This is a genomic window from Corallococcus sp. AB038B (assembly GCF_003668955.1).
Lineage (GTDB): Bacteria > Myxococcota > Myxococcia > Myxococcales > Myxococcaceae > Corallococcus > Corallococcus exiguus.
Genome location: NZ_RAWO01000001.1, coordinates 2,479,174 through 2,709,859, shown reverse-complemented (window position 1 = coordinate 2,709,859; position 230,686 = coordinate 2,479,174). Strand labels below are relative to the sequence as shown.

170 protein-coding genes and 3 tRNA genes (2 of these 173 running past the window's edge) are annotated in these 230,686 nt (G+C 69.2%); 101 read left to right on the top strand and 72 right to left on the bottom strand.

Going from position 1 to position 230,686, the window contains the following annotated elements; all coding sequences use genetic code 11:
• From D7Y04_RS11170 to D7Y04_RS11150, 5 genes are all read right to left on the bottom strand, one after another.
• Positions 1 to 25, bottom strand: the 5' portion of a protein-coding gene (locus D7Y04_RS11170; protein WP_199749640.1) for a carboxypeptidase regulatory-like domain-containing protein. 809 nt of this gene lie to the left of the window's left edge; 25 of the gene's 834 nt are visible here — the first part of the coding sequence; its start codon is at positions 23 to 25; the stop codon falls past the left edge of the window.
• Between the two features lie 91 nt (positions 26 to 116).
• Entirely contained in the window at positions 117 to 986 is an 870-nt protein-coding gene (locus D7Y04_RS11165) for an ABC transporter permease (RefSeq protein ID WP_121759192.1), read from the bottom strand.
• Positions 983 to 1,972 carry an ABC transporter ATP-binding protein gene (locus tag D7Y04_RS11160; protein ID WP_121759191.1) on the bottom strand — a complete coding sequence of 330 codons (990 nt, stop codon included), beginning with the start codon at positions 1,970 to 1,972 and terminating at the stop codon, positions 983 to 985. The genes D7Y04_RS11165 and D7Y04_RS11160 overlap by 4 nt, the downstream gene beginning before the upstream one ends.
• A 39-nt stretch (positions 1,973 to 2,011) precedes the next feature.
• The gene (gene cyoE, locus D7Y04_RS11155) at positions 2,012 to 2,896 is read right to left on the bottom strand and encodes a heme o synthase (RefSeq protein ID WP_120600285.1); all 885 of its coding nucleotides are present in this window, start codon (positions 2,894 to 2,896) and stop codon (positions 2,012 to 2,014) included.
• A 213-nt stretch (positions 2,897 to 3,109) separates the two neighbouring features.
• Entirely contained in the window at positions 3,110 to 5,461 is a 2,352-nt protein-coding gene (locus D7Y04_RS11150; RefSeq protein WP_121759190.1) for a tetratricopeptide repeat protein, read from the bottom strand.
• A 202-nt stretch (positions 5,462 to 5,663) separates the two neighbouring features.
• Between D7Y04_RS11150 and D7Y04_RS11145 the strand changes: the two genes are divergently transcribed.
• The 4 genes from D7Y04_RS11145 to D7Y04_RS11130 all read left to right on the top strand — a co-directional run bounded on the left by D7Y04_RS11145 (position 5,664) and on the right by D7Y04_RS11130 (position 11,206).
• A tRNA-Ala gene (locus D7Y04_RS11145) sits at positions 5,664 to 5,736 on the top strand.
• Between the two features lie 98 nt (positions 5,737 to 5,834).
• Positions 5,835 to 6,449, top strand: a complete 615-nt coding sequence (locus D7Y04_RS11140; protein WP_120599372.1) for a DUF2760 domain-containing protein — start codon at positions 5,835 to 5,837, stop codon at positions 6,447 to 6,449.
• Positions 6,450 to 6,537: 88 nt separating this feature from the next.
• Positions 6,538 to 8,400 (top strand): Hsp70 family protein, encoded by a 1,863-nt coding sequence (locus tag D7Y04_RS11135; RefSeq protein ID WP_121759189.1) that lies wholly within the window; start codon positions 6,538 to 6,540, stop codon positions 8,398 to 8,400.
• Positions 8,401 to 8,425: 25 nt separating this feature from the next.
• Positions 8,426 to 11,206, top strand: coding sequence for an Hsp70 family protein (locus tag D7Y04_RS11130; RefSeq protein WP_121759188.1), 2,781 nt, complete (start codon positions 8,426 to 8,428; stop codon positions 11,204 to 11,206).
• Between the two features lie 150 nt (positions 11,207 to 11,356).
• Here D7Y04_RS11130 and D7Y04_RS11125 read toward each other — a convergent pair whose 3' ends face one another.
• The 3 genes from D7Y04_RS11125 to D7Y04_RS11115 form a co-directional block, all read right to left on the bottom strand.
• Positions 11,357 to 11,779 (bottom strand): hypothetical protein, encoded by a 423-nt coding sequence (locus D7Y04_RS11125; protein WP_120599375.1) that lies wholly within the window; start codon positions 11,777 to 11,779, stop codon positions 11,357 to 11,359.
• A gap of 232 nt (positions 11,780 to 12,011) precedes the next feature.
• Positions 12,012 to 13,808, bottom strand: coding sequence for a bifunctional UDP-sugar hydrolase/5'-nucleotidase (locus D7Y04_RS11120; RefSeq protein ID WP_121759187.1), 1,797 nt, complete (start codon positions 13,806 to 13,808; stop codon positions 12,012 to 12,014).
• 51 nt (positions 13,809 to 13,859) lie between these two features.
• Positions 13,860 to 15,122: a myxosortase-dependent phytase-like phosphatase gene (locus D7Y04_RS11115; protein WP_121759186.1), complete on the bottom strand. Its 1,263-nt coding sequence runs from the start codon at positions 15,120 to 15,122 to the stop codon at positions 13,860 to 13,862.
• A 139-nt stretch (positions 15,123 to 15,261) separates the two neighbouring features.
• Between D7Y04_RS11115 and gmd the strand changes: the two genes are divergently transcribed.
• Together gmd and D7Y04_RS11105 are read left to right on the top strand one after the other, a co-directional pair.
• Positions 15,262 to 16,233 carry a GDP-mannose 4,6-dehydratase gene (gene gmd, locus D7Y04_RS11110; protein WP_120600107.1) on the top strand — a complete coding sequence of 324 codons (972 nt, stop codon included), beginning with the start codon at positions 15,262 to 15,264 and terminating at the stop codon, positions 16,231 to 16,233.
• 1 nt (position 16,234) lies between these two features.
• Positions 16,235 to 17,158 (top strand): GDP-mannose 4,6-dehydratase, encoded by a 924-nt coding sequence (locus D7Y04_RS11105; protein WP_120600108.1) that lies wholly within the window; start codon positions 16,235 to 16,237, stop codon positions 17,156 to 17,158.
• A gap of 17 nt (positions 17,159 to 17,175) precedes the next feature.
• On the opposite strand, the gene D7Y04_RS11100 is transcribed toward D7Y04_RS11105, so the two are convergent.
• The gene (locus D7Y04_RS11100) at positions 17,176 to 17,910 is read right to left on the bottom strand and encodes a hypothetical protein (RefSeq protein ID WP_233601349.1); all 735 of its coding nucleotides are present in this window, start codon (positions 17,908 to 17,910) and stop codon (positions 17,176 to 17,178) included.
• 94 nt (positions 17,911 to 18,004) lie between these two features.
• Here D7Y04_RS11100 and D7Y04_RS11095 point away from each other — a divergent pair, with 94 nt between their 5' ends.
• Entirely contained in the window at positions 18,005 to 18,517 is a 513-nt protein-coding gene (locus D7Y04_RS11095) for an NADAR family protein (RefSeq protein WP_120600110.1), read from the top strand.
• Here the strand turns inward: D7Y04_RS11095 and D7Y04_RS11090 are convergent.
• Together D7Y04_RS11090 and D7Y04_RS11085 are read right to left on the bottom strand one after the other, a co-directional pair.
• Complete coding sequence (locus D7Y04_RS11090; protein ID WP_147477085.1) at positions 18,507 to 19,067, bottom strand: NigD-like C-terminal domain-containing protein; 561 nt, start codon at positions 19,065 to 19,067, stop codon at positions 18,507 to 18,509. The two genes, D7Y04_RS11095 and D7Y04_RS11090, sit on opposite strands and share 11 nt — an antisense overlap.
• Before the next feature lie 43 nt (positions 19,068 to 19,110).
• Positions 19,111 to 20,220, bottom strand: a complete 1,110-nt coding sequence (locus tag D7Y04_RS11085; RefSeq protein WP_121759183.1) for a glycosyltransferase family 1 protein — start codon at positions 20,218 to 20,220, stop codon at positions 19,111 to 19,113.
• A 30-nt stretch (positions 20,221 to 20,250) separates the two neighbouring features.
• On the opposite strand from D7Y04_RS11085, the gene D7Y04_RS11080 reads away from it, so the two are divergent.
• The 3 genes from D7Y04_RS11080 to D7Y04_RS11070 are packed head-to-tail and all read left to right on the top strand — an operon-like array spanning position 20,251 to position 24,092.
• Positions 20,251 to 22,488, top strand: a complete 2,238-nt coding sequence (locus D7Y04_RS11080; protein WP_121759345.1) for a glycosyltransferase family 4 protein — start codon at positions 20,251 to 20,253, stop codon at positions 22,486 to 22,488.
• Positions 22,485 to 23,243 (top strand): hypothetical protein, encoded by a 759-nt coding sequence (locus D7Y04_RS11075; protein WP_120598246.1) that lies wholly within the window; start codon positions 22,485 to 22,487, stop codon positions 23,241 to 23,243. Before D7Y04_RS11080 ends, D7Y04_RS11075 begins: the two co-directional genes overlap by 4 nt.
• A 42-nt stretch (positions 23,244 to 23,285) precedes the next feature.
• Positions 23,286 to 24,092, top strand: coding sequence for a hypothetical protein (locus tag D7Y04_RS11070; protein WP_121759182.1), 807 nt, complete (start codon positions 23,286 to 23,288; stop codon positions 24,090 to 24,092).
• Between the two features lie 10 nt (positions 24,093 to 24,102).
• Here the strand turns inward: D7Y04_RS11070 and D7Y04_RS11065 are convergent, their stop codons facing one another.
• Both D7Y04_RS11065 and D7Y04_RS11060 read right to left on the bottom strand, forming a co-directional pair.
• Positions 24,103 to 25,995 carry a hypothetical protein gene (locus D7Y04_RS11065; protein ID WP_121759181.1) on the bottom strand — a complete coding sequence of 631 codons (1,893 nt, stop codon included), beginning with the start codon at positions 25,993 to 25,995 and terminating at the stop codon, positions 24,103 to 24,105.
• 16 nt (positions 25,996 to 26,011) lie between these two features.
• On the bottom strand, positions 26,012 to 26,947 hold the full coding sequence (locus tag D7Y04_RS11060) for a class I SAM-dependent methyltransferase (RefSeq protein ID WP_233601348.1): 936 nt from the start codon (positions 26,945 to 26,947) through the stop codon (positions 26,012 to 26,014).
• A 128-nt stretch (positions 26,948 to 27,075) separates the two neighbouring features.
• Here D7Y04_RS11060 and D7Y04_RS11055 point away from each other — a divergent pair, with 128 nt between their 5' ends.
• A complete protein-coding gene (locus tag D7Y04_RS11055) occupies positions 27,076 to 30,858 on the top strand; it encodes an FAD-dependent oxidoreductase (protein WP_121759180.1) in 3,783 nt (1,260 codons plus the stop codon).
• Here D7Y04_RS11055 and D7Y04_RS11050 read toward each other — a convergent pair whose 3' ends face one another.
• A complete protein-coding gene (locus D7Y04_RS11050; protein WP_121759179.1) occupies positions 30,859 to 31,548 on the bottom strand; it encodes a hypothetical protein in 690 nt (229 codons plus the stop codon).
• Between the two features lie 185 nt (positions 31,549 to 31,733).
• Between D7Y04_RS11050 and D7Y04_RS11045 the strand changes: the two genes are divergently transcribed.
• Entirely contained in the window at positions 31,734 to 32,276 is a 543-nt protein-coding gene (locus tag D7Y04_RS11045; RefSeq protein WP_120559234.1) for a histidine phosphatase family protein, read from the top strand.
• Positions 32,277 to 32,295: 19 nt separating this feature from the next.
• A complete protein-coding gene (gene cyaY, locus D7Y04_RS11040) occupies positions 32,296 to 32,628 on the top strand; it encodes an iron donor protein CyaY (RefSeq protein WP_120598242.1) in 333 nt (110 codons plus the stop codon).
• Between the two features lie 86 nt (positions 32,629 to 32,714).
• Here the strand turns inward: cyaY and frr are convergent, their stop codons facing one another.
• The 5 genes from frr to secA form a co-directional block, all read right to left on the bottom strand.
• Entirely contained in the window at positions 32,715 to 33,266 is a 552-nt protein-coding gene (gene frr, locus D7Y04_RS11035) for a ribosome recycling factor (RefSeq protein ID WP_120598241.1), read from the bottom strand.
• A gap of 52 nt (positions 33,267 to 33,318) precedes the next feature.
• Positions 33,319 to 34,062: a UMP kinase gene (gene pyrH / locus D7Y04_RS11030; RefSeq protein ID WP_120581203.1), complete on the bottom strand. Its 744-nt coding sequence runs from the start codon at positions 34,060 to 34,062 to the stop codon at positions 33,319 to 33,321.
• 199 nt (positions 34,063 to 34,261) lie between these two features.
• On the bottom strand, positions 34,262 to 34,915 hold the full coding sequence (tsf, locus tag D7Y04_RS11025) for a translation elongation factor Ts (protein WP_120581204.1): 654 nt from the start codon (positions 34,913 to 34,915) through the stop codon (positions 34,262 to 34,264).
• A gap of 179 nt (positions 34,916 to 35,094) precedes the next feature.
• Positions 35,095 to 36,057 carry a 30S ribosomal protein S2 gene (gene rpsB / locus D7Y04_RS11020; protein WP_120598240.1) on the bottom strand — a complete coding sequence of 321 codons (963 nt, stop codon included), beginning with the start codon at positions 36,055 to 36,057 and terminating at the stop codon, positions 35,095 to 35,097.
• 337 nt (positions 36,058 to 36,394) lie between these two features.
• Positions 36,395 to 39,217, bottom strand: coding sequence for a preprotein translocase subunit SecA (gene secA / locus D7Y04_RS11015; protein ID WP_120600265.1), 2,823 nt, complete (start codon positions 39,215 to 39,217; stop codon positions 36,395 to 36,397).
• A gap of 485 nt (positions 39,218 to 39,702) precedes the next feature.
• On the opposite strand from secA, the gene rlmM reads away from it, so the two are divergent.
• Both rlmM and D7Y04_RS11005 read left to right on the top strand, forming a co-directional pair.
• Entirely contained in the window at positions 39,703 to 40,728 is a 1,026-nt protein-coding gene (gene rlmM, locus D7Y04_RS11010; protein WP_121759178.1) for a 23S rRNA (cytidine(2498)-2'-O)-methyltransferase RlmM, read from the top strand.
• A gap of 71 nt (positions 40,729 to 40,799) precedes the next feature.
• A complete protein-coding gene (locus D7Y04_RS11005) occupies positions 40,800 to 41,504 on the top strand; it encodes a diguanylate cyclase domain-containing protein (RefSeq protein ID WP_120600279.1) in 705 nt (234 codons plus the stop codon).
• 58 nt (positions 41,505 to 41,562) lie between these two features.
• Here D7Y04_RS11005 and D7Y04_RS11000 read toward each other — a convergent pair whose 3' ends face one another.
• The 4 genes from D7Y04_RS11000 to D7Y04_RS10985 form a co-directional block, all read right to left on the bottom strand.
• The gene (locus D7Y04_RS11000) at positions 41,563 to 42,480 is read right to left on the bottom strand and encodes a M23 family metallopeptidase (protein WP_120600278.1); all 918 of its coding nucleotides are present in this window, start codon (positions 42,478 to 42,480) and stop codon (positions 41,563 to 41,565) included.
• Positions 42,481 to 42,705: 225 nt separating this feature from the next.
• Positions 42,706 to 43,506 carry a Stp1/IreP family PP2C-type Ser/Thr phosphatase gene (locus D7Y04_RS10995; protein ID WP_120546148.1) on the bottom strand — a complete coding sequence of 267 codons (801 nt, stop codon included), beginning with the start codon at positions 43,504 to 43,506 and terminating at the stop codon, positions 42,706 to 42,708.
• A gap of 107 nt (positions 43,507 to 43,613) precedes the next feature.
• The gene (gene recN, locus D7Y04_RS10990) at positions 43,614 to 45,350 is read right to left on the bottom strand and encodes a DNA repair protein RecN (RefSeq protein ID WP_120599145.1); all 1,737 of its coding nucleotides are present in this window, start codon (positions 45,348 to 45,350) and stop codon (positions 43,614 to 43,616) included.
• 157 nt (positions 45,351 to 45,507) lie between these two features.
• Positions 45,508 to 48,771 carry an SNF2-related protein gene (locus D7Y04_RS10985; protein ID WP_233601347.1) on the bottom strand — a complete coding sequence of 1,088 codons (3,264 nt, stop codon included), beginning with the start codon at positions 48,769 to 48,771 and terminating at the stop codon, positions 45,508 to 45,510.
• 310 nt (positions 48,772 to 49,081) lie between these two features.
• On the opposite strand from D7Y04_RS10985, the gene D7Y04_RS10980 reads away from it, so the two are divergent.
• From D7Y04_RS10980 to D7Y04_RS10960, 5 genes are all read left to right on the top strand, one after another.
• Positions 49,082 to 49,618, top strand: a complete 537-nt coding sequence (locus D7Y04_RS10980; protein WP_120599144.1) for an adenine phosphoribosyltransferase — start codon at positions 49,082 to 49,084, stop codon at positions 49,616 to 49,618.
• 95 nt (positions 49,619 to 49,713) lie between these two features.
• Entirely contained in the window at positions 49,714 to 50,334 is a 621-nt protein-coding gene (locus D7Y04_RS10975; RefSeq protein WP_120599143.1) for a TetR/AcrR family transcriptional regulator, read from the top strand.
• The gene (gene coaD / locus D7Y04_RS10970) at positions 50,334 to 50,831 is read left to right on the top strand and encodes a pantetheine-phosphate adenylyltransferase (RefSeq protein ID WP_120599142.1); all 498 of its coding nucleotides are present in this window, start codon (positions 50,334 to 50,336) and stop codon (positions 50,829 to 50,831) included. The genes D7Y04_RS10975 and coaD overlap by 1 nt, the downstream gene beginning before the upstream one ends.
• Entirely contained in the window at positions 50,828 to 51,574 is a 747-nt protein-coding gene (locus D7Y04_RS10965; RefSeq protein ID WP_120599141.1) for an MBL fold metallo-hydrolase, read from the top strand. The genes coaD and D7Y04_RS10965 overlap by 4 nt, the downstream gene beginning before the upstream one ends.
• A gap of 165 nt (positions 51,575 to 51,739) precedes the next feature.
• Positions 51,740 to 53,332 (top strand): bifunctional UDP-sugar hydrolase/5'-nucleotidase, encoded by a 1,593-nt coding sequence (locus D7Y04_RS10960; RefSeq protein WP_121759343.1) that lies wholly within the window; start codon positions 51,740 to 51,742, stop codon positions 53,330 to 53,332.
• A gap of 3 nt (positions 53,333 to 53,335) precedes the next feature.
• On the opposite strand, the gene D7Y04_RS10955 is transcribed toward D7Y04_RS10960, so the two are convergent.
• From D7Y04_RS10955 to D7Y04_RS10945, 3 genes are read right to left on the bottom strand one after another with little or no spacing between them, the layout of a single operon-like run.
• On the bottom strand, positions 53,336 to 54,115 hold the full coding sequence (locus tag D7Y04_RS10955) for a YdcF family protein (RefSeq protein ID WP_121759177.1): 780 nt from the start codon (positions 54,113 to 54,115) through the stop codon (positions 53,336 to 53,338).
• 10 nt (positions 54,116 to 54,125) lie between these two features.
• Positions 54,126 to 55,964 (bottom strand): serine/threonine-protein kinase, encoded by a 1,839-nt coding sequence (locus D7Y04_RS10950; RefSeq protein WP_121759176.1) that lies wholly within the window; start codon positions 55,962 to 55,964, stop codon positions 54,126 to 54,128.
• Positions 55,965 to 56,024: 60 nt separating this feature from the next.
• Complete coding sequence (locus tag D7Y04_RS10945; protein WP_120597986.1) at positions 56,025 to 56,870, bottom strand: NAD(+)/NADH kinase; 846 nt, start codon at positions 56,868 to 56,870, stop codon at positions 56,025 to 56,027.
• A gap of 121 nt (positions 56,871 to 56,991) precedes the next feature.
• Here D7Y04_RS10945 and D7Y04_RS10940 point away from each other — a divergent pair, with 121 nt between their 5' ends.
• Positions 56,992 to 58,329 carry a replication-associated recombination protein A gene (locus tag D7Y04_RS10940; protein WP_120579724.1) on the top strand — a complete coding sequence of 446 codons (1,338 nt, stop codon included), beginning with the start codon at positions 56,992 to 56,994 and terminating at the stop codon, positions 58,327 to 58,329.
• Between the two features lie 27 nt (positions 58,330 to 58,356).
• Here D7Y04_RS10940 and D7Y04_RS10935 read toward each other — a convergent pair whose 3' ends face one another.
• The 3 genes from D7Y04_RS10935 to D7Y04_RS10925 all read right to left on the bottom strand — a co-directional run bounded on the left by D7Y04_RS10935 (position 58,357) and on the right by D7Y04_RS10925 (position 62,524).
• The gene (locus D7Y04_RS10935) at positions 58,357 to 59,829 is read right to left on the bottom strand and encodes a sigma-54 dependent transcriptional regulator (RefSeq protein ID WP_120597987.1); all 1,473 of its coding nucleotides are present in this window, start codon (positions 59,827 to 59,829) and stop codon (positions 58,357 to 58,359) included.
• The gene (locus tag D7Y04_RS10930; protein ID WP_120597988.1) at positions 59,826 to 61,406 is read right to left on the bottom strand and encodes an ATP-binding protein; all 1,581 of its coding nucleotides are present in this window, start codon (positions 61,404 to 61,406) and stop codon (positions 59,826 to 59,828) included. Before D7Y04_RS10930 ends, D7Y04_RS10935 begins: the two co-directional genes overlap by 4 nt.
• A gap of 167 nt (positions 61,407 to 61,573) precedes the next feature.
• Positions 61,574 to 62,524 (bottom strand): diguanylate cyclase, encoded by a 951-nt coding sequence (locus D7Y04_RS10925; protein WP_120597989.1) that lies wholly within the window; start codon positions 62,522 to 62,524, stop codon positions 61,574 to 61,576.
• A gap of 137 nt (positions 62,525 to 62,661) precedes the next feature.
• Here D7Y04_RS10925 and D7Y04_RS10920 point away from each other — a divergent pair, with 137 nt between their 5' ends.
• Entirely contained in the window at positions 62,662 to 63,450 is a 789-nt protein-coding gene (locus D7Y04_RS10920; RefSeq protein WP_120597996.1) for a glycosyltransferase family 2 protein, read from the top strand.
• 7 nt (positions 63,451 to 63,457) lie between these two features.
• On the top strand, positions 63,458 to 64,294 hold the full coding sequence (locus D7Y04_RS10915; RefSeq protein WP_121759175.1) for a ChbG/HpnK family deacetylase: 837 nt from the start codon (positions 63,458 to 63,460) through the stop codon (positions 64,292 to 64,294).
• 69 nt (positions 64,295 to 64,363) lie between these two features.
• On the opposite strand, the gene D7Y04_RS10910 is transcribed toward D7Y04_RS10915, so the two are convergent.
• From D7Y04_RS10910 to D7Y04_RS44400, 9 genes are all read right to left on the bottom strand, one after another.
• On the bottom strand, positions 64,364 to 65,023 hold the full coding sequence (locus tag D7Y04_RS10910) for a class I SAM-dependent methyltransferase (protein ID WP_121759174.1): 660 nt from the start codon (positions 65,021 to 65,023) through the stop codon (positions 64,364 to 64,366).
• A 46-nt stretch (positions 65,024 to 65,069) separates the two neighbouring features.
• Complete coding sequence (locus tag D7Y04_RS10905) at positions 65,070 to 66,200, bottom strand: mannosyltransferase family protein (RefSeq protein ID WP_121759342.1); 1,131 nt, start codon at positions 66,198 to 66,200, stop codon at positions 65,070 to 65,072.
• A gap of 104 nt (positions 66,201 to 66,304) precedes the next feature.
• The gene (gene fadJ, locus D7Y04_RS10900; protein ID WP_121759173.1) at positions 66,305 to 68,542 is read right to left on the bottom strand and encodes a fatty acid oxidation complex subunit alpha FadJ; all 2,238 of its coding nucleotides are present in this window, start codon (positions 68,540 to 68,542) and stop codon (positions 66,305 to 66,307) included.
• Entirely contained in the window at positions 68,542 to 69,843 is a 1,302-nt protein-coding gene (fadI, locus tag D7Y04_RS10895; protein ID WP_120597993.1) for an acetyl-CoA C-acyltransferase FadI, read from the bottom strand. Before fadI ends, fadJ begins: the two co-directional genes overlap by 1 nt.
• Positions 69,844 to 69,960: 117 nt before the next feature.
• Positions 69,961 to 71,004, bottom strand: coding sequence for a uroporphyrinogen decarboxylase (gene hemE, locus D7Y04_RS10890; RefSeq protein WP_120563822.1), 1,044 nt, complete (start codon positions 71,002 to 71,004; stop codon positions 69,961 to 69,963).
• 114 nt (positions 71,005 to 71,118) lie between these two features.
• Positions 71,119 to 72,018: an aldo/keto reductase gene (locus tag D7Y04_RS10885; protein WP_121759172.1), complete on the bottom strand. Its 900-nt coding sequence runs from the start codon at positions 72,016 to 72,018 to the stop codon at positions 71,119 to 71,121.
• Positions 72,005 to 73,597: a hypothetical protein gene (locus D7Y04_RS10880; protein ID WP_121759171.1), complete on the bottom strand. Its 1,593-nt coding sequence runs from the start codon at positions 73,595 to 73,597 to the stop codon at positions 72,005 to 72,007. Before D7Y04_RS10880 ends, D7Y04_RS10885 begins: the two co-directional genes overlap by 14 nt.
• A gap of 91 nt (positions 73,598 to 73,688) precedes the next feature.
• Complete coding sequence (locus D7Y04_RS10875) at positions 73,689 to 75,323, bottom strand: hypothetical protein (protein ID WP_147477083.1); 1,635 nt, start codon at positions 75,321 to 75,323, stop codon at positions 73,689 to 73,691.
• Between the two features lie 149 nt (positions 75,324 to 75,472).
• The gene (locus D7Y04_RS44400) at positions 75,473 to 75,640 is read right to left on the bottom strand and encodes a hypothetical protein (protein ID WP_158627488.1); all 168 of its coding nucleotides are present in this window, start codon (positions 75,638 to 75,640) and stop codon (positions 75,473 to 75,475) included.
• A 283-nt stretch (positions 75,641 to 75,923) separates the two neighbouring features.
• On the opposite strand from D7Y04_RS44400, the gene D7Y04_RS10870 reads away from it, so the two are divergent.
• The 5 genes from D7Y04_RS10870 (at position 75,924) to D7Y04_RS10850 (ending at position 81,755) form a co-directional block, all read left to right on the top strand.
• Positions 75,924 to 76,862, top strand: a complete 939-nt coding sequence (locus D7Y04_RS10870) for an efflux RND transporter periplasmic adaptor subunit (RefSeq protein WP_121759169.1) — start codon at positions 75,924 to 75,926, stop codon at positions 76,860 to 76,862.
• A 2-nt stretch (positions 76,863 to 76,864) separates the two neighbouring features.
• Complete coding sequence (locus tag D7Y04_RS10865) at positions 76,865 to 77,809, top strand: HlyD family efflux transporter periplasmic adaptor subunit (RefSeq protein ID WP_121759168.1); 945 nt, start codon at positions 76,865 to 76,867, stop codon at positions 77,807 to 77,809.
• Positions 77,799 to 80,018, top strand: a complete 2,220-nt coding sequence (locus D7Y04_RS10860; protein ID WP_121759167.1) for a peptidase domain-containing ABC transporter — start codon at positions 77,799 to 77,801, stop codon at positions 80,016 to 80,018. The genes D7Y04_RS10865 and D7Y04_RS10860 overlap by 11 nt, the downstream gene beginning before the upstream one ends.
• A 28-nt stretch (positions 80,019 to 80,046) precedes the next feature.
• Positions 80,047 to 81,069 carry a hypothetical protein gene (locus tag D7Y04_RS10855; RefSeq protein WP_147477082.1) on the top strand — a complete coding sequence of 341 codons (1,023 nt, stop codon included), beginning with the start codon at positions 80,047 to 80,049 and terminating at the stop codon, positions 81,067 to 81,069.
• A 293-nt stretch (positions 81,070 to 81,362) separates the two neighbouring features.
• Entirely contained in the window at positions 81,363 to 81,755 is a 393-nt protein-coding gene (locus tag D7Y04_RS10850) for a hypothetical protein (RefSeq protein WP_147477081.1), read from the top strand.
• Here D7Y04_RS10850 and D7Y04_RS10845 read toward each other — a convergent pair.
• Complete coding sequence (locus tag D7Y04_RS10845) at positions 81,739 to 81,978, bottom strand: CARDB domain-containing protein (RefSeq protein ID WP_121759164.1); 240 nt, start codon at positions 81,976 to 81,978, stop codon at positions 81,739 to 81,741. The two genes, D7Y04_RS10850 and D7Y04_RS10845, sit on opposite strands and share 17 nt — an antisense overlap.
• A 606-nt stretch (positions 81,979 to 82,584) precedes the next feature.
• Here D7Y04_RS10845 and D7Y04_RS10830 point away from each other — a divergent pair.
• The gene (locus tag D7Y04_RS10830) at positions 82,585 to 83,127 is read left to right on the top strand and encodes a hypothetical protein (protein WP_121759341.1); all 543 of its coding nucleotides are present in this window, start codon (positions 82,585 to 82,587) and stop codon (positions 83,125 to 83,127) included.
• Positions 83,128 to 83,155: 28 nt separating this feature from the next.
• Here the strand turns inward: D7Y04_RS10830 and uvrA are convergent, their stop codons facing one another.
• The 3 genes from uvrA to D7Y04_RS10815 form a co-directional block, all read right to left on the bottom strand.
• Positions 83,156 to 85,699 carry an excinuclease ABC subunit UvrA gene (gene uvrA, locus D7Y04_RS10825; protein ID WP_121759340.1) on the bottom strand — a complete coding sequence of 848 codons (2,544 nt, stop codon included), beginning with the start codon at positions 85,697 to 85,699 and terminating at the stop codon, positions 83,156 to 83,158.
• Positions 85,700 to 85,818: 119 nt separating this feature from the next.
• Complete coding sequence (locus D7Y04_RS10820) at positions 85,819 to 86,934, bottom strand: serine hydrolase (RefSeq protein WP_121759163.1); 1,116 nt, start codon at positions 86,932 to 86,934, stop codon at positions 85,819 to 85,821.
• A 68-nt stretch (positions 86,935 to 87,002) separates the two neighbouring features.
• Positions 87,003 to 87,434, bottom strand: coding sequence for a YciI family protein (locus tag D7Y04_RS10815; RefSeq protein WP_120595156.1), 432 nt, complete (start codon positions 87,432 to 87,434; stop codon positions 87,003 to 87,005).
• A gap of 180 nt (positions 87,435 to 87,614) precedes the next feature.
• Here D7Y04_RS10815 and D7Y04_RS10810 point away from each other — a divergent pair, with 180 nt between their 5' ends.
• The 5 genes from D7Y04_RS10810 (at position 87,615) to D7Y04_RS10790 (ending at position 99,171) form a co-directional block, all read left to right on the top strand.
• Positions 87,615 to 88,157, top strand: coding sequence for a hypothetical protein (locus D7Y04_RS10810; protein ID WP_121759162.1), 543 nt, complete (start codon positions 87,615 to 87,617; stop codon positions 88,155 to 88,157).
• Positions 88,158 to 88,247: 90 nt separating this feature from the next.
• Positions 88,248 to 89,702, top strand: a complete 1,455-nt coding sequence (locus tag D7Y04_RS10805) for an SDR family oxidoreductase (protein WP_121759161.1) — start codon at positions 88,248 to 88,250, stop codon at positions 89,700 to 89,702.
• A gap of 26 nt (positions 89,703 to 89,728) precedes the next feature.
• The gene (locus tag D7Y04_RS10800) at positions 89,729 to 96,607 is read left to right on the top strand and encodes a type I polyketide synthase (protein ID WP_121759160.1); all 6,879 of its coding nucleotides are present in this window, start codon (positions 89,729 to 89,731) and stop codon (positions 96,605 to 96,607) included.
• A 26-nt stretch (positions 96,608 to 96,633) separates the two neighbouring features.
• Positions 96,634 to 97,707, top strand: coding sequence for a fatty acid desaturase (locus tag D7Y04_RS10795; protein ID WP_121759159.1), 1,074 nt, complete (start codon positions 96,634 to 96,636; stop codon positions 97,705 to 97,707).
• Between the two features lie 120 nt (positions 97,708 to 97,827).
• Positions 97,828 to 99,171 carry an FAD-binding oxidoreductase gene (locus D7Y04_RS10790; protein WP_121759158.1) on the top strand — a complete coding sequence of 448 codons (1,344 nt, stop codon included), beginning with the start codon at positions 97,828 to 97,830 and terminating at the stop codon, positions 99,169 to 99,171.
• Between the two features lie 21 nt (positions 99,172 to 99,192).
• Here the strand turns inward: D7Y04_RS10790 and D7Y04_RS10785 are convergent, their stop codons facing one another.
• The 6 genes from D7Y04_RS10785 to D7Y04_RS10760 all read right to left on the bottom strand — a co-directional run bounded on the left by D7Y04_RS10785 (position 99,193) and on the right by D7Y04_RS10760 (position 105,458).
• Positions 99,193 to 100,317, bottom strand: a complete 1,125-nt coding sequence (locus D7Y04_RS10785; protein ID WP_121759157.1) for a hypothetical protein — start codon at positions 100,315 to 100,317, stop codon at positions 99,193 to 99,195.
• Positions 100,318 to 100,444: 127 nt separating this feature from the next.
• Entirely contained in the window at positions 100,445 to 102,070 is a 1,626-nt protein-coding gene (locus D7Y04_RS10780) for a leucine-rich repeat domain-containing protein (protein WP_121759156.1), read from the bottom strand.
• A gap of 10 nt (positions 102,071 to 102,080) precedes the next feature.
• Positions 102,081 to 102,446, bottom strand: a complete 366-nt coding sequence (locus D7Y04_RS10775; RefSeq protein ID WP_121759155.1) for a DUF6285 domain-containing protein — start codon at positions 102,444 to 102,446, stop codon at positions 102,081 to 102,083.
• Positions 102,439 to 103,461 (bottom strand): phosphotransferase family protein, encoded by a 1,023-nt coding sequence (locus D7Y04_RS10770; protein WP_233601345.1) that lies wholly within the window; start codon positions 103,459 to 103,461, stop codon positions 102,439 to 102,441. The genes D7Y04_RS10775 and D7Y04_RS10770 overlap by 8 nt, the downstream gene beginning before the upstream one ends.
• Positions 103,458 to 104,660 (bottom strand): acyl-CoA dehydrogenase family protein, encoded by a 1,203-nt coding sequence (locus D7Y04_RS10765; RefSeq protein WP_121759153.1) that lies wholly within the window; start codon positions 104,658 to 104,660, stop codon positions 103,458 to 103,460. The genes D7Y04_RS10770 and D7Y04_RS10765 overlap by 4 nt, the downstream gene beginning before the upstream one ends.
• Before the next feature lie 24 nt (positions 104,661 to 104,684).
• Positions 104,685 to 105,458, bottom strand: a complete 774-nt coding sequence (locus tag D7Y04_RS10760) for an SDR family NAD(P)-dependent oxidoreductase (protein WP_121759152.1) — start codon at positions 105,456 to 105,458, stop codon at positions 104,685 to 104,687.
• Positions 105,459 to 105,590: 132 nt separating this feature from the next.
• Here D7Y04_RS10760 and D7Y04_RS10755 point away from each other — a divergent pair, with 132 nt between their 5' ends.
• Genes D7Y04_RS10755 through D7Y04_RS10715 form a run of 9 tightly spaced genes read left to right on the top strand, consistent with a single transcriptional unit; the run spans position 105,591 to position 117,011 of the window.
• Positions 105,591 to 106,433 (top strand): enoyl-CoA hydratase-related protein, encoded by an 843-nt coding sequence (locus D7Y04_RS10755; RefSeq protein WP_120595144.1) that lies wholly within the window; start codon positions 105,591 to 105,593, stop codon positions 106,431 to 106,433.
• A complete protein-coding gene (locus tag D7Y04_RS10750) occupies positions 106,430 to 107,092 on the top strand; it encodes a TetR/AcrR family transcriptional regulator (RefSeq protein ID WP_120595143.1) in 663 nt (220 codons plus the stop codon). The genes D7Y04_RS10755 and D7Y04_RS10750 overlap by 4 nt, the downstream gene beginning before the upstream one ends.
• Positions 107,093 to 107,100: 8 nt before the next feature.
• Positions 107,101 to 107,931 (top strand): NAD(P)-dependent oxidoreductase, encoded by an 831-nt coding sequence (locus D7Y04_RS10745; protein WP_120595142.1) that lies wholly within the window; start codon positions 107,101 to 107,103, stop codon positions 107,929 to 107,931.
• Positions 107,932 to 107,985: 54 nt separating this feature from the next.
• Entirely contained in the window at positions 107,986 to 109,824 is a 1,839-nt protein-coding gene (locus D7Y04_RS10740; protein ID WP_121759151.1) for a long-chain fatty acid--CoA ligase, read from the top strand.
• 20 nt (positions 109,825 to 109,844) lie between these two features.
• A complete protein-coding gene (locus D7Y04_RS10735; protein WP_121759150.1) occupies positions 109,845 to 110,984 on the top strand; it encodes an acyl-CoA dehydrogenase family protein in 1,140 nt (379 codons plus the stop codon).
• A 12-nt stretch (positions 110,985 to 110,996) separates the two neighbouring features.
• Positions 110,997 to 112,145, top strand: coding sequence for an acyl-CoA dehydrogenase family protein (locus D7Y04_RS10730; protein ID WP_120595139.1), 1,149 nt, complete (start codon positions 110,997 to 110,999; stop codon positions 112,143 to 112,145).
• A gap of 28 nt (positions 112,146 to 112,173) precedes the next feature.
• A complete protein-coding gene (locus D7Y04_RS10725) occupies positions 112,174 to 113,385 on the top strand; it encodes an acetyl-CoA C-acetyltransferase (RefSeq protein ID WP_121759149.1) in 1,212 nt (403 codons plus the stop codon).
• Positions 113,386 to 113,423: 38 nt separating this feature from the next.
• On the top strand, positions 113,424 to 115,601 hold the full coding sequence (locus D7Y04_RS10720; protein WP_120595137.1) for a 3-hydroxyacyl-CoA dehydrogenase NAD-binding domain-containing protein: 2,178 nt from the start codon (positions 113,424 to 113,426) through the stop codon (positions 115,599 to 115,601).
• Between the two features lie 27 nt (positions 115,602 to 115,628).
• Entirely contained in the window at positions 115,629 to 117,011 is a 1,383-nt protein-coding gene (locus D7Y04_RS10715; RefSeq protein ID WP_121759148.1) for an aldehyde dehydrogenase family protein, read from the top strand.
• Between the two features lie 45 nt (positions 117,012 to 117,056).
• Here the strand turns inward: D7Y04_RS10715 and D7Y04_RS10710 are convergent, their stop codons facing one another.
• The 3 genes from D7Y04_RS10710 to D7Y04_RS10700 form a co-directional block, all read right to left on the bottom strand.
• On the bottom strand, positions 117,057 to 119,078 hold the full coding sequence (locus D7Y04_RS10710) for a hypothetical protein (protein WP_121759147.1): 2,022 nt from the start codon (positions 119,076 to 119,078) through the stop codon (positions 117,057 to 117,059).
• Between the two features lie 168 nt (positions 119,079 to 119,246).
• The gene (locus tag D7Y04_RS10705) at positions 119,247 to 119,852 is read right to left on the bottom strand and encodes a hypothetical protein (protein ID WP_147477080.1); all 606 of its coding nucleotides are present in this window, start codon (positions 119,850 to 119,852) and stop codon (positions 119,247 to 119,249) included.
• Positions 119,853 to 119,976: 124 nt separating this feature from the next.
• Positions 119,977 to 120,573 (bottom strand): hypothetical protein, encoded by a 597-nt coding sequence (locus D7Y04_RS10700; protein WP_121759145.1) that lies wholly within the window; start codon positions 120,571 to 120,573, stop codon positions 119,977 to 119,979.
• A gap of 205 nt (positions 120,574 to 120,778) precedes the next feature.
• Here D7Y04_RS10700 and D7Y04_RS10695 point away from each other — a divergent pair, with 205 nt between their 5' ends.
• Together D7Y04_RS10695 and D7Y04_RS10690 are read left to right on the top strand one after the other, a co-directional pair.
• Positions 120,779 to 121,582, top strand: a complete 804-nt coding sequence (locus D7Y04_RS10695; protein WP_121759144.1) for a LytTR family DNA-binding domain-containing protein — start codon at positions 120,779 to 120,781, stop codon at positions 121,580 to 121,582.
• 100 nt (positions 121,583 to 121,682) lie between these two features.
• Positions 121,683 to 122,606 (top strand): hypothetical protein, encoded by a 924-nt coding sequence (locus D7Y04_RS10690; protein ID WP_120594109.1) that lies wholly within the window; start codon positions 121,683 to 121,685, stop codon positions 122,604 to 122,606.
• Between the two features lie 14 nt (positions 122,607 to 122,620).
• On the opposite strand, the gene D7Y04_RS10685 is transcribed toward D7Y04_RS10690, so the two are convergent.
• Positions 122,621 to 124,792 (bottom strand): BTAD domain-containing putative transcriptional regulator, encoded by a 2,172-nt coding sequence (locus tag D7Y04_RS10685; protein WP_199749639.1) that lies wholly within the window; start codon positions 124,790 to 124,792, stop codon positions 122,621 to 122,623.
• 169 nt (positions 124,793 to 124,961) lie between these two features.
• Between D7Y04_RS10685 and D7Y04_RS10680 the strand changes: the two genes are divergently transcribed.
• From D7Y04_RS10680 to D7Y04_RS10635, 11 genes are all read left to right on the top strand, one after another.
• Positions 124,962 to 126,833 carry a DUF4091 domain-containing protein gene (locus tag D7Y04_RS10680; RefSeq protein WP_121759142.1) on the top strand — a complete coding sequence of 624 codons (1,872 nt, stop codon included), beginning with the start codon at positions 124,962 to 124,964 and terminating at the stop codon, positions 126,831 to 126,833.
• 81 nt (positions 126,834 to 126,914) lie between these two features.
• Positions 126,915 to 127,175: a hypothetical protein gene (locus tag D7Y04_RS10675; RefSeq protein WP_121759141.1), complete on the top strand. Its 261-nt coding sequence runs from the start codon at positions 126,915 to 126,917 to the stop codon at positions 127,173 to 127,175.
• A gap of 4 nt (positions 127,176 to 127,179) precedes the next feature.
• Positions 127,180 to 127,956 carry a hypothetical protein gene (locus D7Y04_RS10670; RefSeq protein WP_121759140.1) on the top strand — a complete coding sequence of 259 codons (777 nt, stop codon included), beginning with the start codon at positions 127,180 to 127,182 and terminating at the stop codon, positions 127,954 to 127,956.
• 110 nt (positions 127,957 to 128,066) lie between these two features.
• Positions 128,067 to 131,738 carry a hypothetical protein gene (locus D7Y04_RS10665; RefSeq protein ID WP_121759139.1) on the top strand — a complete coding sequence of 1,224 codons (3,672 nt, stop codon included), beginning with the start codon at positions 128,067 to 128,069 and terminating at the stop codon, positions 131,736 to 131,738.
• Entirely contained in the window at positions 131,735 to 132,274 is a 540-nt protein-coding gene (locus D7Y04_RS10660; protein WP_120575226.1) for a DUF1318 domain-containing protein, read from the top strand. Before D7Y04_RS10665 ends, D7Y04_RS10660 begins: the two co-directional genes overlap by 4 nt.
• Positions 132,268 to 135,744: a PD40 domain-containing protein gene (locus D7Y04_RS10655; RefSeq protein WP_121759138.1), complete on the top strand. Its 3,477-nt coding sequence runs from the start codon at positions 132,268 to 132,270 to the stop codon at positions 135,742 to 135,744. Before D7Y04_RS10660 ends, D7Y04_RS10655 begins: the two co-directional genes overlap by 7 nt.
• 214 nt (positions 135,745 to 135,958) lie before the next feature.
• Positions 135,959 to 136,456 (top strand): Spy/CpxP family protein refolding chaperone, encoded by a 498-nt coding sequence (locus D7Y04_RS10650; protein ID WP_121759137.1) that lies wholly within the window; start codon positions 135,959 to 135,961, stop codon positions 136,454 to 136,456.
• A 114-nt stretch (positions 136,457 to 136,570) separates the two neighbouring features.
• Positions 136,571 to 136,699 (top strand): hypothetical protein, encoded by a 129-nt coding sequence (locus D7Y04_RS46370; protein WP_255428401.1) that lies wholly within the window; start codon positions 136,571 to 136,573, stop codon positions 136,697 to 136,699.
• Between the two features lie 137 nt (positions 136,700 to 136,836).
• Positions 136,837 to 136,908 (top strand) — tRNA-Val (locus D7Y04_RS10645).
• A 13-nt stretch (positions 136,909 to 136,921) separates the two neighbouring features.
• Positions 136,922 to 136,998 (top strand) — tRNA-Asp (locus D7Y04_RS10640).
• A 58-nt stretch (positions 136,999 to 137,056) separates the two neighbouring features.
• The gene (locus D7Y04_RS10635; RefSeq protein WP_121759136.1) at positions 137,057 to 138,421 is read left to right on the top strand and encodes an amidohydrolase family protein; all 1,365 of its coding nucleotides are present in this window, start codon (positions 137,057 to 137,059) and stop codon (positions 138,419 to 138,421) included.
• Here D7Y04_RS10635 and D7Y04_RS10630 read toward each other — a convergent pair.
• The 4 genes from D7Y04_RS10630 to D7Y04_RS44005 all read right to left on the bottom strand — a co-directional run bounded on the left by D7Y04_RS10630 (position 138,388) and on the right by D7Y04_RS44005 (position 143,211).
• Complete coding sequence (locus D7Y04_RS10630) at positions 138,388 to 139,092, bottom strand: hypothetical protein (RefSeq protein ID WP_121759135.1); 705 nt, start codon at positions 139,090 to 139,092, stop codon at positions 138,388 to 138,390. The two genes, D7Y04_RS10635 and D7Y04_RS10630, sit on opposite strands and share 34 nt — an antisense overlap.
• A gap of 34 nt (positions 139,093 to 139,126) precedes the next feature.
• The gene (locus D7Y04_RS10625; RefSeq protein ID WP_121759134.1) at positions 139,127 to 140,203 is read right to left on the bottom strand and encodes a hypothetical protein; all 1,077 of its coding nucleotides are present in this window, start codon (positions 140,201 to 140,203) and stop codon (positions 139,127 to 139,129) included.
• A 94-nt stretch (positions 140,204 to 140,297) separates the two neighbouring features.
• Positions 140,298 to 141,725 (bottom strand): sigma-54 dependent transcriptional regulator, encoded by a 1,428-nt coding sequence (locus tag D7Y04_RS10620; protein WP_121759339.1) that lies wholly within the window; start codon positions 141,723 to 141,725, stop codon positions 140,298 to 140,300.
• Positions 141,715 to 143,211, bottom strand: a complete 1,497-nt coding sequence (locus D7Y04_RS44005; RefSeq protein ID WP_158627485.1) for a HAMP domain-containing sensor histidine kinase — start codon at positions 143,209 to 143,211, stop codon at positions 141,715 to 141,717. The genes D7Y04_RS10620 and D7Y04_RS44005 overlap by 11 nt, the downstream gene beginning before the upstream one ends.
• 172 nt (positions 143,212 to 143,383) lie before the next feature.
• On the opposite strand from D7Y04_RS44005, the gene D7Y04_RS10605 reads away from it, so the two are divergent.
• The 3 genes from D7Y04_RS10605 (at position 143,384) to D7Y04_RS10595 (ending at position 146,478) form a co-directional block, all read left to right on the top strand.
• Complete coding sequence (locus D7Y04_RS10605; protein WP_158627484.1) at positions 143,384 to 145,147, top strand: SulP family inorganic anion transporter; 1,764 nt, start codon at positions 143,384 to 143,386, stop codon at positions 145,145 to 145,147.
• Positions 145,148 to 145,267: 120 nt separating this feature from the next.
• Positions 145,268 to 145,720 (top strand): YciI family protein, encoded by a 453-nt coding sequence (locus D7Y04_RS10600; RefSeq protein ID WP_121759337.1) that lies wholly within the window; start codon positions 145,268 to 145,270, stop codon positions 145,718 to 145,720.
• A gap of 149 nt (positions 145,721 to 145,869) precedes the next feature.
• Positions 145,870 to 146,478, top strand: a complete 609-nt coding sequence (locus D7Y04_RS10595) for a hypothetical protein (protein ID WP_147477078.1) — start codon at positions 145,870 to 145,872, stop codon at positions 146,476 to 146,478.
• A gap of 443 nt (positions 146,479 to 146,921) precedes the next feature.
• Here D7Y04_RS10595 and D7Y04_RS10590 read toward each other — a convergent pair whose 3' ends face one another.
• The gene (locus D7Y04_RS10590) at positions 146,922 to 148,508 is read right to left on the bottom strand and encodes a DUF4403 family protein (RefSeq protein WP_158627483.1); all 1,587 of its coding nucleotides are present in this window, start codon (positions 148,506 to 148,508) and stop codon (positions 146,922 to 146,924) included.
• Positions 148,509 to 148,741: 233 nt separating this feature from the next.
• Between D7Y04_RS10590 and D7Y04_RS10585 the strand changes: the two genes are divergently transcribed.
• Both D7Y04_RS10585 and D7Y04_RS10580 read left to right on the top strand, forming a co-directional pair.
• Positions 148,742 to 150,265 (top strand): sigma 54-interacting transcriptional regulator, encoded by a 1,524-nt coding sequence (locus D7Y04_RS10585; protein ID WP_121759130.1) that lies wholly within the window; start codon positions 148,742 to 148,744, stop codon positions 150,263 to 150,265.
• Positions 150,262 to 154,029: a bifunctional serine/threonine-protein kinase/formylglycine-generating enzyme family protein gene (locus D7Y04_RS10580; RefSeq protein ID WP_233601344.1), complete on the top strand. Its 3,768-nt coding sequence runs from the start codon at positions 150,262 to 150,264 to the stop codon at positions 154,027 to 154,029. Before D7Y04_RS10585 ends, D7Y04_RS10580 begins: the two co-directional genes overlap by 4 nt.
• Here the strand turns inward: D7Y04_RS10580 and D7Y04_RS10575 are convergent.
• Complete coding sequence (locus D7Y04_RS10575) at positions 154,021 to 154,983, bottom strand: ADYC domain-containing protein (protein ID WP_158627482.1); 963 nt, start codon at positions 154,981 to 154,983, stop codon at positions 154,021 to 154,023. The two genes, D7Y04_RS10580 and D7Y04_RS10575, sit on opposite strands and share 9 nt — an antisense overlap.
• A 333-nt stretch (positions 154,984 to 155,316) precedes the next feature.
• Here D7Y04_RS10575 and D7Y04_RS10570 point away from each other — a divergent pair, with 333 nt between their 5' ends.
• The 4 genes from D7Y04_RS10570 (at position 155,317) to D7Y04_RS10555 (ending at position 160,191) form a co-directional block, all read left to right on the top strand.
• Positions 155,317 to 156,669 (top strand): DUF4403 family protein, encoded by a 1,353-nt coding sequence (locus tag D7Y04_RS10570; RefSeq protein WP_158627481.1) that lies wholly within the window; start codon positions 155,317 to 155,319, stop codon positions 156,667 to 156,669.
• Between the two features lie 107 nt (positions 156,670 to 156,776).
• Positions 156,777 to 157,562 carry a hypothetical protein gene (locus D7Y04_RS10565; protein ID WP_147477077.1) on the top strand — a complete coding sequence of 262 codons (786 nt, stop codon included), beginning with the start codon at positions 156,777 to 156,779 and terminating at the stop codon, positions 157,560 to 157,562.
• Positions 157,559 to 158,893, top strand: a complete 1,335-nt coding sequence (locus D7Y04_RS10560) for a clostripain-related cysteine peptidase (protein ID WP_121759126.1) — start codon at positions 157,559 to 157,561, stop codon at positions 158,891 to 158,893. The genes D7Y04_RS10565 and D7Y04_RS10560 overlap by 4 nt, the downstream gene beginning before the upstream one ends.
• A 128-nt stretch (positions 158,894 to 159,021) precedes the next feature.
• The gene (locus tag D7Y04_RS10555; RefSeq protein ID WP_158627480.1) at positions 159,022 to 160,191 is read left to right on the top strand and encodes a caspase family protein; all 1,170 of its coding nucleotides are present in this window, start codon (positions 159,022 to 159,024) and stop codon (positions 160,189 to 160,191) included.
• Between the two features lie 376 nt (positions 160,192 to 160,567).
• Here D7Y04_RS10555 and D7Y04_RS10550 read toward each other — a convergent pair whose 3' ends face one another.
• Positions 160,568 to 162,226 (bottom strand): amidase, encoded by a 1,659-nt coding sequence (locus D7Y04_RS10550; RefSeq protein ID WP_121759124.1) that lies wholly within the window; start codon positions 162,224 to 162,226, stop codon positions 160,568 to 160,570.
• Positions 162,227 to 162,386: 160 nt separating this feature from the next.
• Here D7Y04_RS10550 and D7Y04_RS10545 point away from each other — a divergent pair, with 160 nt between their 5' ends.
• On the top strand, positions 162,387 to 163,277 hold the full coding sequence (locus D7Y04_RS10545; protein ID WP_147454441.1) for a hypothetical protein: 891 nt from the start codon (positions 162,387 to 162,389) through the stop codon (positions 163,275 to 163,277).
• A 117-nt stretch (positions 163,278 to 163,394) separates the two neighbouring features.
• Here the strand turns inward: D7Y04_RS10545 and D7Y04_RS10540 are convergent, their stop codons facing one another.
• On the bottom strand, positions 163,395 to 164,300 hold the full coding sequence (locus tag D7Y04_RS10540; RefSeq protein ID WP_121759123.1) for a bile acid:sodium symporter family protein: 906 nt from the start codon (positions 164,298 to 164,300) through the stop codon (positions 163,395 to 163,397).
• Between D7Y04_RS10540 and D7Y04_RS10535 the strand changes: the two genes are divergently transcribed.
• The 4 genes from D7Y04_RS10535 (at position 164,284) to D7Y04_RS10520 (ending at position 171,166) form a co-directional block, all read left to right on the top strand.
• Positions 164,284 to 164,550, top strand: coding sequence for a hypothetical protein (locus D7Y04_RS10535; RefSeq protein ID WP_147477076.1), 267 nt, complete (start codon positions 164,284 to 164,286; stop codon positions 164,548 to 164,550). The two genes, D7Y04_RS10540 and D7Y04_RS10535, sit on opposite strands and share 17 nt — an antisense overlap.
• 151 nt (positions 164,551 to 164,701) lie before the next feature.
• Positions 164,702 to 165,499: a hypothetical protein gene (locus D7Y04_RS10530; protein ID WP_121759121.1), complete on the top strand. Its 798-nt coding sequence runs from the start codon at positions 164,702 to 164,704 to the stop codon at positions 165,497 to 165,499.
• A gap of 132 nt (positions 165,500 to 165,631) precedes the next feature.
• Positions 165,632 to 169,240 carry an FG-GAP-like repeat-containing protein gene (locus D7Y04_RS10525; protein ID WP_121759120.1) on the top strand — a complete coding sequence of 1,203 codons (3,609 nt, stop codon included), beginning with the start codon at positions 165,632 to 165,634 and terminating at the stop codon, positions 169,238 to 169,240.
• Between the two features lie 192 nt (positions 169,241 to 169,432).
• Entirely contained in the window at positions 169,433 to 171,166 is a 1,734-nt protein-coding gene (locus tag D7Y04_RS10520) for a S8 family serine peptidase (protein ID WP_199749637.1), read from the top strand.
• Positions 171,167 to 171,248: 82 nt separating this feature from the next.
• On the opposite strand, the gene D7Y04_RS10515 is transcribed toward D7Y04_RS10520, so the two are convergent.
• Both D7Y04_RS10515 and D7Y04_RS10510 read right to left on the bottom strand, forming a co-directional pair.
• Positions 171,249 to 173,285: a zinc-dependent metalloprotease family protein gene (locus tag D7Y04_RS10515; protein ID WP_121759118.1), complete on the bottom strand. Its 2,037-nt coding sequence runs from the start codon at positions 173,283 to 173,285 to the stop codon at positions 171,249 to 171,251.
• 130 nt (positions 173,286 to 173,415) lie between these two features.
• Complete coding sequence (locus tag D7Y04_RS10510) at positions 173,416 to 174,012, bottom strand: macro domain-containing protein (RefSeq protein WP_121759117.1); 597 nt, start codon at positions 174,010 to 174,012, stop codon at positions 173,416 to 173,418.
• A gap of 54 nt (positions 174,013 to 174,066) precedes the next feature.
• Here D7Y04_RS10510 and D7Y04_RS10505 point away from each other — a divergent pair, with 54 nt between their 5' ends.
• Positions 174,067 to 174,792, top strand: a complete 726-nt coding sequence (locus D7Y04_RS10505) for a S9 family peptidase (RefSeq protein WP_121759116.1) — start codon at positions 174,067 to 174,069, stop codon at positions 174,790 to 174,792.
• On the opposite strand, the gene D7Y04_RS10500 is transcribed toward D7Y04_RS10505, so the two are convergent.
• Positions 174,779 to 175,900, bottom strand: a complete 1,122-nt coding sequence (locus tag D7Y04_RS10500) for a hypothetical protein (RefSeq protein ID WP_121759115.1) — start codon at positions 175,898 to 175,900, stop codon at positions 174,779 to 174,781. The genes D7Y04_RS10505 and D7Y04_RS10500 overlap by 14 nt on opposite strands.
• Before the next feature lie 242 nt (positions 175,901 to 176,142).
• On the opposite strand from D7Y04_RS10500, the gene D7Y04_RS10495 reads away from it, so the two are divergent.
• The 6 genes from D7Y04_RS10495 (at position 176,143) to D7Y04_RS10470 (ending at position 185,391) form a co-directional block, all read left to right on the top strand.
• Positions 176,143 to 177,291, top strand: a complete 1,149-nt coding sequence (locus D7Y04_RS10495) for a hypothetical protein (RefSeq protein WP_121759114.1) — start codon at positions 176,143 to 176,145, stop codon at positions 177,289 to 177,291.
• A 3-nt stretch (positions 177,292 to 177,294) separates the two neighbouring features.
• On the top strand, positions 177,295 to 177,972 hold the full coding sequence (locus D7Y04_RS10490; RefSeq protein WP_121759113.1) for a hypothetical protein: 678 nt from the start codon (positions 177,295 to 177,297) through the stop codon (positions 177,970 to 177,972).
• Positions 177,969 to 180,278 carry a hypothetical protein gene (locus D7Y04_RS10485; RefSeq protein ID WP_121759112.1) on the top strand — a complete coding sequence of 770 codons (2,310 nt, stop codon included), beginning with the start codon at positions 177,969 to 177,971 and terminating at the stop codon, positions 180,276 to 180,278. Before D7Y04_RS10490 ends, D7Y04_RS10485 begins: the two co-directional genes overlap by 4 nt.
• A gap of 51 nt (positions 180,279 to 180,329) precedes the next feature.
• Positions 180,330 to 183,704 carry a tetratricopeptide repeat protein gene (locus D7Y04_RS10480; RefSeq protein ID WP_121759111.1) on the top strand — a complete coding sequence of 1,125 codons (3,375 nt, stop codon included), beginning with the start codon at positions 180,330 to 180,332 and terminating at the stop codon, positions 183,702 to 183,704.
• Positions 183,705 to 183,903: 199 nt separating this feature from the next.
• Complete coding sequence (locus tag D7Y04_RS10475) at positions 183,904 to 184,656, top strand: hypothetical protein (RefSeq protein ID WP_121759110.1); 753 nt, start codon at positions 183,904 to 183,906, stop codon at positions 184,654 to 184,656.
• Between the two features lie 15 nt (positions 184,657 to 184,671).
• Positions 184,672 to 185,391 carry a hypothetical protein gene (locus D7Y04_RS10470; protein WP_121759109.1) on the top strand — a complete coding sequence of 240 codons (720 nt, stop codon included), beginning with the start codon at positions 184,672 to 184,674 and terminating at the stop codon, positions 185,389 to 185,391.
• A 223-nt stretch (positions 185,392 to 185,614) separates the two neighbouring features.
• Here the strand turns inward: D7Y04_RS10470 and D7Y04_RS44000 are convergent, their stop codons facing one another.
• Positions 185,615 to 187,516: a hypothetical protein gene (locus tag D7Y04_RS44000; protein WP_147477075.1), complete on the bottom strand. Its 1,902-nt coding sequence runs from the start codon at positions 187,514 to 187,516 to the stop codon at positions 185,615 to 185,617.
• Positions 187,517 to 188,131: 615 nt separating this feature from the next.
• Here D7Y04_RS44000 and D7Y04_RS10460 point away from each other — a divergent pair.
• Positions 188,132 to 188,968 carry a sugar phosphate isomerase/epimerase gene (locus D7Y04_RS10460; RefSeq protein WP_158627479.1) on the top strand — a complete coding sequence of 279 codons (837 nt, stop codon included), beginning with the start codon at positions 188,132 to 188,134 and terminating at the stop codon, positions 188,966 to 188,968.
• Between the two features lie 13 nt (positions 188,969 to 188,981).
• Here D7Y04_RS10460 and D7Y04_RS10455 read toward each other — a convergent pair whose 3' ends face one another.
• Complete coding sequence (locus D7Y04_RS10455) at positions 188,982 to 189,263, bottom strand: hypothetical protein (protein WP_121759106.1); 282 nt, start codon at positions 189,261 to 189,263, stop codon at positions 188,982 to 188,984.
• Positions 189,264 to 189,421: 158 nt separating this feature from the next.
• Between D7Y04_RS10455 and D7Y04_RS10450 the strand changes: the two genes are divergently transcribed.
• The 16 genes from D7Y04_RS10450 to D7Y04_RS10375 all read left to right on the top strand — a co-directional run bounded on the left by D7Y04_RS10450 (position 189,422) and on the right by D7Y04_RS10375 (position 210,376).
• A complete protein-coding gene (locus D7Y04_RS10450; protein WP_147477074.1) occupies positions 189,422 to 190,123 on the top strand; it encodes a hypothetical protein in 702 nt (233 codons plus the stop codon).
• Positions 190,124 to 190,191: 68 nt separating this feature from the next.
• Positions 190,192 to 190,668: an SRPBCC family protein gene (locus D7Y04_RS10445; RefSeq protein ID WP_121759335.1), complete on the top strand. Its 477-nt coding sequence runs from the start codon at positions 190,192 to 190,194 to the stop codon at positions 190,666 to 190,668.
• A gap of 53 nt (positions 190,669 to 190,721) precedes the next feature.
• Positions 190,722 to 192,389, top strand: coding sequence for a sensor histidine kinase (locus tag D7Y04_RS10440; RefSeq protein ID WP_121759104.1), 1,668 nt, complete (start codon positions 190,722 to 190,724; stop codon positions 192,387 to 192,389).
• Positions 192,386 to 193,738: a sigma-54 dependent transcriptional regulator gene (locus tag D7Y04_RS10435; protein ID WP_121759103.1), complete on the top strand. Its 1,353-nt coding sequence runs from the start codon at positions 192,386 to 192,388 to the stop codon at positions 193,736 to 193,738. Before D7Y04_RS10440 ends, D7Y04_RS10435 begins: the two co-directional genes overlap by 4 nt.
• 181 nt (positions 193,739 to 193,919) lie before the next feature.
• Positions 193,920 to 195,491 carry a SulP family inorganic anion transporter gene (locus tag D7Y04_RS10430; RefSeq protein ID WP_121759102.1) on the top strand — a complete coding sequence of 524 codons (1,572 nt, stop codon included), beginning with the start codon at positions 193,920 to 193,922 and terminating at the stop codon, positions 195,489 to 195,491.
• Positions 195,488 to 196,186, top strand: a complete 699-nt coding sequence (locus D7Y04_RS10425) for a carbonic anhydrase (RefSeq protein WP_121759101.1) — start codon at positions 195,488 to 195,490, stop codon at positions 196,184 to 196,186. Before D7Y04_RS10430 ends, D7Y04_RS10425 begins: the two co-directional genes overlap by 4 nt.
• Positions 196,187 to 196,559: 373 nt before the next feature.
• Entirely contained in the window at positions 196,560 to 197,900 is a 1,341-nt protein-coding gene (locus D7Y04_RS10420; protein ID WP_121759100.1) for a hypothetical protein, read from the top strand.
• Positions 197,890 to 199,410 (top strand): DUF2380 domain-containing protein, encoded by a 1,521-nt coding sequence (locus D7Y04_RS10415; protein ID WP_120599363.1) that lies wholly within the window; start codon positions 197,890 to 197,892, stop codon positions 199,408 to 199,410. The genes D7Y04_RS10420 and D7Y04_RS10415 overlap by 11 nt, the downstream gene beginning before the upstream one ends.
• Positions 199,407 to 199,877 carry an NUDIX hydrolase gene (locus D7Y04_RS10410; protein WP_121759099.1) on the top strand — a complete coding sequence of 157 codons (471 nt, stop codon included), beginning with the start codon at positions 199,407 to 199,409 and terminating at the stop codon, positions 199,875 to 199,877. Before D7Y04_RS10415 ends, D7Y04_RS10410 begins: the two co-directional genes overlap by 4 nt.
• Positions 199,878 to 200,362: 485 nt before the next feature.
• Complete coding sequence (locus tag D7Y04_RS10405) at positions 200,363 to 201,034, top strand: DUF4476 domain-containing protein (RefSeq protein ID WP_120599358.1); 672 nt, start codon at positions 200,363 to 200,365, stop codon at positions 201,032 to 201,034.
• 142 nt (positions 201,035 to 201,176) lie between these two features.
• A complete protein-coding gene (locus D7Y04_RS10400; RefSeq protein WP_120599359.1) occupies positions 201,177 to 202,322 on the top strand; it encodes a triacylglycerol lipase in 1,146 nt (381 codons plus the stop codon).
• 64 nt (positions 202,323 to 202,386) lie between these two features.
• Positions 202,387 to 206,568, top strand: coding sequence for a hypothetical protein (locus D7Y04_RS10395; RefSeq protein ID WP_121759098.1), 4,182 nt, complete (start codon positions 202,387 to 202,389; stop codon positions 206,566 to 206,568).
• Positions 206,569 to 206,660: 92 nt separating this feature from the next.
• Positions 206,661 to 207,878 carry a PQQ-dependent sugar dehydrogenase gene (locus D7Y04_RS10390; RefSeq protein WP_121759097.1) on the top strand — a complete coding sequence of 406 codons (1,218 nt, stop codon included), beginning with the start codon at positions 206,661 to 206,663 and terminating at the stop codon, positions 207,876 to 207,878.
• A 53-nt stretch (positions 207,879 to 207,931) separates the two neighbouring features.
• Entirely contained in the window at positions 207,932 to 208,141 is a 210-nt protein-coding gene (locus D7Y04_RS10385; protein WP_014394946.1) for a hypothetical protein, read from the top strand.
• A 175-nt stretch (positions 208,142 to 208,316) separates the two neighbouring features.
• Positions 208,317 to 209,006, top strand: coding sequence for a response regulator transcription factor (locus D7Y04_RS10380; protein WP_120600259.1), 690 nt, complete (start codon positions 208,317 to 208,319; stop codon positions 209,004 to 209,006).
• Positions 209,003 to 210,376 carry a HAMP domain-containing sensor histidine kinase gene (locus D7Y04_RS10375; protein ID WP_120600258.1) on the top strand — a complete coding sequence of 458 codons (1,374 nt, stop codon included), beginning with the start codon at positions 209,003 to 209,005 and terminating at the stop codon, positions 210,374 to 210,376. The genes D7Y04_RS10380 and D7Y04_RS10375 overlap by 4 nt, the downstream gene beginning before the upstream one ends.
• Positions 210,377 to 210,403: 27 nt before the next feature.
• On the opposite strand, the gene D7Y04_RS10370 is transcribed toward D7Y04_RS10375, so the two are convergent.
• Together D7Y04_RS10370 and D7Y04_RS10365 are read right to left on the bottom strand one after the other, a co-directional pair.
• Complete coding sequence (locus D7Y04_RS10370; RefSeq protein ID WP_216672671.1) at positions 210,404 to 210,934, bottom strand: hypothetical protein; 531 nt, start codon at positions 210,932 to 210,934, stop codon at positions 210,404 to 210,406.
• 149 nt (positions 210,935 to 211,083) lie between these two features.
• Positions 211,084 to 212,445, bottom strand: a complete 1,362-nt coding sequence (locus D7Y04_RS10365) for a sigma 54-interacting transcriptional regulator (protein WP_121759095.1) — start codon at positions 212,443 to 212,445, stop codon at positions 211,084 to 211,086.
• 189 nt (positions 212,446 to 212,634) lie between these two features.
• Here D7Y04_RS10365 and D7Y04_RS10360 point away from each other — a divergent pair, with 189 nt between their 5' ends.
• Positions 212,635 to 213,741 carry an ADYC domain-containing protein gene (locus D7Y04_RS10360; protein ID WP_147454833.1) on the top strand — a complete coding sequence of 369 codons (1,107 nt, stop codon included), beginning with the start codon at positions 212,635 to 212,637 and terminating at the stop codon, positions 213,739 to 213,741.
• A gap of 20 nt (positions 213,742 to 213,761) precedes the next feature.
• Here the strand turns inward: D7Y04_RS10360 and D7Y04_RS10355 are convergent, their stop codons facing one another.
• On the bottom strand, positions 213,762 to 216,986 hold the full coding sequence (locus D7Y04_RS10355; RefSeq protein ID WP_121759094.1) for a serine/threonine-protein kinase: 3,225 nt from the start codon (positions 216,984 to 216,986) through the stop codon (positions 213,762 to 213,764).
• 238 nt (positions 216,987 to 217,224) lie between these two features.
• Here D7Y04_RS10355 and D7Y04_RS10350 point away from each other — a divergent pair, with 238 nt between their 5' ends.
• From D7Y04_RS10350 to D7Y04_RS10330, 5 genes are all read left to right on the top strand, one after another.
• Entirely contained in the window at positions 217,225 to 217,998 is a 774-nt protein-coding gene (locus D7Y04_RS10350; protein WP_147454832.1) for a hypothetical protein, read from the top strand.
• 47 nt (positions 217,999 to 218,045) lie between these two features.
• Positions 218,046 to 219,590, top strand: a complete 1,545-nt coding sequence (locus tag D7Y04_RS10345) for a pectate lyase (protein WP_121759093.1) — start codon at positions 218,046 to 218,048, stop codon at positions 219,588 to 219,590.
• A 51-nt stretch (positions 219,591 to 219,641) separates the two neighbouring features.
• Positions 219,642 to 220,130 carry an 8-oxo-dGTP diphosphatase gene (locus D7Y04_RS10340; RefSeq protein ID WP_120599580.1) on the top strand — a complete coding sequence of 163 codons (489 nt, stop codon included), beginning with the start codon at positions 219,642 to 219,644 and terminating at the stop codon, positions 220,128 to 220,130.
• Between the two features lie 115 nt (positions 220,131 to 220,245).
• Positions 220,246 to 220,776 (top strand): DUF2780 domain-containing protein, encoded by a 531-nt coding sequence (locus tag D7Y04_RS10335; RefSeq protein ID WP_121759092.1) that lies wholly within the window; start codon positions 220,246 to 220,248, stop codon positions 220,774 to 220,776.
• A gap of 121 nt (positions 220,777 to 220,897) precedes the next feature.
• A complete protein-coding gene (locus tag D7Y04_RS10330) occupies positions 220,898 to 222,604 on the top strand; it encodes a hypothetical protein (protein ID WP_121759091.1) in 1,707 nt (568 codons plus the stop codon).
• A gap of 2 nt (positions 222,605 to 222,606) precedes the next feature.
• Here the strand turns inward: D7Y04_RS10330 and D7Y04_RS10325 are convergent, their stop codons facing one another.
• The 3 genes from D7Y04_RS10325 to D7Y04_RS10315 all read right to left on the bottom strand — a co-directional run bounded on the left by D7Y04_RS10325 (position 222,607) and on the right by D7Y04_RS10315 (position 227,614).
• Entirely contained in the window at positions 222,607 to 223,752 is a 1,146-nt protein-coding gene (locus tag D7Y04_RS10325; RefSeq protein ID WP_120546224.1) for an acyl-CoA dehydrogenase family protein, read from the bottom strand.
• Between the two features lie 50 nt (positions 223,753 to 223,802).
• Positions 223,803 to 226,646, bottom strand: coding sequence for a carboxypeptidase regulatory-like domain-containing protein (locus D7Y04_RS10320; protein WP_121759090.1), 2,844 nt, complete (start codon positions 226,644 to 226,646; stop codon positions 223,803 to 223,805).
• A 98-nt stretch (positions 226,647 to 226,744) separates the two neighbouring features.
• On the bottom strand, positions 226,745 to 227,614 hold the full coding sequence (locus tag D7Y04_RS10315) for a hypothetical protein (protein WP_158620641.1): 870 nt from the start codon (positions 227,612 to 227,614) through the stop codon (positions 226,745 to 226,747).
• 328 nt (positions 227,615 to 227,942) lie between these two features.
• Here D7Y04_RS10315 and D7Y04_RS10310 point away from each other — a divergent pair, with 328 nt between their 5' ends.
• Complete coding sequence (locus D7Y04_RS10310; RefSeq protein ID WP_121759089.1) at positions 227,943 to 230,078, top strand: ATP-binding domain-containing protein; 2,136 nt, start codon at positions 227,943 to 227,945, stop codon at positions 230,076 to 230,078.
• Here D7Y04_RS10310 and D7Y04_RS10305 read toward each other — a convergent pair.
• Positions 230,069 to 230,686 carry the 3' portion of a hypothetical protein gene (locus tag D7Y04_RS10305; protein WP_121759334.1) on the bottom strand. The gene runs 60 nt beyond the window's last position, so 618 of the gene's 678 nt are visible here — the last part of the coding sequence; its start codon lies beyond the right edge, outside the window; it ends in the stop codon at positions 230,069 to 230,071. The two genes, D7Y04_RS10310 and D7Y04_RS10305, sit on opposite strands and share 10 nt — an antisense overlap.

The window sequence follows — 230,686 nt, the reverse complement described above, 5'->3', positions numbered from 1 at the left end:
ACAAGCCAAGCAGACGCAGCTTCATGAGGCGGTCTCCTCTGGAGGATATTTCGTGATGCGGTGCCCGCCGTCGTAGTGGAAGGCACCGGGCAAGTCCATCGACACACGGCGCACGGCTACTCGCGGCGGCTCACGCTGAACGCGGCCAGCCCGACGAACACCGCCGCGAACGCCAGCAGCGCGGGCACCTCCCACCCCACCGTCGCCCCACCCTGCGAGCCCACCGCCAGCGACGCCTGCGCCCCGTACAGCGCGCGGCGCACGCCCTCCACGGAGAAGCGCATCGGGTTGAGCGTCATCACCCATGACATCACCGGCCCCGCGCCCTTCACCGGGAACATGGCCCCGGAGAGCACCCACATGGGCAACATCACCAGGCTCATCACCGCGTGGTAGCCCGCGCTCGACTTCACCCACCACGCGAGCGCCATGCCCATGCCGGTGAGCGCCAGCGCGGACAGAACCATCACCGCCGCGAGCAGCGGGTAGTCCACCGCCTTCACGTCCACGCCCGCCAGCGGCGCGAAGAGCAGGAACAGCGACGCCTGCATCAGCGCGATGGTGGACGACCCCAGCGCCTTGCCCAGCACCACCGCCAGCCGCGAGCCCGGCCCCGCCAGCACCGCCTGGAGGAAGCCCTCCTTGCGGTCCTCGATGACGGTGATGGTGGCGAAGATGGCGCTGAAGAGCACCACCATGGTGACGACGCCCGGGAAGAAGAACTGCTGGTAGCCCAGCCCCTGCGCGCCCTCCACGCGGAACGAGCCCGCGAACCCGGAGCCGATGACGAACCAGAACAGGATGGGCTGCGCCAGCGCGCCCACCACCCGGCTGGGCTGCCGGAAGAAGCGCACCACGTCGCGCGAGAGCAGCACCCACACGGTGGCCCACTGGAGCGCCAGCGTCCCTGGCTCCCGGCGGTGGACCGGGGCTGCGGGCGCGTCCAGCGAGGAGGACGGAACAGGCACGGGGATGTCGGCGCTCATCGGCGTTTCCTCGGCGCGGGCGTGGGCGAGGGAGCATCCGCCCCCAGGGCCTTCCCGGTGAGCTGGAGGAACACGTCCGCCAGCGTGGGCCGGCGCAGCGACACGGAGGCGAACCGTCCCGGGGGGAAGGCCTCCACCAGCCGCGGTACCAGCGCGTGTCCCTGCGAAGCCTCCACCTGCACCCGCCCCTCCACCACCGTCGCCCCAAGTCCCAGCCGCTCCGTCACCTGCGCGGCCAGCGCCTCCGGCTCCGGGCCCTCCAGCGTGAGGATGTCCCCGCCCATGCGCGAGGCGAGCGCCCGGGGCGTGTCGCACGCCACCAGCTTCCCGGCGTCCAGCACCGCCAGCCGGTCGCACCCTTCCGCCTCATCCGCGCGGTGCGTGGTGAGCAGCACCGTGACGCCCTGCGCGTCGCGCAGCCGCTTGAGGTGCGTCCAGAAGGTGCGGAAGGCCGCCTCGTCCAGGCCCTGCGTGGGCTCATCCATCAGCACCACGCGCGGCTGGTGCACCAGCGCCCGAGCCAGCTCCAGCCGCCGACGCATGCCGCCCGACCAGGTGCCCACCTTCTCATCGCCCCGGTCCTTCAGGCCGATGAGCGACAGCATCGTCTCCACGCGCGCCTTCGCGTCCGCGCCCGTGAGGCCGTACAGGCGCGCGCCCAAGAGCAGGTTCTCCCGGGCGGTGAGCAGGTCATCCAGGCTGCTCTTCTGGAAGATGATGCCCATCTGGCGCCGCAACGCCGGGTCGCTCAGGGACAGCACCTTGCCGGCGAAGTGCACCTGGCCCGCGTCCGGCGAGAGCAGGCCCGCGAGCAGCTGGAAGGTGGTGGATTTGCCGGCGCCGTTGGGCCCCAGGAGGCCCAGGATTTCGCCCGGCTGCACGGACAGCGACAGCCCGTCCACGGCGGTGCGCTCGCTGAAGCGGCGCGTGAGCCCCTCGATGCGCAGCAGCGGCGGGGGCGGGGTTGGAACGGAGGTGTCAGGCATGCGAAAGGCGGCCTCGCACCCGGACGCAGCGAGGGAGTGCTAGCCGCGGGGGATGCGGTCCAGCGCCATCACGGCGAACAGGCCGGTGAGATACACGAGCGAATACAGGAACGTCTGGCGCGCCCAGGGCTTTCCCAGGTGCTTGAAGAAGCCCCACGCCCCCAGGCCCAGGAAGCCCAGGCCCAGCACCACCGCCGCGGCCAGGTACCACGTGCCCGCGATGTGCAGCTGGAACGGCAACAGCGTCATGGGCACCAGCGCCACCAGGTAGAGCACCACCTGCGCGCGGCTGGACTCGTCCCCGCGCTCCAGCGGAACGGACTTGAGGCCCGCGGCGGCGTACTCGTCCTTGCGGAACAGCGCGATGGCGATGAAGTGCGGCATCTGCCAGAGGAACATGATGGCGAACAGCGCGAAGCCGCCCGCGTCCACCTGGTCCGTCACCGCCGTCCAGCCCATGAGCGGCGGCAGCGCGCCGGGAATCGCACCCACCAGCATCGCCGCGGACGTGCGGGCCTTGAGCGGCGTGTACGCCAGCACGTAGCTGAGCAGCGCGACGAGCCCCAGCACGCCGGTGAGCAGGTTGGCGCCCAGCACCAGCGCGGGCAGCGACACCGCCGCCAGCGACAGGCCGAACCACAGCGCCGTGTTGGGGTCCATGCGCCCGGCGGGCAGCGGCCGGTTGCGCGTGCGCGCCATGAACTGGTCGCTGTGGCGCTCCCAGTAGCAGTTGAACGCGTTCGCCGCGCCCACCGTGCCCGCCGTGGCCAACAGCGTCACCAGCGTCCGCACCGGCGTGAAGTGCCCCGGAGCCATGAACATGCCACCCGCCGCGGTGATGAGCACCAGCGACGACAGCCTCGGCTTGGTGAGGGAGATCAGGTCGGACGCGGTGGACGACTGGGACAGGGCACGCGCGCTCAAGCGGACTCCAGCAGGTAGTCCCTGGACCGCGGTCGCTCCCGGCTACCGGTCAAGGGGGTGTGGGGTGGACCCTCCCATACCGTCACCTGGGAGGGGTGGCAAGGCTGGGGCTCCCCGCCACATCAGCCTGCCTTGTCGCCCCCCGTCAAAAACGAAACGCCGCGAAGCCCGGGAAGGGGCCTCGCGGCGTGGGGGACAGCGGGAGGCGGGGGTTCAGTTCCCCGCGAGCCGCTGCGCGTCGGCGAGGTACTCGCCCTTGGGCTCGCGCCGCACGTACTCGGCCGCCAGCGTCTTGACCTTGCCCGACTGCTTGGCGTCCTTGGAGAGCAGCTGCGCGTAGAAGTAGTAGGTCGGCGAGTAGTTCTCGTCGGCCTGCAGCGCGCGCTGGTAGGTCTCGTCCGCCTTCGCGGCGTCGCCCTTGCCCTGGTAGACGCGGCCCAGCTCCGTGAGCGCGTTGGCGACGCGGTCCGGCTGGCCGAAGAACTCCTGGCTGGCCTTCTCCAACTGCTCCTTCGACTTGTCCCACTCCGAGCGCTCCCGGTAGATGGCGCCCATGGCGAGCCGGGCCTCCGGGTTCTTCGCCTTGGGGTCCTTCACCGCGCGCTGGTACTGCGCGAGCGCGTCCTCCAGCTTGTTCTGGCGGCGGTAGGCGTTGCCCAGCATCACCACCAGCTTGGGGCTGTCGCCCATCGTCTTGAGCGCGGTGACGAGCGCCTCGGAGGCCTCCTTCTCACCGCCCGGCTTGCCCATGAGGGCCTTGGCCAGCTCGACGTGGAACTGCGCGCGGCTGCCGTCCGCGCGGACGGCCTTGCGGATCTCCTCGGCGGCCGCGTCGAAGTTGCCCTCCGCCAGCAGGCGGCGGCCCTTGATGAGGTTGAGCTCCGGGTTCTGCTTGTCGAGCGCGAAGCCGGTCTCCTCCGCCTTCGTGACCTCCTGCTTCGCCTTGGCGGGCTCCGCCGGCACGCCCGTGGCCTCGGTCAGCAGCTGCTGCTGGTCCGGCTTGAGCGTGGGCATGGCCAGCGCCACGCGGGCGATGAGCAGCGAGCGCGCGAGCTGCGCGGTGGCGAGCTGACGCGGGCTGGGCGGGGGCTCCGCCTCCAGCAGCTTCTTGATGTCCCGGCTGGCCACCGCGTAGTTCGGCGCGTCCTGCTCCAGCATCAGCAGAGAGCGGCCCAGCAGCGACTCCGGGTGGTCCTTCTCGTAGCGCAGGGCGAAGTCGTAGTTCTTCCAGGCGGTGTTGTCCTGGCCCAGCCGGCGGTACACCGCGCCCAGGCCCGCGTAGACGCGCGGATCATCCGGAGCCAGCGCCTGCGCGCGCTCCAGGCTGTCGCGCGCGCGCTCCAGGTCACCCGCGTTCATCTGGATGAGGCCCAGCGTGAGGTACAGGAGCGAGGACGCCTTGTTCTGGTCGTTGAGCTCCTTGACCTGCGTCTCCAGCGAGGCCAGCGCGCCCTTGCCGTCACCGCTGTACGTCTTGATCAGCGCCTGAGCGGCGATGAGGTGGCTGGACAGCTCCTTGCCCTTCTGGGCCGCCGCCAGGTGCTCCTCGGCCTGCCGGCGCGCGTCGTCGCCGCCGCCGTGCTCACCCCAGCGGATGGCGTACGCGTACGCCAGATAACCGTGGGCCGCGGTGGAGTCGGCGTCCACCTCCAGGGCCAGGTCCGCCGCCTCGCACGCCTTCTTGTAGCTGGCGAACGAGTCGTGCTTGAGCTGCTCGGTGGCGACGTCCAGGTTCTTCTTGAGCTCGCGGCCGCGCTTCTTGGCCTGCGCCGAGTAGAAGCCGTATCCACCCGCGAACAGCGGGATGAGGATGAGCAGGACCATCGACAGCATCTTGCTGCCGTTGCTCTTGGGCGGGTTCTTGCGGCGCGACGCCGGCTCGTCGTCGTCGTCCTCGACCTCTTCCACCACCACCTGCGGACGGCGCTGGGTGGGGCGCGAGGTGGAATCCGACGGGCGCGCCGTGCGGGCCGCCTGCTGGGACGGGGCGTTGATGCGGCCCGCGGACGTGGCGGCGGGCGCTTCAGCGGCGGCGGGCGGGGCCGTCACGGGGACGGTCGCCGCGGCGGGCGCTTCAGCGGCGGCCGGGGGCGGCGCGGCCACGGGCGCGAGCACCGGGGTGGGCGCCACGGGGCGGGGGATCTCCACCTTGTACTGCTGGAGGAGCGTGACGGTCTCCGGATCGCCGGGGTCCGCCTGGTAGGCCTTGAGCAGATTGCCGCGGCCGGTGTCGGCCTCGCCGCTCTTGATCTGCAGCACGCCCGCCATGCGCAGGGCGGCCTTGTCCTCCGGCTGCACCTGGAGGGCGCCCATCACTTCCTCAAGCGCCTTCTTATCTTTGTTCTGCGCCGCGTAGACGCGGGCCAGGAGGATGCGGGGATCGGCCGCGGTCGGGTGCGCCTTGACGCCCTTCTTGCAGACGACCATCGCTTCCATGAAGCGACCCAGGTCGAGGTACGCCTCCGCCAGGGGCTTGTACGCATCCGACGAGGGATCGGAAGCGAACGAGTGCTCAAGCTTCGCGAGCTCGGTGGGGCTCAACGTCTTCGATGGGGAGGTGGACATGAACCAGAAGGTGCCCGGAATGGCCGGGAAGGATGCGGTACTGGAAGGGGGTTTTTATGGCATCCACAGTGCGGCACGTCAATCGCAGGGTTGGTGCCGAAAACGAGCTGCTTGACAGCAAGGTGAGGCTCCGGTACTAGCCCACTCACTTCTCGGGACCCAACGCCCGCGAGGCGCAGCAGGCAGCCAGCAGTCCCCATGTGGGGGTGTAGCTCAGTTGGGAGAGCGTCGCGTTCGCAATGCGAAGGTCGTCGGTTCGATCCCGTCCACCTCCACTCTGAAGAACAAAGGGCCTCACGGGAAACCGTGAGGCCCTTTGCATTTCAGGCCATTGGCGAATTGCAAAGGCTTCCGGCTTTGTTATCCGGGGCCGATGACCGACCCGTCCGCCTCCCTGTCGTTCTTCGCCCGCTTCTGGCTCGCCTGGCTGTGCTTCTGGCGCTGCCTCGTGTCCCGCGAATTCGCGCAGGCCGTGCTGCCGACCAGCCGCGCCTATGACGCCGGCCAGCTCAAGGAGCTTCCGTCCGGGGACACGCAGGCCCCACCGCCGGTGAAGACGCCCGTCGTCCAGGCGCCCGTCGCTCCGGCGCCCCTGCCCCCCGAGCGCGAGCACGCCAGCGCCCTGTCGCTCCTGGCCATGCTCCAGCGCGAGGGCCGCTTCCTGGACTTCGTGCAGGAGAACGTCGCGGCCTTCCCGGACGCGGACGTGGGCGCGGCGGCCCGCATCGTCCACGAGGGCTGCCGCAAGGTGGTGCACCAGTACCTGACGCTCCAGCCGGTGCTGCCGCAGGGCGAGGGCGACAAGGTGACGGTGCCGCCGGGCTTCGACGCGCAGCGCATCCGGCTCACCGGCAACGTCGCCGGTGAACCTCCTTATGGTGGCACGCTCCGGCACCACGGCTGGGTGACCACGGAGGTGAAGTTCCCGACGGTCAGCCCCGCCATGGAGCCGCGAGTGCTGGCGCCGGCGGAAGTCGAGCTGGCCTGATGCCCGCCTGAGAAGCAGGCGGCGCATCCTCCGAAGTCCCCTTCCCTTCGAGGAACCACAAGGCCCCTTCCCGGGGTTCCTGACCGATATGGCCCGATACGCAATCGGCATCGACCTGGGCACCACGCACTCCGCGGTGTCCTACTTCAACCTCGAGGACGGCAAGCCGCGCGGCCCCTCGCAGTCCATGCTGCCCGTGCCCCAGGTGACGGCGCCCGGCACCGTGGAAGCGCGCCCGCTGCTGCCCTCCTTCCTCTACCTCCCCAGCGCGCAGGAGTTCCCGGAGGGCAGTCTCGCGCTGCCGTGGAGCCCGGAGCCGGGCGTCATCGTGGGTGACTTCGCGCGCTCGCACGGGGCGAAGGTGCCCACGCGGCTGGTGTCGTCCGCGAAGAGCTGGCTGTCGCATCCGGGCGTGGACCGGCGCTCGGCGCTCTTGCCCTGGCAGGCTCCGCCGGAGGTTCAGCGCGTGTCGCCGCTGGATGCGTCCGCGCGCTACCTGCGCCACCTGAAGGAGGCGTGGGACCAGACCTTCGCCCGCGCGCAGGAGGAGTCCGGCAACGCGCTGTCGAAGCAGGAGGTCATCGTCACCGTCCCCGCTTCATTCGACGCGGCGGCGCGCGACCTGACGCTGGAGGCCGCGAAGGCGGCGGGCCTCGAGCACATCACCCTGCTCGAGGAGCCCCAGGCCGCGCTGTACGCGTGGCTGGAGGCGATGGGGGAGAACTTCCGCAGGCAGGTGCAGCCCGGGGAAGTCATCCTCGTGGTGGACGTGGGCGGCGGCACTTCCGACTTCTCCGTCATCACCGTGAAGGACCGCGAGGGCGACCTGGAGCTGCTGCGCGTGGCGGTGGGCGACCACATCCTCCTGGGCGGCGACAACATGGACCTCGCCCTGGCGCACACGCTCAACCAGCGGATGGCGGCGGACGGGCGCAAGCTGGACGCGTGGCAGTTCAACGGCCTCACCTATGGATGCCGGCAGGCGAAGGAGACGCTCTACGCGGATCCGTCCGTGGAGCGGGTGCCCATCGCCATTCCGGGCCGGGGCTCGTCGCTCATCGGCGGCACGCTGCGCACGGAGCTGACGCGCGAGGAGCTGGACCGCGTCCTCACCGACGGCTTCTTCCCGGTGACGGAGGTGGCGGACCTTCCGCGCACCGCGCGCCGCACGGGCCTTGCGCAGATGGCGCTGCCGTACGCGCAGGATCCGGCGGTGACGAAGCACCTGGCGGCCTTCCTCACCCGGCAGGCGCAGGCGCTGGCGGCCAGCTCGGACTCGCCGGTGGACGTGGCGGGCAAGGCCTTCCTGCACCCCACCGCTGTGCTCTTCAACGGCGGCGTCTTCAAGGCCGGGCCGCTGAAGGGCCGCGTGATGGAGGTCCTCAACCAGTGGCTCGCGGCGGAAGGGGCGCCCCCGGCGAAGGAGCTGGAGGGCGCGGACCTGGACCTCGCGGTGGCCCGCGGCGCGGCGTACTACGGCTGGGTGCGTCAGGGGCATGGCCTGCGCATCCGCGGCGGCACGGCGCGCGCCTACTACGTGGGCGTGGAGACGGCGATGCCGGCGGTGCCGGGCATGGAGCCTCCTGTGAAGGCGCTGTGCGTGGCGCCCTTCGGCATGGAGGAAGGGACGCAGGCGGACGTGCCACCGCAGGAGTTCGGACTCGTCACCGGCGAGCCCACCAGCTTCCGCTTCTTCGCGTCGTCCGTGCGGCGCGATGACCGCGTGGGCGAGATGGTGGAGGACGTGGAGTCGGAGCTGGCGTCCGGAGGGCTGGAGGAGGTGGCGCCCCTAGAGACGTCGCTGCCCGGACAGCCCACGCCCTTTGGCGATTTGACGCCGGTGAACCTCCAGGCGGCGGTGACGGAGGTGGGCACGCTGGAGCTGCGGTGCCTGGAGAAGAACGGATCCGGGCGCTGGAAGCTGGAGCTCAACGTGCGCATGAAGGAGTAGAAGGGGCCCCGCACACCGGAGGCGTATGCGAATCGTCGGCATCGACCTGGGCACCACCCATTGCGCGGTGGCATCCGTGGATCCAGGCAAAGGCTCGGGGGCGCCCGTCGAGGACTTCCCCCTGCCCCAGCTCGTCCGCCAGGGCGAGGTGGCCCCCCGCGCCCTCCTGCCGTCCACCGTCTACGTCCCCGCCGGCCACGAGCTTGCCCCGGAGGCGCTGCGCCTGCCCTGGGGTGACGACGGCGGCCCATATGTCGTAGGCGAGCTGGCCCGCTGGCAGGGTGCGCGCGTGCCCGGCCGGCTCGTGTCGTCCGCGAAGAGCTGGCTGTGTCACCCGGGCGTGGACCGCTCCGCGCCCATCCTTCCGTGGGGCGCGCCCGCGGACGTGCAGAAGCTGTCCCCGGTGGACGCATCCGCCCTGCTGCTCACGCACATGGCCCGGGCGTGGGACTTCGCGCACCCGGACGAGCCCCTGGCGAAGCAGGAGGTGGTCATCACCGTCCCCGCTTCGTTCGACGAGGCGGCGCGCGCCCTCACGGTGAGCGCGGCGCGCAAGGCGGGGCTGGAGAAGTTCACGCTGCTGGAGGAGCCGCAGGCGGCCTTCTACGACTACACCGCGCGCCACCGTTCGGACCTGGAGCAGACGCTGTCCCAGGTGCGGCTGGTGCTGGTGGTGGACGTGGGCGGCGGCACCACCGACTTCACGCTGGTGCACGCGGGCGTGTCGCCGGAAGGCCCCATGCTGCGGCGCCTGGCCGTCGGTGATCACCTGATGTTGGGCGGCGACAACATGGACGCGGCGCTCGCCCGGCGCATGGAGGAGAAGCTCACCCAGAACGGCCGGCGCTTGTCCGCGACGCAGTGGACGCAGGCCATCCAGGCCGCTCGCACCGCGAAGGAAGAGCTGCTGGGGCGCACGCCGCCGGAGAAGTACGGCGTGTCGCTCATCGGCGAAGGCAGCCGGCTGCTGGGCGGCACGCTGTCCACGGAGCTGGGCCGCGACGAGGCGCACGCGCTGGTGCTGGACGGCTTCTTCCCCATGTCCTCACCTGTGGACCGGCCCCGGCGCGCGGCGCGCATGGCGCTCCAGGAGCTGGGCCTGCCGTACGTGCAGGACCCGGCCGTCACGCGGCACCTGGCGGCCTTCCTCGCGCAGCACGCGGCGGCGGGCTTCACGGCGCTGGGCGAGACGCCGTCGCACGACGGCGCCCTGCCCCGCCCGGACGCCATCCTGCTCAACGGCGGCGTCTTCAACTCGCCTCAGATTTCGGCGCGGCTGGTGGATGCGCTGTCCGCGTGGTGGCCGCAGGCGCCGCGCATCCCGCTGCTCAAGCACGAGTCGCTGGAGCTCGCGGTGGCCCGCGGCGCGGCGTACTACGGGCTGGTGCGGCGCGGGCACGGCCTGCGCATCGGCGGTGGCGCGGCGCGCGCGTACTACGTGGGCCTCCAGCGCGGCCCGGACAGCTCGGAGCAGCCGACGCTGTGCCTGATTCCTCGCGGCTTCGAGGAGGGCCAGAAGGTGGACCTGGGCGAGCGCCCCTTCACGCTCACCCTGGGCCGGCCGGTGCAGTTCGCGCTCTACAGCACGACGAGCGACCGCATCGACAAGCCGGGGGATCTGGTGCCGCTGGCGGAGGACCTGAAGCCGCTGCCGCCCATCCACACGCTGCTCAAGGGCGCGTCCGGCAAGGTCAGCGACGTGCCGGTGCACCTGCAGGCCGCGCTCACGGAGATTGGCACGCTGGAGCTGTTCTGCGTGTCGGACGTCGCGGACGAGCGCTGGCGCCTGGAGTTCGAGCTGCGCGGCACCGGCGGCTCGCACGAGCTGACCGTCACCGAGTCCATGCCCGCGCGCTTCGCCGAGGCCAAGGACAACGTGGAGCGCGTCTACGGCAACAAGCCGCTGCCCCTGGGGCCCAAGGACGTGAAGCAGCTGTCGCGCACGCTGGAGAAGGTGCTGGGCCCTCGCGAGACGTGGCGCGTGCCGGTGCTGCGCGAGCTGTGGAGCACGCTCTATGCGGGCGCGAGCAAGCGCCGCCGCACGGATGACCACGAGCGCGTCTTCTACAGCCTCACCGGCTTCAGCCTGCGCCCCGGCTTCGGCTACCCGCTGGACGGCTGGCGCGCGGAGCAGACCTTCAGCCTCTTCGACGGGCTGGTGCAGCACCACACGGACAAGTCGGTGTGGACGGAGTTCTGGGTGATGTGGCGCCGCATCGCCGGCGGCCTCTCCGAAGCGCAGCAGCAGAAGCTGTACGGCTACCTCCAGCCGCACCTGGCCCGGCGCGTGCCTCCGGACGCGCCCACGCAGGGTGGCAAGTTGAAGGGCATCCAACCGGAAGGGTTGGACGAGATGATCCGCACCGCCGCCTCGCTGGAGCACCTGGCGCCGGGCGACAAGGCGGAGGTGGGCCGGTGGATCGCCGCGCGGCTGAAGGCCGATTCCCGCTCCGGCGGCCCGTGGGCGTGGGCCCTGGGCCGGCTGGGCGCGCGCGTGCCGCTGTACGGCAGCAGCCACAAGGTCGTGGACGTGGAGACGGCGGAGGCGTGGCTGGAGCTGCTCCTGTCCCTGGACCTGCGCAAGGTGGATGGCGCGCCCTTCGCCGCCGCCCAGCTCGCGCGCCTCACCGGCGACCGCACGCGCGATCTGGATCCGGCGCTGCGCGAGCGCACGGCCCAGGCGCTGGTGGCCGCGAAGGCCTCCGACACCTGGGTGCGGATGGTGCGCGAAGTGGTGGCCCTGGAAGCGGCGGACGAAGCCCGGGCGCTCGGCGACACACTGCCGGCGGGCCTGCGGCTGTCCTGAAGCAGGAGGCGGGCTGGCTGGGCGGATCATCGCCCGGCGGGAAGAGACCCGCCTGGAGGCTCGAAGCGAGCAGAGGCTCCGGGCAGATCCGTCACATGCGGGGCGCGAACAGTACGCGCCCCAGCAGGGCGGATCATCCCGGGCGGTGAATCAGACCAGGGTGGTGGGCGTCGCGTCGGCCGCCGGAGCGTCGACGAGCGTCGGAGCCACGGGCGCGGCGTCGAGCGGCACGGCGGCGACGACCTGGAGCACGGGCTCCGTGGCGGCGACGGCGGGCACCTGGACGGTGGCGGCCTGGGACTCGTCCTTCTTCGGCTTCTTCGTGCCCGCGCCCGAGCGGCAGCCCCGGCACCACGGCTGGTTGCGGATGGCGCCGTCCGCCATCTTCCGCAGCCCGAACTGCGCCAGCGGCTTGAGCGTCTTGCACTTCAGACACATCAGCGAGATCAACACCTCGTGGCCGTCAGCGTCGTAGACGGAGGACTTGCGCCGCTTGCGCGGCTGGCCCGGCTCGCGTGCCTCTTTCTTCTCGGGCACGGCGGGGACCATCATCGGGGTCACTTTGTAGAGCATTTCTTCTGTCCCTCCCACGCACGGGCCCCAACTTGCTCGCGCTGGCTCGGGGCCGCGCCTGCAAGGGAGCTCGCGTGCCCTAGAGTAGGGAGGTTTCCCTCCGTTGGAAACTGATCCCAGGCCGAAAATTCGGCCCTGGGCGCCATGTGCTGATCTTCCGCTGGGTTGCGCCGCGATCCAGCCCCAGCGGATCAGCACGGAGGGAAAAATTCCAACGCCGGCCGCGCTTATTTCAGGGCTTCGCGTCCGCGCAGGGCCCCGCCGCCTTGACCAGGTGCACGCGTCCGAGCGCCGGGGGCTTCAGCGCGTTGCCGTGGGCGCGGCCGTACGCGGTGAGCACCTCGCGCAGGTCCTGCGCCTGCAACAGGTGGATACGCTCTTGTGGCAGCGTGGACGTCAGGGACCCCACCCCGTCACCGCCGCGCAGCAGGAAGTCCGGCACCGCGACCCGGTAGGTCGCCTTCGCCTTCAGCGGCTTGCCTCCCGGCAGCGTCACGCCCTGGAAGCGCTCCGGACCCGGGCAGGCGCTCAGCGTCACCTCCAGGCCGGACACAGCGAAGACGCCCTTGCGGCCGCCGTAGGCCAGCGACAGGAAGCGGCGCAACTCGTCCGCGCTCAGGTCCAGCACCGCGAGCGTGTTGTCGAAGGGCAGGATTTCGTAGAGCTTCCCGAAGGTGAGCGGCCCCTGCGGCAGGTCCGCCCGGATGCCGCCCGCGTTCATCACCGCCGCGTCGGAGCGGGCCGCCTCCCGCATCGAGTCCGCGATGAGGTTGCCCAGCGTGCTCTCGCCCTCGTACACCAGGGGCATGCGGGCCTGGGTCTCCACGCCCACCGGGCGGCGCTGCTCCTCCTCCACGCGCGCCTCCGCGGGGGCCACCAGCGACTCCACGCGGGCATCCGGCGTCACCGGTTGGCCCAGGAACGTGGCCGGCACCAGCCGCACGTCCTTCGCGTCCCGCAGCACCAGCGGATCACACGACTTCAGCGTGGCGTCCACGGCGCCGCACACCGGGATGGCGGCGTTGATGCGCGTGCGCTCGGGCAGCACGCGGTGGGTCTTCGGATCCACGAAGAGGTCCACCATGCCAAAGGAGCGCGCGAGCCCCGTCGTCTCGATGACCGGCACGTCGCCGAAGAAGTGCCCCATGACCTGGTGCGTGTGGCCCGCCACCACCGCGTCCACCGCGCCCTTCGGCAGCGCCTCCAGCACCGCGTAGATTTCGCCGTCGTCGCGCTCGCACCCGGACGTGTCGCGCGGGTTCGACACGTCCGTGCACTTGCCGCCCGCGTGCGCGATGGCGACCACCACCTCCGCGCCCTGCTCGCGCAGCGACTTCGCGGCCTGCTTCGCGGAGTCGGCCAGGGACTCGAACCGCAGTCCCGCCACGTTCGCCGGGTTGGTCGTCTGCGGTGTCGACAGCGTGGACAGGCCCAGCAGGCCCACCTTCACGCCCTTCACGGTGACGACGGTGGTGCCGTCGTTGCCCAGCCACGCCGGGGGGCGTCCGTCCTTCTCGCGCACGTTGGAGGACAGGAAGGGGAACCGGGCCTGCGCCGCGCGGGCCTTGAGCGCACCCAGCGGGTCCTCGTCCGGACGCGTGGCCACGGGCCCCGGGCCCACCGGCCCGTAGTCGAACTCGTGGTTGCCGATGGCGACCGCCGTGTAGCCCAGCAGGTTGTACACGTCGACGACGATGGCGCCCTCGCCCAGGTTGGACGCCAGCGTTCCCTGGAACAGGTCGCCGCCGTCCACCAGCAGCACGCCGCCCGGGTTGTCCTCGCGCAGCCGCGCCACGTAGGACGCGAAGAGCGCCGCGCCCCCCTGCTCCACCTTCTGCCCGTCCGGCAGCGTGGCGCGGTGGGGCATCACCCAGCCGTGGAAGTCGTTGGTGCCCACCACCGTGAGCCGCACGGGCTCGGCCGGGGCGGGCGCGGGGGGCGGGGTGGTGGCGGGAGCGGGCGTCGGGCCGCCCTTGCAGGCGGAGGCGAGCACCGCGAGCGCGAGGACGGAGGAACGGAAGGAGCGCATGGAGCGCGCACTTCATCCCGCCCCCCTGTCGCTTTCAACCCGCTTCGAGCGTCAGCTCCGGCGCCGGCGGCCCAGGAGCGACATGGCCAGCAGCCCCAGCGTCGCGATGGCCGGCACCGACGTGCTGGTGCACCCACAGCCGCTGTCGTCGTCGGTCCCGCCGCCACTGCCATTGGGGTTGCCGTCGCCCGGATTGATGATGACGCCGCCACCGCCGTCGTTGCCGGTGCCGCCGTCCACGCCAGCGTCCGCCGGCTGCTGCGCGATGATGAGCGGCGGCGAGAACGCCCGCGCCACGTTGCCCCATGAGGTGAGCTTGAGGTTGTCGGTCAACGTGCTGCTGCTGACGCCGTCATGCGCGACGAAGAGCCCCTCCGGGAAGGCCGTGCCCAGCGCGCCCGACCAGGCCACCAGCCCGCGCGACTGCTCCACCGCGTCCGTGCCGGCGTCCAGCCCCAGCTGGAACGCACCCACCCGGCCCAGCGTGCGCCGGTCGAAGACGACGAAGGTGTTCGCGTTCGGATCCGACGCCACGAGGTAACCGTCCACCCCGGACGCCTCGTACAGCGCGATGCGCCCCACGGACGTCAGGCCGCCGTCCCCCAGGCCCACCACCTGCGTGCCCTGGGTGCCGGCGTCCGCGTCCGCGCCGTAGCGGTAGAGCCCCTGCCCCTGCTGCGCCACGTAGAGCGCGCGGTACGCCGGGTCCACCACCAGCCCCACCACCCCACCCGCCGGGATGTCTCGCACCGGGGTCCCCGTGACGCCGCCGTCGGTGGGCGTCAGCGCGAACTGCCGCAGGCCGCCGGCCGCGAGTCCACCGAAGGCCTGGATGGTCCCATCCGCCCCGCGGGCCATCCGCACCGTCCCATAGCTGACGCCCTGGTCCAGCGGGGCCGTCGTGGGTGACAGGCGGGTGAGCCCGCCGCCATCCGCCGTGGCATCCATCACGTAGGGAACGAGCCCCGTCAGCGTGGGGTTGGCGCTGAGCACCAGCGCCGCGTTCGTACCGCCCGCCAGCGGGAAGCCGCCCAGCACGTCCACGCTCACGGACGTGCCCTCGGTGTTGCCCTGCACCTCCCCGCCGTCCAGGGCGTAGGTGAACAGTCCGTTGTTCTGGTCCGCCGTGATGAGTCGGCTATCGGCCGGGTTGGCCGGGTTCACCCACAGGGCCACGTCGTTCACGGTGCCGCCCCCGGAGCGCGCTCCGGGCTGGGTCTGCACGGTGTAGGGAACCGCCACGGGAGCCGTCTGGGCCCCCGCCGCCGTGCTCATGAGCACGGCCGTCAATGCAGGGAGGGAGAGGTTGCGCATGGGCGGCTCCTGGGCAGGTCGCTCCCTACCTAGGCATAGGCACGTCACACTTCAAGTTCCCTGAAACCCTGGAACGGTTGGCAGGAGGCGAAAGCCTCGGGTACAACGAACAGCGTCTCCCAGCGAACAGACAAGGGCCATGGCCAAGCGCGCACTCATTACTGGCATCACGGGGCAGGACGGCAGCTATCTGGCGGAGCTGCTCCTCAAGAAGGGCTACGAGGTGCACGGCATGGTGCGCCGCTCTTCCGAGGAGAAGTTCGAGCGCATCGCGCACCTGCAGGGAAAGGTGACGCTGCACCAGGGCGACCTGCTGGATCAGTTCTCGCTCGCGGCCCTCTTGAACCTCACCCAGCCGGACGAGGTCTACAACCTGGCGGCGCAGTCCTTCGTGCCCACCAGCTGGAACCAGCCGGTGCTCACCGGTGAGTTCACCGCGCTGGGCGTGACGAAGATGCTGGAGGCCATCCGCCACACCCGCCCGCAGGTGCGCTTCTACCAGGCGTCCTCCAGCGAGATGTTCGGCAAGGTGCTGGAAGTCCCGCAGTCGGAGGACACGCCCTTCTACCCGCGCAGCCCGTACGGCGTGGCGAAGGCGTACGGCCACCACATCACCGTGAACTACCGCGAGTCCTTCAAGCTCTTCGCGGTGAGCGGCATCCTCTTCAACCACGAGTCGCCCCGCCGTGGCCTGGAGTTCGTCACGCGCAAGGTCACGTACAACGTGGCGCGCATCAAGATGGGCCTCCAGGACACGCTGCCCATGGGCAACCTGGACGCCAAGCGCGACTGGGGCTTCGCGGGCGACTACGTGGACGCCATGTGGCGCATGCTCCAGCAGGACACGCCGGAGGACTTCGTCGTCGCCACCAACGAGACGCACACCGTGCGGGAGCTGGTGGAGATCGCCTTCTCGCGCGTGGGCCTGGACTACCAGAAGCACGTGAAGATCGACCCCGCGTTCGTGCGCCCCGCGGAGGTGGACCTGCTCATCGGCAAGTACGACAAGGCCAAGGAGAAGCTCGGCTGGGAGCCCACGGTGCGCTTCAAGCAGCTCGTGGAGATGATGGTCGACGCGGACCTGGAGCGAGTGAAGGCAGGACAGCGGTAAGATGCGCGTCCTCGTCACGGGAGCGGATGGATTCGTCGGCCGTCATGCGTGCGCTGCCCTTCGGGCGGCCGGCGATGAAGTGGTGGAGGTGCACGGGCCTCGCGGCGAGGGCATCAGCAGCACCGCGTTGCACTTCGACATCGCCGATGAGGCGAAGGTCAAGGCGGCGGTCTCCGAGGTGAAGCCGGACGCGGTGCTGCACCTGGCCGGCTTCAGCTCGGTGGCCAAGAGCCACCAGAACCCCGCGCGCGTCTTCGCGGTGAACACCATGGGCGTGGTGCACCTGCTCACCGCCCTGCGTGAGAGCGCCCCCAAGGCGCGCGTGCTGCTGGTGGGCTCCGGTGAAGTCTACGGTCCCGTCGCGGAGGGAACGCGCGCCGAGGAGTCGCACCGGCACGTTCCGCTCAGCCCCTACGCGGCGTCGAAGTCCTCGGGGGAGCTGGCCGGCGAGCAGTTCTTCCGCAGCTACGGCATGGAGGTCATCCTCGCCCGGCCCTTCAACCACCTGGGCGCGGGGCAGGACCCCACCTTCGTGGTGCCGTCGTTCGCGGCTCAGATCCGCGCCATCGCGCTGGGCACGGTGGACCCCATCCTGCGCACGGGAAACCTGGACGCCATCCGGGACTTCTCCCACGTGAAGGACGTGGTGGACGCGTACCGGCTGCTGCTCCTCAAGGGCGAGGCCGGACAGGCCTACAACGTGGGCAGCGGCGAGGGCCGCACCATCCGGAGCCTGCTGGAGGAGATGCTCCAGCTGTCCGGCGTGCAGGCGAGCATCGAGCTGGACCCCGCGCGGCTGCGCCCCTCGGACATCCCCAGCCTCGTGGCGGACCCGAGCAAGCTGCGCGCGCTGGGCTGGGACCCGAAGCTCACCGTCGCGGATGCGCTGCGCGACGTGCTGGGCCCCCGGGTGGGCTCGAACTGACGCACCGCTGGCGCGCCTTACGAAGGGCGCGCCAGCGACTGCCACGCCTCCAGGCGCCGGTCCAACGCGGTGAGGGCCCACAGGTCCGCCGCGTTGCCCGGCTTCACGGCGGCCAGGTCCCGCTGGAGGTACTCGCGGGCCTGCACCTCACCCCACTCCGACAGGATGCGCAGGGCCATCAGCGACGGCTTGCGCGCGACGAGCCGCAGGAGCACGTCCTGCACGCGGGGGCTCCTCTCCGCGTCCGCCAGCCGCTGCACGGCCTCATGACGGCCCTCCGGCGTGGAGTCCTCCGCCTCCAGGGGCGCGGCCAGCTCCTCGAAACGCGCCTCGTCCAACAGCGCCGCGGGACGCCGGCTCTCCCAATGCTCCACCGTCACGGTGGTGCGCCCCCGGGCCACGCACTCGCGGCGGATGCCGTCGTTCTTGAGCACGTCCAGCACCCGCTCCGGCGCGGGCGTGCCGCCCTCCACCGTGCGCAGCGCGCGCTGGGACAGCATGGGGGACTGGCCCAGCAGGTGCGTGCGCAGCACCGTGGCCTCCACCGTCTTCTCGTTCCCGGGCGGCACCCGGTCCCACTTGAGGAACACCTCCGCGATGCCGCGCTCTCGCACGTACCAGCGGTACTCCAGCCACACCGCCCCACCCCGCTCCGCGAAGCGAGGGTCCGAAGGCTCGTGGAGGCGAGGCGCACCCTCTCGCGTACCGGTGAAACAGCGGTCCAACAGCTTCTGGGCTTCTTGAAGTCGCATGGGGAGCGGACGGCCATTGTAGGGCCCCCCGTCAGGTTCCTCCATCGCCGCACGTTCGTGTTATTACTACACGAAGCTTTCGAGGAGGCCTGGGATGGGCACGACGACGACGGCGCGGTTCACGTTCTTCTGGAAGGAGGACTCCTTCTTCTCGCAGTGGCACCCCTCCGTCTTCACGGTGGAGGGCGTGCGCTACACCTGCGCGGAGCAGTACATGATGGCGGGCAAGGCGCGCCTGTTCGGCGACACGCGCGTGCTGGAGCAGATGCTGCGCGCCGCCACGCCCAAGCAGCACAAGGCGCTGGGCCGCAAGGTGAGCCCGTTCGACGCGGCCCTCTGGGAGCGCGAGCGTGAGCGCATCGTCTACGAGGGCAACCACGCGAAGTTCACCCAGCATCCGCACCTCTTGGAGGCGCTGCTCGCCACGGCGGGCACGGAGCTGGTGGAGGCCAGTCCCCTGGACCGCATCTGGGGCGTGGGGCTCTCCGCGGAGAACCCTCTCATCCAGGATCCGTCCAAGTGGCGGGGGCTGAACCTGCTGGGCAAGGTGCTGACGCGCCTGCGCGAGGACCTCCTCGCGCAGGGTCATGCACCTGTCAGAACTTGAAGTTGGCGGACTGGTCCGGCACGCCGTTGAAGTCCAGGTGGAGCGTGGCGTGGTCGCCGTGGCCCTTCTCGCTCCACTCCTGCTTCAGCGTGGACAAGTCAAAGGCCAGCTCCTTGTAGACCATCGCCTTGCACCGGTCGTTGTTCGCGTCGTGGAGCAGCGTGAGCTCCGCGCGCGGCTCGCCCGCCGCCGTCTTGGTGAAGCGCCCGTCCCACGCGAGGCCGTAGCGGTGCTCCTTGCAGCCGCCGCCGTGGCGGACGTTGAGCGTCAGCACGTTGCCCTTCACGCTCTGCGACTCAATCCCGAGCGGGTCGCGGGGCGCGGGCGTCTCCGTGACTTCCAGGGGCATGACGATGGCCGCCTCCTGGTTCTCCGCCTCCGCCGCGGGCGACTCGGCCTTCTTCTCCGGGGGCGTCACGGGGGTGGGCGGCGCCTCCTCCTGCTGGGCGGTGGGGGCCGGCTCCTGGGCCTCGTCCTTGCGCGCCGCGTTCGACCCCGCGCACCCGAGCAGCATTCCGCAGACGATTCCACTCCACACGAGCAGTCGCATGTTCCTCCAGGAGGCCCTTCACGGGCCGGTTGACCACGGGCGCCTACCGGTGGCTCAGCGCCGCATCGTAAGCGGCCCGCATCCCTTCCGCGGTGCGAGCCCAGGTGAACTTCGCGGCATGACGCTGGCCCGCCTCCGACAGCGCGCGGCGCTCCTCCGGCGAACGCAGCAGCCGGTCGATGACCGCCGCCAGGCCTTCCGCGTCGTCTGGATCCACCGCGGGCGCGGCGTCGCCGCACACCTCCGGCAGCGAGCCCGCCGTGGACACCACCGTGGGCGTGCCCAGGCGCATGGCCTCCAGGGGCGGCAGGCCGAAGCCCTCGTAGCGCGAGGGGAAGACGAACAGCGCGGCGCGGCGCATCAGCGCGTAGAAGATGGCGGGGCTCTGGTAGCCCAGGGGCCGCACATCCAGGCCTTCCGAGCGCATCCGCTCGATGCGCGTCTCCACCTTGCCGGAGCCGTACCAGGCCTGCCCCGCGAGCACGAGCGTGAAGGGCCGGCCGCGCGCGTGCAGCCGCTCCTGCGCCTCCAGCACCAGCTCCACGTTCTTGCGCACGTCGAGCGACCCCGCGTACAGCACGTAGTCCTTCGGCAGGTTGAGCGCGTGGAGGAACTCCTCGTCCGCCTCGTTCAGGGGGGTCGCGTTCACGTGGTCCACGCCGTTGTGCACCACCACGGTGCGCGGCTCCACCTGGGGGAAGCGGCGCAGCAGGTCCTGACGCGTGCTCTCGCTGATGCACACCAGCCGGTCCGCGAGCATCAGGCTGCGCGCGAGCCACAGCCGGAACTGCCAGCGGTACGGCGCGGAGACGGTGTGCGGCAAATCCAACGGCACCAGGTCGTGCACGGTGAGCACGTACGCGGTGCCCGGCGTGCGCCGCAGCGGCAGGTTGAAGTTGCTGAGCGCGTGGTAGACGGGCGGCGGTGACGCCTTGAGCAGCCGGGGCAGCGTGGCCAGCGTCCACGACGTTCGCTTCTGGACGCCGCGCGGATGTTCACCGGACTTGCGCGCCCCCATCCGGTCCAGCCGGACGCCCTGGGCTTCGAGCGCCTCCGCGAGGCAACGGGTGTACAGGCCGATGCCAGTGGTGGGCTCGTCCCACAGGGTGGCGTCGAAGGCGATGGGTCCGGGGGTCGACACGGGCCGCCTCATACCATGCCCGTGTGGTACACACGGCCCTCCATGGCGGTCCATCAGTTGATCCCAAGCTTCGGCCCCGGCGACGCCTCCGGTCAGGCCGCGCTGCACCTGCAACTCCTGCTGCGCCGCATGGGGCACGTGGGAGACATCTACGCGGAAGAGGTCGCCGGAGGGCTGCAGGGCCTGGCCCGCCACGTCTTCGCGCTGAAGCCGAAGCCGGATGACCTGGTGCTGTACCACCACGGCATCGCGTCCCCGCTGAGCGGGCGGCTGATGCACATGGACTGCAAGCGCGGCGTGGTGTTCCACAACATCAGCCCCGCGCGCTTCTACCAGGACACGCCGCTGGAGCACGCGCTGGTGGCCGGCCGCGCGCAGGTGGCCGCGATGGCGCCCTTCCTGGACGTGTCCATCGGGGACTCGGACTACAACAGCGCGGAGCTGCGCGTCGCGGGCCACCGCAACGTGCACACCGTGCAGCTCTTCATCGAGCAGGAGCGCTTCGCCGCGTCCGTGGCGGATGCCGCGAAGCTCGCGGAGCTGGCCGGGCCCGGCCCCACCCTGGTGTCGGTGAGCCGGGTGATGCCGCACAAGCGCTTCGAGGACCTGCTCGCGCTGCACCGGGAGCTCTTGCGCATCCGTCCCCAGGCGCGCCTGCTGATTGTCGGCGGCTACGAGCCGGGCAGCCGCTACTTCAAGTCGCTCCAGCGCGAGATGAAGGACTTGAGCGGAGTGCACTTCCTGGGGCGCCTGTCGCATCCGGAGCTGGTGGCCGTGTACCGCTCCGCGTCCGTGTTCGTCTCCATGAGCGAGCACGAGGGCTTCAGCGTTCCCATCATCGAGGCCATGGCCTCCGAAGTGCCTGTGCTGGCGTACGCGGCGGCGGCGGTGCCGGAGACGCTGGGCGGCGCGGGCATCGCGTTCGACCAGAAGCGCTACGCGTTCCTCGCGGAGCTGGTGGTGGACCTGTGCGAGGACAAGGACCTGCGCAAGTCGGTGCTCGACGGCCAGGCGCGCCGGCTCCAGCACTTCTCCCCCACGGCCGCGCAGGTGTCGCTCACGCGAGCGCTGGACGGCGTGGTGGCGCCGCCGCCCCGTCCGCGCAAGGCCCCGGCGAAGCGGCCGCGCGTGGCGCTGGTGGTGCAGCGCTTTGGCGAGGTGACGGGCGGCGCGGAGAGCCACGCCGCGCAGGTGGCGGAGCACCTGGCGCCGCACTGGGACGTCACGGTGGTGACGACCTGCGCGAAGAACCACCTGACGTGGGAGAACACCTTCCCACCCGGCGAGGACCGCTTTGGCCGCACGAAGGTGCTGCGCTTCCCGGTGACGCGCACGCGCAACATCCACGCATTCAACGACATGTCGCGCCACGTGTTCGGGCACGGCAACGAGCGACTGCGTGAAGAGCAGTGGGTGGCCGAGCAGGGCCCGCTGAGCCCGGGGCTGATGGAGCACCTGGCCACCACGCAGGACGCGTACGACGGCTACCTGTTCTTCACGTACCTCTACGCGCCCACTGCGTGGGGGCTGCCGCTGGTGTCGGACCGCGCGATGCTGGTGCCCACCGCGCATGACGAGCCGCCCATCCGCTTCGGCGTCTACGGGGACGTGTTCAACCGTCCCCGGGTGCTGATGTGCAACACGCCGGAGGAGGTCGAGATGCTCGGTCGCTTCCACCCGAACCATGCGCGGGCGCGCGTGGTGGGCGTGGGCGTGGACGCGCTGCCAGCGGTGCCCGACCGCTTCCGGGCGAAGTACGGCGTGCATGGCCGCTACCTGCTCTACGTGGGCCGGCTGGAGCCGGGCAAGGGCGTGCCGGACCTGCTGAAGTTCCACCGCCAGCTGCGGGAGCGCTACCAGGATGCGCCAGAGCTGGTGCTCGCGGGCGAGGCTCACATGGACGTGAGCGGCGAGGGCGTGCGGCACGTGGGGCGCATCTCCGAGCAGGACAAGCACGACGCGCTGGCGGGAGCGCTGGCGGTGGTGGTGCCGTCGAAGTTCGAGAGCCTGTCGCTCCTGACGCTGGAGGCGTTCGCGCAGGGGACGCCGGTGCTGGTGAACGGGCACTCGGAAGTGCTCGTGGGACAGGTGGAGCGCAGTGGCGCGGGCCGGGTGTACCGGGGGCTGGCGTCGTTCGTGGAAGGGCTGCGCGAGGTGGGCGAGGCCCGGGACGCGATGGGCAAGAGAGCCCGCATCTACGCGCAACGGCACACGTGGCCCCAGGTGGTCACGGCGTACCGGGAAGAGATGGCGCGCATCGTGGAGGAGACACACCGATGAAGCTGCTCGGACGGGACATTCCCACGAGGGCCCTGGTGGCCCGCATCGAGGAGCGGCTGCGCGTGCGCGGGCTGCCCACGTCGGAACCGGCGGAGGTGCCGGAGGACGGCGTGGAGCCGCGCGTGGATCCGCTGACGTTCAACATGCACGCGCTGGAGGAGAACGCGGACACGACGCGGGCCCTGCCGCTGCACACGCACCGCGCCGGCATGGGGCAGGCGGTGCTGCTGGCCAAGTGGGCCTTCCGCAAGACGTGCCAGGTGTTGATCAACGAGACCCTGGGCCGGCAGCGCGTGTTCAACGGGCTGGTGCGCGACTCCTACGCCCAGCTCTCCGCGGAGGTCCTCCGGCTGCGCAAGGAAGTGGACACGCTGCGGGCCCAGGCCGCGAAGGCACAGCAGCATCCGGAAGCCCCCAGACCGCCGAAGCCGCCGCCACCGGCCATCAGCCACGGCCGGCCCGCGCCACGGCCTCCTCCCGCCGAGGAGGGTGCGGGCCCCACGTCCAGGGAGAGGCCGCTTCCGGCCATCGACTACGGGCGTCCGGCGAAGCCGCCGCATGGCGAGCAAGGCCGTCCGTCCAAGCCCGCACCGGCCACCGGCTCCGCGCGTCCGGCGAAGCCCTCCCGGTCCAAGAACGCACGGGCCACGAAGCCCCCACGCGAGCAGGCGCCCCGGCCGGAAGGCACGACTCCCCCCGCCTCCCCTGCCCCGCGCGGCTCACGCCCGAAGCGCGGTGGACCGAAGAAGCATTAGCATCGCGGGCGGTGCGCTCTTGCACCGCGAGGGGGAACCGCCATGCGTTCAAGCATTCTCGTCCTGGGCCTGATGGCCTTCACCGGAGCGCTCCAAGCCGAAGCCGCGGACAAGCCCGTCGCGCTCATCTGGAAGGGCTCCAAGGACAAGGCCGAAGCCGAAGGCCAGGTGTACTCCTGGGGCAAATTCGAGAAGCTGTTCGAGAAGACCGGCCTCACCCTTCCGGAGGGCCACCCCAGGCTCGTCCAGAGCAAGACCGTCCCGGGCCTCAAACCCGGCTTCTGGGTCTGGCTCCTGGGCACCTGCCCGTCCGAAGACGCGGGTCCCGTCCTCGAACACCTCAAGCTGCTCGCCCCGGGGACGTACTCCCGCGAGGTGAAGCTCCCCACGAAGAAGCTCGCCTGCCCCAAGGCGCCGGAGTCCCCGCTGCTGGCCCGGGACGAAGTCCTCAAGGTTCCCCCGGACGCGACGTTGCGCGTGTTCACCCAGGAGGAAACAGAGTCCCCCGACGAAGAGGGAAACGGCAACACCGTCTCCCGGACCCGGTTCCACTTCGTCCTCTTTAGCAAAGACGGCGAGGTCCTCGACACGGCGGACACCGAGGGAGACATGGACGTCAGCGGAAACGACTCATCAGGGCCCATCGCCTACCGCTGCACGAACACGCGACTCGAAACGTCGAAGAACAAGGGCAAGGTGGTCCTCACCCGCCAGTGCGGCGCCAGCGGCTTCGCTGAGTGTGGCTCCATGGTGTCCGCGGACGAGAGCGTCACCGTGACCGCGACCGACCTCGCCGTGTCCGCGAGCGCCATGGAGCGCACGAACATCGAGCACGCCGAATGCGAATGAGCGCGTCCGCTCAAGGGAAGCGGTACACGGTGACGTAGCCGTCCTGGTGCACCATCTCGCCGCCCAGTTCGTCCGTGATGAACTGGTGGCGGATGGGGTGGAAGTAGTGCGTCACGTACCACTTGAAGTGGTGCTCCTTCAGGTAGCGCCGCATCTCCTCGCGCTCCTCTGGCGTGACGGTGCCGAACGCGTTGCGCATCCCTTCCGCAGCGCGGATGAGCCGCGAGTTCACCAGCGCCGACTCCCGCACCGGCAACCGGGACAGCCGGGCGTACGACACCGGCTTGCCGTGGAACATCTGCTCCCACTGCCCCTGCACGTTGTCCGTCAGCACCGCCGCGGGCATGGGTGCGTCGCGAATCTCGTTGAACACTGCCGGCAACCGGGGAGTGGAGGGCACCACCATCTGGAGGCCCCGGTACTCCACGTTCGGAATCAGCGCCACCGCGAGCGCCACCGCCACGCCCAGCCGTGCATCCCGCCGGGACGCCCACGCGCCCGCGTGCGCCGCGGCGAACGCCACCAGCACCGACAGCGACAGGAGCGTGAGCAGGATGAAGCGCACCGGCATGCCCCCGCGCGAGAACAGCGGCACCACGTGCTTGAACACCACGTACGGCATCGGAATCTGGACCTTGAGCGGCACGTTGAACGCCGTCAGCGGCTCCGACAGCGCCAGGTAGACCGCCAGCCCCAGGAGCAGCAGCACATCCCGCCGCCACACCCGCTCCCGCCACGCGGGCACCAGCGCCACCACGAGCAGGGTGACGATGAGCAGCACCACCGGCGACACCCGGTCCTCCAGGCCGATGTTGAGCACCGTGCCCATGGACAGCACCGCGAAGCCCAACCCCAGCCCCAACCACCGGCGCCCCTCCGGCACGCCCCGCCACAGCGCGAAGACGGCCAGCAGCGGCGTCAACCAGCCCAGGAACGTGCCGGTCTCCTCCAGGTTGGTCGACATCTTCATGCGCATGACGTTCAGGGAGAACTCACGCGCCGCCGCGGGCAGCTCCGTCATCCACACCGAGCGCGTGTCCGGAATGAAGAACGCGTACAGGTCCGTGAAGTAGTCGGAGTCGCCGTGATGGATTTGCAGCGGCGCGGGGAACGCATGCAGGAGCAGCGGCACCATGGGCGGCACGCACGCGAGCCCCGCCGCGATTCCCGCCACCGCTGCCCGTCGCACGAGAGGATCCTTCCACGTGTCCAGGGACAGCAGCGGCCCCCGCTTCCACCGCTCCGCCACCACCCACAGGAGTGAGAAGAGCGCGATGTAGACGAGGTAGTAGTAGTCACACAGCAACACGTACAACGCGCACAGCGCCAGCCCCACCAGCCACTTGCGCTTGCCCTCGTCCAACCAGCGGAAGAAGCAGAGCAGGTAGAGCGGCAGTCCCTCCAGCGCGGTGAGGTTCAGGTGCGCCGTCGCGTGGGTCAGGTGGTAGCGCGAGAAGTTGAACACGCACGCGCCCGCCAGCGCCGCAGCGGCAGCAAGCCACGGTCCATGGCCCGCGCGCTCCAGCAGGTAGCGCAGGAGCAGCCACGACGTGTAGCCCGTCAGCACGAACGAGCCGAACAGCACCACGTTGTACGCCGTCTCCACGGACATGAACGGCAGCAGCACCACGCCCCACAGCGTCTTGGCGGGGGCCAGCGTGTGCCAGTACAGCTCGGCGCCCAGGGGCCAGTGGAGGAAGGGCACGAAGAAGGGGTTCTGCGGCTGCACCCAGAGGGCCTGCCGCATCCACCACAGGTGCCACATGTTCATGTAGACGTCTTCGCGTCCGCCCATCACGTATCCCTTCATCTGGGACACGAGCGGCCAGGTGTGGAACGCCGACAGCGCGAAGAACGTGAGCAGCACCAGCGGGTGCAGCACCCGCCGCATCAAGGGGGACATAGGCGCGAGGGAAGACTCAGAGGGGCCGCTCGGCGGCCATCAGCATGTTGTCGCCCAGGTTGAACGGGATGGACCAGCTGGACGGCACGCCTCGCCGAACCAACTCCAGCACCGGCGCCGAGGGCGTGAAGCTCGCGCCCACCTTCCGCAGCAGGTAGTCCGCGGAAATGATGTGCGTGTACGTCCGGACGTCCGTGACGCGGAAGCCCACCTCTTCCAGCATCATCGCCAGGGTGCGGCGGCCGAAATAGAAGAGGTGCATGTCCATCAACCACGGCCACTGCCCGCCCATGAGGCGCGCCAGCAGGCTGCCCGCGTCGATGGTGGACAGGTAGATGCGGCCGCCGGGGCGCACCAGCTTGAGCGCCGCCTTCAGCTCCTCGCGCGGATCCGCGAAGTGCTCCACCACGTCCCACAGCGTCACCACGTCGTACTGAAGGCCCTTCGCCGCCAGCTCCCGCAGGGGAAGCCCGTGCACCGTGAAGCCCAGGCTCCGCGCGTTGCCGGCCGCCCAGCGCGACAGCTCCAACCCCTCCGGCCGGAAGCCCGCCTCGCGCGCCACATCCAGGAAGTAGCCGCAGTAGGCGCCCACATCCAACAGCGTGCGGTTCTGGGCCGGGCCCAGTTCGCGCAGCACGCGGCGGAAGGTGTGGTAGCGGTTGTCCTTCTCCGCGACGTAGAGCGGATCCTCCACGTCCTGGTACGCCTGGAGCAGCGTGTCCGGGGACAAGAGAGGCCACTGGAACATCATCCCGCAGTCCTCGCAGCCCCAGATGGGCGGGTGGCTCCGGTGGCCGAAGGACGTGCAGTTGTAGGCCGCCGCGCCCTGGGCCTGGGTGCCGCCGCGCGCCCGGTGACGCAGCCGCAGGCGCCCTCCCTTGCACAGGTAACAGGCATCCGGCACGGGGGCCAGGTGCGGTTCGGAGGCACGACGGGCGGCGTTGTCCTTCATGGCGGCGCACCGTAGCCGCACAGGCTCACCGCCTCAACACGTCGGGCGGAGCAAATCCGGCCCATGACGTCCATCGCACCCGCCAGCCTCCAGGCCCTAAGCTGCCTGCCTCCCCGAGGTCCCGTGACATGCGCGCCTTGAACGACCCCGCCTCCGCCCCTGCCCCGGCGCTCCAGTTGGGCCTCCCGGGATTCACTTTCGAAGACCTGTACCGCCCCAGTGGCCTGCGCCGGCTGGCGGAGCACTTCGACGCGCGACTCCAGGGCGACACGCCTGACCTGTTCCAGGCCTTCGACGCCTACCGCAAGTCCGGAGGCACCAGCCTCTCCGGACCGGCGGAGTCAGAGCTGCTCATCCAGGTGGCCCGCCACGTCTCGCGCTTCGTCGCCACGCTCTTCGGCATCACACCGGAGACCGAGCGACTGGCCAGCCACTTGCGCGGAGAGCTGCCCCTCTTCGACTTCAAGCGCGAATTCATCACGCGCCGCGTCTTCAAGAAGGGCGCGCAGGACCGTCCGACGCTCGCGGAGTTCCCGTCGCTGGACGCGCGCATGCGGCTGCTCATGCAGCTGGGCTTCCCGGACGCGCTCGCGCACGACGACCTGGAGCGAGGCCTCGCGGAGTCCATCCTCACGCTGCTCGACCTGGAGCGGCTCTACTCCGGCAACCTGCCTCCCGCGCACCAGGAGCGCGCCCCCGCCCTGCGCGAGCGGTGGGCCGGCCTGCGCGCCGCGCTCACCGCCACGCCCGAGGGCGAGGACGCGTTCGGCTCCAGCCTGGTGACGAAGGGCGACGACGCGGCGGAGCTCCAGGCCGTGCGCGCGCTGCTGTCGCTGGCGGACCGGTGGACGTACGCCCGCGCGCTGCACCCGGAGACCAAGGCCCTCTTCCACACCTGGCCCACGCTGCGGCTGCCCAAGCCGCTGGTGTTCGACCAACTGGTGCAGTTGCAGCGCCCGGACGCCCAGATGGAAGAGAAGACGGAGGGCCTGGAGCACCACCTGCGCCACCGCGACGGCTTCAAGCTCACCGACCGCCGGGGCACCCCGCGCGACGTGATGAACGAGGTGGACTACTGCGTCATCTGTCACGAGCGCCAGAAGGACTCGTGCAGCAAGGGCTTCCCCGCGAAGGACCCGGTGGCGGAGGGGCACTCGTTCAAGAAGAACCCACTGGGCATCCCGCTCACCGGCTGTCCGCTGGACGAGCGCATCTCAGAAGCACACGCGCTCAAGCGCGAGGGTGACTCCGTGGCCGCGCTGGCCATCGTGACGTTGGACAACCCCATGTGCGCGGGCACCGGCCACCGCATCTGCAACGACTGCATGAAGGCCTGCATCTTCCAGAAGCAGGAGCCGGTGAACATCCCGCTGGCGGAGACGGCCACGCTCACGGACGTGCTGGAGCTGCCGTGGGGCTTTGAAATCCACGGCCTGCTCACGCGCTGGAACCCGCTCAACATCCGCCGTCCGTACGCGCTGCCCTACGTGGGCCGCAACGTGATGGTGGTGGGCCTGGGCCCCGCCGGCTACACGCTGTCGCACTACCTGCTCAACGAAGGGTTCGCCGTCACCGGCGTGGACGGCCTCAAGATTGAGCCGTTTCCCGACGAACTGGTGGGCCGCGACGGCCACGCGGCGCTCCAGCCCATCCACGACTGGAGCAAGCTGACGCGCGAACTGGACGAGCGCGTGCTGGAGGGCTTCGGCGGTGTCTCCGAGTACGGAATCACCGTGCGCTGGGACAAGAACTTCCTCACGCTCATCCATCTGACGCTCGCGCGCAGGGAAGGCATGCGCATCTACGGCGGCATCCGCTTCGGCGGCACGCTGACGGTGGAGGACGCATGGGCGCTGGGCTTCGACCACGTGGCCATCGCCGCGGGCGCGGGCCGCCCCACCATCATCGGGATGAAGAACAACCTCATCCGGGGCATCCGCAAGGCGTCCGACTTCCTGATGGCGCTGCAGCTCACGGGCGCCTTCAAGCGCGACTCGCTGGCGAACCTCCAGGTGCAGCTGCCCGCCATCGTCATCGGCGGCGGCCTCACCGGCATCGACACCGCCACGGAGCTGATGGCGTACTACCCGGTGCAGGTGGAGAAGACGCTGGAGCGCCACGAGAAGCTGGTGGAGGACCTGGGTGAGGCCACCGTCCTCGCGCGCCTGGACGCCGAGGAGCGCGCCACCTACCAGACCTTCCTGGAGCACGGCCGCGCCGTCCGAGCCGAGCGCCAGAAGGCCCAGACCGAAGGCCGCGCTCCGGACTTCATCCACCTGGTGCGCGCATGGGGCGGCGTGAGCCTGGTGTACCGCCGCGGCCTCACCGAGTCCCCCGCCTACCGCCTCAACCACGAAGAGGTCTCCAAGGCGCTGGAGGAAGGCATCCGCTTCATCGAGCGGATGAGTCCCTCGGAGGCGCTGCAGGACGACTCGGGCGCGGTGCGCGCCATCCGCTTCGAGCGCATGGTGACGGTGGACGGGAAGCTCAAGGGAAGCGGCCAGTTCTTCGAGCTGCCCGCGAAGACGGTCTGCGTGGCCGCGGGCACGTCCCCCAACGTCACCTACGAGAAGGAATACCCGGGCACCTTCCAGCTCGACGAGGCGAAGGAGTACTTCCAGGGCCACGAGCTGGTGGAAGACGGCAGCGGCTTCAAGCTCCAGCCAGTAGAGGCCCAGGAGGATCCCGAGGCGAAGGTGGGCTTCTTCACGTCCTACCAACGCGACAGCCGCTTCGTGTCCTTCTACGGCGACAACCACCCGACCTACGCAGGCAACGTGGTGAAGGCCATGGCCAGCGCGAAGGACGGCCATCCGCAGGTGGCGCGCCTGTTCGCGAAGGAGGTCGCGGGCCTGGACTTCAACGACGCGGCCGCGCAGGAGGCGCGCGAGTCGAAGCGCGCCGCCCACTTCGCGAAGCTGGACGAGGCCTTCCTCGCCACCGTCGTCGGAGTGAACCGGCTCACGCCGACCATCGTGGAGGTGGTGGTGAAGGCGCCCTTCGCCGCCAGCCACTTCTCCCCCGGCCAGTTCTACCGGCTCCAGAACTTCGAGCGGAACGCGCCGCTCGTGGACGGCGTGCGCCTCACCATGGAGGGCCTGGCCCTCACGGGCGCGTGGGTGGACAAGGAGAAGGGCCTGATGGGCACCATCGTGCTGGAGATGGGTTCCTCCTCCCGCCTGTGCGCGGCGCTCAAGCCCGGCGAGCCCGTCGTGCTGATGGGCCCCACGGGAGCGCCCACGGAGATTGGCCACAACGAGACGGTGGTGCTGGTGGGCGGCGGCCTGGGCAACGCGGTGCTCTTCTCCATCGCGCGCTCACTCAAGGCGGCGGGCTGCCGCGTGGTGTACTTCGCGGGCTACCGATTGAAGGCGGACTCGTTCAAGCAGGACGAGATTGAAGCCGGCACCGACCAGGTCATCTGGTCCGTGGACTCCGGCGACCTGCTGGACGTGCGCCGTGCACAGGACGCGGCCTTCCGGGGCAACGTGGTGCAGGCCATGGTGGCCTACGCCGAAGGGAAGCTGGGCGTGAAGCCCGTCATCTCCTTGAGCGAGGTGGACCGCATCATCGCCATCGGCTCGGACCGGATGATGCGCGCGGTGGCGGAGGCGCGGCACGGCGTGCTCCAGCCGTTCCTCAAACCGGGGCACGAGGCCATCGGGTCCATCAACTCCCCCATGCAGTGCATGATGAAGGAGATCTGCGCCCAGTGCCTCCAGCGGCACGTGGACCCCGTCACCGGCAAGGAGACGTGGGTCTTCTCCTGCTACAACCAGGACCAGCGGCTGGACCACGTGGACTTCGTCAACCTGAACCAGCGCCTGCGCGGCAACACCGTGCTGGAGAAGCAGGGTGACGCCTTCCTCGCGCAGCTCCTGAAGAAGGCGCCCCAGCTCAAGCGCGTGTAGCTACCGGCGCACGCCCGCGAAGGCCTTGAGCATGTCCTGGTAGTTCTTCGTCAGGTCGGCCTCGCGGGCCAGCACCACGTCCACGTTGGCGTCGCCGAACTCCCGGCGCGCCTCCGGGAGCTTCTGGAAGGTCTCCACCTGGAGCCGCATGGACTCCACCTGCGGCGCCAGCTCCTTCTGCTGTTCCTCCGGCATGCGGGCCTGGAGCGCCTCCAGCTTCTTGAGCTCCTCCTCGTACTGGAGCGTGCGCCCCATCTGCCGCTGGCTGATGACGGCGGTGACGACCTCGGCGATGCGGTTGACCTCGTCCGTGGACAGCCCCGCCGCCTGGCGCGCGTCGACCTCTGCCTGCGCCTTGCGCTCGATGAGCTTCAGGCCGCTCCTGGCCTTCTCCATCGCCTGGGGGGTGCCCGCGTCCAGCAGCGGCCCCATGTCCTGGAGGCTGCGCATCAGCGACCCGTACACCTCCAGCATCTTTCGCTGGTAGCCGACGTACGCCTCCAGCTTCTCCTTCGTCAGGGCGTAGGGGCCGGACGGCGCGTCGTCTCCAGCCTCCCTGGCCTCCCCACCCTCCAGGCGGGCGACCGTGCCCCTGGCGTCACCCGCGCCCTCCGGCCCCCCTTCCGCCGCGTCCTTGCGACAGGCGGACAGGGCCAGGACGACAGCCAGACACCCCAACAACTTGCGCATGCCACCTCCCGTGAACGCCAGTGGGTGGCCAGTGTATGCTCGGGTTGGCCCCCCACGAACGGCGGTTCCCGAACGCCCGCAATGCGCAGGCTGTTCCGGGCACTGAACATTCGACTCATTACCTTTGACCAACCGGGCCACGGTCATGTACGAACCGCGGTCTTGTCGAGACCGGTGGAGGGATTTTGAGGATTTTCCTGGTAAGGCACGGCGATGCGGACGCAGAGATCCCCGAGGGTCTCGGCGACGAGGCGCGCGCGCTGACCGCGAAGGCCCGTACGAATGTCGCCGCGCATTTCGCGTCACTGTCTGAGCGCATGGGGCCCATCAGCCTCATCCTCACCAGCCCGCTGGTGCGGACGGTGCAGACGGCGCAGATCCTCTCCAACTCCGTGAAGCATGAAGGCCTCCTGCGCGTGCATCGCTGCCTGCTGCCGGACATGCCGGTGGGAGCGGTGGAGCCCGTGCTCAAGGAGTACTCCGACGAGAACCTCGTCCTGGTGGGCCACCAGCCCTCCATGGGCGCGCTCGCGGCGCACCTGCTGGGGATGCAGTCCTTCCCCAAGCCGGTGAACCCGGGCACGGTCATCGCCATGGAGTGGCCGGACACGCCCACCAGCACGGAAGACCAGGTGCCCGGCGAGAAGGGGGAGAACCCCCCGGCGCAGCACCTGAAGTTCCTGTTCTACTCCGCCCCTGGCCAGCAGGTCCTCGACGTCATCCAGTGACGTCCGGGAGCGCGCGGCCATGATGGACGAAGCCCGCTACCATTCCCTCGTGGCCGCCGCGTTCAAGCGCATCCTGGCGGCCGCGGACACCTTCGACCCGGACGTGCTGGAAGCCGAAGCCACCGGTGACAAGGTGACGCTCACGGCCGCGTCCGGCGAGAAGTGCATCATCAACACCCAGCGCGCCGTCTGGCAGATCTGGGTGGCCGGACAGGGCCAGGGCATCCACTTCAGCCACGATGATGCCTCGCGCGCCTGGAAGGACGACAAGGGCAAGGGGCTGGAGCTGTTCGCCTTCGTCTCGGACGTGGTGCGACACCTCACCGGCGAAGCGCTCGTCTATCCAGCCTGAGGCCGTCCTGAAGGCCCGTCTGGGTTCCTGCTGAAGCCCGGAAGGAGGCCCGTGGCGACTGGCCACGGGCTTCCAGGCGTGACGACTCAAACCGTCATCACTTCCTTTTCCTTCTTGGCGACCAGGTCGTCCACCGACTTGATGCCGGCATCGGTCGCCTTCTGGACCTCTTCCGTGCGGCGCTTGAGGTCGTCCTCGGTGATCTTCTTGTCCTTCAGCTGAGTCTTGAGGGCCTCGTTCGCGTCGCGGCGGATGTTGCGGATGGCGACCTTGTGCTCCTCGCCCTTCTCCTTCACCTGCTTCGCGATCTTCTTGCGGGTCTCCTCGGTGAGCGGAGGAAAGGGCAGGCGGATCATCTCGCCGTCGTTCATCGGGTTGACGTCGAGGTTCGCCTCACGGAGGGCCTTCTCGATGTCCTTCAGCACGCCCTTGTCCCAGGGCTTGATGACGATGAGGCGGGGCTCCGGCGCGCTGATGCTGGCAACGCCGTTGAGCGGCGTGGGCGTCCCGTACTGGTTCACCTTGATGCCGTCCAGGATGTTGGTGTTCGCCCGGCCGGTGCGCGCCTTGGCCAGTTCCCGCTTGAGGTCTTCCACCGACTTGTCGATACGGCCCTTCAGATCCGCCGTGTCAGCCATTGTGCGTCTCCTGTGAGAAGTGGGGGTGTTGTCAGTCCCGTCCGTGGCGCCTTTAGGCCCAGACCGTCTCGGCCGCGCCGACGATGGTGCCGAACTCGCCGTGGCCCGTGACGGCGCGCTGGATGTTCCCGCGCGTGCCCAGGTCGAACACGATGATGGGCAGCTTGTTGTCCATGCACAGCGAGATGGCCGTGGAGTCCATCACGTTGAGGTTCTGCTTGAGGACGTCCATGTACGTGAGCGAGCGGTAGCGCTTCGCGGTCGGGTCCTTCTTCGGGTCCGCGTTGTAGACGCCGTCCACCTTGGTGGCCTTGAGGATGACCTGCGCGTTGATTTCCATCGCGCGCAGCGACGCGGCCGTGTCGGTGGTGAAGTAGGGGTTGCCCGTGCCCGCGGCGAAGATGACCACGCGGCCCTTCTCCAGGTGCCGCACGGCGCGCCGGCGGATGTAGGGCTCGGCGATCTGCTCCATCTTGATGGCGGACTGCACGCGCGTCTTCAGCCCCTGCTTCTCCAGCGAGTCCTGCAGCGCCATGGAGTTGATGCAGGTGGCGAGCATGCCCATGTAGTCCGCGCTCGCGCGGTCCATGCCTTCCGTGGCGCCAGCGACGCCGCGGAAGATGTTGCCGCCGCCAATCACGAGGGCGATTTCCAGGCCCGTTCTGGAGAGCTCCGCGACTTCCTCCGCGATGCGCGTGAGGGTGGGCGGGTGGATGCCGTACTTCCCCTCGCCCATCAGGGCTTCGCCCGACAGTTTGAGGAGGATGCGCTTGTAGGGAGAGGTGGATTCGGACATACGCGACCGCTTCTATCCCCCGCCCCGCGCCCAGGCAACGACGGAAGTCGTGACGCGCGCCGCACCGTCCAATGCCGGGCGGACGGACATGAAGAAAACGGGGCCTGGAATACCAAGGGCCGCGTTCCCGGCGCCCTTCCCCTGTGAGGAAGAGCCCCAGGCACGCGGCCCCAGGGAGCTGCGGTGCGGCGAAAGGCGCTTAGGCCTGGCCCAGCGTCTTGGCGACCTCGGCGGCCAGGTCGTCCTTCTTCTTCTCGATGCCCTCACCCACCTCGTAGCGGACGAAGCGGCGCACGGAGACCTTCTCGCCAATCTTGGCGGCGCGCTCGTTGATCATCTCGCCGACCTTCTTCTTGTCGTCCTTCACCCAGAGCTGGTCCACCAGGCAGACGCCCTCGTAGTACTTCTCCATCTTGCCCACGAGGATCTTCTCCAGCATCGCCTCGGGCTTGCCCTGCTGCTTGAGCAGCTCGCGCTGGATCTCCTTCTCCTTGTCCATCGCGTCGGTGGGGACCTCCTCGCGGCGGACGAACTTGGGGCCGGCCGCGGCGATCTGCATGGCCACTTCCTTCGCCAGGTCCTGGAAGTCCGGGTTGCGAGCGACGAAGTCCGTCTCGCAGTTGACCTCCACGATGACGCCGATGCGACCGCCGTGGATGTAGGAGGTCACGATGCCTTCGGCGGCGACGCGGCCGGCCTTGCCCTCGGCCTTGGAGATGCCCTTCTTGCGCAGCCACTCCGCGGCCTTCTCGAAGTCGCCACCGGACTCGGCCAGCGCCTTCTTGCAGTCCATCATGCCCGCGTTGGTGCGCTCGCGGAGGTCCTTCACCATCTGGGCGGTGATCTCAGCCATGTCGTATCTCTTTCTTCATCGGCTCCGAGCCCGGCGGCGTGCGCTGGGGGCGGAGGACTGGGGTTCTGGGTACTGACGCCAAGGACGTAGAAAATGGAGACGGCCGGACAGCGGGCCTTGAGAGGTGCCGCCCGGCCGAACTCCGGAGACCGCAGTGGGAAAGCGATGAGGCCGGGCGGTTACTCCGCCGCCGGCGTGCCCTCGCCGCCAGCCTCGGGCGCCTGCTCCGTGGTGGTCGCGGTGGCCTTCATCTCCACGACGGGGCCGCGGCGCTCGCCGCCACGGTCACCGCCGCCACGGCGGTCGTCACGGTCGCGGCGGTCGCCACGGCGCGGGCCACGGCGGTCGTCACGGCGGTCATCACGGCCCTCGCGCTCCTCCTGCTCGTCGCGCTCGGCGGCGCCGGACGCACGGTAGCGAGCCGCACCCTCGAGGCACGCGTCGGCGATCTTGGACGTGAAGAGCTTGATGGAGCGGATGGCGTCGTCGTTGCCCGGGATGACGAAGTCGATGCCGTCCGGATCGCAGTTGGTGTCCACCAGACCAATCACCGGGATGCCCAGGCGGGTGGCCTCGTGGATGGCGATGTGCTCCTTCTTCGGGTCGATGACGAAGACGCAGCGGGGCAGCTTCGCCATGTCCTTCACGCCGCCCAGGTTCTTCTCCAGCTTCTCGCGCTCACGGTCGAGCTGGGCGACTTCCTTCTTGGGCAGGCGCTCGAAGGTGCCGTCCTCGGCCATCTTCTCCAGCGTCTTCAGGCGGTCGATGCCCTGCTTGATGGTCTTGAAGTTCGTCAGCGTGCCACCCAGCCAGCGGCTGGTGACGTGGAACTGACCGGCGCGGGCGGCCTCCTCCTGGATGACGTCCTGCGCCTGCTTCTTGGTGCCGACGAAGAGCACCGACCCGCCGCGCGCCGTGATGTCCGCCACGAAGCGGAAGGCCGCGCGGGCCATGGTCACGGTCTTCTGCAGGTCGATGATGTAGATGCCGTTACGGGCACCGAAGATGTAGGGCTTCATCTTCGGGTTCCAGCGCTTGGTCTGGTGGCCGAAGTGAACGCCGGCCTCGAGGAGCTGGCGCATCGTGATGCCGCTGGCAGCGGCCATCGCCTGGGCCTGCGTCTGCGTATCCTGCTGATCCATGGTGCGAGTACCTTCCGGTTGTTCCGCCACGCGCGTTGAGACCGCTGCCAGTCCTGGCCCTTCCACCCTGGAGGGGCACCGGGGACCGGTGACACGCGTGTGAGTAGTGGGTGCTGCTGACTGCCTCGGGCGGTGAAGCCCGGCCCCTACATAACAGGGCGCGGCGTCCTTAGCAGAACGCTCAAGAGGGGCGCAAGCTTCGGCACACTCTCCGTCCGGCTCCTACCTCCTCGAGGCCGCTCCCCTCCCCTCCAGGAAGGCGACCGGCGCGGCCCCCGCTCCCCTTTCCAGGGAGGGCGACCGCGCCGGAGGGCGCTTCCATCAGGTGTTCAGCGGCCTACGGGTTCGCTTCGTTGGCGCCGTGGCACTTCTTGTACTTGCGGCCGCTGCCGCAGGGGCAGGGCTCGTTGCGGCCCACGGGCTTGGGGGCGCCAGCGGCTTCGCGCTGGGCGACCGGGGTGGCGGTGGCCTCCTCGATCTTCCCCTCGGCGTCCGCGCGGCCCTCCACGGCCTTCTTCTGCTGCTGGGCCAACTGGCGCTGGATGCGGGCGGTCTCCTCCGCGGCGCTGGAGGCGGAACGGGCCTGGACACGCATCATCTGGCTGACGAACTGCGTCTTGATGGCGTCCAGCATCTGCATGAAGCCCGTGTAGCCTTCCTTCTTGTACTCCTGCTTCGGGTCCTTCTGGCCGTAGCCGCGCAGGCCGATGCCCTGGCGCAGGTGGTCCATGGCCAGCAGGTGGTCCTTCCACAGCTGGTCGATGGTGGCCAGGTACCGGTACTGCAGGAAGCGCATGAAGTCTTCGCCGAACTCCTGCTCGCGGGCGGTGAAGACCTTCTCCGCCGCCGCGTAGATCTGCTCCTGGAGCTCGTCGCGGTTGCCGACGCCCTCGAAGCCCATCTCCAGGTTGAGCGACTCCTTCACGGAGTTGGCCAGCGAGGCGATGTCCCAGGTGTCGGAGCTGCGCGTGGGGGCGTAGGTGTCCGTCATGGACACGACGACGTCCTCCACGGCATCCAGCACCATCTCCCGGAAGTCCGCCCAGGAGATGACTCGCTCGGAGCGCGTCTTCACGCGCGTCTTCACGTCCTCCTCGTACTCCACGAGCGGAACGCCCGCGCCCGACGCGAGCACCTGGCGGCGCAGCTTGTAGATGGTGCGCCGCTGCTGGTTCATCACGTCGTCGTACTCGAGCAGGTTCTTGCGGATGTCGAAGTTGTGGCCTTCGACCCGCTTCTGCGCGCCCTCGATGGCGCGAGAGAGCCAGATGTGCTCGATGACCTCGCCCTCCTCCATGCCCAGGCGCTCCATCAGCATCTGGATGCGCTCCGACCCGAAGATGCGCATCAGGTCGTCTTCCAGGGACAGGAAGAAGCGGCTGGCGCCCGGGTCACCCTGGCGGCCGGCGCGGCCACGCAGCTGGTTGTCCACGCGGCGGGACTCGTGGCGCTCCGTGCCGATGATGAAGAGGCCGCCAGCGGCCATGACCTCTTCACGCTCGCGCTTGGTGAGCTGCTCGTTGTTCGCCTTCGTCTCCTCGAAGCGCTTCTCGTAGTCCGCCAGCGCCGCCTGGTAGGCGGTGAGGTCCGGGGGCTGCCCGTCCACGGACTCCGGCGGCTCCGGCGGCGCGCCCATCTCGCTCTTGGTCATGACCTCCGCGTTGCCGCCCAGGAGGATGTCCGTGCCGCGGCCGGCCATGTTGGTGGAGATGGTGACCGCGCCCTTGCGGCCCGCCTGCGCGACGATGTCCGCCTCGCGCTGGTGCGCCTTGGCGTTGAGGACGTTGTGGGCCACGCCGCGCTTCTTGAGGAAGTTGGACACCACCTCGCTCTTGGCGATGGACACCGTGCCCACGAGCACCGGCTGGCCGGCCTTGTTCAGCTCTTCAATCTGGGCGGCGACGGCCTCGAACTTCTCGCGCTCCGTCTTGTAGACCACGTCCTGTTCGTCGCGGCGCTGCGCGTTGCGGTTCGTCGGGATGACGCGCACGTCCAGGTTGTAGATCTTCGCGAACTCTTCGGCTTCCGTGTCCGCGGTGCCCGTCATGCCGGACAGCTTGGAGTACATGCGGAAGTAGTTCTGGAACGAGACCGTGGCGAGCGTCTGGTTCTCGTTCTCAATCTTCACGCCCTCCTTGGCCTCGATGGCCTGGTGGAGGCCGTCGGACCAGCGGCGGCCCGGCATGAGGCGGCCGGTGAACTCGTCGACGATCTGCACCTCGCCGTCCTTCACCACGTAGTCCTTGTCGCGCTTGTAGAGCGTGTGCGCGCGCAGGGCCTGCTCGACGTGGTGGAGGGTCTCGATTTCGCCCGGGTCGTAGAGGTTGCCGACGCTGAGGCGCTTCTGGAGCTTGTCGATGCCGTCGTCGGTGAGGGCCACCGAGCGGTGCTTCTCATCCAGGGTGTAGTCCTGGTCCGGCACGAGGCCCGGGATGACCTGGTCCACCCGGTAGTACTTGTCGGTGCTGTCCTCGGTGGGACCGGAGATGATGAGCGGCGTGCGGGCCTCGTCGATGAGGATGGAGTCCACCTCGTCGACGATGGCGTAGTTGAGCTCGCGCTGGACGTAGTCCTGCAGACGGAACTTCATGTTGTCGCGCAGGTAGTCGAAGCCGAACTCGTTGTTCTGGCCGTACGTGATGTCCGAGCGGTACGAATCCTGGCGCTGCTTGTCGGACAGCTCGTGGAGCACGCAGCCCGTCGTCATGCCCAGGAACTTGTAGACCCGGCCCATCCACTCCGCGTCGCGGCGGGCCAGGTAGTCGTTCACGGTGACGACGTGCACGCCACGGCCGGACAGGGCGTTGAGGTAGGAGGGCAGCGTCGCGGTGAGCGTCTTGCCTTCACCGGTGCGCATCTCCGCGATGCAGCCCTCGTGCAGGAACATGCCGCCGATGAGCTGCACGTCGTAGTGGCGCTGGCCGATGACCCGGCTCGCCGCCTCACGGGTGAGGGCGAAGGCCTCGAAGAGCAGGTCGTCGAGCGGCTTGCCGTTCGCGATCTCCTGCTTCATCCGGGCGGTTTCGCGCGCGAAGTCCTCGTTCTGGAGGGCCTTCATGCGGCCTTCCAGTTCGTTGATGCGGGCGACCTTCAGGCGGGCTTTCTTGAGCTCGCGCTCATTCTTGGTCCCGATGAGCTTCTTTAGCGTCCATTCAATCATGTTGGCTCTCTCGCCGGAGGATCCTCGAAGGAGCGCGGCGAGTGAAGGGAATTCCCAGGAGATGTAAGGGAGAACCAGACCAAAACCACGCGCGCCCCCCGAAACTTCCTCTCGGCTGGCCGCCCGGCGCGCGGTGGCCCAGAGTAAAGCGGAACCGAGTCCACGCAATGTCCCCTAAGCAGATTCACCGTCCCCGCGCCGCGAAGAGTTCTTCCGGCCGCTCCTCCCCGGGCCCCGGCCGACCAGGCGCCCCCTCCCGACCCGGCAAGGCTTCACGCTCGGGTCCCCCCTCTCAAGGCAAGCCCGGCCCGAAGCCCGGCACCCGTCCAGGAGGCAAGCCGGGCCCCAAGTCCGGCGGCAAGCCCGCCCCCAAGTCCGGTGGCAAGCCTGCCCCCACGCCCCGTGCCGGTGGCCCCGGACGCTCCGCCCCGGCACCCATCGCCTCGCCCGCGCCGCGCATCCCACCTCGGGCGCGCGTGCCATCCATGCCCGCACAAACGCTGGCGGCCCAACCGGGCCGGTGGCTGTGGACCTGCCGGGAGGGCTTCGAGTCGCACCTGTTCGAGGAGCTGACCTGGGCTGGCGCGGGTCCCCGCCTCCTGGGGCCGGCCCTGGTGGAGTCCGAACAGCGGCCTGAAGTCCCCCCAGCCTTTGGCCGGGCGGTGGAGCGGGTCATCGCCACCTGGGCGCCCCCGGGTGGAGCCCAGGTGCCGGTGGAGCAGCTCGTGGCGGCGATGTCCGGGCTGCCCTCGCGCGTGCCCTGGCTCCTGCGGGCCTACACGCCGGACAGCGAGAAGGGCAACACGCAGGCGGGCCGTGCCGAGGCGCTGGAAGCCACGGTCCGCGCGGCGCTCCCCTCGGGACGCGTGCTGGAGGACGACGGACGGGCCCGTGAGGCGGGGGCCCTCCTGGTGGGCCTCTGTGTCGCGCCGAATGGGGTGCTGACCCTGGGCGCGGTGAGCGCTCGTGAGGCCCTGTCGCTCGCGCCGGGCGGTCGGCGGCGGATGAAGCGTGCGGGCGAGTCCCCTTCCCGCGCGGCGATGAAGCTGGAGGAGGCGCTGGACGGGCTGGCGCATGAGCCCGGGCGCGGCGACGTCTGCGTGGACCTGGGCGCGGCGCCGGGCGGCTGGACTCAGCGGCTGGTGGCGCGAGGGGCGCGGGTGGTGGCGGTGGACCCGGCGAAGCTGATGCCGGAGCTGGCGAAGAACCCGCGCGTCCAGCACGTGCAGGAGAGCGCCTTCGCCTACGCCCCGGAGGAGTCCGCAGACTGGCTCTTCTGTGACATGGCGTGGCGGCCCCTGGAAGTGGCGCAGCTGCTGGCCAAGTGGGGCCGGCGACGCTGGGCGCGCAACCTGGTGGCCAACATCAAGCTGCCCATGAAGGACAAGAACCCGCTGCTCCTGCGGGTGCGCCAGACGCTCGTGGACGACGGGGGCTGGGAGGGCCTCACCGTCCGCCAGCTCTACCATGACCGGGATGAGGTGACGGTCACGGCGCGTCGCATGCGCTGAGGGCGACGGAGCGGGCGCGGGGAGAAGCTTTCCTGCGCCCGGGGCGGGTCCGCGCTACACACGCGGACACGATGCCCTACACACTCGACGACGCCACCGCCACCGCCCTCGTCGCCCTCCACCCCCGGGCCGCGCGCCCGGGGCACGCCCAGGAGGCGCCGCAGGCCGCCGCCCAGGAGCTCATCGCCGCCGAGCAGCGCCGGCGAGGCCAACCGGACGCCACCGGGGCCATGCACGTGCTGGCGCTCACCCAGGGCACCCTCCTCAAGGAGGAGTTCGACCTGTCCACGCACGCGCACCACGACGGCTGGCGCGTGGGCGCGCTGATGGTGGACGTGAAGGAGATGATCCACTTCAACGCGCGCTTCGGCTTCCCCGCCGGGGACGCGCTGCTCAAGGGCGTCGTGGCGGCGCTGGCGGCCCAGTACCCGGGCGCGCGCATCGTGCGCTTCCAGCCGGACGGGTTCGCGGTGCTGCTGGTGCCCACGTCCCAGCTCACCGTGCGCGAGGACAGCGCGGAGGCGACTCGCGCGAAGCTGGCGGAGGATCTGCGCCCCTCGCTGCCTCCGGGAGCCTCCGACACCGACGTGCCGGGCTTCACCGTGGCGCTGCTGGAGCTGACGGTGCACCAGCCGTCACACTGGCAGGTGCTGGGGCCGCTCCTGTGGGCAGAGGTGGAGCGGGCCTACATCATGGAGCGAACCGGGCGGACGCACGGCCTGCAGCGGCGGCGCCTGCGCCTGGATGCGTTCCTTCCGGAGCCGGAAGGAACCTGAGGCGCGTCCCCGAGCCACGCGTCTCCTACTCGTCTCCTACTCGTCTCCTACTCGTCTCCTACTCTTCGAGGATGAACTTGCGCGGGTTCTGCGGCACGCCGTTCACGCGCACCTCGTAGTGCAGGTGCGGGCCGGTGGAGCGGCCGGTGTTGCCCACCGCCGCGATGGACGCGCCGCGCTTCACCCGGTCCCCGGCCTTCACGAGAATCTTGGACAGGTGGCCGTAGCGCGTCTTGATGCCGTAGCCGTGGTCGATGACGAGCACGTTGCCGTACCCGCCCTCCAGGCCCGCGAACACCACCGTGCCGTCCGACGGCGCGGAGACTTCCTTGCCGTGCGGCGCCGCGATGTCCAGGCCCGCGTGCGTCACGCGGTCCGCCGTGTACGGGTCCAGGCGCTGACCGAAATCGCTGGTCACCCAGCCACGCGCCGGCCACACCGACGGCGTGGAGGCCAACAGCGACTTCTGGTCCTGGAAGTAGGCCTGCAGGTCCTGGAGGCTCAGCTCCTGGCGGGTGGCCTCCGCGGAGAGCCGGTCCAGCCGGCCCAGCAACACCTTCGGGGTGTCCGTGGTGGTCAGCTGGGTGAACTGCGTGTCCGTCGTGGGCGCCGTGGTGCCGGCCTCCGGCTCCGTGGGGCCCATGGCCAGGTTGCGCTGCGGGTCCGACAGCAACGTCACCGCGCGCAGCTTCTGGTCGAAACGCTCCACGCGGTCCAGCGTCGAACCGATGTGCTCGATGCGCTCACGCACCGACTTCAGCTGAGAACGCAGCGTGAGGTTCTCCTCACGCAGGATGCGGTTCTCCGACGCGTCCGCCGCCACCTGGAGGTAGTGGATGCTCGCACCGGCGCCCAAGCCCACCACCAGCATCAGGCCCATGCCCACCTGCACCAGCCAGGAGCGCTGGATGGTGTAGCGCTTCACCGGAGCGTCGTGGTCCGGGATGACCATCAGCGTGAAGGACTTTTTGGCCACGGACCACTCCTGGGGAAACTCTTTCGCAACGTGGGACTTCCGGCGCCAGAAGCTAAGTCGCTCCCCGCGCTCGCAACACCTCCCCCACCCGCCGCCCCTCCCGCACCGTCACCCACTGGCGATTCTCAGTAAGTGGAAAGGTTGGGGCAGCTATCATCCGCATTTGAAGAGTGTCAAGGTCAACAGACTCCAGGGCGCGCCCCAATCGCGCCCCGAGTCCGGGCCCTACCCGCCCTGCATGCGCACGACGATGACGCTGATGTTGTCGTCGCCGCCGCGGTCATTGGCCAGGTCGATGAGGTGCTTGGGCACTTCATCCAGGTTCGCGTGGCGCGCGACGGCGTCGTGGATCTCCCGGTCCTCCAGCATGTTGGCGAGGCCGTCCGAGCAGAGCAGGAACACGTCACCGGGCTCTGACACGAGCCCCATGACATCCACCTGGACCTCCTCCTCGAAGCCAACGGAGCGGGTGATGATGTTCTTGTACCGGGAGTGCTTGGCCTCTTCCGGTGTGATCATCCCCGCCTTGATCTGCTCGTTGACCAGCGAGTGGTCCTCGGAGATCTGCTGAATGAGGTCCCCGCGGATGAGGTACGCGCGACTGTCACCCACGTGGGCGAAGAAGGCGTGCTCGTCGCGGACCACCAGGGAGATGACTGTCGTGCCCATGCCGGACAGGCGCGCGTCATCCTGGGCGGTGAGGTAGATGGCCTGACAGGCCTTCTCCACCGCGCCCCGGAGCGCTTCCGGAATGGGCGAATCCTGGAGGTTGGGAACGCTGACGAAGGGGTTGTCTCGCCCTTCACGCGCGCGCCTCAGCTCTTTGTCGATGGTCTCGACGGCGATGCGCGACGCGGTACCACCACCCGCGTGCCCACCCATGCCGTCCGCCACGACGTAGAGCTGGAGCTCATCGTCAATGAGGAAGCTGTCCTCGTTGTGATTGCGCTTGCGCCCGACGTCCGTCAGGCCAGCGGAGATGACTTTATGGCGGGGGGCCGCGGTCTGCCCTGCGGTGCTGGACACGCGCCGGATGCTATGTGAGCCCATAAGTGGGGGCAAGGACGCGGACGAAAACTCCCGGTGCGTCATGCCCCTCCCCCTGGGTCACCCCTACCTTGTAGGCCCCCATTTCAGGCCGTCCGGCGCAGCCGACCCCGGGGGCTGTTGCCCTCCGGGCCCGATTCCCGGCGCGCGCGGGGCGTGGCCCGGTGGGCCGAACGCACCAGCGCCTCCGCCGCGCCCAGCGCCTCGCGAGTCACCTCCACGCCCGACATCATGCGCGCCAGTTCCTGGGTGCGCTCGGCGCCGGCCGAGAGCGAAATCACCTGGGACACGGTGCGCTCGCCCTTCACGCTCTTCCTGATGAGCAGGTGCGCGTCCGCGTAGGCCGCCACCTGGGGCAGGTGCGTGATGCACAGCACCTGGCGGTGGGAGCTGACCTCGCGAATCATCCGGCCCACCACGTCCGCGATGGCGCCGCTCACGCCCGCGTCCGCCTCATCCAGGATGTAGCAGCCGCACGCGTCACTGTCCGCCAGTGCACGTTTGAGCGCGAGCAGCAGCCGGCTCGCCTCACCGCCCGAGGCCACCTTGGCCAGGGGCCGCGCCGGCTCACCCGGGTTGGCGCTGAAGAAGAACTCCACCTCGTCCATGCCGTCCGGACGCAGCGACTCCCCGGCGGTGACGCGCACCTCGAAGGCGGCCTTGCCCATGGCCAGCCCCCCCAGGCCCTCGCGCACCTGCTGGGAGAAGGCCCCGGCGGAGGCCTTGCGCGCGCGGGAAAGCGCCAGCGCCGCCTTGCGCGCCCGCTCCTCCACGCGTTTTCGCTCCTGGTTCAGCTCCTCCAGGATTTCGCGCCGGTTCTCCAGCGTGCCCAGCTCCGTCTCCAGCTCGCCGCGCTTCTTGAGGACGCCGTCCAGCGTCGTGCCGTGCTTGCGGCACAGCCGCTTGAGCGCGTCCAGCCGCTCCTCCACCTCGCCCAGCCGCCCGGGGTCGGACTCCAGCCCCTCCACATAGCGGTTGAGCAGGCGCGCAGCCTCCTCCAGCTCCGACAGCGCCGTGCTGAGCGACTGCGCCACCGGCGCGAGCGTCGCGTCGCACTTGACGCCCTCGTGCACGAGCCCCAGCGCGCGCCCGACAATCTCCACCGCGGACGGCGCTTCGCCCGACACCAGCAGCTCCGCCTCCGCGCCCTGACGCTTGAGCTTCTGGGCGCTGCCAAGCCGCCGGCGCTCCGCGTCCAGCTTCACGTCCTCGCCGGCATCCGGGTCCAGGCGCGTGATTTCGTCCAGTTGGAAGCGCAGGAACTCCGCGCGCTCGCGCACCTTGGCGTCGTCTCCGCCCAGCGCGTCCATGCGGCCATCCACTTCGCGCAGGTTCGCCCACTCGCGGCCGTACGCGGCCAGCGTCTCCTCCAGGCGGCCGTACTTGTCGAGCAGCACCCGGTGCAGCCCGGAGTCGAAGAGGCTCACGTGCTCATGCTGGCCGGCGATGTCCACCGCGCCCCGGGTGAGCTTCCCCAGCACGCCCAGCGTCACCAGCGCGCCGTTGACGTAGACCTTTCCGCGCCCGGTGCGCCCGAGCACGCGGCGCACGAGCACTTCCTCACCCAGGTCCGGGAGGCCCAGTTCCTCCAGGCGCGTGGCCAGCACCGGTGTCCGGGCGAATACGCCCTCCACCGCCGCGTCCTCGCAGCCCGCACGGATGACGTCCGCATCCGCCCTGCCCCCGAGCAGAAGGCCCAGCGCGTCCACCAGAATGGACTTGCCGGCACCCGTCTCACCCGTGAGGACGGTGAGGCCCGCGCCGAACGCGACCTCCACCTCCTCAATCACCGCTACGTTCGAAATCCGAAGACCCAGCAGCACGCGCGCCCTCCGCGATCCGTACGACGCCCCAACACCTGAACACCCTAGCAGGTCTTGATGACACTGCACAGGTGTTCGGGTCGGGCGGATGGCGGGAGGGCGAGTGGGAGGGCGTGGCCTGTTGGCGCCACAACCTTCTCCCACTCCCCGAGTCGCATCAGATTTCGGTGAACAGCTCCTGGATGTCCTGTTCGGTGAGCGTGCGGCCCATGTCGTCCCCGTCCGTGCCCAGCACGCCGGCGGCGAGTTCGCGCTTGCGGCGCTGGAGGCTGAGAATCTTCTCCTCCACCGTGCCGCGGGTAATCAGCTTGTAGCTGATGACCGCGCGCGTCTGGCCGATGCGGTGCGTACGGTCCGTGGCCTGGTCTTCCACGGCAGGGTTCCACCACGGGTCGAAGTGGATGACGTAGTCCGCGGCGGTGAGGTTCAAGCCGGTGCCGCCCGCCTTGAGGCTGATGAAGAAGAGCGGCGGGCCGTCAGGGCGGTTGTACTCGTCCACCTTGCCCATGCGGTCCTTGGTGCGGCCGTCCAGGTAGAGGTAGCGCAGGCCCACCTTGTCCGCCTCCTGCTTGAGCAGCTCCAGCATCTCCGTGAACTGGCTGAAGACGAGCGCGCGGTGGCCTTCCGCCACCAGGTCCGCCACCAGTTCCATGAAGCGCTCGAGCTTCGCGCTGGACGGCAGCAGCGTGCCGGGCGGCATCTTGAGCAGACGCGGATCGCAGCAGACCTGACGCAGGCGCATCAGCGCGGCGAGGATGGAGACGCGGCTCCGCTTGAAGCCCACCTTCTCGATGGACTCGTTCACCTTGCGGCGGCTCTCCTCCAGCACCTCGCGGTAGAGCGCGGCCTGGCCGGGCTCCATCTCGCACCACGCGACGCTCTCCGTCTTCGGCGGCAGGTCCTTGGCCACCTCCGTCTTGAGGCGGCGCATGATGAAGGGCTGGATGCGGCGGCGCAGCCGGTCCTTCGCGGTGGGGTCGTTGGCCACCTGGATGGGCTGCTCGTAGCGGTCGCTGAAGCCTTCCGCGCTGCCCAGGAAGCCGGGCATCAGGAAGTCGAAGATGCTCCAGAGCTCCGACAGGCGGTTCTCCAGCGGCGTACCGGTGAGCGCCAGGCGCGTCTCGCTGGGCAGCGACTTGCACGCCTGCGCGGTGGCGCTGTCCGCGTTCTTGATGTTCTGCGCTTCGTCCAGGATGACGTAGCGGAAGCCCACCTGGGACAGCTGCTCCAGGTCGCGGCGCACCAGCGCGTATGACGTGAGCACCAGGTCCATGTCCTTCAGGTCCTCCGCGCGCTCGCGGCGGTCCTGTCCGTGCCACACCATGGCCTTGAGGCCCAGCGTGAAGCGCTCCGCCTCGCGCTCCCAGTTGGCGAGCACGCTCGTGGGCGCGACCACCAGGGACGGCTTGCGGCCCTCGTCGTTGGCCACCTTCTGCATCAGGCTCAGGGACTGGATGGTCTTTCCCAGACCCATGTCGTCCGCGAGGATGCCGGACAGCCCGTGGCGCCGGAGGAACCAGAGCCAGGACAGGCCCGCCTCCTGGTAGTGGCGCAGCGTGGCCTGGAGTCCTTCCGGCACGGCCACCTTCGGCACGCCGGCCGACTCGCGCAGCGCGAGCATGGCCTGACGGGCCTTGGCCTCCACCTCGGTGAACTCGCTCAGGTCCGCGAGCAGGTCCAGGGCGACCGCCTGGTGCAGCGGCAGCCGCGTGCGCGTGCGGCCCGGCATGGCGCCGGCCTCCTCCAGGAGGTCCGCCACGCGCTTGATCTCCGCGACGTCCGCCTCCGCGAAGGAGCCGTCCTTCAGCGGCACGAACTTGCGGCCGGAGTCCAGCCACATGCGCACGGCGCCCAGGTCCACGGCCTGGTCGTCGGTGACGAACTCCGCGTCCAGGTCGAACCACTGCACGCCGCTCATGCCCACGCGGATGCGCGGCTTGAGCTTCGGGCGCAGTCGCACCTTGGGCGCCTGCACGCCGTAGCGCTCCCATTCCTCAGGCAGGCTCGCCAGGCCCCGCGCCCAGAACTCCAGGGCCACGTCGCCCGTCGCGTCGAACGCCTGCGAGGCCTGATCAAAGCGCAGCCCCTGGTCGAGCAGCACCTTGCCCGCGGCGCGCTCCACCTCGTCGCGGCGGCGGTACAGCTTGCGCGAGTCCTCGCCCACGCCGCTGGCGTAGCCCAGGTGCGTGGCCGTGGGGGACACCGCCACCGTCGTCTGGCCGTATCTCGCGGCCAGCTGCACCTTCACGCGCTCGGCGGCGCCTTCCAGTGTGACGACGAAGCGCGGCTCCACCGACTCGTCCACTTCGATGTCGTCCGCCTTCAACGACATGCGGAAGCGCGGCAGGTGCGCGGCGAAGAACGTCAGCACCCGGTCCAGTTGCCCGGACGGGAAGGCCATGGTCGGTTCCAGCAGCCACTTGCGCAGCAAGCGCGGCGGGAAGTCCGGCTCCACGGCATGGAGGTTCTGCGCCTGGATGACGTACGTGCGCCGGCCCGCGAGCACGATGACGTCCTTGAGCGGGTAGCCCACGCCGTCCGGGAACAGCAGCTCGATCTGCGCGGTGGCACCATCCGGACGCGACTCCAGATGGATTTGCGGCCGCACGGGCTGCTCCATGTAGACGAGCGGCGTGCCCCGGTAGATGACCCGGCGCTGGCGCAACAGCTCCAGCACCTCGCACAGGTCCTCGTCTGAGAGGACGATGCGCGAGTCGTAGCGGTGCTCATGGCGCGACAGCACCATGAAGATGCGCTCGTCCGGGGGCGCGATGCGGCTGCCCGCCTGGAGCAGGCGCTTCACGTGCACGGGGCCCTTGGTCTGCGCGTCCTGACGGCGCACATCCACGACCCAGTGGCGGTTGTTGGAGCCGCCCGCCCCCGTGCTCGCGGGGGTGAGCCGGTAGAGGAACTCGTAGTCGGGCAGTGAGGACAGGCCCAGCCAGCTCTCCACCTTGGCGAGCGCGGGCAGGCTGACGCCTTCCATCCCCGGCGCTCCGCCTCCGGGAATCTCCTCCTCGTCGTCCGGCCCCATGTCCTCGGGTTCGGGCGGAGGAGGCGGCGCCGCGGCTTTCTGCGGTGGCGGCGGTGGCCGGAAGCGGGCCGCGTAGATGAGTGCCACGGCGACCACGTGCTCGCAATGCGGGCCCGTGGTGTTCCACACCGGGCAGGTGCAGGAGGAAACGACTTTTCCCTCTCCGGGAATCAGGGCCACGTCGTAGCGCTCGCCGGACGGACCCGCGACCTGCGCGCGGATGCGTTCGGGTTCACGCGTAAGGCCGAAGACGCGGCGGCCTTCGGCCACCTCGCGGCCTTTCTTGAACGTGACGGGCTCGACCTCGGCCTTGAGGGCGCGGAGCCAGATTCCGTCCTGGGGGGAGAGAGGGTCTCGGGTGTCAGCGGTGGTTTGCACGGCTTGCAAGGGCCCCAGACTCCTTGGTCGGGGGGAACCGCCTCGCTTAACACAGTGAGGGGATCCCCGCGCGCGGGAAAAAATACGGCGTCCGCCAGCCGATGCGGCCGGGCGGCGCGAAGCTGTGAGATCATCAACGTCCGCCATGCCCCGGTCCCGTCCCAGTCCGCCCATCCTCCGGCCGTTGGCCCTGGGACTCTGCGTCCGGGGGCCCGCCAGGCTGGCTGTCACCCGGGCCGGGTACCCTGGGTCCCAGGTCCACCCCGGGTGTCATCCACCGGGCTGAAACACCGCCGTCCTCCTTTCGGAGCCCCACCCCATGTCCCTCGACCCCACGCTCGCCTCCGACCTCCAGGCCGTCCTGAGAGATGTGCCGGACTTCCCCAAGCCCGGCATCGTCTTCAAGGACATCACCCCCATGCTGGCGGACCCGCGCCTCTTCGGCCGGGTGGTCACCGCCATGTCCGCCCCCTTCCGGGGCCAGCACATCACCAAGGTGGTGGGTGTGGAGTCGCGCGGCTTCCTGCTGGGCGCCCCCATCGCGCTGGCGCTGGAGGCGGGCTTCGTGCCCGCGCGCAAGCCCGGCAAGCTCCCGCACAAGCGCATCGTGGAGCGCTACTCCCTGGAGTACGGCGCGGACGGCGTGGAGATGCACGAGGACGCCATCCTCAAGGACGAGCGCATCCTCGTGGTGGATGACGTGCTCGCCACCGGCGGCACCGCCGACGCCACGGGCCGGCTCATCGGCCGGCTGGGCGGGCAGATTGTCGGCTACAGCTTCCTCATCACCCTCGACTTCCTCGAGGGCGCGAAGCGGCTGGGCCCGGACAAGGTGACGTCCGTCCTCCGCTTCTAGCCCTCCACCTGGCGTCACCGGACCTCACGTCCGGTTGACGCCCGCGCTGGCCCTGTTTATAAGTTGGTCACACAACCTAGAAACAAAATCGCGCCATGCCTCGTCCCTCCAATACCGAAGCGCGCCGGGAACAGATCGTCGCTGGACTGCTCAAGGCCATGGCCGAGCGCGGCTACGAGGGCGCGTCCGTGGCGGAGATTGCCCGTGCGGCGGGCCTGAGCGCGGGGCTGGTCCACTACCACTTCGAGGACAAGCAGGAGATCCTCCTGACCCTGGTGCGCTCGTTGGCCGCTCGCGCCCGGCAGCGCTTCGCCACCCGGGCGACGAAGCTCGCGGCGGACGATGCGCGCGGTCGGGTGGAGGCGTTCGTGGACGCGTTCCTCGCCACCGGGCCGGACGCGGACGTGGCGGCGGTGGCGGGCTGGGTCACCATCAGCGCGGAGGCCATCCGGCAGCCGGAGGTGCGCGCCGCCTACGAAGAGGTGGTGCGCGCGGACCTGGAGCAGTTGGAGGGGCTGGTCGCGGCGGTGGTGGGCAAACGCCGCGCGCGTCCGCTGGCCGCGGGTCTGTTCGCCGCCATCCAGGGGTACTTCGTGCTGTCCGCGAGCGCGCCCGGACTCGTGCCCCCGGGCTCCGCGGCGGGCACCGTGAAGCGCATGGCCGCAGGGCTTCTGGACGCGGCGACTTCTTCTTCTCCGGACCGTGAGGTGTCGTGATGACCATCGCCATCTACGCAGGCAGCTTCGACCCCGTGACGGCGGGCCACCTGTCGGTGGTGCGACAGGCGGCGCGCCTCTTCAGCCACGTCGTCGTGGTGGTCGCGGTCAACCCGAACAAGCTCACGCTGCTCACCGCCGAGGAGCGCGTGGCGCTCATCCGGGAGACCGTGGCCCGGCACCCCAACGTCTCCGTGACCTTCACTGAAGGGCTCATCGTGGAGCTGGCGCGGGAGATTGGCGCGAGCGTCCTGTTGCGCGGCGTACGCGGCGCCACCGATGCGCAGTTCGAGACGGAGCTGGCGCAGATGAACCGCGCGCTCGCGCCGGAGCTGTCCACCCTCTTCCTGCCCGCGGAGGCGCACCTGGCGGAGGTGTCCAGCAGCGCCCTCAAGGAGCGCCTCACGCGCGGCGAGGACGTGTCCGCCTTCTGCCCTCCCGCCGTCGCCGCGAAGCTGCGCGAGCGGCTGTCCCCTTCCCTCCGGAGCCATCCATGAGCCTGTCCTTCATTCCCCTGGGCGTCGGTGATGCCTTCTCCGCGCTCTACTACTCGTCGTGCCTGGCGCTGGAGGCGGAGGACCAGGTGCTGCTGCTCGACTGTCCGCACCCCATCCGCAAGATGATGCGCGAGGCGTCCGAGTCCTCCGGCGTGCACCTGGACGTGGAGCGCGTCAGCGCCGTGGCCCTCACACACCTGCACGCGGACCACGCCTCCGGCCTGGAGGGCCTGGGCTACTTCTCCTTCTTCGTGCTGCAGCGGAAGATGGAGCTGCTCGCGCACCCGAGCGTCACGCGCCGCCTCTGGGAGGGCCACCTGGCCGCGGGCATGGAATGCCTCATCGAGCAGCAGGGCGCGGGGCCCAGCCACAAACACTTCGAGGACTACTTCACGCACACGCCACTGCACCTGGAGCGTGCGGTGAAGCACGGGCCGTTCGAAATCGAGTGCCGCTTCACCTACCACCACGTGCCCACCACCGCGTTCCGCATCCGCGCCGGGGGCCGGTGCCTGGGCTACAGCGCGGACACCGCGTTCGACGAGGGGCTCATCTCCTGGCTGTCCGAGGCGGACCTGGTCATCCACGAGACGAACTACGGCGTGCACACCCCCTACGAGAAGCTGGCCGCGCTGCCGGAGGCGACTCGCGCGAAGATGCGCCTCATCCACTATCCGGACCTGTTCGACACGAGCGGCAGCGTCATCGAGCCGCTGGTGCAGGGCCGGCGCTACACCGTCTGAGGACGGAGCGCATGGTGGGCCGGATGCCCTTCATCCTCCGGGAAGAAGGGCTTGGGGCTTGCGCGTTGCGCCATGTCCGGTCCGCTCGCCTTCACGCGCCGAGTGCGCTACGCCGAGACGGGTTGGCGCTCCCCCTTTGTGCCCCCGCAAGAGAACGACTGTCCGATGACGACGAAGACCGTGAGCACCTGGGCGGTGCTGCTGCCGCTCGCGCTGGTGCTGGCCACCCGTTCCGCCGGGGCAGCGGAGCCGACACCTCCCGCCGACACCGTCCGCCTCACGATCCTCCACCTCAACGACGTCTACCAATTCCAGCCCACCGCCCAGAACCGGGGCGGCCTGTCGCGCGTGGCCACGCTCAAGCAGCAGGCGCTGAAGGAGTCGCCGCACGTCCTCACGCTGCTGGCGGGTGACACGATTTCGCCTTCGGTGGAGTCGTCCGCGGAGGTGGCGGGCGAGGCGCTCAAGGGCAAGCAGATGATCGACGCGTGGAACGCGCTCGGTCTGGACTACTCCACGGTGGGCAACCACGAGTTCGACTTCGGGGACGACGTGCTGCGCGCGCGCCTCCAGCAGTCGCGCTTCCCGTGGCTGGGCGCCAACGTGATGAGCGTGAAGTCGGGGCAGGTGTTCGAGGGGCTCAAGGCGTGGGACCTCCGCGACGTGGGAGGCGTGAAGGTGGGCATCTTCGGCGTGGTGCTGCCGGAGACGCAGACCTCGTCCAAGCCGGGCAAGGACACGCGCATCACGCCGTACTGCGAGGCCGCGAAGCGCTCCGTGGAGGAGCTGCGGGCCGCGGGCGCGCAGTTCGTGATGGGGCTCACGCACCTGGCGGTGGAGCAGGACCGCGAGCTGGCGAAGTGCGTGCGCGTGGACCTCATCATCGGCGGGCATGACCACGACCGCGTGGAGGAGACCGTCGCGGGCACGCCCATCTTCAAGCTGGACGAGGACGCCATCGACCTGGGCCGCGTCACGCTGGACCTGGATGCGAAGACGGGCGCGGTGAAGAAGCTGGCGTGGAAGGTGATTCCCATCACCTCGAAGACTCCGGACGACGCGGCGTTCGACGCGCAGATGAAGCCCTACGCGCCGCTGATGGCCACGCTGTCGGAGCGCATTGGCCGCTCGCCGGTGGCGCTGGATGCGCGCAGTGCGCAGAACCGGCTGGGGGAGACGAACCTGGGCTCGTTCCTGGCGGATGCGTTCCGCGAGTCGACGGGCGCGGACGTGGCGCTCGTGAACGGGGGCGCCATCCGCGCGGACCGGGTGCTGCCCGCAGGGAAGATGACCCGGCGCGAGATGTACTCGCTCATGCCCTACCGCAACGAGCTGGTCGTCCTGGAGGTGACCGGGGCGACGCTGCGCGCGGCGCTGGAGAACGGCGTCAGCCTGAGCAGCGTGGATGGCAAGCCGCCCGGTCGCTACCCGCAGGTGTCCGGCCTGCGCTTCACCTACGACCTGCGCAAGGCGCCGGGCGCGCGGGTGACGAAGGTGGACGTGAAGGGCAAGCCGCTGGACGACGCGGCGAAGTACCGGCTGGCCACCTTCAGCTTCGTGGCACAGGGCAATGACGGCTACGCGATGTTCAAGGACCTGCCTCTCCTGCCCCCAAGCCCGGAGCACCCGTCGCCGTGGGATGCGCTCAGCAAGGCATTCAGCACCGGTAGGCCCGCGCCCCGCGCGAAGCCCCAGGGCCGCATCACCGTCCTTGGCGTGCCCAAGGGTGGACTGCACGCGACGCCGTCGATGAAGTAGCGCCTACCGCCAGGGCGCGGTCCAGCCTCGCGCCCGGTAGACAATCCGCCCCGCCAGTTCGCGCAGCATGTCCGTGCTCTGGTTGAGCGCTCCCGAGCGTGGCAGCCAGCTCAGCTTCGCCGGGGGAATCGTCGAGGAGCGGAGGTCCACCGCGAAGGTGTCCGCCTTCAGCCCCACCGCCGCGAAGCAGCCGGCCGCCCGGGGCAGGTGCGCGGCGCTCGTCACCAGGAGCAGCGACTTCCAGCCGTGCGCGCGCACCAGCGGCTCCGACTCCAGCGCGTTCTCGCGGGTGTTGCGGCTGCGCCCTTCCTTCACGATGCGCTCGGGCGCGATGCCCCAGTGCTCCAGCTGCGCGGCCAGCACGTCCGCCTCCACCACCGCTTCCGGCCTCGCGTCCAGGTTGCCAGCGGTAATCAACACCTGCCGTGCCCGGCCGTCATGCAGCAGCTCGAAGGTGCGCATCATCCGCTCCGGCGCGGCGTTGTACTCCGGCTGCCCCGAGCGCTCCGTGGCCGCCGCGTCCAGTCCTCCGCCCAGCAGGATGACCGCGTCGTAGACGGTGTCCGGCCGGTACGTGCTCACCGCGTCCGCCTCCGTCGCGCGCGTCAGCAGCGCCACCGTCGGCTCGATGGAGAACACGTACAGCACGGCCAACGCCGCGACCTGCGACGCCACCGACAGGCGCGTCCACCGGCGCAGCAGCAGCCCCGCCACGCTGAACAAAAGCGCCCAGGTGAGCGGCGACAGCAACAGGTCCAACAGCTTCGACAGGATGAGGAACATCGCGGCGCCGCTACCGACCCGACCGGGACTTGAGGTACTGCCTGGCCTCCGCCGCGCCGGCCCCTCGCGGACGCAACTGCAGATAGCGCCGGTAGTGCTCCACGGCCTCCCCTGCCCGGGCCGTCCGCGCTCCCACCCGCCCCATCCCCAGATGGCACTCCGCGGCCGTCTCCAGCAGCCTCAGGCACGTCCCGAACTTCCCACTGGCCTGCCCTGGCTTGCCCGCCACGAGCAGCTCCACGCCCAGTGTGTACTCCGCCCCCGCGCTCGGGGACTCGGAGATCCAATCCAGGGCCTCGCGCGATTCGCTCTGGGCGTTGACGCTCGGCACACCCTTCCGGGCGCCCGCCTTCTGCGGCTCCGGCACCCGTGCGTCCACCACCGGCTCGGGGGGCGGCGGCGGGGGTGACAGGCGCTCCAGCGTCACCTGCACGCGCTCCGGCACCGCCGCCTGCGACACGGTGGTCGACCACGGATGGTGGCCCACGTAGCGCAGCTCCAGCTGGTGCGAGGCCTCTCCTGGAGCGACCTTCAGGGACGTCGGCGTCACCCCGACATACTTGCCGTCCCAGCGCACCTCCGCGCCCGGAGGCACCGACACCACCTGGAGATCGCGCCCCGGCGCTTCCGACATGTCGGGCAGCACGGCCCGCCCCACGAAGAAAATCACCGCCGCCGCGATGACGGCCGCCCAGACCCAGCCGGGCACTCCCGCGCCCATGTCCGCCGCGGGGCTGCCGCCCACCAGCGCCCCGGGCACGTGCTCCTCCGGGAACGCCTCGGAGTGCGCGCGGTGCACCGCGGACGCCCGCTCCGGCTCGTCCATTCCCCCCGGGCCGTCCTCCCCCGTCCACACCGCCACCTGACGCAGGAAGGACTCCGGAATCCGCGGCGGCTGGCCCGCGAGCTTCAGCTCCTCCTCGGACAGCCAGCCCATCAGGTGGCGCAGCGTGGACGCAGGGAACAGCGGCGCCCGGTACGCGAGCCACTCCGCCAACGCGCGCTGGAAGTCCTCCGCGCTCGTGAAACGGTCATCCCGCCTCAGCGCCAACGCCCGCGTCACCAGCGCGCCCAGCGACGGATCCAGGTCCGGCACGTGAGCGTGCGGAGGCGTCAGGTCGCCCGTGGCGATGCGCTCCATCACCGCGACCTGGTCTCCCTCAGCGGGCCTGCGACCGGTGAGCAGTTCGAAGAGCACCACGCCGGCCGTGTACACGTCCGAGCGCGCGTCCAGCGCCTCCGCCCGCGTCTGCTCCGGTGACAGGTAGAGGAACTTGCCGCGCACCACGCCCGCGTCCGTGTCCTGCCGCCCGGCCCACTGCGCCTTCGCGATGCCGAAGTCGGTGAGCTTCACCTCGCCCTCGTAGCTCACCAGGACGTTGTCCGGAGACACGTCGCGGTGGACCAGCCCCAGCGAGCGGCCCTCCTCGTCGCGGCGCGTGTGCGCGTGGTGCAGGCCCTTGCAGACCTCCACCATCAGCTGCACGGCCAGCGGCGCAGGCAGGTGCGCCATCCCCTTCAGCTTCAGGCGCTTGAGCACCTTGGACAGGGGCTGCCCGTCCACCCACTCCATGGCGAGGAAGTACTCCCCCTCCTCCTGCCCGAAGTCGAAGACCTGGACGATGTTGCCGTGCGACAGCCCCATCGAGATGCGCGCTTCGTTGAGGAACATCTGCACGAAGGCGGGATCCAACGCGTACGGATCCCTCACGCGTTTGATCACCACGGACCGGGACACGCCCTCCGCCACGGTGTAGCGCGCGCGGTGCACCACGGCCATGCCACCCGCGCCCAGGCGCTCCTGCAGCTCGTACTTGCCGAAACGCGTCCTGTGCCCACCCGTCGTCACGGGCCGGACGCTACCCCACCGCTCACCCCCGAGGGGAGCCCCACCCCCGGGCCCGGAGGCTCAGCGCTCACCCCAGTGGAGCTTCTGCCGGAGGATGGTGAAGAAGGCCACGCGCGGGTTGCGCACCAGCTCCACGCGGTTGGGCGAGCGCACCACTTCAATGCAGTCCCCGCCCTGGAGCGAGTGGCCCGTCTGCCCGTCCAGCGTGAGGTACGTGTCCGCCGTCTCGCTCTTCAGCGTGACGCGAATGGTGCGGTCCGCCGGCACCACGATGGCCCGCTGGGTCAGCGCGTGGGAGCAGATAGGCGACAGGATGGTGCAGTCCACCGAGGGGTGCACGATGGGGCCGCCCGCGGACAGCGAGTACGCCGTGGAGCCGGTGGGCGTGGCCAGGATGACGCCGTCCGACTTGTACGTGGTGATGGGCACCCCGTCGATGGACGTCTCGTGGTCCGCGATGCGCGCGAGCGCGCCCTTGTTGATGACCACGTCGTTGAGGATTTCGTCCTCGATGAGGACCTTGCCCCCGCGCAACAGCCGGCAGGACAGCTTCATCCGCGAGTCCACGTGGAAGTTCCCCGCCAGCACGTCGTCCAGCCGGCTGAAGAGCTCCTCCACGGGCACTTCCGTCATGAAGCCCAGGCTGCCCAGGTTGACGCCGATGATGGGCACGTCGCGCCCGCCCAGCAGGCGCGCCGCGTAGATGAGCGTTCCGTCTCCGCCCAGCACCACCACCAGGTCCGCACGGGCCGCCAGCTCGCGGTCTTCAATGCGCGGCCAGTTCAGCGCATGCGCCAGGGCACGGTCCGCCAGCACCGTCAGGTTCGGGTGGCGCTGCTGGATTTCCGCCGCCAGGGCGACAGCCTGCGGGGTGTCACGCTTCGCGACGATGACGAGGGTCTGCACGCCCCCAGGGTTCTAGTCCAGCCGGCCAACCGTCCTCCGCAGGAAAATGACGCACCTGCCCGGCGCCGGACATCACAAGGGGGCGCGGCAGGGCCTCCGGGACGCTAGGTTTGGAGGCCCCATGGACCTCTTCGACCACGCCAGCCAGAAGGAACAGGCCGTCCTGGCGCCGCTCGCCGAGCGCATGCGCCCCACCTCGCTCAGCGAGTACCTGGGCCAGGAGCACCTCACCGGTGAGGGCCGCTTCCTGCGCCGCGCGCTGGAGAGCGACCAGGTGCCCAGCCTCATCCTCTGGGGCCCGCCCGGCACCGGCAAGACGACGCTCGCCCAGCTCGTCGCGCGCTCCACCGGCGCCTCCTTCGAGACCATGTCCGCCGTGCTCGCGGGCGTGAAGGACATCCGCGAGACGGTGGCGCGCGCGCAGGACCGCTGGAAGCTGAACCGCCAGCGCACGCTGCTCTTCATCGACGAAATCCACCGCTTCAACAAGTCACAGCAGGACGCGCTCCTGCCCCACGTGGAGAAGGGCACCGTCACGCTGATTGGCGCCACCACGGAGAACCCGTCCTTCGAGGTGAACGCCGCGCTCCTGTCGCGCTGCCGCGTCATCACCCTGCGCGGGCTGGAGCAGGAGGAGCTCATCGCCGTCATGCGCCACGCCGTCGCGGACCCTCGGGGGCTGGGTGGCAAGGTGGCCGTGGACGACGCGGCGCTGGAGTTCATCGCGGACGCGGCGGGCGGCGACGCGCGCAAGGCCCTCACCGCGCTGGAGGCCGCGGCGGCGTACGGCCGCACGGCGGTGGACCGCAAGGTGGCGGAGGAAGCGCTCCAGCAGAAGATGCTGCTCTACGACAAGGGCGGCGAGGAGCACTACAACGTCGTCAGCGCGTTCATCAAATCCATGCGCGGCAGCGACGTGGACGCCGCGCTGTACTGGATGACGCGCATGCTGGAGGCGGGCGAGGACCCCGTCTTCATCTTCCGCCGCATGGTCATCTTCGCGTCGGAAGACGTGGGCAACGCGGACCCGCGCGCGCTCGGCGTGGCGGTGGACGCGCTCCGGGCCTTCCAGCTCATGGGCCTTCCAGAGGGCACCCTGCCCCTCACCCAGGCGGTGACGTACCTGGCGCTCGCGCCCAAGTCGAACGCCGTCATCGCCGCGTACGCGGCCGTGCGCGAGGCCGTGACGAAGGAAGGCGCGCTGCCGGTGCCCATGCACCTGCGCAACGCGCCCACGAAGCTGATGAAGTCGCTGGGCTACGGCGGCGGGTACAAGTACCCGCACAACTTCGAGGGCAACTACGTCCCGGAGGACTACCTGCCCGAAGCGCTGCGCTCTCGCTGCTTCTACACCCCGACGCGCAACGGCTTCGAGGCGGAGCTGTCCGAGCGCTACGAAACCATCCAACAGCAGCTCGCCGCACGTCGCAGCGAGCGCGAGCCCGGGGAGGACGGCTGAAGCGCCGTCACTCCCCGAAGGGCCCCGTCAGGACACCGCTTCCAGGACGGGGCCCGGGCCGCTGTCCGAGTCCGGGCCCTTGGGCGAGCGCGGCTTCATGCTGCGGCCGGCCACTTCGTACTGCTTGAGCAGACGGCGGAAGTTGGAGCGGTCCACGCCGGCCGCGCGCGCCGCGCTGGACACGTTGTGGTTGTTCTTCTCCAGCAGCGCGGACAGATAGCGGCGCTCGAAGGCGCGCATGGCCAGGCGCTTGGCCTGGGCGTACGGCAGGTGCGCCAGGCTGAACACCTCCACCGCCGAGTCGGCCTGGGGCGCGGCCTGGAAGCCGGGCGGCAGGTCCTCCACGTCGATGACGTCGTTGGCCGTCAGCACCACCGCGCGCTCGATGACGTTCTCCAGCTCGCGCACGTTGCCCGTCCACCGGTTGCAGGTGAGCGCCTCCATGGCGCGCGGGCTGATGCCGGCGACCTTCTTGTCCGCCTTGGAGGCGTAGACCTTGAGGAAGTGGTGCGCGAGCAGCGGCACGTCCTCCGGGCGGTCGCGCAGGGGCGGCAGGTCGATGGTGATGACGTTGAGGCGATAGAAGAGGTCCTCGCGGAACTTGCCCTGCTCCTTCGCGCGGGACAGGTCCACGTGCGTGGCGGCGATGACGCGCACGTCCACCTTCACGGGCTCGTTGGCGCCCACGCGCTTGACCTCACCCTCCTGCAGGACGCGCAGCAGGCGTACCTGGGTGGCCGGGGGCACGTCGCCAATTTCATCCAGGAAGATGGTGCCGCCGTCGGCCGCCTCGAAGAGGCCCTTCTTGTTGCCGGTGGCGCCGGTGAAGCTGCCCTTCACGTGGCCGAAGAGCTCACTTTCCAGCAGCGTCTCCGTCAGCGCGGAACAGTTGACGGCCACGAAGGGCTTGTCGCGGCGCGCGCTGCGGTAGTGGATGGCGCGAGCGACGAGTTCCTTGCCCGTGCCGCTCTCACCCTGGATGAGCACCGTGGCGGTGGAGTGGCTGACCGTCTCCACCAGCTTGAACACGGCGCGCATCTGCGAGGACTGACCGATGAGGTCCTCGAACTGGCTGCGCGCGGTGAGCGCCTCCTCCAGCGCGCGGGTGCGGTCCTTCAGCGCCTTGCGCTCGGCGGCCTTGGCCACCGTGAGGCTGACCTCGTCGATGTTCTCGAAGGGCTTGGTGAGGTAGTCGTACGCGCCCGCCTTCACCGCCTCCACCGCCGTCTCCACGGTGGCGAAGGCCGTCATCATGATGACCTCCACGTCCGGGCGGTCCGCCTTGATGGCGCGCAGCAGGTCCATGCCGGACAGGTGCGGCATCTTGATGTCGAGCACGACCACGTCGATGGACGGATCCTTCGCCGCCGCGAGCCCCTCCACCGCGTCGTCGATGGCGACGACCGGGTGTCCTTCCCGCTGGAGGATCTGGGTGACGGCCTTGAGGACGACGGAGTCGTCATCCACAACGAGGACCTTGGCGCGCTTGACTTGGTTCACGGCAACCTCTCGAGCTGCAGGGGAATAGGCAGGTAGACGATGAAGCGGGAGCCCTGACCCACGTGGGTGTCCACTTGGAACGTGCCCCCGTGGTCCTGGACGATGCGATAGGCGATGGACAGCCCCAGGCCGGTGCCCTCGCCGGGCGGCTTGGTGGTGAAGGACGGCTCGAAGATGCGCGGCAGGTGACGCTCTTCGATGCCCGAGCCGGTGTCCCTCACCGCGAAGAAGGTCCGGTCGCCCTCGCGCCCCGTCTCCAGGGACAGGCGCCCGGCGGCGTTGGGAAGCGCTTGCAGGCCGTTCTGCAGCAGGTTGAGCACCACCTGCGCGAGCGTGCCGGGGTCGCCGTACACCTTGGGCAGCCCGTCCTTCAGGCCCAGCTTCAGCTCCACCTTGGGCATGGACTTGAGCTGCGCGCGGAAGAGCACCGCGGCGTCATCCACGCACTTGGACAAATCAAAGAGGCGGCGGTCCTCCACGCGGCTGTGCCGGCTGAACTTCAGCAGGCTCTCCACGATGCGCTTGCAGCGCAGCGCGCTCTCTTCAATCAGCTTCAGCGACTCCAGGTCGCTCTCGCTGCGGCCCGCGTCGCGGGACATCAGCTGCGCGAAGGCGAGGATGCCGCCCAGCGGGTTGTTGATTTCGTGCGCCACGCCGCCCGCGAGCTGGCCCACCGCGGCCATCTTCTCCGTCTCGATGAGCCGGCGCGTCATCGCCTGCTCTTCCGTGACGTCGCGGTAGGTGCACACCGCGCGGTCATCACCGGCGAAGGGATACGCGGCCACCACGTAGCTGCGCCCGCCCTGCTGCACTTCCCCGCGCGCGCCCTTGCCCGTCTCCATGGCGGAGGGCAGCGGGCAACCCGTGCACGGCGTGTCCCGGCCGAAGAGGTACTGGTGGCAGGGGACGTCGGAAGGCACTTCCTCGATGGAGCGGCGGGCCACCTGCGCGTAGGCCACGTTGGCCCGGCGCACCGCGAAGTCCCGCGCGCGCACCACCGCGAGCGGCGTCTCCATGCAGTCGAAGGACAGCTCCCACTCGCGCTTGGCCGTGGAGAGCAGGCGCGTGCGCAGCGCGACGCGCTCCTCCAGGTCCGCGTTGAGGTGCTTGAGCTCCGCGTTCTGCTCCTGGGTGACGCGGTAGAGCCGGTCGTTCTCCGCGTGGAGCGCGTACTGCTCGAAGGCGCTCTTCACCGTGAGGACCAGGTGGCTGTCGTTCCAGGGCTTGGAGATGAAGCGGAAGATTTCGGAGCGGTTGATGGCCTCTTCGATGGCCTGTTGATCCGCCTGCCCCGTCAGCATGATGCGCTGGGCGCGCGGCTCCTGGAGCTTCACCTGGGTGAGGAACTCCACCCCGTTCATCCCCGGCATGCGGAAGTCGGAGATGACGACCTCCGGATGGAACCGCTCCAGCGTGCGCAGACCCGCTTCGGCGTCCGTCGCCGTCTCGATGTCCCACTCACCGCGGCGCAGCACCCGCCGGATGGACTTGAGGATGTTCTCCTCGTCGTCCACGAGCAGCAGCCGCCCTCGGGCGACTGGGTCCTGCGCCTGCGCTTGAGCTCCGAGGGTTCCCATGGACTTTCCGGAGTTCGACATTTGCAATGGCCTTGCCAAACCGGAGATTTGGATAAACCCCGGCAATCACGTCCTTTTTCAGTGACATGACAAAAAGGGGCAAGGTCATCATAGACCCATGGCACCCAATGGGGTCAAACCCGACTCAGGGTTTTTGACCCGCTGGGTCAGCCAGCCCGTGAGGGCGGCGCGGAAAACAGGGGGGCGGGAGGGTGCAGACAGATGCGGTCGCGACCCTCCCGCTTGGCGCGGTAGAGGGCCTCGTCGGCGGTGAGCAGCAGCTGCTCCGGGGCGAGGATGGCGCGGTGCGGGAAGCTGGAGACGCCCAGGGACGCGGTGACGCGCAGGGCACCCTCCGGGCCGGCGTGCAACTCGTTGATTCCCTTGCGGATTCTCTCCGCCACGGTGAGCGCGCCGGGCAGGTGGGTGCAGGGCAGGAGGATGGCGAACTCCTCTCCTCCGTAGCGGGCCACCAGGTCCGTCTCACGGACGCTGTGCTGGAGGGAGGCGGCCACCTCTCTCAGGACGCGGTCTCCGGCGCCGTGGCCGTGGGCGTCGTTGATGTTCTTGAAGTGGTCCAGGTCCACCAGGATGAGAGAGAGGCTCTCGTCGTAGCGCTGCGAGCGGCGGAACTCCTCGCGCAGGCGCTCCTGGAAGTAACGATGGTTGTGCACCTGGGTCAGGCCGTCCGTCACCGCCAGGCGCCGCAGTTCCTCGACCTGGGAGTGAAGTGACCTCAACCGGGAGTGCGCTTCCAGGCTCCGGAAGAGCCTCAAACGCAGTTCTTCGTCGTCCCATGGGGTCAGAATTACCTCAGCCCCCCTGCGCAGCGCGGCCAGGCGCAAGGCGCGGTCTTCCGGGGGGGCCAGGACCACCACGGCGGGTTGGGGCGCCGGTTGCGGTGGGGTGAGGGCCTCCAGGATGCCCAGCGCCTTACCCTCGTCGGGGCCGCCGGAGCAGAGCAGGACGCCGTCTACCTCCTGGGTCAGCCCGAGCGCCTCCGGCCCGGAGCGAGCCACACGGAGCGCGAAGTCCTCCGGGCCGAGCGCGCGCACCAGCTGAGGCAGCAGTGCCTGTGAATCGTCCACGACCAGAAGCGTGTAGGGCTGGGTTTTCACCGTGTCCCCATAAAATGATGACTAGGCGGTACTATAGGGGTTTCCCACAAGAAGGGCCAAGGGGTTTGCCTGTGGGTAGGGGCTCTGCTAGCGAGCCCGCGTTTCCTTCCGGACGGAACGCGCGCGACATGACGACCGTGGCCAAGTACCCGAGCATCAGCCTCTTCTTCCCCGCTTGGAACGAAGAGGACTACGTGGAGCGCGCGGTGAGCCGCGCACTGGAAGTGCTACCGAAGCTCACCGACGACTTCGAAATCATCGTCGTCAATGACGCCTCCACGGACCGGACCCAGGAGGTCTGCGACGCGCTGGCGGCGAAGGTGCCTCAGTTGCGGGTCATCACCCACCCCGTGAACCTGAAGCTGGGCGGAGCGATGCGCACGGGGCTGGCGGCGAGCACGAAGGACCTGGTGCTGTACTCGGACATCGACCTGCCGTGGGACATGCGCGAATTGGAGCGGGCGCTGCACCTGATGGGCTACCTGGAGGCGGACATGATCTGCGCCTTCCGGTTCGACCGCACGAGCGAGGGCGCCAAGCGCATCGTGTACTCGTTCGTCTACAACCTGCTCATCCGGGCGCTGTTCGACATCCAGATCAAGGACGTGAACTTCAGCTTCAAGCTGATGCGCCGCCAGGTGCTGGAGTCGATGGAGCTCCGGAGCCAGGGCTCGTTCATCGACGCGGAGCTGGTGGTGAAGGCCATCCGCAAGGGCTTCCGCGTGTTCCAGATGGGCGTGGACTACTTCCCGCGAACGCGCGGCATCTCCACGCTGGCGTCGCCGTCCGTCATCCTGAAGATGGTGAAGGAGCTGGTGGCGCTGTACCCGGAGACGCGCTCGCCGTCGCCGCCGGTCAAGCCCGTGCGCCTGCCGCCGTCCGTGCAGCAATTGCGTTCGGTGCCGGGCAACGCGGGGCGCGGGTAGGACGGACATGGCGTCGCGCACCCGCCTCATCGTCAACGCGGACGACCTGGGCCTGCATCCGTCACTGGACGCGGGCATCCTCAAGGCGCACCGCGAGGGCATCGTGACCAGCGCGACACTGCTGGCCATGGGGCCCTCCGCGGCGGAGGCCGTGGGATTGGCGAAGGCGCAGGGGCTGGCGGTGGGCGTGCATCTGGCGCTGTCCACGCGGCTTCCCTGCGCGGCCCCCTCGGAGGCCGTGCGGACGGTGGCGCCGGGCGGACGGCTGCGGGGCAACTGGGCGGAGTTCGCGAAGGCGTGGGTGACGGGGCGGGTACGGAGGGAAGAGCTGGAGCGGGAGCTGTCCGCGCAGCTCTTCCGCGCTCGTGAGCTGGGCGCGAAGGTAGATCACCTGGACGGGCACCAGCACCTGCACCTGTTGCCGGGGGTGCGGTCGGTGGTGGAGGGCATCGCCGCGCGCGAGGGTCTGCCGCTGCGGTGGCCGGATGCGCTGCCGCGCGTGTCATGGCTTCGGGCTCCCGGGCCGGCATTGAAGACGACTGTGCTGGCGGTGCTGGCGCGGACGGCACCTCGAGCCCGGCCGGGCGTGCGGCGGGTGAGCGCGGGCGGCGTGTTCGAGGCGGGCCGGCTGGATGAGTCCGCGCTGCTGGCGGTGCTGGACTCGCTGCCGACGGGGGACTTCGAGCTGGGGTGCCACCCCGGGGAGGGCGCTCCGCATGTGCCGGAGGATCCAGCGTGGACCTATGGCTGGGAGGCGGAGCTGGTCGCGCTCACCAGTCCCCGCGTGAAAGCGAAGCTCGTGGAGCGGGACATCACGCTCGCGAACTACGGCGCGCTGGGCTGACGGGCCGCGGAAACCTGTCCGACTGTCGGACAGGCCTGGAGGTGGCCCGCCAAGCGCGCGTGGGCTTCTTCAGCGGGCCTCGGCGTCGTAGAGCAGGTGCGGCGTCGTGTAGCCCGCGCCCAGGCCCACGACTTCACGCACTTCGAAGCCTGCGTCGCGCAGGAGCCGCACGCCGTCGACTCGCGGCTTGAGCACCATGCCGCCGCTGGCCTTGGTGCGCCCCAGGAGCGACACCATCACCCACTCCTGCGCGAGCGCCTTCGCGTGCTTCCAGGAGCGGTCGCCTTCCACTTCCTTCAGGAGGAAGCGGCCTCCGGGCTTGAGCAGGCCGCGCACGGACTGGAGGAAGCCGGGCCACCGCTCATCGGGCAGCAGGTACAGCACGTCGCAGACCACCACCGCGTCGAGGGTGTGCGGCTGCGTCCTCGCGAGCTCTTCCACGGAGCCCACGTCGAGCGTCACGTTGGGCAACCCCGACAGGGCCTGCTTCGCCCAGTACACCTTGCGCTCGTCCAGGTCCACTCCGAGCACCCGGCGCTCCGGCATCGCGAGCGCCATCACCGCGGACAGGAGGCCGTGCCCGCAGCCGATGTCCGCCACCGTCCCGGCGGGCAGACGCGACGCCACCGCGAGCAGGGGGGCTGAGGACGCCCGCGCGTGCACGTGGAAGCGCTCGCTCGCGGGCAGGTGCGCGTAGAGCTCCAGCGCCCGGGACATGAGCCCGCTCATGACACGGCCTCCGCGCTCGGGTCCACGGCTCGTCCCATCCGTCCGCTCATGACACGTACTCCGCCGCTCCGAAGGCCACCGTCAGCGCCAGCATCACGCAGGCACTCGTGGCGAGCACTCCCCACCTCAAGCGGGGACGTTCGCGTAGCAGCAGCGCCAGCGTGAGGAACAGCGGGAAGGCTGCCAGCAGGTAGCGCCCCATGCCCATGAAGTCCTTGCTGGACAGTGCGGGCAATCCCACGATGGCCAGCGTGTACACGCCATAGCCCCACCCCAACCGCTTCACCGTGGGCCACACCAGCGCGAGCGCCCCCACCGTGACGGCCGCGTGCCCCATCAGCCTGAAGCCGTCCGACAGCGACATCTCCCGACTGAAGCCCTGGAACCAGCGCAGCTTCGCCCACGTGCGCCAGCCCGGCTTCTGGTCCCACCCCGGCGCGGACTGCACCTTCACGAACGCGAACGGCTCGCCGAACGCCTTCCATTGGTAGAGCACGTACAGCACGAAACCCGCCGCCGCGAACACCGGCAGCAGGTCCATCAGGTTCCACTTCAGGCCGCGCTCGTGCTTCCACTCCAGCCGCCGCGCCAGCAGGCCCACCACCAGCGCGGGAGCCACTGGACGCGCCGCCGTGGCCACCGCCGCGAGCAGCACCGCCCACCCCAGCTGCCCTCGCTCCAACAGCAGGAACGCTCCGATGATGAGCAGGAGGAACAGCGCGTCCGAATACATCGCCCCGTAGAGGAAGAACGCGAACGGATAGAACGCCAGCAGCAGCCCCGCGTTCCTCGCCGCCTCTTCATCCGCCCGCGTGCGCGCCCACAGCGTGAAGACGTACAGCGCGCCCAGGCCGCACAGCATGGTGACGACCACGCCCGCGAGGAACGTGTCCATGGACAGCAGGCCCAGTCCGCGCAGCACCAGGGGATACAGCGGGAAGAACGCCACAGGGCTCTGCTGGCCGGGCGTGTAGCTGTAGCCCGCCGTCGCGATGTGCGCGTACCAACCGGCGTCGAAGTGCGTCCAGCCCAGGAGGATGGGAGCGCCCGGCCACGTCAGCCGCGCGGGGCTGTAGCCCTGCGGGAACATCATCGCGGACACCGCTACCAGCGCGGTGCACACCGCCAGGGCCGCGAGCCCGGCGGTCAGAACAACACGAGGAGCGGAACGGACCATGTGGGACATGCCCCTTGGTCCAGAACCGCCCCTCGCGTCAAGTCAGGCCCGGAAACGGGGAGAGAACCGTTTGAGGTCCCCTCACCGCCCGGTGCGTCACGTGCTCAGGACTCGTAGAAGCCCTTGTTGGCGCGCACCTTCTCCACCAGCAGCGGCGCGGGCGTGAAGCGCTCGCCGTACTTGTCCTGGTAGTGCTCCAGCTTGCGCAGCAGGTTGGCCGGGCCCAGGGCGTCCGCGTACCGGAACGGGCCGCCCAGGAACGGCGGGAAGCCCAGGCCGAAGATGGCGCCCACGTCGCCGTCGCGCGGGCTGCGCAGGATGCCTTCACCCAGGCAGCGGATGGCCTCGTTCACCATCTGCAGCGCGACGCGTTCCGCCATCTCCGCGGGGTCCAGGGACTTGCGGTCCTTGCCGTGCGGAAGGAGCAGGTAGACCTGCGGGTCCACCTCCTTCTTCTTCCCGTTCTCGTACAGGTAGAAGCCCTTGTTCGTCTTGCGGCCCAGGCGGCCGTCGGACACCACGCCCGCCAGCGCCTTGGGCGCCACCATGCGCTTGCCGAACGCGGCCTCCATGATGGGCCCCACCTTCTGGGCCACGTCGATGCCCACCTCGTCCAGCAGCGTGATGGGCCCCACCGGGAAGCCGAAGTCCACCAGCGCCTTGTCCAACTGGACGATGTCCGCGCCTTCCGCCAGCAGGTACGCCGCCTCGTTCATGTACGGCGCGAGGATGCGCGACGTGTAGAAGCCCGGCCCGTCGTTGACGACGATGACCGTCTTGCCCTGCTTCTTGCCCACGTCCACGCAGGTCGCCGTCACCCACTCCGCCGTGCCCGGGTGCGTGATGATCTCCAGCAGCGGCATTTTGTGGACCGGGCTGAAGTAGTGCATGCCAATCACCTGCGAGGGGCGCTTGCTGCCCTTCGCCAGCTCGCCAATGGGCAGGCTGGAGGTATTGGACGCGAAGATGGTGTTCTCGCCGGTGACGGCCTCCACCTCCGCGATGACCTGGTGCTTGAGCTTCAGGTCCTCGAAGACCGCTTCGATGATCAGGTCCACCGACTTGAAGCCACTGTAGTCCGTGCCCGCGGTGATGTTGGACAGCTTCGCGTTGGACTCGAGCCGCGTGAGCGAGCGGCGCTTCACGCGCTCATCCAGCACCGTCTGCACCTGCTTGAGCGCGCGGCCCGCGCCCGCGTCGTCCCGGTCCTTCACGCGCACGGGCACGCCCTGGAGCACGCCGGCCACGTAGGCGATGCCGCCGCCCATGAGGCCGCCGCCCAGCACGCCCACCTTCTTCACTTCGCGCGGCTTCAGGTTGGGGTTGGAGGTGCCGTTCTCCTTCTTCAGCGCCGTGGTGGCGAAGAAGATTTCCACCAGGCGCCGCGACACGTCCGTGAACACCAGCTCGCCAAACGCCTTCGCCTCCGCCTCCAGGCCCGCCTTGCGACCGGACTCCAGGCCCACGCGGATGACCTGCAGCGCCTTCTCCTGCGCGGGGTACTTGCCGCGCGTCTTCTTCAGGAGCTGCTTCTTCGCCTGGTCGAACATCACCTTGCGGCCGAGCGGGTTGTCCTCCAGCGCCGCTTCCTTCCAGAGGTCCTTGTTGATGAGCCCCTGGAAGAGCCCGGCGATGCCCTTCTTCTTGCTGCTCTGGGCCACGGCCTTGAAGCCCTGGTGCGAGCGCTCCACCTTCAGCGTGCCCGCCGCCAGCTCCGCCGCGCGCTTGAGCGCGAGGTCCTTGAGCATGGGCACCGGCACGACTTCATCCACGACGCCCAGCTTCTTCGCCTTGGACGGCTTGACGTTCTTGCCGGTGAGGATGAGGTCCAGCGCGGCCTCCGCGCCAATCAGCGCGGGCAGCCGCTGCGTGCCGCCGGCGCCGGGAATGAGGCCCAGCTGCGTCTCCGGCAGGCCCACCACCGACTTGGGGCTGTCCGTGACGATGCGGTAGTGACACGCGAGCGCCCACTCCAGACCGCCGCCCAGACACGCGCCGTGGATGGCCGCGACCACGGGCTTGGAGAAGGCCTCCAGCCGGTCGAACTCCGCGTGCGCGGCGCGGCTGATGGCCTCCACGTCCGCCGGGGACTTGATGGTCTGCAGGAAGTCGATGTTCGCGCCAGCGACGAAGTTGTCCTTCTTGCCGGAGATGAAGACGACGGCCTTCACCTCCGGGTCCCGCTCCGCCTGAAGGAGCAGGTCGGAGAACGCGGCGCCCACGTCCGGGGACAGCGTGTTCACCGGCGAGCCCGGCTGGTCCACGGTGATGACCGCGACGCCGTTCGTGACGTCGTAGCTCAAGCCTTGCTTCGCTTCGACTGCCTCTTGCTTGGTCGCCATCACGCACGCTCCAGGATGACCGCGGCGCCCAGGCCACCCGCGGCGCAGACGGTGCACAACACCGTGTTCTTGTTCCGACGCTTCAGCTCATTCAGGGCCTGCGTGATGATGCGCGCGCCCGTGGCACCGAACGGGTGCCCGATGGAGATGGAACCCCCCGTCACGTTCAGGATGGACCGGTCCACCTCGCCGACCGGCGCGTTGAAGCCCGCCTTCTTCGCGAACTCCTTGGACGCCAGCGCCTGGAGGTTGCTCGCCACCTGCGCGGCGAAGGCTTCGTGCATCTCCACCAGGTCGATGTCCGCGAGCTTCATCCCCGCGCGCTTGAGCGCCACGGGCGCCGCGTACGCCGGGCCCTGGAGCAGCTGGTCGCCCGGGTCGGTGGCGGCAAAGGCGTGCGAGCGCAGGAAGCCCAGCGGCTCGTAGCCCAGCGCCTTCGCCTTCTCCTCGCTCATGAGCAGCAGCGCCGCGGCGCCGTCCGTCAGCGGGGACGCGTTGCCGGCGGTGACGCTGCCATAGCGGCGGTCGAACACCGGCTTGAGCTTGGACAGCGCCTCCAGGCTGGTGTCGTCGCGCACGATGTTGTCCTTCGTGGCGGTCTGCTCGTACTTCGGCGGCACGGTGACGTGCATCACCTCACCGTCGAACAGGCCTTCCTTCCACGCGCGGGCCGCGTTCTGGTGCGAGTTGAACGCGATGAGGTCCTGCTCCTCGCGGGTGATGCCGTTCTCCTTGGCCATCTTCTCCGCGCTCTCGCCCATCGTCTCGCCGGTGGAGTACTCGGCGATGGCGGGGGGCACGGGGATGAGGTCCTTGGCCTTGAGCTTCTGGAAGGGCTTGAGCTTGTCCGGAAGGCTCTTGCCCTTGGACGACGCGGCCAGCGCGTGCGCCAGCGGGCGGCTGGTGAAGATGGGCGCGTCCGACAGGGACTCGGTGCCGCCGGTGATGACGACGTCCGCGTCCCCCAGCGCGATGGCGTTGGCGCCCGCCACCATGGACTGGATGGACGTGGCGCAGGCACGCGCCACCGTGAAGGCGTCAATGCGCTTGGGCAGGCCCGCCGCCAGCACGACTTCGCGCGCGATGGACGGCGCGGTCAGCGTGGGGATGACCTGTCCGAAGACGAGCTGGTTGATTTCGTTGGGGTCCAGGTCGCTGCGCTGCACCAGCTCCTGGACCACCATCCGGCCCAGGTCCAGCGCCGTCAGGTTCGCGAAGACGGTGCCCGCCTTCGCGAACGGCGTCCGCAGACCGCGAACGATGGCCACCCGCCGGTGGCCGTTGCGCTTCTCGCTTGCCATGTGTGCCTCACCCTCTGTGAAACGAGTGAGGCGCTTCTAACGGCGGGCAATGCACCGCGTCAATGTCGGATTGATTCTTGAGTCAACTGCTCGCCAGTCGGCCGGGCGGGGGATTGTTCAGCCGAGCGTGCCCTGGCGGAGGGCGGCGCCGTGCTTGTGGACGGCCTCCACGAGGAACTTCGCGGCGTCCGGGTCGGTGGGCGGGAGGATGCCGTGGCCCAGGTTGAAGATGTGCCCGGTGGGGCCGGCGCGGCGGAGGATGTCCTTCACGCGGCCGTCCAGCTCTTCTCGGGGGAGGAAGAGGTGGAGCGGATCCAGGTTGCCCTGGGTGGCGACGTCCGGCCCGAGGATGCGGCGGCCCTCGTCCACGGGGCAGCGCCAGTCCAGGCCGATGACGTCCGCGCCGGTGCGCTTCAGGAGCGGCAGGTGCGGCGTCATGTTCACGCCGAAGAGGATGACGGGGACGCCGGTGGCCTTGAGCTCCGTCACCATCTCGGTGAGGTACGGGAGGCTGAAGCGTTCGAAGTCCCAGGGGGACAGCTCGCCGCCCCAGGAGTCGAAGATTTGAACAATCTTCGCGCCGGCCTCCACCTGCATCTTGAGGTACGGGATGAGGGTGTCGGTGAGCTTCCGGAAGAGGCGGTGGGCGACCTCGGGCTGCTCGAAGAGCAGGCGCTTGATCTGGATGTAGCTCTTGGAGCCGCCGCCCTCGACCATGTACGCGGCCAGGGTGAAGGGCGCGCCCGCGAAGCCGATGACGGGCACGGAGTCGTTGATGGCCTTGCGCGTGCGGCGGATGGCCTCGGCGACGAAGCCGGTGCCTTCCACGGGGTCGGGGACGCCGAGCTTGTCGATGTCCGCGGGCGTGCGCAGCGGGTTGGGGAAGTGGGGGCCCTTGTCACCCAGCTCCAGGTGGATGCCCATGGCCTCCACGGGGATGAGGATGTCGGAGAAGATGATGGCCGCGTCCACGCCCAGGCGGGTGATGGGCTGGACGGTCACTTCCGCAGCCAGGTCCGGGTTCTTGCAGAGGTCCAGGAACGCGATGTTGCCGCGGATGGCGCGGTACTCGGGCAGGTAGCGGCCCGCCTGACGCATCAGCCACACGGGGGTGGTGTCGGTGGGCTGGCGGCGCGCCGTGCGCAGGAGTCGGTCGTTCACGTCATCACCTTCGGGCAAGGAGGAGTCGGGGACCCCGCCTATTTACGGGAAACGCGGGCGAATGGGCCCAGAACGTTTCCACCCTCCGGATGCTTCCCTCCGGGACGGCCGGGCTCAGAGCACCCGGCGGCGGTGCGGCAGCAGTGGCTCCATGCGCCGCAGCTCCTCGGGCGTCAGGTCCAGCGTCGCGGCGCCCAGCGCGTCCTCCAGCGTGGCGAGCCGGCTGACGCCCGGGATGGGCACCACGCAGGGCGACACGGCGCGCACCCAGGCCAGCACGAAGCGGTGGACGGAGACCCCCCGCTCGCGCGCCAGGGCCTCCAGGCCCGGAAGGGCGCCCAGCTCCTTCACCCGCCCCGGCCCTCCCAACGGGCTCCAGGCCAGGAAGGCCAGCCCCTCGTCCTCGCAGCAGGCGACGACGTTGTTGAAGACGGAGGCCCGCTGCCAGGGGCTGAGCTCGTTCGTCACGGAGACCACGGGCACCACGCGCCGTGCACGCTGCAGCAGGGGCAGTGTCACGTTCGAGAGGCCGATGTGCCGCACCCAGCCCTGGTCCACCGCCTCCCGGGCCACCGCCAGACACGCTTCAATGGGATGGCGCGGATCCACGGCATGCAACTGCCAGAGGTCGATGGGCTTCTTTCCTCCCAGCGCCTCGAAGCTTCCCCGGATGGCCCGGCGCAGGTGCTCCGGATCCACGTTCACCACCCACGCCCCGCCCGGGCGCACCATGCCGCCCTTGGTGGCGACGGTGACGCCGGACGTGTCCCCTGAATAGGACTGGAGCGCCCGGTGGATGAGCCGTTCGTTCTCGTGCTGCTCGGAGTCATCCCTGCCGTAGGAATCCGCCGTGTCGATGAGGGTGACCCCCAGCGCCAGCGCCCGGTGGAGCACGGCGATGGCGTCGGCCTCGGAGGGCCGGCTCGCGGACGACAGGTGAAGGGCCCCCAGCCCCACCCCGCCCACGCCGGACAGGGCCGGGCCGCCCGCCCGCGGGGCCTCAGGCCGCGGCATGGAAGGAGGCCGTCATGTGCTTGAGGAGGCGTCCGAGGTAGCGGTCGGAATAGCCCAGCAGTTCCCGGACGGCCTCGTCGGGGCGCGGCGTGCTCCCCTCGCGCGCCACCTGGTATTCCGCCCAGGGCACCTCCCGGAGCACGTTCGAGACGCGCTGGCGCACGCCGCTGAAGCGCGCGGCCACGTCCGAGGGACGCTCCGCCAGGGGAGCGGAGGCAGCCGGCGGGGGCGCATCGAAGCCTCCCGGCATCGTCCGCCCCAGCGCGGCCATGACCTCGCGGGCCCGTGCCGTCTCGACGGCTTCCAGGTGGGCAACGAGCGCCGGCACCGTGCTCGCCTCGGAGGCGCCAGGCACTGGCGCGACGGGCTTCTCCAGGTCCGCTGGCGACAGGTGGGCGAGGCGCGTGGCGAACTCCCGGGCCTCGCGGTCATAGAGGTCCAGCAGCAGGTGGACGTACCCGCCGCCAGGCGGAGGCGCGGGGTCGAACGTCCGCAGCAGCCCGTTGAGCCAGTCGAGGAAGCGCTGGCCCGCGACGCCCAGCTCGTCCCGGGCGCCCATCAGCTTCTCCCCCAGGTAGGTGGCCCGGTCGAAGGACTGGCGCAGGGAGAGCTCCAGCTCCGCGCTGTCCACCGGACCGAAGCGGGGCGCCAGCTCCGCGGCGCGCTCCCGGGCCCGGGCGAAGAACAGCGCGAGCGCCGTGTAGACGTGCGTCACGCTGATTGAGCGGTTGACGTGCCACTGGCTGGCGCCGCTCAGCTGGACGCGATGCCAGGGCGGGTTGATGACGGGGGACTCATCCACCGAGTAGCCCTTGCGCAGCATCGAATGGGTGTGCTCCAGGTCCATGAACTTCTGGTGCAGCCCCTCGTGCAGCAGGAACTCCGCCGCGGACCAGGGGTTCCGCAGGACGTTCGGCGCCAGGAAGATGGTCCCCAGGATGAAAGGGTTCGTCAGCGACGTGAAGGCCGGCTCCTCGCCAGGCATCAGGGGCCGCCGCGCCGGCACGTCCGCGACGACGACGACCTGCACATGCGCCAGGGTGCTCCGCGCCAGGTCCGGAACCAGCGTCTCCAGCAGCTCCGCGCCCCGCACCAGGTTGTCCAGGATGCGGGCGTCGGGCGTCGCGGGGATGAGGTGGGGCACGCGCTCGTGGAGCAGCGCCCGGAAGTGATGCGCGAACGCGTCCTCCTCCCGTTCCTCCCGCCAGATCCACCCGTGGTGGGCGGCGGCGCCCAGCCGGTCCAGCGCCACGACGCCCTCCGCCAGCGGCGAGCGCTCCGGTGCCGCCAGGAGCAGTGCGGTCCGCCGCAGCAGGTCCGCGCACTCCGCCGCGTCCGGCTGTGGGAGGTGGAGCCGGTGGTGCCCGAGCAGCTTGTGGACGGCGGAGCGGAACACCGGATCCCCGATGGTCCGCGTGCGCCCCACCGGGTCCGCCGCGCGCAGGGCCTCCAGGACGGCGGTGGCCGCTGGCACGTCCGGGGCGAGCATGGCCAGCTGCCGCTCGTACCGGCCCAGGGTGCAGCCGTTGATGTAGTCGCCGTCACCAAACGGGCGCATGAGCGCCAGCGACCTCTCCATCTCATGCAGGACTTCTGGAGCCAACGTGGCAAAAGCCATGGGGTGCCTCGGGAAGGGGGATGACGCGTGCGGAAGGGTCTTCCGGGACGCTTCAGCTGGGAGGAGCCGCGCGGAGGGGCTGGAAGCGCGCCGAGGACATGTCGTTGAGCTGGGTGCTGGAGCTGACCACCATGTCGCGCACCAGCTCGCTCAGGGGCTTCTCCGTCTCCGGCTCTCGCGTGCCCAGGAAGTGTTCGGACGAGACCGCGCGCAGCAGGCTCGCCACCGTGCCCCGGGTCGAGTTGAAGAGCCCGGGCAGTTCCGCGTCACTGAGGCCCGACAACCGGGTCGAGGTGATCCGCTCCGCCTGCTCGCGCAAAGAGGCGCTCGCCGAGGCATCTCCCACGGAGGCGGCGATCCTCACCGCGACGCCCAGTTCGCCGCGCAGCATCTCCGAGACCTTCTGGCGCAGGCCCTGGCCCCGCTCCTCCGCGACGGCCTCCGGCAGCGCACGCAGGCTCGCCAGCAGCACGTTGAACTCCTTGGCTTCGCGCTCGTAGAGGTCCAGGAACAGGTGGGCGTTTCCGTCCTGGGGAAGCGCTCCCGCCCCCAGCTCGTTCAGCAGCCCCATCATCCAATCCACCATGCGCTGGCCCCCGATGCCCAACTCCTCCCAGCAGTCGCGGCGCAGCATGCCCCCCAGGTAGTGCGCGCGCTCCAACGCGCGGCGCCGCTGCGGCACGGGCTCGTATCCGTTCAACGGTCCATGGACGGCCTGGATCCGCTCGGGCTCACGCGCCAGCCGCTCCGCGTAGAGCGCCAGGTGGAGATAGACATGCATGGCCGCGAGCGAGCGGCATGCCGGCCACTCATTCGTGGCATCCGGATGCGAGCGGTTCCAGAGCGAACGGATGACCGGCGAGCGGCCCGCGTTGTAGCCGCGCTTGAGGATGGCATGGGTGTGCTCGATGTCATGCAGCTTCAGGTGCAGGGACTCATGCAGCAGGCTTTCCGCGGCCTTGTAGGGATTGCGCAGCATTCCCATGCTCAGGAACAGCGCCCCGGGGATGGTGAAGGTGGTGAAGGAGTCATAGGAGAAGCGGCGGTTGGGATTGTCCCAGGCCTGCCGGTTCACCACGTCCGTCACGCCCACCACATAGGCATGGTCCAGCACGCTGCGCGTCACCCGCGGCAGCACGTCCTCCAGCAGGGCCACGGCGCCACGCAGGACGCCCATCGTGGCCTCGTCCGGCGTGCGGAGCACGGAGCTGGACTTCTCATGGTCGAACAGCTCGCGGAAGCCCTGTGCCCACACGTCCTCCTCGCGCTCGTCGCACCAGACCCAGGGATGGTGCGCGGCCTCCCCCAGGGGCAGCCTGCGTGAGGCCCCGTTTTCAGTGGGGGATTCGCGCCGCCCCTCCGCCAGCAGCCGCCGGGCGCCCTCGAACACGGCCCGGTAGCGCTCGAGCGGAAGGTCCTTCACCCCGGTCTCCATCCCACCCAGCGCGGCGTTGAGCGTGGCGCGCAGGACGGTGTCGCCCAGCACCGGGTAGCGGTCCTCCGGAGAGGCCGCCTTCCAGGCGGCGAGCAGGGGCTCCAGCTCCGGAAGGTGGCGCACGAGCATCTCCAGCCGCCGGGTATAGAAGGTGACGGAGCGGTCGTTGATGTAGCGCCAGTCCCCGAAGGGGACGTTCAGCGCCATCGCGGCTTCAATCTCATCCAACGTCCGAGGCTCGTTCATGCTCATGGTCATCACCACCGCGAAGGGAACAGGGTCCACGGCACCCGTAAAAGGTGCCAGAGGCCACGGCAAGGGGCACCGTGCCTCCGGCGCGACGGTGCCTGTCCGCTCACGCGTCAGACCCGCCGCTTGAAGAACCGCTCAGCTGTCGCGGCTCAGTCCGGCTTCAGGCCCGAGTAGGTCGTCTTGCAATAGGTGTCGCACTTGACGGGCGAGATGATGAGACCGCCCGTGACCGCCTCGAGGTCGTCCGGCGACAGCTGCGTCTCCTGGATCCAGGACTCCAACACCGGCGCGCTGTTCTCGGGGGTTTCCTTCTTCATGGTCTGCCTCTTTCACAGGGGACTGCGGGTGATGTGGCATGCATGCCGGGTCTCCGCTCCGGCCCCAGGGCTCCGAGAGAGCATGAAGCCACGGTCCCGGACCTCCCCCGACAGGCATTGACAGTATTCACAGGTCGCCAATGAATTACAAGACACAGACCCGCTTAACCTTGACTGTCATTCTTTCAGACAAACCAGCCACACTCTTCCAGTCTTGCGCAAACAGTCTTCCATTCCCTCCAAGGCTTTCGCTAAAGGAGGGTTCGCTCTAGAGTGGGAGCGGATGGTCCTCCGAGTCCTGACAGGCCTTGCGGCATTGGCGCTCCTCGCGCTCCTTGGCTGGGCGGCCTCGCCGCGGCCTTCCCACCTGCCCCCCCGTATGCCTTCACCCGCGGTGGACGCACCGCGCAAAGACACACAGCGTCAAAGCCAGACGGAACCCTTCCTGGGCGTGCTCATTTCCACCGAGACCGTGGAGTTGGCGCCACGCGTTGAAGGCCGCCTGGAAAGCATTCAGGTCCACGTGGGTGACGCGGTGCGGACCTCGCAGGTCGTCGCGGTGCTGGACACCGGCGTGGAGCAGCGCGAGCTGGCCATCGCGAAGGCGGAGCTGCTGTCCGCGCGCGCCGCCGCGGAGGTGGCGACGCTGGCGCTGGAGCAGGCCGGGGAGCGGCTGCGCCGCAGGGAAGACCCCCGGCAGCTGTCGCTGGGAGCGCTCTCTGAGGAGGAGCTGGCGACGACGCAGTACGAGCGGCGCATGGCGCAGGCGAAGCTGGATGCGGCGCGGGCGGAGGTGCAGGAGTCCGAGGCGCGGGTAGCCCAGTACCAGCAGCGCATCAACGAGGCCTCGCTCCGGGCGCCCTTCGCGGGGGTCGTGGCGGGCCGCTACGCGGACCCCGGAGCCCTGGTGCGCTCCGGCCAGGCGGTGATCCACCTGCTGCGCGGCGGAAAGCGGCAGGTGCGCTACGCGGTCCCGGAGCCCCTGGCCCGGGAGGTGCGGGTGGGCCAGACGGTGCGGGTCCAGGCCCAGGGCCTGGAACAGCGGCTCACCGGGCAGGTGGCGCACGTGGCCCCCGAAGTGGACGCGGCTTCCCGGATGCTCTTCGTCGTCGCGGACCTGGACGGGGCTTCCGAGCTGCCCTCCGGCGCGGTGGTCCAGGTGTCCGCCGGTTCGCGGGAAGAAGGCACCGGGCCCGTACCGCCTCCCCCCGGACAGGAGTGAGCATGGCGCCCAGGACATCCATCTTCCGCAAGCAGGCGCTGGAGTACTACCAACAGGGGAGCCGGGGCCGGGGCGACATCCTGCGCATCGCGCCGGGTTGGACGCGCTGGAGCTCCCGGCTGCTCACCGGCGCCCTGGCGGCGGGGCTGGTCCTCTGCGTCTTCAGCAGCATGAACGACTACGCCTCTGGCCCGGCGCTGGTGCGCGTGGAGGGGCACACGCACCTGACGGTCCCCAGCGAAGGCGTGGTGGCCACGGTCGAGGTCCAGCCGGGCCAGCGGGTGTTGGCGGGGCAGACGCTGGTCACGTTCGTCGCGCAGGCCGAGGAGAGCACCCTCGCCCGCGTGCGCCGTGAGTTCGAGCTCCAGCTCATCCGCGTGTTGAGGGACCCGTCCGACCAGGCCGCACGGCAGGCCCTGACGACGCTGCGCGCCGAAAGAGAGTTGGCACAAGCCCGGGTGGAGGCCCGCGCCCTGCGGGCGCCCTTCCAGGGCGTGGTGGGGGACGTGCGCATCCAGCCCGGCCAGTACCTCACGCCCGGAGCGCGGGCTCTCTCTCTCGTGGGGGACGAGGCGCCGCTCACGCTGCAGGCCTTCCTGCCGGGCTCCTCGCGGCCCTTCCTGCACCCGGGCATGCCGTTGCGCGTGGAGCTGGACGGCTTCCGGTACGACTACCACGACGTGTTCATCGAGTCGGTGGGGGACCAGGTCATCGGGCCCACCGAGCTGCGCCGCTACCTGGGCGCGGAGCTGGCGGACGCGGTGAAGGTGGAAGGTCCCATCGTCCTGGTGAATGCCCGCCTGGCCGCGAGGACGTTCAAGAGCGAGGGGCGCACCCTGCACTACTTCGACGGAATGCCCGGCCGGGCCGAGCTGCCCATCCGCACGGAGCGGCTGCTGTGGATGATCATTCCAGGCCTCAAGGGAGGGCTTCGCCATGAACCCTGAGGACAGGCGTGGCCTCCTGGAGCGGTTTCCCGCGCTGCGGCGGTTGCGCACGCCTTCGCGAAGGCGCTCCATCCCCGAAGTGCGGCAGATGACCGTGGCGGACTGTGGCGCCGCCTGCCTGGCCATGGTCCTGGGCTATTACGGCCGCGTCACCAGCCTTGAAGAGGTGCGCACCGTCACCGGCGTGGCGCGGGACGGGACCACCGCCAACACCATCCTGAACGCGGCGCGGCAGTTGGGGCTGCGCGGACGCGGCGTCTCCATCGACCTGGACCGGCTGCCCTTCCTTCCCCGGGGCACCATCCTCCACTGGGAGTTCGCCCACTACGTCGTCTTCGACGGGCGCCTGCGGGAGGGCGTCGCGCTGGTGGATCCGGAGCGCGGACGGCGCGTCGTCTCCCTGGAGCAGTTCAGCCAGAGCTTCACGGGTGTGGCGTTGCTCCTGGAGCCGGGCCCGGAATTCCAACCGGGCACGCCTCGCAAGGATGCATTCCGGTACCTGGCGCCCCTGTTGCGCGAATCGGATGCGCTGCTCCACGTCATCCTCATGTCGGGCGCGATGCAGCTCTTCGCGCTCGCGCTCCCGGTGCTGACCGGCCTGTTGGTGGACCGGGTGGTCCCCCGAGGAGACCACTCGCTGCTGGGGGTCCTGGCGGTCCTGCTGGCCACCATCATCCTCTTCCAGTTCCTGGCATCGCTCATCCGGGGGCACCTGCTGCTGGAGCTGCGCACGCGCGTGGACTCGGACATGACGTTGGGGTTCCTGGACCACCTGGTCAGCCTGGCCTACCCCTTCTTCCAGCTGCGCCCGGTGGGCGACCTGATGATGCGTTTGAACATCCAGTCGCGCCTGCGGGAGGTGCTGTCGTCCGCGGCCATCTCCACGCTGCTGGACGGCTCCCTGGTCCTGCTCAACCTGGGGCTGCTGTTCCTGGCGGACGCGAGGCTGGGGCTGCTGGTGCTGGGGCTGGGAGGCCTGCAGCTCCTGGTCTTCCTCATCCCGCTGCGTTGGCAGCGCAGCCTCTTTTCCCAGTACCTAGACCTGGAGGCGAAGAACCAGGACCATCAGATCAACATCCTGTCGAGCATGCAGACGCTGAAGGCCTTTGGCGTAGAGCAGCAATCCGTCCAGACCTACTCCAGCTTCTACGTGGATGTGCTCAACGTGGCCCTGGCGCGGGGCCGGCTCACCACCTGGGTGGATTCACTGAGCAGCGCGCTGCGGCTCGCCTCGCCGCTGCTCATCCTGTGCGTGGGCGCCTTCCAGGTCCTGGGCGGAAAGCTGTCGCTGGGGGAGATGCTCAGCCTCAGCGCCCTGGCCACCGGCCTGCTGGTGCCCCTGTCCAACCTGGTCAACACCGGCGGGCAACTGCAGTACCTGGGCAGCTTCCTGGAGCGCATCAACGACGTGCTGGATGCGCCTCCGGAACGGCCCGCCTCCAGGCCCGGCGCCACGATGACGCTCCAGGGCGCCATCGAATTGAGGGACGTCTCCTTCCGCTATCACCCGGCGTCGCCCCTGGTCGTCCAGGACATCTCGCTGCGCATCGAGGCAGGTCAGATGGTCGCCATCGTCGGGCGGTCCGGCGCGGGAAAGAGCACCCTGGCCAACCTGCTGCTGGGGTTGTACCTGCCGACCTCCGGCCGAGTGCGCTACGACGGCGTGGACCTGGAGGATCTGGACCTGCGCAAGATGCGCAGTCAGCTGGGCATCGTCCTCCAGGACCTGTCGCTGCTGGGCACGACCGTGCGCCACTGCATCGCGCTCGGGGATCCGGAGCTGCCCTTGGACCGCATCATCGAAGCGGCCCGGGTGGCGCACATCCACGACGACATCATGGCCATGCCGCTGCAGTACGAAACGCCCCTGGCGGACCGGGGGCAGTCGCTCTCCGGTGGGCAGCGGCAGCGGCTGGCGTTGGCGCGGGCCCTGGTGCGCCGGCCGGTCATCCTGCTGCTGGACGAGGCCACGAGCGCCCTGGACGCCTTGACCGAGCAGGAGGTCCAGCGGGCCATCTCCACGCTGAATTGCACGCGCATCGTCATCGCCCACCGGCTGAGCACCGTGCGCAACGCGGACATCATCCTGGTGATGCACGAAGGGCAGGTGGTGGAGGTGGGCACCCACGATGAGCTGCTGGCGCGCCACGGGTTCTACGAAAAGCTGGTGAACGTCCAGCTCGAACGGCCCCATGCCCTGGCAGGTTGACCCCATGGGCCTTGAGGAAAGACCCTCCATGGCCTGTCTGCTCCGAGGTCTGCTCGCGATGCTCCGTCCGCCCCTCTTCCTCTGCGCGCTCCTGGGTCTGGGCGGATGTACAGCAAGCCGGCCCCCCCTCACGACGCCGCGTCCGGTGACCCTGCGGTTCCTGCAGTCACCCTATGCGGACTACCTCTTCTTCCTCTTCTACCGGGACACGGAACGGGTCCCCGCGCTGGAGTCCGTTCCGCTGGGGGACGTCCCGACGCTGGACTCGCTCATCGCGCTCCCGGAGATGGTGGCCTCCAGCCAGATTGAACGTTACGAGGACATCTTCACGCTGCTCACCCCCTACCAGTCGCTCAGCGGGCGGGTCGCGTTGAAGCCCGTTCCCCGCATCCTCGCGTACAGCGAGGACCTGCCATCCTATGAGGCGCTCCATCACATCGTCACGCTCGGGCAGGGGGCCTTTCCCGCCTTCTTGAAGATCTGGCGGGAGCAGGTGCTTCCGGAGGAGGAGCGGACGCTTCGCGTCTGGCGGGAGCAGGCGGAGCAGTGCGCGCCCATGGAGCGGCTCCAGACGCTCACGCGCCTGAGGTTCCCGTCGGATTCGCTCGACGTGGCGTCGCTCCTCTTCCACCCCTCGGGGAGCGCGAACTACAGCCCGCCGGGCGTCTACAGCAGCACGTTCCCCATCCCCAACCTGCCCTGGACCCTGGGCCACGAAGCCACCCATCTCCTCGTCGACGTCCACGTGGGCGCCAACTGGCAGCGCTTCCCGTCCGCCCCCGAGGCCATCCAGCGGGCGGAGGCCGCGGGACTCAAGGCAGGCGATCTGGAAGAGGCGCTGTCGCTGCTCATGCAGGTCAAGCTGGCGCAAGCCTGTGGCACGAAGCCCCTGGACTACCGGATCTCCGCCCGGTTCGAGGCCGGGGATCCAAAGCGCACGCTGCTGGAGGCCCTGGAGCAGGACTGGGAGGCCTATCTGGGCTCCCCCCACCGCTGGCCCACGGTCGTGGACTACCTGGTGTCCCAGGCGCTCGCGGTCCTGCCGCGCTGAGCCTGGTGCCGCTCCGCTACCCTATCTCCATGACCTGGATGAGCCGCTACGTTCCGAGCCTGCTCGCGCTCGCATGCATGTCCTGTGCGGCGGGAAGGACCGCCGCTCCCGCCCGGCCGCGGTGGCCGCTGCCTCAGGAGTTGGTCCGCTGGGAGCCGGTTCCTGGGGTGAGTGTCATCGCGCCTCGGGTGCCTCCTGGCGAAACAAAACCGCACCGCTCAGGGCCGTATGCCAGGTGCTGGCACGACAAGGCCGGCGACGAACTCCTCCTCAAATTCGATGAGCCCCGGCCCTTGATCGGCGTCTACTGCTCGTGGAGCCACACAGACTCAGGCAGGCATTTCCATATGACCTGGGCGGCTGATGTCTACGCTCCCGAGGCCTCGCCCGAAGACAAGCGCGAGCAACTCCAGATGACACTGATCCAGCGCCACTCCATCCCAGAGAACGAGCTCACCCAGTTGCCCGCGCCCTGGTACGGATGGGAGTGGCGCATGGCCGGCACAGAGTGGTGGGGCCCTCCGGGAGAAATGCCGGATGGGCTTGGAGAGCTGCTCCGCGATCGCTGGCTCGTCGCGGGGACGAGCCTCGTCTTCCTTCAGGTCGTTTCCCCCGAGGATGACCCGTTCCCCGAGGGCGAGGCCTTCCTCGATTCGCTGCGGGTCACCGCTACGGAAGCACGGTGAAGCCGATGGCGAGCCCGTTGTTGGTCTCGTTGCTCTCCGCGACGACGTTGCCCGCGTCCGCCTGGACGACCACGTAGTACATGCCGGGCGCCAGGGTCGCCGGGAGGGTGATGGACACGGGCGACGGGGTGAAGGTGCCACTCATCGGAGGTACCGCTATGCTCCCGACGGCTCCGATGTACTGGAAGCTGCTGTTCGCCAGGGAGATGGATACCGTTGACATGTGACCCGGGCGCCCTGGGCCACCACGGGCTTGCGCGTCGCGCGCGTCCGGGAGGCGACCACGAACAGCTCCAGCGATGCACGGCGTCCTCCACCTCCGCCGCGCCCAGGACACCCGAGCCCTGGGCCACGCGGCGCACGGCCCCGTGGAAGCGCTGGTAGAGCTGACCGCACGCGGACTGATCACCCCGCGCCGCCCGGCGGATGCAGTCCACCAGCTCCTGCTCCGTCACGGCGCCCTCTCCATCCCCACGCGCTTCGCGCACGCGCGCGACGGCCGCGTGCCGGGGCAGGGCCCCCGACGCGATGCCGGTCCAGGTGAGAGGATGCAAGCCATGACCCCTGTTCAGTACTCCGTCCCCAGGGAAGGAGTCACGGAGGGCTTTTCCGGCCACGCCCGCCCGGCCGATTCCCCGGACCTCCCTCCGGAAATCCGCGCGGAAAATCCCCGCCCGTGGCCGTTTTTCGCGGCCGGACTCCTTTCCTTCAGCGGAAGGGATGACGGGCGGGCATCGCACGGCCGGTGCGAGTCCACGGGCCCGGCATCCCCCACCGGAACCAGGAGACACACGTCAGGCGTCGTTTCATCGGTCTGTTCGCGTCCCTCATGTGGCTGTCCGCGTGCGGCAACAGCACGTCGTCTGTGGGGTTGAGCACGCGGCTGGGGAGCGCGGTCACGGGCTCGGCCCTGACGCGCACGTCCAGCCAGCGGCTGGAGCTCTCCAATGGCATCACCGTGGACGTCGGCACCTACGACGAGATCGAATTCGACATCGGCAAGGTCGACCCCGCGACCGCCCCGACCGCGTTGAAGGAGCTGGCTGAGCAGGGCGCGTCCCTCATCATCGACGGCCACATCGACGGCGAGCCCTTCCAGTTCGTCTCCAGCCTCCGCGTGGAGCAGGAGCGCGAGGTGAGCTTCGAAATCGCCGAGGGCGACGACCAGAACGTGACCTTCAACATCGACCCGAGCGGCTGGTTCACCGACAAGGACGGCAAGCGCCTCGACCCGCGCGAGTCCAGCGCCCGGTCGCAGCTGGAGAACAACCTCCAGAAGTCCATCGACGCATTCGACGACCACGACCGCAACGGCGGCGAGGACGACGACGACCACGACCGTCACGGCGGCCGGAGCGGCGGCGAGAACTGAAGTCCGTCCCCGCCGTCCCACCGCTCCGTCACCCGAGCGTTCGCGCCAGGTACGGAGCGGTGCGGCTCTCCTTCACCTTCGCCACCTGCTCCGGCGTGCCCTGCGCCACCACGCGGCCTCCGGCATTGCCCGCGCCGGGCCCCACGTCGATGACATGGTCGCTGGCGGCGACGACCCGCAGGTCGTGCTCCACGACGATGACCGTGTTGCCCGCGTCCACCAGTCCTTCCAGCTGCGTCATCAGCTTGTCCACGTCCGCCGGGTGCAGACCCGTGGTGGGTTCGTCCAGCACGTAGAGCGTGTCGCCGTGCTGCGTGCGCTGCAGCTCCGTGGCCAGCTTGATGCGCTGGGCTTCGCCTCCGGACAGCTCCGTCGCGGGCTGGCCCAGGCGCAGGTAGCCCAGACCCACGTCGCGCAGCACCTTGAGTGCGCGCTGGAGCGGCGGCTCCTCGGTGAAGAAGTCGAAGGCGCCGTCCACCGTCAGCCCCAGCACGTCCGCGATGTTCTTCTCGCGGTAGCGCACCTCCAGCGTCTTCGCGTTGTAGCGGGTGCCGTGGCACGTGGGGCACGGCGCGTACACGCTGGGCAGGAAGAGCAGCTCCACGCTCACGAAACCTTCGCCCTCACACGTGTCGCAGCGGCCTCCCGCCGTGTTGAAGGAGAAGCGCCCCGCGCCGTACTTGCGCGACTTCGAAAGGGGCGTCGCCGCGAACAGCTTGCGCACGTGGTCGAAGAGGCCCGTGTACGTCGCCAGGTTGGAGCGCGGCGTGCGGCCGATGGGCTTCTGGTCCACCGTCACCAGCCTGCGGATGGCCTCCATCCCCTGCTTGATGTGTCCCTCGCTCGCCATCACCGGCTCGCGGTCCAGCGGCTCGCCCTCCTCCTCTTCCGGCGCCAGCGTCTGGCCCAGTCTTCCCGCCACCAGTTCGACCAGCGCCTGGCTCACCAGGCTGGACTTGCCGGAGCCGGACACGCCCGTCACCGTGGTGAAGACGCCCAGCGGGAAGTCCACGTCCAGGCCGCGCAGGTTGTTGCGCTTCACGCCCTCCAGGCGCAGCCGTCCCGTGGGCTTCCGCGGCGAGCGGCGGCGCAGGGCCTCCTCCTCGAAGAGGTAGCGCCGCGTCCGGGACGCCTCCACCTTCGCCAGTCCTTCCGGCACCCCGCTGTAGAGCACGCGTCCTCCGTGCTCACCGGCGGCGGGGCCCACGTCTACGATCCAATCCGCGTGGCGGATGACGTCCACCTCATGCTCCACCACGAACAGCGAGTTGCCCGCCTCCTTCAGCCGGTCCAGCGCCGTGAGCAGCGACTCCGTGTCCGCGGGGTGCAGGCCGGCGGACGGTTCGTCCATCACGTACACCACGCCGAAGAGGTTGGAGCGCACCTGCGTGGCCAGCCGCAGCCGCTGCAACTCACCCGGTGACAGCGTGGGCGTGCTGCGCTCCAGCGACAGGTAGCCCAGGCCCAGGTCGGTCAGCACCTGGATGCGCGCGAGCAGGTCCTTGGTGATGCGCTGGGCGACGATGAGCTTCTCCGGGTGTTCGCGGGCCATGACGTCCGCGTCCTTCCCCTTCCCTTCCGCCGTGGGTTTGATCAGCTCCGCGACCTGCCCCAGCGGCATGCGGGACAGCTCGCCGATGTCGCGGCCCGCGAACGTCACCGACAGGGACTCGCGCTTCAGGCGCTTGCCCTCGCACAGCGAGCAGTCGCTGGCGACCATGTAGCGGGCGACGCGCTTCTTCATCATCGCGCTCTGCGTCGTCGCGAAGGTGGTCATCACGTAGCGCTTCGCGCCCGTGAAGGTTCCCATGTAGCTGGGGGTCTCCTTGCGAGCCATGGCCCGCTTCACCTCCGCGGACGTGAAGCCCGCGTAGACGGGGACCGTGGGCTGCTCGTCGGTGAAGAGGATCCACTGGCGGTCCTTCTTCGGCAGGTCGCGCCAGGGCTTGTCGATGTCGTACCCGAGCGTCACCAGGATGTCGCGCAGGTTCTGGCCGTGCCACGCGGGCGGCCACGCGGCGACGGCGCGCTCGCGGATGCTCAAGGAGTCATCCGGCACCATGGAGCGCTCCGTGACTTCGAACACGCGGCCGATGCCGTGGCACTGGGGGCACGCACCCGCGGGCGTGTTCGGGGAGAACGCATCCGAGTCCAGCCGCTCCAGCTTCGGCGGGTAGTTGCCCGCGCGCGAGTACAGCATGCGCACGGAGTTCGACAGGGTCGTCACGCTGCCTACCGACGAGCGAGACGTCGGCGCGCCCCGGTGTTGCTGGAGCGCCACCGCCGGGGGCAGCCCGTCGATGGAGTCCACCTCCGGCACGCCCACCTGATCAATCAGGCGACGGGCGTACGGGGCCACGGATTCGAAGTAGCGCCGCTGCGCCTCCGCGTAGAGCGTCCCGAACGCCAGCGACGACTTGCCGGAGCCGGACACGCCGGTGAAGACCACCAGCGCGTCACGAGGGATGTCCACGTCCACGTGCTTCAGGTTGTGTTCGCGTGCGCCCCGGACGCGGACGAAGCCGGAGGGGTCGGAGGTCTTGCGGGTGCGAGGTGCTTTCGGAGTGGCCATGCCGGGGCGGACGTTGCCCACCCGTCAGCGCGCGGTCATCCAAGAAGCGAACCGCCTCGTCGGAATCCAGATGAGTTCCGAACCTCCACAGTCTGGCGGAGGACACGAGACCTGGCGGCTCAGCCGCCCCGAGCCCCCGGCCGCTCCAGCCCGAGCGCCGCCGGCAGCACATACTGTCCGAACAGGACCAGGGGGAGCGCCGAGCCCGCATCATTATAGTAGCTGCCGGTGAAGGCCGCGGTGACACCCAGCGAAGGCGCGACGAAGACGTACTGCCCGCCGTTGCCGCGCGCGAAGGACACCTCCACCGGCGTGCCCTGGATGACGAAGCGGGCGCTCCACCACAGGAGCCCGTAGTTCGCGTCGCCCAGCGGCCCCAGCGCCTTGACGGACTCCGCCACCCACGCCTCGGAGACCCGGCGCTCGCCCTGCCACGCGCCGCCGTCGAGCATCAGCTGCCCCACCTTGAGGAAGTCGCGCGGACGCAGGCGCAGGTGGCCTCCAGTGTCCGTGCCCTTCTTGCCCGCGGGCTGCCAGGTGACGTCCTGGACCTGCATCGGCGTGAACAGCCACTCGCGCGACAGGTCCGTGATGGAGCGTCCGCTGACGTGCTCCAGCACGGCGCCCAGCAGCACCACGCCGCCCGTGCAGTAGCGCGTCACGGTACCGGGCTCGTCCCGCATGGGCACGTCCACGATGAAGCGGGCCCAGTCATCCGTGTCGTACATCCGCTCTTCGTTGCCGGGGGACTCGGGGTCCCAGTCGTCGCACGACAGCCCGGAGCGCATCTGGAGCAGGTGGCGCAGCGTGATGCGCTCCTTGCGCGGATCCGCGTTCTTCACCGGCGCCAGGTGCGGCAGGAGCGGGAGCACGGGCGCGTCCAGGTCCGGCAGCAGGCCGCGCTCGTGCGCCATGCCCACCAGCAGCGACGTGACGCTCTTCGTGGCGGACCTCAGGTCGTGCGCCTTCTCCCGCGTGAAGTCGTTCCAGTAGCGCTCGTAGACGAGTTGGCCCCCGCGCGCGACGAGCACCGCGTCCGGCGCCTCCACCGTGCCTTCGGACACGTCGTGCTCCAGCGCGTCGAACCACGGGCGCTGAATGCCCGTGTCCTCGAAGGAGGCCACGGCCCAGCCGTCATCGAGCCGATCCGGCGGCGAGCCCGGCCCCGTGGGCACCCGCTTGCCTCCGCACGCCATGAGACACACCGCGCACAGCAGCACCATCCGCTGGAACATCGCTGCACCTGCCTTCGCTCCGGCCCTGGAAGCGCGGCAGCCTATGTCACGCGGAGGCGCCATCGCGACTAGCGGATGTTCTTCGCGGCCTGCTCGCGGATGCGCGCTTCCTGTTCGCGCAGCTCGGGCGTGAACTCGGCGCCGAAGTCGTCGTCCTCGAAGACCTGCCGCAGCTCCAGCTCCACGTTGCCGCCCGCGTCCATGGACGGCCAGCGCTTGAGCCACTCCAGGGCCTCCGCCCGCGACTTCACCTGGATGAGGGTGAAGCCGGCGATGAGTTCCTTCGTCTCCGTGAAGGGACCGTCGACGATGGCCGGCTTGCCGTTCGTGAACTTCACGCGGGCGCCCTTGCTGCTGGGGTGCAGGCCCTCGCCCTGGAGCATCACGCCCGCCTTCACCATCTCCTCGTTGTAGGCGCCCATGGCGGCCAGCAGCTTCTCGTCCGGGAGCACGCCGGCTTCCGTGTCCTTGTCCGCCCTGCGGATGATCATGAAGCGCACGGTCGTGTCTCCTGCCGCGCGCCGTCGGGCCGCGGGGGGTGTTCTTCTGTTGCCTTCAGGGACGCAACGAATGGGGCTGGGGGAAATCGACACGGCCTTTTTATTTTCCCGCCGCGCCTTCCAAACCCTCGCAATCACGGGGCTTCCCATGTCCCGGCCGCGAATGTGACAGTGCCCCCCATGCACGCGGGCGTGACATCCACCGGCACGAAGCCCTTTCCAGCCAGCGGCCTCATGCACCCGGTGGTCCTGGTGGCCGTGGTGCTGCTCGTGCTGAACGACCACGTGTTCAAGGCGCGCTGGCCGTCGTGGTGGACGGGGAAGCTCTCCGACGTCGCCGGGCTCGCGATGTTCCCGGTGCTCCTCCAGGCGCTGTGGGAGCAGGCGTTCCAGCGGCGAGCGCGGGAATTCCGCCCGTCGTTCCCGGTACTCGTGGGAGCGGTCGTGCTGACGGGGCTGTGCTTCGGCGCGACGAAGATTTCCTCCGACGCCGGGGATGCGTGGCGCTGGGCGCTGGGCGCGCTGCAGTGGCCCTTCTACGCGCTGCGCGCAGTGCTCGGAGGCGCGCGCATTCCCTCGGTCCGGCCCACCGTGCACACGGTGGACGTCACGGATCTGCTCACGCTGCCGTCGCTGATCATTCCCCTGTGGCTGGGATGGCGGCGTGCTCGCGAACAGGGCGCGCGTATTCCCGCGCACGCGGAGTCTTCGCTGCCTCCTTAGTTGCTGCGTGCTGTGCACGTCGCTTCGCGGCACGTGTCAGACCCCCAATTACAGTCGGCCCCGTCACGCATTGAACCGACAGGGGCCATCATGTCCGCGCGTTCTTCTCAATCCCATACATCCACGCCCTCGAACATCCTGGAGCAGGTGCGGCAGTGCGCCGCGTCCGTCACGCGGTATCCGCTCGACATCCTGACGGAGCATGCGCAGCTCGAGGACGAGCTGGGCATCGACTCCGTGAAGCTCGCGGAGATCGCCGCGGTCATCGCTCGTGAGTTCCAGCTGCCGCCGGACCGGCTGCCGCGAAACGGGAAGGCGCGCACGCTCGGCGCCATCGCCGGGGCGGTGACGGAGGCGCTGGGAACGGAGCCTGGACCGTCGCTCCATGTCGCCGCGTCCGTCGTCCCCGCTGTTGTCGAAGTGAAGGCGAGCACCGGTGCTCCGGCCACGCTGGACCTCCTGCCCCGCGTGCGCGCGGTGTTCGCGCGGGTGACGCGCTATCCGGAGGAACTGCTCACGCCGCACGCGGACCTGGAGGACGAGCTGGGCATCGACTCCGTGAAGCAGGCGGAGGTGATGGCCGTGCTCATGAAGGAACTGGGGCTGAGCGACGCGCCGAAGCCCTCGCAGCGCCTGCGCACCATGGCCGCCATCGCCGACGCGGCCCGTGCGCTGCTGCCGGCCGCGCCGCCCGCCGTGGAAGCCAGGCCTCGCGCTCCCGTCCACGTGGCGCCCACGCCTGTTCCGTCGCGCACGGAGCTGCCGTTCGAGGGAAAGGTCGCGCTCGTCACGGGTTCGGGAAAGGGCATCGGCCGGGTCATCGCGACGAGGCTGGCTCGCGCGGGCGCGACGGTGGTCGTCAACTCGTTCCACTCCCGTGAGGACGGAGAGAAGACGGCGAGGGACATCGTCGACGCGGGTGGCAAGGCGGTCCACCTGTGGGGCTCCGTCGCGCAGGAGGATCACCTGGAGCGGATGTTCGCGGCGATCCGCGAGCAGTTGGGTGGGCTCGATCTGCTCGTGTGCAACGCGTCCAATGGACTCATCGGTCCGTTCGACCGCATCGCGCCCCGGGATTGGGACAAGGCGTTCCGCACCTGCATCACCGGCACCTACGAGTGCGCGATGCGCGCCCGTCCGCTGATGGCCGCGCGTGGGGGCGGGAGCATCGTCACCATGTCCACGTCCATGTCGCAGCGGTACATGCACGACCTGGGTTGCCAGGGCGTGGTGAAGGCGGGCGTGGAGTCCCTCACGCGCTACCTGGCCGCGGAGCTGGCACCGGAGGGCATCCGCACCAACTGCGTGTCCGCGGGGCCCGTGCACGGAGACCTGCTGGGGATGTTCCCGGACGCACCGGAACGAGTGGCGCGCTGGGAGTCCGCGACGCCCGGTGGACGGCTGTGCACCGCGGACGACGTCGCGGACGTGACTGAGCTGCTGCTGGGGCCGAAGACGCAGCGAGTGAATGGCGCCATCTGGGTGGTGGACGCCGGCCTCTCCGGAACCGTGGACGGCCTGCTGCCGGCCGCGCGCGCATCCTGACCCCTCACCTTCCAGGAGCCATCACCATGGACTTCTTCGCTGTCCCGTACGACATCCACTTCGACGACACGATGGCCTACGGGAGCCATCACTTCCTCACCAACTTCAAGTTCCAGTGCGCAGGCCGGGAGCACCTGCTCTTCAGTCCGCACGCATTCGAAGAGCCCGACTTCCGGCGCGACTTCGACCAGGTGCTCCTGCTCACCTACGAGGGCTATTCGCGCAACCTCGCCCCGGCGGCGCTGGGGGACCGGCTGATCATCCTGACGTCGCTGGAGGAGCGCGGCGAGGTGTCGCTGCGCTTCTGCTTCCGCACGTTGAAGAGCGACGGCACGCCGGTGGCCTGCGGCTACCAGACCGTGCTCTGCGCGGACCGGCAGGGAACGCTGCGCGCGTTCCCGGAGTCCTTCCAGCGCAGCTTCGAATCGCTGGCGGCGATGCATGAGCCGGCGGGCCCGAAGAGCTTCCGCGACCTCGCCTTGCAGGGAGGTGGAGGCGTGCAGGCCTTGTTCCCGGAGGCCGTGCGAGCACTGGCGCGGACGCTGCTGGCGGACACCGCTCCACGCGGCGTCTCGCGGATGGTCCGCATTCCAGAGTCGGTGCCCGCGCCCGGCCTTCAGCTGCCGGTCAACGCCACCGCGTTCCTGTTCGCGGGACAGGGCACGTTCGAGCCCGCCCTCTTCCTGCAGTTGAAGGCGCTCCAGCCGGAGCTGCGTGACGAGCTGCTGGCGGTGAAGGAGGCCTGCCGTTCGCAGGGCATCGACGTGGGCCCGCTGCTCGCGGCGGAGGATGTCGCCCAGGTGGGCCGGGCGTTGGACGCAGCGCCGCTGTTGGATCAGCTCGGCATCTTCCTGTCCGGAGTTCTGGGGGCGCGGTGGATGGAGCGGCAGGGAACCCGGCCGGACGTGTTCGTGGGGCACAGCTTCGGAGAGATCGCGGCGATGACCGCGGCCGGAGCCATGGACCTGCGCACGGGCGCGGAGGTCGTGTGCCGTCGCATCCGGGCGCTCCAGACGGTGCCGGGCGACCTGGGCACGCTCGCGGCGGTCGCCCTGTCGGAGCCGGAGACCGTCCAGGCCGTGGCGGAGAGTGGGGCCAGGACGTTGGAGATCGCGGGCCGCAATCATTCGCGGCAGACCGTGGTCGCGGGGCCTCGTGAGGAACTGGAGCGGTTGCGCGCATTCCTGGAGCGGCAGGGCAAGGGCTTCACGTTCATCTCCAGCCGCTACCCGTTCCACCACCCGAGCCTGGCGCCCGCGGTCACCGCGTTCCGCGCGAGCCTCGCGGACCTGGCCGTGCATCCGGCGCGAGGGCCCATCTACTCACCCATCGAGCGGCGGATTTACGGACGTGGCGGGTCCGAGCTGGCAGGGGCGCTCGCGTCCCACCTGGTGCGTCCCTTCGACTTCCCGGGTTCGGTGGAGACGTTGGTGGGCGCGGGCTGCGCGCGGTTCGTGGACTGCGGCACAGCAGGACGGCTGACGCGCATCGTCCAGCGGATTCTCCCCAAGGACACGTCCGTGGCGATGACGTCCGTGGACCGTTCGCTGCCCGAGAGAGCACCGGCCGTGCCCCCTGTCGCGCGGAATGCAGCGCCCGTGGTTCCGGCCATCGCGGTGGTGTCGTTGGGCTGCATGCTTCCGGGCGGCGCGAAGGATCCGGAGACGTACTGGAGGAACATCCAGCGGGGTATCAGCGGCATCGTCGACACGGGCGTGAGCCATCCGAACCAGGTCGTGGACTTCGTAGGTCCGGCGGTGACTCCGGACCGCACGTACACGCTGCTCACCGGACGGGTCCTGGAAAGCGACCTCGTTCCGCCTCCGGGAATCACGTCGGTTCGATTCCATCGCTATGGCCGTGAGCAGCGGCTGTTGGCCATCGCGCTCAGTCAAGCGATGGAGTCCTTGCGGTCCACCGCGCCGCGCGCGCCTGGACGCATCCAGTGTCTGCTCGGATCCACCGCGGACGGTTCGCCCGAGTACGACGACGCGCTGTGCGTGGAAGCGGGAGAGGCCCTGCTGCGTGCCCGGGGCGAGACGGCGCGAGAGTTCTCCGCGCTGATGCGTGAAGCGCTGGGTGTCACCGCGACATCCTCCGAACTGGCACCGCATCCGACCCTCCAATCGGTGGTGACGGACGTGGTGGGCCCGAGCGTGTCCACGATGCTGCTGGACGCGGCATGTGCCTCTTCGCTCTACGCCATCGCGCTGGGAATGAAGGCGCTGGAGCGCGGCGAGGCCGACCTGGTGCTCGCGGGTGGAGTGTTCTCTCCGGGCCCTGGCAACAGCTGCCTGTTCTCCCAGTTCAAGGGGCTCTCCGCGACGGGGAGCCGGCCGTTCGACGAGCGCGCGGACGGCGTCATCTTCGGCGAGGGCGCGGGAGTCGTCGGCCTGATGCGCCTGGAGGATGCCGTCTCCGCGGGGCTGAAGGTCCGCGCGGTCATCCGCGGCGCGGGGCTGTCCAGCGACGGACGCAGCAGCTCCGCCAACGTCCCGCGAGCGGACGGACAGGTGGCCGCGATGGAGGCGTGCTACGCGGCGGCGGGCGTTGAACCGGCGTCCATCCAGTACATCGAAGCGCACGGAACGGCCACGCCGGCCGGGGACACCACCGAACTGCAGTCGATTGGCCGCGTCTTCAGCGGCAAGCGGAAGGGCCTCCAGCTCGCCAGCGTGAAGGCGTTGATCGGCCACGTCGGGTGGGCCGCGGGTGCGGCATCGGTCATCAAGCTGTGCAAGGCGCTGGAGCACCGGAGCTTCCCGCCACAGTCCCACTTCGACCGTCCAGGCGCGGGGCTGCGAGCGCTCGGGCCGGACTTCGAGGTGAGCACGCGGGAGCAGCCGTGGCCGGAGAACGGGGACCATCCGCGCCGGGCGGCCACGAACGGATTCGGCTTCGGCGGCACGAACGCGCACCTGGTGTTGGAGGAGTACCGGGGAGGCCCGCTCGCGCCGCGCGCCAGGTCCATGCCGTCTCCGAGCGAAGAGTTGGTGGTGGTGGCCGCGGAGGGGATGTTCCCGGAGGTGCGTTTCGACGCCAAGGGGATGCGTCTGCCCGCGTCGGTGCGGCTGCTGCCGGACATCACCGAGGACATGGACCTCACGCAGCACCTGGGACTCATCGTCGCGAGCGACGTCGTGAAGAAGCTCGGGGCGTTCGATTCGCTGCGGACGGGGACGGCCATCGTCCTGGGATTGGAGGGCAAGACGCGCCGGGGCGTGGAGGCCACTCAGCGAGTGCTGGCGGACTCCACGCGGCGCAGGCTGCGCGAGCACATCCAGCGAGCGCCGGACTCCACGCGGCTCCTGCCGCTGGTGGACCGGCTCCATGCGGCGGTGGGCGCGCTGCGGCCGTCCGGTCCGTACACGCTCCAGGGGATGATGCCCAACGTCACGCCGGGACGGGTGGCGGGGGTGCTCGACACCAAGGGACCGAACTTCGTGGTGGACGCGGGGGCCGGCACGCTGGCCGCGTCACTGCGCGCTTCACGGGCCTTGTTGGACAGCGGCTTCGATCTGGTGCTCGTGGGCAGCGCTCACGTGAAGAGGCCCGGAGAAAGCGCCGCTGCATCCGCGCCCGAAGAGGGCATGACGATGCTGGCGGTGACCACGGCCGCGAAGGCGGAAGCGAGGGGCTTGAGGCCGCTGTGCCACCTGCGGATGTCCGAAGCTGCGGGCTCCGGTTCAGGGGCGGGCGTCACGTTGCCGCCCCACTCCGCCCACGAAGCGCGGGAGGTGCTGAGCGCGGTGCGGGCCGCCGCCGAAGGACAGGCCCTCACGCTGCGCTTCCATCCGGATGCCGCGACCGGCACCCAGCTGGTGCTCCAGCTTCATCCTGACCTCGGAGCCCAGACTGGAGCACCGGAGGAACAAGCGGTGGCGGCAGGACCTCTGTCCGCGGAGCGCCGCGTTATGGACAAAGCCGCCAGGTCCTCGGGCATCTCCTCTGTCTCCAGTGCTGAGAATCGAGACCTCGGCGGGACCGCCCTGTCGGCGGCGAACCACGGAAACTTGTCCGACAGTCGGACAGGTTCGCAGAGCCCAGTCGGCCGGGAGGGGCTCCCCCTTCAGCCGAACCACGGAAACTTGTCCGACAGTCGGACAGGTTTCGAGAACCTCAGCCGGGACGGGCGCCTCCCTCAGTCGAGCCAGAGGAACTTGTCCGACAGTCGGACAGGTTTGGAGAACCTCGGCCGGGAGGGGCTCCCCCTTCAGTCGAGCCAGAGAAACTTGTCCGACAGTCGGACAGGTTTGGAGAACTCGGTCGGTCGGGACGAGCCCTCTCCTCAGCCGGGCCGCGAAAACCTGTCCGACAGTCGGACAGGTTTGGGCCGCTCCGGTCCGGAGGCGGGCACCTTGGATGTCCGTGGGACTGGCGCTCCGTTTGCACCAGGAGCCATCGCACCGGTCGCGGCATCCGCCACTTCCATCCCGGAGGCGTCCGACGGCTTCGACCACTCGGCGCCCATCCGCTACCACGCGCCGGTGCTCGTCGAGCGTCCGGCACTGACGACTGGAGCGTCGCAGCTGCGTGGCCGGCGGGTGCTGTTCATCGCTCAAGACGAGGCCGTGGCCCGGGAGCTTTCGGCCCAGGCACACGACATCTGCGGCCCTGAGTTCCGCATCCTCCGCTCGGGCGCCTCCGACGCGGGAACGCGGATCCACGGCATCGACCTGACACGGGAGGAGACCGCGGAGGCGGGCCTGGATGCGCTCGGCTTCGAGCCACAGGTCATCATCTCGGTGTGCCGGATGTCCTCCGCGGAGAGCGAGTCCTCCGTCGTCGCGGACACGGCCCTGCGCCATGAGGCGCTGGAGTTGCTCTTCCTGTCCGCCCGCCGCGCCTATGAGGGACTGTCCGCCGGCACCGTGGCGCTGGCGAGCCTGTGCATCGGCGGCGTCGGTGCGCGCCGGACGCTGCATCCCGTCACCGGCCTCTTCGCCGGCCTGCTCAAGTCCCTGGGCCGCGAGGTCCCGGCGCGTGGCATCCGTGCCATCGCCACGGGTCCGCTTCCGCTTCGCACGGCGCTCGACCATGTCGCTTCCGAGCTGGGCACCGGTGACGACACCGCCCCCGTGGAGGTCTGCTTCGACGGATCCGTCCGCTGCGTCCGGCTGCTCCAGCCCACGGACGTCCCGGCACGGCCTGCCGTCACGCTCGACTCCCACTCGGTGGTCCTGCTGACGGGCGGTGGCCGTGGCGTGACGGCCGTCCTCGCCGGAGCGCTGCTCAAGCGGTACGGCTGCAAGGTCGTCCTCCTGGGCCGCAGCGATCCTTCCGACGCTCCCGCACGCGTGCTCCAGGCGCGCGACGAGGAACTGGGCGCGGTGGAGCGCGAGTTCTACGCATCAGAACTCGCCCGTGACAGCACGGTGCGCATGCCCGCGCTGCGTGCACGCTTCGAGCGCCACCTGGCCGTGCGTGAACTGAGGGCCACGCTCGACGGACTCATGCGGCTTCCCGGCCAGATGACCTACCGCGCCGCGGACGTCACTCGCCCCGAGGACGTGGACCGAGTGGTGGAAGAGCTGATCCGTGAACACGGACGGCTCGACCTGGTGGTCCATGGCGCGGGCACGCAGGTCTCCAAGAAGCTCCACCGCCGTCGGCTCACGGAACTTCGGAGCACGCTGGACACCAAGCTGCTGGGACTGCGCAACCTGCGCGAGTCCTGCGCACGCCGTCTCCCCGCCCCTGTTCCATTCCACGTCCTGACATCCGCGTTCAGCTACATCGGCAATGACGGACAGGCGGACTACGGCGCGGCGAACGAAGCGCTGGACCGGCTCTGCGCCTGGGTCAGCGACTCGCGCCAGGACGTGCAGTGGTGCAGCGTGGGCTGGCTCGCCTGGGATGGCATCGGCATGACGCGCGGGTCGGAGTACCGCGTGCTCGGAGCCAGCCGCCGGCTGCGCGGCATCCGCGCCGACGAGGGCGAGGCGCTCTTCCTCCAGTTGGTGGACGGCCAGCCCGTCCAACCCATCAACGTCCAGCTCACCGAGAGCGAGCGCGGCTTCTACGGGCTGGAGGTGATCGCCCCGTCCGCGCCCACTCCGGAACCTCCGCGCCCCACGCGAAGGGACCTCACGATCGACGCGGCGAGCGTCCCGTGCCTGGAGGACCACCTCGTCCGAGGCACGCCCACCCTGCCCGGCGCCTGGGCCCTGGACCTGATGTTCCAGGCGGCCCTGGACGACACGCGCCCCGAACTGCGCACCGTCACCATCGAGGATGTGCGGTTCTCCCGCTTCATCCGCGTGAAGCCCGGAGGCCAGCAGGCCCTGCGCGCCGAGTGCACTCCACTCACCGATGCCCCGGGCCAGCACAGCGTGCAGGTGAAACTCACGGGCGACATCGTCCATGCCTCCGGTGTGGTGCTGGAGCGAGACCTCGTCTACGCCGAGGCCCGCTTCACGCTGACGGCGGAGCCGCCCCGGTCCCCACACCGGCTGGAGGCCGCCCACGCCTCGGGCCACGGCATGGCCGTGCACGACCCGCACTGCGCCACGGGCTCCCCCATCGAGCTGCGCAGGATGTTCGACTGCCTGGAGGAGATCCGCCTGGAGGAGGACGCCCGCTTCGCACGGCTCGGGCTGCCGGAAGTGCCACGGCAAGCGGGCCACGGCGTGCCGGCGCTCGTGCTGGACGCGGCCCTGCGCCTGAGCGCGATGCACGTGGAGGGTGTGTCGAGTGACGTGTTCGCTCCCGTGGGCGTCCAGCGGGCCACGTTCGATCGGGACCTGGTGGCACACGACGCCAGGGCTCCTCGCCGCCTCACGCTGAAGTCGCTCGCCCCGCGCGTGGAGGGCGACCTGCTCCAGTGCGGCACCGTGGCGGCCCATGACGAAGCCGGCCGCCTTCGGATGCTCATCGAAGGCGGCATCGCCCGCCCCATGGCTTGAACCTCATTCCCGCTCAGGCAACCGCCATGAACGACCTCTCTTCGTCCATTCCCCTGCCCCCGGATGACGCCAAACGGCTCCGCTCGGAGCTGCGCCGCGTGCTGCCCCCGGAGGCCTTCGAACGACAACCCCTGCGCGGCATCGTCGCGCTCTGCCTGGTGCCCGTGGAGGCGGCGCTCATCTGGGTGCTTGGCACCTGGACGCTGCCCCACTGGGCGTGTCTGCTCATCGCCTTCGCGCTGGGACAGCTCGTCACCGCCGTGGGGCTCGCCGCGCATGAAGCCCTGCACCACTCGGTGTTCCACAGCCGCAAGTGGGAGAGCCTGCTGGGCTGGGTGGGCTTCGCGCCCTTCCTGGTGACACCGGGCAACTGGAGGGCCTGGCACGTCCAGGCCCACCACAGCGCCGCCAACGTCCTCGTGAGGGATCCGGACATCCTCCCGCGCAGGACGGACTGGCACACCCAGGGGTTCGCGAAGCTGTTCCACGCCATGTCCCCCGGCTCCGGACACTGGCTGAGCTTCATCAGCTTCAGCGTCTTCTTCACCGCGCAGGGCCAGGCCTTCCTCTGGCACCACTGCCGGCTGCCCGCGTTCCAGCACGTGCACCTGCACCGGGCCCGGGAGCGCGTGCTCACGGTGCTCGTCACCGCGGGTTGGGTGGCGCTCGGTTGGGTCCTGGGGCCCCGCGCGGCGTTCTACGCGCTGGTGCTCCCGCTGCTCATCGGGAACGTCACGCTGATGATCTACATCGCCACCAACCACTGGATGCAGCCCGCGGCGGAGGAGACGGACAACCCCTTCGTGAACACCGCCAGCGTGGAGACCCACCCGCTGATGAACTGGATGCACTTCAACTTCAGCTACCACCAGGAGCACCACATCTTCCCAGCGCAGAGCCCCAGGTACGCCCCGCTCCTGCGCAAACACCTGAGGGAGCTGAGCCCCAAGGCCTCCATCGTCTACCCGCACCTGCACGCCCTGCGCATGCTGTACCGGCGCCCGGCGCTCTACTCCGCGGATGGCCAGTCGCTGATGGGCCGGGACGGCACGGGAGAGGTGAGCACCACGGAGCTGCGCCGTCGGCTCGAAGCCACCTGAGCGGTATCATTCGCCCGGACGCCCGGTCGGTGGGCGGGCGTCCGGGTTGGCCCCGCTCCGACAGGCAAGGGCTCACCACGCGCCGCGGCATCCCCACCCTTCCGCCAACGGAGGAAATGGATGCGCACGGAGTCGGTGTCAGGCGGTCCCCGGACGGTGTCGCTTCACGAAGCAAAGGTGGAGGCCATCGCCCGGCAGCTGCGGCAGCGAAAGGGAACGGGGCCCGCGTCCTTCAAGAAGAAGTCCCCGCCCCACAGCGTGCCCAAGCGGTTCGACTCGCGGCGCCGCGACGAGAAGGTGGACCTGGGGGACCTGGACGCCATCCTCGACATCGACCCCGTGGGGATGACCTGCACCGCCGAGCCCGCCGCCACCTTCGACGCGGTGGTGCGCGCGACGCTGCCGCACGGGCTTGTCCCGTTCATCGTCCCCGAGCACAAGACCATCACGCTCGGGGGCGCCATCGCGGGGTGCTCCATCGAGTCCATGTCCTTCCGCCAGGGCGGCTTCCACGACACGTGTCTGGAGTACGAGGTCATCACCGCGAAGGGGGACGTGCTGCGCTGCTCGCCAAAGGAAGAGCCGCTCCTCTTCCAGATGATGCACGGCTCGTTCGGGACGCTGGGCATCCTGTCCAAGGTGCGCTTCAAGCTCACGCGAGCCGCGCCCTACGTGCGGGTGACGAACGAGACGCATTCCACGCTGGAGTCCTTCCAGCAGGCCATCTGGCACCACTTCCAGGAGCCGGGCGCGGACTACCTGGACGGACAGATCTTCTCGCCCACGAAGCACGTGCTGTGCGTGGGCCACTTCGTGGACCGGGCGCCGTACGTGAGCCGCTACGAATGGCTCACCGCGTACTGCGAGACCATCCCGCGCCGGAGCGAGGACTACCTCACGACGTATGACTATCTCTTCCGCTACAACCGGGGCGTCACGCACGCCCGGCCGCAGAACCTGCTCGCGAGGGCGCTGTTCGGAAAGCTCATCCACTCCGACAGCGTGCTGAGGACCGCCAACCGCTTCACCCAGCTGCTGCCGAAGAAGGACCCGCCGGTCATCGTGGACGTGTTCATCCCCTTCTCGCGCTCGGCGGACTTCATGGACTGGTACCACCGCGAGATGCGGCACTACCCCGTCTGGTGCGTGCCCTTCCGGCGGACGCGTGACTACGAATGGCTGACACCCCAGTGGTGGGCCGGAATGAACGACCCACTGTTCCTGGACCTGGCCGTGTACGGCATGCCACAGCCGCCGGGCCGCAACGTCTACAAGGAGTTGGAGGACGAGCTCCAGCGCGTGAACGGAACCAAGACGCTCATCTCCTACAACTACTACGACGAGCAGACCTTCTGGAGCATCTGGAACCGGGAGACGTACCAGGCCGTGAAGCAGCGCACGGACCCGGACAACCTCTTCCGGGACCTGTATGTGAAGACGTGCAAGGCGGCGCTCGGCCTTTAGTCAGCGCGGGCCAGCCAGGCTTCAGCCGATCTCCGTGCGCAGGTTCAGCGGACCGGCGGGGACGCCGACATCGTGGAGCGCGGGGTCGTCCTTCTCCGTCTGCCAGGCGTTGGCTTCCGTCACGGTCTTGCCGGTCGCCTCATTGGAGATGGACATCTTGCCGTTGTGACCCGCGGGGGCAATCTGGCTGGTGTCGAAGCCGCTCCAACCCGTGCCGGAGTTCGCGAACGTGGCCTCGCCCCAGGTCTGACCGGAGTTCGCGCCGGGCTTCGCCGTGCCGTCCTTCGACGCGGCCCACGCCACGCTGGTGTTGCTGTCGAACGCCACCACCTGCGACTGGCCGGGCTGGAGCGTGAACGTCTTGGGCGTGCTCTTGTCGAAGTTCTGCCCGTCGTTCGGGTTCCCGTTCTCGCCCGTCTTGTTCCAGAGCGTGATGGTCTGCGGCTCGCTGGTCTTGTTGGTGAAGGTGTTCGTGTACTTGAACTGGCCCTTCTGGCTCTCGTCGATGAGCTGCATGTTGCTGTTGTAGGGCGACCCGACGTTGTTCTTCGCGAGCCACGGCGCGTTCGCGGGCGCGGGCTCCGTGGAGCCGGCGGACGGCGGGCCGAAGCCGGGGCCCGCATCGCTGTTGTACGTGGGGTGCGCCGGAGCGGCCGCGCTGGAGGCCGGAGCCGTGCTCTGGGCCGAGGGAGCCGCCGGAGCCGGAGCCGCCGCCGAAGGAGACGCAGAAGCCTCCGCCCACGGAGCCGGGGAAGCCGCCTCAGGAGTCCCGAAGTCGATCGAGTCCACAGCCGCGGGAGCCGCCTGCTGCGCCGGGGCCGCACCGCCCACCCCGCCCACCGCGGACGCGGCACCCTCGGCGCCCTGGCCCAGGCTCGCGGGCGACTGAGTCTGGAGGAGCTTCACCAGCTGCGAGAGCTGGGCCACGACCTCCGACAACTGCTTCTGGAAGTCCCCGGAGGCGCCGCCCAGCTTGCTCGCGCCCGCATCGAAGGAGTCGGCCATGAACATCCGCCGCAGGTCGTTGCGGGGCTGCTGCGCCTGGGATCCCACCACACCCTGAGCCGGAGCGGCCGCCGGCTTGAGCTGGGAGATGCTCGAGGAAGGCTGGAAGGAGGCCGCGCGGTTCAGGGAGGAGATGGACATGCCGGGACCCAAGAGCAGGACGCATGCCAGCCCCCGGGCTCCGTGAAATCAGTCACTTGAGTCGAGCGATCCCCGCCCATCGCGATGACGCCATTCACCAGCTGATGTCTGGCGTCACCAGGGCGCTTCAGCCAGCGCGGGCCGCGAAGACGTCCCGCAGGCCCGCGATGAGCGCGTCGCCGGGATACGGCTCGCCCAGCGGCCCCATGGCGTCGCGCAGCGCTCCGAAGAGCGCGTGGACGTGCCGGGGCTTGTCGCCGTCCCAGTCCAGGTACCGGGCGATCTCCTGGCTCTGCGCCCGGAACTTCTCCAGCGCCGCGTCATAGGGCGCAGCCGTGGGGATGTTGATGCGCAGCAGCAGCGCCAGCAGCGCGAGGACCTCCGCGAAGTCGTAGCGGTCCGCCTTCGCGTCGTAGAAGGATTCCAGACGCACGTTCTCCGGCTTGAACCAGTAGCCGATATGGGCCGCCGCCTTCTCCCGGCTGCGCTCCACGTCCACCTGGAGCTGGTCGTGCAGCTCCGGATCCATGTGCGTCACCAGCGACCAGAGCACCGTGGCCTTGCTCAAGGTCGTGCTGTCGAAGCGCCGCGTCGGCAACGTGCGCAGCGGCGTTCCTTCAAAGGTGAGAACCTCCAGCTTCGGCAGCCGCGTGAGTACCTCCGGGAAGTCGAACATGAGCTGGACCTTCCGCCAGCTCCCGAAGGCCAGCCGGACGTAGGCATGGGGGTTGTTGATCAGGTTCACCCGCCGCAGCTCGACGCATCCGGCCAGTGACTCCGGCAGCCGCCAGAGGCAGTTGTACGACAGGTCCAGGGACCGCAGCTTCTTGAGCTCGCCGATGGACTCCGGCAGTTCCAGCAGGCGATTGCCGTGCAGGTCCAGCTCGCGCAGCTCCGTGAGCTGCCCCAGCTCTTCCGGGAGCGCGCGGAGGTTGTTGCGGCGGAGGTTGAGCTTCTCCAGCTTGCGGAACAGGAAGAGTTCCTCCGGCAGGGACGTGAGCCCCTTGTCCTCCAGCGTGAGGCTCTTGACCTTGTCGGGCTCCGCGATCTTCTTCGCGACGAGCTGACGGAACGCCTCCCGGATGCTGGTGAACACGTCGCGAGCGACGGGCTTTCCCGCCGCCAGCCGGGCCCGCACCTTCTCCAGATCGACGCGGCCGTCCCTCACCACCGACGGGACGAAGACGCCCTTCCCTTCGTAGGGGTCCTTCACGTCCTCCACCCCGCCGGCCACCGCGAATACCTTCGAGTCCTGGCCCAGGTAGCGATGCGCGTCGACAGCGCCCGCCACCTTGAAGGAGTAATGCGAGGCAAGGGTGCGGGCCTTGAGGTTGCCGCCCACGGAGACGCTGCCGTGGTTGTAGACCGCCACCAGGTCTTCGGTCGTCAGGTCGCCGGAGACGTGAAGCCGAGCACCGCCGATGGCGATGCGCTTCGCGACGAGGTTGCCGTGCACCTGGAGGAACGGGCCGAAGTCGTTCTCCCAGTTGAGCACGCAGCCTTCGACGGTGAGGTCACCGCGCACGATGAGGCCGGTGAACGGAGGGTCGTCGTCGTCATCCTGCGCGAAGATTCCCTGGCGGAAATCCAGCCCCAGGTCGTGGGGCATGACGACATTCCCGGTAAGGACGAGCACGCGGTCCGAGTCATCCTCGCGATTGCCAGGGGCCTTCACCTCGTCGCGAACCTGCGACCAGGTGAAGATTTCGAACGGCAGGTCGCGGGCGGGAGACTTGGAGGCCTTCTTCTTCATGCCCCGACCTCTACCCCATCCGGTCGGAGGCCGGCAGGGCCTTCGGTGCGCTCTCCCGGACCCGCTGAAGGGTGGAGTCCCAGAGCAGGGACCAGGCCTCGCGGTTTCCATCGAACCCGCCCTCGCGGATCCGCGCCGCCAGCTCGCGGTTCAGCTCCGCGAGCCCCCCTTCGCGATGGAGCAGGACCACCAGCGCCCCGCGTTCTTCCTGCTGGGGCTTGTCACCCGCTCGGAGTTGTCGCTCGGCGATGCCCATCGCGTTGGCGATCATCCGCGCCGCGTAGACCTTGTCCTCGGGCAGCCCGGGCAGCAGCTCCCGGAGCAGCACCTCGCGAGCAATCGCCAGCAGCGCGGCCCCGTCCGGCTGTTCACGCATTCCGTCCTCCCGTCATCGAAAGAAGTTCCAGCTCCAGCTCCGGCACGACATGCGCCGTCAGCGCCAGCTCCAGCGAAGGCTCGCGGCCGGAGACGTGACGCTCGCCCTGCTGAAGGGCGATCACCGCCCACCGCGCGTGGGCGAAGACCTCCCAGTAGCGCACCGCCTCCCAATCCAGCGTGCGGCCGCTCACGCGCGCATAGCCCCGCGCCAGCGCCTCACGGGAACCGATGCCTCCGGCCTCCTTGTCGAACTGGCCGAAGCGCCAGCACCGCGCGCAGAACCACCCGAGGTCCTCCAGCGGGTCCGACCACGCCGCGAACTCCCAATCCAGCACGGCCGTGAGGCCGGCTTCGTCCAGCATGTAATTGCCGGTGCGAAAATCGCGATGCGTCAGCACCAGCTCCGGAGTCTTTGGCGCATGCCGCTCCAGCCAGCGGATCCCCCACTCCAGCGCGGGGAACGCCGTGTGGTGGCCGTCCAGGAAGGATTGGAACTCCTTTACGCCCCGAAGCGCGGGCGACAACGCGGGCACCGAGAGGAAGGACAGGGCTTCCACGGGAGGACGGATGGCATGCAGCCGCGCCAGCTCCGCACCCAGCCGTTCGGTCAGCGCCTCGCGATCTCCGCCCAGCCCCAGGTCCTTCACGATGCGATGGCCCGCGGCGGTCCCCCGGGCCTTGCGCATCACGAAGAACGCGCGCCCGAGCACGGAGCCATCTCCCAGCCACAGCGGCTCCGGCACCGTCACGCCCGCGCGGGAGGCCTCTCGCAGCAGCGCGAACTCCTGCGCACGGTCGTGCGACACGGAGACACCCGAGGCTGCATCGGAGCGCAGCACGCACTCCAATACGCCTTCATGCGGCCCGCCGCTCACCACCGCCGTCAGCAGCCAGTTCTCCTGGATGGCGCCCCCGGAGAGCAGGCGCGCATCGACGAGCCGCACCTCGCGGGCCTCCGCCTTCGTGGACAGGAAGGACTCCAGCGCGTGCCTGTGTTCCTTGCGCATCGTCATCCCACGCCCCACCGGAAGAAGTCCGCGCCCTCCGACAGGTAGGCACGCGACAGCACCATCTTGTGGATCTCACTGGCGCCATCCACCAACCGAGCCTGGCGCGCGTACCGGTAGATCCATTCGACAAGCGTGTCCTTGGAGTAACCGCGCGCACCCATCAACTGGATGGCCGTGTCCGCGGCCTTGTGCAGCGCATCCGCCACGTGGATCTTCGCGATGGAGATGTCCGTGCGAGCGAAGTCCCCCTGGTCCAGCTTCCAGGCAGCGCTCATGGTGAGCAGTCGCCCGATGTGGATGTCCTTGGCTGCGTCGCCCAGCATCCACTGCACGCCCTCATGCTGAGCCAGGGTCTCCCCGAAGCTCATCCGCCGCGAGACATAGCCGCCCGCCTCCTCCAGGCACCGCTTCGCCAATCCCAGCCAGCGCATGCAGTGCGTGAGGCGCGCCGTGCCCAGGCGGATCTGCGTGACCTTGAGGCCATCCCCCACGCCCAGCAGGCGCTGCTCATCCGGGATGCGAAGCCCCTCGAAGACGAGCTCGCAATGACCGCCATGCTCCTCGGGCCCCATGATGGGAATGCGTCGCTCGATGCGCCATCCAGGTTTGCTGGCGTCGAAGAGGAACGCAGTGAGTCCCTTGCGCTCATCTTCGGAGGTGCGAGCCACCACGATGAAGTGCTGCGCGCCCTGGGCACCGGTGATGAACCACTTGCGGCCCGTGAGCACCCATTCGTCGCCCTGCTTCTCCGCTCGCGTATAGGTGAGGGACGGGTCGGAGCCGCAGCCGTCAGGCTCCGTCATCGCGAAGGCGGAGCGCACCCGGCCGTCGATGAGGGGCTGCAACCAGCGCTGCTTGAGCGCCTCCGTCGCGAGCACCTTCTCCAGGACGATCATGTTGCCGTCATCCGGAGGCGCGGCGTTGAACATCACGGGCCCGAAGGGCGAACGGGCCGCCTCCTCGTAACAGGCCGCCATGCCCACCACGCCCAGGCCCTGCCCTCCGCGAGCCTTCGGCATCTGGAAGGCCCAGAGCCCCTGCGCGCGGGCCAACTCCCGCACCCGAGCCACCACCTCCTCGCGGAGGTTCTCGTGCGCGTCGAACGCGTCCGGCTGCTTCTCCAGCGGAAGCACGTGCGTGGCCACGAACTCACGCACACGCAGCCGGTACGCTTCGATTTCAGGGGACAGCGAGAAGTCCATGGGGTCACCAGGCCGAAGGAAGAACTACAGGGTGGAGCAGAGGTGGCCACCATCCACTTCAATGACAGAACCACTCATGTAGCTGCCGGCCTCCGACGCCAGCAGCAGCAGCGGCCCATCCAGCTCCCGCATGTGGCCCAGCCGCCGGAAGGGAATGCGAGCGAGCAGCTTCTGCCCCGCGTCCTTCCCGAAGAAGGTCCGGTTGAAGTCCGTCTCGATGTAGCCGGGGGCCAGCGCGTTCACGCGGATCCGATGCCGCGCCAATTCGAACGCCATCGCCTTGGTGAGGTGGATCAACCCGGCCTTGGAGGCACAGTAGGGCGCCACGCCGCCACCCACCCGCAGGCCCAGGATGGACGCGATGTGGATGATGCTGCCCGGCATCTCGCGCTCCACCAGACGGCGCGCCACGGCCTTCGACACGAGATACGAACCCTTGAGGTTGGTGTCGATGACGGCGTCCCACTGCGCCTCCTCCACCTGGAGGAAGAAGCCGTCGCCGGACACGCCCGCGTTGTTCACCAGCACGTCCAGCACCCCGCCCGCCAGCGCCTCCGCCTCGGCCATGGCCTCCTGCACGGACGCCGCGAGCGTCACGTCCATGGACACCGCATGGGCGCGCAGCCCCAGCTCCCGCAGCCGCTCCACCTCCGCGGCCAACCGGTCCGCACGCCGCGCCGCCAACACCACCTCCGCGCCCGCCCGGGCCAGCACCTCCGCGAAGTGCAAACCCAACCCTCCGGAGGCGCCCGTCACCAGCGCACGGCGGCCCTCCAGACCAAACGCATCCACACTCATGAGCGGGCTCCAGGCAGGCAATCGATGACGCGAAACGTCGAAGACTCCGGGGTGATGGCCAATGACTCTTGTTGTTGACGAGGCGCCAACAAGTCTCCACTATACCCAGCACATGAGCCAGGATTTCCAACCATGAGCTACCAACACATCCGCGTTTCCTACGCGGACCGGGTCGCCAATGTGGAACTGCACCGGCCCGAAGCGCGCAATGGCTTCACCGTGCTCATGGCGGATGAACTGGCCTCCGCGCTCGCCGCCGCGGACGCGGATGAAGCGGTGCGGGTGGTCATCCTCTCTGGCGCGGGCAAGGACTTCTGCGTGGGGGCGGACCTCAGCGGCCAGTCCCTGGAGGTCACGAACACAGACATTCCCGGCGGTGCCTGGGTCGAACCCGCGACGCGCGTGGCCCGCCAGCTGTTCATGTTGAGAAAGCCAGTCATCGCCGCCATCCAGGGCGCGGCGGTGGGCGTGGGCTCCACGATGATCCTCCCCGCGGACTTCCGGCTCGCGGCCAGGAACAGCCGTTTCGGGTTTGTCTTCAGCCGGCGGGGCATCTACCCGGAAGCGGGCTCCTGCTGGTTCCTGCCTCGGCTGGTGGGCATGGGCCGCGCGATGGATTGGATGGTGAGCGGGCGGCTTGTCCCCGCGGAGGAGGCGCTCGGCGCCGGGCTCGTCCAATCCCTCCATGAGCCCGAGGCCCTGGCCACCGCGGCGCAGACGCTCGCTCGGGAGCTGGTGGAATCAACCGCGCCTGTGTCCGTGGCCGTCATCCGTCAGGCGCTCTATCGGATGAGCGCCCTCCCCTCGCCGGAGCCCGCGTTCGCCCTGGACAGTCAGCTCATCGCGAGCCTCGGAGAGAGCCCGGACGCGCTAGAAGGTGTCATGGCCTTCATGCAGAAGCGACCCGCGCGATTCTCCCGGACGGTGACCCAGGACCTGCCCGCGTTCCTCCCCTGGCAGGAGACCCGGCGATGAGCGCGCTGGCCCCCCGCTGGAAGCGGCTGGAACCGGACGAGCGCCGGAAGCAGATCCTCGAGTGCGCCATGCGCCTGTTCGGCGAGCGCCCCTACGCGGACGTCTCCACCACCGACATCGCCAAGGAAGCAGGCGTCGCGCGGGGACTCCTCAATCACTACTTCGGGCAGAAGCGGGACCTCTACCTGAAGGTCGTGAAGCGAATGCTGCTCATGCCCGGCATCGAAAAGAGCGTCCCCATGACCGGAACCCTGCGAGAGCGCGTGGAGCGCAGCGTCGAGTGGTACCTGGACACCGTGGCGACCCACGGCAAGACGTACCTGGCCGTCATCGGGAGCGGCAGCATCGGCGCGGATCCGGACGTGGACCGCATCATCGCCGAGGCGGACGACGTGGCCGCGTCGCGAACGCTCGAGTTCCTGGGGCTCAAGGCCGAGGTCGGCAACGATTCGCGGCAGCGGGCGATGATCCGCTCCTACAGCGGGCTGGTGAAGGCCTCCATCCGCGAGTGGCTCCGCGACGGAACGCTCACCCGCGAGGAGACGCACCTGCTCCTGAGCGAATCGCTCCTGCTCATCGTGCGCGACCTGCTCCCCCAGCTCGCCCAGACGGCCACGCCCGGACGTGCCACCCCGGCGAAGCCGAAGGCCCAGAAGTGACGCGGCCGATGGCCGGTCCGGGCCCGCTCACCGGACGCACGCTGCTCATGTCCGGCGGAAGCCGTGGCATCGGGCTGGCCATCGGTGTCGCGGCCGGACGGCTGGGCGCCAACGTCGCGCTCCTGGCCAAGACGGGCACGCCGGACCCGCGTCTGCCGGGCACGGTCCACACGGCCGCCGCGGAGATTGAAGCCGCGGGCGGCAAGGCGCTCGCGGTGGTGGGCGACGTGCGGGACGAAGCGGACGTGCAGCGCGCCGTGGACGAAACGGTGGCGCGCTTCGGCGGCATCGACTTCTGCCTCAACAACGCGAGCGCCCTGGCCCCGCTGAAGACCGAAGAGCTCCCGCTCAAGCGCTTCGACCTGATGCAGCAGATTCAACTGCGCGGGACGTTCCTGCTCACGCGCACGGCGCTGCCGCACCTGCGACGCTCGTCCCACGCTCACATCCTTTCATTGTCCCCGCCGGTGAACCTGGCGCCCCACTGGATGGGCCTGCACCCGGCGTACACGATGGCCAAGTACGGCATGACGCTGCTCACGCTCGGCTGGGCGGCGGAGCTGGCGGACGCCGGCATTGGGGCGAACGCGCTCTGGCCTCGCACGCTCATCGCCACCGCCGCCGTGAAGAACCTGCTCGGAGGGGACGCTTCCATGGAGCGGGCCCGAGCGCCGGAAATCATGGCGGACGCGGCCGTGGCCATCCTCCAGCGCCCGCCGCGCGAGTGCACCGGACAGACCTTCATCGACGAGGACGTCCTGCGCGCGGAAGGCATCACTGATTTCAGCCGCTACGGCGGCGGCCCGGATGTGGTGCTCGACCTGTACGTCGACCCCTGAAGAGGAAGCACGACAGACAAGCGGATTGTCCTTTGACCTGGCGGAGGTGTGTCCATGGGTGCGTTTGACGCGAACCTGGAAGCGCAGTGCCTGTCCCTCGCGGCCCAGCTCACGCTGCCGCGCCTCCTTCAGCGCAACGCCACGGAATACGCGGACGCGCCTGCCCTCACCTTCGGGAACAGCACCCTCACCTGGGGCCAGCTGCGCCAGCGCACCGCCGCGATGACCCGCGGGCTCTGCGTGCTGGGGCTGAAGCGGGGCGAGCGGATGATGATCATGATGTCCGGCCGGCCGGAGCATTGGATCATCGACTATGCGGCGGCCCACCTGGGGGCCATCTCCTGTACCGCGTACCAGACCCTGAGCACCGAACAGGTGGGCTACGTCGCCCGGCACAGCGCGGCCACGGTGGTGGTGCTGGAGGGCGCGGACGAGCTGGCCCGGTGGTGGCCGGTGCTCGAATCGCTCCCCGCCCTCAAGCGCATCGTCGTCGTGGATGCCTCCGCCCTTCCACGCGGGGACTCGCGGTTCATCTCCTTCGCGGAGCTCGAAGCCGAAGGCCGCACCCTCCACGAAGCCAACCCCCAGGCCTTCGAAGACGCCTGGAAGGACCTCCGCCCGGAGGATCCGCTGGCGATGATGTACACCTCCGGCACCACCGGCGACCCCAAGGGCGTGGTGCTGAGCCACCTCAACGCCTTCTATGAAGCCGTCGCGGTGGACCAGTGCGTCCCCGTGCCGATGCGGGTCCCCTCCATCGCCTATCTCCCGCTGGCGCACGTGGCGGAGCGCGAGCTGGGGCTGTACCGAGCGCTCTACAAAGCGCTGCACATGCACCTGTGCACGGACCCCACGGGCGTGGTGCCGCTGTTGGCCCGCTCGCGAGCGCCCGCGTTCTTCGGCGTGCCGCGCCTCTGGGAGAAGCTCGCGTCGAGCCTGCGGTTGAAGGTGGACGCGCTCCCCTCCGCCCAGCGTGAGCCCCTGCTCGCCGCCCACGCCGCCGCGCTGGAGTCCTTCCGGCTGCGCGGCTCTGGCAGGGCCGTACCGCCGGAGGTCCAGCAGAAGGCCGCGGACGCCGAAGCGCGCGTGCTCGAACCGCTGCGCAAGTCCATGGGCCTGGATGCGCTGCATTGGACGAGCAGCGGCTCCGCGCCCATACCCGTGGACATCCTCGAATACCTGGGCGGCTTCGGCATCCAGGTGCTGGAGGTCTGGGGCATGAGCGAGACCACCGGCTGCGCCACCATCAACACCCCCACCGACTTCCGAGTCGGCTCCGTGGGGCGGCCCATCCCCGGGCTCCAACTCAAGCTGGCGTTGGACGGCGAAATCTTCGTGCGCGGTCCGGTGGTGTTCATGGGCTACCTCGCGGCGGACGGCCAGATTGCCCGCGCGACGGACGCGGACGGCTGGCTCGCCACCGGCGACATCGGCACGCTCGACGCGGACGGCTTCCTCAGCATCACCGACCGCAAGAAGGAGCTGATCATCACGTCGAGCGGGAAGAACATCGCCCCCTCCAAGCTCGAAGGAATGCTGCGCGCCCACCCGCTGGTGGCCCAGGCCATCGCGATTGGCGACGGCCACCCCTACGTGACGGCGCTCGTCTCCCTGGATCCAGAAGCCGGGCCGCTCTGGGCCAAGGCCAAGGGCCTGTCCTCCGTATCGATTGAGGACCTCGCACGCGAGCCCGCGGTCCAGATCGAGCTGGCGGCGCTCGTCGCCGCGGCCAACATGCGGCTCTCCCGCTCGGAGCAGATCAAACGCTTCCAGGTCGTCCCGGAAGCCTGGTCCCCGGTGACGGGAGAGCTGACGGTCACCCTCAAGCTCAAACGCCGCGTGCTGCTCGCGCAGTACGCCGAACGCATCGCCGCGCTCTACGCGATCGCCTGACGCCCCTTCGGAGAACCGCCATGCATGTGAGAACCCCGGAGCAAGCCTCGTTCGCCGATGCCATCGACGCGTTCTGCCGCGCCAGGACGGGCACACGCGCGCAGCGGGACGCGCTGACCCACGACGGCACGGAAGCCCACGCCCCCGGCCTCTACGCCCACATGGCCGAGCTGGGCTGGCTGGGCGTGGGAATCCCCACGGAGTACGGCGGGTCCGGAGGAGGCATGTCCGAGATGTGCCTCTTCGCGGAGCGGACCGCCTATGGGCTCGCGCCGGTGGGGGGCTACATCACCACCGCGGTGGCGGCCAGCCCCTACGCGAAGTTCGGGACCCCGGTGCAGAAGGAGACCGTCCTCGGCGGCATCGCGCGCGGCCGGGTGGAGGCCATCTCCATCTCAGAGCCCGGAGCCGGCTCTGACGCCGCCGCCATCACCTGCCGCGCGGTCCGGACGCACGGGGGCTTCGTGGTCAACGGCCAGAAGACCTGGTGCTCCAACGCGCACTTCGCGGACCACGTGCTGCTCGTGGCGCGCACGAACACCGTGGGCTCGCGGCATGAAGGCCTCACCATGTTCTGCGTCCCCGCGGGCACGCCCGGCATGGAGATCCGCGGCATCCCCACGATGGGCGGCAAGGAGGTCAACGACGTCTTCTTCACGGACTGCTTCCTGCCGGAGTCCTCCGTCGTCGGCCTCGTGGACCAGGCCTGGCCCCAGCTGATGTCGGGGCTCAACAGCGAGCGGCTCCTGCTCGCCGCGTCCATGCTCGGCCGGGGCCGGCGCGCGTTCGACGACGCCGTCGCCTACGTGAAGGAGCGCAAGCAGTTCGGCCGCGCCGTCGGCTCCTTCCAGGCGCTCAAGCACCGCATCGCGGACCTGGCCACGGAGTTGGACTGCTGCGAGCTGCTCGTCTACCGCGTGGCAGCCATGGCGGACGAACACCCGGACCGGATGCTCCCCCGCGAGGCCTCCATGGCGAAGCTCAAGACGACGGAGACCGCCAAGCGCGTGGCCCTGGAGGGCATGCAGATGATGGGCGGCTACGGCTACGCCACCGAGTTCGACATGGAGTCGCACCTGCGCGCCACGGTCATCTCCACCGTCTACGGCGGCACCAGCGAAATCCAGCGCGACATCATCGGCAAGACCTTCGGACTCTAGGAGACAGACATCATGACGACGGCACGTCCCCGGTGGAGCTCGGATGACGTCGAGCAGGTGCGCACGCTCGCGGCCACCTACTTCACGAAGGAGGTCCTCCCCAACCTGCCCAAGCACGTGGAGCAGGGCTACCCGGACAAGGCGCTCTACCGCCGCGCCGGAGAGCTGGGCCTCTTGTGCATGTCCATCCCGGAGGCCTACGGCGGCGTTGGCGGCACCTTCGCGCACGAGGCGGTCCTCATCGAGGAGCAGATCCGCGCCGGGGACCCGTCCATGGGCTTCCCCGTCCACTGCGCCATCGTCGCGCACTACCTGCTGGCCTACGCATCGGAGGCCCAGAAGGAAAAGTGGCTGCCCCGCCTGGCCAGCGGCGAGTGGGTGGGCGCCATCGCCATGACCGAGCCGGGCACGGGCTCCGACCTCCAGGCCATCTCCACCCGCGCGGTGCGTGAAGGCGACTTCTACCGGGTGAGCGGCGCGAAGACGTTCATCTCCAACGGCCACGTGTGCGACTTCATCATCATCGTCGTGCGCACGGGGCAGCCGGGCCACGCGGGCATCTCCCTGTTGTGCGCGGAGGTCTCCGACTCGACGCCCGGCTTCCAGCGGGGCCGCATCCTGGACAAGCTGGGGGGCAAGGGTCAGGACACCACCGAGCTCTTCTTCGACGACCTGCGCGTCCCCGCCGTCAACCTCCTAGGAGGCGAGGAGGGCCGGGGCTTCGCCCAGCTCATGCAGCAGCTGCCCCAGGAGCGGCTCACCACGGCCATCATCGCGGTGGCGAGCCTGGAGCGCGCCGTCCAGCTCACGGTCGAGTACACGAAGCAGCGCCACGTCTTCGGCAAGCCGCTCTTCGCCCTGCAGAACACGCGCTTCGAGCTGGCGGAGTGCGCCACCCTCCAGCGGGTCTGCCGCACCTTCGTGGATGACTGCGTCGCGTCCCACCTGGAAGGCAGACTCGATGTAACGACGGCGGCCATGGCGAAGTACTGGGTGTCCGACCAGGCCTGCCTGGTAGTGGACCGCTGCCTCCAGCTGTTCGGCGGGTACGGGTATATGAAGGAATACCCCATCGCCCATCTGTTCGCGGACACCCGCGTCCTGCGAATCTTCGCCGGCGCGAACGAGGTCATGAAGGAGCTCGTCGCCCGGTCCCTGTAGCCCCTCCCTTCTCACAAGGAGGCTCCCCGTGAGCCAGGAAGCATTCATCTTCGACGCCGTCCGTACCCCTCGCGGCAAGGGCAAGAAGGGCGCCCTCCACGGCACCAAGCCGGTGTCGCTGCTCGTCGGCCTGGTGGACGCGCTCAAGCAGCGCAACCCGAACCTGGACCCGAAGCACATCGACGACGTGGTGCTGGGCGTCGTATCCCCCGTGGGCGACCAGGGCGCGGACATCGCGCGCACGCTGGTGCTGGCCGCGGGCCTGCCGGACACCACCGGCGGCGTGCAACTCAACCGCTTCTGTGCCTCCGGCCTGACGGCGGTGAACATGGCCGCGCAGCAGGTGCGCTCCGGCTGGGAGCACCTGGTCATCGCGGGCGGCGTGGAGAGCATGTCCCGCGTCGCCATGGGCTCGGACGGCGGCGCGTGGGCCATGGACCCCGCCACCAACTACGACACCTATTTCGTGCCGCAGGGCATCTCCGCGGACCTCATCGCGACCATGGAGGGCTTCACCCGCGAGGACGTGGACCGCTACGCCGTGCGCTCGCAGGAGCGCGCCGCCCACGCGTGGAAGAACGGCTACTTCCAGAAGTCCGTCGTCCCCGTGGTGGACCAGAACGGGCTCGTCATCCTGGACCGCGATGAGCACATGCGCCCGGAGTCCACCGTGGCCTCGCTGGGTCAGCTGAGCGCGTCCTTCACCACCATGGGTGAGATGGGCGGCTTCAACGCGGTGGCGCTCCAGAAGTACCACGCGGTGGAGCGCATCCATCACGTGCACACGCCGGGCAACTCCTCCGGCATCGTGGACGGCGCGGCGCTGGTGCTGGTGGGTTCGGAGAAGGTGGGCAAGACGCTGGGCCTCAAGCCTCGCGCGCGCATCGCCGCCGTGGCCACGTCTGGCGCGGAGCCGACCATCATGCTCACCGGCCCGCTGCCGGCCACCCGCAAGCTGCTGGACATCGCCGGCCTGTCGGTGAAGGACATCGACCTCTTCGAGCTCAACGAGGCCTTCGCCTCCGTGGTCCTCAAGTACCAGAAGGACCTGGACATCCCGGACGAGAAGCTCAACGTCAACGGCGGCGCCATCGCCATGGGGCACCCGCTGGGCGCCACCGGCGCCATGATTCTTGGAACCGTGGTGGATGAACTGGAGCGGCGCAACGCGCGTCGCGCGGTCGTCACCCTGTGCGTCGGCGGCGGCATGGGTGTGGCCACCCTCGTCGAGCGCGTCTGACCCTTCCCTCCCCTTTCAAAGACTTTCGAGCGAACACCATGAGCGAACAGAACACCCTGCGCTGGGAACAGGACGCGGACGGCATCGTCGTCTTGACGATGGACGACCCCTCCCAGTCCGCCAACACCATGAACGCCGCCTACGTGAAGTCCATGCGCGCGGCCGTGGACCGGCTGGTGAAGGAGAAGGACAGCATCACCGGCGTCGTCATCGCCTCCGCGAAGAAGACCTTCTTCGCGGGCGGCGACCTCAACGACCTGCGCAACGTCAAGAAGAGCGAGGCGAAGCAGGTCTTCGACCTGGGCCAGGAGATCAAGGCGCAGCTGCGCACGCTGGAGACCCTGGGCAAGCCCGTGGTCGCGGCCATCAACGGCGCGGCGCTGGGCGGCGGGCTGGAGATCGCCCTCGCGTGTCACCACCGCATCCTCGCGGACGTGAAGGGCGCGGTGGTGGGCCTGCCTGAGGTGACGCTGGGCCTGCTACCCGGCGGCGGCGGCGTGGTGCGCACGGTGCGCATGCTGGGCATCACGGACGCGCTGATGAAGGTGCTGCTCCAGGGCCAGAAACACCGCCCCCAGGAGGCGAAGGAGCTGGGGCTGGTGAATGAGGTGGTGCCGTCCGTGGACGCGCTCCTGCCCGCGGCGAAGGCGTGGGTGAAGGCGAACCCGAAGGCGCAGCAGCCGTGGGACCAGAAGGGATACAAGATTCCCGGTGGCACGCCGTCCCATCCGGCGTTCGCGGCGAACCTGCCCGCCTTCCCCGCCAACCTGCGCAAGCAGCTCAAGGGCACGAACATGCCCGCGCCGCGCGCCATCATGGCGGTGGCGGTGGAGAGCACGCAGGTGGACGTGGACACCGCGTTCACCATCGAGTCGCGCTACTTCACGGAGCTCGTCGTCGGTCAGGTCGCGAAGAACATGATTCAGGCGTTCTTCTTCGACATGCAGCACATCAACTCCGGCGGTGGCCGTCCCAAGGGCTTCCCGCAGCACACCGCGAAGAAGGTGGGCGTGCTGGGCGCGGGCATGATGGGCGCGGGCATCGCCTACGTGTGCGCCAAGGCCGGCATCGACGTGGTGCTCAAGGACGTGACCCTGGCCGCGGCGGAGAAGGGCAAGGGCTACTCCGTCAAGCTGGTGGAGAAGGCCGTCTCCAAGGGCTCCGTCACGAAGGAGAAGGGCGACGCGCTCCTGGCGCGTATCACCCCCGCGGAGGACCCCGCCGCGCTCGCGGGCTGCGACCTGGTCATCGAAGCGGTGTTCGAGGACGTGAAGCTCAAGCACAAGGTCTTCCAGGAGATTCAGGGCGTGGTGGCGCCGGACGCGGTGCTGGGGTCCAACACCTCCACCCTGCCCATCAGCCTGCTCGCGGAGGGCGTGACACGGCCGCCGGACTTCGTCGGCATGCACTTCTTCTCCCCCGTGGACAAGATGCCGCTGCTGGAGCTCATCGCCGGCAAGCAGACGAGTGACGCGACGCTGGCGAAGGCCATCGACATCGCGGTGCAGATTGGCAAGACGCCCATCGTCGTCAATGACAGCCGGGGCTTCTTCACCAGCCGCGTCATCGGCACGTTCCTCAACGAGGCCATCGCCATGGTGGGCGAGGGCATCGCGCCCGCGTCCATCGAGCAGGCGGGACTCCAGGCGGGCTACCCCGCCGCCCCGCTCCAGCTGGTGGACGAATTGACGCTGACGCTGCCCCGGAAGATCCGCCAGGAGACGAAGGCGGCCGTGGTGGCCGCGGGCCAGCCGTGGGTGGACCACGGCAGCTACGCGGTGATGGACGCGCTCATCGATCAGCACGGGCGCAAGGGCCGCTCCACGGGCGGCGGGTTCTACGACTACGCGGATGGCAAGCGGACCAACCTCTGGCCGGGGCTGGCGCAGCACTACACGAAGCCCGGGCACACCATCCCCTTCGAGGACATGAAGGAGCGGATGCTCTTCGCGGAGGCCATCGACACGGTGCGCTGCTTCGACGAGGGCGTGCTGCGCTCGGCCGCGGACGCGAACGTGGGCTCCATCCTGGGCATCGGCTTCCCGCCCTGGACGGGCGGCGTCGTGCAGTACATCAACGGCTACGAAGGCCCGTCCGGCACGGGGCCTCGCGGCTTCGTCACCCGCGCGCGCCAGCTGGCGGAGCGCTACGGGAAGCACTTCCTGCCGCCCGCGTCCCTGGTCGCCAAGGCGGAACGTGGAGAGCTGCTCGAGTAACCCCTTACCCACACAAGAGGTCGCCCCATGAGGAATCAGCGGGAGCATGACGTGAAGGCACTCGTTTCAAGGCAGCGCGCCTGTTTCGAAACCCGCGTCACGCTCCCGCTGAAATGGCGGCAGGAGCAGCTGCGGGCGCTCGAAGCGACGGCCCGCAGGCATGAGGAGGCCATCCTGGCCGCCCTCAAGGCCGACCTCTCGAAGAGCCCGGAGGAGGCCTACCTGACGGAGGTGGGCAGCATCTACGGGGAGCTGAAGACGGCCCTCAAGCACGTGAAGGCCTGGATGGAGCCACGCAAGGGCTCCGCGCCGCTCGTCATCCAACCGGCGCGGGCCTGGCAGTACGCGGAGCCCCTGGGCGTGACGCTCATCATCGCGCCCTGGAACTATCCCTATCAGCTGTCGCTGGCGCCGCTCATCGGGGCGCTCGCCGCGGGCTGCACCGCCGTGCTGAAGCCGAGTGAGCACGCGCCGGCGACCTCGCGCGTGCTCGCGAAGATGCTGGGCGAGGCGTTCCCGCCCGAGGTCGTCTCCGTCGTGGAGGGCGGCGTGGAGGAGAGCCGCGCGCTGCTCGACGAGCGGTGGGACCTCATCTTCTTCACCGGAGGCCCCCAGGTGGGCCGGACCGTCGCCGAAGCGGCGGCCCGTCACCTGACGCCCACCATCCTGGAGCTGGGCGGCAAGAGTCCCTGCATCGTCGACCGGAGCGCGGATCTGGAAATCACCGCGCGCCGCATCGCCTGGGGCAAGTACGTCAACGCCGGGCAGACCTGCATCGCGCCGGACTACGTGCTCATTCCTTCCGACCTCCAGGAGCGCTTCACGACGCTGGTCCAGAAGGCCGTGCGGAGCTTCTACGGCGACGACGCGAGCAAGAGCGCCGACTACGGCCGCATCGTCAACGCCCGCCACTTCGAGCGGGTCAGCGCGCTCGCGACCCATGGAGAGATTGCCTTCGGTGGAGAGCGCGACGCAGCCAGCCGCTTCTTCGCCCCCACCGTCATCATCGACGCGCCCCTGACGAGTCCGCTGATGCAGGAGGAGATCTTCGGCCCCCTGCTCCCGCTGGTCGATTGCGAGAACGTCGACGACGCCATCCGCTTCGTGCGCGCCCGCCCGAAACCTCTCGCCCTCTACACCTTCGCGCGGGACGCCGCGGTGAACGAGCGCGTGCTCGCGGAGACGTCCAGCGGCGGCGCCGTCACCAACGACGTGTGCGTCCACTTCGCCGCGGAGGGGATGCCCTTCGGCGGCGTGGGCGAGTCCGGCCTGGGCGGCTACCACGGCCAGTCCAGCTTCGACGCCTTCAGCCACAAGAAGAGCGTGGTGAAGCGGCCGTTCATCCTGGACATGAAGCTGCGCTACCCGCCCTACACGGGGAAGCTGGACCTCTTCCGCCGCTTCCTGTGACGGGCCAGGGGGCGCGGTCACTTTCCGCGCCCCCTTCCCCTCTGACTACAGCGTCTTCATGTATTCGATGAGGGCCCAGCGCTCCGGGTCGGTGAGCGACTGGGTGAAGTCATGTCCCTCGTTGCCCATCCCGTAGAAGTGGGTGTTGAAGATCATGCGGGAGCGGATCTGCTTCTGGGTGATGGGCGGCGGCGACTGGTAGGCGAGCGAGTTGTAGTTGGCGACCAGGTTCGCGATGTTCGCGAAGAGCACGTCGGCCGTCGCCATCTCCTCGCTGCACGGGATGAACGGGTCGTTGGACGGGGAGTTGGCGCAGGGCAGCGACGACACCTTCCAGCCCAGCTTCGCGAAGTCGTAGGACGCGTAGCTCGCGTCGTAGCCCGCGTTGGTCCCCAGGATGTTGGCGGAGGTCTGCAGGCGCTTCCACACCGACGGCCGGTCCGTGGGCTTCAGCACGTCCCAGAGGGTGGGCACGCTGCCGTTGTGGAAGAACGGCGCGGAGGCCCACGCGCCATAGAGCGGCGGCGCGATGTAGCCAAACGGGCTGAGCCACTCGTTGGGCCCCACGGGTGAATAGACGGGGCCCAGGCCGTTGTCATACGCGCTGCGCGGCACCCGCCGCAGGGCGCTGGTGATGATGTCGTCGTAGAAGGGGCCGTGGTTGGGGGCCTCGTCGTTGTAGGCCAGGAAGGACGTGTTCCAGGCCTTGCGCTTGCGGATGTCCGCCATCAGGTCCTTGCGCGCCGGGTCCGTACGGATGACCTCAATGGGCGTAATCACACCCGCCACGCCCTTGAGGCGCGGGTCGGGCAGGTACGCCGGGTCCGCGGCGTGGCGCGGCGAATAGACGCCGTGGCAGGACGCGCAGGAGCCGTTGCCCGGCGCCTTGGGAATGTTGGCGTTGGCGCCGTTGGCCCACAGGTCCCTCTCGTGGAAGAGCACCGCGCCCTGCTCGGCGAGCGCGGTGTTGACCGTCTTGGGGTACGTGGGGGGGGACATCGAGATGAAGAAGTTGTCGTTGTCCTCGAACTCGACGGTCATCGCCCGGCGCTGCGCGGGCGTGCGCCCCAGGTTCGCGATGCTGAAGGCCATCTCCGAGCGGACGTTGTCCGACGTGAGGGCGCCATCCCAGAACTGCCGCGTCTTGAAGGCGCGGTGCCACCAGCTGGGCGCGCGCGACTGGCCGCCCGCGTGGGTGGGGAAGTATTCGAGCAGGCTGGGCGCCAGCGCGAGCGAGTCCATGTCGAAGAGCGCGGGCAGCAGGTCCACGATGCCGATGGCGTCACTGGTGCCGCGCCCCACGCTCCACGGCACGGGCGCCAGCTGCAGCACGGTGCCTACGCCCGTCGAGCGGAAGAAGTCGGATTGGATCAACCCCGCGTCCAGCGCGTCGTTCGAGCGCCCCCACACGAAGCCGGCCTCCTGCTCCGTCCCCAGCCGCGAGTCGTGACACCCGGAGCAGCTGGAGGAGATGGCGCCCGTGAAGCGCCCGTTCGAGTCCCGCTCCTGCACGAGCCCCAGGGGGAGCTGGCCGCTGCCGCCATTGGTGAGGTTGGGGTTTTCCCACGGCAGCGGGTAGGGATTGCGGAACGGCGCCTTCGCCATGCCGTAACGCTTGATGACCTGCTCGTCGAAGTCCGAGGGGCGGATGAGGTAACCCCACAGCATGTACATGTTGTAGTAGGCGAGCGAGGTGGTGAACGGCTGGAAGTAGGCGCGCGTCTCGATGTTGTTGCGCCCCCGGGCCACGCTCGCGCGGAACTCACCGCACGTCGTGGGATTGGGCGGCAGCGTGGAGACGAACGGCGCCGGGGGATTGTGCAGGTCCACCCAGTACGCGTTGAACTGGACCGCCGCCCCTGGCTTGTTGACGCCCGGCACCACCAGCGTGCGCGGGTCCACCGGCAGCGGCGTGGAGTCCGGCTTCCCATTGCAGGCCGCCACGAATGGCGACCGCACCGCCGTGGTCTCCAGCAGCGGCAGGGGATCGGCGGCAGCCCCGGCACTGACCAGGAAGAGGACCAGCGAACTCGGACACGCCCACGTACGGCTCCATCGCAGTCTCATGCACGGCCTCCAGCGCCTATTGGCACTTTGACAACAAGGAACCTTGTAGGCCCCGGATTCCGGGGTCTCAATACGCAGCGCGTTAGCGTGTCTGGGAAAAACAAAGGGCCCGGAACGGTGGGTTCCGGGCCCTCGAGTGTTCACGTGTGTTGACGCTGGAGACTTGGGTCAGAGCACGCCTGGGGACGCCTTGGCCTGCGTCTTGGCGAAGATTTCGCGCAGGCGGGTGGCGACCTTGGGCATCACGTCCTCGAAGGCCATCTCGGTGGACTGCCGCAAGGACTCCTGCCCCGCGGACGCCCCACCCAGCCACGCCGAGGCCGCCTTGCTCTTCTGGGATTCGCCCTCGATCAGGTCACTCACCTGGACGGCGTCCTGGGTCCCCCGGGAGCGAACCGTCAGCTTCAACTTCGACACGAAGCCACCGCCGTTGACGTCGAAGTAATTGATCTCCGGGACGATGAGCACGTCCGCGTCTCCCATGTCCTCGGGGCCGGAAGCCTCCTGGACGGACTGGAAGACGGTGCCCAGCATCTGCGGGAAGCTGCGCGTGAGCCCCTCGCCAATGGTGATGTTCCAGGTGTGCCCGGCGCCCAGGACGAAGTAGCTGTCCGAGTCGATGCGCGCCTTCTGCTCGGGCGAGATGAAGTAGCGCGCGCGAAGCGCCAGCGGCGTCCCCGCGTTGGACATGGGCGCGGGGCTCGGCCGCACCTGGTGGGTACAGCCGACGAACGCGAGCAGCGCGAACAAAGGCAGAACGAGGTTTCTGGGCATGGCGACTTCATAGCCGACACACCAGGTCCTGCCCCATCCCTCCCAGGGGCGAGCCGCCGCGAATGGCCAGGTACGTCCAGACCCAGGAGTCTGGACGCCAGTCACGCCGCGGTCACGCCTGCCATCAGAAGGTGATGGTCAGGTCATGCAAGATCGCCGAACACCCCGTCTTCGTTCCCGCCTCGTCGCCCGACGTGTCACCCACGCAGGTGAGGTTCTGCACGATGCGCGTGTTCCCGGGCACCTGCGGGAACCCGAACGCGTCCTGCGAGTGCCCCGTGTCCTTGTAGTGGAACTCGAACTCCGGACCGCACGCGGGGAAGTTCAGGTCGGGGCATGGGGACGGCGACACGCTCACGATGGGGCTCGCGGTGGTGGCGATGTGGTAGAAGCGCTCCCCGTGGACGCCCGTGGTGCCGGGCACCTCGCTCCCCCAGATGACCATGGCGATCCACAGTTCGTTGGAGTTGCGGATCTGCAGCTCGAAGTTGATGTCCATCTGAGGACCGTGCCCCGCGAAGTCTCCGTCGCCCGACACCTTGGGCGGCACGAAGAAGGCGAGCGGGAAGTCGTTGATGGTGACGCTGCTCAGCCCCTGCTTCGTCGTACCCACCGCCGGCGCGGCGGGAGTCTCCGCCGGCTGCTCCAGGGTTTCGGGACCACCGCAGCCCGCGAGCAACAGCGCGGCCGGAACGACGTACGACATGAATCGACGCATCATGGCTGACTCCAGACAGCGAAAGGGAACTGCCAGGCAACCAGCCCGCGCTCCCCACGGGGCGGCCGCCACTCCGGCGGACCGGAGTGACTGGAGAAGTACCGGCATGGACAGACACGCACCATCACGCTGCCGTGAGCCGCTCCCTGCATGGGACGAAGCGCTCCAGGGCAGGGGTGAGCTGGCATTGAGGGGCTGGGGGAAGACGATGGAGCTTCAAGACGCGTTGTTCGAGTCCGTGCCCATCCGGGTGGGGGTGGTGGAAGGCGCATCCGAAACGCGGCGGCTCGTGCTGCCGCTGCTGGAGGCGGATGCGGACGTGCATGTCGCGGCGGTCCACTCGGAGGGAAGCGCCGCCGTGGAGACCCTGCGGCGCGAGCCCGTGGACATCCTCTTCCTGGACGTGGACCTGGAGGACCTGGACGGCTTCCAGGTATTGCACGCAGCGGGAAGCGCGTGTGCCGGCGCCGTCGTCCTGATGACCGCGAAAGAAGAACACGCGCTGCGCGCCTTCGAGGCCGGCGCGCTGGACTGCCTCCTCAAGTCCCGGGTCCCCGAGCGCTTCGCCCAGGTGCTGGGCCGGGCGAAGGAGCACGTGCGCAGGGGGCGCCTCCAGCAACTCGTGCGTCAGCTGGCGGGCCTCGTGAGGACCCTGCCCGTCCCCTCCCCTGCCCCGCGCTACCTGGACCGGCTGGTCATCCGCGAGGTGGGACGGGTGACGCTGCTCGCCGTGGACGACGTGGACTGGATGGCGGCGGAGGACAACTACGTCCAGGTGCACGTGGGCGAGCGCAGCCACCTCCTGCGCCAGCCCATGCGGGAGCTGGAGGCCCGGTTGGATCCGGAGCGCTTCGTGCGCATCCACCGCTCCACGCTCGTCAACCTCCAGCGGGTCCAGGAGCTGCGCCCGCTGCTCCATGGCGAGTACCAGGTCATCCTGCGCGACCGCACCACGCTGAAGCTCAGCCGCGGCTACCGCGAGCGTCTGGGCCTGTTGTTGGCCCAGGGGTGAGCCTTCTCACCCAATCCCAGGCAGGAATGACCCACCGCGGTGAGTAGGAATGAAGTCCCAACCATTGACCCGAGGCCGGGGAAACCCGTTTGATTCATCAATGCTCAATCAAACCCCGGAGTACCAGTCCTGTATCCAGAGTTCCGAACGGGTGTCCTGGCGTCTGGATGAGCTGTTGCCCAAGGACACCGTGCTCGACTTCAGCCACCGGTTCCTTTCGGATGCGCTGACCGGGACGGAAGACATCCCCTTCCTGAGCGCGGAGGAGCGGCTGATGTTGAATCACATCCGCTCCAACAGCTACGCGCACCTGTTCCTGTTCCTGGAGGAGTACGCCGTCGCCCTGGCCGCCCAGCGCGCCGGTCTGGAGCTTCACGGGAACGCGACGCACATGCGGGCGCTGCTGCGCTTCACCGAGGAGGAGCTGAAGCACCAGCAGCTCTTCGCGCGCTTCACCGGCGTGTTCGCGAAGGGCTTCAAGGTCGCCCCTGCCCTGCTCGACAACCAGGTGGAGGTGGCCCGGGCCATCATGGCGAAGTCGAACCTGGGCGTGCTGATCTTCAACCTGCACATGGAGCTGATGACGCAGCAGCACTACCAGGAAACGGTTCGCGGAAACAAAGACGAGACGCTGGATCCGCTGTTCTGCAACCTGCTCAAGCACCACTGGCTGGAAGAGGCGCAGCACACCCGGCTGGACTTCCTGGAGGCCCAGAAGATCCTCGCCCAGGCGCCCGAAGCCCTGGACGCGGCCCTGACCGAATACTCGGAGCTGCTCCAGGCGCTGCGCGGCACCCTGAACGCGCAGCTCGCGCTGGACCTCCAGACGCTGGAGAAGGCGGTGGGGCGCACGTTCACGCCCAACGAACGCCAGCAGTTGTCCGAGTCCCAGGAGCGTTCATATGTCTGGGGATTCATCGGGATGGGCATGAAGGCCCCCCTCTTCCTCTCCCGCCTGCGCGCGCTCTCCCCTCTCGCGGAGCAGCGCGTGCTGGAGTTGGCCCCGACGTACTACTGCGCCTGAGCCGGCTTTGAAGCTCAGCCGCGGCGACCGCGAGCGCCTGGGCCTGCTGGTGGCCCAGGAGTGAGGACTCCCGTCGAAGTGGCCTGGAGCCGGCAGCGCGCCTCGGCGGCCCGCGCCTGCACTGCGTCCTCGTGCTGTCCCAGCGACAGCATGAGGGACGCGGCCCGCGCGTAGTGCTCCGCCGCCAGTTCGGGAGGCAGGACCTGTTCGTCGGAGCGAGCGGACGCCAGCAGGTGGGGCAGTGCCCGCTCCGTCCGTCCAGCTCCGAGCCAGTGGTGTGCCAGGAGGATGGGAGGGGCGCCATCCTCCTCGAACACCGAGGCGAGCCGGGCGTGCAGCACGCGCTCCTCTCCGGGCCCCATCCCGGCCAGGACCGCCTCCATCACCAGGTCGTGGCTGAAGCGCTCGCCCATCAGCACCTGGGCCGCCTCCAGCTCCGCGAGCGCCTCATGCGCCTCCGCCTGCATCACCTGGAGTCCCCCGGCCACGAGCGAGGTCCGGAAGAAGGCCCCCGCCAGCGCCGCGAGCCGCGCGCACTGGAGCGCCAGCGGAGACAGCCCTTCCAGGCGCCGCTGGATGAGGGGGCCCACGCGCCCTGGAGGCGGCAGCCGTTGGGGCCATTCACGGTGCAGCGAGTCCGTCTCCAGCAGGTGCTTCAGCGTCTCCACCACGTACAGGGGATTGCCGCCCGTGTAGCGGGCCAGGGCCTCCAGGTGCGCCTCCGCGCCCGGCAGTCCCATGCCCGCCACCATGCGCTTCACGTCCTCGTCCGTCAGCGCGTCCACCTCCACGACGCGCGCCAATCCCGCCTCGACGAGCCCCGCCACGTGCACTCGCGTCTCGGGCGACAATTCTCCCCGGCGATAGCAGTCGATGAAGCGCAGGCTGCGTGCGCCTGGAGGGGCCGTGTCGGCCAGCCGGGAGAGCGCGAAGGTGAAGGCCCTGGCGCTGGCCGCGTCCCAGTACTGCACGTCATCCGCGACGCTGATGTCCTCGTGCTCGTGAAGCAGCTGGAGCGCCGCCACGATGGCGTCGTAGAAGCGCAGCGTGCCGGCCTCGGAGGCCAGGGGCGGCAGCAGCCGCGCATCTCCCAGCTCCGGGAGGATGCGCGACAGCTCGGTGCGCACCCAGTCCGGCAGCTTCACGTCCGGCCAGCGCCGCAGCTGCGTGCGGAAGGCGCGCGCCTGGGAGGCGAACGGCACGTCCCGGTCTCCCGCTCGCGCCTCGATGCGTCCCCAGCGGCCCTGCGTGGCCGCGAACTCCTCCGCGAGCCGCGTCTTGCCGCTGCCGGGCTCACCGGAGATGAACAACAACTGGCCCGCCTCCCAGCCGGCTTCCAGCTGCCGCCACGCCGCGTCCCGTCCCACCAACACCGGAGGACGCAGCACTGAAAGAGGCAGCGAAGGCCGAGCACCTGGAACGGAGCGTGAGCGCGGCGGGGCCTGCTCCACCTCCCGCACCAGCGCGAGCGTCTCCGGCATGGGGGTGACGCCCAGCTCCCGGTCCAGCACGTCGCGCAGGTGTTCGAAGGTCGCGAGCGCTGCTCCCCGGTCACCCTGCAGGTAGTGCAGCCGGATGAGGTGGCGGCCGGCCTGCTCGGATTCGGGCTCCTGCCGCGCCCACGCCTGCGCGAGCCCCAGGGCGGCGGTCCAATCGCCCGCGGCGGTGAGCTGGGCGATGCGGGCCTCGCGCGCCTCGCGAACCCATCCCTCGATGCCCGCGCGAGCGCCGTCCAGCCAGCGCGCGAGCTCCGGACAGTCATCGAAGTCGAAGCCAGCCAGCAGCGTGTTGCCTTCGGAGTCCATACACGCCAGGGCCTCCGCATGGGCACGGGCCTCCGTGGCGGCCTTGAGGCACGCGGCGTCCACGGACGCGGGCGAGACCAATGCCAGCCGTTCGGCGTCGCCCTCCACCAGGGGCGCATCCTCCGTGGCGACTCGCAGTCGGCGCAGCAACTGCCGCAGGTTGCTTCGCACGGTCGTGGGCGGCGAATCCGGCCACAGGAGGGACGCGAGCGCGAACTTGGGCGAGGGGCCCTGCAATGCCAGCCACGCCAGCAGCGCCGCGGTGCGCCGCTCCAACCTCACGCGTTGACCGTCGGGGCCGCACAGCTGCGCCAGCCCCAGGACCCGCACCCGCCATTCCCTGCCATCCACCGGAAGTCTCCCCAGGCCTCGCGCCGTCATGCGAAGCGCGCACCTTACCCGACCAGACGTGGAAGCAAGCCGTCGATGGCCGCTCGTGTCTGCCCATGGCGCCGACCTCCGGCATCCGAGCCTGGGAGCGCTGGTGGGCCCGGGTGACGGAACAGCCGGGAGGCTGGAGCCGCACACGGCCCGTGCGCATCCATTCCCCATGCTGGCACTTCGACAGTGTGGACTCGGCTGGCTGGCGTTGTCCGCGGCCTGGCCGGTGTTCGCGGCCGAGCCCGCGGTGTGGGGCGAAGGGATGATGGTGAAGGTCCGTCCCGACAACACCGCGCCAGGAAGCAGCACCGAGGTACGACTCACCGCCGCGCGCAATGAGTTCGTCTCCTTCCAGGTGGCGTTGCACGGCGGTGACCGGGGCCTGAGGGGCGTGCGAGCCCGCCTGCCCGCGCTGGAGGGGCCCGCGACGCTGACGGGACCGGACGTGACGCTGTACCGGCAGGCGTACATCACCACTCGGCAGGGCTCCGAGCCCGGGCAGCCGGTGGGGCGCTGGCCGGACGGGCTGGTGCCAGACACGGACGAAATCGCCAGGGAGCAACGCAATGCCTTCCCCTTCGACGTGCCCGCGCGCGAGGCGCGAGCCGTCTGGGTGGACGTGCACGTGCCCCAGGACGCGCCGCCCGGCGACTACACGGGCACGGTGACGGTGGAGGCGGAAGGGGGCTTCCAGCGGCAGGTGACCGCGAGGCTGACGGTGGTGGAAGCGGTGATGCCAGGCACGTCCTCGCTGGCCTCGGCGTTTTCGCTGTCGCCGGCCCAGGTGTGCCTCGCGCACCTGGGCCGCGCTGACTGCTCGCACGAGGAGCTGCAACCGTTCCTCGTGCGCTACCAGCAGATGGCGCTGGAGCACCGCATCACGCAGCCCCGGCTCTACCTGCGCGGGTCCGGGCCCAAGGCCTGGAGTGATTTCGACGCGACGTGGGGGCCCAGCCTGGATGGCACCGCGCCCACGCGGCTGTCCGGCGCGAGGATGACGAGCCTGGAATACACAGGGCCCCTCACCGCTGGCGGCCTGTCGGCCTTCACCGGGCACATGCGCGAGCGAGGCTGGCTGGACCGGGCCTTCGCGCTGATCGGCGACGAGCCGCCCATCTGGATCAGCTACGAGCAGGTGCAGGCCGCCGGAACGCTGGTGCGGCAGGCCGCGCCCGGACTTCGCACCCTGCTGACGACGAACGCCAGCCAACTGAAGCCCACCGGCCTGGTGCCCCTGGTGGACATCATGGTTCCGATGGTGAACCACCTGGAGGGCACGGATCCGGGCTTCGTGGGGAACCAGACCGCGACGTACGTGGAGTTCCTCTCGCGGCCTGGAACGGAGTTGTGGATGTATCAAAGCTGCGCGGTCCACGGCTGCGCGCCCAGCGTCTCCGTGCCGCAGAACCAGCCGGGGGCGGGTTGGCCGTCGTACATGGTGGACCGCCCCTCGACGAAGGCCCGCGCGATGGAGTGGCTGTCCTTCCTCTTCGGCTGCAAGGGCGAGCTGTACTACGAGACCGCGGGCATGCTCCCCACGGCGTGGACGGACCAGTACCACTTCGATGGCAACGGGGACGGGACGCTGTTCTACCCGGGCACGCCCGCGATCATCGGCGGACGGACGGACGTGCCGGTGGCCTCCCTGCGCCTGAAGCTCATCCGTCAGGGCATGCAGGACTATGAATGGCTCAAGGCGGTGAGCGACGCGGGCGACCCGGCCTTCGCGCACCAGGTGGCGCGAGAGCTCATTCCCAACGCATGGCAGGTACCGGATGACGGCGCCGCGTTCGATGGCGCGCGGCTGCGGCTCATCCAGCGCTACGGGGAGCTGACCTTGGGCAACCCGACCGCCCCGCGCATGGGCGGGGCGCCGGTCTCCATGCCCTTGGAGCCGCAGGTTCCAGGCGGTCCAGGGGAGCCGGGCGGGCAAGGCAACGCGGGCGGCTGCGGCGCGGCCCCTGGCGTCTCCGTGGCGGGAGTCCTGCTGTGGGCGGCCTGGGCGCTGGGCAGGATTCGCAGGACACGCGTCGCGAGGTAGTCCGAGGGCATGTCCCTTTTCTCCCGGATGCGGACTCCACCCGCGAGCGCAGGCCCTGGGCATACCGACTAGACTCCGGGCATGAACCTCGTCCGTGGCATCACCCTCTTCGCGGCCGCCCTGTCCCTGCTGACCAGCTGCGCGACGCTCGACACGTCGAACATGACGCCGTCCTGCCGCTCCCAGTACGAAGCGTGTCTCAACAGCTGTCAGCCGCGCGGCCGGCCCGCATCGAGGCAGCCGCCGGACTCCGTGCAGGGCAACGCGGAGCGGCTCACCCTCGACACGCAGACGCCGGCCTGCACCGACTCCTGCAAGCAGCAGGCGAAGACCTGCTCCTGAGCCCATGGCCCCGGAGCGCTACGAGACCCTGGACGGCTCCACGCCGGACGTCACCCCGCTGGCGGCGGAGGTCGGACTCAAGCAACCGTTGAGCGCCTTCACCCTGCTGGAGGGAGGCGATGTCTTCGAGTCACGCGGAGGCCGTCCCCCCGCGGAAGGCCCCGCACGGGCCCGCGCCTATGTGAGCGCGAAGCTGGAGCTCAAGCCGTACGGCGCCCCAGCGGCGCAGGTGAAACGGGTGCAGGAGGAGATCATCCGGCAGCTCGCCGGGAACCTCCAGCTCATCGCCCGCCTGGAGGCCGCGAGACCCCTGACGCTGGAGCTGATTCCCCCCGGACACGCGCTGACGAAGTACGGCTATCCCCGGGCCGTGTCCCCCCAGACCGCGGGCCTGTTCTGGGATCATCCGGACTGGCCCCGGGCACGAATCGCGCTGAAGCAGGACCGGCTGGAGTCGGAGCAGTACCTGGTCTTCCATGAGATGGCGCACGCCATCCAGGGGCTGGCCTTCACCCAGAAGGAGAGCGAGCTCATCTACCGCACGATGCTCCGCACCTACCGAAGCCGCGCGGCGGTGGACGAGGTCTTCGCCATCTACAGCGAGCGCGAGTTCGTCACCGGCGTCTCCGCGCACGACCTGCGAGCCCCCGGCGTGTACGGCATGGCCCGCCAGCGGTGGAACGAGGAGCACGTGTTCACCCGCTTCGTGCGAAACCTCTATTTCCCCTACAAACCCCTCGCGGGTGGCACTGCGGGAATGACTCCGTCCAGCTTCGGTTGAAGCGTTTTTCCGGGTGCACGGCGCCGCCCGGCTCGCGAGGCATGCGCGGATTGAAGCCTGATTCCGTCGCATGGTAGGAGGAGGCGAGCCGGTCGCCTCGACGGAACATCATGGACTCCCCCGGTGCTGAACGGCCTCGTCGGCGGTTGACGCGAATCATCGCGGGCGCGGGCCTGATCCTCCTCGCGACAATCGTCCTCCTGCTCATCGCGGTCGTGACCGCGCTTCACAACCTCGACCACCCCTGGCTGAAGCCGCACGTCGTCTCGCAGGTGGAAGAAGCCTCGGGCGTGCGGCTGGACTACCAGACCGCGCGGATCGACGTGCTCTCCGGCCTGCGCCTGGAAGGACTGGTGGTGCGGACCCCGCCGCCGTTCCAGGACGTCGCGCCCGAGTTCCTGCGCGTCGGCACGCTGGAGGCGGCGTGGTCGTTCGGAGCCCTGCTGAAGGGACCGGTCCGGGTGGAGCGGGTGGCGGTACGCGACGCGAACGTCGTCCTGGTGGCGGATGAAAAAGGGACCACGTCGCTCACGAACCTGACCGGACCACCGGGGCCGGAACCGGTGGATGAAGCGTCCCCCGGAACCTCCCAGCAGGTCGCGGACCTCTTCGCCTCCCCGTTCCCCGTCTCGAACATCGAGCTGTCGAACGTGTCGCTGACCTATGTCCGCGTCCAGAACAGCGCGGTGGTGGACCGCTGGTCGCTGCGCGGGCTCGAAGCCGGAATCGAAGCGAAGCCCCAGGACAAGAGCTGGAAGCTGCTCGTGGACCTCGGCAAGGCCGGGAAGCCGCTGGCCCTCACGCTGAACCGTGAAGCGCCCGCCGCGGAGGCCTTGCTGGAGCTGGCCCTCTCAGTGGAAGCGAGCACGGACGCCGCGCACGTGAAGGTGGACCTGGACATCGCGAAGCAGACCTTCGATCCGCGCTTCACGCTCCGCTCGCTGCTGCACGGCGTGGTGACGGCGAAGTTCGACGCCAGCAAGCAACACACCACCATCGAGCTTGAGCGAACGAAGCTGACCGACAGCGCCGAGGTGCAGGCCCAGTTGGTGCTTCCGGATGCGTCGGAAGTCCCGCCCGTGCTGACACAGGCCCTGGCGGACGTGGACCTCGGACGGCTGCTGCGATGGATCCCCGAGGACCTGCGTCCCTTCTCCCTGGAGCGCGGCAAGGTGCACCTGGAGGCCCGCGAGGTCACGCTCAGCGACATGCCCCAGCTGGGAGCTCAGGGCCGGCTCGGGCTGGACGTCGACGTGGCGAAGCTTCTCCTCGTGCAGGAGGCGCTCAAGGTGGAGCTGGGCGATGGACGCATCTCGCTGACGGCGACCCCAGATGCCCCCCAGGGACTGGCCGCCAAACTCGCGTTCGCGCTCCAGGGGCTCGACGTCGGGGGCGCCACACCGCTCCGCGTTCCGAAGGCCTCCGGCGAGCTGACGGGGCATCAGCTGCGGCCCGACCTCTCCTCGCCCTTCAGGGTCGCGGGAGACGCGGCCCTGTCCGCCAAGGTGGAGGCACTGGATGTCCGTGCCTCCGGATACCGAGCGATGGCGGAGCGCCTGGGCATCAACCTCCAGGTACCCCTCACAGCGAAGCCCCCCTTCTCGGTGAAGGCGGACGTACCCGTGGAAGCGCTGCGAGTCACCACCGAAGGCCGCGAGGTGCTGAAGGGTCCCGCGCGAGTGCAGCTCCATGTGACGGACGCATTCCCCACGATGGAGGAGCCACGGCTGAGCAAGGCCCGCGCACGGCTGGAGCTGGACGTGGGCACGCTGCACGCATCGTTGGACGCCACGAAGGGCACCGACGACGTGGCGTACTCGCTGGACGCCCAGCTGCCGGACCTCGTCATGGCACGGCCCTTCATCCCGGATGACGTCGCCGCACGCTTCCCCTGGAAGCACCTGGCCGTGACGCTGGCCTCCAAGGGCAGACTGACGGCCCTCTTCGCGCCCTCGCCTCGAGTGGACCACCAGACGGAGCTGAGCCTGAAGAAGCCGGGCTGGGACGACATCTCGGCCGCCAGCACCACGCTCGCGCTGCGCTCCCAGGGAGACGAGTGGAAGCACAAGGGAGACCTGGCCCTGAAGGTCGAAGGGCTGCGCATCGGAGAGACCGACGCGGGCACCCAACACCAGACGCTGACGTTCGACGTCGACCGCCGCAAGCTCTCACTCAAGCTGGGGCTCACCGGCCATGAGGGACTGAAGGTCGCCGCCGACGCGGCACTGGCGTTCAACCCGAAGGCCCGCGCGCTCCGCATGGACGTGAAGGGCGACTTCCCGCCGCTGGGCCCCCTGTCGCCGCTCCTGGCGAAGGCGCGGGTGCCTCCGGAGGTGGATCCGTCCAAGCTCGCGATGAGCGGCGAACTGCACGGCACCCTGACCGGCCTCATCACGCACCTGGGCTCCGACGGAAGCTTCCGCCTGGCCCCCATGCCTCCGCGCGCCGCCAGCTTCGAGGGCAAGGCCCACATGGACCTGCGCGGCGTGCGCTGGAAGCAGGCGGACCAGACCATCAACGTCCCCGCCCTGCGCTGGGAGGGCGAGTCCCACGCCGACGGCGCCCAGCGAAACGTCCGCACGACCCTGGCGGTGGAGAAGCTCACCGTCAGCATGAACGACCGCCGGTTCACCTTCGCGGACCTGTCGAGTAACAGCACCGCCACCTTCACCGACCAATGGGAGAAGGGGGACATCGAGCTGAAGCAGCTCGTGAAGGTCCGCTCGATGGAACAGAAGCCGGCGCTGCCCTACCCCGTCCAGGACGTGGAGGCGTCGTTCTCCGTCGTGCGCAAGCCCACCGGCGTCATCCGCATCCCGGACCTGCGGCTGTCCAACGGAGGCACGCAGACGCTGCTGAAGGTCCGGGGGCGGCTCGACCTGAGCAATGATCAGCAGCGCATGGGGCTCCGGGGCTCGCTGGAGCAGGACCTGGCCCACCTCGCGCGGCCCGGCCAGGTCGAAGGCAGCGGCAAGGTCACGGTGGACTTCCGCGTGGCGTCACCGGACCTGGTGGTCTTCCGCACCACGTCCAGCCTCAAGCTCCAGGACGTGAACGTGCGGATGCCCGAGTCCGGCATCGTCGTGGAGGCACTCAACGGCGACGTGCCGCTGACGGAGAACGTGGAAGTTTCCCAGGACGGCGTGCGGCTCTTGAACGACCTGGACGTCAATCCGTACTCGATGCTGCGCTTCGCGGATCAACACCCGCTGCTCACGCGCAGCGGCTTCATGTCCGCGGACCGCATCACCACGCCGTGGGTGACCATCGCGCCGCTGGCGGGCAACCTGGCCATCAACCAGAACGTGTTCTCCATGAGCCAGCTGGAGATGGGCGTCCGCGGAGGACGCATCACCGGCCAGTGCATGCTGAACTGGCAGGGCAAGCACTCCACGATGGAGGCCCACGTGCGGGCCACGGGCGTGAAGTCCTCCCGGGGCGAGCCCTTCGACGGCAACGCCGCCATGGTCATCTCCGCCAGGGACCGCAGCATCAACGGGCGCGCGGAGATTTTGCGCATCGGCAACCGCCACCTGTTGGACCTGCTGGACGTGGAGGATCCGCACCACACCGACCCCGCCACCAACCGCGTCCGCTACGCGCTGGGCCTGGGGTATCCGGAGCACGTGCGAGTGAGCTTCAAGCAGGGATTCGGCAGCCTGCTCATCACCATGGGCGGCCTGGCCAAGCTGGTCAGCATCGATGAAATCCGGGGCATCCCCCTGGGCCCCATCGTCGACCGCCTCATCACCACCATGTTCCCTCCGGAGGCTCTGCCATGACACATCGTGGGTTGCTGCTCGTGGCCGCCCTCGCGGCTTCCGGGTGCATCAGCGCGCCGGAGATCGTCATGGTGGACCGGGCGACGGCGCTCGAGGAGCAGGCCGCGGGCTCGTACAAGGACGTGGAGCAGCGGCTGGCGCGCGCGGGCATGAACCCCACGCCGGTGCCGCTGACGCCCAACCAGCTGGAGGACCTGGGCATCCAGCCCCCGCCGCTGGTGGAGAACCTGGGCAAGACGCAGGCGGACCGCGTGGATGACCTGGTGCGGCGCCACTGCGTGGGCGAGGGCAAGGACGGGCTGCTGGTGCTCACCCGGAAGCAGTGCACGGCCGGGCGCGTGTCCGCGGATGACGCCGCCCTGGTGGAGCGGGTGAACCGCGCCCGGCGCCAGCTGTGGCAGTGGATGAAGACCGTGCGCCCCGGTGTGCCTGAGGCGACGCTGCGCCAGAACTGGCGTCTGGCACACGCGGAGGGCGTCGTCTGCGGCGGCTGGGTGGAGGCCGAGGACGGCACCTGGGGAGAGAAGAAGTGCTGACACGCCAAGGCCCCTGGTTCCTGGCCCTGGCCGTCCTCCTCGCGAGCGGCGCCTGGGCCCAGGACGACGAGAACGACGGAGGCATGGTCCTGCCCGAGCGGCTCACCGTGGGCATGGGCGACCAGTTCCTGGGGCAGCTGGGGCCCGACGAGAACTCGCTGCTGTTCGTGTCCAACCGGGACATCGCCACGGAGATCTTCGTCCAGGACCTGGAGAAGGGTCGCGAGCGCCGACTCTTCGACGAAGGCGCGGACGTGACGTGGCCGCGCATCAGCCCCAATGGCAAGCAGCTGCTCTACGTCTCGTTCCGCACCCAGGCCGGCGGCCAGCTCTGCGTGAGGGACCTGCCAGAGGCGAAGGAGCGCCGCTGTCTGGAAGAGGAGCTCAGCGCGCTGCAAGCGGAGTGGATCGACGACACGCACATCGCGCTGGTGAGCCGCGCGACCATCCAGGGAGACCTGCGACTGTCGAAGGTGGCGCTGGGGGCCGGATGGCAGGTGACGCCGCTGCTCGACCGCAACCTGACCAGCCCCACCATCTCTCCGGATGGACGCTGGCTGGTGTACGTCCCGGTCCAACGCTCCGTGCAGGAGGTGGGGCCGGGCTTCGCCGCGCGAGCGGCGCCGCACCTGGAGGCCATCCGGTTGGATGTCCCCGGCGCGGCCCCCGTCCCGCTGACGCTCGACATCCCGGGGAAGACGGGCCAGCCGGTGTTCGCGCGCGACGGACGCTCGCTGTACGTGGTGCAGTTCTTCACCGACTCCAACGGGGACGGAGTGATTGACGCGAGCGACAGCGGGGTGCTGTTCCGCGTGCCCTTTGCCTCCGACCGCGACGACGCGCCCGCCCAGGCCGCCGCCGCCAGCCCGGACCAGCTCACCAGCGAGGCTTGGAACTGCGAGTACCCGTCCCCCACCGCCGCGTCGCTCATCACGACCTGTTCCCGGGGCCAGTCGCTGGACGTGTATCAGCTGCCGCTGGGTGGCCAGGTGCCCGGTGAATGGGACGTGAAGCGCCTCAGCGAGGAGCTGGGCATGGTGGGCCGGCGCGCGGATCAGCTCATTCTCTACCGCCAGCGGCTGCTGCTCGAGACCCGGCCCAAGCTCCGCCGGTTGTTGATGATGCGCCTGAGCCAGCTCCACCTGGCCTATGGCGACTTCGACGCCGCGGACTTCTACGCCCGACAGATGACGAAGGTGGACGACCCCGTCACCGCCGGATTGTCGGAGCCGTTGCGCATCCTCATCGCCCACCGGAAGGCCCTGAAGGAGCGCGACCGGGGCCGCATGGTGGATGAGCTGCAGGAGGGCGAACGCCAACGCATGGCGGCCCTGGACCCCGCCGCCGCGCCCAGCCCGCCCTCCGCCGTCTACCGTCACGTCGTGCGCAGCGAGCTGGCGCAGTCATCCGGTGACTTCACGCTCGCCCGGCAGGAGCTGGAGGCGGCCGAGCTGACGGACACCACGCCGCGCGCGGTGCTGGAGGGCTGGTACGAACAGGCGGACGCGCTGTACCGCGAGCTGGACGACCGGAACGCATTGGTCGCCGCCGGCCGCAAGCTCTCGCAGAACAAGGTCTTCAAACAGGACGACCAGCTGGACTTCGCGCGCGGCGCCGTCCGCGCCCTGTACCGGGGACGCCCCTACGTGGAGGCGGACGCCACCATGGCCCAGGCACTCGCGGCGGAGCCCCCCGGGACACCGTATGCGTTCGCCCTGGAGCTGGGCCGCCACGTCAATGCGTTGAACGAGGAGCGCCCTCCCCGCCCCGTCCGTGATGCCCTGGTCGCGTTCTACAAACAGCAGACGGATCCGCTCCGCCGCCGCATGGTGGTGCAGGACGCCGCCGAGCGCGCGGCGAGCCTGGGCGCCGACGGCGTGATGGAGGCCCTGGCGACGCTCTACGTCGACGACGCACCGGCCGGCACCGAGGAGCGGCGACGGGCGGAGCGGCTGTTCCGCCGGGCGCTGATGGGCCGCGCATACCGCCGCATGGGGCGGGACCGGATGGACGAGGCGCGCGCGGACTTCGACCTCGTGACGCGGCGGACGGGCTCGCTGGAGAGCGCCGTCGAGTCCATGAGCCTGCGCCTGCGCGCGGGCGTCGCCCCCGAGGTGGTGATCAAGGAGGTCACCACGGAGGTGCCGAGCAAGGCCGTGTCGCTCTCGCACTTCGTGAAGGCCTACGTGACGACGCGCCGGCTGTCCAAGCTGGATGACGACGCCCACGCCCAGGCGGTGAAGACCGGCCTCGCGGAGCTGCGCGCAGCGTGGCAGGAGCTCAAGAACCAGCGCGAGGTGCAGGCCCTCATGGGGGCCATCCACCACGAGGACTTCCTCCGCGGCCGCAACCCCGCCGCCGCCGAGCGCGCCAACCGGCACTACCTGGTCGCCCTGGACCTGGTGCGCAACAACGCTCGCTACAAGGCCATGATCCTCGGCGCGCTGGGCCTGCTGCACACGCAGGTGGGCAACTACCACATCGCCCTGGGCTACCTGGACGAGCGCGACAAGCTGCCCTACGCGGACAGCGGAGCGGGGCTGTCGGTGGCCCTCGCCCGGGCCCGGGCGCTCCTGCACGTCAACCGCGAGGCGGAGGCCGCGCAGGCGGCGGACAAGGCCCTGGCCACGGTGGAGTCCGTGCCGAAGATGGCCCGGTTCATCCCGTTGGTGATGGACCGCGCGGCGCTCTACAACCTGGCCGCAGGCCGGTTCGAACGGGCCCTGACGCTCTACGACCGCGCACTGCCCGGCATCGAAGCCGGCCCCCGTGACGAAGAGGGCCTGCGCAACCGGCTGGTGCTGCGGCTGGCCCGCTGCGGCGCGGCACTGGGCGCGGATCAGCCCCAGCGCGCGCTGGAGGACCTGGACCAGGTGGACCGGGACCTGGCGACGCCCGCCGTGCGGGCCACGCTGAAGCAGGCGCACGCCACGCCGAAGTTCGTCCAACGCGCGTATCGCATCATCGCCGCGGGGCTGCGCGCCAACGCGGAGACGCGGCTCGGGCGCATGGACGCCGCCGCCCGAGCGCTGGAGCAGCGACGCGCGCTGTTCCTGGAGCAGTTCGACGAACTGGATCGCGACGAGGACATCCGCGCGGTGACGTTGGCGGAGCTGCGGCTGGCGGAGAACGCCGTGGACCGCCGCGACCCGGCGCAGGCGGCGCAATGGCTGGGCAAGGCGTTGGAGCACTCCGACTCGCTGATGGCTCGCACGCACGCGCCGGTCGATGCGGGCCAGCTGGACGTGCTCTGGTTCGCGGCGCAGCTGCAATCCGAGGACAAGACGCGGATGCCTTTCGACGTGCCCCAGCGGATGGAGCAGGCACGGCGGACGCTCATCGAGCAGCGCGACCCGGCGTGGCGCACGTACCTGGCGTGGTTCAACATCTACCTCGCGCTTGACGGCAAGGTCGCTGCCTCGGCGGACAAGCCAGCCCAGACGCAGGAAATCCAGACCGCGGCCGAGTAGCGGCTGCAAACACATTCGGAAACGCGCGGGACATTTTCGCGGCACATGGCGGGAGCACCTTGCACCGTGTCAGCCCGGAAGCCCCGGGCCTGAACGGCACGGGACGCCGTGGGGGGCAAACCCCTCCCAGTCGGTCCCTCACGGTGTCCACCGTGCCATCAGGCCAATGGCTTCCGGGTGCGGTCTCACGCGCAATCTGGAGGCACCCATCACCATGAAGCGCCATCTGTTCATGCTGGGCCTGCTGTTCGCCGTTCCCACCTTCGCCGGATCCACCACCACCACGCAGGACGCGTCCCAGGGCGCGCGCCGGCCGCCCCCCTTCGAGCGCAAATCGCCCGTCCAGGTGCTCATCGACCACAGCCAGGACCTGGGCCTCACCGACGCCCAGGCCGCGAGCCTGACGAAGATCCAAACGGCGCTCGACGCGAAGAACGCACCCGTGAAGCAGTCCCTGGAGGCCCTGCGCCCGCCCGCGCCGCCGGACCGAGGCACACAACAGGGCACGCCGTCCGCACAGGACCAGGCCGCCCATGAGCAGGCGCGAGGCCTGTTCGAGCAGCTGCGCACCAACGACATGGCGGCCTACCAGGAGGCCGAGCAGGTCCTGACGGACGCCCAGAAGACCCAGGCCCGCACGCTCCTGGAATCGGAGCGCCGCTCGCATGGCCCTGGCCACGGCGGCCGGGGCGGTCCTCCCCCAGGCGAATAGCTCCTCACCGCCAGTCCGGCCCCCTGCTCGTCAGGGCGGCCGGAAACCCGGCGGCTTGGAATGTCGTTTCCTGAAAGTCACGAACTCCCCGTCAGGATGTCAGACGGCCTCCGTATGTTGTCGGGCATGGAGGCGATGATGCAGACGATGTTGGTGTTCGTGCCGGTGGCCCTGTTGGTGGGCGCCGTGGTGATGATTCCCCGTTCCCGCCGCCGCGTGCGTCGGTGGAAGGTACGGGCCTAGCAGGCGGATCCGCGCCCGTCGGATCCGCCCCCTTCCGAGGGAGCGGAGCGTGATTCAGGGGGCCCGAAAACAGATGCTTGACGGGGCCGAACGAGGACGGTACAAGCCGCCTCACTGAATCACGGCGGGGCCGCGCAGGGCGGATAGCTCAGCGGTAGAGCGGCGCCCTTACAAGGCGATGGTCACAGGTTCAATCCCTGTTCCGCCCATATAGATTTTTGTGGGGAGTTAGTTCAGTTGGTTAGAACGCCGGCCTGTCACGCCGGAGGCCACGGGTTCAAGTCCCGTACTCCTCGCCACTAGAGAGGCCCGGAACCGAAAGGTTCCGGGCCTTTCGCTTTTCTGGGGAGTCACGCCTTGCCCTCCCGGTCCCAGCGTCTGTTGTCGACTGTCGTTGGCGCGCTCCTCCTGTGCTGCGCTTCCCTGCCGTCCTGGGGCCAGACGCCCTCCCCCTCGGAATCCCCGCGCATCGCCCTCCGGGCCGCCAGGCTCTTCGACGGGAAGAGTGAGCGGCTCCTTCCGGATGCGGTCGTGCTCATTGAAGGCTCGTCCATCCAGGCCGTGGGCACCGGCCTCCCCATCCCCTCGGGGACACGGGTCATCGACCTGGGCGACGTCACCCTGCTGCCCGGGCTGATCGACGCGCACTCGCACCTGCTGCTGGAGGTCGACCCGGAGAACGGAGTCGACGGCCTCCTCACCCCCGTCGCCCAGAACGGCACCACCGAGCGCGCGCTCATGGGCGCGAAGCTGGGCCGCGAGATGCTCGAGGCGGGCGTCACCACGGTGCGCGACGTGGGCAACTCAGGGGTCAACGGCGACGTGGCACTGCGCAACGCCATCCAGCGTGGCTGGGTGCAGGGCCCGCGCATCTCCGCCTGCACCCGCGCGCTCGCTCCCCAGGGCGGTCAGTTCCCCACGCTCCAACCTCCGGCGCAGTCCCTCATCGAGCAGGAGTACGTCACCGTCTCCGGCGTGGAGGAGGCCCGGCGCGCCGTGCGGCAAGCGCTCATGGACGGCGCGGACTGCATCAAGGTCATCGTCGACAACGGACACAACCTCCTCTCCTTGGAGGAGCTGAAGGTCATCGTCGAGGAGGCCCACCGCATGAAGCGCCCGGTGGCGACGCACACCACCACCGACGACAGCATCCGCATCGCGGTCCAGGCGGGCGTCGACTCCATCGAGCATGGGTACTCGCTCCCCGATGACGTGCTGGCGCCCATGGTCCGCAATCGCATCTTCCTGGTCCCGACGGATGGCCCGATGGACGTGTGCGACTCCTTCGATACCCAGACCGGCAATGCCGAGCGCCGGCGTCAGATGAAGGAGCGCTGCAAGAAAAACATGGCCAAGGCCCAGGAGCGCCTCCGCCGCGCGGTGGCCGCGGGTGTGCGGATCGCCGCCGGCTCGGACATGTACATCGTGATGCCAGGGTTGACGCGCGGACAGGCCACCGTGAAGTGGTTCATCGCCTATGCCGAGGCGGGGCTCAAACCCGTGGACATCCTGCGTGCCGCGACCGTGAACGCGGCGGAGCTGCTGCGCATGCAGGACCGGGTTGGCTCGCTCGCGCCGAACAAGCTCGCGGACCTGCTCGCGGTGGAGGGAAATCCACTGAAAGACATTCGGGCGTTGAAGCAGGTCCGGTTCGTGATGAAGGACGGGCAGGTGGTCGTGGGCCCGCCTCAGACGGCCGAAAGCCCGCGCAAGGAGCGGTGATACTTCTGGAGGATGCGCTCCACGCGCATCTGGCCGAGCAGCGCCTGGAACGCCTCAGTGGCCACCAGCGCCCCTTCCACCGCGTCCATGGTCAGGGCCGCGTTCCCCGCCTGCTCCACCATCCAGCGGCCGTCCGCGGTGATGGCGAACACGGCGCGCTGGGGCTCCCCGGGCAGCCACACCACCAGGAAGAGGTTCTCGCACTCACACTTGGGGTCCGAGCACAGCTCGATGCGCCAGGCGTAGCGCTGCCCGTCCAACTCCACGCGGCCCAGGATGTCGCGCTCCAGGTCCGCGCCCTCACCCAGCAGCGACTCCGGCAGCTGCACCTCGAAGGCGCCCTCCAGCCGGCCCATCGCTTCCAGCACCTGCGTGCGGCGCTGGGTCACCAGCGTGTCGAAGCCCTCCTGGAAGCCGGGCGCCTGCGACGCCGCGCGCACGACGCCGCCCCAGCGGTCCTCAGCGGGGCGCAGCTCGTCATCCAACAAGGTGCCGTCGGAGGTGAGGGTCAGGGCCTTCTGCTCGCCGCCCGCGGTCACCTTCAGGTTCACGGTGTCGCACAGGCAGCCGTCGTCCGTGCAGGTGGCGCCATGCACGGACACCGCGCCGTACTCCGGCGTCTGACAATCCGCGAGCTGGCGAAGCGATTGCGTCTCGGAAGAGGTCATCATCGAAAGCGGATCCTGGAGGAAAGGAGCGCGAGGCTCACTTCACGTTGGCGAGCGGCGTCTCGATGAACTTGCCCTTGCCGGCGAGGTCCTTGAGGTCGACCTCCCCCGCCTCCAGCGGACGGCGCGGGGTCTGGGGATTCTGCCGCACACCGTTCGTCTTCTCGTGGGCGGAGATGATGGGCAACAGGCGCACGCCGTCCTTCGGCACCTGGAAGCCCTGCGCCTGCAACTCCGCGCTCAGGTCCTTGCGGAACAGGCCCGGGTTCTTCGCCAGGTGGCCCGTCGTGTACTCGCAGTTGGCGCAGGTGAAGCGCGTGGTGTGGCCGCTGTACGTCACCGCGTGGATCTTCGAACCCGGCGGCAGCGTGCCCTTGAAGGACGCGGCGATGTCCTTCGCCGCGCCCGGCGCCATCAGCCTCGCGGCGTCGGACTGCTCGCTGTGCGCGAAGGTCGTGTTGAAGTCCGCGCTGGGCGGATTGGGCTTCGAGTACCGGGCCTCCGCGGGCGCTCCGGATTGCAGCGCGTTGCGCTTGGGCGTGCGGCCGAAGTCGTCCGAGCCCGCGACCTTGGAGCCGCTGAACTCGTAACCGGGCGTCTTCGTCGACGAGTCCTTCATCCCGCTGACGGACACGCGCTTGCCGTCATTCGTCAGGTCATGCACGTTGGGGTGGTACATGCGCTTCATCGCCTCCGGAGGAGGCACGGTGGAGCCCGCCGACTTCGTGTAGGCCCCCTGCGTGTGGACCGCGCCGAAGGACGTGGCGAAGAAGTTGGTGTTCTTGCTCAGGCCCGCGCCGCCCTCCTTCCGCCCCTTCACCCCCTCGGTGCGCGCATTCGCCTCCAGGCCCGCCAGCCGCTGGTGCTCGTTCGTCAGGGCCTTGCCGTCGTCCAGCTTCAGCGTCTTGTCCGGGTTCTTGGAGCCGTACACCGCGCCGCCAAAGCCGTCCGTGAAGACCTTGTGCTCCGGGGGCGGCTTGAGGGCCGGCTCCTTCTTCGGCTTGGCCTGCGCCTGCGTCTGCGCGGCCTGCACCTGGGCTTTGGAGGCAATCGGGTTGTTCTGCACCGAGTGCCTGGCCTGATTGATGGAGGAGGTCGTCTTCATCTTGCCCATGGTGTCTCCCGGGGAATGCGTAAGGCTCGCCTGCTTTTCCCTGGTTTTGCAATGCCAACGCCAGGGCACTGTGGGTATGGCGTGAGGACCCGCCCTAGGGTGTTCCCTTGAAGTCAGCGGCGGACAGGCCGTGCCGCTTGAGCAGGTCGTAGAAGTCGCTCCGGTTGCGCCCGGCCATTCGAGCCGCGGCGCTGACACTGCCGCTGCTGCGGCGCATGGCCTCCGCGAGGTAGGCGCGCTCGAAGGCATCGCGGGCCTCGCGCAGCGAGGGCAAGGCCTCATCCCCGACGGGAACACCCGGCAGCTGCGCGCTCTCGGTGGGGGGCCGCTCCAGCGCCTGCCCCAGGCGGGGCACATGTCGCGGTTGCAGCTCGTCCGTGCCGGCCAGGAGCACCGCGGCCTCCATCTCGTGGATGAGCTCCCGGACGTTGCCAGGCCAGCCATAGCGCTGCATCAACTCCACCGTCGCGGGCGCCAGGCGCGGCGGACGCAGGCCATAGCGGTTCGCGGTGCGCTCCAGGAAGAGCTGCGCGAGCAAGGGGATGTCCTCGAGCCGCTCGCGCAGGGGCGGCAGCTCGATGGGCACCACGTGCAACCGGAAGTAGAGGTCCTGACGAAAGCGCTTCGCGGCCACCTCTTCCGCGAGGTCCCGGTTGGTGGCGGCGACCACCCGCACGTCCACGGACTCCTCCACGTCCGCGCCCACGCGCGTGAGCCGCTGCTCCTGCAGCACGCGCAGGAGCTTCACCTGCACGGACGGGGACGCCTCGCCAATCTCATCCAGGAACAGCGTGCCGCCGTTGGCCGCGCCAAACAGGCCCTCGCGCTCGCGCACGGCGCCGGAGAACGCGCCCTTCACGTGTCCAAACAGCTCGCTCTCCAGCAGCTCTGGCGGAAGGGCGCCACAGTTGACGGCGACGAAGCGCCCCGCGTTGCGGCGCGAGAGCACGTGGAGCATCCGCGCCGCCAGCTCCTTGCCGGTGCCACTCTCGCCGGTGAGCAGGACGGTGGCGTCGGTGGGGGCAATGCGGGCAATCACCTCGCGCACGCGCGAAATGGCCTCGCTGATGCCCAGGAGCAGGGGCTCGCCCTCTTCCCCCATGCGCCGCCGCAGCTCGGCCACCTCCCGGCGCAGCAGCGAGCGCTCGAGCGCATGCGTGAGCTTCTGCATGAGTTCATGGTCGTGGAACGGCTTGGTGAGAAAGCCGTAGGCGCCCTCCTGCATGGCCTGCACCGCGGTCTCGATGGAGCCGTGCGCGGTGAGCATGATGACGGAAAGCTCGGGGGCCCGCTGTCGCGCGGCCCGGAGCACGTCCATGCCATCCATGTCCTCCAGGCGCAGGTCGAGCACCATCGCGTCCACGCGCTCCTGCGAGAGCCTGCGCAGGGCGCTCTTGCCCTCGCCCTCCACGGTCACGCGGTAGCCGCGTGACGTCATCCGCATGGACATGAGCTCCGCGAGCTGGAGGTCATCGTCCACCAGGAGCACGTGGGGCTGCTGGACGGGGGACTCAGGCGTCAAGACGGCCTCCAGGGGACGCAGGGTCTTCAAGGGGAATCCAGAAGGTGAAGGTGGCGCCGGGCCCGGACGTGTCCGCGAGTGACAGCTCACCGCCGTGCGCGGTGATCATCTCGCGCGCGATGGTCAGGCCCAGCCCCGTGCTGCGGCGCCCGCCCACTTCAAGGCTCGCGAAGGGCCGGAAGATCCAATCACGCGCGTGCGCGGGCACGCCCGGGCCCTGGTCCGCGACGGACAGCTGGACCGCGGGCACGGAGCTGGCGGCGCCAGGGCGCTTGCGGGTCACCAGCTCACACGTGATGCGCACCGTCTTGCCCGCGCTGGAGACAGCGATGGCGTTGCTCACCAGGTTGGACAGGGCACGCTCGACCAAGGGGTCATCGATGGGCGCACGCACGGGCTTCGCGGCTGGCTCGTACACCAGCTGGACCTTGCGCTCATCCGCTTCGAAGGTGAGGTCCCGGAGGACGTTCTGGACAATCAGGTCCACCGAAGCCCCGGCATTGCGCTGCAGCGGCTGGCCGGACTGCACGCGAGACAGGTCCAACACGGAGGTCACCATGCGAATCTCACGCTCGCACGCGGCCTGTGCGAGCTTCACCACGCGGGCCTGCTGCGGCGTCAGGGGGCCCGTGCTGCCATCGCCCAGGAGCGAGAGGGCCTCGCGCACCCGGGCCAGCGGCGTGCGCAGGTCGTGGGACACCGAGGCCACGAACGCGCTCTTGAGCTGATCCAACTCCGCCAGGCGCCCCCGCATGCGATCCAGGTCCAGCGACAGCGCGCGCAGCTCCTCGGGGCCGCGCAAGGGAGGCAGCGGGCTGAAGTCACCCTGGCCAATGCGGCGCGCATGCGTGGAGAGCAGCGCCACCGAGTTCGACACCGCGCGCGCCTGCGACAAGGCGAGCACTCCCGCGGCGAGGATGCCCAGGAGGCCGAAGAGCCCGCCTGAGCTCAGCGCCGCCGACCCGATGGAGCGCGCCTGGTCCTCCTTCGCCTGGATGGCCAGGCGCATGTCCCGCGTGCGCTCGGACCACACCGTGGTGAGGACCTCATCCAGGTGCAGCCGCCGCTCACGCAGGGGAAACGACAGCATCGATTCACAGGTGCCGGCCTGCTCCAATTGCAGGGCGTACTGCACATAGTCCTGGGCGCTCGCGCGGATGCCCGCATCCAGATGCACCGTGCCGGTGCCGAGCGCGGTCTGCAGCACGTGGCGCGCGCTGGCGACAGCGCGGTGCACGGAGGCCGCGCTGCTGTCGTGCTGCTCACAGGCCACCACTCCGCGCCGCACCGCCAGCTCGAGCGCCCAGGCCGCGACGTACACGCGCTGCTCTCGCTCGAAGGAGGCGAGCTCCTCGTGGCCCACGCTCGCCACCACCTCGTGGGTGCGCATGAGGCCCACGGCCATCTGGGAGAAGGCGGCCACCAGCAGCGCGGTAACCACCGCGTAGGACAACAGGAGCCGAGCACGCAGTCGAAGCACCAACATGGCGCGCAATCTAACCCGCGTCCGCGCGCACGGCCCGTCACTTCGCACGGCCGTCTGTCGGTCCCAACAGTGTTGGTCCGAGCCGACAGGGGCTCTGAGGGGATGGACCGACAGCGGGGCACGCTCCCCTCTGAGAAGGCCCTTGGCACGGCACCTGAAAGGCGTGTCGTCCATGCGTTCGACGACCGCTCTCTCCAAGCCATCCTTCTCGACCCGGCGTGCGGGCGAGCTCATCCACAGCTGGCGCGAGATGGTACAGCCCAGCAGCCTGCCAGCCGACGCAGCCGCCGGCCTGAGCGTGGCGTGCGTGGCACTTCCTCTCAATGTCGCGCTCGCGACCGCCGCGGGACTGCCCGCGAGCGTGGGGCTCGTCTCCGGCGTGGTGGCAGGCGTCGTGGGCGGGCTGCTCAGCGGCAGCCGCTTCCAGGTCACGGGCCCGGAGGCGGCGCTGCTGCCCCTGGCCGCGGCCATCGTGGCGGCGCACGGGGCCGCGGGCCTCGCCATCGCCACGGTGCTCGCGGGCGCCATGCAGGTGGCGTTGGGGCTCATGCGCGCCGGCCGGTTCGCGCGGCTCATCCCACGGCCTGTGGTGATGGGCTTCACGGTGGGCATTGGTCTGCTGCTGCTCAACACGCAGCTGCCGCGGCTGTTCGCGGTGGAGGACACGCATGCGGACGCCGTGGCGCTCGCGCTGCAGCACAACTGGGGCGAGCGCGTGGGCTGGCTCGGGGTTGCCGCCGGAGCCCTCACGGCGCTGGCCATGGTGGCCCTGCCCAAGGTGCACAAGCGCATCCCCGCGGTGCTCGTGGGGCTGACGATTGGCACCGTGCTCATGGTCTGGCTCGGGGCGGGCTACGACGCGGTGGGCGCCCTGCCGCGCTCGCTGCCCATGCCGACGCTGCCGTCCTTCGAGGGCGTGCACCTCGCGAGCCTCCTGCCGGCGGCCTTCGGCCTCGCGCTGCTTGCGTCGCTCGGCTCGCTGCTCGCGACGAGTTCGCTCGATACGCTCACGGGTGCGAGCACCCACAGTGACCTGGACCAGGACCTGATGGCGCAAGGCCTGGCCAACATCACCGCCGGACTTATTGGCGGCTTCCCGGTGATGGGCGCCATCGTGCGCGCCAGCGCTTCCATTCAAGCGGGCGCGCGCACCCGCGCCGCTTCCGTCATGCATGCACTGTGGCTCTTCGTGGCCATGGCGCTGCTCGCGCCGCTGGTGGCGCGCATCCCCATTGCCGCACTTACCGCCATCCTGCTGGTCGTGGGGGTGCGCCTGCTCAATCTGGAGGGCCTTGTTGCCATGTGGAATCAATCCAAGTCGACGTTGAGCGTGGTGCTCGTCACCGCGCTGGGAATCGCAATGTTCAACGTGTTTGTCGGCATCGGGGCCGGGCTCGCGCTGGCGAGCCTCCTCTACGTGCGTCGCCATGGCGCCCTGCGGCTGGAGGTGCAGCGGGTGACGGATGCGTCGCAGCTGCAGCGCGGCCTGCACATGCAGGCGCCGGAAGCGCCCAACGCCCCCGAGGCGCTGGACCTCATGGTGGCGCGCGTGGACGGGCCCATCCTGTTCATCAACCACCTCAAGCTCTACGACCTCGTGGACGGTCCGCCCTGGGCGAAGCTGGTGGTCATCGACCTGTCGCGGGTGTCGCTGGTGGACGCCGCCGGTGTGGCGACGCTCCAGTACCTGGCGGAGTTCCTCGCCGTGCGCAGCGCGCACCTGGCGCTGGTGAAGGTGCCGCCCCACCTGGAGGCCGCGCTCGAGCCGCTGTCGAAGCACCTGCTCGAAGGGCGGATGCACGGCTCGCTCGAGGGTGCGCTCCTGGGGGCGGGCCTCATGCAGCCCGCGCCCGTGGAGGAGCCTGTCGCCCACCCCGCGCACGCGTATACCGCCGCGCACAGCAGCGGGCTGGCGCTCGAGGGGCGGGGCGGATAGCCCGCCGCGCTCAACGGCAGCAGCGAGCCGGAGCCTCAATGGTTCCGGCTCGCGGAGCACCCGGTTTCACCGCGGGACAATGGCGCGATGTCGGGTCAGCCCCCTAGGGTGCCCCACACCATGCTCACCACCACGCTGCTGTTGCTCGCCCTCTCCTCCACTCCTGCCGCGCCAGGCGCGCAGGCAACGAAGGCCGCGGCCCCGGCCGAGGAGAAGGTCGAGTTCGACAAGCACTACCTCGTCCTGCTCAAGCGCGCGCCCAACGCGCCCAAGATGGAGCCCGACGCCCTCCAGAAGCTGCAGGGCGAGCACCTCGCGCACCTCAATCGCATGGGGGAGAGCGGGAAGATGGTGCTCGCGGGCCCCTTCGACGAGCAGGACGACGTGGGCATGCGCGGCGCATGCATCTACCGCACGGCCACGAAGCAGGAGGCGCGGCAGCTCGCCGAGCAGGACCCAATGGTCAAGGCGGGCCGGATGCAGGTGGAGGTACTCGCCTGGTACACCGAGAAGGGCTACCTCGCCTTCCCCAAGGCACCGCCCGCGGAAGCGCCGAAGCCCCCGCGGAAGTAGCGGCCCAGGGCAGCGGCGACAACTCGTCGTCGCGAAGACTTCGGGTGAGTCGGTCGACCCACTTCTGTAGCGCGAGCAATGCATTGGCAGAACGGAGATGGGCCCGTGCGGCTCGACTTCAAAGGGTGACGCATGGTGCAATGACGCACATGCCCAGAGTGTTTCTCTATAACCCCTTCAAGAGCGACTGCATCGAAGACCTCATCGACAGGTGGATCAATGCAGAGGTGGCGCGGGGTTGGACCAAGGAACTGGTGCGGGTGCGACACGGTCCGGACAAACCGCTCGAGGACCTGAAGAGCGGTGACACGCTCTACATCATTGGCCACGGCGACGTGACGCCGAACCGCATGGTCGACCGGGGCCCCAGGGAGCCTGGCACCCAGGAAATCCTCCAGCCGCATCAACTGGCCGCACGATTGCTCGCGGACGGGCTGACCGACAAGGCCATCACCATCAAGATCTACAGTTGTCTGGCGGCCCGGGGCATCCTGGACAGCTTCGCCACGAACGCCGCGCACCAGATCAAGCAAAAATGTGGAAGCATGGGAGGGCTGTCGTGCAAGTTCGACATCTACGGCTACGACGAGATCGTCTCCATCCTGGTCTTGAATCCCAAGACAGGGGAGTACGGCAAGTTCGTCGGTGAGCTGAAGGAGGACGTCACTGGCGTGAGCGAAGACACCATCGAGCTCACCACAGTGAAGGCGAGCTCCTCCAAAAGGCTTCTCGTCAAGAAGGGCTTCGGCCTCATGTAGCAGCCGAAGCCTCCGCCCTCCCCTGCGCGCCGCGCAGGTCCACGCTCCGGACGAATCCAGGCTTGCGCCGCGCGTGCGAGGCCTGCGCGTAGGCGAGCTTGAGCAACACGGGCTCGCTCCAGGCTCGGCCAATGAAGGCCCTCGGCCCAGCTGTAGCCGGGGGGCTGAGTCGGACTGAAGCCGCACTCGTCCAAGAAGTAGAGGTCTCACTTCCCCTCTCGGGCTCTTCTTTAAACGCAGCAGGCGCGCTCTGGCATGGAAGACGGCATCCGGCTTTTGCTTGTGCACCAAGCTCATCTTCGTGCCTGGCACCCAGGCCCTCTGCACGCGGTCCCGCTCGTCCGTCTCCACATCCGCTGAGCGGCCAATTTCCCGCAGTCGCTCACGCACCGCATCGTCCACCCTCAGCGGTCCCATGCCGGGGGTGGGCAATGTCCGGGTGCTTAGAGATTGAACGTCCCCGAGGCGGTCCCTTCGGCATGGCCCACGATACGGAGGGTATCGGGGAGTACCTGGAGCTCCACCAGCCGCAGGGTTTCGGTCTGGACCTTCACCTCGTAACCCTCCCCCCGGAACGAGGCCTGACGAAGCTCCTGCATCGACTTGCGCCAGATCGGATCGAGAGGAAAGCGGACCCACTCACCGACCGTCTTCAGCACGAGGGCCTGGGTGCCAGGCACGAAGAGTTCCTTGAGCGCATCGTTCGCCTCCACCGTGACAACCGGGTTCACGATCTCGATCTCTTGTCGCTCCGGGTCGAAGCGAGGTGTCGCACGGATGCGGATCCGGTCCACGAGCTCGTCCTTGAGGTGAAGCGTCACATCGAGCGCCCCCTGGGTGTCTCCCCGGAGTGCCACCCGGTCGACTTGCACCGGCAGCCTCAGCTCCGACAAAGCATTCAAGAGAAGCGGCCCCAGGCGCGTCTCCGCCATCTTCAGGTCCACCGTGCAGGGAACAGTCAGTTTGAAGCCCCGCGAGGCGGGTGGCACCAGGTCGAGCGCGGGAAGGGGCAGGACGGAGGCCGAAGGTTGATCGCCGTAGGTGACCGTCGGACGCGCCTTCAGTGAGGCCACCGTGCTCACCGTCTTCCCATGGCCCTCCAGCGGCCCCACCGCCAGGGCCACGGGATGGAACTGGAGCCAGGCCCCCTCATGCAGGCTCACGGGGCGGCCCAACGTCTCCCATGCCTTCGCCAGCGTGGGTTGGAGCGAATAGGACGCCGGCAGCCGGGAGAGCGCCGATTCGATGTTCCTCCGGACGAGGTCCCGGACGACCGGCAGGTCGAGCAGATCCTCCGCCTTGATGTCGAGCGCCGTGAGCTGGCAGGGACGCTCCCAATCCAGCTTCCAGCCTGTCTGGGTGAACGCCAGCGCTCCCGCCTCGCTCCACCGGACCGGCCCCGTCAGGGTCAACCGGATCCGCGGCTTCGGCTCACCGACCCCGCAGCTCAGGGCTCCCACCTTGACGATGGACGCGTCGAGCCCCGCCTTGACAAAGGCTTCGATGGTCACGCTCGCGCTCAGCACCTCGCCCTGGAGGTCGAAGTCCACGTCCGTCGCGACGGCCCCGTATTCGACCTCCACGTCGAAGGGGTTCAGCGAGTTCACGGGCTTCATCAAGGTCTGCTCGACCTTTTCGATGACCGTGACCCACTTCTCGACCACCTTGTCGACCATGATGGTTGAAAGGCAGGATGAGGGGTTCATCAGACACAGTCCGATCTTGACCTTCGTCGGAACTTTCTCGACGACCTTGATGAGCTTCTGCCGGGGAACATCCACGATGACCTTGGTGGGCACCAGGGTGGTGATGTGCACCGGGATCTTCTGTCGCTTCTTCCCCGCGACCAGCGGGTTGGGGAGCTGCTGGAGCAGCAACGCACGGCCCGCTCCCAGGTCAAGCGATACAGGCACCGTGACCGTGGAGTCCTCGACGGGGCGCGGCGCGTCCTGCGCCAGCGCTCTCGCGCCCCACCCCATCGTGCCCAGCATCAGGATCGTCGCCAAGAGGGTCCGGAAGAGATGCCCCATGTGGAGTTCCTCGTGCATTGCGTCGGGCAAACCCACACCCGACTGACTTGTTGAGGGATGCATCCGCCGGAAACATCTACGTCTCCGGCGCCGGGTGCAGGAGCAATCTCCGCGCCAGCCATGCCTCCCACAGGGGCCCCTGCACTCTGTCCACGCGGTTGGAATGACTGTCCAATCCACCTGACACACGCCGGGTCATGGCCTTGCGCCCGCGCATTGGTTAGATTGGACCAATGCAAGACGTCTCCCAGGACGTGCTGAGCCTGCGGCAAGAACGCGACCTCTACCGAAATTTGCTGGAATTAGGAGGAAAGGACGAAATCGAGCCCTTTCTCGAAGAAGCCCTCGCCCTCATCGTCGAGAGCTCCTCGGCACGACAAGGCTATCTGGAAATCCTTGAAACCCATGGCAACGCGAACACCCCGCGTCTGTGGATGGCGCACGGGTGCTACGACGCCGACGTCGAGGCCATCCGAGACCGGGTGTCGCGCGGTGTGCTGGGGGCGGCGGTGGCGTCCGGGCAGACGGTGGTCTCCGCGTCCGCGCTGGAGGATCCGCGCTTCGCGGACCGGCGCAGCGTGCAGCGCAATCGGACTGGGGCGGTGCTCTGCTCGCCCATCGGGCACCCACCGCTGGGCGTCGTCTATCTCCAGGACCGGATCGGGCCCGGCCCCTTCTCCGAGGAGGACCGCTCCCGGGTGGAGCGCTTCACCCACTACCTGGCCACCTTCGCGGACCGGCTCCTGCTGCGCCGGCAGCAGCTGGGGCCGGACCCCACGTTGGACGTGCGCCAACGGCTGCGAACAGAGTCTGTGATTGGCCGTAGCCCCGCCATCGCGCGGGTGCTGGAACAAGTGGCCGTCGCCGCATCGTGCGACATCTCCGTGCTCATCACCGGGCCGTCCGGCACCGGCAAGACCCAGGTCGCCCGGCTCATCCACGACAACAGCACCCGCGCCCGCCGGCCCTTCGTGGAGCTCAACTGCGCGAACCTCCAGGAGACACTCGCGGAACGCGAGCTGTTCGGCGCGGTGCGCGGGGCCTTCAGCGGCGCTGACAAGCTGATGAAGGGTAAGATCGACGCGGCCGAGGGTGGTACGCTATTCCTGGATGAGATTGGCGAGCTGCCACTGGGTGTCCAGGCCAAGCTGCTCCAATTCCTCCAGTCCCGACAGTATTTCCGGGTGGGCGGCACGGAGCCGCTCGTCGCAGACGTGCGGGTGGTGGCGGCGACGAACAACGATCTGAAGGCGGCCGTCGCGCGCCGGACCTTCCGGGACGACCTGCGCTACCGCCTGGAGGTCCTCCCCATCGTCATGCCCTCGCTCGAGGAGCGCCGGGAGGACATCCCCACGCTGGCGGAGCACTTCTGCGCCAAGGCCTGCGAGTCCCAGAAACGGGCCCGGCTGCGGTTGTCCCCTGGCGCGCTCCTGGCCCTTCAGGTGGTGGCGTGGGAAGGGAATGTCCGGGAGCTCGCCAACAAAATCGAAGCCGCCGTGGCCCGCGCGGGCGTGGAGGGTGCGCCCCAGGTGGACCGTCGCCACATCTTCCCCGAGTCCTCCTCCGAACCCGACAAGCCCCGGTCGCTCAGTTACCACGAGGCCACGCGGCAGTTCCAAAAGCAGCTGCTGGCGCGCACCCTGAAGGAGTCACGCTGGAACATCTCCGAGGCGGCGGATCGGATGGAGTTGTCGCGCGCCCACGTCTACAACCTCATCGCGGGGTTCGGCCTGGAGCGTGACGAGGAGGAGGAATGAGCCCTCCGCCGAGCTGGCAGCCCCCGCCGCTCATCGAGGAGTACCGGCTGCTCCAGCTCATCGGCCGGGGTGGCATGGGACACGTCTACCTGGCCGAGGACACCCTGCTTGAGCGCTCCGTGGCCGTGAAGTTCGTGGCGATGGTGCGGCCGGACTCGCGCGCCCGGCGGCGCTTTCTGGTGGAGGCGCGCGCCATCGCCCGGCTGTCCCACCCCAACGTGGTCGCCATCCACCGCGTGGGCGACCTGGAGGGCCACCCCTACCTGGTCACTGAGTTCGTCCGTGGCCAGAGCCTGGAAGCCCTGCCCCGTCCCCTCCCCTGGAGACAGGTGGCGCGTATTGGCGTCAGCCTGGCTCGCGGGCTCGCCGCCGCACACCGCGCCGGAGTGCTCCACCGCGATATCAAGCCTGCCAACGTCATGCTGACCGAGGAAGACCAGGTCAAGCTGCTGGACTTCGGGCTGGCCAAGCTGCTCGCGGAGTCCGCGCAGGCCCTGGACGATGCCCCTTCGGGCGCGCCCCCTCCCCCCCTGACGAGCCCGCTGACGGGCGCGGGGGGACTGGTCGGGACGCCGCTCTACATGGCCCCCGAGACGCTCCAGGGCGCCGCGGCCACTCGCGCCAGCGACCTCTATTCAGCAGGGGCCGTGTTGTACGAACTGTGCGCGGGCGTGGCGCCCCGGCACGCGCTGGATCCGTCCACCTCGCTCGAGGACTGGGAGGCCATGGAGCCTCCGTCCCTGCGTCAGCGGGCAGAGGCGGTGGATCTCCGGCTGGAGGCAATCATCAACCGCTGCCTACAGCGCGACCCGGCAGAGCGCTACGGCTCCGCGGATGAGCTGTGCGGGGCGCTCGCCGCGCTGGAGGAGCCCCACATCCTCGCGGAGATCCCGGAGGGAAATCCCTATCGGGGTCTCCAGCCCTTCGACGCGCGGCACCGCAGCCTCTTCTTCGGCCGGGAGACGGAGCGCCTGGAGGTCGTGGAGCGGCTGCGCGGCAACCCGCTCGTCGTCGTCACCGGCCCCTCAGGCGTGGGCAAGTCGTCGCTATGTCGCGCGGCCGTGCTGACGTCCCTCGCCGAGGGGGCACTCGAGGATGGCCGTACCTACCGCACCGTCACCTTCGTGCCGGGATATGATCCGCTGGCCGCCCTGGCGGCGGCGCTCTCCGGGGCCATGGGCCGGGATGAAGGCGCCCTGACCGAACAACTGCGTGGCGATCCCCAGGGACTCGGCCGGGAGTTGCAACGGGTGCTCGGGCGCACCGCGGGGCTCTCGATACTGCTGGACCAGGCGGAGGAGCTCTTCACCCAGGCACCCGCCGCGGAGGCGACGGCCTGCGGCGAGGCACTGGGCTGGCTGCTGCGCGAGACCCGTGGACTGCGCGTCCTGGTGACGGTGCGAGGGGACTTCCTCACCCAGTTGGCGGGCCTGCCCGTCCTGGGGGACGACGTGCCGCGCGGCCTCTATCTATTGCGCGGCCTGTCCCCTCCAGCGGCGCGGTCGGCCATCGTGGAGCCGGCCCGTCGTAAGGGGGTGACGTTCGAGTCCGACGCTGTCGTCGAGACCCTGGTGGCCTCCTCGGACACCGCAGCGGGAGGATTGCCGCTGCTCCAGTTCGCCATGGCAGAACTCTGGGATGCACGCGACGCGATCCTCCAACGCATCCCCGCCTCCGCGCTCGCCGCGATTGGAGGCGTGACGGGCGCGCTGTCGCGCCACGCGGATGGCGTGGTGGCGAGCCTGCCCCCCGCGCGAGTCGCGACCACGCGGAGCATCTTCCTGCGGCTGTCGACGCCGGAGGGAACCCGGCTGCGCCTGTCCCAGACGGAGTTCGAGTCCACGGTGCCCCATGCGGCGCCGGTGCTGGAAGCACTCGTCCAGGGCCGGATGCTGGTCGCGAGGGAGGAGCGCGGCGAGACCGTCTACGAAGTCGCGCACGAGGCCCTTCTGCACGGCTGGGCCCAACTGCGCGGCTGGTTGGAGGCGGATGCCGGCAAGCGTCCGGTGTGCGAGCGGGTGGAGGCCGCCGCCAGGGAGTGGGAGCGCCTGGGGCGGGCCTCGGAGCTGCTGTGGAGCGGGCGCCAGCTCACTGAAGCGCTGCCCCTGACCCCGGAGGACACCTCCAGCCTGGGCACCCGGTTCCTGGCTGCGTCGCGCGCAGCCGCGCGACTCAAGCGCACCCGGCGGTGGGGCCTGATGGCAGCAGCCCCTCTGACGCTCCTGCTGGGCCTCGGGTCCCTTCGCCTGCGGGATGACTGGGAGCTGCGGCGCAAGGTGGAGGAGCGCCTGGAGGCCGCGAGCGTAGAGCTCGACCGGGGACACCAGACCCGGGACGAAGCGGTCCGGCTGCGCGCGGAGGCCCTGGCGGGGTTCAAGGTCCAGACGGCCGCCACGTCCCAGGAGGCTGCGGCGCGCGGCAAGGAGGCGGAACGCCTGTGGACGCAGGCCACGCAGGCCGCGGAGCGCGCGGAGGCCCTGTTGTCGCGGGCCGCGCAAATCCTGGAGGGGGCCCTGGCGTTCGGCACGGGGGATGCGCGCGTGCGGTCGCTGCTGGGAGACGTCCTGATGGACCGGCTCCAACTCGCGGACGCGTTCCATCACCCGGAGCGACAGCACGAATTGCTGGAGCGCCTGCGCACCTACGACCCGGACGGCTCGCGTGAGGCGGCTCTCAGGCGTCCCCCGGTGCTGTCGCTCACTACCGACCCTCCGGACGCCCAGGTGGAGTTGGAGCGCTACGAAGGCGACGGGGCGCGCCGGCAGCTCGTCCCCACGGGCCTGTCGCTGCGGGCGCCCTGGTCCCGCGTCACGTTGGGCGACGGCCCCGGCTCCTACCTGCTCACCCTGCGGGCGCCAGGCCGGGTCGTGGTGCGCCACCCCCTCCTGCTCGCCCCCGGCGAGTCCATTTCGCTCTCGCAGTGGTTGCCCTTCGAGCGCGACGTGCCGGAGGGGTTCATCTACGTGCCGCCAGGGACCTTCCTCTACGGCAGTACCGTGCCCGACGTCCCGCGCCGGGGCCTCTTGCGCGCCACGCCCCTGCACGAGGAGCGGACCGGGGCGTTCCTCGTCCAGCGTACAGAGGTGTCGTTCGGAGAGTGGATCCGGTTCCTGGAGGACCAGGCCTCCGAGGCCGACCGCGCGAGACACTTGCCCAAGTCCAAGGGCGCCCCCATGCCCCTCCAGCTCCAGCGCGGCCGGGACGGTCGGTGGACGCTCACCCTGGGCACCGGAGAAGCCCAGGTCTCCGCGCAGCAGGGCAAGTCCCTGCGCATCCCCGGGCGGGACAAGGCACAGGACTGGGAGCGCTTTCCCATCATGGCCATCGACCAGCACGATGCGGATGCGTACACCGACTGGCTGTCCCGGACGGGTCAGGTGCCCGGTGCCCGGCGCTGCGACGAACTGGAGTGGGAGCGGGCGGCGAGGGGCGCTGACGGCAGGCTCTATTCTCACGGAGACCAACTGGCCCCGACGGAGGCGACCATCGATGAGACCTACCAGCGCCGGGCCTATGGCCCCGACGAGGTGGACGGCCACGCGGACACGGCCAGCCCCTTCGGGTTGCTGAATACCGCGGGCAATGTCTACGAATGGGTGCGCTCCGTCGCGTCCCGGGAGGAGGCGCTGATCCGCGGCGGAGCCTGGTACTACGATGCGTGGATTGCCTTCGCCGCGAACCGCACGGTCGTCGAGCCGGGGACCCTGGACCCCACCATCGGGCTCAGGGTCTGCGCGGACGCCCCCCCATCCCCTTCACCGTGAGAAGGCGGCGGGCATGGGACAGGCATCGAAGGCCGCGGGGCACGCGCCATCCTGCAGGTGATGAGGATCCGAGGACACCCCGATGAGTCCCCGGACGCCGGTCCAAGGCTGCCCCGTTCCGGGCACGGGGTCCGCGCAGTCCGGCACGGCGGTCAGATTCGAGCAATCCGGGTAGCGGGCCCGGTTCAGACACACCAGCCCGTTCGCGTCCCAGAGCGATTCAAACCCATACCCGGAAATCTCCTTCTGATTGACCCCCCATTTGTCATACATGTCAATCTTCGTATTGGCGCACGTATACGAAACACCGTCCCCAAAGTAGTCGGCCCTGGCCGCTCGGACACATGCCTGGAAAGCATCTCCCAGGGGCTTCCGGGAATCCCCGCCGAGCAGGGCCCCGGGCTTGTAACCCCATTTGATGCACTTGGCGATCGCGCCCGTGATGCAGGAGACCGTCTGCTCATTGCCGCTGACGCTCCAGCGGTTGTTCCGCCAGGAGCCGGGGATGAGCATGGCCCGGCCCTTCAGCTCCTCGAAATAAGCGCAGGACGTCTGGCCCGGGGGACAGTGTTTCTGGATCTCCTCGGGCAGCGGCGCGTAGCCCTCGTTCGGACAGTAGCTCCTCCCGTCCTTCGTGGTGACTGTGTACAGCGGAAGGGTGTCCCCTCCATTGAGGCGCGTCACGACTGACGCCTGGGTGATCTTCAAGTCGATGACCTCGGCGTCCGTCGCGGTGTGCGCGCGGAAGTCATCCGAGTCCCCCACCCGCTCCACCCAGAGGGCGCGTTCCAGGCAGAGCCCCCGAAGCAGTTCTCCCTGGGGGAGGTGGTCCCTCCAGTTCAGGAAGGCAAGGCTCTCATCGGGGCAGGGACCCGATTCCCTCACCTGGGAGTCCTGCTCCCGCTCCTGCGCGATCTTCTGCCGGGCACAGCCTCCCACGAGAACCAGCGACACAAGCACGACGCTTCCAGGGACTCTCCACATGGACGACCTCTCATTCCAGGATGACCGCCTCCCCGAGGCGGGCGGCACGGCATCCGAAACCTGAGCAAGTCTCATGCCCCGCCGCTCCCAGGGGCGGGCTGGCTCCTCTGTCCAGGAGGGCTGACATGTCTGTCCAACCGGGTTGACACCCGGCCCATACGCCTGGGGCGGGCCGCCACGGCCCACGTCTTGCTTTGGAGCCCTGTTCGGAAAGGGAGCCCGTGGAGCTCAAGGACTCGCATGATCACGACGATGATCCTCGGGATGTCTCTGCGCCTGATGCCTGCGGGAGGGCATGACGCCATGAGCTCCGCGTCGCGCCTCGCCTCTTTGGCCCTCCCTCCGACGTCCTGGCTCAGCGTGCCGCTTTCGGTGGACCTGGCGGTGCTCTCCCAGTCCCTGGAGGACGCCATGCCCAGGGTCCTCGAGTCGGGTCCCGACTGGACCCTGGTCGACGAGGGCCGGGTCGGCATCCGCTACCGGGCTTGGCGCACCCCCTTCGCGCTGTCCTTCCAGGACGGCACGCTGCGGCTGAGCACACGGGTGGACTACGAAGCCGAGGGATGCGTCGTTCGGCGGCGCGCGCTGTTCGGGGGAACGTCGTGCGCCCCGGAAGCGGACAGCAGCCGGGGCGCCCCCCGGAAGCAGGTCCACGTCGCGGGGACGACCCGGCTGGACTGGACGCCGGACTGGCACCTGACAGCGCGGACCTCCTTTCAATTCGGGCACCCCGAGCGCAGTCGAGTGACGTTCCTGGCGCACGATGCGACGACCCACGTCGACGCGGCGCTGGCACTGGCGCTGGACCGGGCGGCGGCGGCGCTGGACGAGCGACTGCGCGAAGTCCTGGGCGCGCGTCGCGTGGCGGAGCAACTGTGGAGGGCAGCCTCGGAGCCCATCCCGCTGGGGGCGTCGCTGTGGCTGCGGCTCACGCCCACGGAACTCCGGGTGACAGCGCCGCGCGAGGACGGTCCGGCCGTGCGCACATCGCTGGAGTTGCGGCTGCGGCCATCGCTCGCGTCAGGTCCCGAGCCGTGGGTCGCCCCGCAGAAGATGCCCTCCCTCCAAGTGGGTTCCCCCAACGAGGGCTTCCACCTCACCCTGGAGAAACACCTGTCCTTCGCGGAGGCGTCACGGCTGGTGGAGGCCCGGCTCCCCTCCCGGTTCGTGCTCCCGAACCTGGAGGTGGAGGTCCATGGCGCGGAGCTCTCAGGGGACCCAAGCGGTGCCCGCCTCAAGCTCCAGGTGCGGCTGCTCTCCGGCCTCCCCAACCCCATCGACGTGACGTTGTGGCTCAAGGGGCGGCCCCGGTACGACCCGGACACCCGCCTGCTCGCACTGGAGGATCTCGACTACACCGTGGAGACCTCCTCCACCGCGGTGAAGCGGTTGGACCAGGGCCGCCATGCCGGGATGCTTGTCCACTTGCGCCAGCGACTCCGCTGGCCGGTGGGTGAGCAGGTCGACGGCCTCCGCGCCCGGTTGGAGACCGCACTCGGCGCGTCCCTCTTCGCGAAGGAGCCCCTGCTGACTGGCACCCTCCAGATCCTCCAGCCGCGGGATGTCTCCCTCACCCGGACCGGCTTCCGCGTGGTGCTGGAAGCCACCGGCGCGGTCGTCGAGAAGCCAAACCGTCTTTCCCACCCAAAGGAGTGAACCTCATGCCCCCGGTCGTCCCACGTCCTCGCCTCCTCGGACTCCTCCTGCTTTTGCCCCCCCTGACGACATGGGCGGCGGAGGACGGCTCCGAGTTCATCCTCCGCATGACCAGACCGCCCCCTGAGAACCGCCAGGAGCAGGATCGCGACTGGCTGGAGCGAAGCGCGCGCAAACTCTTCTCCCAGGACATCACCTCCGTCTGGCCCGGAACGGAAGGGGACATCGTGCTGGCCCTGCCACCTCAGATGCCACGGATCACCTCGACATCTCCAACGGAGGTCCACGTGAGGATTCCAGGAGGCATGGTGGCTCGCGTGGGAGACGTGACGCCCCGGTGTCCTCCCCTCGGAGCCTGGAGCGGCCCCTCGGATGGAGGTCTGCGGGTTCACGGGTGCATGGACCCCAAGGCACTGTCGAAGGTCCTGGCCAGATTCCTGGCGCAAACCTCCTTCGTTGCCGCCAGCGGGCCAACGCTCATCCAGTCAGTGGACCTCGGCGTCCTGGGCACGCGCCTGGTCCTCACCCTCTGCACGAATGGAAGCGGCGCCGCCAGCGGGTTCCGGATCCAGGGGATACCCCGCTTCGAACTCCAGGGGGGTGAGCTCGTCTTCGCGCTCCCCGACGCGGAGGTGTTCGACTCGCGCGGGCAGCACTTCGCGGCATTGGAAAAGAGGCTCCGGAAGCCACCTCGGCCACTCTGGAGGATGGACTTCGAACTGGACCAGGTCGCGCGAAAGGCCGCGGGCTTCTTCCAGACCCGGTTTGACCCGGCGCCCTCACGGGTGGAGGTGAAACCCCACCAGGACCTGCGACTCGAGGTGGCCGACGATCTCATCCACTTTTCCTTCAGCCTGGATACCACGCTCATCTACGAGGCTCCCACCCCATGAGTTCCTTCCTGTGGCCCGCCCGGGCGCGGCTGCTCCTCCTGGTCGCCGCGTCCCTCCTCGCCTGTGCGAGCGCCCCGAAGGGCGTGAAGGCTCCCCCGGAACCGCCGGCCGACTGGACCGTGCTGGTCTTCATGAACGGGGACAACAATCTGGAGCCGCAAGCGCTGTCGGACTTCATCGAGATGAACAGCGTGGGCAGCTCCGAGAAGCTCAAGGTCGTCGTTCAGTTCGACCGCAATGGCCGGTACGACTCGCGTTACGACGGATGGAAGGACACCCGCCGGTTCATCGTCAGGCGAAACATCGACCCGAACGCGAACGCAGCAACCCAGGTGCTGGGCGAGGCAAACATGGGCGACCCCAAGGTCCTGGAGGAGTTCGTGCGCTGGGGCATGCGGACCTACCCCGCCCGGCATTACGCCTTGATCATCTGGGACCACGGGCAGGGCTACCGCGACCTCACGGGCGCGCCCCGAGAAGATGTCTCCCGCAGCGTGTCGGGCGCGGCCTTCCGCTCCGTGTCCCACGACGAAACCAACCGGGATCAGCTCTACAACAGCGAGGTGCAGCAGGCGCTGCGCAATGCCCTTGAGGGCAGGAAGCTGGACCTGCTCGGCTTCGACGCCTGTCTGATGGCCATGGTCGAGACGGCATATGCGATGCGCGAGTTCGCCGACGTCATGGTGGCGAGCGAGGACCTGGAGCCCGGTGACGGCTGGGCCTATCACCTGTGGCTCAAGCAGTTGAAAGACCATCCCGACTTCAGCGCGGAGCAACTGGCGCGGAGCATCGTGGAGACCTATCCCCTCGACTACAGACCGTCCCCGAATGAGAGCACCGATCGCCTGACGCTCTCCGTAGTCCGGCTGGAGGCCCTTGCGCCCCTCGCGGACGCCGTCTCCAACCTCGCCGATACGCTGGTGCGAACTCTCGACGCGGAGGCGCGGCTCATCCAACAGGCCCGACTGGCTTCCCCGTTGCTGGCCCGGGACCACCCCAACCCGGGGGACCAGCGCTTCCACCACGTGGACCTGACAAAGTTCGTCCGGGAGTACCTGGAACGCACACAGAACCCCGACGTCCGGAGGGCGCTGGAGCAGGTGCGCTCGCTTCACCAGCAGGCCGTGCTGCATTCATTCGCGGGCCCCATTCGCGCGGACGAGGGGGCCAGCGGGCTCGCCATCTACTTTCCGGCTGGACGGCGGGCCTACGCCTCGGACTTCTACGAGGAGCAGGGGTACCAGAAGGACAACACCCGATATCCCGTCGCCTTTGTCCGGGAACATAAGTGGGCGGACTTCCTTCACGCGTATTTCGAGAGGGTGCCATGAGCAGCGTCCAGCGCAGGCATGCCGGCGGATGGGCCTTGGGCTGGTTGCTGTTGCTTGGAACCGTGACGGGAAGGGCTGCCCAGGCTGTGCCACCGGAGCCTTCCGTGGCGGGGCCCAGGCTCCCCCCGGTGACGCGCCGACCGGCCGGCATGGGACGGGCGCTGCTGGTCGCCAACCGGACCATACCGGGCACGAAGGTGGAGCTGAACGGCACCGTCATGGGCGCCCGGCTGGTAGAGGCAGCGTTGAAGCAGGCGAAGCTGGAGTCGGTGGTCGTGAAGACGGAGCTGACAGCCGACGAACTCAAGACCCTGCTGAAAGAGCGCTCGCGCGACACCGCCGAGGAGCGCTGGTCCTTCTTCCACTACGGTGGCCATGCGCTCCAATGGATGGGGAAGAACTACCTGCTCATGGCGGACTTCCCGTTCCACGCGCCTCCCAGCGACGCGGCTGGCATCGCGCGTGCCCTCAAGAAGCATGCCGTCCTGGTAGACGACATCGTCGCTTTCGCGCCACCCCAGGCCCATCCCAATGTCGTCATCATCGATGCATGTCGGACCAATCCCTTTCCCAAGGAGGGAGCGCTCGGCAAGAGTTGGAACAACGGCCTCCAGGAGGAGGAGAACACGAAGGGGCGGCGCAACACGTTGGTCGCCCACTCGGTGGGCCCCTCGGGCCCTGCGCCGGATCCCTTACGGGAACCTTCCGAGTACACCTATTCGCTCGCGATCCTGTTGAACATGCCGGGCGCCACCCTGCTGGGGGTGCTCCCGGAGCTGCACAGGAAGCTGCGCTTCTCGGCGCAGGCCCCCGGCTACACATCCAACGTCAACTCCGAGGATGACGTGCAGTTCCGCGAGCTTGCTTCCGTCCTGGTCAGCATGGCCGCGGACGACGAGGCCCTCCTCCTGCTCAACGACCGGATCGTGGGCAACTCGCGTCTGACCCAGCCGTTCCCCGTGACGTTGGAGCCAGGAGAGAATGTCTTCACCGTGCGCGTCTACAACCAACGAACCTTCACCGGGGGCTTCGAGCCCTGGGGGGGCCACCAACGTGAGGGTTGGAGCATGGCGCTCACCCTGACCGGGCCCGAACAGCCGGAGCCCTGGCTCCGACTCTCGGAGCAGGAGCCGACGCCCGCGGCCCAGGCCCGACACGGAACCCAGTTCGACGTCGCTACCTTCCGGGTCGACCTGGATCCGGACACGGGGCAGACCGTGCCTCCGAAGCCTCCCCGCATCCTCTGGCGCGACAACGAGGTCCCCGTGCCGACGGCGGGGATCAGCCAGGGAGGGTAAACAGCCCGCTCGGATTCCGGGCGTGCGCTGTCCCCAGTGCCGCGGGAGCGCCTCCGCGCAGCACCTGCTGGACGTGAGCGTCGAAATCGCAGCGCAGCCTGCACAGGCAGGCCCCGGAAGCGCCCTCGCCCCCGAGTCGCTAGACCTCATGGTCACGCGCATGGACGGGACCCTCCTGCTCATCATCCGCCTCAAGCTCTACGACCTCGTGAACGGTCCGATCTGGGCGAAGCGCGTGGTCATCGACCTGTCGCGGGTGTCTCTGGTGGACGCCACCCGTGTGGCGACGCTCCAGTACCTGGCGGAGTTCCTCGCCGTGCGCAGCGCGCACCTGGCCCTGGTGAAGGTGCCGCTCAACCCTCTGCCTTCGCCCACCCTACGCGCCGCGCAGGTCCACGCTCCGGAGGAACCCAGGCTTGCGCCGCGCGTGCGAGACCTGCTCGTAGGCGTAGGCGAGCTTGAGCAACACGGGCTCGCTCCAGGCGCGGCCGATGAAGGACACCCCCACCGGCAGCCCATACACGTCACCCGCGGGCACCGTCAGGGTCGGGTAGCCGGACACGGCGGCGGGCGTGGAGCTGCTGCCCAGCCAGTGGTCTCCCAGCACCAGGTCGATAGGCCCCGCCGGTGCCTGCGTCGGAGCCACGAGCGCATCCAGCTTGTGCTTGTTCATCACCGCGTCCAGGCCCTCGGCGCGCGAATACCGGCGGCACGCCGCGAGCGCCTTCTTGTAGGCGGTGTCCGTGAGAGGGCCCTTCTTCTGCGCCTGGAGCAACAGTTCCTGGCCGAAGTAGGGCATCTCGCGTTCGCGGTTCTTCTCGTTGAAGGCGATGAGGTCCGCGAGCGTCCGCACGGGGGCGCCCTCCCCCAACTGTGCGAGCCAGGCCTCCAGGCCCGCCTTGAACTCATACAGCATCACATCCAACTCGGGCTCGTCGAGCTTCGCCAGGTTGGGCAGCACCACCGGGTCCACCAGCACGGCCCCCTGCGCCTTCATCACTTCGAGCGCGCGCTCCACGACCGCGTCCGTAGCCGGGTGGTAGCCGAAGAACCGCTCACGAGGCACACCGATGCGCGCACCCTTGAGCCCCTGGGGGTCGAGGAACTTCGTGTAGTCCGGGTGGGCACGGCCCTTGCCCGCGGCGGTGGCCGCGTCGCGTGAATCCTCACCCGCGAGCACGCTCAGCAGCGCCGCGGCGTCCGCCACGGTGCGCGTCATGGGACCCGCGGTGTCCTGGGTCGAGGAGATGGGGATGATGCCCGCGCGGCTCACGAGCCCCACCGTGGGCTTCAATCCCACCAGCGCACACGCGGACGCGGGCGAGACGATGGATCCGTCCGTCTCCGTGCCCACCGACACGGCGCAGAAGCTGGCCGCGGTGGCCGCGCCCGAGCCACTGCTTGAACCGGAAGGAGTCCGGTCGAGCGCATAGGGATTGCGGCACAGGCCGCCGCGTCCGCTCCAGCCGCTCATCGAGTGCGTGGAGCGGAAGTTGGCCCACTCACTGAGGTTCGTCTTGCCCAGGAGGACGGCGCCAGCGGCGCGCAGCCGCTCCACGATGAACGCGTCACGCGGGGGAACGGCGCCCACCAGCGCGAGCGAGCCCGCGGTGGTCTGCATCTTGTCCGCCGTGGCGATGTTGTCCTTGATGAGCACGGGGATGCCGTGCAGCGGCCCGCGCGCGCCCTTCACCATGCGCTCGGCGTCCAGCGCGTCGGCCAGCGTGAGCGCGTCGGGGTTCAGTTCGATGACCGAACACAGCGGCAGGTCCCCGGTGCGGTCGAGCGCACGGATGCGCTCAAGGTAGGCCTCCGTCAGCCCGCGCGCGGTGTGCTTGCCGGACTCCAGGCCCGCGCGCAGCTCAGCGACCGTCGCCTCCTCGAGCGAGAAGGCCCCGGGCGCGGCGGCGGTCGGCGTGGCGGCGCGCGCATCACGGGCGGCCAGCGCCCCCGTCACGGCCGCCGCGGCCCCGAGGAGTGTGCGGCGGGAGAGACCCGTCGGGTTCACATCGGAAGCAGCCGTCTTCTTCGTCATGGAGCAGGCACCCGTTCGTGGAGGGGCGCCAAGTGGACCCCATTCCCCCACCGGGAGGAAGAGCCGTGACGAGTGTCTTGTGACAAGGCTGGCACAATCCCAGTCAGGGGCGGTGTCAGGGGCGTGTGATACAGATAATGCTTCACCTGGAGATCCCCCCATGCATCTACGTGCCCTTGCATTGACCTGCCTCACCGCGCTCGCGGCCTGTGACAACACCCCCATCGAAGCCGAGTCCCAGGAGGAGCTGGGTGTCAGCACCGCCGCGGAGACGGCGACCCGCCTCTACGCCACGGTGGGCAACAACGAGCTGAGCTTCGAGACGCTCGGCACCTTCGAGCAGCGTGACGGCGTCCGCGCGCTCGTCATCCGCGCCACCGCGAACCGCTACCTCGCGGACGTCCTCAGCTTCGTTCCGGACGACGCCTTCGGCGACGCGAACGTCATCAGCGAGCGCCGGTTCGAGATCGTCCTCCACGAGGGGCACGAGCTCAACACGATGCTCTCGGGCCTGCCGCTCTTCGTCAAGGTCACCACCAACACGGGCACGCCGCGCTCGTATACCGCGCGCATCGTGGTGGCCCCGCGCTTCTACGACTTCCGCGGCGACTCGGGCATCTGGATCGACGAGGCCGTCACCCCCCGCTACGTCGTCCAGGGCAACGAAAACCTCATCTACCGGGGCCACGCCGCGGTCGGCGGCTACACCGACTGGCTCTCCGTCACGGCGCCGGACGGCATCCCGTCCGTCTACGGCCGGCCCAACTACAAGCTCGACTGGACGTACACGAAGCTGCACGAGGCCATCGACCCGCACACGGTCCCGCTCGCCTTCAGCGCTGGCGGCGACAACGGCGCGACGATGCAGAAGACCGCCCGGCTGGTGGCGCGCGTGACGGAGTTCGCGCTCACCGACGGCGACGCCTACGACGTCTGGCCCAGCGCGCCCTGCGACCCCGCCGTCTCCGCCTGCTACCACTCGAAGCCCGCGGGCACGACGGACTTCAGCCAGTGCGGCACCTACCGCCAGGTCCTGCGATGCACGTACTGAGCGACCCGCGACAGGTGTAATCCAGCGGTCGTCGTGAACGGGCCTGTTCCCCCGTGAGGTGTCCTGGGGGAGCAGGCCTGTCGTGTCAGTGCTTCAGCCGTGCACGGGCGAGGACGTTCACGGAGCCCTGCGCGGCTGCAGCTCCTCCGCGGTCGCGCTCGTGGCCAGTCTCCGGGCGACCAGGGCGCCGAAGACTCCGGCGGTGAAGAACATGATGACGCTGTAGATGGCCGCGGGAATGGCCATCACGCCGTCATTGAGCAACCGGGGGCTGGAGGCAATGGCGATGGCGAGCGTGCCGTTGTGGATGCCCACCTCCATCGCGATCGCCACCGCCTGCTTGCGCTCGACACGCAGCAGGATGGGCACCACGAAACCCACCGCCATGCTGGCCAGGTTGAAGGCAAGCGCCGCGAGCCCCACGCTCTGGAAGTACGTGCCCAGCTGATCCCGCTCCTTGAGCGTCGCCGCGAGCACCACCAGCACCAGGAACAGCGCCGAGATGATGCGCACGGGCCGGTCCAGGCCATTCGCGAGCGCCGGCCGCTTCGCGCGCACGAGCATTCCCATCGAGATGGGCACCAGGACGATGCCGAACACCTGGACGATCTTGGCGAACTGCAACGGAATGGCGCGCTCCTCCCCCATGAAGTGCGCCAGGGAGAAGTTCACGATGAGCGGCAGCGTGAGCAACGACAGCACGCTGTTGACCGCCGTCAGGCTGACGTTCAGCGCGACATCGCCCTTGGCCAGGTGGCTGAAGAGGTTCGCGGTCGCACCGCCCGGCGTGGCGGAGAGCAGCATCAACCCCACGGCGAGCTGGGGAGGCAACCCGAAGCCGGTCGCGATGGCGTAACAGACCGCGGGCATGAGCAGCGTCTGACAGCCCAGGCCCACCAGCGCCGCGCGCGGATACACCGCCACGCGGCGGAAGTCCGCGAGGGTGAGGCTCAGCCCGAGGCCGAGCATGATCACCCCCAGGGCAATCGGCAGGAACACTTCCGTGATGACACTGCTCTGCATGGCGGGCCCCCAGCGAAAGCGCACACTCTGCCAGAAAGACCCGCTCCACAGGAGCCCGAGCCCGACCCGACACACCGCACCGCGACGCTGGCTGGGCTACGAGCACCTGGCCCTGGGCTTCAAGGACGACCCCGCGAAGACCTCCGGGTTCGACGACGAGGGCCAGCGACAGCTCCTATTCGTACTTCAACCCGGGCTGGAGTTCAGCACGCGCATCACGCCCGGACCGCTCAGCGAGCTGTACGATTGACGTCCCAGCGGAAGCGCGTCCTTCCCGGTCAGCGCTGCGTCATCCTCGGACGCAGCGCTCCCGGTGTGAGCCCATCCTCCACGAGCCGGCCCGCGCTGGCACATGGATTGCTGCCTTCCCTCCAGCCCCCCATCCCATCCCCGAGGACGAAATGCCAACGACGCTCAACAGGAAGCCCGCGCCGCCTGAAGAGACTCACATCCAGGTGACTCCCGGGCTGTCCATCAGTGGCGCGACCATCGCGGACAAAGGGACCCTGGGTGCGTTCGTCCAGATTGGAGGCGTCAATTGCCTTCTGACGAACCACCACGTCGCGTTTTCGGATGAGGCCGAGCAACAGAAGGAGCTCCAGCAGCGGATGCCCATGCGAGCAACCTTGTACGAAAGGCCGCTGCCGGCCTGGTGGACCAAGGCCACGACCCACAAGTTGCTCCCCATCTTCCACCCCAAGTACGGCGGGGGTGGAAATCGCCTGGCGCGTGTCATCGCCTATGCGACGCCGGTGCTTGCCAACAAGGCGCTGGATGTCGCCATCTGCCCCTTGGAAGACAACGTCAACTTCAGCTTCTACGCCCGTGGGAATCCGCCGTATCTCATTGGACCAGCAGTGGCCCCACGCCTCGGCATGATCGTGAAGAAGTCAGGGGCGGTGACCGGAGTCACCTACGGGCGGGTTCATCATCTCGACGACAGAATGCTGATCATCCAGGCAGTCCAGTCCCCTGTCACCAATGACAAGGGCGTGCAGTTCGTCATCATGCCCTTCGCAAGCGGCGCCGTCGCCGACCATGGCGACTCGGGGTCCGTCTGGGTCGATGCCGAGACGAATGAGGCGGTCGGGCTGCTTTACGCCGGAAAGTACGACCTGGAGGCCCGGGACAACTACTCGCTCGCCACACGAATGGACGTTCTTGAGAGGGAATTCAAATTCACGTTCACGAGGAACTGACCCTTATCACTAGCACTGAGACGTAAACGCAGACGCGCCCCAACTGACCGGCAAACCTGGGCCCCTGGCATGTCAGACGGGAGGAGTAATGTCTTCAACTCCTGACGCCCCCTGACAGGAGAAAAAACGCGAATGCGAACTGCCTTGTTGTTCCTGACGACGACCCTCATCGGTGTCGGTACGCTCGGGTGTGGAGCGGAGCCTTCCTCCGCCGTGACAGTCCAGAAGCAAGCCATTGCAGCCCCCTCGGGAGTCACCGCGGTCGCGGGCATCCGGGAGATGACCGTCTCCTGGAGCTACACGCCGGATGGCACCGGCAGCCCCCTCACCTCTTTTGAAGTCGTGGCCACGCCTGGAAGTGCCAGGGTCGTCACGGGCCCCACGGCCCGGAGCACCCTGGTGACGGGGCTGGCGAACGGGACGAACTACAAGTTCACCGTGACACCCATCCTCGCGGATGGCACCCGCCAGACCTCGAGCGCATCCGCCTACGTGCGCACCTCCGATGTCCCCACCAGTCCCAGCTGGGGCACATACAAGTCGGGCGACCAGCAGGTGGAGTTGAACTGGTACGCCCCGGCGAATGGGGGACAGCCCATCCAGGGCTACACCGTCACCGCCTCCCCCGGAGGACAGACGTACGTCACCCCTGGGACGTCCTTCGTCGTCACCGGGCTCACCAATGGGCAGCCGTACACGTTCACGGTGCTGGCCACCAACGCCGTGGGCAATTCACAGCCTTCCGGTTCGACAGGCACCCTGAGGCCCGCGGCCCTTCCGAGCGCGCCCCAGAACGTGACGGCGACGGCGGGCATCCGTTACGCGACGGTGCGGTGGACGGCCCCCACCAGCAATGGCGGTGGCGCCATCTCCGGATATGTCATCACCACGCAGCCGGGAGGCCTCACCCAGTACGCGAGTTCCACCGTGACCTCCGCGACCATCGGCGGCCTGGCCAATGGCGTGACCTATACCTTCAACGTGGCCGCCCAGAACTCGACGGGGACGGGAACCGCGGCGACGTCCAGCGCGGTCACCACCCCCTCCCTCCCTTCCGCGCCCATCAACCTCACGGGCGTCTTCCACCAGGGAAACCTCGAACTGGATTGGCGTCCGCCTGCCTCTGACGGAGGCGCTCCCGTCACCTATTACAGGCTGACGTCCACGCCCGCGGGCGCGGAACGCACGGTTCCCGCCAACCTCCTGGTCGCCTCCATCTCCGGGCTCACGCTGGAGACGCCGTATACCTTCACCGTGAGCGCCCTGAGCGGGGTGGGTGAAGGCCCGCCGGCCTCGTTTGGCCCCGTCCTCACGCGCCCGCAGCCCCGGGCGCCCACGGATGTCCGCGTCACCTCCACCGTCCAGGGCGCCGTCGTGGTCTGGAACCCGGCGACCGCACCCGCGGGAGATGCCGTCACGGAATACCAGGTCACCGCGTCGCCCGGTGGGAGCTCCGTCACCGTCCCGGCGGGCACGCACATCGCGACCGTGCCGGGCCTCGTGTCCGGCAACACCTACCGCTTCCACGTGAAGGCGCTCAACTCCGCGGGACCAGGCCGGCCGTCAGCCCCCGTGCTCCACCGCCACGTCGCCCCGCTGGCCTGCGAGGTCCCCTCCTTCGCGCCGGCCTCCGGACACCTCTTCAACGAGGTGAGCAGCTTCGTGGGGGCCGGTGACTTCACGGGGGATGGGCTCGCGGACGCGGTCGTGGGCAACGTCTACCGCCTCGTCGTGCTCGCCAGCGGGCCCCGCCGTTCCATGACAAAGCTTGCGCCCTCGGTCTCCGCAGGCACGAGCTTCAAGGAACTGCGGCCCGCCGTGGCGGACTTCAATGGGGATGGGAAGCTGGACGTCGCGGCCATCCTGAAAGAAGACAGCACGACCGCGGGAGGCTTTGTCGTCTTCCCGGGCACGGGCGCGGGGACCTTCCAGACGCCCATTCCCACGCGGCTGGCCGTGAATGTCGGGATGGACTGCCTCCTGACCGGAGACTTCACCTCTGACGGGACGCTGGATGTGCTCGCGCACACCACCGACAAGCGGATCCTCCTCTACCGTGGCGCGGGCAATGGGAGCTTCTCCGCGCCCACGACCGTCGCCTCTTCGGCGCCCTACTGCCCGGCCGTCGCGGACTTCAACGGCGACGGGTTCCTGGACTACGCCCGGGTCGACAACGCCAACAACCGCGTCGTCCAGGCCAACGGCACCGGGACCGGATCCTTCAAGGTCCCCGTGTATGCCCCCTGCTCCTATTGCTACGGAGACATGGCGGTCGGTGACTTCGACCACGATGGCACGCGGAACGACCTGGCCATCGTGTCGTCGGATCAGGTGCGCATCTACAATTCCCCCTCGGGCACGCTGGGCCTGATGACGCAGTACTCGATCCCCGCACCCACGGGCGGCGTGTATTCCTACCCCGTGGCAGTGGACCTGGATGCGGACGGGCTGGATGACCTCTTCTGGACGAACGTCTCGGGTGGAAGGCTGAACCTGCTGCGGGGCAGCACGTCCACCCCGCCCTTCGCGCCCCTGATGACCTATGGCTTCAGTGGAGAGGGCGCCGCGCCCGCCGTGGGCGATTTCGACGGGGATGGCCGGAGGGATGTCGTCCTCGCGGACAGCTACCCGGACGTCCGGATTCTCTGGGGAGGCCCCCTGACGCCTGAAAGCCTGCGGCTGGAAGGCAAGCCCGCGGGGATTGCGAGCGCGGACTTCAACGGGGACGGGGCCGCGGATCTGGCCGTGGGCGTCCATGAGAAGAATGCCATTGCCTTGTCGTTGTCTGGCATTGGAGCGCGCGGCGCCGGCCTGCTGACACCGGTCTTCGTGCCGCCCACGGGGAGCACGCTCACGGGCGGCGTGCAGGACATCGTCGCGGGGGACCTGGATGAGGATGGCCAGGAGGACCTGGCGGCCATCACCACGGTGTCGGGCACGACGGTGGCCCCCCAGTTGGTCATCTTCAAGCGCGCGGCGGGCGGGGACTTCAGCCCGGCCGAGCGCTACAGCGAGGGGGCGGATACGCAGGAACTGATCAAGGTGGACCTCAACGAGGACGGCCGGTTCGACCTCGTGACCCTGCGCTCGCTTTCGTACAGCCAGATTCAGCTGAGCGTGTGGCTCAACGTGGGCGGTGGGCGCTTCGCTCCCCGGGTGGATTTCAAGGTCGCCGCCACGGGCCCGTTCTCGCGGCTCCTCGCCGCGGACCTGGACCGGGATGGACACATGGACCTCGCGGTGATGCGCCAGGGAACGCCCAGCATCACGGTGGGCCTGGTCCACGTGCTCTGGGGCAGGGGCGACGGCACGCTCACCGGCCCCACGACGTTCACCGCCGAGGTGAACTTCTGGGCCATGGGCCGCGCGGACCTGGAGGGCCAGGGGCGCGTCGGAATCACGCTGGAGCAGCGCGCGCTGGGGTTCCTCACCTTCGATACCGCCCGCCAACCCACCCTGACGCCGCTGACCCCGCTGGGGGCCCGGGGTGCAATCCGCGTCCTCACCGACGACTTCAACGGTGACGGACAGGTGGACCTCTTCTCGTTCAGCAACCACGAGGCCGCCATCGTGCTCCAGCAGCCCGCCGGAGCCTACGCGGCTGGACCCAGGACCGTCTGGGGGAGGGCCGTCCAGGACGCGTTGAGCGCGGACTGGAACGGGGACGGACTGCCGGACCTGGCGCTCGCGGATGATGACGCCCAGAGCGCGACCCTGGTGATGAACGTCTGTCTGCCCTGACCGGGTACGCAGGGACGGCTGCATCCGCGGCCCGGTTCCGGCTCAGCCCGGAACCGGGCCCGGCTCGAGGAAATGGGATGCCCTTTCTGATTCAATGACAGGCCTCGCATTTCCCCGAACAGCCCCCCAAGGACCCTTGCCATGACAATGCATTCCGCGCTTCATCCTCGCTCAAGAGGATGGGCTGCTTTTTTGACGCTGACGCCCCTGCTCGCGTTCGGGTCCACGGGCCAGCAAACCCGGGCGGTGGATCCGTATCCCACGGACCGCATCATCGTCCGCTACCGCGACCATGCCGCGGCCCGGAAGAGCGCCAACGGCGCGCGGTTGGCAAGCCGCCAGGTCATGGACGTGGCCCTACAGCGCGGACTCGGCGCCCGGCAACTGCGCACCGACGGGAGGGGAGCGCAGGTGTGGGCCATGGACCGGAAGATGGCGTATGAGGAAGCCCTGGCATTGGCCCGGCGGATATCCGGCGCCAACCCGGAGGTGGAGTACGCCGAGCCAGACCTCATCATGCGGCCCACGCTGGTGCCGAATGATCCGCTCTACGCCTTCCAGCCCAATCTCTCCCCTTCCCTTCCGGGCATCAACGCCCCCGCCGCGTGGGACCGAACCCGGGGCGCCGGCGTGGTCGTCGCAGTGGTGGACACCGGGTATCGCCCGCATGTCGACCTGGCCGCCAACCTCCTGGGGGGATACGACTTCGTCACGCTTCCCTTCTGGGGTGGTGCCGTCAATCCCAATGACGGCGATGGACGCGACGGCGACGCGCGGGATCCGGGCGACTGGTGCGTCAGCGATCCCAATCGGCAGACCAGCTCATGGCACGGCACCCACGTGGCCGGCACCGTCGGCGCTCTGACGAACAATGGACTGGGCGTCGCGGGCGTGGCCCATGGCGCCAGAATCCTGCCGGTGCGCGTGCTTGGCATGTGCGGCGGTTACACGTCGGACATCGCGGACGGCATCCAGTGGGCCGCGGGCGCTCCGGTCGCCGGAGTGCCCGACAACACGACTCCCGCGCGCGTGATCAATCTGTCGCTGGGGGGCCCCGGCGCCTGCAACTACACCTACGCCAATGCCATCGACAGCGCTCGGCTCCGGGGGGCGGTCGTGGTCGTCGCCGCGGGCAACAGCGGCACTGACGCCGCCAATTCCGCGCCGGCCAATTGCCCGGGGGTGGTCGCCGTGGCCTCGCTGGATGCATCAGGCGCCCGGTCGTGGTTCTCGAATCACGGTCCGACGGTGGCGCTCGCGGCGCCCGGGGAGAATGTCCTCTCGACGTACAACTCAGGCACCACCGTCCCGGGGAGCGACACGTATGACTACAGCTCCGGCACCTCCATGGCCGCGCCGCACGTGGCGGGCGTGGCGGCGCTGATGTTGTCGGCCAACCCATCCTTGCGAGTCGACGCGGTGACCTCGTTGTTGCGCTCCACGTCCAGGCCCTTCCCGGCGAACTGTATGGGCTGCGGCATTGGAATCGTCGACGCGACCGCCGCCGTGAATGCCGCGGTCAGCTACGGAGCGGCCAACCCCATCGCCCAGTCGAGCTTCTTCGTGCAGCAGCTCTACTACGACGTGCTCAAGCGCAAGCCAGACACCTCCGGGTGGAACTACCACCTGGGTCTGCTGAACGCGTGCAATGGCGACCCGACGTGCGTGGCCTCCACCCGGGCCACCATCGCGCTCGACATGCTCCGGTCGCCGGAGAGCCAGTCGATGTACCCCGAGCTCAACCCGTCATCGCCCAACTACGACGACGCCTTCCTCAACCACGTCTATTGGAAGTTCCTCCAACGCACCCGCGACCCCGACGGCGTCCTCTTCTGGTACCGGTACCTGCTCGATACGGGGGATTACAGGGGCGTCGTCAACGGACTCATCACGTCCCCTGAGTACCGGCAGCGCTTCGGCCCGTAGGGAGGAACCCGGCACGCGCCGGGTGGCAACAGGGAGAGGCAGGCGGTCCGCGTCGGGAGGTGCACGCGGACCGCCGCTTCCTTCACCGCGCGCTCGGCGGATTGCTGGCCACGTTCACCGTGGCCGTGGCGCTGGCCGCGATGCCGAACTCATCTTGATTGATGATCAGGTCCACGGTGTGCGTGCCGCGCGCGCCTGGAGGCACGGTCTTGGTCATCGTGAAGGTGTAGTCGCCGCCCGGAGGCAGGTTGACGCCCCAGTCGGACCAGGACGTGTCCCAGCCATCCGGCAGGGTGCTCCAGAAGTCGTACCAGACCCAATTGCACGAGGCGGAGTCGTTGTTGGTGACGCTCACCGTCCACGTGACGTCCGAGCCCGGGGCCGCCGTCACGGTCGCGGGCGAGAGCGACAGCGTGGGCGGCGTCGCGATGCAACGCTCGACGACCTCCACCGTGGCCGTGCCCTGCACGCTCTGACTGCCCCTCGTGACGGTGACGCCCGCCGTGTAGAGCCCGGGCGGCATGCTGTAGGGCACATATGTCTGGAGACCCAGGGTGTCGGTGCTTGAGGCTGCGACCGTGCGCTGCGCGGGCAGCGGGTCAAAGCCCCAGCCCGGCGGGACGATGGCGGAGAGCTGGAAGGTGCTCGGACCGCAGCCGGCCGAGTCCCGGTTGATCAACTCCAGCGCGAACTCCGGCCGCGCTCCGGGCCAGAAGGTCGGCTCCAGGGGCGTCACCCGCACTTCGGGCACGGCCTGCACACAGCTCGTCGTGCGGTACTGGATGCTCACCGTCAGCCCCGCGGCCGTCGCCGCATCCACCGTGAGGGAGAGGTCGCTGTACGGGTCATTCCACGTCGTGCCCGGCAACAGGGCCGGGTCGCCCCAGGAGGACGTCCCCGGCGTGAAGTCGAGCAGGTGGGTGCCGTCCCGCGTGTCCGCGTCCTCCAGGTGGATGAGCGCGCCGCCGAACACCTGGGACGCCAACGTCGACTCGAAGAGCCCCACGGGCCGGCGGTACTCCACCCAAAGCCAGTCGTTGGCACCAGCGCGCCGGCGCACCTTGAGCGCCTTGAGTCCACCGGACGCCACCACCGGCGCGAGCGTGAAGGTGCCGCCGGTGCCCTCCACCTGGGCCACCGCGGATGAATCCAACCAGCCGATGCGTGCCTTGTGCGGCGCCGCGTAGTGGCCCAGGTTCCAATCGCCCATCGACGAGAAGAGGTCCCCGTACTCGTCGATGGTCCCCAGGGTGCCCGGCATGCCCAGCGGCTGCGCGCCGAAGTCGCGCGAACTCGCGTGGTTCAGCGAGAGGTTGTGACCTGCCTCATGTGTCACCAGCTTCACGGCGGTGTCGTGGCTCGTCATCCAGTCCGCGACGAGCCAGGCCATGGAGGCCGTCACGGTGCCATCCGCCGTCGCGACCTGTCCGCAAGACAAGGTGGCCTGCCCCGCGTAGGCGCAACCCTGCGTGGGATTGGGGTGGACGATGAAGATGCGGTCGTACTGCCGGAAGTCCACGTCCGCGTCCGCCGCCCGCACGGCCGCGTCACGCATGGCGTCCGTCTCCGAGCAGGAATAGGCGCGGTCCAGCGTGTACCAGCCCCGCACGTTGCCCGTGGTCGTGGTGCGGCCCTCGGACACCTCGCTCCAGTAGGTCGCCAGTGAGCGCTGCGTGGTGGAGAAGAACGCATCATGGATTCCTTGCGGGGTGGCTGCCGGCTGGGGCATGCCCGGGAAGGCCGCGAGGATGACGAGGCTGCGCTGCACCCCGGTGCCGCCACACGCGCCCGAAGTGGACTGCACGGCCGAGGCGTGGCGGTCCACCTCCACGCTCCGGGCCATGAAGCGGTGCTCCCCCTGGGTCCCGCGCAGCGTCACCCGCTGACCGCTGCGCAACCCCTCCGGTGTTCCACCGGTGAAGACCAGCGGCAGATGCTTGTCTCCGACGACGAGGAAGAACTCCTCACGTGACGCCTTGAACGACGGCGCATCCACGACCCGGACTTCGAGCTCGCCCTGAACCACCTGTTCATGGGCCGCGTGCTCCTCAGGGTTGGAAACCTGCGTGTTACAGGCCGCGAGCCATACGAGCGCGGCGATGAGGCACATGCGGGACATTTCCCCTCCAGCGAACGGTGGCCCGGCGCGGGAGTGCGACGGGCGACCGCCGCGCGCCTTGTGCCCCCGGCCGCGCGCGTGCGCAATGCATCATCCGGAGATGTCACGCGGATTTTAGAGAGGCTCCGTCCTAGACGGCGCGCATCGCGCGGTGCGCGAGGTGGATGTCCCGGAAGGACGGGATGCGCGCGGGGTCGAGGACGTGCATCAACGCCATCCGCATCTGCACGGCGCAGCGCCGGACATCCATCCCGCCAATGCCGGTGCCGAGCCCCGGGCAGACCAGGGTGCGAATGGCCTGAGCGCCCGCGGCCTGGTTGTGTCGCTTCACGGCGAGCAGGACGGCACGGAACGCGAGATAGGCGTGGACCGTCTGCGCGATGCTCTCCGGGATGCGCATGGTCGGCGCTGCCACGAGAAATGGCCAGCGCGTGTCGCCGGAGGGGACGAGCACCGCGGCGCCGACGGGAAGCTCGCCGTGGTGCTCCGCCAGGATGGCGCGCTGCACGGCCTCCTGGACCTGGAGGCCCAGGGTGTCGCGGATCGCCAGGTCCAGTCCTCCGTCCATGATGCCGAAGCTGTTGGCTGGACTGACCATGGCGTCCGTCGGAATGGCGAAGAAGTCCTCCTCCCGCACGGCGACGAAGTCGAACGGATCAAAAGCTTCCGTCCAGGCCCGCACCAACTGCGGTGAGCGGTCGATGAGGTAGATCTTCTCGGGGAGCATATCCTGGGGTCTAGCACTTCGCGGCAAGTGCCCTCGCCACAAAGGAGTCTGCCCATGAGTCTCCACACGTCGCGCTTCATCCTCGCCCGGGCCCCCGTGCTGGGCATCCATCAGGGGTCGAGGCAGGAAGCGCTCCGCCGGGGCGTGGTCCTCTTCTTCCACGGACTGGGCGGGGGCAAGGAGGTCCACGAGCGCGAGCTGCGACTCTTCGCGGACCAGGGGCTCTTCGCGGTGGGGGTGGACGCCGTGGGACATGGCGAGCGCCGCTTCCCGGACTTCGACGCGCGCTTCGCCGAGGGGAATCCCCGCGGGCTGGAGGAGTTCCTCGACGTGGTCGAGTCCACCGCGAACGAGGTGCCCGCCCTGCTCGATGCGCTGGTGGAGGAGCACGGCGCCGACCCGGCTCGCCTGGGAATCGGCGGTGTCTCCCTGGGCGGTTACATCACCTACGCGGCGCTCGTGCGGGAGCAGCGGCTGCGCGCCGCCGTGCCCTTCCTCGGCTCACCGGAGTGGGGCCTGCCCAGACCGGCCAGCCCGCACCACCACCCGCAGCGCTTCTTCCCCACGGCCCTCTTCAGCCAGACCGCAGGGAAGGACGACGTGGTGCCTCCTGGTCCCGCGAAGGCGCTCCACGTGCAACTGAAGCCCCTCTACGCCGAGGCCCCGGAACGGCTGCGCCACCGCGAGTTCCCGGAGTCCGGCCACATGATGCGAGAAGCGGACTGGCAGGAGGCGACCCGCGATGCGGCGGACTGGCTGTCACGCTTCATCTTGCGCTGACGGCCGGGACCGCACCGCACGTGGCTTCGTACTCCTGGAGCCTGTGCTTGAAGCGCTCACGTTCAGGGGTGGGCCACTCGATGGGCAGTTCGTCCACGGCCTGCCGTTGCGCGGCCAGTGCCTCCGCACACCGATGAAGCCCGAAGTGCGCGGCGGCGGCGGTTTCCAGCACGTAGGGATTGGGGTGTTCCCGCTGCTCGGAGTCATGCAGCGCGGGGCGGAGGGCCGAAAGGGCAGCGGCGAACTGCCCCGCCTGGACCTGCCGCCATGAATGTTCCGTGGCGACCCACCGGGCCCGGGGCGCCAGCGCGTACGCCCGTTCGATGACCGCTGGATACTCCGGAGCCTGGGGTTCGTGCAGGGCGAGTTGCATGGCCAGGTTGATCCAGGCCGCCGAGCTCTCCGGGAAGCGGGACACCCTCAGCCGGGCCCATCCCAGCTTCTGCTCCAGGGGCAGCTTGTATTTGTAATTCCCTCCCCTGCTGCACGTGACGGCGAACAGGTACTCCGAGGCGAACCGGTGGCCGGCGAGCGTCGCGGGCCGGAAGGGATGCGCGCCCAGTTGCTCGATGAAGCTCCGTGAAAACTCCCCCGCCCCGTCCTCGATGACATCGCAGCCCCGCATCCGCCCGTCCGCGGAGATATGGCATTGGACGATGACCACCGCGAACTCGACGCCCCCCGGGAGCTTCTTGACATCCGGGTACCTCAACGGGTGCTCGCCGCGCTTGGGCTCCTGGAACTCCTTCTCCAGGTACGTGCATGCCGGCTCATGGCCCGCGTCACACGCGGCCCGCAGGTCCCCCAGGGCCCGGAGGACCTCGCCCTCCGTGGGCTTGCCCTTCAAGGTCCGGACGACCTCTTCGTGAACGAGGGCCGCCTGTGCGGCATCCAGCTCCAGGGCGGGAGCATCGGTCTGCGCCATGCGGAGGACGGGCACCCCGAAGTTCTCCGCATCCAGGAGATACGGATAGGAGGCCTTGTGCCTCAGGTAGGCGTCCATCGCCATGGTCAGGTGACCATGGTTCGCGTTGGGAGGAGGAAGGCCGTAGTGGCTGCATCCGGACAACAGCCCCAGCACTGAAAGAATGAGCAAGCACCCGCGCATGGGCGCGCACTCTAGGCGTGCCTTCATCCTGACGGGAATCGCCGCCCGGTGTGGGGACTCGCACCGGGAGAATAAGCCCAAGAGCAATGCCCTGCACGAATGCATGGCGGTCATCCGCTGAGGGCAGCCCGAGCGCGCTCAACCGGCCTGATGGATGGACATCAATGCCTTTGATGTCTCCTGATGTTGCACATATCGGTTCCCAATGTGCATGCATTGGATGAAACCGGAAGGGATATGCCATGGTCATCTGCTTCGAATGCTCGCATGAAACACGGCGAGCGCTCGACGCTCTGTTGGGACAGGGTGTCTACGCCAGCTATCAAGACGCGATCCAGTCGGCCATCCAGAACCTCTTCGTCCTCATCACGGAGGTCCGGACCCGGGGCGTCGCCATTCTCCACCCTCCCGGCATGCCGGTCCCCGAAGGCCCGACACCGGAACAGGAAGGCGTCCGGCGGGCACCTCCCAGCAAGTCCCCATCTCGCCGCGAAGAGCCCGCGCTTGCGAGTGCTCCGCCGTCCAAGGGACTGGTGGAGCCCTGGGGGCGCATTCCCTCTCTCTTTTCACACGAAGGCCTGTCCACTCCTCCCGCGACCTTCGCACAGGTGGGCCAGACAGCCCCTGGGATGAGCGAGTGCCCGGATCTGGAGGGGTGGCTCTGGGGCCAACTCAACAGGCTTCTTCCGGGCAAGGCGAGCTGCCGTGCGCTCGCCCATCTGCATCAGACACATCCCGACGGCATCCGGCTCGATGAGGCCGCGGACCACATCGCCCGAAGCGCTATGTCACTCGGTGGGCAATTGGCGGAATGGGACAGGCGTGCACAACGCGCACGCGATGACTGGCTCGCCACGGCCTTCCCCGTTCTGACTGGCGATCAGTGGAAGGGCCTGCGGCGGTACGCCAACCAGTTCGTTGGAGCGCTGTCCCAGGCCGGTGAGATGACGGGATTGCTCGCGGGGCTCAAGCTGGCCGGTCCTGTCGGGGCGGACCGGATCTCACTGACGGAACCGGGTTGGCGTTTCGCGCTCCTCTCCAGTCCGGTCCTGGATGGAGGAGAACCGGGCTCGAGCGTGCGATTGGGCCCTGAAGAAAAAGCCTTGCTCCTGAAACACATCGTCCGCTGGGTGCCCATTGAAGCGTGGGCCTATCGGGCTGTGCTGCGGGCAATCCGGGACGGAGCCACCACGCCGGAGGCCCTGGACAGGGAACTGGCGCAACGACACTCGCGGCGCGCACTGAAGTCGACCTTCATCGCCACCCAGCGCTCCGGGGTGATCTCCAGGATGGCGGACCTGGGCCTCGCGAACCGGGTCCGTGAGGGGACCCATGTCTCCTATGAGGCCACCCCACAAGGATGGAACTTCCTGCACGAAAGGGAGGGATGAGCCATGGCGAGCGAGAAGGGCAAACGGGAGCTGACGAATGTCGAACTGGTCGTCTACGCGCTCGGCCTGCTCAACGGGGCCAGGCACCCCATCCACAGTGAGGAGATCGCCGCGAAGGCCTTCGACCTGGCCCCGGACCGATTCTGCTGGAGGCTGCCGAAGTACCAACACTTCCCGGACAAATACATCGCGAAGACCGCCTTGGAGGACGCGAAGAAGCGCGCACTGGGACACCTCGTGGCTGGCAGATATGCCGTGGACCCCAGGAAGGATGGCTGGCGGCTCACCACCGAGGGGGTCCGTTGGCTGCAAGCCAACGCGGAGTGGCTACAGGACGAGCTGCGAGAGCATGAGAGCGCGGAGCAAGCGCCTCGGCACATCCTCCCCAAGCAGGATCTGGAGCGCTTCCGGCGGCAGATCTACCCGCACCCGCTCTTCGGCTCCTTCCGCGGAACCGCCCACGTGTCGGTGGAGGATTGGTACCAACTCGCCGATCTCCTACACATCCGGCCGGATGCCTCACAGGAAGTGGTCAGGACCCGCTTCGACAAGCTCCGGTCCCTCGCGGAGCTCACGAACGACGCGGACATCATCCAATTCCTGGATGCCTGCGCCCGGACCTTCCCCCAGCTCACCGAGGTGAGCCCCCATCTGTCTCCCGCCTGGGAGGAAACGTCATGACCCTCGCCATCGGAAAAGCCGTCGATATCCAGGTTGACCGCCGATACCTCCTCTTCAACCGTGGCTACGCGATAGGCGATGTCTACGACGCACTGGCCGAACTCCTGACCAACGCCGACGACTCATACGACCGCCTCTTCCAGACCCACCACCTGGAACGGGATGGCGGCCCCATCCTCATCGAACATCACGAGAGGCGCGGCGGCCTGCCCTCCTCGCTGATCATCCGAGATCATGCCGAGGGCATGGACGCCAGAGACATGGAGCAGAAGCTTGGCCACCTTGGAGGACGCCAGAGCGCGGAGGGCAATCGCGGCGTCATGGGGCGTGGCGCCAAGGACTGCACGGCGCTCGGAGATCTCACCTACGAGTCCATCAAGAACGGCCACCACTACAAGTGCAAGCTCGGCAGGGACCTCAAGCTAACGCTCCTGGTGGATAGGGCCAGGGCCACGCAGAGATTGCGCGAAAGCATGGGGGGAATCAGGAGGAATGGAACCTCGGTCACCCTGGTGCTGGACGAGAACGTGACGTTGCCGAGGCTCGACAGCCTTTTCGAGAACCTTCCCCTGCACTTCGCATTGCGTGACCTGTTGGCCGAAGGCTCGCCCACGGTCGTCACCCTCCGGGAGCGAGGCAAGCCCAGCACCGGGCGGCGGCTCATCTCCAGGCCGCCAGAGGGACGGCGCGTATACCAGGAGACGTACGCGGTCGAAGGCTACGCCGGGGTGAAGGCCAGCGTGTCCATCTTCAGGGCGCCCGCGCCATTGACTGACGAACGGCCCCGGTTCCATCAGATGGGGCTCCTGGTGAAGAGCACCCGCGCCATCCATCAGAACATCATCTTCGAGGAGCTGAAGAAGGAGCCACGGGTTGCGTACTTCTTCGGCCGCATCGAGTGCCCCGACATCGACCGGATGCTCCGCGAATACGACGAGCGACTCCGTAAGCGAACAGTTCACCCGCTGAACAATCCGACCACCATCATCGATCCGAGCCGGCGCTACGGGCTCCAGCTCAGCCACCCCTTCGTTGAAGCCCTCTTCCGCAAGCCGCGCGAGGTGCTGCGGGAACTGCTGGCCAAGGAGCTCGAGTCCGAGCGTGCCCGAAGCGAGGACATCAGCAGCGAGGACACCCGGAGGAGACTCGACAAGTTGGGGGAGATGGCCAGCCGCTTCCTGTTCTCTCGGACGGAGGAGCGCACCGGGCCCCTCACTGGTGAAAAGGGGCCGGCTCCAGGCCCCACCAGTGAGTTGACCATCTCGCCGCTCGTCTCGGCGCTACGGGTAGGCGATGAGCGGGAGTTCCTGCTCTTCGCCCGGACGTCGCGTTTCAAGCCGGGCGAGGTGGTGACGGTCAGCTGTAGCGCCCCTGAAGCGCTCCAGCTCGACACGGAGCTGATTCATCTGGTCGCGGATCAAAGGGATGGGGCGCGGCTCGTGGGTGTCTTCCACGCTCGGGGGATTCGGCCCGCGGTGGGAATCGTTCTCACCGCGATGGCTGGCGGGCTGACGGCCCGGGCTTCCGTCAAGGTGATTGGGGCCACGTCGCTTGACCATCTCTTCGGGATGCCGCTGGAGTTTGAACGCAAGACGTACTCAGTCCGAGTGGGCCAACAGCGACGCTTGAAGCTCCTTGCCCGCTGCCCCCAACTCGTCCCCACGGACACCCAGGCCGTCATCCGTTCCCATGATGAAGACGGGGTGGTGGTGCTGGGGGACTGCTGGCTGCGCCCCGTCACGGGGACCAACTACGCGGAAGGGCGCGTGGTCGTCGAAGGAAGAAGGCCCGGTTCGACGGTCGAGCTCGAAGCGAAGGTGAATGGGCAACGGGCCACCACCCAGGTCCACGTCTCCAAGGACGGCATGCCGCGCATCGAAATCAAGATCGTCCCCGAGGACTACGTGCACTACCGCGCCAGGTGGGCCAGCAACGAGAACAAGCCCTGGCTGCTGAAGATCGCCGGACGGCACCCCTCCATCGCGCGCTACCTGGGCTCGGAGGAGGACGGCTACCCGGGCCAGGGTTCACTCCACTTCCGTGCGCTCCTGGCGGAGATTGTGGCCTACAGCGTCTGCCACCGCTCGCTCACGGAAGATGCGCAGGCGCAACCGGCTGACTTCGAATGGGAGGGAACCGCGGCCGCCATCGCGGAAGGCGTGCTCTACGAACTCAATAAACGATTGAGCAGCTTCCTGGAACCCGCCCACTCCATCATGCTGAGCGAGGCGGACCTCCGGAAGGACGACCCGCGGATTGCTTCACCTTCGGGGACACGGGGACAGGCTTCTGGAGTACCGCACTGACAGGCGGGCGGCGGCGCGAACGGACGAGATGCACCAGACGGGTAGACACTCATGCGGAACCACCTGCGCGACATCCTCAAGCACATGGAAGTCCCCACGCTGAGAGGCGTCTTCCTGCTGGGGTGCTTCGAGCGACGCGTCACCCTGTACTCCCAGCAGGTCCGGGCGCTGAACCTCGTCCACGCCCTGTTCGAGCGCAAACGGCTCAAGCCGGGCTCCCGGGTGGTGGTGGTCGGCGCGGGCGCGGGTGGAATGACCTTCGCCGCTGGAGCGGCGCTGCGCGGGTGCAGGGTGGACGTGCTGGAGCAACAGAACGTGCTCCTGCCCCTTCTCGCGGAGAATCGCACCCGCTGGATTCACCCCCATCTCTATGACTGGCCCGCGCCGGGGTCCGAGGAACCTTCCGCTCAGCTTCCCGTGCTCAACTGGACGGCGGGAAGGGTTCATGAGGTCGTGGAGCAACTCCGGAGCGCATGGGACGCAGTGCGGACCACGAAGGGTGTGGAGCTTGCGGTTCACCTGGGCGCTGGAGACATCCATCCCACGCTTCTTCCAGAGGGAGGCCTGAAGAGCGTCGGATGGAATGATTCGACAGGCTACACCCCTCCCACGCCAGTGGACGCGCTGGTCCTCGCGGTGGGTTTCGGTGTCGAGCGGCGTGAGCCGGCGATAGGGCGTCGCTCCTATTGGGAAAACGACGAGCTCGATCAGGAGATAGGATTCGGCCGCCAGCGGAAGACCCGCATCCTCATCTCAGGCACAGGTGATGGCGGCCTGATGGATCTCTGCCGGGCCACGCTCCGCGAGTTCAGCCAGGAGAAGGTGCTCCGGGAGCTCCTGACCCCATCCTGTCCCCAGTCCCTGAAGGATGAGTTGCTCGAGATCGAGGACGAGCTCCAGGACGGCCATGTCCGCGCCGACGCGCTCTCCGAGCGCTATCACGCGCTGCGGGTCCCGAAGGCGCTCGACGACTGGCTTCGGGAGCGGTTGCGGCCCGGCATCGAGGCCGTGCTCAATGGACAGACAGAAGACCCGCTGAGCGGCAATGCCAGCACCTTGAACCGCTTCCTGGTTTCGCGACTGTTCACGCTCGGAGTCCGCTATCGACCCGGAGCCATGAGCGATCCCATTCGGATGGGCGGTGAATACGAAGTGGGATTCGCCTCCGCGTCGCCCAGGCGGTTTGACCACGTCATCCTCCGCCATGGGCCCAAGCCCTCCCTGGAGCAGGACTTCCCGTGGCTTCCCAAGGAAGCCCTCGCGAAGATGCAGGCCCGAAGCGATCTTGATCAAACACGAGACCAACGCTGGCCAGACTCCGCGTTCAGGCTCAAGGGAGCGGAGAGCACTCCGGTCGGAACGCGTCGCCGTGCGATTCCTCCTCCGCGGCTTCCGGCGCGTGAGGGGTCGCCCTTCATCGGGCGCGCGGACGAAATGGAACACGTGGTGGGGGCATTGCTCGCGGCCGACCCGCCAATCCTGTGTGTGTCGGGCAGCGGAGGCATTGGCAAGACCCGGCTCCTCATCGAGGCACTGCATGACCCGCGCGTGGCCGACCGCTATGGCAGCGCCAGGTACTTCGTCCGCGTCAGAGACGGGACCCGAGGGGACTCCCTCTTCGGGGCCATGGCGGAAGTCATGGAAGTTGCGCCGGGTTCCGACTTGCGAGCCCGCATCCTTGCCGCCCTTTCAGAAGGCTCCGCCGTGCTGGTCCTCGATGGCGTCGACGAGGCTTCTGAGGGGTTGCTCCCCCAGGACTTGTTGGAGCTCGCCCAGATGGAGGACTTGACCCTCGTGCTCGTGGGCAGGCACCCGCCCTGTCCGCGCACGGGAAGGCCCCAGCGAGCGATTGAGGTCCTGCCCCTGACTGGGCCCGCGTCGGAGAGCCTGCTCCAACAAATGGTCCCCCAGGTCGACGTCACCGACCCGGCGCTCCTGGCGCTGATTGGCGAGGGTGTCGCGCCGCTCGATATCCAGCTGCTCGCGGGCCTCGCGAGGAGCCAGCTGGCCCTTCATCCCGACGCCAACCTCCTCGGGGAACTCTGGCAAGGGGTCATGCGCAAGACCCAGCCGCCATCAGGTTCCCCCAGGAGGCTGGAGAGCCTCATCGAGCCCGAGAGGATCAGGTCGAGGTTGACGGTGGAGGCCTTCCGGTTGCTGTCGCTCCTCGCCCACCTACCGGAGGGTGCCTCACGGGAAGATCTCTCCCTGTTGTTTCCTGCCATGGAAGAGGCCGCCCTCTCGGAGTTGACGAAGCTTGGGTTTGTCCACGTTGACGCGTCCGGCCGGAGGCGTGTTCAGGCCCTGGTACGCGAAGCCCTTCGGGGAGCCGTTCCCCCAGAGCCCACGGACCTTGAACGAACCCTTCTGCATTACAGCGGGCTTGCCAGTCACTTCGGTCCCCAGGTCGGCGGCTCCCTCGGGGCCCTTGCTATCGAACGACTCCGGCCCGAAGTGGAGAATATCGAAGCCATGTTCCTGGAAGGGATTCAGGGACGCGAGGGGCACCGGTTCATCGACCCGTTGCTGGCACTCAACAACTTCTGGCGGTTCTCGGGGTATGGCTCTCCGGCGATTCTCGGGCGGGCCCGGGAGGTCGCGCGCAAGGAGGGAGATCTCCTTCGCGAGGCGCTCTGCCTCCAAGTGGAAGCCCAGGTCGCACAAGAGCGCTCACGGCACCAGGATGCGGAGCGCCTCTTCACACAGGCATTGCCTCTCTTCGAGCGATTCGATCCCGAGCACATGCACCTGAGAGCGACCCTCGGCTATGCGCGAAGCATCCGAGGACTGGGAGCCCTCGCGTTGGATGGGGGGCGGCTCGATGAGGCGGAGTCCTGCTTCAGCAAAGCGCTTCAATACTTCAACGCGGCGAACTCACCTCTGAGTGCGGCCAACTGCATCCATGGCCTCGGAAAGGTCGCACTGGACCGGGGACAGGTCAGCGAGGCGCGCCTCCAGTTCGAAGAGGCGCAGCGCCTCTTCGGGCACTCCGGAAACCGCCTCGGCAAGGCACACTGCCTGCGCAGCCTGGGTGAGCTCGAGTCCTCGGCCAAACTTCTGGAAGAAGCACGGATGCTCTTTTCCGAAGTGGGGAACCTGCGCGGCAAGGCGCACTGCCTTCGCAGCCTGGGAGACCTCGCGCTCAAACACGCGAACCTGAACGATGCGCAGGCCCTCTATGAACAGGCCCGTCCCCTGCTGAAGCAGGTGGGGTCCCTCCGAGGTGAGGCCAACTGCCTCCTGGGGCTGGGCAGGCTGTCCGTCCAACGTGCACTGCCGGAAATGGCCCGCATCCATTTCGAGGAAGCGGCGCGCCTCTTCGAGCGCGTGCAAGACAAGCAGAGCATCCAACGGTGTCACACCCAGCTCGAAGGACTGGGGCGGCTCTCAGCGCCCACTCCGACCAACACGACACCTCGACGCTGATTGAACGGCCATTCTGAAGCGGAGGGGCCGGGAAGGCCCTCTGCCCGCGTCAGCACGGCCACGTGCTGGGAATCCGTGGCGGCATGACTCGCATGTCAGCACTCCGCTGACCGCGGTGGAGCACCGGCTCCCCGATTCCTGAGCAGGGCCTCCCTGGCATGGTGGTTGCGTATGGGGCCGCCACCACGACGGGGGACCCATGACGCCACATCGCATCTGCCTGCTCATGTTGACGTTGGCCCTCCCTGGCGCCTCCGTCAGCGCCGAGGAGCTGGCTCCGGCAGCGGCCCGGGGTTGGTTCGAGAACCCCACCCGCACGCGCGGACTGCTCGGTTCAACGGCGCTGCCGCTGCATGCGGGAGAGGGCTTCGTCGGACAACAGGCGCTCCTCTTCACCGTCGCGGAGGTGGGCTTGAGCGAACGCGTGTCGGTGAGCGTGGCATCGGCCGGCTTCGTCTATTCGATGGGCCGTGCCTTCGACGACGTCCCCTTCAGCCTCCTGGGAGGCATCAAGGTATCGAGCCCGCTGACAGAGCGGCTGCATCTGGCGTTCGGCGTCCAGGGCGGCAGCTTCGACACCGGCCTCTATCTGTTGGACACGCTCAACGCTGTCTCGGTCTACGGCATCCTCACCTATGGGACCGCGGACGCACACGTGTCGCTCACGGTCCGGCCCTTCTTCGCCTGGGGGACCTACCACTCCGGAAGCCTGATGGTCCTGCCCATGCTGGGCGGCTTCGTCCGGCTGGGAGAGCGATGGGGCCTCGCGGGGGAGGTCGCGCTCTCACCGGTCGCTGGCATCAGCGGCACGTTCGGCTTCGCGACGGCGGGCGCGCGGTACATGGGGCGCCAGTGGTCCCTGGACCTGGGGCTCCTCGCCGAGCAGCAATGGAAGGACACGGACAAACCCTCCGTGCTCCCCGGGGCTTCGTTCCTGTTTCACTGGCGTTGAGCCAAGGGGGAAATCATGGCACCACGATTCATCTGCTTGCTCCTGTTGTCGTTGGCCGTCCCTGGCGCTGCGTCCGCCGAAGGCTGGTTCGAGAACCCCACCCGCACGCGCGGGCTGCTCGGTTCAACAGCGCTGCCGCTGCATGCGGGAGAGGGCTTCGTCGGACAGCAGGCGTTCTTCGTCACCGTCGCGCAGGTGGGCCTGAGCGAGCGCGTGTCCGTGCACCTGGCCACGGCGACCCCGTTCCAGTTGGTGTACGGCGACACGGCCTTCAGCCTCATGGGGGGCATCAAGGTGTCCACGCCGCTGACCGAGAAGCTGCATCTGGCGTTCGGCATGCAGGGCGGCACCTATGACAGCGACTTCCCTGGCTCGCAGGGGCTCCACAACGCCGCCTCCGCCTACGGCACCCTCACCTACGGGACGGCCGACGCGAACCTCTCCCTCACGGTCCAACCCATCTACGTCTGGGCCCGGGATGACAACGGGGGCTTGATGGTGCTGCCCATGGTGGGAGGCTTCCTGCGAGTCAGCGAGCACTGGGGCTTCGCGGGGGAAGTCGCCATCTCACCGGTGCCCGCCATGTCCGACGCGTTCGCCTTCGCGACGGCGGGCGCGCGGTTCATGGGGCCGCGGTGGTCCGTGGACCTGGGGATCCTCGCCGGAACGCAATTGAAGGGACAGGACACTCCCGCCTTCGTTCCCGGAGCGTCCTTCCTGTATCACTGGCGCTGATAAGTAAAGGCAGACGCGTCACGCCGCAGCCTGGCTACCACGCCGCTCTCTTCCAGGCCATGCACGAGGCGCTCTTGATCGTGCGACCACAGGACGCAACTGCATGGTCCGTCTACTGCGGCTACCCGCCTCAACCGCCGTGGCAGTGACACTCTCGGCCAATTGGACACGTCGCGGAACCCCTTGGGGCTCACGCATGCCCAGGCCTCATCCTCAACTACCACTAGTCAAAGTCTAGCATGCGAAAAACCTCTGCAGGAGAAGACGCCGCACGGCGCACATTAAGAACAAAAATACCCTCAGCGGGATAGGCAACCTCCTCACAGTAAAGCTTATACGCAACACTAAACGACCCAGCAGTCTCCGCGAAAAGAAATGCAATAGTGCGATCTCTAAAAGTCCCCTGCAGGATGCTTCCGAAATGGACACTCAGCAACGTGCGACCCCTGTCACGAGACAGCCTAATTTCGCTCGCATCTGCATCCGCCTCGAGAACCCCATCCAATTGACTGCCAGAAGTGAGCTTCACTTGCCACTGGCGACGGATTTCCGTTTCACTGGAGAATGAAGGGATCTTGAATGTCGCTGGGCTCGTGGGGCGTTCGGGGACACCAGGTGGAATTGGGAATGAAGATCTGTTGGGAGACCACGTCAACCCCTCAGGAAGTTCCAACCGAAGAAAGGTCTTAGTCGCCTTTCTCGTGCCATCATTATAAACTCTCAACGGAACAGAAAAGCTCTTCACCACATAATTAACTGCTTTCGAAATCGCCGGAGCCCACTTATCACCTATGGATTTGGCATACTCATCCACCTTCTGATTGTACTGATCTAGTTGCTCTTGCGTAGGCGCCTGCGCACTCGGCAGCGCGACACCTAGTACGCTCGACAGAGCACTTCCGGCCACCGTTGCTACCGTCTTCATATAATCGAGACCCGAAGCACTCAACGGAAGCGGGGGGAGACATGTAACAAGATGATCAAACGCCCCCTTAACAGAGCTTGAATCAGGAAGACTGACATCAAATTTTGTTACTGGTTCGCCTTCAATCAAAATGAAAGCAGAGTTGGATGGGGCTGTATGACCGAATGCCCCAGTCGCAATCATACGAGCCAACGCGCGTATCGGAGGATCCGCATTCACAATGCGCGCAGAATATTTTTCCCATTCGCCGCGATCGGCAAAGAGCGGAAACCAGTCGTTTCCACCGAACTGTCCAAACTTCCAAAACGGTGGCAAGAGGCTCTTGGGCGTTGAGTGCTGAAGCACAGTCAGCTTTTGGAGATTTCCATACCCCAAAAGCCGAGAATTCAGCGTCTCCTGGCTCCATCCTGTCTTATCGGAAAACAACCCTCTCGATATTTTCGACACAAGACCAACAGCTTCTTGCGCCTTTTCTCTACTCGCCCAAAGAACTCCTCCATACTCAAGCCATTTTACAAAATCTTTTCGACCCGAATAAACAACAACGGAAAGCCCCAAATCCCTTGCAGCAGCCTGGACATCAGTTGCTCCTTCTGACAACTCCACTGCAACAACTATGTAAATCGGAGTAATCTTCAGGCGATCTAACGCCTCTTGCGACCAAGGTCGACTCACATGCTCGCGCTCTCCTTCAAATGAAGGATAAAGCTCTCGAAAAAACCTTCTAAGCTGAATGCCGGATGTCAAATTATCATCGAAAAACACAATGGAAGAAACTGGGGATGATTGTTTGAGAAGTTCCTCAATCTCCGTCAACCCCATGAGGCGCCGACTCAATTCTTTTTCAGGGTAGCCGAGCGCTTTCGAGAGAACGTACCCGACATGCGAGGCACTATCGTGAACCTTGCCTGCCGGCACAAAGATCGCCGACTCTCGGTGCGCAACAGGGATTTTGTTAATAGCCGAAAGCAGGAGATGGCCAAGTCGCGACTCGTCTATAAAGTGTATGTTCTCCAAAAGGCGGAGCGCGATCTGAACGGCTGCTGGTTCCCTGAACTGTAGAAGCCAATGAACAATCCCGTCAGGAGTAACTTGGCCCGCATAGTACGTCTTGCATTCATCGGCAATTCGATGAACAACCATCATGTTGCTGGCGATAACCTGCGCCGAGGCGGCGATTGTGTCGGCTGTTGCTGGCAAGGTGTTCTCCTAGTCTGAAGACTTAGATTTGCGCCATGGTGCCCGAGATATTCGCAGTATGTTCAGGAATGTAGCAAGGCGAAGAAGCCCGAGAGATGGAAGGCGAAGGAACAGGCTCCCGAATCTCCTATCATCCAGGGGACGGAGCCGAAGAAAGCCCCGCCACCCACTCCCGAGCCAATCCAAGCTAAGTGCACCAGGGGACTCGCATCGAGCCGACTTGCCGGGACACTCCACCAGAGCCCCGGTAGCTAGTAGTGCAGCGAGAGCATGACATGTGCCCCTCCAGCGTGGTTCCCGGCGGCACACATAGGAACGGTGTGGAACGGGGCGGGATGACGAACCTGAGCGAAATAAAGGCGATAGAGTGTAGCAGCGCGTCCTGCTTGAGGTTTCCTATCGCCCTGCCCACGGGTTCAAGTACCGTACTCCTCGACACTGAGAAGGGCCTATAGCCGAAAGGTTCTGGGCTCTTCGCTTTTTTCGGCCACTCTCCTGGCTGCATCACGCGGTTCGGGCCTGGATTGTCCCCCTTCCCCCGAAGTTCAATCCCGGGCGATGCGGACGAACGCTTTCGATTCCAACCGGGGCGCATGGCCGAGGTGGCTCGCACCCGTGCTGCTCCTGGCCTTCGTGGGCTGTGCCGAGCCACGGCGATTGGAACCACCCGAGGCTCCGCTCGGTGCGTTCAACTTCACGCTGGAGTCGCGGCCAGTCGCCGCGCAGGTGGAGCTGCTCGACTCGCTTGGCTACTCCGGGGTGACGTTCTTCTGGCCGGGCCGCGAGGCCTTTGACAGCTATGCCCGCCAGCCCGCGGTGGAGTCCGGGCGGGTGCATCTTCCCGCCGTCCTCTTCGGCCTGCCCTTCGACACGGCCTGGGACCGTGAAGAGCTGAACGGGATTCTGGCGACGCTCGCGCCCAGGCGGACCGCGCTGTGGCTCATCCTGAACGGTCCTCCTGACGCGAAGGCGGCCATGGTCGCCTCGGTTCGTGACGTGGTGGACCTGGCCACCGCGCACGGCGTGGACGTCGTCCTGTACCCGCACGACGGCGAGGCCATCGAGAACGTCGAGGAGTCACTCGCGCTGATGGCCGCGGTCGACCGTCCCCGCTTGAAGACCTCGCTCCACCTCTGCCACGAGCTCAGGGCGGGAAACCGCGACCGGCTGGCGGAGGTCATCACCACCGCCGCCCCCCAGCTCGCCCTCGTGAGCATCCACGGCGCCGCGCGCGAGTTCGACCCCAACGCCTCCACCTGGCCCGAAGTCATCCAACCGCTGGACCGGGGCAGCCTCGACGTGGGGACCGAATACCTGCTCCCCCTGCACCGGGCCGGCTACGAAGGCCCCGTGATGCTCCACACCTTCGGCATCGAGGACCCACCGGAGGAACACTTCCGCCGCTCGATGCAGAAGTGGCGTGAGCTGTCGCGCCTGGCGGGTCCCGGCTGAGGGTCGCTGCCCCTCAGGGGCAGATCCACCGCTTGTTCGAACAGCTGCAGGTGGCGGTCCTGCAAGTGCTTCCGTCGAACCAGGAGCACGCCGTCGTGCTGCCGTTATTCCCGCACTTCACGAAGTTCAGGGCGTCGCAATCCGGTGCGATACACGTACAGCTCCCGTCGGAGCACACCGCGGCCTCGGAGGTGCCCACGGGCGTGGGGCTTGAGTCGCGGACGTCGCCACAGGCCACCAGCAGCAGCCCGGACAGCAAGGACAGCAGAGCGGACTTCTTCATCTGGGTTCGCATGGCTTTACGCTCCTCTTTCAGAAAGAGCGTACTCGCATTGCCTTGTCATGGGAAACCCACGGTGGCGATGCGTAGGGAGGAATTGAGCCTGGAGCCCGTGCTATCCCTGAGTCATGCCCCCATCCCGCGGCCAGCTCACCGGAGAAACGTCCATGCGCATGTCATTGATTCGGGGTCTCGTCGTGGCGGTGATGTCCTGGGGCGCGTCCGCGTCCGCGCAAACGAGCTTCTCCCTCACCCCACCCTGCGCACCGGGGCTCTGTGGCGCGTCGCGCCTGGGTGCGGCGGCCATGAAGCCGGCGGGCGCGGTGGGAGATTCGCAGTACATCGAAGTGGATGTCGCGGCGACGCAGTTGCTGCAGTCCAGCAGCGAGCACATCGCCATCAGCGGCTTCGCGAACGGCCAACCCTTCATCTCCAGCGGTGCGTTCGGCACCAACGCACCGAACGGTGGCATCGGCATCGCGCTGGGGCGCATCGACACCGCGTCGCACCCGAGCTGCCCCGCGGACCCGTCGGACTCGAAGGTGGAGTTCGCCATCGAGCGGTTCGCATGGAATGACATCTACGGGTCGGACATCCGGCACTGCGTGTCGTTCGACAAAGCGGCGCTGAACGGCGTATGGAAGCTGCGCATTGGCATCTACGTGTCGTGCGTGGGCACGACGTGCAGCGCGTCCGCGTCGCTGGAGGATCCAGTCACCTTCGTGCAGTTCGGCGCGGTGTCCAGCAGCGGCATCGCGCTCGCGAACCCGAACACGGCACGCCGGCCCTGGTACGCGGTCACCCACTTCGCGGCCGAGCCGTTCAACTACAGCGCCACCTTCTGGGTGCGCTCGGAGTCTTACAACTCCTACTAGATCTGGGTCTCACGCTTCACTGGAACAAAAGGAGAAGGTCCATGGACGCAAGAACAGAGAGTGAACCCGTGAAGAACGTCACCACGACGGAACGGAAATCCGAGCGCGAGTTCGTCGTCACGCGAACCGTCAACGGCCCGGCGCGCATCATTTTCGAGGCGTGGACCCAGCCCGAGCTGCTCAAGCGGTGGTGGGCACCGAAGTCGTTTGGGATTTCCTTCATTTCCTGCGAGGCCGATGTCCGTGTCGGGGGCACGTACCGTTTCGTGTTCGGCCACCCTGCCGCGGAGCAGCCGATGGCGTTCTTCGGTAGGTACATCGAAGTGACGCCGCACTCGCGCCTCGCCTGGACGAATGAGGAGAGTGCCGAGGGGGCCGTCACCACGGTGACCTTCGAGGAGAAAGACGGCAAGACACGGGTCGTCGTGCACGACCTCTATCCCTCGAAGGAAGCTCTCGACGGTGCCATCGCCTCCGGGAGCACCTGTGGGATGGTCGAGACGTTCGAGCAGTTGGACGAGCTACTCGTCGCCCTGGGCGTCTAGAGGCCTTCACCGCGGCCACACAGAGCGGGTCGAAATGTGTTGATGATGGGCCCATGTCGCCGCCCCCGGCCCATCCCTCCCTGACCTCTCTCGTGCCCCCACCGGGCGAGCTTCTTCGCACGCAGAGAAAAGCGGGCCAGTCCGCCGTGGTCGGTCTGATGCTCCTCTGGTGCGCCGCCTTCGTCAGTCCCTTCGTGACCTACCAGGCGGACGTGAAGGCAGCGGAGGGCGAGCTCCTCGTTCACCTGTCGGACCGCGCGGGCCTCCAGGCACAGGCACTGGGCGCGCATCTCGGACTGCTGCGCTCGGAGCTGCAACGGCTGGCGGAGCACCCGTCACTCAGACCCGAGGATGGAGCAGGAGGACCCGAGGTGGCGCTGCTCGAGAACGCCTTCGGCCACACGTCCCTCTTCTCGGCGGGAGTCGCGCTGGTGTCAGCGAACGGCCAGCGCATCTGGAGCGACCCGGTGAACATGCCGCTCGGGCGCACACCGCTCACCTCCCGCCCGTGGTTCCGGCGGATGGTGGAGAAGCGGGCCGCGTCGGTCGGACTGCTGGACGAGGAAGGCGGCGGCCTCATCGCGGTCGCGGTCCCCATCGTGCGCGACGACCGCGTCGTGGGACTCCTCGTGGGCGAGCTCGCGACGGCGAGCGAGCTGCTCCCGGTCCATCGCGGGACGAACGAGTCCATGGTCGCGCTGCTCGGCGAGCGCGGCCGGCTCCTCCTCCCGGCAACGCCCCCGCCACTCCTGCGACAGCCGGAGCTCGCCGCACACCTTCGCCCGCTGGTGGAGACTCCCGGGGCCATCACGCTCGGAGGCACGCGGCTGCTCGGCGCGGCGGCGCTCGTTCCCGGCACCGAGATGCTGCTCGCCGTGCTCGAGGACGAGGCGCGGGACCGCGCGCTGCTCAAGCGCCGCTACCTGGGCCAGCTCGGCTTTCACACCGCGCTGCTCGGCGGAGTGCTCCTGCTCTTCACGGTGCTCCTGCGCCGCTCCTACCGTTCGCTGATGGCCGCCGAAGAACAATTGCGGCGCCAGGAGACGATGGCGGCGCTCGGCACCGCCTCCTCGCTCATCGCCCACGAGGTGAAGAACGCGCTCAACAGCATGCAGGCCGCGCTCAGCATGATTCGCGCGAAAGGAGGAGAGACGACGTTGCCAGTCCAGGCGCTGCGTTCCCAGGCGGACCGGCTCGGCCACCTCGCCCGCTCCTTGCTGAGCTTCGCCTCCCCCCAGTCCACGCAGCGGCGCAGCTGTGAGATGCACCTGCTGGTCCAGGACGCGCTTCAAGCCGTGCGGCTCCTGCCGGAAGCAGCGGATGTCACCATCGAGACCACACTGCAGGAGGGACTCTTCGTGAAGGGGGACCCGACGCTGCTGGTCTCCGCTGTCGACAATCTCATCCGCAACGCCGTCGAAGCCGGGGCCGTGGCTCATGACACAGGCCAGCAGCCGACGCCTCGCGTCGAGGTCCGGATCCTTCGCGAAGACGGAGAGGTGGTGCTCGTCGTGGAGGACAACGCGGGAGGAGTGCCCCCGGCCTTCGAGCCCAGGCTCTGGGAGCCATTCGCGGTGGGCCGTTCGAGGGGGATCGGGCTCGGGCTTCCGATGGTGCGCACGGCCATCCGCGCGCATGATGGCGGAAGCGTTTCCTATACACGCGTGCCCGGAGGCAGCCGCTTCACGGTTCGCCTTCCGCTTGAGAAAATGGCCTCATGAGCACCTCCCTGCTGCTCGTCGATGACGACAGGACCTTCTCCTCGCTCGCGGCGTCCATGCTGAGCCAGGAGGGTTTTCGCGTCCGGGTCGCGCGCTCGCTACATGAGACCCGCGCCGCGCTCGCCGCAGAGGCGCCGGACCTCGTGCTGCTGGACCGGAGGCTGCCGGACGGAGATGGGCTCGTCTTCCTGCCCGAGCTGCGGGCCCAGCTTCCGGGGACCGTCGTGCTGATGGTGACCGCGCACGGAGATATCGAGAGCGCCGTCGAAGCCATCCGCGCGGGTGCTCGCGACTACCTGAGCAAGCCGGTCGAGATTGACGACCTGGTGTTGCGCGCACGCCGCGCGGCAAGCGACCTCCAGCTCCAGGAACGGCTGCGCCAGGCGGAAAGCGTCCTTGAAGGACGGCATCGGATGGCGGAGCCCCGCTCGCCAGCGATGCAGCGAACCCTCCAGATGCTGGAGCGGATCGCCACCACTCCGCGAAGCCCCGTCCTGCTGCTCGGGGAGACCGGCACCGGGAAGGCGGTGCTCGCCCGCCACCTCCACGCCCTGCGCCAGAAGCAGGGCGCCTTCGTGCAGATCAACTGCGCCGCGCTCCCGGACACGATGATGGAGAGCGAGCTCTTCGGGCACGAGCGCGGCGCCTTCACGGATGCGAAGACGGCGAGGCGCGGGCTCGTGGAGCTCGCGAGCGATGGGCTCCTCTTTCTCGACGAGGTGGGTGAGCTGCCGCTCGCGCTCCAGGCGAAGCTGCTCACGTTTCTCGACAAGGGGGCCTTCCGGCGACTGGGTGGGACGACGGAGCTCACGAGCACCGCGCGCATCGTGGCGGCCACCAACAAGAACCTCGAAGCAGAGGTCGCCGCCGGGCGCTTTCGCGAGGACCTCCTCTTCCGGCTGAGCGTGTTCCGGGTGGACGTGCCCCCCTTGCGCGAGCGTCGCGAGGACGTGCTGCCGCTCGCACGGACGCTCGTGCAGGAGCTCTCCTCGGAGCTCGGCCGTCGCCCGGTCCCCTTCTCTCCCGCCGCGGAGGAGCGCCTGCTCAGCTATCCGTTCCCCGGCAATGTCCGGGAGCTGCGCAACGTGCTGGAGCGAGCGCTCGTGCTCGAAGGCGGGCCCGCGCTCGAGCTGCAGTCGCTCGCCAAGGGAGGCGGCGCGCCGGCCGCGGTCGACCCCAACGCATTCTCCGTGTCAGGCCCACCCCGGTCGCTCGATGAAGTGGAGCGGCTCTATGTGCGCCACGTGCTCGAGCAGCTCGGAGGCAGGCGCATGGAGGCGGCCCGCGCACTGGGTCTTTCCTATCCGACCTTCCTCCGCCGTCTGGAGGAGAACCCGCCCTCGGAGTGAAGGACTTTAAAATTCGTTCATCGTCCGGGCCGCGGGCTTCAAGTTTCTTTCATCGCCTGCTCTTGAAGCGCCACGCCCCCGACGGGAAGTGCCCGGGACGGGCTGGCACAACGATTGCGTAGCCCCCCCTGTCACGTCGAGCCCGGGCTGAGGCCCGGCGGATGACAGGGGAGCTCAAGCAATGACTTCGGATGTAAAGGCAGCAGAGGCGAAGCCGTCGTTGAAGGCGATCCTCGCTTCGGATTTGCCAGCTTCGCTGGTGGTGTTCCTGGTGGCCCTGCCCCTCTGTATGGGCATCGCGCTCGCCTCGGGAGCGCCCATCATGGCGGGCCTCATTGCCGGCGTCGTGGGAGGCCTGGTGGTGGGCCTCATGGGTGGCGTGCCGCTTCTCGTGAGCGGCCCCGCGGCGGGCCTCGCGGTGATGGTCTTTGGCTTCATCCAGCAGCTGGGCTTCGCCGTGACGTGCGCGGCGGTGGCCGCGGCGGGACTCGTGCAGGTGGCGCTCGGCGGCCTGAAGGTGGCGCGTTCGGCGCTGGCCATCTCGCCGGCCGTGATCCACGGAATGCTCGCGGGCATCGGCATTCTCATCGTGCTGGGGCAGGTCCACATCGTCCTGGGTGGCTCTCCGCAGAGCAATGCCTGGAACAACCTGCGGGAGCTGCCCGGGCAGGTGCTGAACCTTCATGGAGCGGCCACGCTGCTGGGCCTGATGACGCTGGGAGTCCTCATCGCGTGGGGGTTCCTGCCGAACGGGCGGCTGAAGAAGGTCCCGGGGCCGCTGGTGGCGGTCGTGGGCGGGACCGTGGTCGCGGCGGTGATGAACGCGGACGTGGCGCGGGTGCAGCTGGCGGCGGATGCGCTGTCGGCCATCAAGCTGCCGGCCCTTCCGGAAGGCTCCATGTGGGGCGCCTTCTTCGTGGCCGTGCTGTCCCTCGCCGTCGTGGCGAGCGCCGAGTCGCTCCTGAGCGCGGTGGCGACCGACAAGCTCCACACGGGCCCGCGGGCGAACCTGGATCGCGAGCTGCTCGCGCAGGGCGTGGCGAACACCCTCTCCGGTCTGGTCGGCGGTCTGCCCATCACCGGCGTCATCGTGCGCAGCGCGGCGAACATCAACGCCGGCGCGAAGACGCGCTGGTCCGCGGTGCTTCACGCGGTGTGGATGCTCGCCTTCATCACGCTGCTGGGGAGTCTGGCGGCGTACGTGCCCCTGACAGTGCTCGCCGGCCTGCTCGTGCACGTGGGCCTGAAGCTCGTGAACCTCGCCCACATCCGGGAGCTGCGGCACCGCGGTGAGCTGCCCGTGTACCTCATCACCGTGGCCGGCGTCGTGGGCATCAACCTGCTCGCGGGCATCGGTCTGGGACTCGGCGCGGCCATCCTCCGGCTCCTGTGGCAGCTCGGCCAGGTGCGCGTGGAGATCCGCGCCGCCAATGGCGTTCACCAGGTCTGCATCAGCGGAGCGCTGACGTTCGTCGGCGTGCCGAAGCTGTCGACGGCGCTCGCGAAGGTTCCCGCGGGCTCCCGGGTGGAGGTGGACGTGGCGGTGAACACGCTCGACCACTCCGGCTTCGAGGCGCTCGAGAGCTGGGCGGACACGTATCGCAAGACGGGCGGCACCGTGAGCATGGAGCCGCTCGAGGATGTCTGGACTCGACGCAGCGCGCGTGCGGCCCCCACTTCAGGGGCTGCCGCTCCATCCCATTCCTCCCCCGTTCATCACGTTTCGACTCTCTCCCCCGGAGGTGTGCAGTGAAGAAGCTCATCAGAGGCCTGCTCGATTTCCAGCGCCACACCTTGCCCTCGTACCGGGCGACCTTCGCGCGGCTCGCGAAGGGGCAATCCCCCGACTGCCTCTTCATCAGCTGCTCGGACAGCCGCGTGGTGCCCAACCTGCTGGTCTCCACGGATCCCGGTGACCTCTTCACCGTGCGCAACGTGGGCAACCTCGTTCCGCCGGCCAGGCCCGGTGGCCAGCCCTCGGCGGACCGCGGGGAGGCGGCGGCCATCGAATTCTCCCTGGGCTTCCTGCCCATCGAGGACGTCGTGGTCTGCGGACACTCGAGCTGCGGCGCGATGAAGGCCATCCTTGCCGGAGGCGCCGTGGACGGCGCACCGAACCTCGAGCAGTGGCTCGCGCACGGAAGGCCCTCGCTCAAGGCGCTGCGGGAGAAGAACACCCAGGTGGGCGAGGGGCTGCCCGACGCGGATCGCCTCTCCCAGCTGAACGTCCTGGAGCAGCTGGAGCACCTGAAGACCTACCCCATCGTGCGCGACCGGCTCGCGGCGGGAACGCTGCGGCTGCACGGCTGGTGGTTCGACATCGGGGCGGCCCAGGTTCACGCCTACCGGGACGACCTCGGCCGCTTCGTGCCCATCGACGAGACCGAGGGCGACCGCATCCTGACGTCGCTGACGGACGAGCCGCCCGCGCTCCGCGCCGTCCAGTAAGGACAGCATCGAGCCTCGGCGCACGCCGGAGGCCACGGGTTCAAGTCCCGTACTCCTCGCCACTGAAAGCCCAGCAAGCCTACGGGGTTGCTGGGCTTTTGTTTTTTCTCAGGCAGCAAATATGGCCTGAGCGCCAGGTGTCACCCCTCTTAGGGAGGAGCGCCATGGCTCGGACGACGGCGCGCCCCGTAGCCACCCGGGAGGTGAAGGTCGACAGTGGGAGGCGGCGCTGTGAAGCGTGCGGCACACGGACGCGAGCGGCCAATCCCATGCGCTCAAGACTCGCGATCCGTTTGGCCGACCCGCTTGCGGTCCATGACCCCGGTCCCTGACACTTTGCTCTCCTCGGAGGTGTCTCTCCCAGGGGGCGTGGATGCGAATGACGCGAAGTGGGGGTGTCTGGCTGTGGCTGCTGTTGCCGGTCGCCGCATGGGCCGAGGACGGCCCGGAAGTGCCGCCCGTGGAGGAGGAACGGCGCCCACGGGACGAGGCCTGGCGCAACCTGCTGCGCGTGGAGGCGACGACGCTGGCCTTCCTGCCGCACGCGGGCGTCGGCGCGGACGAGGGCTTCCTCCAGGTGGAGCCGACCCTCATTCTCGACGGAGGCGAGGACTTCGGCCTCAACCTGGGCACGCCCGTGCGGTTGCGCCTCTGGGGTGGTGGAGGGGCCGCGGGCTTCGTGCGACGCGAGGACTGGGACAGCCTCTCGGACTTCGGGCAGGTGGTGCGCGGCCTCAAGCTGGGCTCGAACGACGCGCCCGTCGGCGTCTGGTTTGGCGCACTGGAGTCCTACAGCCTGCTGTCCGCGCACCTCGTGCGGCGCTACTCCAACCGAAGCAATCCCGACTACCACCCAGCGGGCGGATTCCTCACGGGCACGCTGGGGCCCCTCTATACGCAGGCGTTCGCTTCGGACGTGCTGGGCGCGCGCCTCATGGGGGCGGAAATCGCGCTGGACCTGGAGCACGTCCTCTTCGGCCAGCCCCGCGCGCAGGGCCGCTACACGCTGGCCTTCTCCGCCGTGCATGACTGGGGGAAGGCCGGAGGTCGCGCGCCTCCGGTGACGCTGGCGCACCTGGACGCAACCGCCGTGGTGGTGGTGCGGCCGGGCTTCGAGGCGCACCTGCTTGCCGGTTGGGGAGGACGGCCCGGTGCGGGCGGCGCATGGGGGGCGGTGGTAGGCGCGGGCGCGGATGCGGTGACACCCACGCTGGACATGCGGCTGCGGTTGGAGGTGCGCAGGCAGCATGGCGGCTTCCGACAGGGCTTCTTTGGCCCGGACTACGAGCTGGCGCGCTTCAACGCGGCGGGGCTGGAGGGAGTGCCACTGGAGGAGGCCCACTTCCCGGACGGGTACTCGACCTATGGCGAGGCGGAGGTGGGCTGGGACGCGGTCCGCTACGGCGGCCTCTCCAAGCACCTGAAACTATCGCTGGGCGCGGAAGTCTTCTCGTGGGGCCGCTTCGACATGGACGGGCGCGTGGCGGTGCAGCTCTTCGCGCGCAGCGTGGAAGTGGCATTGAAGGGGCTGGGCGTGGGCATGGGGCAGCCCGGTGCGCGCTACCTTGGGGCCGCCGAAGTCCGCTGGCGATTTCTGGGTGGGAAGTTCTACGCGATGGGGACGGGCGGCACGCTGCTCTTCCCCACGCCGGAGGGGATGCTGCGGCCGGGGGCGTTCGCCTCGGTGGGCCTGGGGGTGGACAATGCGCGCTGATGCCCTGGTGCTGGCCCTGGTTCTGATGGCCACGGGATGCGCCTCCGTGTCGCAAGCGCCTGGGCGTGGCCGAAACTTGAGCTACGCACCGCGCGAAGCGTCGTCGCCCACCTGGGGGCAACCCCCGAGCGATGAGTCCCCGCGCGCACAGAACTTCCCCCCGCGCGCTCTTGCTGAGCCCGAGCAACGGCTCCTGCGCCGCCAGCAGCCGCGTGACGACGTGACCGCCGTGGGAGACAGCGCTGTCGGGGGCGGGGGCCGGAGCAATGCATTGACTCGGCAGGCAGTCTTCGACGCGACGAAAGACGTGAAGGGCTCCTTGCGTAGCGTCGAGGCCGCGTTCACCAAGTTGGCGGCCCGCCCTCCAGACCTCTGGGGCTTCAGCCTCACCGGTGTCTTCACGCGCTACCTAGACCAAGGAACCAAGCAGGTGACGTGGCTTCATGGCGCGCTTGGGAGCGCCACGGTGTTGACGGAGGCGGCCTCGGAAGTTGGCGACACGGACATGGAGTTGGGTCTGCTTCGCATGACAGGGCCGAAGCTCCAGGCAGCTCAATTCGGAACGCTCCTGCTGACCATCTGGGTGGACTTCCTGCACCTCGCTGACGCCATTCTCAGAAACTGTCCGATGTGCAGCGTTGAGAAGCTCTTCACGGACCTTCATCGCGTGCAGGGGTTGATGGAGCCCACGTTGACGGACCTCGCCTCACTGGATCCGGAGCGGGTGGAGGCGGCGACCACCGCGATGCCCGAGCTGATGGGGAAGCTGACGCGTGAATTCGACACGCTCCAACGGGAGACCCGCGAGACCCTGAAGCTTGGCGGGCAGGTCATCGCGGCGATGCAGGCGGTGGAGATGGTCACGATGATCTCCACGATGAAGATGGCCATGCCACGCGTGCCGCCTTCGGCCCCGATGACGCTTGGCGTGGGCCTGGCAATGAGCTCAGGCGGCGTCATGGTGGGCTCGCGGATTGTCGTCTCCGCCGAGTGGGTGGAGATGATGCGAAGGCTCGTTCAGGCGGGCGTCATCTCCGTGCCTGCCGTCGGCGCGGCCGTCCTCATTCAGGGCGGACAGGTCACGATGGCCCAGGCGCACCAGGACCTACCCAAGGGCGTGCGCGAAGCGCTGGGGGACAGTCCCGAGGTGCGCGGCATGCACGTCACGGGAAAGGCGGGGGCGGGCATGTCCGAGGCCCCCAAGCACCACGTCCTGCCGAAGGAGCACCGCGAGTGGTTCGAGCAGCGCGGCTTCAAGGGCGACATGGACATCGACCAGTTCTGTGTCCGCCTGGAGCAGGCCCACCACGAGGCGATTCACGGAGGGGGAAACTGGAAGCTGGGGCGCATGTGGCCCGACGAGTGGAACAGCAGGATTATGCGCGCGCTCCAAGATGCTGAGGTCAGCGCCGGGAGGCCGTTGACGCGAGATGCGATCCTCAAGATCGTCGGTAGGAATATGAAGGCCTACGATATTCCAATGAACTTCACTCCCGGGAGAAGCCGATGACCGATGGACGCTCGTGGCAGGGGAATTGGATCGCCCGCCTGTATGAGCGCATCCGTGAGCGGGGGTACGACTCGGTCACCGCCTTTGCTGAAGATCGCCCTACGGCATCACTCGTCGCTCTTGCAGAAGAGCTTGGCCCGGACGACGTTGCTGGCGTCCAGGTGTTCAAAGGGTTGGTCGCTGAGGCTGAGCGCAGCAAGAAGCTCACTCGATTGGCTCGCGGACAGCTTGTTCGCGAACTGTCGGATGTCCTCCCCAACGGCTGGCCAGCTGTGCTGGATGATGATGCCCGCCTGGAGGTCGCGATAGCACTCGGCCAATGGTCGGCATACACCCCGGAACCCCTCGTGGAGCGTGTAAGGAGTGCTAGCGGCGCGCTCCTCGCCAATCCGCCCCCAGCCGGCTGGCGTCCGCTCAGTCCTGACGACGAACTGCTTCGGATGCTCCTTCCCGACGAGGAAGCTTGACCGGAAGCGGCGACCGGTCATCCAGTGAGGACCAGCCGGCTGCAGGCATACGCCGGTGGGACAGCGCCCTCGCGCAGCGCACGGCACATCCCCAGGGCCGTGAGCGCCACCCGGGGGCGGCCTTCACGCTGTTGTAGACGCGTTCCAGGTCCTTGCCGGATGCGCCAGCGGCGGCCTTTCAGAGCGTCCCGGCCACCACGGCGAAATGGGGCTCGGCCGCCAGGAGCGCCCCCGTGAAGCCTGGAGGCGGCGGCGCGCATCCGACGCAAAGCAGCCCCAGGAAAGGCGTGTGGCGATGCCGGAGCGCCCCTGGGCCCGCCCCGACCCGGTGGGCCTCCGTTTCTCTCAGACAATGAGTCTGGGTCCGCTCCGCCGAACCATGTGTTTCATGTGAATAAATGCACGAACGGTGCGTGGAGAGGGCACGGCGGCGAGAGCGCACAGCGCACCGGCCGCACCGAACCCGTTTCCCACCAGGACTTCACATGAATCGCATCGTCCGTGCCGCGCTCGTTTCGTCCCTGTTCGTTTCGTCCGCCAGCTTCGCGCAGGACGCGGAGTTCAACATGCAGGTGGACATCAATGATCAGGACATGCCCTCCGCGCGCATCAAGATGAAGACGACGACGAACGTCGATGGCGAGGAGACGACCACCGTGAAGGTGCGCGGCGGCGGCGCCCGGATGGACGTGCAGATGACGGGTGGAACGACGGAGTCGGAGAGCTACTCGGAGACGCGGACGACGGAGACGCGGCGGGAGCCCCGGATGCACTCGCGCCCGGAGATGCCGGTGGCCGCCGAGGCCGCTCCCTCGCACCGCGACTGTGGCACGCGTTCGGACGAAGGCTGCATGATGCGGCGGGATGGGCAGTACCCGATGGACGCCTCCACCTGGAGCGGCTTCTACCAGTCGCTCAAGAGCGAGAACAACGAGATCGTCCGCCAGGAGAAGGCGGACAAGATGCTCAAGCGCGTCTACCTGACCGCGATGCAGTTCGGCATGGTGCTGGACCTGTTCAAGAATGAGATTGTCCGCCTGGACGTCGCGCGCATCGCCGCGCCGCACGTGGTGGATCCGCAGCACGCGCTGGGCTTCTCCTCCAAGTGGCGCAACTCCATCAGCGGCAGCGAGTACACGGACATCATCACCCAGTAGTCCCAAGCAGCCCCGAGCGTCTCGGGCGCATCACCGCCCGAGACGCTCCGGTGGAAGGACAGACATTTTGGGCCAAGGGTTCGGGACTTCACGTTGACCCCTCCCCGGCGTCTGGGGCGGTCCTCACGTTAGGCTTGTCCCCATGACAAACAGGCACCGCGTCTATCTGGTCCCCGGCTTCTTTGGCTTTACGCAGATGGGTGACAAGGAAACGGAGCGCATCGCCTACTTCCAGAACGTCCCCCGTCTGCTCGAGCAGCGGTTCCAGGAGCGCGGCATCGATGCGCGGGTGCATGCCATCGCCTCCGCCCCCACCGCCGGGCTGGAGGCGCGGGCCCGCGGCGTGTTCCGGGAGATGGCACGGACCGCGAACGAGGACGACGCGCAGCTCCACCTCGTCGGGCACTCCACGGGCGGGCTGGATGCACGCAGCGTCGTCTCACCGCGCATGGCGCGGGAGGCTCCGGACTTCGTGAAGCGCGTGCGCTCGGTCGTGACCATCGCCACCCCGCATCACGGCACCCCGCTGGCCAGCTTTTCCAACCAGGGCGGCGTGGGGAAGACGCTGCTGCGCTACCTGTGGCTCTTCACCTTCCTCACCCTGCACCGCAAGGCCATGCCCTTGCGGACCGCCGCGCTCCAGGCGTGCTACTGGCTCGTCCTGAGGAGCGAAGAGGCGAAGCTCCCGCCCAACCTCTTCAATCAAATCGTCCGGCTGACGGCGGACCTCTCCGAGAACGAGCGCGAGGAGCTCATCCAGTTCTTCAGCCAGGTGGGAGAGAACCAGGCGCTCATCCAGGACCTCATGCCCATCAGCATGCGGGCCTTCAACGCGAGCACGGCGGACCGGGAGGACGTGCGCTACGGCTGCGTCGTCACCGGCGCGCCGCCGCCGAGCCTGTCCTTGCACCTGCTGCTCACCCAGGACGCGCTCCTCCACGGACTCTTCGCCTTCCTGTATGCGAAGAGCGCGCCCCAGTCCCGGGAGCTCCAGATTCCCGTGCGCACGCCGGCCCAGACCCAGGCCCTCCAGGATGTCCTGGGCCGGAGGTTCGAGGCCCGGAGCGACGGCATCGTCCCGAGCCGCTCCCAGGTCTGGGGACAGGTCCTCCACGTCGCGACCGCGGACCACATGGACGTCATGGGTCACTTCGACCAGCCCCCGGAGTACATCAGCTGGCTGAAGTCGGGCTCCCACTTCCAGGAGCCGCAATTCCAGGCGATGTGGGAACGGGTGATTGACTTCACGGTGGGTGACGCCTCCACCAAAGTGGCCCGCGTCGGGTAGAGTCCACGCCGACGACGGGGGGACAATCCAATGGGCATGAAGCCTCCCCCCGGGAACACCTTTCATGCGCCATCTGCTCCTCCTGCTCACCGTCACGTTCATCGCCTGCTCCTCGGACCCCTCGTCCGGACCTGATGCTGGCGAGCCAGACTCCGGCGTGATCTGCGGCCCTGGAAACTGCGCGGGCTGCTGCGACGCCGCCGGTCAGTGCCGCGACGGGATGGAGCACACCGCCTGCGGCATGGCGGGAGCAGCGTGCAATGACTGCCTCACCGCCGCTTGCGTCACCGGTGGGTGTGAGACCCCCGTGGAGTCCGTGGGTGATACCTGCGCCACGCCCTACACGCTCGCGCTGGACGAGGGGAACGCCACGCTCCAGGGCGACCTGCGCCGCTACGCGCCCAACAGGCTCGGCTGCGTCGCGGGCTCGCGCGACGCGGTGTACGCCTTCACGCTCGCGGCCCCCGCGGAGGTGGACCTCTCCGTCGTCTCGCGCACCCCGGGGTTCGAGCCCGTGCTCAGGGTGGGCAACACCTGCGCGCGCCCGGACTGCAATGCCTCCGGATTGGAGCGCTCCCGCTTCGAAGGCGTGCTGGCCCCGGGGACGTACTTCGTCGTCGTATCCACCCGGACCCTCACCGCCGGCGAGTTCGACCTCGCGCTCGGCACCCGGCCGCCGCCCAGCGGGGAGCGCTGCTCGGAGGCCGCCCTGCTTCCGTTTGATTCCCACCGCCAGGCCACCTTCCAGGTGCCGACCGAGGGCCGCGCGGACGACTTCACACTGGACTGCATGGCCTGGTCTCCCGGTCCCGACTCCGTCTACCGCTTCCGGGTGGACCAGCCGAGCGACTTCACCGCGACACTCAGCGACGGCGTCATCTGGGGAGGAAGCATGCTCGCCCTGCGCTCCGCGTGTGACGGAGTGGACCTGGGCTGCGGCCCTGCCCTCTCCGTCGCCGACCTCGCGCCGGGCGAATACCTGCTCTTCGCCGATTCAGCCTTCGACGGGACGAGCAGTCCCCTCACGGTGACGGCACAGCTCACCGGGGCACGCCCCCAGGGCGAGACGTGTGGGCGTGCCGTCCCCATCACGCTTTCAGGCGGCACCGCCCACCTCACCGACACCCTCCGCGGCGCGACGAACGACGTTCCCGAGCGCTGCAGCGACTCCATCAACGCTCCCGACCGCATCTATTCGTTCACCCTGGACCAGCCCATGCTCGTCAACGCCACCGCCACGCGGCTGGGAACGAGCGGCGCGCTCTCCGTGCGCGTACAAGAGGCCCGCTACTGCGGGACGTCCTTTTCGACGGGCTGCCAGTGGGGAGCGACGTCCGCCACCGTCCAGGAGCTGCTCCCCGCGGGCACGTACGTCCTCGTCGTCGAGTCCGCCACCGGCATCGACTACACGCTCGACGTGAGCGCGGTGCCCCCACCCGAGGGGGAGTCGTGCGCCAACCCTGTCGGCTTCGACCTTCCCGCGGGGGGCGGCACGCTCACGCATCAGGCCAGCACGCGGGGCAGCTCGCAGGAGAACTACGTCTATGAATGCCTGGGCGCCAACCTGCTCGACCTGCCCGACCGCGTCTACAGCCTCACGCTCACCGATCCGCATTCGAACCTGGTGGTGACGGCCACCGCGACAGGCGCGAACAACGAGGCCCCGGCCCTGCTCCTCGTGACGGATTGCCTGGGCACCACGCCCGTGGTCCAGAACTGCGAGTCGACGGTCCAGGCCTCGCGCGTCCTGCGGAAGACGGCCCTCCCCGCGGGCACCTACTTCCTCTGGGTGAAGAGCCCGAATGAGGCCGGCACCGACTACCGCCTGGACGTCTCCGCGACGCCGACCCCGGAGGGCGACACCTGCGCGGTCGCGACCCCGGTGACGCTTTCCGGAGGGCCCGCGGGCGGCTTCGCCACGCTCACGGGGACGACCGTGGGAATGTCGGACGACCTCCGCGACTGCGACCCGGCCAGCACCGCCTCCTTCCCAGAGCATGTCTATTCGCTCACGCTCGACCGCGAGCTGGACGTGAAGGTGAAGATGACGCCCGCGCAGGCCTCGGCCCGGGGCATGGTGTCGCTCGCCGACGCCGCGTGCCAGGTGTCCCAGAACGTGTGCGGGCAGCCAGGGGCGGACGGGGTGACGACCCTGCGAGCGGGAAGCCTCAAGGCCGGCACCCACTTCTTCTCGGTCGACCATCCCTCTGGAGGCCCGGACGCCTATTCGCTCGAGTTCTCCGCGACCCCACATCAGCCGGGAGAGACCTGCGCGAATCCGCGCCCGCTGGTGTTCTCCGAGGGCGGCGCGGGAGGCACCGCGGTCCTCGCGTTCGACGCGCGTGACTTCTTCGATGAGCCGTTCTCCGACTGCTCCGTCGACGGGGCGGACGCGTACTTCACGTTCACCACCGACCGCGTGCTGGACCTGTACGTGGACGTGTCGCACGACGAGTCCAAGGGTGCGCCGCTGCTGTCGCTCATCCGGACCTGCGGCGAGAGGCTCTCCTGCCAGCCGGTCTCCCTGACCACGGGTCCATTCGGACGGGGCAGCCTGCAGCCGGGCACGTACATCCTCGCCGTGGACTTCATGTTCGCGCAGTCGGAGAGGCCCGTGACGATTCAGGCCTTGCTGACACCGCCCACCCCCGGTGACACCTGCGCGCTCGCCCTCCCGCTCGGTCTTCCCCCGGAGGGAGGCACCACCGTGCTCTCCGGAACCTTCACGGGCGCCTTCGACAACCACCAGGGTGAATGCACGTATTCGGGCCTCTCCGGCGCGGACCGCGTCTACACCTTCACCACCTCCGTGCCGATGAGCTTCATCGCCGAGGCCACCGCGGGCACGAGGGCCCCGACCCTCACCCTGCGCCGAGGCACCTGTGACGGCCCGGAGGCCAGCTGCGCCGTGGGCGGTCTGGCGCGCGCGTCCATCCGCGACGCGAACCTGGCCGCGGGGACCTACTACCTGTTCGTGGACAGGGCCTACGAAGAGACCACGGACTACTCGCTGAAGGTGTCCCTGGGCTCGATACCGGCGGGTGACGTCTGCGCCAACGCGCTCCCCCTGGGCCTGCCGACGAGCGGCCCCGGCCAGGTCACCGTCCAGGGCGACACGGGGCGCTTCTTCCACGACCTGACGCCCTCCTGCGGGGAACCGTACGAGAGGCGCGCCGCGCCGGACACCGTCTATACCTTCACCACCACGGAGCCGATGAACCTGCGCCTTTCCACGAAGGCCCTCACCCCGGGTTTCCGGCCCACCGTGGCGCTGCGCCGGGCGTGTGGCGGCACCGAAACCGACCTGCGGTGCGCGGCGACTCCCTACAATTCGCCCGACACCTGGACGAGCTACCGCGACCTGCCCGCGGGCACGTACTACGTCGTCGTCGACGGCTTCAGCACCGCGTACGTGGGTGACTTCGAGTTGGTGGCGCGCCTGTCCCGGCTGGACCATGCGGAGCCAGGCGAGAGCTGCGCGAATCCGGAGCCGTTGACGCTCTCCCAGGGCGGTTACGGGCGCGCGACACTCACCCGTGTGTTCGGTGACTTTCCTGACCACGAGGGGTGCGGAAGGAGCGATGGCAGCGATGCCGTCTTCGCGGTCACCACCGACCGTCCACGGCGCCTCCATGCCCGCGTCTCGGGCTCGCAGGCGGAGACGCAGCCGGCGCTGTCAGTCCGGCGCGGTCCCTGTGACGACACCGCGTCGCAGCTCGCCTGCATGCTCGCCCAGAACGGCCACTCCCGCGTCTCCACGGACCTGCCCGCGGGCACGTCGTACCTCCTCGTCAAGTCGGGACTGCTCACCCCGGCGGGCACGTTCCAGCTCGACGTGGAGGTCGACGACTTCGGGCCGGGCGACCTCTGCGCGGGCGCCCTCCCCCTGGCCTTCTCGAATGGCGCGGCGGGCGGCACGGCGACCGCCACCTTCAACCCGGCCACGCACGGCTCGGACGCGACGCTGACGTGTGACTCCGGCAGCCGGCCAGACACCTTCTTCACCTTCACCACGGACCGGGTGCTCAACCTGTCGGCCACGCTCCTGCGTCCGAGTTATTACACGGGCGAGCCGTTCTCCATGGGGCTTCTCGCAGGCTGCGGAGGTCCAGAGTTGGCGTGCCGCGGCCCCGACTCTTCCTTGGGCCCGCTGGTGCTCACGCGAAGCGCACTGCCCGCGGGCACCCACGTCCTCGTCGTCCGGGGTGCACTGGGCGCCACCTTGAACCTGACGCTCAATCCCTGAGCGGCGCCGGGACTGTTCACCCAGGCAACGGAGGCGGCGATGCGGGACGGGCGACGGGTGACGTCCCGCCCGTCCCGGCGGAGAGTCACTCCATGCGCCATGGACTCGTGACCTCGTTCCTCTCCGCCCTCCTGCTGAGCGCCGTCTCCGCAGCCCAGGCCCAGACGGCCCAGCCGGTGGAGACCGCGCCCCCGAACGTCCCGGAGTTCAAGCCCGCGTTCCCGCAACAGACGCGCGCCCCGGAGGTGAAGACGCGCACGCCCATCGTGGTGACGGAGATCGCCTCGGGCTTCAACAAGCCGTGGGCCATCGCGTTCCTGCCGGATGGGCGCTTCCTCGTCACGGAGAAGCCCACGGGCTCGCTCTACATCGTCACCGCCACGGGCAAGAAGTCGCCCCCGGTGGCGGGCCTCCCCAAGGTCGACGGCCGGGGACAGGGCGGGCTGCTCGACGTGGAGGTGGGGCCCGACTACGCGAAGAGCGGGCTCATCTACTGGACCTATTACGAGCCGCGCGAGGGCGGCAACGGACTCGCCGTGGCGCGCGCGAAACTGGTGGCCGGCCCGAAGCCGCGCATCAAGGGCCTCCAGGTCATCTTCCGCATGCAGCCCACGCTCGAGTCCACGCTGCACGCGGGCGGGCGGCTCGTCTTCACGCCGGACGGCAAGCTCTTCGTCACGCTCGGCGAGCGCTCCATCCTCCCGGGCCGCGTCCAGGCGCAGGACCTCAAGAGCGACTTCGGGAAGGTGGTCCGCATCAACCCGGATGGCTCCATCCCCCAGGACAATCCCTTCGTGGGCAGGAAGGACGCCCGGCCGGAGATCTGGTCCTCCGGACACCGCAACATCCTCTCCGCGGCCCTGGATGCCCAGCAGCGGCTCTGGATCGTGGAGATGGGACCGCGCGGAGGCGATGAGCTCAACCGCCCGGAGGCCGGCAAGGACTACGGCTGGCCCACGATTGGCTATGGCGAGGAATACTCGGGCGAGCCCATCCACAAGACGACGCAGGCCGCGGGCATGGAGCAGCCTGTCTATTATTGGGATCCGGTCATCTCGCCCTCGGGGCTCACCATCTACTCGGGGGCGCTCTTTCCGGAGTGGAAGGGGAACTTCTTCATCGGCGGCCTGTCCAGCCAGGCGCTGGTGCGGCTCGTCTTGAAGGACGACCTCGTGGTCGGAGAGGAGCGCCTGCTCACGGAGCGCAAGGCGCGGATCCGCGAGGTGGTCCAGGGGCCCGACGGTGCGCTCTACCTGCTCACGGACGCTTCGAACGGCCGCCTGTGGAAGCTCACTCCCGGGACTCCATGAATTCCATGAATGAGGTATGCTTCAAGCCGAAACATCCTCACCGGGAGACACACATGATGACGTCGTTGAAGAAGGCGGGCCGGGTGCTGTTCGCGATGGGCGCGGGTGCGTTCGTTTCATTTGGCGCCACGCTGGCGCTGTCCACGCCCGCGACCGCGGAAGCATCTCAGGTGGAGTGCTACGCCGAGGAGTGCAACGCCAGCTGTGTGGCGAAGGGGTTCCGCCTGGGCAAGTGTTACAAGGCGGCCTGTACCTGCTTCTAGTACGACCTGGTCACTCCCATGAGAGCTGCTCAGGCGGGGCGCTGGGGCTGATGGCCCTGTCGCAGAAGGGGCTGCTCGATGGGCATCCCTGGCTCATGGGAGAGGCCGCGCCTGGGTATATCGAGCCGACGCCGACGAATGTCTGGCGACTGAACCTCTCCCACGAAGGTCGTCGATGACAGTCCCGGCTCGCATCCTGGTTGTCGAGGACGACGCCCCCATCGCCGCGGGCCTCGTCCGTGGCCTGAAGCAGGCGGGGTTCCAGGTGATGCTCGCCACCGACGGGGAGCTCGCACTCGAGGCGTCCGAGCGCGAGCGGCCTGACTTGGTGGTTCTGGACCTGAATCTCCCCGGGAAGGACGGCTTCGAACTGTTGGACGCGTGGAAGGGCCGGCTGCGCGTGCCTGTCATCGTGCTCACCGCGCGTCAGGAACTGGAGGCCCGGCTGCGCTCGTTTGGGCTGGGGGCGGTGGACTATCTCGCCAAGCCCTTTTGGATGGAGGAGCTGGTCGCGCGCATCCGCGCCAGGCTGCTGCTCCTGGAGGAGCGACCGCGCCGCGTCCTGCGTTGGGACGATGTACGCCTGGACCTCGATGCGCGCGAGGTGAGCATCGAGAGCACAGGCCCCGTGTCGCTGACCCGCCATGAGTTCGACGTGCTGGCGTATCTCGTGGAGCGCCCCGGCAGGGCCATGACGCGGGCCCAGATTGCCCAGCACGCCCTCCCGCCCAATGAGGAGCGCGATGACCGGACGGTGGACTCCCATGTCGCGCGCCTCCGGAAGAAGCTCGGGCCGGCGGGAGCGCGTATCCGGACGTCCTGGGGCATCGGCTACCAGTTCGCCCCGCCAGAGGAGTCTTCGTGAGGCTGTACAACCGTCTGGCACCGCGCATCCTCGCGGCCTCCTCGCTCCTGGGCCTCCTGGGGACGCTCGGGACCTCCTATCTGGCGACCTTCATGGGAGTGGATACCGCGCTGCTGCGGAGCACGCGCTTCGCCACCGCGCTCATCCTGTCCACCCATCGCGAGGAATGTCAGGCGGCGCCGGGCTGGCGCTTTCAGGGTCCCGAGGGCATCGAGGTGGAGGCGTTCGATGCAGCCCTGCTCGGAGCAGGTGTCCCGGGAGGGCGCCCCGAGCCGAAGCTCGTCGCCCGGGTGCTGGAGGGGGAGGAGGAGGCGACCCTCATCTATCTTCCGTTCCTTCATCCTGACCCACGGTGGGGAGGCGCTTCGGTAAGACGGCTCGCGCCCTCCGGGCCGTGCAGTCTGCTGGAGTTTCGCTGGCCCCCCATGCATGAGCGCGTGACGGTGGGGCGGTGGCTTCTGGGGCTCGCCCTTCTGGTCACGACTGTCGCGGCGGCGCTGTCCACCTTCGCCGTCGTCCAGCCGCTCCTCAAGCGGCTGCGCCGCCTGCACCGCGCCGCGCGGGCGCTCGGGGCTCCAGACTACCCGTCCGCCACGGATGGCCTGGGGGACGAGTTGGCAGAGGTGTCCCAGGCACTCGACGCCACCCATGCTCGCGTCCAGCGGGATGCCGCGCGCATCGAATCCCAGAAGCATGCGCTGGAGCGGCACCTGGCGGACGTCGCGCACGACCTGAAGACGCCCATCGCCTCGCTCCAACTGTCGCTGGAGCTGGCCTCGGCGGAGCCCGCTCAAGGCAACCCGGAGCTGCTGCGGCAGGGGCTCGAGGACACCGTCTACCTCACGTCGCTGGTGGACAACCTCCACCTCGCCTGTCAGATGGGGGAGGGGGTGGATCCGCTGGCGGAGGATGCCCGGGTGGAATTGGGGCAGACCGTGGAGCGGGTCGTTCGCAGGTTCAGGCAGCTCGCACGGAGGCGGCAGCTCACCGTGGAGTGCTCACGCCCCGACGAGGAGCTCTGGGCGCGCTGCAATCCCACGATGATGGAGCAGGCCATTGGCAACCTGCTGCACAATGCCATCACGCACGGTGAGGAAGGCGGCCACGTCGTGGCGGTGCTGGAGGCCGTCGGGCCGCGACGCTTCCGGCTCACCGTGCTGGATGACGGCCCGGGGCTTCCCTCCGAGGAGTTGGAGTGCCTGGGGAAGCGGGGGTTCCGCTCCCGTCAGTCGAGGCGCCGGGCCCCGCGAGGCAGCGGGCTGGGGGTCTCCATTGTTCGCGAGCTGTGCCGATGTGTCGGTTTCTCGTTGGAGTTCTCCAGCAACATGCCGCGAGGGTTGAGGGTGATCATCGAGGGCCCCCAGTCGTGAGGCCGGGGGACGAGGGTGGCGCGGGCGTCAGCGAGACTTGCGGATGCAGATCTTCTTCAGGGTCGCCGCGTAGGCGTCTTCCAGGGCCTTGTCGCTCTTCTTGTCACCGACCAGGACCGTGTACTTCAGCTCGTACTCCTCATTCATCATGTTGAAGCGGACGCTGCCCGTGTACGTCTTTCCCTGAGGGTCCGAGGTGGACTCGCCGGTGGGCATGTCCACGCCGTTGGCCCAGGCCCACTTGCCCGCATCACAGCCGGGATGTCTGGAGAGACTCTTGTTGGTGTCTCCGTAGGGCGTGTAGTCCACGTAGCAGCCCCCATTCCGGGGGCGGAAGTGGATCCGGCAGTCGAGCGTGATTCCGTGGCCCGTTCCCAGGGCGTTGTTGTTCCGGATGACGACGCAGTCCGTGGCAGCGTGCTCGCTCTCGGCCTTTATCTTCATGTACTTCTTCTCGAGGCTTGCCTGTCCCTTGGCGGGAAGGTCTTCGCAATCCGAGGCGAAGGCCGGGCTGACTGCGAGGCACATGGCCGCGGTGGCCACCAGAAAGGCTTTCATGATTTCGCGTTCCCCTCGGGTCGATTCCCCATGCGTTCACAGCGCCCCCATGGGCGACCGCGTCGACCTGCCCTCCACCATCGCGTCGAGATGTTGAGGAAGTGTGGAGATGCGGCTCAAGCCGGGGAGGCATCGGAGCGGCCCGGCCCTCAGGCGCCGCCGGGTGTCAGGCCGTGCCGCTCCAGCAGGCGCCGCAGCTGTGTCCGGTGCATCCCGAGCGCCCGTGCGGTAGCGGCCACGTTGCCGCCGTGGTGACGCAGGGCCTGCTCGACGCGGCTCCGCTCGTCCTCGTCCAGGGGGCGGTGACGGGCGGGCGCGGCGGCACCGGGCGGAGCAGGTGGGGCATCCGCGGGCGGGGAGGCGGTGCCGAACGCCGTCCCCGCGCCGGGGCCCAGGTGGCCCGCCTCGACGCGGGGCGCGCCCTGGAGCAGGGCCTGCTGCGCGGCGGCTCGCGCTTCGACGCGCAGCTCGCGGACGTTGCCCGGCCAGGGCCTCAGCAGACAGGCCTCGTAGAGGCTGACATGCGGTGGCAGGCCCGGCGCCAGCGCCTCCACGGCGCGCGCCACCAGGAAGGGAAGCTCCTCCGGACGCCGCCGCAGTGGGGGCAGTGAGGCCTCGGGCCTGCCAATGCGGAAGTACAGGTCCTCGCGCAGCCGCCCCTGGGCGACCTGCGCGCGCAGGTCGCGGTTGCCCGCGGAGCAGACCTGGACGTCGACCTTCCGGGGCTTCGAGCCGCCCAGCGGGAGCACCTCGCGCGTCTCCAGCGCCCGCAGGAGCTTCGCCTGGACGCCCGGGTCCAGCTCCGCCACCTCGTCCAGGAACAGCGTGCCCCCGTCGGCCGCTTGCAGGTAGCCCTCCGCGTCGTCGGCGCCGGAGAAGGCACCGCGCCGCGCGCCGAAGAGCAGCCGCTCCGCGAGCGCGGCGGGAATGGCCGCGCAGTTGACCGCCACGAAGGGCCCCCGGCTCCGGGGACCGCGGTCATGGAAGGTGCGGGCCACCTGCTCCTTGCCGGTGCCGCTCTCGCCGTGGATGTGCAGCGTGAAGCCGTGCTGCGCGGAGCGCGCCACCTCCTCCAACAGCCGCTGGAAGGCAGGGCCACGCACGAAGCCCTCCACCTCCCGCACGCCGTGGCGGGCCAGGGGGCCCACGTCCGGACTGGGAACGAAGAGCGAGTCCCCCAGCCGGATGAGCCGCTGGGCCTCGCGCGGCACGTGGGGCGGCACCGGCTCGCCATCCACGGAGGTCCCGTTCTGGCTGCCCAGGTCCGTCACCCAGAAGCGACGCCCGTCGTGGTGCACGCGGGCATGGCTGCGCGACATCCGGGGGTCCTGCGGCGTGCCCAGCACGGGGCTGGCGCGTCCCAGCGTCAGCTCGCCCTGGAGGGGCACCGCCACCGCCATCGGCGTCCCCGCGCACGTCAGGCGCAGGAGCCCCGGCACTGGCGCGTCGTCCTCGGAGGCGCCCTGCCGGACGGGGCCGCTCGGCCGAAGGGTCGACGGGTCGTGTTCCATGCCGCGCCATCATACCCGTGCCACCGTGGCACGGAGCCTTGTGTCAGCGCGTGTGCCAACCGGCGGCTCCTGCGCGGGCGCCTCGGGGCGCGGCCGTTTCGCCGCGCCCCTCGCCGTGATGGCATGCTGCTCGCATATTGGGGCCGCGAAGGGCTCCCCGTCGGAAGCCCTCTCCCGAGGAGACACCTGGTGAAGCTTCTGCGCGCGTGGCTCGGATGTCTGGCATTGATGATGGGCGGTGGCGGCTGCCAGCTGACCGCGCCCGTGCGGGTTCCTCCCAGCGAGGCGAAGGCGGAGCCCTCCGGCGGAGGCGGCTGCCCCACCGGCCAGTGCGACCCGGATCCGAACGGCCTGGGCATCTACATCGCGGAAGGCCAGAGCCACTGCTTCGTGTACGAGCGGTCCGCTCCGCTGTGTCCGGAGGGCTTCGTCAACACGCCCGAGGGCGTGGTCATGAAGGTCCGGCCCCGGGATGGGCGCCGCGCGGTGCTCGACATCCCGGTGGAGCTGGCCGGAAAGCCGGACGACGCGCCGCGCCTGCACGGCATCCACGCCACGCCCACGGACCTCTACCTCGCGGTGGCCGGTCCGGACGGCGCCGTCCGCAAGCTGCGGGGCACGGACCTGGCGAAGCTGACCTTCACGTTCCTGCTGCCGGTGACGCCCGCGGATGGCGACCCCCGGCACCCGCGCTACGAGATGACCTGGACGCCGCTCGGCGCCAACCGCTTCCAGGTGCTCTACCGTCAGGTGGGGATGTCCGCCTGGCGGCCGCAATGCGCGGCGCCTGGAAAGGAGACCGTCGCCTCGCTGCTGCTCCCGGGGCGGCACGTGGACGGGCTGACCGCGGCGCTCCGGACGGAGGCAAGCGCGGTCACGCTGGCTTGCGTGACGGGAGCCATTGGCGTGTGTCTGGATTGGGGTTACCAGCCGTGGGATCCGGCGTCGCTGGGGGACACCCCGGAGCGGACGGCCGGCTACGGAGCGTGTCTCCAGGCCAAGCGCGCCGCGTACTTCGTGGGGCTCGGCGACGCCCGGACCTTCACGGTGAGCGGCACGGACTTCCTGCGGCGGGATGCCCATGGCTTCGGCCTGCGCTCCAGCGACCGGCTGGACGAGCTCGACCACGTCGAGGCGCTCTGGAGCCCCCAGGGCGCCGTCTGCCTCAACCCCCAGAACCGCAGGACCGCCCTGCCGCTGCCCGCGAGCCTCCAGCTGCCGTCCTGTGGCGTCGCGCCCCAATGGAGCGCGACGGCGGTGATGGCGACGGGCGTGCCCCGCCCCTTGAAACAATAGGCAGCGCCTGGGACGTGGAGCTACGAGCCGCCAGGCCCCGGGGCCGCCTCGCGGATCCACGCGGCGTATTCCTCTCGCAACCCGGGGGCGAGCTCCACGGCTCGCGCGAGCGCGGAGCGCGCCTCCCCACGCTCCGCCGCCGCGTCCCGCCCGCGAGCACCCGCGAGCAGCAGCACGCCCCGCTGGGCATGGGCCTCCGCGCGCGCCGGGTCGAGCCGCAGCGCCTCCGCCACCTGTTCGAGCCCCTCGCGCACCACCGTCCGCGCCGCGCGGGGAGCCAGCGCCCACGCGAGCTCTCCACACACCCGTGCGCGCTCCAGCCGGGCGTCCGCGTAGGGATGGGCCCGCGTCGCCCGCCGTGCCTCGTCGAGCGCCCGGCGCAAATGGGGCACGGCGTCCCGGCCCTGGCGCCGCGCGTGCTCCGCCGCCAGGCGCTCCACCGTCGCGCCCTGGATGCGGCAGTCGGCGCAGGCCGGAGCGCGCGTGGAGGCTTCCGCCAGCGCCTGGCGCGCCCTGGCGAGCGCCGGCTCCGGGGTCCCGCCCTCCCGCAGCGCCAGCCGGGCCTCCAGGACGTGCGCGCGGGCCCGGTGCAGCAGCGCGCGGTCCGACGCCGGGTTGAGCTCCAGCGCACGCGCCACGTGCTGGAGCACGGCCGCGACTTCGGAGCGCGCGTCCCCCCCGGTGTCGAAGCGGAAGTGCCCCTGCGCCAGCTCCGCCACGGCCAGGTGGTTCAGCACGGCGGCGAAGCGGCCGTCCAGCGCGAGCGCCTTCGCTCCCGCGTCCCTCGCCCGCTGGACGTGCGCCGCCGGGTCCTCGCCCCTCGATTGACGCCAGGCGGCCTGCTCCGCGTGCAGCTCCGCCAGGTTGGCGTGGGCGAAGAGGTAGGAGGGGTCCGCCTCGGCCGCCCGCTGGAAGCACCCCTCCGCTTCCGCGTAGGCCCCGGAAGGGTCCACGCCGTGCTCCCGCTGGTGGTTGCCGCGCCAGCGGTGCACGAGCCCCAGGTCGTTGAGCGCCCAGGGGTAGCGCGGCTGCTTCGCGATGGCGCGCGACAGCCACGTGATGGCCTCCGCGAAGGACGCGTCCGGCGACTCGCCGTCCCGGGCCTGCCGCAGGCCCCGCATGAAGTGTCCGTAGCCCAGCGAGTCGTGCGCGAGCACGTCGTCCGGCGCCAGCTCCACGGCCCTGCGCGCGGCCTCCAGCCACGCGTCCAGCAGCGCGGGCGCGCCGCGGGGATCCGCCTCGCCCTGGAACGTCACCCGCCGGTACTGGTTCATCAACACCTGGGCCTTCCGGGTGTGGCCCGAGGCCCGCTCCGGATCCGCCTGGAGGCTCCGGTCCGCGGCGGCCTCGGCCCGCTCCAGCGCCCCCAGCCGGGAGCGGCCCTCGCGCCGGTCCAGCTCCGACACCTGCATCCAGACGTCCGAGAGCGCCTCGTGGGCCGCCGCGTCGCTGCGCGCCACCTCCAGGAGTTCGCCGTAGCGCAGGGCCGCGTCCTCGAAGCCGGCCCGCGCCCCCGCGTAGTCGCCCCGCTCCAGCAGCGCCAGGGCCCGCGCGGAGGTGACGTCCGCCAGCAGCTTCCGGGGCTCGGGGAGCCACGGCGCCTGCGTCACCGCCTCCCGCGCCGCCCGCGCCGCGGCCGCGAGGTCCTGGCGGTGGAAGGCGATGAGCCCCTCCAGGTAGCGCGGTGACTCCAGCGCCGCGCCCCGCGCCTGCTCGAGCGACCGCAGCGCGGGCGCGAGGTAGCGCGCCTCCAGCTCCCCGCGCCGCTGCGTCACCCACGCCGCGCCGCCGCTGCGCCGCGCGTCCTCCAGGGCCCGCCGGTAGCGCTCGCCCAGCACCTGTCCCAGCGCGGAGTGCAGTTGCGGCGAGTCGACGCCCAGCTCGCGCGCGCGTTCCAGGGCCTGGTGTGCCTGCTCGAACTCGCCCAGCGCCAGGTGCCCGCGTCCGAGCGCCAGCTGCACGAGCCCGTCCCCCCGTGCCCCCAGCCCGTGCCGCAGGGAGGCGATGGCCGCCAGCCGCTCACGGACGCGGCGCTGCTCGGGCCGCGTGTCGTGCAGGGGCAAGGCCTGGGACGCGCGCACGAACCACTCCGACTCCCGCACCTGCTGGCCCAGGTGCTCCGCCAGCCGCACGCGCGCCGCGCTCTCCACCTGGAGCTCCCGCTCCGACAGCCACGAGCGCACCGCGAGCCCGCCGAGCAGCAACATGCCCGCCAGCGACACGCCCGACACGGCCACCAGCGCCCGGTGCCTGCGCGCCAGCCGCCGCAGCCGGTGGCCGGGGCCCGGCCGACGTCCCAGGATGGGCTCCCCGTCCAGGTAGCGCCCGAGGTCCTCGGCGAGCGCGCGGGCGGAGCCGTAGCGCTGCGCCGGGTCCTTCTGCAGGCACTTGAGGCAGAGCGTCTCCAGCTCCGCGTCCAGGTGCGGCAGGCTCGCGCGCAGGGCGGGAGGCTCGTCGTGCAGCACCGCGTTCAGCGTCTCCAGCGGGGTGGCGCCGGTGAATGGCGGGACGCCCGCGAGCAGCTCGTACAGCGTGGCGCCCAGGCCGTAGACGTCGCAGCGCCGGTCGATGGCGCGCAGGTCTCCCCGCGCCTGCTCCGGCGCCATGTACGCGGGCGTGCCCATGACCTCGCCCGTGGCGGTGAGGCCGTGGCCCAGGCCCGCGTCGTACGCCAGCCCGAAGTCCACGATGACGGGCACGGGGCGGCCCGCCCCGTCCCGGGTGAGCAGCACATTGGAGGGCTTGAGGTCGCGGTGGATGACGCCCAGCCTGTGGGCCTCGTGCACGGCCTCCGCCGCGGCCCTCATCACGCGGACCTTCTCCGGCACGGAGAGGGACGCGGCGGCGCGGTCCAGCGGCTCGCCCTCCACGAGCTGCATGGCGATGTAGGGCCGGCCGCCCAGCTCCCCGGCTTCGAGCACCCGGCAGATGTTCGGATGGTCGAGCCGCGCCTGGGCGCGGGCCTCCTGGAGCAGCCGCATGGCGCGCTCGGGGGACGCGCCCCGCAGGAACTTGAGCGCCACCTCGCGATCCAGGCGCAGGTCGCGGGCCCGGTGGACCTCGCCCATGCCGCCCCGGCCCAGCAGCGACAGCAGCGCGTAGCGCTCGCGGTGGGAGGCAGGCGGGGACTCCACGGGCAGGAGCCGCTCCGCGTCCAGCGTGGGCAGGTCCACCGGCGCGGGGACTGGCGTCGTCGGCTCGCTGGCCGGAGGGCTCGCGGGCGCGTCGCCGACGGAGGGTGCCATGGCCGCGAGGCTATCAAACGCGCTGGCACGCTGGCACGGCGCCCCCGTGCCAGTGGCACACCGCGGCCCGTGCCTCCGGTGCGCGCGGAAGCCCGGTCCTCCCGAGTGAGGCGGCCTTCGGAGTCCACACGGCACGGGCATTGCTCAGGGCACGGGCATGGCGCGGCGGCGCACCCAGGCCCGGAGCCAGGGGCGCCCCACGTCATCCATCCATCCCATCACCGAGGACATCCCCATCATGTCGAAGCTCCGTCACGCACTGGTCGCCCTGTCGCTCCCCGCCCTGCTGTGGGGCTGCGGTCCCGAGGACCTGCCGTCCGGCACCGCGAATCCGGCCGCCCCCGGGACGCCGCTGCTGGCCACGCAGGAAGAGGAGCTCGCGGCGACCGGCGAGTACACCTGGGCGCAGGGCGAGGCCCTCACGCCGCTGGGCGCCAGCGCCGGCCGGGCGTGCTTCCTCACCCGCGTGGGCGGAGACTTCGAGGGCTCCGGTGAGCGCATCGACATCACGGAGAGCGGCGGCTCCTGGTACCTCGGAGGGGCCTCCAACCAGTCCGGCATCCGGGGCGCCGCGCGCTGCGTGGACGCGACCGCCTCCCAGCAATACGAGTGGACCCAGTCGATGGCGTACCCGGTCTCCATGGGCACGGCGACGGGCCGCGTGTGCTTCCTCACCGGCGTCGCCGGCAAGTTCCACGGCAGCGGCGAGTGGGTGCGCGCCTATGTCGAAAACGGCTACTGGTACCTGAACGGCAACTCCAGCCAGAGCGGCGTGCGGGCGCGCGCGCGCTGCGTGACGACGACGAGCTACACCGACGAGTTCGGCTGGGGGCAGGGCGGGGCCGCGAAGCTGATGGACCCCGTGGCGGGCCGCGCCTGCGCCCTGACGTACATGCGGGGCAAGTTCGAGGGTGGCGGTGAGTACGTCCGCACCTTCCAGAGCAACGGCTACTGGTACCTGGGCGGCGCCTCCGGGCAGGTCGAGGTGTCCGGCCGGGCGCGCTGCTTCTAGACCACGCGTCCCGCCTCCGCGGCATGGATGTGTTACGTGTCACATCCATGCCCAGACACCTCGCGCTCGCGCTCCTCCCCGTCCTCTCCGCGTTGGCTTGTGTTTCGCCGGCCACCGAACCGGAGAGCGAGCTCGGGGAGTCCGGACAGGCGGCCACGACGCCGCTCCGGCAGAAGGCGCTGGGCCGCATGCGGAACGCGGCGAAGTACTTCCATGACAACGTCGCGCGCCACGGTGGCTATGCGTGGCACCACAACGCCACCAACCTGAGCGAACGCTGGGGCGACATCCAGCTCGACGAGGATCAGATCATGATCCAGTCGCCCGGGACGTCGGACGTGACGATTGCCTTCGTCGAAGCCGCCCTCGCGGACCCGGCGACTCCGGCGCTCAAGACCTACGCGCTGGACGCGGCGATGGCGCTGCGCCACGGACAGGTGAAGTCGGGCGGATGGCGCCTCTACGCGGACTTCAAGCCGACGCCGACCATCAAGGCCTGCTACCTCAACACCACGGCCAGCTGTAGCTGTGGCGGCTGCACCACGACGGCCTACGACGACCAGGTCACCCAGAACGCGCTCATCGCCATCATGCGCACCGACCAGCTCCTCGGGTTCGCGAACACCGCCATCTCCGGTTCCTCGTCGTACGCCCGCGCGCGGGTGGAGACCTCGCAGTTCCCCACGAACGGCGGCTTCCCCCAGGGGTTCACCGGCCCCGTCGCCGCGCGGCCCGCACTCTTGGCGAGCTATCCGCCGTCGATTGGCACTTCGTGTGGCCTCGCCCATTGCCATGCCAATTCCTACACGAACGAGTACTGGGACGACCCGACGCTGAATGACAACCTGGCGACGGCCTTCGTGGAGATGCTGTCCTGGGCGAAGGAGATCTACCCCTCGCAGGCCGCGACGTATCAGTCCATGCGCACCGCGTTCGGTGACTTCCTCCGCCGCGCGCAGATGCCGCAGCCGCAGCCTGCCTGGGCGCAGCAATATGACATCCAGATGCAGCCGCGCTGGGCTCGCAGCTGGGAGACGCCAGCGATTGCCGGACAGGAGAGCCAGGACGTCATGTGGGCGCTGCTTCGCCTCTACCAGCTCGACCCGGGCGTCCCGGCGAACCGCGCCGCGGTCGGCACCGCGCTCGCGTACCTGGAGACCGTCGACTACGCCAATGACACACTTCTCTCCCGCTACATCGAACTCGACGACACCTCACCGTCGAACATCGGCTTCTACACGGTGAAGCCTGGCGGCTATCCGGTCCGGTTCTCGACCGCGCCGCCGACCTACCAGAACTACGGCTGGGAGGGTCCGTCGCAGCTCGCCGCCATCCGCGCGGAGTACGACCGGCTGGCCACCGACACGACCGTGATGAAGCGCTCGTGCCAGCAGCTGCGCGCGGACACGGCCCAGGCGGTGGACGCGGCCGTGAACAACGAGCGGTGGATCACCACGTACAGCCCGGGCGGCCCGCGCAGTGGTGCCACGCCGGGGGACTACCTGGACACGAGCACGTTCGCTCGGAACATGCGCACGCTGGCGGAGTTCGTCACGCGCACGACGACCGACTGCACCGCCTGGAACTATTGAGGCGGTCCACGCCGCTTGACGCCCTGCCCGAATCAGGCGACGACCGGGCCCATGCCCTACACCCCCATCGTCGCCACGCTGGGCTACGTGATGTCGCCGGACGGCCAGCAGGTGCTGCTCATCCACCGGAACGCGCGCCCGGAGGATGCCCATTACGGCAAGTACAACGGCCTGGGCGGCAAGATGGACCGCGACGAGGACATCGCCGCGTGCATGCGCCGCGAGATTCGCGAGGAGGCCGGCATCGAGTGCACGCGCATGGTCCTGCGCGGCACCCTGTCCTGGCCCGGCTTCGGCAAGCACGGCGAGGACTGGCTGGGCTTCATCTTCCGCATCGACGCCTTCGAGGGCACGCCCCTGGAGAAGAACCCCGAGGGCTCCCTGTCCTGGGTCCCCGTGTCCTCCATCCTGTCCCTGTCGCTGTGGGATGGGGACCGGCACTTCCTGCCGCTCGTGTTCGACGCGGACCCGCGCCCCTTCCACGGGGTCATGCCCTACGAGGGCGGTCGCGCGTTGAGCTGGTCCTTCACCCGACTGTAGGGCGTCCTCCGGGCGTCCTCCGACCAACGCTCACGGCCGTTTTCCAACCAGCGCTCCGGCCCGGACCGCTACAACCGCCGCTCACACTTGAGACTCACGTGAAGGAGCGCGGCGCATGGACCTCATCGGACAGCTCTCGCAGCAGCTTGGAGTGAATGGCACGCAGGCACAGGGGCTCGCGGGTTCGCTCCTGAAGCTGGTGCAGGGCACGGTGCAGGAGAAGGTCGGCCCGGACGCGGCCCGGCAGATGGACCAGGCCATCCCGGAGATGCAGGGCTGGCAGCAGCAGGCGGAGGCCCCGGCGGCTGACGGCGGCGGCCTCATGGGCGCGCTGGGCGGCATGCTCGGCGGCGGTGGTGGCGGTGGTGGTGGTGGCGGCCTCATGGGCGCCCTGGGTGGCGCGGCGGCCCACGCGGGGGAGATCGCCGGCGTGGTGGCCATCCTCCAGCGCTTCAACCTGGACACGAGCAAGGCCACCCTGGTCGCGCCCCTGCTCCTCAACTTCCTCAAGTCCCGCCTGGACCCGGGACTGGTGGGGAAGATCCTCGCCGTGATGCCCCTGCTCGCGGGCGGCGCCGGTGGCGGCAGCGGCCCCCAGGGGGGCGGCGGACTGGGCGGAATGCTCGGCGGCATCCTGGGGAAATAGGAACGCCGGAGCCCTGTCATTCCAGGGGCTTGAGGGAAAAGTCGGGCGGGAATGCAAAACAATTCCGCTCGCGGTGACTTGAAGGGGAACGGCGGGCTCCCACCCGCCAGGAGCCCCGGTCATGACATTCTTGTCCCGCATGCAGCCCTCCCCCGCTCCCATCGCCCCCCGCCGGCTTCCGGAGGCCCCGTCGCAGGGCCCCGCGAACCGTCCGGCGCAGCGGCCCGCAGTCGGGCGTCCGGGAGACGGGTTCGAGGTGCGCGGTGGGCGCGCGGGTCCGGCCGGGGTGGGTGGATGCGCGGCTCCGGCCGGAGCTGGAGGCCATGCGGCTCCGGCCGGAGCTCCGGGAGGCATCGCGGCGGGCGGCGTCAGCGGCGGCACGCAGGCGGGCCCCGTGGCCGGCGGGGCTGGGAGTGATGGGCCTGGAGCCCTGGGGCTCGAGGGCGGCGGCGCGGGACAGGTACAGCCCGACGTCCAGGCCTCGGGCGGCGTGGGCGGCACCGTGCAGCCGCAGGGCGCGATGGAGCAACTGCTGCAGAGCGCTCGCGACAACGTGCCCGGCTTCACCTGGCTGGAGTCCAAGGTGGACGGGGCCCTCAAGGTGCTCGGAGCCGGCACCGACGTGACGGGCTCGCAGGCGGACATCGAGTCCATGAAGCCGGGGGACAAGTTCTCCACGTCCGGCGGCTTCGACGGCGGCTACAAGATTGGCCGCCTCCAGACGCGCGCGCAGATTGAGGTCAGCTGCGAAGAGGGCATGCGCACCCACCCGACCACGGGCGCGCGCGAGCCGGGGCCCAACTACCGGCTGAGCATCGACTCGGAGGTCCTGGGCGGCGTGGGCTTCGAGAACAGCAAGCTCGACGCGAAGCTGCTCGCGGGGGGTGGCGGCAAGGTGGAGTTCAAGTTCGAGACGCCCGCCGAGGTGGCCCGGGCCAACCGCATCATGGACCGCATGAAGACAGGCATGCAGGCCAACATCGCGGGCGCGGCCGACATGCCTCCCAAGGAGGACATCGAGTGGCTGCAGAGCAAGATGGCCGCCGTGGAGCTGCGTGGCACGGGCGCCGCGCAGTTCGCCGCGGACATCCCCGTCCCGGGCGGCCCGCTGGTGAACAACCTGGACGTGGGCGGCAAGGCCCGCTCGGACCGCACGGTCCGCATCGAGTTCCCGGAGGGCAAGCCGCCCGAGGTCGTCATCAAGGACGCCGTCCAGGTGGAGGTGGGCGGCGGCCCGAACCGGAACCTGGAGGTGGACAAGTCCATTGTCGGGCCGGACCGGATGAAGCTCCCCATCAAGGGCGGCGTGAAGGTGGGCGCATCGCTCAAGGGCAGCGGCAAGCTGGAGGTGGAGACGCGCATCCCGCTGCCCACCGGGGCAAAGACAGACGAAATCCTCAAGGACCCGAAGGCCGCGCTCGGCCCCGCGCTGAAGGACCTGGCGGCGAACTCGCGCAGCAAGGTCACGCTGACGGTGGAGGGCGCCGGCCTGGTCCAGGGCAACGGCAAGGGCACGTCCTACGAGGTCAGCATCGAAGGCAACCCCGGCACGCTCGTGAAGAACGGCGCGTTCGGCAAGCTCCTGGAGGGGGACGTGCCGGGGGCGTTCAAGACGGCCGGCGAGGACACGAAGGTGGAATACAAGGAGACGTCCTACACGCAGCGCGGCGTCTCCATGGCGCCTGGCTTCAAGGTCGGCCCCGTGAAGGTGGGCTGGGAGCTGGAGGTGGCCCGGCGCACCGTGGACGGCACGCCGACGGTGTGGACGGGCAACGGAGCGGATGCGGCCCGGTGGCTGGAGGGCAACCCGGAGAAGCAGGCCGCCTGAGGCTACAGCGCCATCGTCCCGGCGATGATCTCCTTCATCACCTCGGACGTGCCGCCGCCAATGGTGAGCATGCGCACGTCGCGCCACGCCCGCGCGACGTGTGACTCCTCCACGTAGCCCATGCCGCCGTAGAACTGCTGGCAGTCATAGGCCACGCGCTGGGCCAGCTCCGTGGTGAGGAGCTTGGCCATCGCAATCTCCTTCACCGGCTTCTGTTTGCGTTTGCGATTGAAGAGCTGCACCGCCTGATAGGTGAGCTGCCTCGCCGCCTCCACGCGGGTGGCGTGGTCCACGAAGGTGTGGCGCCACACCTGGAAGTCCAAGAGGCGCTTTCCAAACGCCTGCCGCTCACGGCCGTAGCGGATGGCTTCACGCAGCAGGTCGTCCATCACCGCCACCGTGTAGAGCGCCGTCACCAGGCGCTCCGCGTGGAAGCTGTTCATGATGTGGAAGAAGCCGTCGTTCTCCCGGCCCAGCACGTAGCGGGCGGGGATGCGGCAGTCCTCGAAGTAGAGGATGGCCATGTCCGACGAGCGGTGCCCCACCTTCTGGAGCTTCTTCGACACGGAGAAGCCCTTCACGTCCGTGGGCAGCGTCACCAGCGAGATGCCCGGCGCGCCCTCCCCGCCCGTGCGCACCGCCAGCACCAGGAAGTCCGCGCGGGCGCCGTTGGAGATCCACGTCTTCGCGCCCTGGATGACGTAGTCGTCGCCGTCCCTTCGCGCGGTGGTGCGCAGACGGGCCAGGTCCGAGCCCGCGTCCGGTTCGCTCATCGCCAGCGCCGCGATGCGCTCCCCGGTGAGCGCGGGAGCCAGGAACTCGCGCTTCTGCTCGTCGGTGCCCAGCTCGTTGATGACCGGCGTGGCCATCTGCCCCTGCACCAGGAGCGACATCGCCACGCCCCCGTTGCGCGCCCGCGCCAGCTCCTCCGCGAAGGCGGCCACGTACCAATAGTCCAGCCCGCTCCCGCCATATGCAGGGTCGTGGCTGATGCCGAAGAAGCCCAGCTCGCCGCAGCGGCGGAACACGTCGCGAGGGAACTCGCCGGCCTGGTCCCACTCCAGCGCGTGCGGGGCCAGCTCCTTCTCGGCGAATTGACGCACGGTGCGGCGGAACGCCTCGTGCTCCGGGGTGAAGCGCTCATCCATGGACTGGGATGCTGTCAGGGCCCGCCCCGCGCTTTCAAGCCGTGCCTCCTTCAGCGTGCGCGGATGAACGTGAAGGACAACGACTGGCCGCCCCGCAGGAGCGCGAGCACCGCGGGGCTGCCCGGAACGCCCCATTCGCGCCGCCGCGCCTCGGCCGTGTCCAACACCACCGCCCCGTCGATGGAGCGCACCACGTCCCCCACCTGGAGCCCCGCGACGTTCGCGCCTTCGGCGATGTCACTGATGACGACATCCCGTCCCGTCATGCCGAAGCTCAGGCCCAGCCTCCCTGGCTCCACGCGCCGGATGCCCAGGCGCCAATCCCCCAGGTCCTGCGTCTTCCCCGCGGCGAGCGACACCCGCCGGTCCACCAGCTCCCGCCCCCGGCCCCACGCGGTGAGCCGGTACGCGCCCGGAGCCAGGTCCTTCAATTCAAAGCGTCCGTCCGCGCCCGTCGTGGGGGACATGATGCCGTCCGCGTCCACGTAGGCGCCTGAGAGTGGCTCGTTCGTGATCGCACTCACCAGCCGCCCGGACACGCCGCCACCCGCGTCCACAACCACTTCCACGGCGGCCTCCGCGCCCGACGCGAGCGTCACGTCCACCTTGCCCGCGCGCCCATCCTGCAGCGTGGCCACGACAGTGACATGCGTGGGGAAGAGGTCCTCCACATGGAAGGTATCGCCAGAGAACTGGCGCTCCACGCGGGAGAGGAAGTCGTCGTCGCCGCGCGCCGCGGTCACGGTCAGCGTGAAGCCCCTCACCTCGCGACCTCCGGCGGAGCGCACGGTGCCCCTCAAGCGGGCCGCGGGCTTCAGCTGGAGCGTGAGCGCCGTCTGGGACGCGGACACGCTCGCGGCCTCGCCCTGCCGTCCGCCATTCGTGGACCAGACGCGCCACGCGTCCGAGCCCAGGCCGTCCAAGGCCAGCACCGCCTGGCCGGAGGCGTCCGTCATCTCCTCCGCCTGGATGTCCGTGTGGCCCGCCTCCGTGGCCATCACCGTCGCGTGGACACTGGGCGCGCCGTTGGGCTCCAGCACCGTCACGCGGAGCGGCTTCCTGGGCTCGCCCACCACCAGGTCCACGTGGAGCCGGCCGCCCGACTCCAGCTCCACCACCTGCTGCTGGTCGCCGTTCTGGAAGCGCAGCGCGGACAGCCACGCGCTCAACTGGTAGCGCCCCGCGCCCACGCGCATCGACCACGTTCCATCCGGCTTCGCGGGCACGTCGACGGACTCGGAGGAGGGAGCCCCCACCCGGTGCGCGGTGACCGTCACCGCGCCGGACGGCCGCGCACCGTCCTCCTTGCGCACGGTGCCCTCCAGCACGCCTTCACCCACGAGCGTCAGCAGCGTCATGACCGTCTGTCCCGCCACCACGCGCACGGGCTGGCGCACCTCGTCCTCGCTGTCCGCGCGGCGCGCCGCGACGTACACGGTGCCCTCCGGCACGTCCTCCAGCGTGAAGCTCCCCTGCGCATCCGTCACCGAGGGCAGCGCGTCCGGCAGCGGCCTCCACTTGAGCTGGGCCACCACCGTCACGCCAGAGAGCGGCGCCTCCGCGCCATCCACCACCGTGCCTTCGATGCGCCCCGGAGCCGCGAGCTCCAGCACCAGTTCGAAGCGCTGCCCCGCGAGCACGCCCAACCCCGTGCGCGTGAGCGGCTGGAAGCCCGGAGCGCGCACCTGAAGGTCGTAGGCGCCCGGCGCGAGTCCGCCGACCTCGAAGCGTCCATCCGCCCCCGAACGTGCCTGGAGCAGGTCCGCCCGGTCGCCATGCGCGCGCACGCCCACCGTGGCCCCCGCGATGGCCTCGCCCGAGCCCTTGCGCCGCACCACGCCCACGAGCGACGCCGCGCCACCCAGGCGGATCCGCACGTCCTTCACCGTCATGCCCGGCCCTACGACGACAGCGCCTCCGGCCGCGCCGGTCTCCAATCCATGACGGGCCGTCACCTGGAACGACCCGGGCGGCACGTCCAGCGAGAAGCTCCCCGTGTCTCCGGCCTCCACCTCCACGGCGCCGTCCTCGCCCCAGGCGCTCACGCGCGCTCCCGGCGCGGGAGTTCCATCCGCGCGGGTGACGAAGCCCTCGATGAACGCGGATCCATCCAGTTCCACGCGCACGTCCGTCCCCGGCACGTGCACACGCGCGATGCGGCGGGGTGCGTGGCCCGGGGCTCGCGCCTCCAGTTGATACTCACCGCGCGCCAGCCCGTGGAAACCGAACGCGCCCCGTGCGTCGCTGAGTGCTTCGTGCCGCGCCTCGTCCGGCACCGACGCGCCCGTCTGGAGGAACACGGGAAGCGCGTCCTCGAAGCCGGTGTGCGGCGTCAGCGTCAGCGCCGCCATCGGCACTGGCGCGCCGCCCGCGCGTTCCACCGTCAGGCCCGTCAGCGACACACCGGGTTCCAGCACCAGCCGGACCGTGGACAGCGCTTCTCCCCGGGGACGCGTCACCTCCGCGCGCGCCAGCGCCAGTCCTTCCGCATGCGCGGTGACGAGATAGGGCCCCGGACGTGCGGGCAGCACCAGCGCTCCCGCCGCATCCGTCCGGCCCTGCCCCGCCACGCGCCACGACGACAGCCGTGAGCCCGGGGACGCCGGACCTCGCAGGTACAGCGACACCTCCGCGCCCGCGAGCGGCCCCGAGGCCGTGACGGTCTCCACGCGCAGCGCGCCGTCCGCGTCCCGCATGGGCTGTTCCACGGGCGCGGTCGCACCGCCCCCATTGCGCACCGGGGCCCGCGGCGGGCCGGGCGCGGGCCGCTCGGGGGACATCACCGCTTCATCGCGCACCTCCGCGGCGGGCGCGGAGGCGCGCATCCAGACGAAGACGCCGGCCAGCAGGAGCGCCAGCCCGGCCACCACGACGAACACCTTGCGAGACGACATGCACCCTCCGGGGGAGGTGGGGAGCCGCGCCCCAAGACACCTCACCCGGCCCCCCGGTTCCAAGGGGGCGTCTCGCGTTTTTCCGCCGCCACGCGGTGCTACAGGGGCAGGAACGCGATTCGCAGGCCCAGGGTGAACAGCGCGTGGAAGCCGTCATCCACGGGTGTGAGCCCCTGGTCGCGGGTGCCCACGCCGGTGATGTCCAGCGTCTGCGAACCGGTGCGAACCGTGTACTGGCCCACGGAAGCGGTGATGATGGGCCCCACCGCCAGGGCCCGCGTCACTCGCACGTCACCACCCAGCGTGAGGCGCGCGATGGTGGGCCCCCGGTCCGTGACGTGCGTGTCCACGTGCGTGGGGAGGAACACGCCCGGCGCGACCTGCACCTGCGTGTCTCCCTCCACGTGGCTCTTGAGGATCTCCAGGCCCACGCCCAGGCCAATCCACGGATCAAAGCTCCCGCCCGGCCGGATGTGGTAGCGGACCTCCGGCCCCACGCGCCACTGGTAGGTGCTGCAGTCGAAGCCCTCCGGGCATGACAGCTCGTTCGTCTTCGTCAGCACCGGCTCCCAGCTGCCCCACACGCCCAGGTAGAACCGCGGCGTCACCCGGAAGCCCAGCTCCGCGATGATGGGAAAGGAGATCTTCGCGGACTGGGTGATCTTCAGGTCCTCCAGGCCGCCGCCCGGGGCCTGGCCGTTCGTGTAGACGTAGCCCAGGCCGAAGCCCACGTTGCCGCTCACCGCGAACTGCGGCCCGATGCGCCCCTCGGGGTGGTGTCCGCCCGACTTCTGCGTCTCCTCCGAGCTCATCGTGGGGGTCGTGGTCGTCGTGGTCGTCGTGGACGTCTCCGACTCCGTCTGGGGTTCCGACGGGGGCTCCGGCTCCTGCGCCCCCGCCGACGTGGCGATTCCCAGCGCGGCGGCGAGTGACAGCGTCCAGCGGAACGGCGCATTCATCGAGGTCATCCGGTACATCCTCCGTGTTCGGGATGGATGCGGAAGGAAGCAAGCCGCGCGTGCCGATAGAAGCCACCCGCCTCCAGCGCGCGCCGCCATTCGACAGACAACCCCCATCTGCGATCAGTCGCGGACATCCACCCCACCCCCTGGGGAGGCAACCTGGCGGGGTGGATGGGAAGCGCGTGTGCGGGAGGACCCGGGAGAAGGGACGGGCGCCTCCACCGCGATCCTCAATCTAGCAAGTCGGCCCGAAAATCCAACGGGTTGACCCGGCGGTGGCCAGCGTTCACCTTGCCCGCTCCACGCACGCCCACGGGCGGAAAGGAAAGACATCATGGCCGGCCAGGAGCAGGAGCTGTCGCCCGAGGCGCTCGCGCTCATCGCCGAGGAAGAGGCCCTGCTGTCACGCGTCCAGCAGGCGCTGACGGAAGCGCGCCGTCAGGCCGCGGAACGCACGCTGGACACGCAGGGACTGATGGCCCAGCTGGCGGTGCTGCGCGACGACGCCACCACAGCGCACGCCGCGGACCTGCCGCACGTCTTCACCCAGATGAACGAGGTGCGCTCCATGCTGGAGCGGCAGGAGGCCATCCCACTGCCAGACGCGCACGCTCCGTACTTCGCGCACCTGCGCCTGTCCGGGCCCACGGGCGCGCGCGACTACCTGCTCGGCCGCACCAGCTTCGCCAACCTCTCCGCCGGCGTGCGCGTCATCGACTGGAGGTTCGCCCCCGTCGCCCGCGTCTTCTACAACTACGAGGAGGGCGACGCGTTCGAGGAGTACTTCGGAGACCGGCTCTCAGAAGGAGACGTGGAGGCGCGCCGGCTGGTCATCATCGAGAAGGGCGTCCTCACCCGCATCAGCACCGGCCCCTACCTGCTCCAGCGCGATTCACAGGGCCGCTGGCACTCGCGCGGCCGTGACGCGGCCTCCGTGCTCGCGGGCGGCAGCGGCACCGCCGCGCGTCCGGGCTTCCTGGGCGTGGGCCGGGGCGCAACACACGTGGAGGACGCCTTCGGCGTGACGGCGCTCCTGGACGCGGAGCAGTACGCCGCCGTCAGCACCGGCCCGGAGCAGCCGCTGCTGGTGCTGGGCAGCGCGGGCAGCGGCAAGACGACCGTGGCGCTGCACCGGCTGGCCAAGGTCATCTTCGACGACGCGAAGTCGTACCCGCAGGCGCGCACCAAGGTCGTCGTCCCGGAGGCCGGCCTGGCCCGGCTCACGCGTCGGCTGCTGGCGCCACTGGGCCTGGGCAAGGTGTCCGTGGAGACGCTGGAGGCCTGGTCGCTGGCTACCGCGCGCTCCGCCTTCAGCGTGCCGGGCATCAAGCTGTCACCGGAGACGCCCGCGCTCGTCTCGCGCTTCAAGCGCCACCCCGCCCTGCGCCGCGCGCTGGCCGACCGCGTGCCCGTGTTCAAGGGCAAGGCCCTGCCCCCCACGCTGGACCGGCTGCGCATCAAGCTGGCGGACGCGTACCTGGACCGCGCCTTCGTGGAGGCCGTGGTGGCGGACGCGAAGGGAGAACTGCCGCTCACCGTGGTGGCGGAGGTGCTGGAGCACACCCGGCAGCAGACGGCCACGCCGCTGTCGCGCCAGTACAAGGGCTTCGACGAGGACCGCCTCGTCACCGTGGACGGGCGCGCGATTGAAGCGGACACGCCGGCCGCGCTCGCGGGCACGGTGGACGCGGACGACCTGCCCGTCCTGATGTTCCTCAAGGCGCAGCGGGGCGCGCTGGGCGCGGAGCGGCTGGCGCACGTGGTGCTGGACGAGGCGGAGGACTTCTCCCTCTTCGAGCTCTTCGTCGTCAGCCAGCTGCTCGCGGACAGCCGCAGCTGCACGCTCGCCGGGGACGAGGTGCAACAGACGACGGCGGGCTTCGCCGGCTGGGACGCCGCCCTGGACGAGCTGGGCATCCGCGACGCCGCCACCTGCCGGCTCCAGGTGTCCTACCGCTGCCCGCGCCCGGTGGTGGAATTGGCGCAGCACGTGCTGGGCAAGCAGTCCCCGGCCACCGCCGCGAAGGCCGGCCGCGAGGGCGCGCCCGTGGGCTTCCACCACTTCCCCGACGAGGCCCAGGCCTGGCTGTTCCTGGGAGACGCCCTGCGCGACCTGGTGCTGCGCGAGCCGCACGCGTCGGTGGGCGTCATCGCCAGCAGCCGCGAGGCCGCCCAGTCCTTCCACCGCGTCATCCGGGAGATGCCCTGGGCGCGGCTGGTGCTGGAGGGCGACTTCTCCTTCGAGCCCGGCGTGGACGTGACGGACGTGGACAACGTGAAGGGTCTGGAGTTCGACTACGTCGTCCTGCCGGACGTCACCGCGCGCGCCTACCCCGCGGACGACGAGGCCCGCCGCAGGCTGCACGTCGCCGTCACCCGCTCCTCCCACCAGCTGTGGGTGGCCTCCTCCACCGTGCGCTCCCCGCTCATCCGCACCTTCCCCGGCGCGGACGAGTCGAATCAGGGCTGACGGCCGCCGCCCGCGCGCCACTCCTTCTGCCGCTGGGCGTGGGCCTCACGGCGCGACAGCGCCTCCGCCTCCTGGCGCGGAAGCTCCGCCAGGCGCGTGCGGTGCATGTTCACGCTCAGCTCCAACAGGCCCCGGTGCTCCGAGGGCAGCTTGTCGCCGTAGTCCTGCAGCATCGTGGTGGCGAAGGCGATGGCGTCCTCGGACACCTGGCGGCGGTGCTCGTAGTACTGGTGCACCTCCTCCTCCGAGGCCTCGTTGGACTGCACCTTGCCGAAGAGGCCGTTCCACTTCGCCTTCACGCCCTCGCGGCGGCGCAGCTCCTCCGGGTCCTTCGTGGGCGCGTCCAGTTCCCAGTACAGGTTGCCCGGCAGCTTCGCGCGCATCGCCTCCAGGTCCACCGGATAAGGGCCGGACTCCGCGTCCGGCGCCGCCTGCACCTGGGCCGTCGCCGCGCCCACCAGGTCCAGCCCGCCGTCCTTCGCGCGAGGCACCGCCGGCGTGGACGCGAACACGGGCGGCGGCGCGGGGGCCTGCGTCACGGGCGCGGGCGCCGCTACCGGCGCGGCGTCCTCCGGAGCCTGCCCGCCAAAGACAAGCCACGCCCCCAC

Bases quoted from the DNA above. Each gene is read 5' to 3' on its own strand.
- D7Y04_RS11165 (WP_121759192.1), bottom strand. From the start codon at position 986: ATGAGCGCCGACATCCCCGTGCCTGTTCCGTCCTCCTCGCTGGACGCG.
- D7Y04_RS11160 (WP_121759191.1), bottom strand. From the start codon at position 1,972: ATGCCTGACACCTCCGTTCCAACCCCGCCCCCGCCGCTGCTGCGCATC.
- D7Y04_RS11150 (WP_121759190.1), bottom strand. From the start codon at position 5,461: ATGTCCACCTCCCCATCGAAGACGTTGAGCCCCACCGAGCTCGCGAAG.
- D7Y04_RS11140 (WP_120599372.1), top strand. From the start codon at position 5,835: ATGACCGACCCGTCCGCCTCCCTGTCGTTCTTCGCCCGCTTCTGGCTC.
- D7Y04_RS11135 (WP_121759189.1), top strand. From the start codon at position 6,538: ATGGCCCGATACGCAATCGGCATCGACCTGGGCACCACGCACTCCGCG.
- D7Y04_RS11130 (WP_121759188.1), top strand. From the start codon at position 8,426: ATGCGAATCGTCGGCATCGACCTGGGCACCACCCATTGCGCGGTGGCA.
- D7Y04_RS11125 (WP_120599375.1), bottom strand. From the start codon at position 11,779: ATGCTCTACAAAGTGACCCCGATGATGGTCCCCGCCGTGCCCGAGAAG.
- D7Y04_RS11120 (WP_121759187.1), bottom strand. From the start codon at position 13,808: ATGCGCTCCTTCCGTTCCTCCGTCCTCGCGCTCGCGGTGCTCGCCTCC.
- D7Y04_RS11115 (WP_121759186.1), bottom strand. From the start codon at position 15,122: ATGCGCAACCTCTCCCTCCCTGCATTGACGGCCGTGCTCATGAGCACG.
- gmd (WP_120600107.1), top strand. From the start codon at position 15,262: ATGGCCAAGCGCGCACTCATTACTGGCATCACGGGGCAGGACGGCAGC.
- D7Y04_RS11105 (WP_120600108.1), top strand. From the start codon at position 16,235: ATGCGCGTCCTCGTCACGGGAGCGGATGGATTCGTCGGCCGTCATGCG.
- D7Y04_RS11100 (WP_233601349.1), bottom strand. From the start codon at position 17,910: ATGCGACTTCAAGAAGCCCAGAAGCTGTTGGACCGCTGTTTCACCGGT.
- D7Y04_RS11095 (WP_120600110.1), top strand. From the start codon at position 18,005: ATGGGCACGACGACGACGGCGCGGTTCACGTTCTTCTGGAAGGAGGAC.
- D7Y04_RS11090 (WP_147477085.1), bottom strand. From the start codon at position 19,067: ATGCGACTGCTCGTGTGGAGTGGAATCGTCTGCGGAATGCTGCTCGGG.
- D7Y04_RS11085 (WP_121759183.1), bottom strand. From the start codon at position 20,220: ATGAGGCGGCCCGTGTCGACCCCCGGACCCATCGCCTTCGACGCCACC.
- D7Y04_RS11080 (WP_121759345.1), top strand. From the start codon at position 20,251: ATGGCGGTCCATCAGTTGATCCCAAGCTTCGGCCCCGGCGACGCCTCC.
- D7Y04_RS11075 (WP_120598246.1), top strand. From the start codon at position 22,485: ATGAAGCTGCTCGGACGGGACATTCCCACGAGGGCCCTGGTGGCCCGC.
- D7Y04_RS11070 (WP_121759182.1), top strand. From the start codon at position 23,286: ATGCGTTCAAGCATTCTCGTCCTGGGCCTGATGGCCTTCACCGGAGCG.
- D7Y04_RS11065 (WP_121759181.1), bottom strand. From the start codon at position 25,995: ATGTCCCCCTTGATGCGGCGGGTGCTGCACCCGCTGGTGCTGCTCACG.
- D7Y04_RS11060 (WP_233601348.1), bottom strand. From the start codon at position 26,947: ATGAAGGACAACGCCGCCCGTCGTGCCTCCGAACCGCACCTGGCCCCC.
- D7Y04_RS11055 (WP_121759180.1), top strand. From the start codon at position 27,076: ATGCGCGCCTTGAACGACCCCGCCTCCGCCCCTGCCCCGGCGCTCCAG.
- D7Y04_RS11050 (WP_121759179.1), bottom strand. From the start codon at position 31,548: ATGCGCAAGTTGTTGGGGTGTCTGGCTGTCGTCCTGGCCCTGTCCGCC.
- cyaY (WP_120598242.1), top strand. From the start codon at position 32,296: ATGATGGACGAAGCCCGCTACCATTCCCTCGTGGCCGCCGCGTTCAAG.
- frr (WP_120598241.1), bottom strand. From the start codon at position 33,266: ATGGCTGACACGGCGGATCTGAAGGGCCGTATCGACAAGTCGGTGGAA.
- pyrH (WP_120581203.1), bottom strand. From the start codon at position 34,062: ATGTCCGAATCCACCTCTCCCTACAAGCGCATCCTCCTCAAACTGTCG.
- tsf (WP_120581204.1), bottom strand. From the start codon at position 34,915: ATGGCTGAGATCACCGCCCAGATGGTGAAGGACCTCCGCGAGCGCACC.
- rpsB (WP_120598240.1), bottom strand. From the start codon at position 36,057: ATGGATCAGCAGGATACGCAGACGCAGGCCCAGGCGATGGCCGCTGCC.
- secA (WP_120600265.1), bottom strand. From the start codon at position 39,217: ATGATTGAATGGACGCTAAAGAAGCTCATCGGGACCAAGAATGAGCGC.
- rlmM (WP_121759178.1), top strand. From the start codon at position 39,703: ATGCCCGCACAAACGCTGGCGGCCCAACCGGGCCGGTGGCTGTGGACC.
- D7Y04_RS11005 (WP_120600279.1), top strand. From the start codon at position 40,800: ATGCCCTACACACTCGACGACGCCACCGCCACCGCCCTCGTCGCCCTC.
- D7Y04_RS10980 (WP_120599144.1), top strand. From the start codon at position 49,082: ATGTCCCTCGACCCCACGCTCGCCTCCGACCTCCAGGCCGTCCTGAGA.
- D7Y04_RS10975 (WP_120599143.1), top strand. From the start codon at position 49,714: ATGCCTCGTCCCTCCAATACCGAAGCGCGCCGGGAACAGATCGTCGCT.
- coaD (WP_120599142.1), top strand. From the start codon at position 50,334: ATGACCATCGCCATCTACGCAGGCAGCTTCGACCCCGTGACGGCGGGC.
- D7Y04_RS10965 (WP_120599141.1), top strand. From the start codon at position 50,828: ATGAGCCTGTCCTTCATTCCCCTGGGCGTCGGTGATGCCTTCTCCGCG.
- D7Y04_RS10960 (WP_121759343.1), top strand. From the start codon at position 51,740: ATGACGACGAAGACCGTGAGCACCTGGGCGGTGCTGCTGCCGCTCGCG.
- D7Y04_RS10955 (WP_121759177.1), bottom strand. From the start codon at position 54,115: ATGTTCCTCATCCTGTCGAAGCTGTTGGACCTGTTGCTGTCGCCGCTC.
- D7Y04_RS10940 (WP_120579724.1), top strand. From the start codon at position 56,992: ATGGACCTCTTCGACCACGCCAGCCAGAAGGAACAGGCCGTCCTGGCG.
- D7Y04_RS10930 (WP_120597988.1), bottom strand. From the start codon at position 61,406: ATGGGAACCCTCGGAGCTCAAGCGCAGGCGCAGGACCCAGTCGCCCGA.
- D7Y04_RS10915 (WP_121759175.1), top strand. From the start codon at position 63,458: ATGGCGTCGCGCACCCGCCTCATCGTCAACGCGGACGACCTGGGCCTG.
- D7Y04_RS10910 (WP_121759174.1), bottom strand. From the start codon at position 65,023: ATGAGCGGGCTCATGTCCCGGGCGCTGGAGCTCTACGCGCACCTGCCC.
- D7Y04_RS10905 (WP_121759342.1), bottom strand. From the start codon at position 66,200: ATGGTCCGTTCCGCTCCTCGTGTTGTTCTGACCGCCGGGCTCGCGGCC.
- fadJ (WP_121759173.1), bottom strand. From the start codon at position 68,542: ATGGCGACCAAGCAAGAGGCAGTCGAAGCGAAGCAAGGCTTGAGCTAC.
- fadI (WP_120597993.1), bottom strand. From the start codon at position 69,843: ATGGCAAGCGAGAAGCGCAACGGCCACCGGCGGGTGGCCATCGTTCGC.
- D7Y04_RS10885 (WP_121759172.1), bottom strand. From the start codon at position 72,018: ATGCCGCGGCCTGAGGCCCCGCGGGCGGGCGGCCCGGCCCTGTCCGGC.
- D7Y04_RS10880 (WP_121759171.1), bottom strand. From the start codon at position 73,597: ATGGAGAGGTCGCTGGCGCTCATGCGCCCGTTTGGTGACGGCGACTAC.
- D7Y04_RS10875 (WP_147477083.1), bottom strand. From the start codon at position 75,323: ATGAGCATGAACGAGCCTCGGACGTTGGATGAGATTGAAGCCGCGATG.
- D7Y04_RS44400 (WP_158627488.1), bottom strand. From the start codon at position 75,640: ATGAAGAAGGAAACCCCCGAGAACAGCGCGCCGGTGTTGGAGTCCTGG.
- D7Y04_RS10870 (WP_121759169.1), top strand. From the start codon at position 75,924: ATGGTCCTCCGAGTCCTGACAGGCCTTGCGGCATTGGCGCTCCTCGCG.
- D7Y04_RS10865 (WP_121759168.1), top strand. From the start codon at position 76,865: ATGGCGCCCAGGACATCCATCTTCCGCAAGCAGGCGCTGGAGTACTAC.
- D7Y04_RS10860 (WP_121759167.1), top strand. From the start codon at position 77,799: ATGAACCCTGAGGACAGGCGTGGCCTCCTGGAGCGGTTTCCCGCGCTG.
- D7Y04_RS10855 (WP_147477082.1), top strand. From the start codon at position 80,047: ATGGCCTGTCTGCTCCGAGGTCTGCTCGCGATGCTCCGTCCGCCCCTC.
- D7Y04_RS10845 (WP_121759164.1), bottom strand. From the start codon at position 81,978: ATGTCAACGGTATCCATCTCCCTGGCGAACAGCAGCTTCCAGTACATC.
- D7Y04_RS10830 (WP_121759341.1), top strand. From the start codon at position 82,585: ATGTGGCTGTCCGCGTGCGGCAACAGCACGTCGTCTGTGGGGTTGAGC.
- uvrA (WP_121759340.1), bottom strand. From the start codon at position 85,699: ATGGCCACTCCGAAAGCACCTCGCACCCGCAAGACCTCCGACCCCTCC.
- D7Y04_RS10820 (WP_121759163.1), bottom strand. From the start codon at position 86,934: ATGTTCCAGCGGATGGTGCTGCTGTGCGCGGTGTGTCTCATGGCGTGC.
- D7Y04_RS10810 (WP_121759162.1), top strand. From the start codon at position 87,615: ATGCACGCGGGCGTGACATCCACCGGCACGAAGCCCTTTCCAGCCAGC.
- D7Y04_RS10805 (WP_121759161.1), top strand. From the start codon at position 88,248: ATGTCCGCGCGTTCTTCTCAATCCCATACATCCACGCCCTCGAACATC.
- D7Y04_RS10800 (WP_121759160.1), top strand. From the start codon at position 89,729: ATGGACTTCTTCGCTGTCCCGTACGACATCCACTTCGACGACACGATG.
- D7Y04_RS10795 (WP_121759159.1), top strand. From the start codon at position 96,634: ATGAACGACCTCTCTTCGTCCATTCCCCTGCCCCCGGATGACGCCAAA.
- D7Y04_RS10790 (WP_121759158.1), top strand. From the start codon at position 97,828: ATGCGCACGGAGTCGGTGTCAGGCGGTCCCCGGACGGTGTCGCTTCAC.
- D7Y04_RS10785 (WP_121759157.1), bottom strand. From the start codon at position 100,317: ATGTCCATCTCCTCCCTGAACCGCGCGGCCTCCTTCCAGCCTTCCTCG.
- D7Y04_RS10780 (WP_121759156.1), bottom strand. From the start codon at position 102,070: ATGAAGAAGAAGGCCTCCAAGTCTCCCGCCCGCGACCTGCCGTTCGAA.
- D7Y04_RS10775 (WP_121759155.1), bottom strand. From the start codon at position 102,446: ATGCGTGAACAGCCGGACGGGGCCGCGCTGCTGGCGATTGCTCGCGAG.
- D7Y04_RS10770 (WP_233601345.1), bottom strand. From the start codon at position 103,461: ATGACGATGCGCAAGGAACACAGGCACGCGCTGGAGTCCTTCCTGTCC.
- D7Y04_RS10765 (WP_121759153.1), bottom strand. From the start codon at position 104,660: ATGGACTTCTCGCTGTCCCCTGAAATCGAAGCGTACCGGCTGCGTGTG.
- D7Y04_RS10760 (WP_121759152.1), bottom strand. From the start codon at position 105,458: ATGAGTGTGGATGCGTTTGGTCTGGAGGGCCGCCGTGCGCTGGTGACG.
- D7Y04_RS10755 (WP_120595144.1), top strand. From the start codon at position 105,591: ATGAGCTACCAACACATCCGCGTTTCCTACGCGGACCGGGTCGCCAAT.
- D7Y04_RS10750 (WP_120595143.1), top strand. From the start codon at position 106,430: ATGAGCGCGCTGGCCCCCCGCTGGAAGCGGCTGGAACCGGACGAGCGC.
- D7Y04_RS10745 (WP_120595142.1), top strand. From the start codon at position 107,101: ATGGCCGGTCCGGGCCCGCTCACCGGACGCACGCTGCTCATGTCCGGC.
- D7Y04_RS10740 (WP_121759151.1), top strand. From the start codon at position 107,986: ATGGGTGCGTTTGACGCGAACCTGGAAGCGCAGTGCCTGTCCCTCGCG.
- D7Y04_RS10735 (WP_121759150.1), top strand. From the start codon at position 109,845: ATGCATGTGAGAACCCCGGAGCAAGCCTCGTTCGCCGATGCCATCGAC.
- D7Y04_RS10730 (WP_120595139.1), top strand. From the start codon at position 110,997: ATGACGACGGCACGTCCCCGGTGGAGCTCGGATGACGTCGAGCAGGTG.
- D7Y04_RS10720 (WP_120595137.1), top strand. From the start codon at position 113,424: ATGAGCGAACAGAACACCCTGCGCTGGGAACAGGACGCGGACGGCATC.
- D7Y04_RS10715 (WP_121759148.1), top strand. From the start codon at position 115,629: ATGAGGAATCAGCGGGAGCATGACGTGAAGGCACTCGTTTCAAGGCAG.
- D7Y04_RS10710 (WP_121759147.1), bottom strand. From the start codon at position 119,078: ATGAGACTGCGATGGAGCCGTACGTGGGCGTGTCCGAGTTCGCTGGTC.
- D7Y04_RS10705 (WP_147477080.1), bottom strand. From the start codon at position 119,852: ATGCCCAGAAACCTCGTTCTGCCTTTGTTCGCGCTGCTCGCGTTCGTC.
- D7Y04_RS10700 (WP_121759145.1), bottom strand. From the start codon at position 120,573: ATGATGCGTCGATTCATGTCGTACGTCGTTCCGGCCGCGCTGTTGCTC.
- D7Y04_RS10695 (WP_121759144.1), top strand. From the start codon at position 120,779: ATGGAGCTTCAAGACGCGTTGTTCGAGTCCGTGCCCATCCGGGTGGGG.
- D7Y04_RS10690 (WP_120594109.1), top strand. From the start codon at position 121,683: ATGCTCAATCAAACCCCGGAGTACCAGTCCTGTATCCAGAGTTCCGAA.
- D7Y04_RS10685 (WP_199749639.1), bottom strand. From the start codon at position 124,792: ATGACGGCGCGAGGCCTGGGGAGACTTCCGGTGGATGGCAGGGAATGG.
- D7Y04_RS10680 (WP_121759142.1), top strand. From the start codon at position 124,962: ATGCTGGCACTTCGACAGTGTGGACTCGGCTGGCTGGCGTTGTCCGCG.
- D7Y04_RS10675 (WP_121759141.1), top strand. From the start codon at position 126,915: ATGAACCTCGTCCGTGGCATCACCCTCTTCGCGGCCGCCCTGTCCCTG.
- D7Y04_RS10670 (WP_121759140.1), top strand. From the start codon at position 127,180: ATGGCCCCGGAGCGCTACGAGACCCTGGACGGCTCCACGCCGGACGTC.
- D7Y04_RS10665 (WP_121759139.1), top strand. From the start codon at position 128,067: ATGGACTCCCCCGGTGCTGAACGGCCTCGTCGGCGGTTGACGCGAATC.
- D7Y04_RS10660 (WP_120575226.1), top strand. From the start codon at position 131,735: ATGACACATCGTGGGTTGCTGCTCGTGGCCGCCCTCGCGGCTTCCGGG.
- D7Y04_RS10650 (WP_121759137.1), top strand. From the start codon at position 135,959: ATGAAGCGCCATCTGTTCATGCTGGGCCTGCTGTTCGCCGTTCCCACC.
- D7Y04_RS46370 (WP_255428401.1), top strand. From the start codon at position 136,571: ATGTTGTCGGGCATGGAGGCGATGATGCAGACGATGTTGGTGTTCGTG.
- D7Y04_RS10630 (WP_121759135.1), bottom strand. From the start codon at position 139,092: ATGATGACCTCTTCCGAGACGCAATCGCTTCGCCAGCTCGCGGATTGT.
- D7Y04_RS10625 (WP_121759134.1), bottom strand. From the start codon at position 140,203: ATGGGCAAGATGAAGACGACCTCCTCCATCAATCAGGCCAGGCACTCG.
- D7Y04_RS44005 (WP_158627485.1), bottom strand. From the start codon at position 143,211: ATGTTGGTGCTTCGACTGCGTGCTCGGCTCCTGTTGTCCTACGCGGTG.
- D7Y04_RS10605 (WP_158627484.1), top strand. From the start codon at position 143,384: ATGCGTTCGACGACCGCTCTCTCCAAGCCATCCTTCTCGACCCGGCGT.
- D7Y04_RS10600 (WP_121759337.1), top strand. From the start codon at position 145,268: ATGCTCACCACCACGCTGCTGTTGCTCGCCCTCTCCTCCACTCCTGCC.
- D7Y04_RS10595 (WP_147477078.1), top strand. From the start codon at position 145,870: ATGCCCAGAGTGTTTCTCTATAACCCCTTCAAGAGCGACTGCATCGAA.
- D7Y04_RS10590 (WP_158627483.1), bottom strand. From the start codon at position 148,508: ATGGGGCATCTCTTCCGGACCCTCTTGGCGACGATCCTGATGCTGGGC.
- D7Y04_RS10585 (WP_121759130.1), top strand. From the start codon at position 148,742: ATGCAAGACGTCTCCCAGGACGTGCTGAGCCTGCGGCAAGAACGCGAC.
- D7Y04_RS10580 (WP_233601344.1), top strand. From the start codon at position 150,262: ATGAGCCCTCCGCCGAGCTGGCAGCCCCCGCCGCTCATCGAGGAGTAC.
- D7Y04_RS10570 (WP_158627481.1), top strand. From the start codon at position 155,317: ATGAGCTCCGCGTCGCGCCTCGCCTCTTTGGCCCTCCCTCCGACGTCC.
- D7Y04_RS10565 (WP_147477077.1), top strand. From the start codon at position 156,777: ATGACCAGACCGCCCCCTGAGAACCGCCAGGAGCAGGATCGCGACTGG.
- D7Y04_RS10560 (WP_121759126.1), top strand. From the start codon at position 157,559: ATGAGTTCCTTCCTGTGGCCCGCCCGGGCGCGGCTGCTCCTCCTGGTC.
- D7Y04_RS10550 (WP_121759124.1), bottom strand. From the start codon at position 162,226: ATGACGAAGAAGACGGCTGCTTCCGATGTGAACCCGACGGGTCTCTCC.
- D7Y04_RS10545 (WP_147454441.1), top strand. From the start codon at position 162,387: ATGCATCTACGTGCCCTTGCATTGACCTGCCTCACCGCGCTCGCGGCC.
- D7Y04_RS10535 (WP_147477076.1), top strand. From the start codon at position 164,284: ATGACACTGCTCTGCATGGCGGGCCCCCAGCGAAAGCGCACACTCTGC.
- D7Y04_RS10540 (WP_121759123.1), bottom strand. From the start codon at position 164,300: ATGCAGAGCAGTGTCATCACGGAAGTGTTCCTGCCGATTGCCCTGGGG.
- D7Y04_RS10530 (WP_121759121.1), top strand. From the start codon at position 164,702: ATGCCAACGACGCTCAACAGGAAGCCCGCGCCGCCTGAAGAGACTCAC.
- D7Y04_RS10525 (WP_121759120.1), top strand. From the start codon at position 165,632: ATGCGAACTGCCTTGTTGTTCCTGACGACGACCCTCATCGGTGTCGGT.
- D7Y04_RS10515 (WP_121759118.1), bottom strand. From the start codon at position 173,285: ATGTCCCGCATGTGCCTCATCGCCGCGCTCGTATGGCTCGCGGCCTGT.
- D7Y04_RS10510 (WP_121759117.1), bottom strand. From the start codon at position 174,012: ATGCTCCCCGAGAAGATCTACCTCATCGACCGCTCACCGCAGTTGGTG.
- D7Y04_RS10505 (WP_121759116.1), top strand. From the start codon at position 174,067: ATGAGTCTCCACACGTCGCGCTTCATCCTCGCCCGGGCCCCCGTGCTG.
- D7Y04_RS10500 (WP_121759115.1), bottom strand. From the start codon at position 175,900: ATGCGCGGGTGCTTGCTCATTCTTTCAGTGCTGGGGCTGTTGTCCGGA.
- D7Y04_RS10495 (WP_121759114.1), top strand. From the start codon at position 176,143: ATGGTCATCTGCTTCGAATGCTCGCATGAAACACGGCGAGCGCTCGAC.
- D7Y04_RS10490 (WP_121759113.1), top strand. From the start codon at position 177,295: ATGGCGAGCGAGAAGGGCAAACGGGAGCTGACGAATGTCGAACTGGTC.
- D7Y04_RS10485 (WP_121759112.1), top strand. From the start codon at position 177,969: ATGACCCTCGCCATCGGAAAAGCCGTCGATATCCAGGTTGACCGCCGA.
- D7Y04_RS10480 (WP_121759111.1), top strand. From the start codon at position 180,330: ATGCGGAACCACCTGCGCGACATCCTCAAGCACATGGAAGTCCCCACG.
- D7Y04_RS10475 (WP_121759110.1), top strand. From the start codon at position 183,904: ATGACGCCACATCGCATCTGCCTGCTCATGTTGACGTTGGCCCTCCCT.
- D7Y04_RS10470 (WP_121759109.1), top strand. From the start codon at position 184,672: ATGGCACCACGATTCATCTGCTTGCTCCTGTTGTCGTTGGCCGTCCCT.
- D7Y04_RS10455 (WP_121759106.1), bottom strand. From the start codon at position 189,263: ATGCGAACCCAGATGAAGAAGTCCGCTCTGCTGTCCTTGCTGTCCGGG.
- D7Y04_RS10450 (WP_147477074.1), top strand. From the start codon at position 189,422: ATGTCATTGATTCGGGGTCTCGTCGTGGCGGTGATGTCCTGGGGCGCG.
- D7Y04_RS10440 (WP_121759104.1), top strand. From the start codon at position 190,722: ATGTCGCCGCCCCCGGCCCATCCCTCCCTGACCTCTCTCGTGCCCCCA.
- D7Y04_RS10435 (WP_121759103.1), top strand. From the start codon at position 192,386: ATGAGCACCTCCCTGCTGCTCGTCGATGACGACAGGACCTTCTCCTCG.
- D7Y04_RS10430 (WP_121759102.1), top strand. From the start codon at position 193,920: ATGACTTCGGATGTAAAGGCAGCAGAGGCGAAGCCGTCGTTGAAGGCG.
- D7Y04_RS10420 (WP_121759100.1), top strand. From the start codon at position 196,560: ATGCGAATGACGCGAAGTGGGGGTGTCTGGCTGTGGCTGCTGTTGCCG.
- D7Y04_RS10415 (WP_120599363.1), top strand. From the start codon at position 197,890: ATGCGCGCTGATGCCCTGGTGCTGGCCCTGGTTCTGATGGCCACGGGA.
- D7Y04_RS10410 (WP_121759099.1), top strand. From the start codon at position 199,407: ATGACCGATGGACGCTCGTGGCAGGGGAATTGGATCGCCCGCCTGTAT.
- D7Y04_RS10405 (WP_120599358.1), top strand. From the start codon at position 200,363: ATGAATCGCATCGTCCGTGCCGCGCTCGTTTCGTCCCTGTTCGTTTCG.
- D7Y04_RS10400 (WP_120599359.1), top strand. From the start codon at position 201,177: ATGACAAACAGGCACCGCGTCTATCTGGTCCCCGGCTTCTTTGGCTTT.
- D7Y04_RS10395 (WP_121759098.1), top strand. From the start codon at position 202,387: ATGCGCCATCTGCTCCTCCTGCTCACCGTCACGTTCATCGCCTGCTCC.
- D7Y04_RS10390 (WP_121759097.1), top strand. From the start codon at position 206,661: ATGCGCCATGGACTCGTGACCTCGTTCCTCTCCGCCCTCCTGCTGAGC.
- D7Y04_RS10385 (WP_014394946.1), top strand. From the start codon at position 207,932: ATGATGACGTCGTTGAAGAAGGCGGGCCGGGTGCTGTTCGCGATGGGC.
- D7Y04_RS10380 (WP_120600259.1), top strand. From the start codon at position 208,317: ATGACAGTCCCGGCTCGCATCCTGGTTGTCGAGGACGACGCCCCCATC.
- D7Y04_RS10370 (WP_216672671.1), bottom strand. From the start codon at position 210,934: ATGAAAGCCTTTCTGGTGGCCACCGCGGCCATGTGCCTCGCAGTCAGC.
- D7Y04_RS10365 (WP_121759095.1), bottom strand. From the start codon at position 212,445: ATGGAACACGACCCGTCGACCCTTCGGCCGAGCGGCCCCGTCCGGCAG.
- D7Y04_RS10355 (WP_121759094.1), bottom strand. From the start codon at position 216,986: ATGGCACCCTCCGTCGGCGACGCGCCCGCGAGCCCTCCGGCCAGCGAG.
- D7Y04_RS10350 (WP_147454832.1), top strand. From the start codon at position 217,225: ATGTCGAAGCTCCGTCACGCACTGGTCGCCCTGTCGCTCCCCGCCCTG.
- D7Y04_RS10345 (WP_121759093.1), top strand. From the start codon at position 218,046: ATGCCCAGACACCTCGCGCTCGCGCTCCTCCCCGTCCTCTCCGCGTTG.
- D7Y04_RS10340 (WP_120599580.1), top strand. From the start codon at position 219,642: ATGCCCTACACCCCCATCGTCGCCACGCTGGGCTACGTGATGTCGCCG.
- D7Y04_RS10335 (WP_121759092.1), top strand. From the start codon at position 220,246: ATGGACCTCATCGGACAGCTCTCGCAGCAGCTTGGAGTGAATGGCACG.
- D7Y04_RS10330 (WP_121759091.1), top strand. From the start codon at position 220,898: ATGACATTCTTGTCCCGCATGCAGCCCTCCCCCGCTCCCATCGCCCCC.
- D7Y04_RS10325 (WP_120546224.1), bottom strand. From the start codon at position 223,752: ATGGATGAGCGCTTCACCCCGGAGCACGAGGCGTTCCGCCGCACCGTG.
- D7Y04_RS10320 (WP_121759090.1), bottom strand. From the start codon at position 226,646: ATGTCGTCTCGCAAGGTGTTCGTCGTGGTGGCCGGGCTGGCGCTCCTG.
- D7Y04_RS10315 (WP_158620641.1), bottom strand. From the start codon at position 227,614: ATGACCTCGATGAATGCGCCGTTCCGCTGGACGCTGTCACTCGCCGCC.
- D7Y04_RS10310 (WP_121759089.1), top strand. From the start codon at position 227,943: ATGGCCGGCCAGGAGCAGGAGCTGTCGCCCGAGGCGCTCGCGCTCATC.